Below are 200,306 nucleotides of genomic sequence, written 5' to 3'. Positions count from 1 at the left end.
GCGATGCAGGTGGCTGAAACATCCGGGCTCGAATCGCGAAAATCGCGGCCGATGAGAATGGGATCACCCATTTTTGCCTGACCCGATGTGAGAAGGTGCCTTGCAAATGCCGTGGCATAAATGGCGGAGGCTTGTCCCTTCAGATCGACGGAGAGGCCGCGAAGGCCACTTGTTCCGAATTTCAGGCTCATACCAAACTCCGTTTCCATAAATTCTTTTGAGGTGCAAATCGATAATGTGAAAATATAACGGTTGAAAGAACTGTATCGATCCATTCAAGTCAATCTGTCCTTTCAAGGCGGCCGCGAATAGGCGATGATGACGGAAATGATGCGGGTAACCTAAAATTCACCCGTCATATTTAAACTTGTCCGTCGATAGCGGCTCTGGCGACGATGGAAATCCTACGTTGCCGGCCTTTTTGTGGTTCGTTCGAGTTGGATTGGCTGATGTACAGGCTTCAAAAGGCGGGACATAAGCAGGCACGTCCGCTCGATGAAAAAACCGCGCCCGCCGTGAAAACCCATGGCTCGCTGCTGGATGATCTGGCGGATGAGGACGAGGTTTTCGAGCGTACGGTGCTGAAGGAACATCTTGAGCCGAAGCCCGCTGTGGCCGCTGCCGAGCCGGCCCCGGCCGAAAGGCCGCTGAAGGCGGTCCCGGCGGGTGGCGGTCTGGCGTCTGCGCTGCCCGGCCTTCAATATATCGACAGGATCGGTGTGGACGATGTGCTCTCCTGGCTTCGCAGGGGCATCGTCTGGATTGTGCTGGCGATCGTTCTCTGTGTCGCCGCCGCGCTTACCTATGCCTATATGACGCCGCCGCGTTACAAGGCCTATACGGATATCGTCGTTAACCCCTCCAACCTCAATGTGGTCAATGACGGGGTGTTTTCACCCAACCAGCAACGGGATACGCAAATTCTCGAGGTGGAAAGCAAGCTGCGCACCATCACCTCGCGCAACGTGCTGGCGCGGGTGGTGGACGAGCTGAAGCTCGACCAGGATCCTGAATTCATCAGCCCACCGCCGCTTGCCCGGCTGAAGGCCATGTTTTCATCAAAACCTGATGATGGCGACAACCGCGTCGGTGCGCTCCGCTCGCTTGGCGACCGGGTGGCGGCGGAACGTGATCCGCGCTCCTTCGTGGTGACGCTTTCAGTCTGGACCAATGATGCCGAAAAATCGGTGACGGTCTCCAAGGCCATCGTGAAGGCCTTCGAAAGTGAGCTGTTCCAGACAAATTCCGACAGCAGCCAGCGCGTCGTCGACGATCTCAAGAAGCGGCTCGAGGAAATGCGTGAGAATGTGACCGCCGCCGAAAAGCGTGTGGCCGATTTCCGCCGCGAGAACGGTCTGCAGGAAAATAACGGCCAGCTCGTCAGCAACCTCGCCTCCGGCGAGCTGAATGCGCAGGTGCTGGCGGCGCAGCAGCGGGTCATTCAGGAGGAATCGCGCCTGAAGCAGATGGATGCGGCGATTGCCCAGAACCGCACGCAGAGCGACGCCATCTTCGACAGCCAGACGATGAACACCATCCGCGCCCAATACAGCACCTTGCAGCAGCAGATCGGCGCGATGACACTGACTTATGGCGCGCGCCATCCGCGTCTTGCGACAGCAGGCGCGGAGCGGGCAATGCTGGAACGCGGCATGGCGGACGAGGCGCGGCGTATTCTGCAGGCGGCCAAGATCAATGTCGCGGAGGCGCGTTCGTCACTCGATGCGCTGCGGCTGAAGGCCGTGGCGGAGCGCGCCAATGTCTTTACCGACAATGAGGCGCAAGTGCGCCTGCGCGATCTGGAGCGCGACGCCCGCTCGGCGGCGGCGATCTACGAGACCTACCTGACACGCTCGCGCCAGCTTGCCGAACAGCAATCGATCGATTCCACCAATGTGCGGGTGATTTCGCAGCCGGTCGCGCCCAATTCCAGAAGCTGGCCGCCGGGCAAGCTAACCTTCCTGATCGCCGGCGGCATGGGCGGTCTGTTGCTTGGTCTCGGCATCGCCGTGGCGCTCGGTCTCTGGGGATATCTGCGCCGGGACGATCATGCGGAGGCCGCAGCGCGTTACGCCTGAGAGCGGCCGTCCGCCGAGCCTATTCTTCTGAAATCAGGCCGTCATAAACCTCGAGCAGGGCGGCGGCGATGGCGGCGCCCAGCGCATTGCCGGCATCGCGAATGCCGGCTTCGTCGCCGTCGCGAACCGAAATGGCGAGATCGGAGGCTTCGTTGGCGACGATTTCCTTTGCCCGTTCTATCGCCCAGAGGCCGAAATCGCCGCGATTGTCGATCGAGATTGTTTCCATGGCCGGGACCTTTTCCGTGATTTGCTGTCGCCGTCCCCTTAGCCCATCGGCTGGCAAACCGGAATAGGCGGCGAAGGGAATGGGGAGACGCGCAACCTTCAGGCGTGCGAATTACCTGCCTCAAGCTGCGGATTTATAAAAATATTAATAATAGTTCTTCGTAGTGTTTGAAGCCTTATACCCTAATCCTATGCGTGACCATAACAATGAAACGATGCCTATCTTGGACGCCGGACAGATCATGACAGGGAGAGAGATGCCGGATGCGGAGGGGCTGGGTCAGGCCTGGCCGATCGTTCCGCTTGCGGCTTTACCCATCGCCGACGTGACCATCGATGAGACGGCGCAGGATTTCATCCGGCGTGCGACGAAGGCGCGTGCGGCCGGTGCAAGGCCGTTTTATTCGACATCGGCGAACGGTCAGGTCATCGCGCTCTGCCATCACGACAAGGAATTCGACGCCATGCTGCGGCAGGCGGACCAGATTCACGCCGACGGCATGTCCATGGTGATTTTTTCGCGCAAATTCTGCAAGAGGGCGCTGAGGGAGCGGGTCGCGACGACCGATCTCGTTCACGCGGTGGCGAAAAGGGCCGAAGAAACGGGCAGCCGGTTTTATTTTCTCGGCGGTTCCGAAGAGGTGAATCGCGCGGCGGTCGAGGAAATGCAGAGGCTCTATCCGCGTCTCGTATTTTCGGGCCGGCATAACGGTTATTTCAGCCAGGGCCGCGGGGAGGAGATCCTTGCCGATATCGTCGCATCCAAAACGGACATTCTCTGGGTCGGCTTCGGTATTCCGCTGGAGCAGCGTTTCGTCTCGCGCAGTCTGGACGGGCTTTCCGGCATCGCGGTCATCAAGACCTGCGGCGGCCTTTTCGATTTCCTTGCCGGCAAGAACAGCCGGGCGCCGCAATGGATGCAGGATATGGGGCTGGAATGGCTCTATCGCGCGATGCTCGAGCCGAGGCGTCTTGGAAAACGCTACCTGCTGACCAATCCTATCGCCATATATTCACTGCTGAAGCACCGTTTCGGGGCTTCGGGACAGGGCCGGTAAGACCGCCGCGCGCCCCGCATGCGGCATATGTCCGCGCATCGCTGCTACTTGAGTTTCCCCTAACTTATTGAATGAATGCGCTTTGCCGCTGAAATTCGTTGCAACTGCGAACAACGGCGCTACACTGCGCAAATATTATAAATTTATTCGAATCCTATTTATTGGGGATACCAATGGTGATTACGTCCATTTCTCTTTTCATATATGGAATTGGCACCGTAACCTCTCTCGCCATGACCTATATCGAAGGTGCCCGCCGCGACAAGAATTGGGATCTTTACCGGGTGGCCGGCATTGTCCTTTGTTTCTTCTGGCCGGTACTTGTGCCGCTTCTCATTCTGGCGGCGGCTTTTTCGTCGTTCGGTTTCCAGAAACGACATATGAATACGATGTCGCTCGGCCGGGAAAAGACCCTGGGCTGAAGGGATCGGCCGGGCCGGCTTGCGTTCAGGCCTTTTTCGCCGGCGCCTTGTAGGGCGTGAGCGTGATGCCGAGGCTCGCCATCACGCGGCCGATGGACATGAGCGGCGGATGTGTGGCGGGCAGCAGCGCGCCGGTCCTGATGAAGGCGGAAACGGCGCGGACGAGCGAAAGGCCGAGGCTGACGGCGTTTTTGGCGGTGAGCAGCAGCCCGCCCTTCAGGCCGGGGCGGCGGGCGCGGTCGATGCTGTAATTGATGATGCCGGTGCGGAGCGAGCGCTCCATGATCCAGCGCGGTGCCATGCGGCTTTCCGGCACATATTCGATGATGAGGGCGCGCGCATTCCAGGCGAATTTGAAGCCGGCCTTGCGGCAGCGGGTGAAGAAATCCATGTCGCCGCCGCCGAGGAAGTTGAAGCGTACGTCGAATTCCGGTTTCGGCAGGGTTTGAAACACCCGCCGCGAGATCAGGCAATTGCCTGATCCATGGATTTGCTCGACAAGGCCGGTCGGTGCTTTGATGGAGCCGAACAGCGGATGCGACAGAACCGCCTTCGAAGCCGGTGCGTCGAATTCGCGGTTGACCGGTCCGCCGACGATATCGACGCCGAAGGATTTTGCCGCCGACACCATTTCGGCAAGCCAGACGGGGGAGGCGGCCTCGTCGTCATCGATCATCAGGAACCACTCAGCCGAAGGATAGTTCTGCCGGGCGGTGCGGAAGGCCGTATTGATGGCGTAACAATTGCCCTGCGTCGGCTCCACCAGCGCCTGACCGGCCACGCCGCTTTCGGCAAAAAATGCGCGCGCGACGGCAAGGCCCTGCTGGCCTGCGCCATCATTATCGACCACGACGACGGCGAAGGGAAAATCGACCTTCTGGGCTGCGAGCGATGCAAGCGTTTTTTGCAGGCCTTCCGGCCGGCGGAAACTTGGAATGCACACCACCGCTTCCGGCATGATCTCGGACATGGAAACTCCTAAATTCCGGCAAGCGCGGCGGCGGAAAAAACGACGGCCCTGAGGCACTGGCGCGGGCGGTTGAGGAAGGTATCGGCAAGCGCCGAAAAGGCCTCGCGGTAGCGGCGGGCGCGGAAGGCCTGCGCCACGGTATAGGCATTCATGTGGTTCTCGGACCGGCGGCGAAGCCGCCTCAGTTCCTGCGGGGAAATGGCGGCGACGATGGCGGGATCGGAAAACACGGCTTCGATGGCCGGTTCGCAATCGCGGAAGGTCAAAAGCCTGTTCATCATCACGCTCGACCTGTGCACCCGGTAATCGAGCACATGGCAGCCGGGCAGATAGGCAAAACGGCCGGCTGCGGCGAGCCGGCACCAGCCATACCAGTCTTCCGCATAACGTAACGTCTCGTCGAAACCGCCGAAATCCTGAAAGATGCGGGTTCTGACGAGCATGATGCCGCCATTGACGATGAAGTTTCCGCCGAGCAGCGGCTGGAGAATGAAACCATCCGGCTTTTCCCGGCGGCGGATGAGGTTGCGCCGGCCGATCTTGATGCCGTTTTCATCGATGCGCTCATAATCGCCATAGACGGCGACGACATCCGGGCCGGAAATGCCGGCACAAAGCGCTGCGATGGCGCCGGGTCTCAAGCGGTCGTCGGCATCGAGAAACATCGTCCACTCGCCGCGCGCCTGTGACAGGCCGAAATTGCGCACGGCGGAAACGCCCTGCCGCCCCTGCGGCCGGGCCAGCAATTTGACACGGGGGTCGGAAAAACCTTCCACCTTCTGCGCAGTGGTATCGGTGGAGCCGTCGTCGACCACCAGCACTTCGCGGATGGTCTCGCCCTGCAGCAACACGCTTTCGATCGCTTCCACGATGTAACGCTCGCCATTGCGAACGGGAATGACAATCGAAACGGAGACCAAGCTTTTCAACTCCATGAGGGGCGGGCCAAGCATTCTCACAGTGAAGTTACTACCGCATTAAGCGAGCCTCACCAATTATGACGTGGTATAGCGTCGGTTAACCTTGCAAATCTTTAATATCCTTTTGGCATGATTGGAATGTTATGTTTTGAGAATAAGAGCGCGGTGTATCCCTTCGGATGCCGATGCGCTGGGGTTGCGGAGGCGGGTTGATGCGGATCGGGCGGCGGAATTTTCTGGGTGGTGCGGCAAGCGCTGGCCTGTTGCATGCCGTGGCCGGCCCGGCCTTTGCCGCGCAGAAGAAAGCCACGATCAAAACCGCCCCATATGGCGCGGCGGTCTACCTGCCGGACCTCAACGCCGACAGCCGTATCGGCGAGGCGGTGGTGAAATATTGTTCGCGCATCACCCCGGTCACCGAGATGAAATGGGAGGTCATGCGGCCTTCGGCGGAGGTGTTCGATTTCGCCGCTGCCGATGCGCTTGCCAACTTCGCGCGCCAGCACAAGCTTTCCATGCATGGCCATCCGCTGATCTGGTACGCCTCCAACGCGCCATGGCTTGCCAGCATCAGCGGCGCGAAGGCTGAGAAGCTGATGGAAAACCACATCGTCAAGGTGATGGAGCGTTATAAGGACGTGATCCATAGTTGGGACGTGGTCAACGAACCGATCCCCGACGTGCCTGCCAATGTGCGTGCGCGGCGCGATGCCTGGTATTATGGCGCCGGGCCCGATGCCATCAAGAGGGCTTTCGACATCGCCCATGCGGTCGATCCCAAGGCGCAGCTCGTGCTCAACGAATATGATGTGGAATTTGCCGCTGAAAAATCGCCGGCCAAACGCGCGGCCTTCCGCAACCTCATCCTCGAACTGCTCGAAAAGGGCGCGCCGATCAACGCCATCGGCCTGCAGGGGCATTTGCGCGGCGGCTGGCCGATCGCCAAGGACGAGCTTGCCGCCTTCACCACGGAAATGCGCAGTTACGGTCTTGCCATTCTGGTGACGGAGCTGGATGTGATGGACCAGACGCTGCCCACACCGGAGGCCGAGCGCGACATGCTGATCACCGGCCAGGTCCGCGAGTTTCTTGAAGCGGCTTCCGCAGGTGGCCCGCTTTCCTCCATCACCACATGGGGCATTTCGGACCAATATAGCTGGATCCGCTGGGCCTATCCGCGCCGGGACGGAACGGCCAACCGGCCGCTGCCACTCGACTGGAGTTTCAACGAAAAACCCATGATGGCCGTCATCAATGAATTCCGGAACCGTGGTGCATGACTATGAATGCTGAAATGCCGCTTCCTCCCGTGCAAAAGGCGCTGCAAATCAATCTCCATCCCTTCGATGCTCCGCATGCGGCCCTGACCCTGCCGCATCAGCTCAGGGTCTGGGGCGGGCAGGTGGACCGCATTCTCCTGACGGTCGATACCGGCCAGGTCGGGGCCGGCCGTTACAAGGGCAATGGTTTCGATTCTGCCCGTCAGCGCCTCTTCGACATGCTGGACGAAATGCAGACCAACTATCCGCATCTGCATGTGGATATCGTCGATTACAGCGATGCGGCGCGGGCTGCGGTGACGCAGACCTTCTTTTCGCGCTCGCCGATCCCCTATCCCGCCAAGGCTTTCGACGGCGGGCCATTCCACGTCTATTTTTATGGGCTGAAACGCGCCAATGCCCGTTATGTGCTGCACATGGACAGCGACATGATGTTCGGCGGCGGCAGCCAGAACTGGTTCAGCGAGGCGATTGCGCTGCAGAAGGCCAATCCGGATGCGCTGTGCATCACGCCCTTTTCCGGGCCGCCGACAGTGCGCGGCGATCTCGATATTTCCCGTCATGTCGGCATGCCGGGCGTGAAGAATATCCCCGCGCCGCGCAAGCTGCCGTCGCGTATTCCCACCTGGCGTTTCGCCACCGTTTCCACCCGGCTTTTCATGATCGACATGGAACGTTTCGCCAAGCGGATCGGCTCGCTGGAACTGCTCAGGCCGGATGTCAAACGGCGCATCCGCTCCTATGCCTATAACCAGCAGCCGGTCTCCATGCCCGCCGAGGAGGTGCTGAGCACCAACATGATGCGCACCGGCGTTTACCGGCTCGATTTTCTCGGCACGGGCAAGGGCATGTATTCGCTGCACCCGCCCTATCGTTCGCCGGAATTTTATGCCGCGCTTGCCTCCATCGTCGAGCGCATCGAGAAGGGCGATATTCCCGAAGGCCAGCTCGGCGATTTCGATATCAACGGATCGATGGTGGACTGGACAAGCGCGCTGGCGGCCAAGACGCGCTCCAAACGTTACGCGAAGGCGCTGCGCCATCTGATTTCGGCCAATGTCGGGCGTTTTAATAAGGCTTGAGGGTGCTTCACCTGTCCCGATGCCGGGGGCGCCTCAATAGTCGGTGATGAGCTTGCTCCAGCTTTCCGAGCACAGCCCGCCAATATAGATATCGCCGGCCAGCGCCTTTTCCCTCAGGGCTTCATCACGGGTGGCCATGCAGAAATATCCGTCATGGCGGAAGCTCATGTGGTTCTGGCGGTATAGCGCATTTATCAGAAACGGCTGCGACATGCCGGTAATGTGGGCATAGTTCTCGTCATCGAAATGGCAGAACAGGGTGTTGAGGACATCGTTTTCGCGACCGGCATCGCAGGCGAGATTGAGCACATAGGCGGTTCGTCCCGGCTGGCCGAAAAACAGCGCAGCCCCCATGATGTGGCCTTCGGCATTCTCGATTGCGAGGCTCTTCAGTTCACCAAGGCTGTCATTGGTTCTGCTCATCTCGATCAGCCAGTGAAACTCCTCGTAAGACCATTCCGGGCGAATGGAAAAACGCTCGATCATCGTGAGCGCCTGGCGGCGGAAGGTTTCGAAATCCACCGTTCTTACCCTGGCGCCGGCGACTTCCTGCGGTCTCAGGCCCTTTTTCCACCGTCGCAGGATTCCATCTACAAATCCGAGCGCGGCGAGCGCGAGCGTGGTTTTGGCCAGTTTGGAACGGCGCGGCATGCGCAGTGCGATGGTGCAGAAGGGCTTGAGCGCCTTGTGCCATTGCAGGCTTTCGATCGGCAACATGTTGCCGCCGGTCGCCACCCAGTGATCGGCGCTGACGGGTGAAGCCGTGTCCGAGAACAACATGTCGTGTTTTGAGGCCCGCATGCCGCGGGACAGGCGCGCCGCGCCGAGCGCGCCGCGTTTGCCGTCCGATGCGAAGGCGCAGAGCAGCCTTGCGGTCAGCGTTTTTTCATTCGCGATGAAGCGCATGGGCACGGCGAGAATGACGCTGGTGACGTCGTTTTCCCCCGCATCATAGACAACGCTGCCGTTTTCCGGACTGAAGGCGGGGCTGCCGAAAAACAGTTTTTCGATATAGGAGCGGAAATCGAAGTTCCGTTCGTGCCCGGTCTTCTTGAAAGCGCTGTTGAGCACGGCTTCGACAGCCGGGACGTCGTCCCTGCGCATGGGACGGACACCGGACACACCGATTTGAACCGGGCGTTGTGTCAAGTGACCGCTGTCGCCATCGTTCATATGGGTGTGTATCGGAACGTCCACCGTCGGCCCCCACCTTTTTGCGCATTGACAAAATCAACCATAGGCAGCGTATATTTCAATGTCTTAATATAGATATAAAACCCGTAATCCGGTTGGGTATGAAATATCCGATAAAAGATAAATATGCTTTATATCAGTGTGTTAATTGAAGGTCACGGCACTATTTGAGGTTAACAAAATATATTTAAGTAAGCAACCGATGGATGAAATATGGGGCATTTTTTGTAGGCATTTTTTGGGGTTTTGAAGCTTGACCGCTAAAAGCGGCCGCGTTGTCCTTTGTCTCCGGGTTCCGATTTCCCGAGGAAAATCGCACAATCGCCGCGCTATTTCCCCGTGCATCATGGATAACCAAAAATAGGATTTGCGCGGGATATTCGCATTGTCGAATATACGAAGCACGCGTTTCAATGCGGGCGGCTTCTCTCCCTATACTCGCGCTCCTCACGTGCTGCTCTTCGGTTTTCTGGAAACGATATTCTTTCTCAGCACCGGTTTTGTCTGGTTCTTCCTTGTCGTTGCGGTGATGGGCCTGCATCTGCAGGCGAATGCCAGCCTCGTGGAAGACGAGGCGGAGCGGGATGCGGGCCGGGCCGGCGGCGATGCGGGCATGGCCGCAAAACCCGTGCGGCCGCAGGTTTCCCCGGCCGCTTGCAGTTTTTTTGCCCGGCACCATTGACCTCAACTATAGTTGAGGAATTATCAGGGAATGGAACACTGTTGAAGGACGTTCCATGAGCGATAAAACACTTTCCATCCGCATCATATTTGGCAGTGCCCGTAATCCGCGTTTCTGCGATGTCATCGGCAAATGGCTGCTTGGGCGGCTCGAGGCCCTGCCGGGGCTGGAGCTTGCGGTCATCGACCCGCGCGAACTCGATCTGCCGCAGGGCCACACGCCTGAACGCGCTTCGGTGCGCCAGCTTCGTAAAAGTCTTAATGACGCCGATGCATTCATCGTCGTCACCCCGGAATATAACCGCAGTTATCCCGGTGCGCTGAAGGTGCTGATCGATTCCGCCTATGACGAATGGGGCGCAAAACCGGTGGCTTTCGTGTCCTATGGCGGGATTTCGGGAGGCCTGCGGGCCACCGAGCAGCTTCGTCCGGTCTTTGCCGAACTGCATGCGGTGACGATCCGCGATGTCGTCAGCTTCGCCAATCCCTGGGACCGTCTCGATACAGCGGGGCAGTTCGATGCCGGAGCGGCGGCGGCGGGGGCGCTGGAAACGATGATGAACAAGCTCGGCTGGTGGGCGCATGCGCTCAAGCAGGCGCGGTCCGCAACGCCTTACAGGGAGGCGTGAGCATGACCGACAAATCCCCGGCGTTGAAAATCACGCTGCTGTTCGTTGCCACGCTCACCATCATGGCCGGCACCACGGTCGCGCCGTCGCTGCCGGCCATCGAGCAGACGTTCCTGTCCACACCGCATGTGGAGATCATGAGCCGCATGGTGCTGACGCTGCCTTCGGTTTTCGTGGCCCTGTGTGCGCCCCTTGCCGGCATGCTGGCGGATCGTTTTGGCCGCAAGCGGCTGCTGCTCGGCGCGATCCTGTTTTACAGCCTTTCCGGCATGTCCGGTCTTTTTGCCGACACTCTGGCCGGCCTGCTCGTCGGCCGTGCCTTTCTGGGGCTGGCGATCGGTGCGATCATGACGATCGGCACGGCGCTGGTGGGCGATTATTTCGAGGGGCCGGTGCGGGAGCGCTATCTCGGCCTGCAACAGGCTTTTACCCAGATCGGCGGTGTCGTTTTTGTCGTGGCGGGTGGTTTGCTGGCGGATCTGCACTGGCGCGCGCCCTTCGCGGTCTATGCCGCCGCCCTGCTTATTCTGCCGGCTGCCCTGCTGTTCTTGACGGAGCCGGCAAGGAACGACAGCCGAAGCAAAGCCGGCGGCGAACAGGCCTTTGCGGTCAACTGGCTTCTGGTGGCTGTGCTGGCGCTGGCGGTATTTCTCGTCAACGCCCTGTTTTACACCATTCCCTCGCAATTGCCGTTTTTCCTGCGCGAGCGTGGACTGTTTTCCGGCAGCATCGCCGGATATGCCATCGGCATTTTCAACCTGGCGGGGGCATTGGCGGCGCTCAACTTTGGGCGATTGCGGGCGAGGGCCGGTGTGACGGCCATCATCGCCGCCGGGCTGGTGCTCATGGCGACCGGCTTTGCGCTGCTTGCCATGGCTGGCGGGCTTTGGTCCATGCTGTCGGCACTTGCGGTGGTGGGCCTTGGTCTCGGCCTGGTGATGCCGGGTATCATGTCCACGACCATCATGCTGGCGCCGCTGCGGTTGCGCGGGCGTATCGCCGGCATCGTCACCGCTTCGATGTTTCTCGGGCATTTCATCTCGCCGCTGGCAAGCCAGCCCTGGATTGCCCGGTTTGGTTTCTCTACCGCCTATCGCGATATCGCCGTGATATTCGCCGTCATGGCGGGCGTTGCGATGATTTCCGCAGTCACGCAGCGATGGCTCGTCGTGCGAAAACGGCGGCGTTTCGCCCCGGGGGAATGACATGAACAAAACGCCATCCGCTTGCCGGCGGCCAGATGGCGAGGAAAATGCAAATGATTCTACAGTCATTTGCATTTTCAATTTTTGCGCGTGCCAGCGTGTGAGGAAATGTTAAGGTTTTTAACTATAATCATTTTATGGAACAGCAAATTGGAGCCATGAACCGGCTCAATATGCGGCCTGGCGCCTCGGCTTGCTGATGGGGTCGCCACGCCACGAAGGGAACGGCCTGTCCTTGTTTGAAGGGCAGGTGTCTTTCTTCGGCGCTTGCATGACGCAATGTGGCAGGGCCGATGAAGCGGCTGGCGAAGCCTTGATGATCGGGGTGTTCGACGTGCGATGATCAGTCTTGCCGAACACCTCCGGCACGGGGAAGGAGCGGTATTTTCATTGACCTGAGGTTTTTCCGTGTCCTTCCTTCAAAATGCCAGCATCCGCACCAAAATCCTGTCGCTTATCCTGCCGCTCTGCATCGTCGGCCTTGGCGCCACCGCTTTCATGTCCATCCATTACAAGCAGGCGGATACGGACTATTCGTTTTTTATCGCCAGCGATAATGCCGCTATCGTGGAACTGTCCCGGGCAAACCGCAACCTGCAGGCCATGGCCTACGGTGCCTATCAGGTCATGGCTTATGACACCAAGATTCCCGACTTCAAGATCGTCAAGCACGAATATGAAACAGACAAGGAAGCGCTGATATCGCGCCTGAACCAGGTCAAGATCGTTTTTCCGGAGGAAGCTGCGGCGCTGGACAACCTGTTGAGCCAGGCCAAGGGCATTATCGCTTTGACCGACAGGGCGGTGGAACTCGGTTCGAACGACCGCAATCCGGAATCCGCTGCGGAACTGCTGAAGGCCGATACGGTGATCCGTTCGACCGGGAATGAAATCGCTGCCCTGCTCGACAAGCTTGCCAAGCGTGTGATCGAGGGAAGTGACGATCTGACGGATCAGACCAATTCGACCATTCTGACCTCCCTGGTGGTCGTCGGAGGCGCTTTCGCAATCGGCATCATCCTGGCGCTTTTTGTGGCGTCCCGCGGCATCACCACGCCGATCGCCCGCCTGCGCGAACGCATGGTGTCGCTCGCCGGCGGCGAGACGGCGGCGGAAATCGACGGCACGGGGCGCCGTGACGAAGTGGGCCAGATGGCGAAAGCCGTTCAGGTCTTCCGCGAAAATGCCATCGAGCGCATTCGCCTCGAACAGGAAACCGAGGCCAATCGCAGCCTCTCGGAAAAAGACCGCATCGAGCGCGAGCAGCAGAAGACAAGGGAAGCGGCCGATGTCAAATTCGCCGTCGACAATCTCGCAGCCGGTCTCTCGAAGCTTTCGGAAGGCGACGTTTCCTATCGCATCGGCCAGCCGTTCACGGCGACGCTCGATGCCGTCCGCAACGATTTCAACATGTCCGCCGAAAAGCTGCAGGCGGCATTGACGAGGGTTGCCCAGAATGCCGGCGGCATCGGCGCGGGCGCGGATGAGATCAAGTCTGCCGCCGACGATCTGGCCAAGCGCACCGAGCAGCAGGCTGCCGCGGTGGAGGAAACCGCCGCCGCTCTGGAGGAAATCACCACGACCGTGCGCGATTCCACCAAGCGCGCGCAGGAGGCGGGCCTGATCGTCAGCCGTGCCAAGGCCGGTGCCGAGCAATCCGGCGCCGTGGTGCGCCGTGCCGTGGTCGCCATGGAGCAGATCTCCAAATCTGCCAATGAAATCAGTAACATCATCGGCGTGATCGACGAGATCGCCTTCCAGACCAATCTTCTGGCGCTGAACGCCGGTGTGGAAGCGGCGCGTGCGGGTGAGGCCGGCAAGGGTTTTGCCGTGGTGGCGCAGGAGGTGCGTGAACTGGCGCAACGCTCCGCCAATGCCGCCAAGGAGATCAAGGCACTGATCACCACCTCGAACGATCAGGTGCAGCAGGGCGTGCAGCTGGTGGGCGACACCGGCAAGGCGCTGGAGACCATCGTCTCGGAAGTGCAGGAGATCAACCGGCACGTCGTTTCGATCGTGGAGGCCGCACAGGAACAATCCTCCGGCCTGCAGCAGATCAACACGGCCGTCAACCAGATGGACCAGGACACGCAGAAAAACGCGGCCATGGTGGAAGAGACCAATGCCGCAAGCCACAGCCTTGCCAAGGAAGTGGCGTCGCTCAACCAGCTGCTCTCCCAGTTCAGGCTCGCCGATGGTGCCCAGCAGCCGAAAAGCCAGCCTGCTCCGGTCCGCAGCGCCGGCGGCAGCGACAAATATGTGGCCTCTCCCGTCCGCGCTCTCGGCCGCAAGATAGCCTCGGCCTTTTCGGGCAACGCCGCCGTCGATACATCGAAGGGCGACTGGCAGGAGTTTTAAGCGACGGGCTCGCGCTCAAACACTGCCCCTGAGGGGATGGGCACAGACGAAACCGGCGGGCATCCGCCGCCGGTTACCTGAAAAATGCCGCGCAGGGAGGTCTTGCGCGGCATGAGCGATGCCGGGGATGGCCGGACAGGCCGCGCCTGTATGATCTGGCGTTTACCGGCCCTGGATGGCGCGGATAAAAGCCGGGCTCTTATTGGCGAAATCGGCATAGGTGATTTTTTTGCTTGCGATGGCGTTGAACAGCCGCGAGCAGAAGGTCATGGCGACATTGCTGTTCGGGCTGACATTCATGGTTTTCGCCAGGACAATTCTTGCATCGGCAGGATTGTTTCTGGTTTCTTTATAGCAGCTATTGATGACATCGCGCTTTGCCGCGGGGCTGCCGCTGATGACTTCCTGTCCGCGATTGAAGTCGGCCTCCGTCATGCAGCCTGAAAGAATGAAGACGGAAACGAACATGGCCATTTGGGCTTTGAATGTCATGAAATGAATTTTCCTGTTTATGCTGCGAAGCAGTGCGGGTGAAAAGGATATCTTGAAAATTTGACTGCGGGTTCCGTTACGCCGGGATCCGGTTGTTACAACAATATCGCCGGTCGTCAATGCGATGAAGACGCCATGGCCGAACGGGCCACCGCGCGGGGTGGGCGGAAGGTTCATCGGCGCGTGCCTTGCGGAATTCACCGGTACCATCGTGGAATTCGAACCCGGATGCCGGATCCCTTCGGGATCAATCGGTTCTTGCGGACGGCGACTGGCGCACTTCGTCCGCTATCCACTTCCTGACGCACTTCACCTTAGGATCGTCATCACTTCCGATGCGGTAGGCGAGATCATAGCCCATTTCCACCTCAAGCCGATCATCCGGGAACAGCGCGACCAGCCGCCCGGCGGCAAGGTCTTCCGAAACGAGAACGCTGCGTCCCAGGGCAACCCCTTCGCCCCGGATTGCCGCCTCGATGGACATGCTCCCGTGGCTGTAGCCGGCTCCGCGCCTGGAGGGCATCGCCAGGCCCATCATCTCGAACCACCTGTGCCAGTCCGCCGTCATTCCAACCTCATGGATAAGGCGGCAGGACATCAGGTCGCCGGGCGTCGTTATGCCGCCGGCTTCGGCAAGATATCTGGGCGCGCAGACCGGCGAAACGGTCTCGTTCATGACCCGCTCTGACGCCATGCCGGAATATCGCCCGTTTCCGTATCGCAAGACGACATCGGCCTGTGATTTCGAAAGGTCGATCTCCACGTCCGTCACCTCGAGGTGGACGTCATATTCGGGATGGCGGGCCATCAGCCGATGAAGGCGCGGGGTCAGCCACTTGCTGGCGAACGAAACGCCGGAACTGATGACCAGCCGCCCTGTCTCGCTCCTGCGGCGGATGATATCGACTTCGCGCCCCAGATCCGAAAGCAGCCGGGTCACTGCCGCGAAGAAGGCCGATCCCTCCTCGGTAAATTCGAGCCTCCTGGTAAGCCGCCGGAAAAGGGGAGTGCCGAGATGGTCCTCCAGGGCGCGGATCTGCCGGCTGATCGCCCCATGGGTGACGTGAAGCTCCTCGGCCGCGCGTGTCATGCTCAGGCGCCTGCCCACGGCTTCGAAGGCCCGCAAGTTCTGTAGTGGTGGCAATCTGTCAGTCATTTGGTCGATCATGTGTGACTTTGGATCACGCATCATGTGACGATAAATGGTTTGTCCGCAAGGGCTCATCTCGCCTACATGTGAGGAAGACGATGTATATCTCACCGAGATGCCCAGATGACAGACACACCCCAGGCTCCTGCGCTTTCCGCCCGGCAACCCGTCGACACCCGGAACCTCTCTGCAATGCTGCTGCTGGCGCTGATGTGGGGGCTTTCGATCCCGGTGACCAAGCTGGGTCTGGTGCCGATGCCGCCCTTGACGCTGACTGCCTTCCGGTTTGCCGTTGCCGTTCCGATCTTGCTTGCCCTCGCGGTCGGGAAGGCCGGCCTGCCGTGGAAAGCCGTTCCGGCCGTTGCCATGCTCGGTATCATCGGCATCGGTGTAGGGCAGGTGGCGCAGACATATGGGGTAACGGGAACATCTGCTTCGGTTGGAACAATACTCTCCGCAACGATCCCTTTATTCATCGTGCTGTTTGCAGCGATACGGCTTCGTCAGAGCGTCTCCCCGCGGCAACTCGCAGGCGTGGGCGCGGCATTCGCCGGGATCATCGTCGTGGCGAATGCCGGAGGTTCTGCCGGATCGACGACCACCTTCTACGGTCCCGCTTTCATGCTGCTTTCGGCGCTGGCCGTTGCCTTCTATTATGTCTGGAGCGTGGAGTTGACGGCCAGATACGGAACCGTCGTGGTTGTCGTATGGAGTACCACTTTCGGTTTCCTGGCATTGCTGCCTTTCGCGGGCTTCGAGGCATACAACACGCCGTTCGAGATCACCGCGACGGCCCTGGGCGCCGCAATCTACCTCGGTGTCGTCGTTACGGTGGCTGGCCTCTTTCTGTGGTTGGACATATTGAAGCGTGTTCCGGCGCCCGTGGCGGCGAGCGTACAATATCTGCAGCCGGTTTTCGGCATCATCGCATCATCGCTCATCTTCGGCGACAGCATGGGCACCCTCTTTGCGGTCGGCGTCGTCCTTATCCTCGGAGGGCTGGCCCTGGCCATCCGCCAACCCCGGCCGGTTTGAAATTGCGTGGCACGGTGGGATGAACGCTTCTTTGAGACGCGGGATTTCGGGCGAAAACCGCACACATTTTTCGCCATTCCACTCTGGAAACCTCAAATCCGATCAGTCATCGCATGGAAGCCGAGAGCGTAGTCACGGCCCTTCACCTCAATGCAGCCGAGCGGAAAACGTAAAGAAGCGTCGAGGAAATAACGCAGGAGAGAACTCGAGGCTGGGCTGACGACAGAGAAGTCTTGGAAAATATGGCGCACCCGACAGGATTCGAACCTGTGACCTTTGGAATCGGAATTGGAAGAATTAGGTTATAAGTATTTGATTTTAAATATTGAGAAATGTGCATGTACTGCGGCTGCGCTACTTGAACTGCTCGATCTGCTCGTTCTGACATCGCTCGGCAGTAAGCTTGCCTTGGTTTGCCTACCGGCATCATCGGCCCGCTTTTTCGCCAGTCCTCGCCCATTCACTCTCTATCAAAGAAGTCCTCATCCATTTTCTTGATTATAAGGGTCTCCTCAATCCGGCACCCGATGTTGTATCGGCTCATTAGCCGCGTCAGATGCTCGCCGTCGATCAGCACAATCCGCTTGCTTAGGTAATCTGCCGTTTCTCGGGCGCTGGCTGTAAAGGTCGAGGTAGTGACGAACAGGCCCTTCGTGGCCTTATGCCTGTCGAGGCTGCCGAAAAAGTCGCGGATCGCACTTGGCCCCACTGTATTGCTCGCAGCATATCGCTTGGCCTGGATATACACACGATCAAGCCCAAGAGCATCTTGGTCAATCACGCCGTCTACTCCATCGTCTCCGCTGCGACCCAAGGCACGGCCTGCTTCAGCTGCTGAACCGCCATAGCCCATGGCCAAAAGTAGGTTCACGATCAGCCGCTCGAAGAAGCCTGATGGCGCGGCGCGCACCCGCTCCAGCAAATCCTGCTGAAGTGCCGCCTCGATCTGCAGATGCGCTGCTCGCATGATCTCATCGGGCGTCTGACCTGCGAGATCATCCGTGCTAAGTGACGGTCGGTCTTCCGGCGGCGGTGCTGCCCGAGCGGTGAATTGCCGGAATTCCTCAAATCGCCCCAAGAAGCGATTGTCAATCCGTTCAGGGGCAGCAGCTAGCACGTCGCTTCCGCGCGCGGTGATCCGGAAATGACCGCGCCGTGTATTTTCAACCAGTCCGGCTTTGGCAAGATAGGTCTTGGCCCAATGTACGCGATTGGCAAATAACGTCTGGCCACCAGACGGCAACAAGGTGGCGCGAGCGGCTTCGCTCAAGGCAAGATCAACCGCCAGCGTCTGCACAACAGCACCGATGCGGACCTCTCCGCTTTGAGCCGTCTTCAGAACCGGCAGCATCAGGCTTTGATAATCAGGGATGGCCGCGGCGGGATCAGTTAAGGTCACGCTGGTACCTCTGCGGAAGTCACTGCATCTTGCGGTCGAGGAATGTCGTCGTCGTTCTGCTGTAACGTTCTTTCTTGGTTTAGTTGGAACAAGCGGGCGAGAATTTCATCGTCAGTCATCTTACCAGCTCTGAAGTCACCGCCCCAGCCATAGGCGTCGGCAACAGCTTCATCGAGCTTGAGATGCGCTTGGTCGAGCCAAGCGGGGGGCTCATTATAGAGATTGGTAAGGGTGCGCTTTGCCAGTTCCTTCGCGGCGTCCTCGTCTACTGGTAGAATTCGGTCAGGATAGTTAGGCACGACCTCAGGCTCGTATCGCACAAGGCCGGGCGGATTGAGCCAGTTTTCGCGTAGTTCGTTCAACCGCGCGGAAGCGGTGGCGATGGCCATTGCGCGAGGATCGTTGGCTAGTTCAGTGGCTTCAACGTCGGGCGTCAGGCCCTCGGGGAAGGGGAAGGTGAGAAAGGTTCTCGTGGCGTTATAACGACCTTGGTTCCCAACGCCCATTTGGTTGCCGTGGGCCCTCGCCCAGACCATATGTATACGGGAGCTGAGCACTCCAAAGACAAGATCATCGTCTCGACATACGGCAAACAGGCTCCCGCTGAATACGTAGTCGCGCGGGATAAACCTAAATAGGAGGTGTTCACTCGTTTCTGGGACGGCAATAATCCGCTTGAATTTCGCGGCCGCACTTCTCAATTTGGGGCGTGGGCGCTGCATCAGCCAAAATTTTTCGAGTCGCTCTACCTCAGTCGCCTTGCCTACCTCGCGGGTTTGGCGATGCGCGGAAACCTCATTTTTCACCCACTGAAATGGCTTCTCAAACAGAATCGCGTCGTCTAGATCACTATATTTCGTGAAATCGAGAACCCAAGCATCACAATCGCGCATCGTAACGTCATCGTTTCCGGCAAACCGCCGGACTACCTCAGAATTTGACTTGCCGTTGGGGTTAGTCGGTGCCTTCAGCAGAGATCTCGCAAGTGCGCCATCAATCTCGAACGGGCCGTTCAGCTTCACGCCCTGGAAAGCCACGTTCCGATTTTCGGAGATTGGCTTAGCTTGGCTAATATCCAAGCCGCTCGTGAGATCAGGGTTGATGTGCCCAGACGGCTTACCGTCAAGTTCAAACTGGCTAGGCGAACGACTGACGCAAACAATCGCAACGCGAACATCAGCACCATCTACGACCCATGGCTCATTTCTCGATGCGCTAAAAATGCGAAAATCGGTTTGCGTAACGAGCGCCGTAAGGGGCTTGTTGCTGGTGCCTTTGCCGACTGATTTTGTTGCAATGAGTCCGACCGCAGCCAATCGCTCACCTTCGGCCAGCGAGCGCACCTTAGCGAACCAATAACTCACCAAATCAGCCGACGCAGGCACCTCGCCTTTGTAAGCGGCATAGAGTCTGTCAACGTATTCATCCCCGAGCCCTTTCAAAGCCAGCTTCTTCTTTGTGGCTGGCCGCCCTTTGCGATGAAACTTGGACCCGAGAAACGGCGGATTACCAACTACGACATCTGCTTCTGGCCACTCGGCCTGTGAGCCATCCTCTGCCAGAACTGCATCCCGGCATTCAATATTGCCAAGGCTCCGCAAAATCGGATTACGCGCGGCATTGAAACCATTGCGCCGCATCCACTGGATCTCGCCGACCCATACCGACACGCGAGCCAGTTCCGCCGCATAAGGATTGAGTTCCATCCCCAGCACGTTTTCCGGGCCGACCAACGGTGTAAAACGGCCAAGACCCAACGTTTCTGCGTCGAGATTGGCCCGATGCTCGATATCCTTCAGCGTAAGAAGTGACAGATATAGAAAGTTTCCCGAGCCACACGCGGGGTCGAGAACACGGAAATTGCGAAGCCGTTCGATGAACTTTGCATGAAGCTCCTTGGCGGCCCGGAAGGCTGCTTCTTCGGCGCGGCGAGCGGCCATATGCACTTTGCGCGCCTCGGCTTGGGTAGCCGGAACTCGGGCCTTGGCTTCGGCCAGTTTGTCCATTTGTTTCTGGATTGCCGCCTTTGCCTCTGCCCATTCGTGTTGCAATGGCGCGACAATTACCGGGCGGACGATCTGCATGATCTTGTCACGATCGGTGTAGTGCGCGCCAAGTTGGCTTCGCTTGTCTGGGTCGAGCCCGCGTTCAAACAGAGTGCCGAGAATAGAGGGGTCGACCTCGGACCAATCGAGACGGGCCGCTGCCAGCAAATTTTTGACGTCAGCTTCTTCCAGCGGCAAGGAACCGTCATCATCGAACAGACCACCGTTGAACCATTCCACGCGCTCAAAGCCGACCATGCCGCCTGACCTCATGGCAGCAAACAAGGTTTGGGCATGGCCAGAAAATTGGCTGGCATCGCTGCGGCTCGCCTCCAACATGCGCATAAACATGTTGTTCGGCAGCAGGCCAACGTCCTCAGCGAACATGCAGAAGACGAGCCGATTGATGAAATGCGCAACCTGATGGGCTTCGTTGCCCCGGTCGCGAAGCCGTTGGGCGAGGGTCGCGAACTCTCGAGCCGCTTCCTCGGTCAGTGCTTGGCGAGTCTTAGTTGGGCGCAGCTGCTCGGGGTCTTCAAAGCATGCGCGCAGAAGATCGCGCTTCGCTGCGTCGGCGAGGTCTTCCAGAGCGATTTCGTGCACCTGCTGAACCGTGTTTGTCCAGTTTGTGTGAACGCGAATGCGCTCCATGTCGGAGACGATCAGAAGGGGTGGGCTCTCCAGTGCGATAGAATAGCGCAGCAGTTGGTCGAACGCTCTGTCTAGATTTGCGGCGCGCCCTTTGTATTCCCAGGCGAAGCAGCCCTTACGCCAGACGTCGGCCCAACCTTCGCCCCCGCTTGTTTTACTCGCGCCTTTTTCGAAGGTGAACCATTCACCCTTCGGGTCGGCTGTGATCGGGTCGTCGACGCCTAACAGGCCACACAGATCGTTAAAATGACTTTGGGAGGCTGTGCGCTCCTTGAGTTCAACGCTACGCCACTTGGCGAGGAATTCCTGCGGGTTCATACGATCCTCAATAAATGCATTATTCACTACGCCCTAGCTGCCGGCGCTCGTTTCGATTATTTGCGACGTCGCACATCATCGGCATCTCCTGCGCTGTAATCAGTAGATGCGCGACTGGCTTCGAAGGCATTCAATTGCGGACTTGATGGCATCGTCTTGCGGCTGAAGCGTGCCCCATTCTGTCCAAAAGTCGCGGGTTGCGCTATCAGGCGGGATTTTCGGAGTATCCAATTTGATCCGAGTCGGTAGGAGAACCGCGTCGCCTAGGAGCAATGCCTCCCCGGTATCGAGAAGGGGTAGGGTACTCGTCAGGCCAGCAAGGGAGTCTGGCATGAGGCGCTTAATTACACCTTGATCGGTTTCATTGGTTAGTCTCAGCGCCAGGAAATTATTACATTGACTGAGAATTGTTCTGCTAACGTCGGAGGGGCGCTGGCTGACCACCAAAAGCGAGAAGCCATATTTCCGACCTTCCTTTGCGATGCGCTCGAATGCTCCTAGAGCTTGACGCTGTACAGCATCAGCGTCATCCCGAACTGGAAGATAAAGATGCGCTTCGTCACACAAGAGCGTAACTGGCGTGCGCGTCTTTGCATTCATCCAAAATTGGACATCATAAAGAAGGCGAGCCAGTGTTCCCGTAACGACCGGGAGTACGTCCGACGGCACCTCGGAAAAGTCGATGATCTTGATACCTGAGCCACTGTTTGAAGTGAGCAGCTTTAGGACCTGACCGGCCAGCCAATCGTAAGCCATTGCTTCTGGAGGCGGCGTGAACATGAAGCCATAACGACGATCATCGAGCTTTGCCTCTAGGCGAGCCAAGAAACGCGTAAGCTTGTCTTCCCAGTCCCCTTTAACCGCCGCGCCGTTCTTGCCAACCCCTTTTGTCGTATTGTCAATCTCCAGCAGTTCAACGAGCTTTCGCGCTGCATAGGGAATCGGCGAATCAACCGTAAACGTCTTCTTGACTGTTTCCCGCTTTTCAAGATCAAGGGTTTTCCCTTTAAGTGTCCGGACGTGAAGGGTGAAGCGGGATGCTTGGTTGGGCGCGTTCTGATCGCTGCGATCGAGAATCATCGAAAGCATCTCATCGCGATTCAGAAGCCAATAGGGCAGAAAAAGAACGTCGTCTGCTGGTTCTTCCAAGTCTCCGGGGCCAGCAATGCGAAACCGTTGGGCAAACCCTCCGCCCGCTTTGTCGGCGAGCGGCGCATATTCTCCATGCATATCGAAGACGATGATGTTCGGGTACTTCAGCTTTGCGGCGCGCTCCAAAATTAGTGCAACAGCCCAACTTTTCCCCGACCCCGTACTCCCAAGTACAGCCGCGTGTCGCTGAAAAAACTTATCTCCACTCGCAATTGCATCAGCCGACCGATCAGCGACGAAAGTACCGAGCTTCAAGCGTTCATCGGGCGACAAATCTGCACCAAGGAGGCCCATGAAACGCTGAAGGTTCACTCCTTCTATGACGAAGCAATCTCGATCAATCTGAGGAAAGCTGTCGGCTCCTCGCTTGAAGACATTCGATTTCGCGCCTTCTACGGTACGAAACGTTCCTATCAGCACTGCCTGAATTAAATCGGTTGGTACCGTAGCTAGAAATGCCCCTTCCTCGACGCCGTCATCGATCTCAGGAAGCTCGTCCCGTACGCTTCGAGTCACCCGTTCAGTTAGCGCTATGAGATATTCCCGTTCCGTTGCACCCCTGATGGCGATGAGTTGACCGATACCAATGCGGGTGAGGAGCACCGAATTGGTGACATCAATGGCAACTCGGCTGGTGTCAACGGAAGCGACGCGACCGATTTTATCGTCTTCGGCAAATTGGAGAGCGGCTTCGATCATGGTTCAAGCACCTCAGAAATAAAGACACCGAGATCCCAAAGGGCAAGGTTCGGTATGAAAGTTTCAGCTTTGTCGACAAAAACCGACGAACCATTCGTCCCTGAAACAGAGCCGTGTTGGATGGCAATGACATTGGTATTTTCGCGCGCCAGCTTCAGAGCATTGTCCGAGAGTGAATGTGTGAGGAGAAGAGTGGGGATGCCACCCCTAATGCGCGGCGTCAGATGTGTTTCAAGATGGTCGTCGTTGAAACCGTATCCCAACACCAGAAAACGGCTAGCTTTGTCAATTGCGCCGTTCGCCCGTTCACGATGTCGGTCGAACGGGCTCTCGTATCCATTGCGGAACTTGTTCAGGCCCGGCGTGATGATTAGCCGAGGCAACGGCAGGTCGCCAGCGTAGCTGACTGGCTTGCCATCGCGGTGATACCAGTCGAGACTTCCGTGTGGCTTGAAGACGTTGACCCTTTCCCGATAGCGATACTGGACGCTCTTTCCCTTCAGCGTCACCTCTCGGCAAAAGCCAAGGCGGCTTTCCTGCTCGTTCAAATGACCCGCAAATTGGCCGACAAATAGCGTATCCACACCTAGACCTGCCTCCTCGGAGGCAATCTCAATCAGCCGGTCATAGTTGGTCGTGATGACTGGCACGCCCGTTGAGGGCTTTAGTAGATGACGCAGCAGTCTGCTGAAGCGAAGTGTGCGGGTCTTTTGGAAGACGTTGGTCACGATTTGACGTTCGTGCTGAGCGATGAGCTCGGCGGTCTTTGTAACAATCAATGCTTCAAGTGTCGCGCTTGGTGGCTTCGATAGCAGGGCAGCCTCCAGCCCACTCACTGCGATGAGCGGCGTCAGCTCCATCCACAAGGCTTTGTCCTCATCCGAAAGTCCTGCCTCGAAGGACTCCTTAAGATGCTTGGCCAATGCTCCCATACCGGGTAGTCCCTCGGCGCATGAGAGTCCTGAGCCGACAATTGTCACGAGACCATCGGTGAAATGGCGTTGAAGCAATAGCTTTAGATCATGAATTTCCAAAAACTTGGCCCGAGTCGAATCGATGTGCTCACTATGTCCGAGAGTCGTAAGCTCGGTGAAATTGGTTGACAATTCAAGGTAGAGCCAGCGTAAAAAAGCTTATTCGACAGGGTTACGCGCTAGTCAGATTTCGGCCGCTACTAGATGACTAAAAGCCGGTTGCTTGGACTATTCGAGGAGGGCACATGAGGAAAGTAATGGAAATCGACGGATTGGGAGTGATCCCAGCTTGCGTGGTCGAGTTTTTCGGTACGTTTTCCCGTTTTGAATTCGCGCTGTTGGCTGCTGGTTACATCGGTGGCGAAATCGGCGAGAATGCTTGGGCAAACTGGAACGGATTTGCTGCCGACCTTCATAAGTCGTTTTTCCCCCGAGTGGCGGGAGACGTTGCGACCGGCTTGCTGTTTCAGGAGCCGCCGCGCAAGCTGGTAAAGCGGACGGATGAGGATTGTGAGTTTATCGATTCCCTTGTGCCCACGGACGCGGCCACCTTGCTTCTATTGGTCAGGACAATTCGCAACAATCTGTTCCACGGTTCAAAAGTCTATTTTCGCCCGCGAGATGAGCAGTTGGTGACTGCCGGGACAAAGGTACTTAAGCACGCGCTGGACGCTGCCTCCCTGATACCACAGACAAATCGGGTATCATCCGCCTATGGGTATGCCGACTTGGGTTCGCCGTAACTTGATTCGGTTCACCGCTAGCCAGTTTCATGCTGCAAAAGACTTAGCTATCCTCGGTTTTGCTAGTGCTTTGGGGCGCTTTGCGGCGTTTGACCTCTTCTTCCATGCGCTCTTTTTGGATCGCCATGAGGCTGTAAGGCAACGGCAATGAAAGGAGCAGTCCCCAAGTTGTGAGGCCAAGCAACACGGCGTAAAACCACTTGAAGCCCTCTACTCCGCTATCCTTCATAATGATTGCGATCAAAACGCCAATGAGGATCAGCACGTAAATGGCAATCAGATTGGCATAATTTCCTATTCTTTTCTGAATATCCTTTGCGTGCTCATAGCCAATTCGCCAATGGCCCGAGAGGAGCATTGAAGGGTCACCGATGATCGACATCACGGCAACGAGAACGCCTGCCAGTATGGAGAAAACGCTGATAATCCCTTCGAGCGCGGTCATGGATGACATCAGCGCGCCCGGAAACAGTATAGCCACTGTGAAGGAGACGGCTGCGCTGGCTATGATGTACCATCCCCTTGAGCCGATCATTGATCGAAAACTCCCGCCTCCCGCCAATCTTTCATTGCCTTCCTGAGAACGATGAAGGCACTCGAAGGGTCAGAGGCGACTTCATCGCCATCGATTGTTACATCGGTTTTGATAATAAGCTTGTCATGCGTAATGACTGCGTCGTCCTTGGTTACAATTTTGAATTCAGAAGCATTCTCTTCCACGCCCTTAGCCAGCTCGCCCAGTAGTTCCGGGACGAGGTGAGTATTGCGGCGACCATCGTAGCCGAGATGGACACTAACCTCAATTTCGCTGGCGGCTTCTCTCTCCGCAGCACTTCGGTCTTGGGTCATGGCATTCTTCACAGCGTCGGCAGCAGCCACCAATGGAGCGAGCCAAATCGAATTTTTGTCCTTCTTGCCGAGCTGTTCAACAGTGGCTCCGAACGAGGTCAATCCCAAACCGATCGATTTGACGCCACGTTGAAGTAGGCGCATGAGCTGTACATGATTTGCCTTCGGCTCAAGTAAGAACTGCGTCGTACTGTCCGCGAATTTTCTCGCCTTGAAAAAGTGGTGGAACAATGCAGTTATCTGACCATCATTCGTATGACCGTCAGCGAGATAAGCAACATGATTGTTGCTTACCACTAGCATGATGCCAGTCTTCAAAAACTCCTCCCCGCGTGGCGGGTTTCGTTTCAGAACTTTTTCGCCACCATTTTCAATTGTCGCAGCTTTTCGCCCTTCGGAGAACAGGGTGAAATAAACTCCAGATCCACTGTCTGTTAGAGACCTGCTGGAAATCTGTACATCAATATCGCTGCGATATGCGAACTTGGTGCTTGCGACATCCGGGCACAATTCGAGCGCTTCCAAAACAAGCTTTTCAAGATTGTGCTTTTCCTCGCTGAGCCAGACAACGCGACGATAGTGGGCAACCTTACGCAATTACTTCCTCCATGATTTCTCGATACAATAAAATCATGATTCGCGGAAAAGGCGAGTGCTATTCCGTGCAGAGTATAGTTTTCCTTGCATCACCCGAGGCACGAATTTGCACAGGGAAGGGGCAAATTGCTAGCCCGCTATTCGTAGTTGCGGGGAACCTTGGAGGGTTCGGTACGATGGCTTGTAATGGGAATAATCACGCCGACAACTGCCAGTGCAATTTCGGAAAAGGTGGGCGCCGTACGGCCAGAAGTTTTGTCTGGAAAGAATGGAGGCCAAAATCCATGCGGGGCTATTTCACTGGCCCGAATGCGACTTGTCCAGAATGTCGCAAAGCCGTTTTCTATATTCCTTTTAAAGCTGGCGGAGGCGCATACTTCGACACGTTTGGCCCGCCGTGGCCAAAGCACCCTTGTACGAACAACCCGCCGCAATATTCGCCCTATACGATTTCGGGAAAGCCAAAATTGCGAAGTTTGCCTACGACTTTGGAGAAGGACGGCTGGTTCCCCTTCATTGCGCGAAATGTCGAGAGATTGGCCAGCGGAACTATTGTTCATGGCGTGGGGCTAGAAAATCCAACAACTTTCCATCTTGGCGCGCTGATCGATCTGATGATCGACGTGACGCGACCGATATTCGTTCGGCTACTGCCCGATAATCGAGCGCAGATGGATTTCTTTCCTATCGACCGAACCGAACCATCTAGCGTCGATGTGTTTCCTGACTGCCTGAATGATCTGGACCTCTTATTGCTTCGCACGCAAAAACAGTAGGCCGACATTATAAGCGGCACTGCTGGTTGCTCAGTTCCTCACCGCTGATGGGAGCCACAAACTGCGCAGTTTGTGGCACTTGGGCTCTTCGCTCATTTCGTAAGGTCCGCAACATCTCGTCTCGATATGCGTGCGGCTGATTACTGCACTTGAGGAACAACGTGACCGACAGATACGCCAAAGTAGACCCGTCGAAAATATCAGCAAGGGAATGGATACTCCGCGTCACTGCTCCGATTATCGGCGCTTGCGTAGTGATTGCGTGTTGGGCTCTCTACGTTGAGTTATCGGCCGTCCCTTCTTACATTTTGCCGGGGCCTGGTAGCGTCGCCACGGCGATTGCAAACGATTGGACCATATTGGGGCCGGCGCTTTGGGTGACCGCTCAAACGACTTTTGTGGCCTTGCTCCTGGCTGTGGCAGGAGGGGCGTGCGCGGCTGTGATATTGGAGCAATCTCGATGGATCGAGACGTTGTTATCACCGGTCATGGTGACATTGCAGGTGACGCCGATTGTCGCGATTGCACCGCTCATCCTTATCTACGCACCGACACCGTGGATTGCGCAGTTGATATGTGCGTTTCTTGTTACGTTCTTCCCGATAATGCTGAATACGCTGCAAGGCTTAAAGAGTGCCGACAGAAACCACGCCGACCTTATGAAAACCTATAGCGCGTCCCGTTGGCAGGCTCTCGTTTACCTGAAACTGCCGTCGGCGTTACCCAACTTCTTCGCGGGTCTCAAAATTGGAGGTGGGCTTGCGTTGGTGGCGGCGGTTGTCGGAGAGTTCGCGGCGGGGCAGGCCGGCAACAATGCCGGCTTGGCCTTTCGACTGCTGGAAGCGCAATATCGGTTGAATATGCCGCGCCTGTTTGCCTGCCTCATCCTGCTCGCCCTTCTCGGAGCGGCAATCTTTCGTCTCACCTCGATAATGTCCACGCTTGCTCTTCGTCGTTGGCATGAGAGCGAACAGAAATAGCCACTGCGAAGCCTCCAAAATCCAAACCTAATGAAACGCGCATTTTCTGACGTTTGCGCTCGGGATGGCGCTGACGCCTTGATCCTGCAGGGCAATTCCTCGCTTCAAGCTGACGCTCGCCCTTCCTGCTCATCGGCAACATAACGAACGGCACGGGAATGCTGGTTTTTGTGAGGTTCTGATGAAGCAAGCGCGCGTTTTGACAGATGCCGAATTCAAGCGGCTGCTGGCCGTGGTAGCGCAGATGAAGCATGCGGGGCGAAACAGGCTTGCGTTGATGCTGTCGCACCTCGCAGGGTTGCGCGTAGGTGAGATTGCGGCCCTGACGGTGCGCGATGTTCTCGACAGCGACGGGAAGGTTCGCGAGCAACTGCGGCTGCGGGCCGAGATCACCAAGGGCGGCCATGCCCGCGTGGTGTTTTTAAATGAGAAGCTACGCCGGGAGATCGACCGCCATCGAACGGACTGGTCCGAAAATCGGGGTGCCGATGTACCGCTACTGTTGACGCAGAAGCGCACGGCGTTTTCCGCAAACACCCTCTGCCAGTTGATGGGGCAATTATATAAGAGCGCCGGTCTCGATGGCGCGACCTCGCACAGCGGTCGCCGTTGGTTCATCACACGACTTGCGCATTCCGGCGTCAGCCCCAAAGTCATCATGACGCTGGCGGGGCACCGAAACCTGACGACCACGCAACGCTACATCGATGTCCGTGACGAAATGATGAAAGCAGCGGTCGATTTGCTTTGACCGCCGCCCGATCCGACAAGGCAAAAGTTCGCTCAACGAACTTTTCTGACCGAAGCTACAGAGGTTTAGGGATCTCGATCCGCTTTGACTTCTCGCCCCAGCATCGGGTTTCGAACCCCTTCTTATCGAGGGTATGCGAACCAGTCTTCATGCGCAAACCAAGCTCGCCGAATTTTTCGACGAGGAGCTCATGCCCCTCCCGCATCTTTTCCGTTCGGTCATCGTCACCGTTTGCGAACGTGCTTTCGCCTGACAGCTCTTCCAGAACCATGTTCCACGAGGTCATAGTCGAGTAGCCGAGTGAGATGGCTTGCAGCACAAGATAGGTGTCTTCGCCATGTGTGCGGAAGCTGGAATCGGGCAGCAAGAGCGGGCGTTCGTCCTTCGCAAAGTTTCGGACAACGATCATGCTGCCTTTAAGATCAGTGTTTTTCTTGAAGACGTGATTGGACGCATACGGATTTCCGGGGCCATTAAGCTCCTTGTTGAACGGAACCTTCCGTCCATAGATCGGAGCAAAAACATCGACGCCATCGTAGGCGGCTTTTCCCTTCGCTGCCATTTCCGCAAAGAGCCGATAACTGCTGTTATGGCTTTCCGCCTGCATCAGTACGGCATCGTCATCCATGACGATGCCCCAATCGAAATCGCTCTCATAGAGCTGCTTTAGGCATTCGATGCGGTTCTCGATAAGGATACGTGGGCCGACGCGCGTGATGCCGCCGCCATGCTCGGCAAGTAGACCAAGCTCCTTGCTGGCGGCAACTTCCCCGTCAGTCCAATTGGACGCAATGACATGAACCGGAATATCGGTCATGCGCCGCCACCATTCGAGTTGCCATTCGAAATCGAATTTCCGGTCGGCTCGGTGTCCGGGATCATCAGGCAAAAAACTCGTGATGAAGGCACCGAATGCGCGTCTGCTGGAGGACGGCGTGGCCGGGAATATGGTCTTTGCGCGTCTGTTCTTATCGATCAGCTTGTAGTTTCGGGGCCGCGGCTCGGACGACGATGACGATGCGACTGGCGTGGTTAAAACTGGTGATTTCGATGGATTTCTCCCTTTCGGACCTGATGGCGGCGTGGGAGAAACCGGCGGCGGAACCAGCGCGGCGACAAAATCCTCGCATACTTGGGTCCGGGCCATAGAAACCCCGAGGACCATCGGAGAGACATATTCCAAGTGATCGCCGCCTTCAAATGTGTGGTCGATGCAAAAAGCTGCGTCGGCAACATCGCTGTCGGCGATATAGCCGGCCAGGTCTTCGCCATAGGCGGAAGCGGTTTTCCAGAACGCAGCGATGTCGGCCAGCGAAAGCTCCATCTGCGCGTCAAGCGCAGTTGTCGGCGCGGCGAAATCCAAAAAGGGATAGGACAGTCCAGAATATCCTTGTGCACTGGTGAAGCCGACTTCCAGCGCCGCGCCGTCGGAGAGCCACTGGAGACGTTTTGGCGTCGGGTCGGCGGTAAGCTGCACACCGTTGGACCTCTTGAACAAGGCGCTAGCCATGTCGAGGTTGTTGGCCGAAGCTTTCATTCCCGTGCATGTCGCCTGAAAATGACGTGTTCTCTGTCCGAGCTTCGCACCCTGCCGCAACCTTTTGTCCGAATAATCCGCGATTGGTCGAAGCACCAATCGCGTTTGTGCCGTTGCATCATCAACGATGGAAATGCCCTGATCGTCAGCCGATATGCGCCATTGGTAATCATGCTGGAATAGCTGCCGAAAGGTTTCGGCGTCGGGAAGTTCAAGGACAAGCTGCGCTTTGCCTTCCAGTTCCGGGAGGGCGTGAGCAAGCGTAACGGTGGCATTTGTGAAACGGTTTGCATCCGACAGGAAGCGCAGTTTTGTGACGGGAGCATTATCGGTTGCTTCGTTCCAGATCGCGATCAACTGGAGTTTGCCTGTATTGGACGGCTTGCACGTGCCGACGATCAGGTCGACTGCCCGAAACAGCGGATAGAGTGGGCGACCGGCAAGCGGATGGTCGTCGGGCTTCCTGTTGCCAGCGACTTCGAGCAGATACTTGTCGATGGTCTTTTGATCGTCCTCGTCGCGGACATGCACAAGGAAGGTCTGGCCGCCTTCGGAAAACAGCAGGGAGCGATGGAAGCCGTCGGCAAGCGCCACGCCCGGCAGGGCCTTTTTGACGATACGCGACTGCTTTAATTCGCTGGTGATCATGTCGAGCCGGGAAGACCGGAGCTTTTGCGCTTTAGTGGCCGCTGGACGTGCGAAGTGATACACCGCATCTTTGTACCGCCCGGAAATGCCGCCACCGTCTGCCAGCCATTGGCTCAACGGAGTGTTGCCTTTGATTTCTGATGCAAGTCTCAGAACGTTGCTGATCTCGCTACGCCAGCTTTTGCTGCGGTCTTCCGAAAAGACAAGTTCAGTCAGGCCGTTATAAGGGTTTTCCTTGGTGACCTTGCTCAGCGTCTTGCCGCGATCATCAAGAAATTCCTCGAACGCCGACATGTCGCGGCGGATTTCTTCGCCGAACTCAAAAAGCTTCTCCAGAGCCGCGTACAGCAGCTTTTGGCCCTCGTTGTCGTGCTTTTCGAACGCGTCGGCGGCGTCGATCACGCTCCGAAATTGGTTCTTGTACTGATCGAGAACGGAAACGATTGGTTCTTTCTTAACGGCTTTGCCCATTGGATGCTCGCAATGATTTCATCAACTTTCCTGCAATCAAGCCGTGCAGGTCTTAAAAAATTGCAGCGGGTCAACCGGACAAGGATCTTAAGGTTATTCAATGCTTTCCACGAAATCTCCGCATGCCGTCTACACGCCATCGATCACCGCCGAATTCGCCAAGATCGGGCATTCACAGCACCTGAAGCAAAACTACTCATTCCATGAGCGAGACCTGAATTTTCTCGACCCGAATAGCAGCCTATTCCACTATCCCTATGCGCTCTACAGCGCAGGACAAGCCGCCAAGAACGACAGCGCAGCAAAGCACACAAGCTCGGTCAGCGCTCGTGATAAAAGCAAGACGACGATCATAGGAGACAGCGGCGGTTTTCAAATCCAGCAGGGGACCATCGAATTTACAGGCGACGAAACATGCGAACGCATGCTGCGCTGGCTTGAAGGGCACGCCGATTTTGCCATGTCGCTTGATTTCCCGACCGGGGGCATCTCGCCCGGAAATCTTGTCGCACACGTGGCTCGGCTCATCGCCGATGGACACCCTCTCCAAGCGCAGAGCGCTGCCAACGGCCTGTCAATGGATTTCAACGCATGCCTGATGCAGTCGCTGCTCAATCTCAACTACTTCTTCCAGCATCGCGCGCCGGGTGCGACGACGAATTTCCTCAACGTCCTTCAAGGGCGCACCGAGCGCGAAAGCAAGGTCTGGTACGATGCAGTGAAGGGCTACCGGCTGGAAGGGTGGGCATTTGCGGGGGCGCATCAGAGTGCATTCTCGATGACCATGGCCCGTTTGCTCGACATGTATGATGACGGCTTGTTGCAGAATGCCCGGTGGATACACTTCCTCGGCATTTCCACGCTTGAGCCGGCCTACCTGTTCACGACAATCCTTCGCTGTCTGCGTCGGTTCAACTCGGACATCGGCATCTCCTTCGACACATCGAGCCCATTTCTTTCAGCAGCCAACTTCAACATGTATGTTTCGTTCCGGTTCGACAAGTATGGCTGCGCTCTAACACCGCTGCCGTTCGCCGAACATGCGCGCACCGACGATCATAGGACAATCAATGAGATGGCGCGTGACCTAGCGAGAGAGGTCACAATAAAGCGTGCCGGTATACCCGAGTTTAGTTTCACGCCGCTCCCCGTCGCGACGGCCATCGGTTCAAAGGTGACGGTTGCCGAGATTTGCGAGATTCGGGATGGCAAGCTGCGTGTTACTACGGATGGTGTTTGGATTTTGATGAACCACAACGTCGAGGTCTTCAAGCGGGCATTCGAGGCCCTCAACCGCAGCTTTGATGAAAATCCGCTGGATGATGATATGCCGGTGCATGTGCGTGCGGCCAAGGTCGCTATCGAGAAGATTTTCGAGGAAAGGGTTTCGAAAGGTACAATTGCCGCAAGGGATTTGTTGAGGGAATGCACCACTGTGCTAGACGTGTTTGCTGAGCTAAGGAACTAACAATTGGTACAACTGGCCCGTCTTCTATGCGGTGGGCGCTGCGATAATCGTGAAAATGCTGATCCTGCAATCGTCGCGAATATCGCACGCAAAGCCTGTTTAAAACTTGAAATGTTTGCGACAGGCCGGTTTGCAAAAGAGGCTTATCCTAGGCTTCCGGCAAATCGTTCGGCTAGCCGGTCCCGTTTGAACGCATCTGCAACAAGGTCTACAAATGCCCGCGTTTTGGCCGGCAAGTGCGTACGCGAGGCATAATACAGCGAAATCGCCCCTGCATCGGAATACCAATGCGACAGAAGGCGAACGAGATTGCCGCTCTCAAGCTCCGGTAAAACGTCGGGCATTGTAAGCATTGCCACACCGAGGCCGAGCTTTGCCGCTTCGCGCATCGCGGCCGGGTCGTTGACGATGATCGTTTCGGGTAACGTCGCGATCATTTCGGCACCTGCGGCATTCCGCATTGCCCAATGTCGGATGCGGCCAGTCCGGAGCGAACGCATGACGATCCCCTCGAATTGTGAGAGCTGGGCGGGATCGGCTGGCGGTGTGCGCTTAGCCATATAGGCTGGGGACGCTACGGCAATTATGTGGGCGGGTGCCAGCGTTCGGGCAACGATGCCGGGTGCAAGATCAAAGCCCCCGCCGATTGCCACGTCATAGCCTTCTGAAACTAGATCAACCGGGCGGTTCTCAAAATGCCATTCCGGCCTAATGAGCGGGTATCGTTGCAGCAATTCCGGTAACAGCGGCAGAATATGCGTGACGCCGAAAGTAGGGCTAAGGCTAACTTTCAGCACGCCGGCCGGCTCGGACACGCCGGATGAAACATCAATGATCGCCGTTTGCAGTGCGTCGAGACTCCCTCGGATTGACTGGAAGAAACGTTCGCCGGCTTCGGTCAATACAAGTTTGCGGGTCGATCGCTGGAACAATCTTACGCCGAGGTTTCTTTCCAGCATCGCCACGTTGCGGCTAACGGCAGCCGGCGTCAACGCCATGCGCCGCGCAGCCTCCGAAAAACTAGAAGTCTCGGCGCTTTTGACGAAGCTTTCGAGATTGGCCAGTGTCTCCATATGTCCTTCAACGATTGCTTGAAACAGGAACAAGACATTACCAGCTAATCAAAACAAAATAAACCGACCATCTTTGCTCCATCGAAACCACAAACGGAGTGAAGACAGTGACCAGTATTACCCATCGCCTAACCGGCAAGACTGCCCTTGTAACCGGCGGTTCGCGCTCAATCGGCGCAGCAATCGCAAAGCGTCTTGCCGCCGATGGCGCGGCAGTCGCCATCACCTACAGCGCCTCGCCCGACAAGGCTGCCGCTGTGGTCGCCGAAATCGAAGCAGCCGGTGGCCGCGCCATCGCCATTCAGGCCGATGCCGGCGATCCGGCCGCCGTCCGCGCCGCAGTCGCAAAAACCGAAGAAACCTTCGGCTCGATTGACATCCTCGTCAACAATGCCGGCATTGCTCTTGGCGGGCCGATCGACGAGATCAAGTTCGAGGACTACGAACGGATGATCGCCGTCAACGTCACCGGCGTCTTCGTTGCCACGCAGGAAGCAGCACGTCGCATGAAGCCCGGTGGGCGCATCGTCCATATCGGCTCGTCCATGACCCGCTATGCCGCCTTCCCGACGGCCTCGCTCTATACGCTGACCAAGGGCGCTGTTGCCGGCTTCAACCGCAGCTTGGTGCGTGACCTCGGGCCGAAGGGCATCACCGTCAACACCGTCCATCCCGGCCCGACTGACACCGACATGAACCCCGATGGCGGCCCTGTCTCGAAGATCGTCGGCCCCGGCATGGCGATCGGCCGCTACGGCAAGGATTACGAGATCGCCAGTGTCGTCGCCTATCTCGCAAGCCCCGAAGCAGCGTTCGTCACTGGCGCGGATATCCTCGCTGACGGCGGCTTCACCGCCTGATCTGCCCCCGGCGCTCCAATGCCGGAGCGCCGGTTCCCCCTCACTCAAAGGAGAACCAGCATGTCTATCGGTATCATTGGAGCCGGCAATATCGGCTCGGCCTTCGCCCGTGCTCTTGCACGTAACAGCATTTCCGCAACCATCGCCAACAGCCGCGGCCCGGCCTCGCTTGCCGTACTCGAAACGGAACTGAAGCCTTTCATCAAGGCGGGCACTCTTGAAGAGGCGGCCAGCGCCGACATCGTGCTGGTCGCCGTCAACTGGTCGAAGCTCCCCAAGGCGCTGGCCGGCCTGCCGGACTTTGGTGGTCGCATCGTCATCGACGCCAACAATCCTATCGAAGCGCCGCTGTTCAAGCCGGCTGAGCTGAATGGCCGTCTTTCCACCGAGGTCTTCGCCGATCTCGTTCCCGGCGCACGTGTGGTCAAGGCATTCAACCATCTGCAACCGCACCTGCTATCCGGCGATCCCAAAGCCGAGGGCGGCTCACGCGTCCTGTTTTATTCCGGTGACGACGCACGGGCGAAGGCGGAAGTCGGTGCGCTGATCTCCAGACTCGGCTTCACCGGCATCGATCTCGGCCCGGTCTCGGTCGGCGGCAAACTGGTGCAGTTCCCCGGCGGTCCGCTACCCGCCCTCAACCTCGTCAAGTTCGGTTGAAACATCGCAGGCGAGCCGGAGAACGACCCTTCTTCTCCGGTCTGCCCTGCTTTTTACCAAGGAATCCTCCTATGGACATGCCAGTCTCCCGCAGTATTTCGGCAAGCCACGCGGACAGCAAACCGCTCGCCTCATGGGCCGCAGTCACCAGCATCGGCGTCGGCGCTTTCGCTCTTGTTACCACCGAATTCCTGCCCGTCGGGCTTCTGCCGCTGATCGCGGCTGACCTTGGCATCAGCGAGGGGACGGCCGGACTGATGGTAACCATACCCGGCTTTCTCGCGGCAATCGCAGCGCCGATGACCCTCGGATTTGCTGCGCGCTTCGATCGCAAGCGTGTGCTCATCGCGCTGCTGATGCTGCTCGTCATCTCCAACGCCATCGTGGCAACCGCTCATGGCTTTGCGGCGTTGATGTTCGGCCGGGTGCTGCTCGGAATTGCGGTCGGTGGTTTCTGGACAATCGGCGGCTCACTCGGCCCACGTCTGCGCCCCGGCGCAGAAGGACCGCGTGCAACGGCTTTGATCTTCTCCGGTGTTTCGCTTGGCACCGTCGCGGGTGTTCCCGCAGGCGCCCTGATCGGTGACCTGTTCGGCTGGCGCACCGCATTCCTGCTTGTGTCGGGTGTCGCACTGCTTGTCGTGGCGGCGCTCCAGTTTCTGCTGCCGGCCATCCGGGCGCAGAAGGGTTCGGGATTGAAACAGGTTCCAGACGTGTTGCGATTGCAACGAGTCCAGATCGGTCTGACGGCAGCCGTGCTTATCTTCGTCGGGCAGTTCGCGGCCTATACCTACATTACTCCCTTCCTCATCGGCGCAACCGGGATTGATACGGGCACACTCAGCATGGTGCTACTCGGCTATGGCGCGGCGGGGTTCGCCGGAAACCTGTTCGGGGGCTGGGCTGCTGGCCGGAACTTCGTTTTTGCCCTTGCCTGCACCGCCTTTCTGATCGCCTTGTCTGTCGCGGGACTGTTGCTGGCCGGCAGCAACACGCTTGCCGCAGTCGCTTGGGTTGTCGCCTGGGGGTTCGGTTTCGGCATGCTGCCGATCGCCATGCAAACCTTCCTGTTCACCTCCGCGCCCGACCGGCTGGAAAGCATCGCCGCGCTCTTTGTTTCGATCGCGCAGCTTGCTATCGGGCTTGGCGCACTGGTCGGCGGCCTCGCGGTCGACAACTTCGGCGTGCCGAGCGCTCTCTGGCTTGGTGCTGCAAGCGCATTGCTGACCGCAGGCCTCATCGCATCAACCACCAAAACTTATTGACACACGAGGCAGGGCGATCGGCGCTAGGCGTGCGGACTATCGCCAACGTCCGTTGCAAAACCCAGCCCTTGTGGCCGAGTTTTGCAACGAGCCTGAAGAAGGTTAAGACTTCTTCAGGCCTAAGCCGACACCCTTACAGGAAAATCGGGTATCAAATGCTTTCGTGTAATCTGTATCGGCTTTGAGAAGCTTCACCTTCACGAGTTCGTCGGAAAGCCACTTGTAACGTTCGGCGGTCATGCAGCCGATGCCCTTGTCGAGCGCATCGCCGCTATCCACGATCCCGTATTGCTTCATCTTGTCGATGGCATATTCGATCTGGCCATCTGTCATTTCGGGGTTGGTCGCTTTGATCAGCGCGTTGGCGGCTGCGTTATCCCCGTACAGGTAGTTGTACCAGCCCTCGATTGAGGCATCGACAAACCGCTGCACGAGATCGGGATTGCTGTCGATGAGGCTCTGTTGAACCGTGATCGTGGTCGCATAGGGCTTGTAGCCGCTGTCAGCGAGTAGGAAAATCTTGGGTTCTGCGCCGGTCTGCTTCTGGATCTCGTATGGTTCAGCGGTGATCAGACCCTGTTGAGCGGAGTTTCTATCGGCGAGAAACGGTGCGGGGCTGAAATTGTAGGGCCTATACTGCTCGTCGCGGAAGCCGCCGAAATTGGCTTTCATCCACTCGAAATACGCGCCGAAGCCGCCCTGCGTCATGAAGATCGTTTCGAGCTTGGCCAAGTCCTCGAACTTTTCGACGCCACTGTCGGAGTGGGCCAAAATGACCTGAGCGTTCTTTTGATAGAAGGCGGCGACATCAACCAAGGGAATGCCCTGCTCGACGCCAACAAGCTGTTCCTGCTGGGTGCCCAAGTAGAAATCGAGCTTGCCGGTTAGGAGAAGGGCGCGGTTCTGTGCGCCGGGACCGCCCTGCTGGATTTCAACGTCGAGGCCGTATTTGGCATAGGTGCCGTCGGCGACGGCCTGATAAAAGCCGCCATGATCGGCCTCGGCGAGCCAATCTGTGCCGAAGCGGACTTTATCGAGGGAATAGGCGGGCGAGGCGATGGAGACTGCGGAGATTGCCAGCGCGGCAACAATCGCTGCCTTGCCGGATGAGGTATGCGCGTTCATTGGAAATTCCTAATACGGAAAGATGCGGAAGTTAAACATGGTGATTGTATTGGTCGGCTGTTGGCCAAACGTTAAAGCAGATGTCGGCTGATTCCTCGCCTATCGAAATCACCAAAATTTCATCAAGTTGTCAGAGATCAGCGCGCGCAAGCACACGGGTTATCTTCCACCTCGTTCCGCGAAACCCGAGATAGCAGTGATATGCAGCATTAGGCACGGGGCCTCCCACATCTGCAAAAATAGGAATATCTGCGAACAGTTGACGGCCATCGGCAGTCATTTCGCACAAGGCATAGTTTTTCTCTGTACTTACTCTTCGGACGACCGCGATGTTTTCCCTCCGGTACGCAGGCGGCGCTTGACTGGGAAACAAGTTCGATGGACCAGTCCAAGCCACCATTTCCTCAAGTTCGCGGAAATTCCAGCGTGAAGGTGTACGTCCCTCTACAGCCGCAGCATCTGACAGTTTTTGTTCTAGGCTCTTATCGAATTTGCCAATGGCGAGATTAAACCGCTCTACGCTATGCGGATCGATATCTTCACTCGGAGTTGCGAGAATTCGGGTTTTTAGAGGTGCAAACAATGGCCCAGGTTGGACATCCCAGAGCATGCAAGCGAGATCAATGGCGCGACTTAGCTGCATGTTCAAAGGCGACAGCCGCCTACGCGCATCTTGCCCATCCACCCGACCTTGGCCATTCGCCCCACGTTCACTCCTTGCGTCGCCATCATTCGGTGGGAATGGGTCCGTCAACGGCAGCGAGGGGTGCCCAATCAGCGAAAGGAGAGCGGGGCCTGTGCTGTTCCCCGCATAAAAAATTTCTTGTTTACCCGATTGTCGATGCGTAGCCTGAAAGATGTAATATTCTCGCGTCAGTTCACGAGCACAGCCCTGCCGCGATTGCCCGCTCAGGAGTGTGCATCGAGATATCGGCACGATTTCGTAATCTTCGACAAGCTGTTGCTTCTCTTCGTCGCCTCGGCAGAAAATTGGCACTTGAGCGTCATCCTTCGCTGTTACGACCCAACTTCAAAGTACATGGATCAGCAGTGCTAAAGGCGGAGTAAATCTCTGATCGTGATTCCCCCGGCGACGGCAATGCACGCGAAAACAGAAGAGAGGAATTATTCCTCGCGATCTTTTGTCGAGCCTTTCTGATGTCGGCGAATATCTGTGACTGCCCTTCTGGCGATCTCGCTGGCGAGCTTCTGCTGGAAATCTAGCAGCGCCGGGTAGTTGTCCAACCGCATTCGTTTCAGCCGCCATGAGATTCCGCAAAGCGTGGCAAGCCCCGGCTCTCGGTCGACGGCGATGAGGTGCGAATAATAACGTGGGCTTCGTCCGAGCCATATTCGCGAGAACTCCATCTGCGAACTGGTCAACCCATCCGCCCGCAATGCCTCGTAGATGTCTTTGATCTTCATTATGCTATCTCCTTGAAACAAATATTTATTTCCAAGAAGGCGCGGCGCTAAAATGGTGCTGGATAAATAGCACGTTATTTCAGCAGGGGATTTTCAATGAAGACAAGGATGGAACAGCTACAGGCAGATATGATGACGAAGGGTGTCTTCACCCGTCACGAACGCCGCCAAATGAAATATCTGACAAAGGCCAACGAAGCTCAACGCCAATATGTGAAAGCGGCACTTCCGGCGAACCATCTGGCACGATGCTGGATGGAAACATGTGGCGAGGTCGATGATTACGGCAACATCGATTATTGCGGTGTCCCGCTTTGTCCGAGATGTCACATGCGGGAACGCGCAGTGCAAACGGGAAAGGCCATCAAGAAGATATTCTGCGATGCAGCGAACGAGGAGCTTGCCTTTGCAACGATCCTGCTGCCGCCGCAACTGGACTTCTCCGGCATGACCGATCTCGTGGAGAATGAAAAACGCCGTCTTCGCACTTTCATAGATCGCCAGCGCAAGAAGGATGCTCGCTGGGATGATTTTCATTTGTTAGGTTGGTGGGAAATTGACCGCATGAGCTTTGGTGATTTCGAAACCTGTGGCCGCAACACACGACTGGCTTTGGATGCGCTGGGCTTTCCGCTGATGGAAGCCCCGGACAAAACAATCTGGCGTCCGCATCTTCATGCAATTGTCCGCAAGGGCGGATTGACCACGGAAGAAATCGCCAGCGCCTTACGCAAGGAAACCCACACGGCAAAATATCAGGTGGATATCCAGCCATTTCGCGCATATCGCGATGCCGGCGACAATATCCAGAATATTGTCCGCTATTGCCTGAAATTCCGCATCGAATGCGACTACAAGCAGCCAGATGCTCAGGATTTCATTGAGGCAGAACAAGCCGATGAGGCAAAGCCAGCCGAACGCAATTGGTGGCCAGCCGAAGATATCCGCGCATATGTGGACTGGCTATGTCTGGAGCGATCCGGCTTTCGATCGCTTCGCGTTGTTATCGGGCAAGCCAAAGACAAATCAGCTAGCGGTGTTCAACGTGTCATGTCTTCGAGCATTTCAATTGGTGAAGAGATTGAAGACGGTGAGAAATCGACAAATGCGATGCCTGACCGTTCTGGTACTCGAAACCATATTGATCAGATGAAAGTAAATTCCGTTGTATCGGATATGAATGGGATTTTCGTTGTCGAAGACAATCGCGGTGTTTCAAGGAGTAGTGCGGATATCTGCGATGTGGGAAATGGCTTAACGCGTTTTGTGTATAATAATATTGTACAGGATACTAACTGGACTGATGCTAGCAAAAGCAGCCTCTTACAGCGACCGGGCGCTGGGGACATTCCTGCTGGTGTGATCGCTGTCAGCAAGACATCCAGATGCGCCGGAAACGTCGTTAGCCTTGCCGAGCGGCTGCGTACTATCGCGGATATGAGGCAAGCCAGTGGTGATCAACGCGGCGGTGCGACGTATTGACAAAAGTTCGTTCACCGAACTTTTCGCCTTCGTTCAAACAAACGAATAATCATCGTATACGGTCACTCCCCGCAGCGCCTCCAATGCCGGATTTTCCCGACAGGCCTGATCGAAGATGCTTCGAACTGCCTTCGATGACGGGGAGGTTACTAGTCGGGGCACATCGCCCTTGAGCGACAAACAGGCAAGCTCCGGCTCCTCGACAATCCGTCCGGTTATCGCGGCGGCTTCCAGATATGCGCTGGTCGGCAACGTCGGCGCAAAAGTCTGGTCGCGCACCAGATCGATGCCGAGCATCGGACGCAGCGCCATAATGTCGGAAATCCACAGCGGTTGAAACACTGGCCCTCCATCAGTGAGATTATGCAGCGCATCGACGGCATGCCCGCCGAGCCGGCTCCGTGTCAGTAGCATGACGGCTTTGCCATTGGGCTCGTACAGCTTTGCGACCGGCGTGAAATTCGCATTCGGTCGTGCATGCCATTGAAGGCGGCGCAGCAGGGTTTTCGGGAACATCTGCCGGTATCGTCCCGGCTCGTCCATTTCGTGGACGGTGGCAGTTTTGCCCTCGGTCAGCGCAAACAGCAAAATCGCCCGCCACGACAGCGCCGACAAATAGCTGCGCTGGTGCATTTCTCCGTCGATTTCATAACGCAGGTTCAGCGACGTGCCCTTGCGCTTGATCTTGTACAGGCGTTCCGATCCCACATGGAGGTCCGTCATGAATAACATGGCCAAGTCGAGTTGCGCCTGCGCGGGCGTCTGGTCGTGATTGTCGCGTGAATGGTTTTGCATCTGGTCTCCGCTCGATTTCGGCGGAAACAAAGTTCCAGATGGCGCAAAGGGCGAGTTCAAAGACACGACCGAACAAATGGCAGAGGTTGCGCATGCTTTCGGGGGGCGGGCCCGACGGGCGACGCATATCAAGCAGAAGCACAGAGGCATCAAGGAATGCGACCCAGCCCGAAAACAGTACCGCGCAGCGCCCCGCACCGAACGCGCGTCCATGGCGCTCTTTGACAGCGCTCCACTATCGCCGGAACGCACGAAGGCCATGGGATCATACTTGATCCCATGGCCTTCGGATGCTTGCCCCGTAAAACTGCGCAGTTTATGCGGACTTGCGCAGCATCTTGCCGCGTTCGACGGCGGCGGCGGTCAACTGCGCGTCGAGTTCGCCCGCGCGCACCGCCTCGATCAGCGTGTCGATGACTTTCGGCAGCGCCGAAAGCTCGCCGATCTCGACAGCGTTCTTGTCCTTCGCGAACTCGATGGTCTTGCCCGCATACCGGATCGCGAAAAACACCTTGCCGTTGCCATCGGTGAACCAACCCTGACGCACGCGCTTGAGTGCTTCGACCTCGACACGGACGCCTTCGGCGTTCTTCTTGCGCACGACATGCATCAGTGTGAACGCCTGACCGGCGACCTTCGCCTCTGCCATCTGCTTCTGCTCGGCCAGTGCGGCAATCATCTTCTCCCGTGAACGCTGCACCGGGTCGGCGGCAGCACGTACCGGGACTGCGGAGGTGAGCTTGAGAGCCTTGAGGTGAGACATGCTGTGATCCTTTCCGAAACCGTTGAACGTATTTCCCGGATACAGCCGTCCGCCAAAAGGTCGAGCGAAGAGTTGCGGCCTCGCAGTTCGCACCCTCCAAGCCTTATTTCCAGTCGTCCTGGCGGACGGTAAGCAACTGTGGATCTGGCCAAAGCGCACGCCGTTTTGGTAGCTGTATGGAGGATCCATGAAGACGCACACTGTGGTAACGGTCGGCTTCTGAGTAGCGGCCTTCCAACTCATCAGGATCAGAAAAGTTGACAACATATTCGGGTGTCACATTTATCCACCCGTTGTCGTAGAGCTTGTGGTGGGTTGAACACAGAGACAGACCATTCCGTGGGTCTATTCTGAGATGAGGCTGGGCAGAAGCCCAGCGGACGATGTGCGCGGCCTCCAATCCTTCCGGGAAAGTCAGACCACATATACAGCACTTCCAGTCGTAGGCATTTAAAACTGCCCGCCTAAACACGCGCTGCCTGTTGCCCCTCGATAAAATCTTGGTGTATTTCTCTGAGGCGACGGTCGGGTCAACTGCGAGTTCTTCCGCAATGCCTTCCAACTCCGCAATGTTTAGATCAGAAAATGGATTATCGACGGAACTCCAGTCAAAGGCAAAAACCTCATCTAAATCGGCATCATGGCCTGGCCTTCCCAGATAGCCAGCGCCCTGAAGGCCTGTACTTTTTGAAAGTACCAAGGCGGTCAGTCGTGGAAGACCTTCCTTTATGCAGTAGTCCTGAATCGGTTCGAGCACATACCGTATCGGGCGATGGTGTATGCCGATAGAGCGAGCCGCGTCACCGTAGGTGGTCGTCTTTTTGTTCTTAGCCAATACGACAAGCACCGGCCAAAGTCGGCCAGCGCGTTCTTCATGGTCAACGTTGGGATTGCTCAATTCAAACTCCTCCTGCCGGGCGACCGACGGCGCATTCGTGCAACAAGCTTAGAAGTTGCGAAGGCTATATGGCATGCGCGTAAACGCAACCTTGATAATTTTGTCATGTTGGAGAATGCCACGTTAAAGAGCACTGGATATTCGAAAGACTAACGCCACTATTGCAGGATCGCAGTTCGGCCATGCTCCTGACGTTGCGAGCGTCGAGGATTAGCGAAACAGTTGCAGGATATTCTCGGCGTTGCTGTTGGCGATCTGCAAGGACTGGACGGCAAGCTGTTCTTGCGTCTGGAGAGCTTTGAGCCGTGTGGATGCCTCGTTCATGTCGGCATCGATCAGACGGCCAATGCCCTTGTCGATGCTGTCCATGAGGGTCTGCACGAAACTCGCCTGCATGTCGATGCGGATTTTGACTGCGCCGAGGGTGCTCGCCCCGGAGATAACTTTTTGCAGCATGGCATCGACGCCGGACAGGTAATTGTCGAGGCTGTTGGCGGGAACGGTGATGTCTACGTCGAGAATGTCGAAGTCCGGCGCGGGGCCGATATTGTCCGTGACATTGCCGATGACCAGCGAGGAGCGATAGCCCATATTGGGATAGAGCGCCGGATCGACAGTGAAGACAATGGCTCCTGCGCTCTGCGAAACGATCAGCCCCATGCCGCTGACTGCCGCGTTGAGCACCGAGGCCAGATCGGAAGCCGAGTTTATCCAGCCATCCGACGTGCCGAGCGTTGCGTCCACCAGAGCGCGGTCGACTGTGACGGTCCGCTGGGTATCGCCGTCGATGCTGAAATCGAACGAGAAGGCGACGTCGCGATAGACCTGAAACGGTGAGGTGAAGGCAAATTGATCCGTTGCATAGCCGCCGAAGATGTCCGCAGCCGAGGACAGTTCAAGGCCGCCGGCGTCGTTCCCGGCCAGATCGGATTGTACGTTAGAAATGGCGATGCTCGATCCCGGATGACCGCTCGTTTCCGCCGTTATGATGAAGAAGGTGCCGCCACCACTCCCGCCGCCACCGATTTTACTTGCTATTCCGGCCTCGGCAAAGGCCTGCATCAAGACGCTATAGTAGTCGAATTCGTCATGGATCGTCCCGTCAGAACTGCTGAGCGCAGCATCGATCGTCGATTTGCCGATCGTGACGGCATGCGTATCCCCTACCGACAAAGCGCTGGCATCAATGGTGATGTCGAAGGTGATCTTGTCCGTGCCGGCCAGCGTGAGCGGCCCGGTCATCGCCCATCGCTGGTAGCCCCACGAGGCATGGGCGCTTAGATCGGGATTTCTGAACCCGCCGATATCCCCGAGCGACCGCGGGTCTTTCTGCAAGGCCCCGCCGCCGCCGACATTGAACAAGCTGATATCGGCAACGTCGATGTCCGTGGTGCCGACCCGTACCGAGCCATCAGCAGAGCGGATGAAGGATGACGTGATGCTCGTCGGCAGTGACGACAGTTCCCACAGGTTTTCCGGCGCGTCCGTGTTGAGCCAGTTGACCCCGTTGAAGCTGGCCGATGTGGCGATGGAAAGCAGTTGATCCTTGAGTTGGTCAAGCTCGGTCTGGATTTTACCCTTGTCCAAGCCGTCTTCTTTGGCAGCTACCAGCTTTGCCCGGAACTCGCTGAGAACATCAATCGTGCTTTCCATGCCTGCGTAAGCGACATCGACCTTTGCGGCACCAAGGCCCAAGGCGTCCGACACGGCGGAGAGCGCCATATTGTCCGAACGCATCGTCGTGGAGATCGACCAGTAGGCGGCATTGTCGGCTGCGGTTTGCACCCGCAATCCCGAACTCACCTGCCGTTGTGTGTTGGCCATGTTCGCGCCGATTGTTCGCAGCGTTTGCAGCGCGGCCATGGCTGCCATATTCGTCAAGATGCTGGTCATGGTAACCGTCCGAGCCCATGCGCTGGCTTGCAGTCCGCGTCAACGGTCTGCTTTGAGCCAGCAATGAAAGGACACTTCTACGGTTAACCACAAAGGGTGCCCGCTATAATGGCGGGACCGTCACCCTAAGAACGAGGCTACTCTTACCTCAGGGCTGCCCGACGGGAATCGAGCATTTTCATCAAAGTTATTGCATTAAAGAGAGTTAACAGGAAGTTAACGACGACGAAATCTACGGAGCGCTGATACTCGGGAGTTTCGGTATGACGCTCGAAACCAATTCGAACTCCGGCTCGAAGCCAGCGATAAGCTCCAAGAACCTTTTCTCGATTTCGTCTGCGTTGCGAATGTCGCCGACAGCGATGGAATTCTCCCGCAAGAACCGTGAATAGAGGCGCCCCTTGTCAGAGGCTCCGACCGGGAACTGAATTCGTTCCAAGCCTTTCGCAGATGCTGCCGCCCTGATCGCCTCGATAATCCCCTTTCGAACTTTATGGTCTGAAACAGGGCCAACTTCCGCATGCAGTTTGAGGTGCGCCGCCGTTCCGTCATTGCTGGCCCGTATCTCCACCCACGCGATTAGCGGATAGCCTGCCCACCAGTTTTCGCAGCCGGACCATGCGTCCTGGGTTTTATCCAGTTCTTCTCGCCACCGCGCAGGCAGAAAACTCACAAGGCTTTTCTCATGGCTTGAATATTTGAATTCGTGCTTGCCGATCCTGACTGTCTTCCCGCGCTCGGGCTTGTCGCCAAACAAACGAAAAACAGCGACTGCAAAACCCGAGTCGAGGCGATCTCTCTTGATGAGATCCAGCACTTTCTTTTGATCCCGAAAAAGCTGTTGGGCCAGATCGTGCGTTTCAGAGTGTCCTTTGCTCATGTCGGTAAGCGCGGCCTCCCGTCAGGCGTCTCTGCATCCGTCAGCCGAATTCGCGTCCCGTCAAGTGTTTTTGCACTCGGCAGAAAATTTACATCTTGTTAACCGAACGGGCCGCAGTAATCTCAATGTACAAAGCGGCGATTTGCGCCGTGTCTTCTCAACCTATTCCCGCAAGCCGAAGCATTACGCCGACTTAGCCGTTTACACCCCGATCGCCTCGCGCTCGAACCTCTCCGCCTCTGGTGTTAGCGGTCCGACGCAAAGGAGGCGGTCATGCAGGACGATTTTCCCGGCAATCAACATTCATCGGGTCCGGTGCGGGCCTATTCCTATGTGCGTATGAGCACTCGTAAGCAGCTTCGCGGGGATAGCTTGCGTCGGCAGCTTGAGCGCTCGAAGGCGTTTGCGGACGAACACTCTCTGCTTCTGGACGACAGCTTGCAGGACTTGGGTGTCAGCGCGTGGAGGGGCAGAAATTTCAGGACCGGCGCGCTCGGTCGGTTCCTCGCGATGGTCGAGAGCGGGCAAATCCCCAAAGGCAGCTACCTGCTGATCGAAAGCCTCGACCGGCTATCAAGAGAAGCGGTACCGGATGCGCTGACGCTGTTTATGGCGATTATCAATGCGGGTATCGTCATCGTGACACTCGGCGAGGACCGGCAGATTTACAGTCGCGACCGGCTTAATGGGGATTGGACCAAGCTGATCATCGGGCTTGCGGTGATGTCGCGCGGTCATGAGGAAAGCCAGACGAAGAGCGAGCGTATCAGCGCGGTCGCCAAGCGCAAACGGGAACAGGCCCGCGAAGGTAAGGGCCATATCACTAGCATCACACCCGCATGGATAGATGCTAAACGGATCGACGTGAACCGATACGAGTTCACGCTGAACCATCACGCGGAGACGGTGAGGGTAATCTACGAGATGGCAACGCGCGGGCTCGGCTCGACGGTGATCGCACGTAAACTCAATGCGGATGGCGTTCCGGCCTTCAAGAGCAAGGACGGCTGGTATCAGAGCATCATCAAGGCGCTGCTTTCACGGCCTGATGTTATCGGCACGTTCCAGCCGCATCGCATACAGGACAGCAAGCGAGTGCCGGATGGCGACGCAATCGAGAACTATTTCCCCGCCGCCATCGACAAGGACTTGTTCCTGCGCGTGCAGGCCATGCGCAGGAACCCCGGCAGACCGGGGCGCAAAGGCGACACGTTCGCTAATCTGCTCACTGGCCTGTGCCACTGCGCCCATTGCGGCGGACCGATGACGATGAAAATGAGCCGGATCAGAGGTAACGAAAACGGGCGCTATCTCGTATGTGCAAACTATGTGCGCGGGCATCGCTGTATCGAGGGCAATAGGCATTTCCGCTACGAGCCGTTGGAGGCAGTCATCCTCGATCATGTGAAGGAGATCAATCTGGCGGAAGTGTTGCAAGCGGCACGGTTCGCCACCGTTCTTGATGCAATCGACGAGACCATTGCCGCGCTGACACTGCAACTGGAAGGACTGCGCAAAAAAGAACAGCGGCTCGCGTTAGCCATTGAGGACGACAGTCTGCCGCCGGACGCCATTATCGATCTGCTCAAGGCGAGGCAGAGCGAACGCCTTGCCGTCGAGGCCGAGCTACGGCACCACCAGGCAGAACGTCAGCGCCAGTCAATCCGGCACGACAACCCCACCAACATGGGCGATCGCATCGCCAAGCTGCGAGTGGCGTGGGAACAAGCGGAAGGAGCCACACGCTACGAACTGCGCTCCGAAGCTCACGCCGCGATCCGGGAGCTTATCACCGAGATCAGTTTCGACAGCACCAGCCATTCGGCGGGCGTCGTCGTCGAAAACGGCGTGTCCGCCTACAGGGTCAAAGACGGACAGATCAGCGGGCTGTTCCGGGTATTTGCGGCGTGAACATCTGGAAATCGGTGGGCGTCCCCATGCGAAAAGTTCGCTCGAACGAACTTTTCCGCCTGAATATCGGGAATGCCGCAGAGAGCCCGGATTAAGCAATCCAACCAACGTCAATCGTTCTTCGCTCTTTTCGACATTGCGAGAACTGCGTTCTTCGTCTTCTCGTCGTCAAAGAGGCAAGTCTCCAGTCCTTTTGCTCCCGCGAAATCGCAATTCAGGACGTTGATCGCGTCTCGGAAATCCGCGTTCTTAAACGTCGCATCGACAAATGACGTTCCTTCCAGATCTGCTTGGAAGAAGGGCGGATAATATGTCTGCTGAAAGGCTGGTGGCTCTTGGTCATCGTGCCAGACCCCCAATTCGTCGGGGTGCTCAGTTGTCCATTCCAAATGGGCGCCTTTGAAAACTGCCCCCGACAAATCGGCGTAGTCGAAGTTGCAGTCCTTCAGCTCCGCAAACACAAAGTTCGTGCCGAATCCAGCGAAGGGGTTGAACTTGGAAAAGATGACTTCGCGACAATCGACGGAAGCAAGATCGACCCTCAACAGCTTCATCCTGCCGCGGCTACCCGAACCCCAATCCCCATCATAAAACGTGGCACCCCTGATGCTCTTGATGTCGTGGCGCGGAAAAGAGAAGTCCGATATTTCCATACCGGAAAAGTCAATGCTCGTTATGCCAAGTCGATTTATTCTGCGGACAGCTCCCCCAATGCGGAGCTTTCCTTCCTCGGTGTCCCATTTCTTGTAGTCGTCGATAATCTCCTGCTGCCGTTGGCGTTCCTGTCTACGCTCCAGTCTGCGCACAAAGGACGCAACAAAGATGCCGAATACAAAGACATCAAACAGCATCCCATTGAACTCAACGAAAACGCCTGGGAGAAAGTCATCACGCCAACTCGGCTTCACAGCGTACAGCACGGCGACGACAGTAATTCCGACCGCCAAGATTCCCCAGGAGAGGAGGATTATGGGGTCTTCAAGCTCACGCTTCCACCAAAGCCGAATTCGAGATGCCACGCTTTTCATCCGGCGAGTGATTGATCGCATCCGCTTCATAGGCAGTTCCTCCAGACTTCGCAGCGGCCCTCGGGCCGCGCCGCAGAAGCCATCAGCCGCAAGGCTCAGCCTATCCGGCTCGTTTCGTTGTATACTGCTTTACGATTTGTTGCTCCGTGGACCCGTCCTTGCTGCCCCGCTTGAGTTCCTCGATGCGCTTTTCGAGAAGCTTGATTTCAGCGTAGGCATCGTCATCCAATAGGACAGGCTCATTGGCATAGTCCTCTTGTCCGGGCCGGAGGAAGTCCTTGATCTGCTCGGTATTAACCTGCGCATAGTGCTTGTCGATCATCGCAAGCGATGTACGGGTATTGCGGGCAACGTGGTGGACAGAGACGTTGTTGGCGAGCATCTGCGAGATGTAGAAGTGCCGGAACGAGTAAGAGGTGCGACGAACGCCGCGATTGTCCTTTTCCAAGCCAGCCGCGATCAGAAGCGCATTCAGGCTCCTCTTGAATGATAGGATGCGATTGCCTCTCTCGTCCGCGAAGACTGGATCGCCATCTTGAGGTTCGCGTCCCATATCGTTGACGAACAGGTCCCAAAGCATGCCGAGAGCCGACAGCGCACCGTAAAGCGGTACGGCGTTGCCGTGCTTGCTCTTGCCGTGAACCGCCAAGCGAGCATCTTGTTGGTAAAGTGGTAGGTGCCGTGTTTCCCGGAAAAGCGAGATGTCCCCCCAGGTCAGATTTTTTGCCTCTGTTGGTCGGAGGCCGGAATTAGCCATGAGTTCGATATAAGCGTGCAGCCGAACACGATCCGCGCGAATGCCTTCTGTGACAGCTTTTTGTGTCCAGACACGGCCATCCTTCGCCTTGATGACCTTGAGTTTCGCATGATGCTCGTTAATCCGCTCGATGCTTTTGGCGATCAGCTTCTCGTATTCCTCCGGTTTGAATCCGGGACGGCGATTGTCGGGCCTTTTCTTCGCTTCGACAGTTGGCAACTCCAAAGGCTTACAATAGCCCCATCGTGATGCCTGACGGAAAAGCTCGCGGATGATGACCATTTCGCCTTTCATGGTTGCCAAAGCAGCGACTTTGCGCGGGGCAGCGCGGGAGAAGACGCGACCGTCTTCCCGCTCGCATCGGATTTTCTCGATCTTTGATCCCGGCCCCGTTGTCCAATAGGTCTTTCGCCATTCCAGATAACGTTCGACATCCGCAGTCGTGATGAGGTCGATTGCCTTATCCCCGAAATAGGCGACAGGAAAACGCCGGATGATCGGAGGCCAAAAGGTCGGGTGATATTGGCTGCGTTCGTCACGCTCCGCTTCCGCACAGACCTTTTCGATAAACTCCTCGGCGACCTCATTGAAAGCATGCTGGACCAGCGATAGGCCCTGCTTGTGCCGATACTTCTGCTCGTGATAAATCTCGTTCGCCCGCTGTAGCGCGGCATCGTAGTCGGCAATGCCGAGCGATTTCTTGATCTGCCTGCCGCCTAGCGAATAGCGCATGGACCAGTTTCGGGTGCCTTCACGCTGGAAAAGTGTGAAGGGGGCGTTTGTCGGTTCGGCGGTGCGCTGCAACATAACCTGGGCTCCAATGGAGTTACTTCGGTCGGAGCACTGCGCTGGAACTGCGCTAGCTCCGAGACCGAGCCCGGAAACGCTACATTGAAATCATTGAGAAATTCCGAAGGATATGCGCTACTGAGCTAGGACTGAGCTAGCTTATTTCCAGCGCGTGCGAGGACAAGCAAAAACTGATAAATCAACAAAATCAAGTAGTTCAGTGGCGCACCCGGCAGGATTCGAACCTGCGACCTTTGGAATCGGAATCCAACACTCTATCCAGCTGAGCTACGGGTGCAGCGGTCACGCTTGAATCGCGTGCAGCGGTTGGTTCATACCCCAGCTTTCTTTCCGCATCAATGTCTAAAAATCAAAGATTTGCGAAACCTTGCCTGTTTTCGGGCGGGTAAGGGTTGTGGCCTGTTGCAGGCGGTGGCCGCGGGCTTTTTATCGTGTCGGGGGCGATACGGTGTTTGACGTATTGCTTTTTGCCGAAATAGGCTTTCCCTTATAAGTAGTATGTTATTGCCGGTTCCGGCCGCTGTTTCGCTCCCTTTGCAAAGAGGCGGCCGCATTGTCGCAAAACCCTTTGCAGCAAGGTGCAGGAAGCGGCCCTATCGCGTTAAAATTGGCGGGTAAATAGTCATACTTTTTTCGTTGATCAGGCACTGATCTGAACAGTGTGTTTGGTCTTCCGGCGATTAACTGTCAAATTATTATACAATATTAGTATCATCTACATTTATTTGGGATACAGTTTCGTGACGTTGTCGGTTATGATTTCGGCAAGGTAAGGAACGAATCAGGCGGGGGATCGGATGGCTTTGCGACTGGCACATAGCAACGGGCCGCGAACGGAAAAGGCCGAAAACGGCGGCGCCGAAGCGGCGCCTGTTGTGGCGATCGACTATGGGTTGCTGACGACGGCGATCAGCTATCACCTGCGGCACTCGCAACTTGCCGTGGCAAACGGTTTTGCCGATGTGCTGGCGGAGCGGGGATTGCGGCCGGCGGATTTTTCCGTTCTCGTCATTGTCGGCGGCAATTCAGGCCTTAAACAGAGCGATGTGGCCGAAGCGCTCGGCATACAGCGCGCCAATTTTGTCGCGATTGTCGACAGCATGGAAGAGAAGGGGCTGCTTGTCCGCCGCAGATCGGAAGAGGACCGGCGTGTCCATTTCCTCGACATGACGGACGAGGGCAGCCGGCTTCTCGAGCGTCTTTCCGATGCATGGCGCGACCGCGAGGAAAAGCTGATCGACAGGATCGGCGGCAAAAAAGCCCGCGACCAGTTGCTGGCGCTGCTTGGACGTCTGCGCGACTGATATCCCGATATCCCGCTGCGGATGCGTGACCCGCGGCCGGGCTCTCCTGAAACTCGCAGGGTGTGGCGAGGCGGCCTGGCCTTCGGCCGCAGCGGCGTTCAGTGTCTTCCCGGGGGAGGACCTCCATGACAGCATGATGCCTTGCGGGCCGATTTGCGTTGCAATTTGCCTGCGAAACCGTCAAGACGCATAGTCTGTTCGCAGCTTGCGGCCTATGCGCCGCACCAATGTGACGGACCGGAAAGGCCAAAGTCGGGAACGCCATGCTGAATATCGATACGAGTCATCCGCTTTATCGCCCCCTGTGGGTCCGGTTGCTCATTGTCGGCCTTTGCACCGCATGGGCCGTCATCGAATTCGTCAATCGTGAGTTTTTCTGGGGCACCCTCGTCGGCGGCATCGCCGCCTATGCGGCCTATGAATTGCTGCTGAAGTTCAAGCCGGCCAGCAATGACGCCGCAGGCAACGATGGCGGAGATGAACCTGCCGCCGAAAACCCGCCCGCTGATAAAAACGATGCGGGCTGAAGCGCGCCCTTATCTTTTGTTTTATGTTCGTCCCGGCCCAGGCTGATTGCGCATATTCAGCGGAAGTGCTCCCGGGTCCGAAGCATGCGGAGCGCCTGGTCGATCAGGAGATTGGCCGCCGTCATGCGCAGCGTCGCATTGTGCCGGAATGGCGGCTGCACCCGGTCGGGATGATTGCGGCGGGCGAAGGCGCGGCGCTTTTCCGCAAGCGTTGCGGCGGTATCGTTTTCCTGGATCGCAAGCTCGGCTGAAACATCGGCAAGCGAGGTTTTTTCGAGATGGGCCGGCATCGGCTCCGGCTCGGGCTCCGCTTGAGGTTCTGGCAGTGGGGCGGGATCGGGTAAAAAGGCGAGATAGGCATCGAGATTGCCGTTCGCCGGGGGCGGGGTCTCGATATGCGTATCGAGGACGAAACCCGAGCTGAAACCGGCAATGCGGTGACCGGCGGGCGGCGGCGGTTCCGCGCCTTCCTCTTCTTTTTCCTGTTTCAGTCTTTCGACGACCGACTGGAAGACGGATTGTCCGAAGAGCATGCGGCTGTTCCCTGCGCCGGCCTCAATGATCCGGCTTTTATAGAGGCTGAAGTTGGTGTCGGGCTTGCCGACGTTACGTGTTGGTCAACTTGCGGCTTTCATCCAGCACCAGATCGTAAAGCAGGCGGGCGCTGGGCGGCAGAACCCGGCCCTTGGTGGTGATGATGCTGTAAGGCTTGACCACGAGTTCGAAATCCGTCGGCAAAATGCGGGTTCGGCCGATATCCGCCTGCTGGCCGGCGACGAATTCGGCCATATCCTGCGCAATTGGCGCAATCGCATTCGTGTTGCAGACGAGGGCAAGGGTCAGCACCACGGATGGCGTGTTGATGACGTTGCGCGGCATGGCGACGCCATGGGTAAGGAACACATCCTCCATGGTTCTGCGCAAAAGCGCGCCGGGCGGCTGGAAAACCCAGTCGTAACCGGATAGATCCTGCAATGTCACGGGCTCGCCGCGCAGCAGCGGGTGGCCTTCACGCACCACCAGACAGGCGCGCTCTATGCCGATTTCGTGGATGGAGAAGAGGCCGGGATCGAAATCATCGGGAATGCGGCCGATGATGAAATCGTGCCGCGCCGCCAGCAGTTCGCGCGCCAGCACGTTGCTGCTTTCCACCTGCACGTTGATTTCGATGCCGGGATAGGTGTCCATGGCGCGCCTGATGGCGGGAACGACGAGGCTGATCGCAGGCGCGGTGACGGCGCCGATATAGACCGAGCCGCCGCTGCCGGATTTCATCTGGTTCAGTTCGCGGCTCGCCTCGCGCAGTTCCAGCAATATGGTGCGGGCCCGACGCGCCAGCGCCTCGCCGAATTTCGTCAGCACCACGCCGCGCGAAGCCCTTTGACAGAGCGGGCTTTTGACAATTGCTTCCATTTCCGCGAGCATTCGCGAGGCCGCCGGCTGCGTCATGTTCATTGCGGCCGCTGCCGCGCTGACCTGTCCGTGCTCCTCGATCATGACCAGCATGCGCAGGTGGCTCATCTTCAATCCGGCCCGCAGCAAAGGGTTGTCCTCAAAGACGAAAAGAGCCTCTGTTGTTTGCGCCTGCTCATACACTTTTTGGTTGTTCATGCGTTGTCTCATACCCCTCATCGGTTATTGTATCGATTTAATATATCATAATTGATATATGGAAACCGATATATTCTATTTGACAGTTATATGGATTCAGAACAATTTGCGGAATGCCGGGGAGGAGCGGCAGCTGTTCCATTTCGCAATTGCGAAATCGGAGTAAGCGCAATGCGGCTTCTTCCTCTGACGGCATGAATTTCATGGTGCACCGCAGCATGCGGGCTCCAGAGAAGGACTCAAGGGAGAGAGTTAATGAAGTCCATTATTTCGCTGATGGCAGCTTGTGCCATCGGTGCTGCTTCTTTCGCAGTGCCGGCTTTCGCACAGGACAAGGGTTCCGTCGGTATCGCGATGCCGACCAAGTCGTCCGCACGCTGGATCGACGACGGCAACAACATCGTGAAGCAGCTGCAGGAAGCCGGTTACAAGACCGACCTGCAATATGCTGACGACGATATTCCGAACCAGCTTTCCCAGATCGAAAACATGGTCACCAAGGGCGTCAAGGTCCTCGTGATCGCGTCGATCGACGGCACCACGCTGTCTGACGTTCTGAAGCAGGCCGGCGAGCAGGGCATCAAGGTCATCGCTTATGACCGCCTGATCCGCAACAGCGGCGACGTCAGCTACTACGCGACCTTCGACAACTTCCAGGTTGGCGTTCTGCAGGCAACTTCGATCGTCGACAAGCTTGGCCTGAAGGACGGCAAGGGTCCGTTCAACATCGAGCTGTTCGGCGGTTCTCCGGACGACAACAACGCCTTCTTCTTCTATGACGGCGCAATGTCTGTCCTGAAGCCTTACATCGACAGCGGCAAGCTGGTCGTGAAGTCCGGCCAGATGGGCATGGACAAGGTCGGTACGCTGCGTTGGGATCCGGCAACGGCCCAGGCCCGCATGGACAACCTTCTGTCCGCTTACTACACCGACGCCAAGGTTGACGCGGTTCTGTCGCCTTACGACGGTCTTTCCATCGGCATCATCTCCTCGCTGAAGGGCGTTGGTTATGGCACGAAGGACCAGCCGCTGCCGGTCGTTTCCGGTCAGGACGCTGAAGTTCCTTCCGTCAAGTCGATCATTGCTGGCGAGCAGTACTCCACCATCTTCAAGGACACCCGCGAACTCGCCAAGGTGACCGTGAACATGGTCAACGCTGTCATGGAAGGCAAGGAGCCGGAAGTGAACGACACCAAGACCTATGAAAATGGCGTCAAGGTTGTTCCGTCCTACCTGCTGAAGCCGGTTGCCGTCACCAAGGAGAACTACAAGCAGGTTCTCGTCGACGGTGGTTACTACAAGGAAGACCAGCTGAAATAAGCTGCAAGACACATGCGGGGATGGCTTGGCGTCATCCCCGTTTTTCCATAAAAATAAAAACGCCGGAATTAATCGGGCGCTGGATTACGATATGGCCAATACCATTCTCGAAATGCGGAACATCACCAAGACGTTTCCGGGCGTGAAAGCGCTTGAGAACGTCAACCTCAAAGTGAAGGAAGGTGAGATCCACGCACTCGTCGGTGAGAACGGCGCGGGAAAGTCGACCTTGATGAAGGTCCTTTCCGGTGTTTACCCCGCCGGCACCTATGAGGGCGAAATCCACTATGAAGGCGCAGTGCGGAATTTTCGCGCCATCAACGACAGTGAAGATATTGGTATCATTATCATTCACCAGGAGCTGGCGCTGGTGCCGCTTCTGTCGATTGCGGAAAACATCTTCCTTGGTAACGAGGTTGCTTCGAACGGCGTCATCAGCTGGCAGCAGACCTTCAACCGTACCCGCGAACTTCTAAAGAAGGTGGGTCTGAAGGAATCGCCCGAGACGCTGATCACCGATATCGGCGTGGGCAAGCAGCAGCTGGTCGAAATCGCCAAGGCGCTGTCGAAGAGCGTGAAGCTGCTCATCCTCGATGAGCCGACGGCTTCGCTCAACGAAAGCGATTCCGAGGCGCTGCTCAACCTGTTGATGGAATTCCGCAATCAGGGTATGACGTCGATCATCATCACCCACAAGCTGAACGAAGTGCGCAAGGTGGCCGACCAGATCACCGTGCTGCGCGACGGCATGACGGTGAAGACGCTCGACTGTCACCAGGAAGAAATCAGCGAGGATGTCATCATCCGCAACATGGTGGGACGCGATCTCGAAGATCGTTATCCGCCGCGCGATGTGCCGATCGGCGAGACCATTCTCGAAGTCAAGAACTGGAACGCCTATCACCAGCAGCATCGCGACCGCCAGGTCCTGCACGATATCAACGTCACCGTGCGCAAGGGCGAAGTCGTCGGCATTGCCGGTCTGATGGGGGCAGGGCGCACCGAATTCGCCATGAGCGTGTTCGGCAAGTCCTACGGCCACAGGATCAGCGGCGAAGTGCTGATCGACGGCAAGCCCGTTGACGTCAGCACCGTGCGCAAGGCGATCGATGCCGGGCTTGCCTATGTCACGGAAGATCGCAAGCATCTCGGTCTCGTGCTCAACGACAACATCCTGCACAATACCACGCTCGCCAATCTGGCCGGCGTATCGAATGCCAGCATCATCGACGACATCAAGGAAATGAAGGTGGCGAGCGATTTCCGCACGCGTCTTCGCATCCGGTCGTCGGGCATCTTCCAGGAAACGGTCAATCTTTCGGGCGGCAACCAGCAGAAGGTTGTGCTCTCCAAATGGCTGTTCTCCAATCCCGACGTGCTGATCCTCGACGAACCGACCCGCGGTATCGATGTCGGCGCGAAATATGAAATCTACACCATCATCAACCAGCTCGCTGCCGATGGTAAAGGCGTTCTGATGATCTCATCGGAAATGCCCGAACTGCTCGGCAATTGCGACCGCATCTACGTCATGAACGAAGGCCGCATCGTCGCTGAATTGCCGAAGGGAGAGGCGAGCCAGGAAAGCATCATGCGCGCTATCATGCGCTCAGGGGAGAAGAACTCATGAGTTCGGCAAACACAACAAACGAAGAAAGTAACGTCGTCTCGATCTCGTCCTATATTCGCGCCAATATCCGCGAATACGGCATGCTGATCGCGCTCGTCGCCATCATGGTTTTCTTCCAGTTCTACACCGGCGGCATCCTGTTCCGCCCTGTGAACCTGACCAACCTCATCCTGCAGAACTCGTTCATCGTCATCATGGCGCTGGGTATGCTGCTCGTCATCGTCGCCGGGCATATCGACCTTTCGGTCGGCTCCATCGTCGCCTTCGTCGGCGCGATCGCGGCGATATTGACCGTGCAATGGGGCATGAACCCGTTCCTGGCGGCGCTGATTTGTCTCGTCATCGGCGGCATCATCGGTGCGGCCCAGGGTTACTGGATCGCCTATCACCGCATTCCGTCCTTCATCGTGACGCTGGCGGGCATGCTGGTGTTCCGCGGCCTGACGCTTTTCGTGCTCGGCGGCAAGAACATCGGTCCTTTCCCGACCGATTTCCAGATCATCAGCACTGGCTTCCTGCCTGATATCGGCGGCATTGAAGGCCTGAACACGACGTCGATGATCCTGACGTTGCTGATTACGGTTGTGCTGTTCTATCTCGCATGGCGCCGTCGCGTCGTGAACGTGAAGCACGGCATCGACGTGGAGCCGTTCGGTTTCTTCATTGTGCAGAATCTGCTGATCTCCGGCGCTATCCTGTTCCTCGGTTACCAGCTGTCCACCTATCGCGGCCTGCCGAACGTGCTGATCGTGATGCTGGTGCTGATCGCGCTTTACAGCTTCGTGACGCGCCGCACGACCATCGGTCGCCGTGTCTACGCCATGGGCGGCAATGAGAAGGCGACCAAGCTTTCGGGTATCAACACCGAACGCCTGAGCTTCCTCACCTTCGTCAACATGGGCGTGCTGGCCGGTCTTGCCGGCATGATCATCGCGACCCGCCTGAACTCGGCGACGCCGAAGGCCGGCGTGGGCTTCGAACTCGACGTTATCGCGGCCTGCTTCATCGGCGGTGCTTCGGCATCCGGCGGCGTTGGCAAGATCACCGGTGCGGTCATCGGCGCCTTCATCATGGGTGTCATGAACAACGGCATGTCGATCGTCGGCCTCGGCATCGATTTCCAGCAGATGGTCAAGGGCCTCGTGCTGCTCGCCGCCGTGTTCTTCGACGTTTACAACAAGAACAAGGGCTGATCGGCCCATCCCTATCGCAGTCAAAAAAGTGGCCGGTTTCCGGCCACTTTCATAAGATGCAGGCGTTATGCGCCGAAGAGAAGAGACAAGGCGCGTTGCGCCGGAGGAAGGAAATCCCGTGCTCATTTCACAGATCAAAGATGCCAGTGGCAACATCACCGTAGCGGTTCGCGAAGAAGGCGGGCAGGCGCGCGCCGTCAAGGGTGCGGCCTCGGTTTATGCACTCGCCATGGAAGCCGCCAATGGCGGTAAGAGCCTTGCCGATGTCATTTCCGCCCATGGTCTGGGCGATGCCGTCGATCTCGAAAAGGCCTATGCCGAAGGCCGCTTCCTGCCGCCGATCACCCATCCCGATCCGGCGCATCTGCATCTGACCGGCACGGGCCTCACCCATCTCGGTTCGGCCGCGACGCGTGACAGCATGCACAAGAAGACCACGGAAGCGGCAGAAGAAAGCCTGACGGATTCCATGAAGATGTTCCGCATGGGTCTCGAAAACGGCAAGCCGAAGGCTGGCGAAAAGGGCGTGCAGCCCGAGTGGTTCTACAAGGGCAACGGCCATGTGGCGGCAGCGCCGGGTGCGGCACTCACCTCGCCCTCCTTCGCGCTTGATGGCGGCGAAGAACCGGAAATGGCCGGTATCTACGTGATCTCCGACAAGGGTGAAGCGGTTCGCATCGGCTTTGCCGTCTCGAACGAGTTTTCCGATCACGTCACCGAGCGGATCAACTATCTCTATCTCGCCCATTCCAAGCTCCGTCCGGCAAGCTTCGGCCCGGAAATCCGCGTCGGCGCCCCGCCGTCGGATATTCGCGGCACATCGCGCATTCGCCGCGGCGACAAGGTCATCTTCGAAAAGCCGTTCGTTTCGGGTGAGGACAACATGTCCCACACCTTCGCGAACCTCGAATATCACCACTTCAAATATGGCCTGTTCCGCGCGCCGGGCGACGTGCATGTGCACATGTTCGGCACGGCGACGCTCTCCTTCGCGGAAGGCATCAAGCCGGAAGCGGGCGACGTGTTCGAGATCGAGGCCGCCGGTTTCGGCCTGCCGCTGAAGAACCCGCTTGCCGTGGATGCGGAAGAAGAGATCACCGTTCGCCAGATCTGATCTGCGGACTGCGCGTGAAAAATGGTCGGGGGAGGGGCCCTCCCTCGACGTCATCCTCGGGTTTGTCCCGAGGATTTGCAGTCGATTGATTTTACGCTACGTAGTTGGATCCCCGGGACAAGCCCGAGGATGACGCGAGATGATAGCTCTTTCATCCCATTATCCCTTTGTGCGTCGAGCAACTTTCAACCACATGCCTTACTTAGACCCCGCAGCTTGTCTTCAGGTGGGAAACACCCGCCAAAGCGATAACGGAGCGACTTTGCCAGTAATCATCCTGTCTTAGGTGGGTAATGCTTCCGGACCCTGCCGGAAAGCTGACATAGCCGGCGGTTTCTATTGGCATCTTGATCCATGCTGCGATGACGAAAGTAAGAGCGAAGCCGTGGGTAACGACGACCTGCGTGGGGCATGGCCGCGAAATAATGGTGTTTACAGAGCGATACACTCTTTCCGCCACCTCACGTCTCGTTTCGCCATCGGCGATTCCGCCGCGGTGATCCATCCTGTTATGATCAGGAGCGGGGATTTGACGGGCGTCGAGCCATTCCTGTGGCATACCGCCAGCCGAGCCGTAGCTGATTTCCCGCAGGTCACTTGTAGTTTCAAATGGGCGCTTGAGATGTTCAGCAAGGATTGCCGCAGTCTGGGAGGCCCGGAGAAGATCGGAACTGAAGATTTCGACTGATGCGCTGCCGATCAAGCTCATAAGCTTGGCAGCTGTCGCTTCCGCATCGACCCTGCCTTTGGGTGTCAGCTCGGTGTCATACCAGCCCCCGACCTTGTTCTCGACATGGTGGATGGACTGAGTGTGCGTGACGACAAAAATGTTCTTCATAGCGCTTCTTCCGCGTGTTGGACTTACTCCAACCCCCACAGCTTGCCTTCCCCGACCTCCACCGAATTACCCGCGGGATCGCGGATATAGACGGAATAGCTGTCATTCGGCCAGCGGTGATAATGTTCGACGGGAATTCCGAGTTCTTCGAAACGGGCCTTCCAGCCGTCCACCTCTGACCTGTCTTTTGCATAAAAGCAGAAATGACCTTGTCCGACCGCGCCGTGGCGGGGGATCGGATTGACGGGGTCGGCCCTGCGGGATTGCTGCGGATCGAAGATCAGCAGCATCTGCTGCCCGCATCTGAGGAAGATGAATTGCCCCGGCAGCCTGCGCACCACGTCCAGCCCGAAGACATCCCGGTAAAAGGCTTCGGCGGCATCAAGATCATCCACGTAGATTGCGGTTTCCATTATGGCGGCTGGCGGTCGCATGGTTCCTCCCGGCGGTTCAGGAATTTCCGGCGGCGGAACGCCTCGGAAACCTATGTCTTTGTTGTGTAGGTCAGCACCGTCAGATCATGTTTGCCGACGCCGCGCTCGAGAATGGTCCAGCCGCAGTTGGTATAACACGTTTCCAGATCGCGCTGGCAGCAGAGATAGCTGGTCTCATGTCCAAGCTCGGCGGCCCTTTGTGTCGCAGCCTGCATCAGGGCGCGCGCAACGCCCGCGCGCCGGCGGTCTTCCTCCACCCACAATGCCGCGACCCAGGGCAGATATTGCGGGCGTTCTTCGAGATCGCAATGGATGAGGAAGGCGGAGCCGACATAAGCGTCGCCATCATGGGCAACAAAACCCGTGGGCAGCTTGTGGGGATTGGTCATGTCCTTCAGGTGTTCGGCGACATCACCGACCTGAAGGCCGCTATCCTGCCACCATGCCGTCCAGACACGCTCCGCGATGAGAGGACCATGGGTCTGGCAGTCGCGATAGTCGGAAATGCTGTACAAAACCCTCTCCCGACCGGCCTGCCAAGAGAGGATCGAGGCCGGAGCATGCATTCAAATCGATGCCGCGATTTAAACGGTCGAGGCGTGCTTTCGCAACCGCTAACTTATCGCACCGGTTCAGGGTTTCGTGGCCGTCACATGCAGCCAGTCGGTGGGAAGATTGTCGTAACCGCTGCCATGCCGGGCCTCGATCTCCACGCCGGACCAGTCGAATTGCCCGTAGGCATGTTCAAGCCAGGCTCTGGAAGGATAATTGTAATAACGGCCGAACATGTCGCGCCCTTCCGCTTCTCCGGCCTTGAAGCTCGCATAAAAAACGCCACCCGGTTTCAGCGCGGCATGGATGCGGCCGATGATGCCCGAGAGAGCAGGGCGTGGCACATGCAGCAGGCAGGCATTGGCCCAGACGCCGTCATAAAGCGCGGTCTCTTCGATATCCTCGAACAGCAATGTGCGGACGTGAATGCCAAGCCGTGCTTCAGCCGCCTTTGCGATCTCCGGTGTTCCATCGGTGGGATGAACATCGAAACCGGCGGCCAGCATATATTCGCTGTCCTGCCCGCCGCCGCATCCCAGTTCGAGAATGCTCGCGCCTTCTTGCAGCCGCGTCAGGAATGTTTCCAGATGCGGGCGGTCGGGATCCTGCCCCCGTGACGTATAGGCCATGGCATTGCCGGTATAAAAGCCGATCGTCTCGTTGTCCTTACCGGTCATGGCTCAACTCTGCGACTGGCTCTGGCTTTGTGATTGCTGCACGGTGACCGAGACATTCAGCGTCTCGCCGGCCGGGCCGATGCGCATGCCGGAGATCGGCGCGCAGTCGCGGTAGCAGAGGCCGGATGCGATGCGGACATAACGGTCGTCGGGACAGATATTGTTGGCGGCGTCGAAGCCCACCCAGCCCAGCCCCTGAAGATGCACCTCGGCCCAGGCATGGGTGGCCGCCTGTTCCTCCACCTCTTCCATCATCAGGTAACCGGAGACATAACGCGCCGGCAGGCCCATCAGCCGGGCGGCGGAAATCAGGATATGGGCATGGTCCTGGCAGACGCCCTTGCCGGCTTCCAGCGCCGTTTCCGCCGTGGTCTCGATGTCTGTCGCGCCGGGCACATACTCCACCTTGCGGTGAATATTTTCCATGAGGTCGTGCAGGCGGGCCAGCTCGCTGTCGCCGGCGCTCACCTTCACCAGTTCGCGCACAAGCTTTCCCGGTTTGGTGCGCGGCGTCTCGCGCAGGAAAAGCCAGAGCGGCGCATTGCCGATATGGTGGCCGAACACGCCGGCCTTGTCCTCGGTGCTGACGAAGCCGCTCGCCACCACCTTCACCCGCTGCTGCGGGCCTTCGGTTTCCACCAGTGCGACGCGGTTGCCGAAATGGTCGTCATAGGTCACTTCCACGGTGGCGCCGTCCACCGAGACATCCCAGTTCTCCACCGTCTGGCACGGGCCGGTCTGCGGCGTCAGGCGCAGCCGCTGCAACGCATAGGGCATCGGCTCGTCATAGACATATTCCGTCGTATGGGTGATTTTCAGACGCATAAGCTGTCCCCGTCCACGCGCTTATTGATAGAAGCGGTAGCCTTCCGTGATTTCCTGCCCCAATTGAGCATTGCGGTTGACGAACCTCTCCAGAAATTCGTGCAGGCCCTCGTCCATCACCCGGCCGATGGTGGTCGCGCGCAGGCTGTCGCGAATGCTTTCCGCCGTATCATGCGCCTTGTGCCTTTCACCGTAATCCTCGGCAATGTAATTGAGGTTGCCGGCGATCTTTTCGTAGCAATAGGCGAGCGAACGCGGCATGCGGCCGTTGAGAATGAGGAAGTCGGCAATATTCGACGGCTTGTATTCCGCATCATAGACCCAGCCATAGGAACGATGCGCCGAAACCGAGCGCAGGATGGATTCCCACTGCGCATTGTCGAGCGACGACCCCACATGCGCCACCGCCGGCAGCAGCACGTAATATTTGACATCGAGAATGCGCGCCGTGTTGTCGGCGCGTTCGATGAAGGTGCCGATACGGGAGAAATTGTAGAGATCGTTGCGCAGCATCGAGCCGTGGAAGGCGCCGCGCACCAGACCGGCGCGATGTTTGATGACATCGATGGTCTGCGGCAGCTCGGCGTGGCTGAGCTTGCGGCCGAGGATGTTCTTCAGCTCGATCCAGAATTCGTTGGTGGCTTCCCATGTTTCCCGCGTCAGCGCCGTGCGCACCATGCGGGCATTGTTGCGGCCCGCCTCGATGCAGGACATGACGCTGGATGGGTTTGCCTTGTCCCTTAGGAGATAATCGATCGCATTTGCCGCCGTCACCTTCTCGCGTGTTTCGAGAAAGGCCTCATGCACGCCTGCACTCTGCAACACGCCGTCCCAGTCCTCGTCGCCGCTGCCGCTGCGCGTCAGTGAAACGCGCAGGCCCGCATCGATGAGCCGGGCGATGTTTTCAGCGCGCTCGATATACCGGAACATCCAGTAGAGCCCGTTTGCCGTTCTGCCCAGCATGGCTTAGTCCTCCAGTACCCAGGTATCCTTGGTGCCGCCGCCCTGGCTGGAATTGACCACCAGTGAACCCTGTTTGAGGGCAACGCGGGTCAGTCCGCCGGGAATGATCTGCACCTTGTCCGAGACCAGGACATAGGGGCGCAGATCGACATGGCGCGGCGCGATGCCGTTCTTGACCATGATCGGCACGGTGGAGAGAGATAGCGTCGGCTGCGCAATGTAGTTGGAGGGGCGTGCTTTCAGCTTTTCGGCAAAAAGCGCCCGTTCCTTCTTCGTTGCGGTGGGGCCGACCAGCATGCCGTAACCGCCCGAACCGTGGACTTCCTTGACGACGAGGTCGGCGAGATTGTCGAGCACGTATTTCAGGCTGCCCGGCTCGGAACAGCGCCAGGTCGGCACGTTTTCCAGCAGCGGCTTGCGGCCGGTGTAGAATTCCACGATCTCGGGCATGTAGGAATAGATTGCCTTGTCGTCGGAAATGCCGGTGCCGGGCGCATTGGCGATGGTGATGTTGCCGGCGCGGTAGACATCCATGATGCCGGGAACGCCGAGCGCCGAATCCGGCCGGAAGGTCAGCGGATCGAGGAAATCATCATCGACGCGGCGGTAAAGCACGTCAATCGCCTCATAACCGCGCGTGGTACGCATCTTGACCTTGCCGTCCATGACGCGCAGGTCGGAACCTTCAACCAGTTCCACGCCCATCATGTCGGCAAGGAACGAATGCTCGTAATAGGCGGAATTATAGATGCCAGGGGTCAAAACCGCGACGCGTGGTTTGCCGGAACAACCGGGCGGGGCGAGCGAGGCGAGCGACTGGCGCAGCAGATAAGGATAATCCTCCACCCGCCGCACGCGGTTTTCGTGGAAGAGTTCCGGGAACATCTGCATCATCGTCTCGCGGTTTTCCAGCATGTAGCTGACACCGGAGGGCGTGCGGGCATTGTCTTCCAGAACATAGAACTGGTCTTCGCCGGTGCGGACGATATCCGTGCCGACGATGTGGGTATAAACGCCGCCGGGTGGGGTAAAGCCGATCATTTCCGGCAGGAAGGCTTCGTTCCTCTCGATGATCTCGCGGGGGATGCGCCCGGCGCGGATGATTTCCTGCTTGTGGTAGATATCGTCGAGGAAGGCATTGAGGGCGAGGACGCGCTGTTCGATGCCCTGGGCCAGTTTGCGCCACTCACGGCCGGAGATGATGCGCGGGATAATATCGAAAGGGATCAGTTTTTCTGAACTGTCGGCGTGACCATAGACTGCGAAAGTAATACCGGTTTTTCGAAAGATGTTTTCCGCGTCTTTTGATTTCTGGATCAGGTGCGCCCTGTCCTGTCGGCTGTACCACTCGTTATAGTTTTCATATGGGCTTCGCGGCGTGTTGTCCGCATTTATCATTTCGTCAAATGCCAACTTCGATGTCCCCTTTTTTGCCATTTGAATACAACGCCAAATGCAATGCAAGAACTATGCGGAGCTGCTCATGAAGATTTTTCAGGGGTCTATAGTTTTAAAAAACAAGCGTTTTTCTAGTTTCAGCCTATAAATGCGGCATTGGCGAATGGGTTGCGCGCCATCGCGGGGTGGAAGAGTGCGGCAGACCTGTGTGTAGTGTGGGCGAATGCACAAATTTTATTCGTTCGCTTTCGGCTGATGAATTATGGGGGTCGCATCAGAAAATCTGAAAGATGCGATCACGAAAACGCCTTTGACCTTTGGCGGCGATGGCGATACCGGCTTGCTGACCGGTTCCGGTCATTCGCCGGTTCGTGCCCGGCAGCCAATATCAATTCGCCGCATGCCCATGTCCCGGCCACTTCCGGCGACACCGTCATGCGGCACAGGGGATGTTCCCATGTCGCTCGACCGTCTGGCTCCGGCCATCTTCGTCTTTCTCTGGTCGACCGGCTGGGTCACCGCCAAATATGCCGTCTATTATACCGGGCCGCTGACCTTCCTCTGCCTGCGGTATCTGCTGGCTGGCCTGCTGTTGTGGGCGATCTGCCGGTTTTCCGGCATTTCGTGGCCGAAGCAGCGTGCCGATGTCCTGCGGGCGATCCTGTCCGGCGTGTTTTTGCATGGCATTTATCTCGGCATGATCTGGTGGGCGATCGGGCAGGGCGTGCCGGCCGCGATTGGCGGCATTATCGCCGGCCTGCAGCCGCTGATGACGGCAGTGGCCGCCCGTTTCATGATTGGGGAGAGAATTTCGCCGCTGCAGCGCGCAGGTCTCCTGCTCGGTTTTGCGGGCATCGCCATTGCCGTGCTGCCGAAGGTCATGGCCACAGGCGCGCTTGGCATGTCAGTGCCGCTTTATGCCGTGGCGGTGAATGTGCTGGGCATGGTTTCGGTGACCTATGGCACGCTCTACCAGAAGAAATATGTCCATGGCGGAAACATCATGGCCGTGGCGACGCTGCAATATGTAGGCGCGTTGCTGGTCACCGTTCCCTTCGCGCTTTTGCTGGAGGACGGGCATGTGGACTGGAGCCTCGGGCTTGCCGCCACACTTGGCTGGTCCGTGGGCGCGATTTCCATCGGTGCGGTGGCGCTGCTTCTTTATCTCATTCGCCGCGGGCAGGTCTCACGCGCCGCCTCGCTGATCTATCTCGTGCCGCCGCTGGCCGCCGTGGAAGCCGCGCTGCTGTTCGGCGAAACGCTGACGCCCGCCATGATTGCCGGCACGGTTCTGGCGGTGACGGGGGTTTATCTCGCCAATCGCAAACCGGCCGCTCCGGTTGTTGTGCGTTAATTACTACAACCTCATATTAGGGGTTTGTTAACCATAAAATTATACCTCTCGTTAATCCAAAGATTTGGCGGGGGTTATATGTCTATTTCACGTCGTGGTGTTCTCATCGGATTGCCGCTGCTTCTGGCCGGCTGTGCCAATACCGGTATTGGCCAGCAGAGGCTCAATTATGCGGCAAAGCCGGAGGAGAAGTTCCCGCTTCCCGCCATGCATCTCGACAAGGTCAAGCCGGAGCTGCGCCGGCAGGAAGTCACCTATGACAGCAGCCACCCCGCCGGAACGGTGGTGGTGGATACGCCGGCGCGGCGGCTCTATTACGTTATGGGCGATGGACGCGCCATGCGTTACGGCGTCGGTGTCGGACGGCAGGGTCTTGCTCTGAAGGGTGACGCCTATATCGGCCGCAAGGCGGAATGGCCGTCCTGGACGCCGACCGCAAACATGATGCGCCGCGATCCGCGCAACCTGAAATTCGCAGCCGGCATGCCGGGCGGCCCGAACAACCCGCTCGGCGCGCGTGCGCTTTATCTCTATCGCGGTGGCAATGACACCATGTTCCGCCTGCATGGCACCAACCAGCCGCAATCCATCGGCCATGCCATGTCGAGCGGCTGCATCCGCATGCTGAACCACGACATCATCGATCTTTATAGCCGCGTGCCGGTGGGTTCAAAGGTCGTCGTCTTGCAGGCGTGAGGGAGAGGCGGATTTTTCCGCCTTTGCCCGCCAAGAAAATGCCTGTATCCTTGGGTTGATTTTTTCGGCATGAGCCCAGTTTTGTGGTGGAAAATCAACCATGTGTAGAATGGCTCCCTTTATGTATTTAAGGGAGTTCTGCTATATCGGAAACGTGATTTCCGGTGTTCGAGACGTGTATCCATAAACGCATAATTGCGCTGTATCGAGCGTCGCACCACTTCAACGGGGACACATGAACATGGCAACTTTCGACTCTCTCTCCCGCTATCGCCCGCAGGCACTCGGGGCGCTGCGCATCATGACGGCGCTGCTTTTCATTTCGCATGGAACGCAGAAGCTGTTCGGTTTCCCGACATCGCAGATGGACGGCTCCCTGCCGACGATGCTCTTGGTGGCGGCGATTCTGGAACTCGTCGGCGGCATTCTCGTGCTGATCGGGCTGTTCACGCGTCCCGTCGCCTTCATCCTGTCCGGCCAGATGGCGGTCGCCTATTTCATGGCGCATGCGCCGAGCAATTTCTTCCCGGCCCTGAACGGTGGTGATGCCGCCATCTTGTTCTGCTTCATCTTCCTCTATCTGTTCGTTGCCGGTCCGGGCGCTTTCTCGGTGGATGAGCGCCGGGCCTGATCTGCCCGCTCATCGTCATCGATCTCTTTTGTCGAAGCTCCGCATGGTCATACCGTGCGGGGCTTTTTTTGAAAAAGGATTGAAACTTCGGCCGCTGCCGAAGCATAGATGCTTGTTTTCGGGTTAAGAACGGGTCATCCTCGACACAGTTGGAAAATCGATCCGTGACCCCTCAGAACACCATCGCCCGCGAATTGCTGCTTCTCGCCTTGTTGTCCACGCTGTGGGCCGCGTCTTACACCTTTATCAAGATCGGGGTGGAGACCATCCCGCCCATCACCTTCATCGCATCGAGAACTCTGATCGCCGGCCTGCTGCTCTTCGTGGTGATCCGGCTGCGCGGACTGCGCCTGCCTACGGATTTTGCGACCTGGCGGCTGTTTTTCATTCAGGCCTGCATCAACAGCGTCCTGCCCTTCACGCTGATTGCCTGGGCCGAACAGAGCATCGATGCCGGTCTCGCCGTCATTCTCAATGCCACGACGCCGATCTTCACCTTTCTTCTGACCGCACTCCTCATCCGGCATGAGCCGGTCAGCGGGCGCAAGCTGTTCGGTACCATTGCCGGCATGACGGGCGTGTGCCTCATCATCGGCATGGAAGCGCTGAGCGGTGCGGGGGAAGCGATCTGGAGCCAGCTCGCGGTGCTGACGGCGGCGTTTTCTTACGCCTGCGCGGCGATTTTCGGCAAGAACTTCAAGGGGCTGGATCCGATCATGCCGGCTGCGGGATCGCTGATCTGCGGCGCTGTGCTGCTGTTGCCCGTCAGCCTGATCGCCGACCGGCCCTGGACCTTGTCGCCTTCGGCGGCGTCATTAACGGCACTCCTGTGCCTCAGCGTCTTTTCCACCGCGCTTGCCTTCATGATCTATTTCCGGCTCATGCAGACGCTGGGCTCGGTCGGCACCACGTCGCAGGCCTATCTCAGGGTGCCGGTCGGTGTCGCCATCGGCATGGTGTTTCTGGGGGAAATGCCGACGCCCGCCATGTGGGTCGGCCTCGTCTGCGTGATTGCCGGCGTGCTGGCCATGACCTTGCCGTCGAGACGCCGGCTGGTTGCGCAGGGCGGCTGAAGAGCAAAGAAAAACCCCGCTGGCCGTATGGCTGCGGGGCTTGATTGGCGAGTGGGTGCCACTTGTTTCTTCTCCCCGGCGGGGAGAAGAAACGGGCCGCGATGCCCTCAATCCACTCAGAGCAACTTAGCGGTTACGGCCGCGATGGCCGTTGCCGGAAGCACGCTTTTCCTGGCCGTTGCCGCCAGCAGGTGCGTGGCGGTTGGCGCCGCTGCCGCCGGGCTTGCGGGCGGGGCGGCGGTGCTTGCGCGGGCCGGCCGGGCGGCCTGCTTCGCCTTCCGCCTGCTTCACGCGCTTGAAGTCGGAGGTGACTTCCAGATCGTTATCCGCTTCGCGCGGTGCATGGTGGCGGGACGGACGGGATTCGCCATTGTGACGACCGCCTTCACGCGGGCCGCGCTGCTGGCCGCCATTATTGTTGCGACCGCGATTGTTGTTGCCGCGCGAGGGGCTCGCCAGACCGGCCGGACGTTCGCCGGAGGCGACCGGGATTTCGATCTTCATCAGCTTTTCGATGTCGTGCAGCAGGCGGGTTTCATCCGGTGCGCAAAACGCGATGGCGATGCCGTCACGGCCGGCGCGGGCGGTACGGCCGATGCGGTGAACATAGGCATCCGGCACTTCCGGCAGGTCGTAGTTGAAGACGTGCGTTACGGCCGGAATGTCGATGCCGCGGGCTGCGACGTCGGTTGCGACCAGAACCTTGATCTCACCATCCTTGAAGCCCTTCAGAGCACGCTCGCGCTGGCCCTGGCTCTTGTTGCCGTGGATGGAGGCGACCTTGAAGCCGATATGTTCGAGATGCTTGTAGAGCTTCTCGGCGCCGTGCTTGGTGCGCAGGAAAACGATGGCGCGGCCATCCGGGTTCTCGTTCAGCGACTTCTTGAGGAGATCGGTCTTGTCGTTCTTGCCGGCGACGAAATGGACATATTGCTCCACCTTGTCGGCTGCCTTGCCGGGCGGGGTCACTTCCACCTTGAGAGGATCGGTCAGGTAGCTGTGGGCCAGATCGGCAATCGCCTTCGGCATGGTGGCCGAAAAGAGCAGCGTCTGGCGCTTGGCCGGCACCATCTTCGAAATCTTGCGCAGATCGTGGATGAAGCCGAGATCGAGCATCTGATCCGCTTCATCAAGCACCAGATAGGTGACCTTGGAGAGCGAGATGGCGTTGCGGGCGATGAGGTCCAGCAGGCGGCCGGGGGTGGCCACGAGGATATCCGTGCCCTTTTCCAGCTGCAGCTGCTGCTTGTTGATCGACGCGCCGCCGACAACCTGATTGATGCGCAGCGGCGTCTTCTTCACGAAGGAGCGCAGGTTTTCGCCGATCTGGTTCACCAGCTCGCGCGTGGGGGCGAGGATGAGGGTGCGGCAGGTGCGGTTTGCCGGACGGTCCGCCTGCTTCATCAGCATTTCGATGATCGGCAGGCCGAAAGCGGCGGTCTTGCCCGTGCCGGTCTGTGCGAGGCCGATCAGGTCGCGGCCTTCCAGCAGCAGCGGAATGGCCTTTGCCTGAATGGGAGTGGGGGTGGTGTAGCCAAGCTGGGTAACGCTGGCCACAATCTTTTCGGAGAGGCCGAGTTCGCTAAAACTGGTCAATATACATTGCCTTTCGGGGCGCCAAAACAAACTCACCCGGAGCAGGGCTGCTGTCCGGTGGTTTCGGCGTCAAGAACCCCGCGTGAATTGGGAACTTGTGGGTTGGAATAACTTTCTGCGCATCAGTGCGGCAAATGCCGTCTTCTGTATTCTTTGCGCTTTTCCTTCATGCGGGCCAGATTCCTTTTTTAAGGACGTTTTCCGGTCATACGCTGCAGCTCACGCGGCTGCCAAAGGTGAAAGCTTGACGGGGATGTGGGCGTTTTGTGCGTTAAAGTCAAGCGATAGTTTTGTAACGCCGCCGCCAGCCGGCGCATGGCAGCCATGCGTACCAGTGACCGGTGACTGCCGGAGCGGTGCGCGCGCAAGCGAAGAATTGTGGTTAAAAAAGGGTAACGAGACCGTTGGATACATAGCAAAAATAGATTTTCTCACATAACGTTTTTGCGACGGCGTCCGAAAATATTTGATTCGACTGAGGTGGGCTGCAGGGTGTGGAGTATCGATTGACCGAAGGCTGCGGGTTGCTGGAAAAGGCGTGCAGGGCCGTGGCCGCCCTGGACCTGCCCGCGTGCATCAAGGACAGCGAGCTGCATTATATCGTGGTCAATGCCGCTTATGGCCGGGCCATGGGGCGTGCGCCTGCCGCCTTTGAAGGCCACACCAGCCTTTCCCTTTCCGGCGATATTCGCGATGCCGAGCGTGAGGACAGGGAGCGCCGCGCGCTGGTCTTCGCCACCGATGAGATGATTGCCTGCCATGTCACGGGTTCCCAGGTGCCGCACACGCTCCGTTGCGAGCGTTTTACCGGCGATGACGGCAATCTTTTCCTGTTCGAAGTGTTTGAAGAGATGCCATCCGCCGTTCTGGAGCGGGCGCCTCCCGCCGGCGATACGGCGGACCTGCTGTTCAACAGCGGCGTGATCGATTTCATCGACGCCGGCATCGTTATTTACGACCGGGAAAACCGGCTGGTCTACTGCAATGCCCGTTTTGCGGAATTTTACAGCGCTTTCGGCGTCGAGCTGAAGCCCGGCATCCGGCTCGAGGCGCTGATGGAGGCGCTCTATTTTTCGAGCGGTTACCGTGACGCGCAAGAAGACGATCCGGCCTTCGAAGGCTGGATGCAGGAACAGTTACGGGATTTTTCCCTGCCCTATCTGGAAAGGGTGGAGCAATTCGCCGATGGCCGCTGGGTGCGAATGGTCAACAAGCGGCTGGAAAACGGCATGCTCGTGGGGCTGCGTATCGATGTGACCGAGTTCAAGGCGCATGAGACGCTTTTGAGCTCGCAGATCCGCGAAACCTGGTCGCTGCGCGCCGCACTGGAACAATTGCCGGTGGCGGTGTTCCTGCGTGATCAGGACCGGCGCCTGACCTTTGCCAATGCGGCCTACGAGAAATTTCTGGATGGCAACCTTGCCGATCTTATCGGCAAGACCGAATGCGAGATGTTTCCGGAGGAGGGGCCGCAGTTCCAGCGGGAAAACGAGCATATTCTGCAAACCGGGGAGTCTATTGAAAGGACGGCAAACGTTCAGCTTTCGGATGGCAGTACCGTTCCCATCATCACCCGGCTCGGCCGGGTCGCAACGCCCGACGATGAATATTATCTGGTGGGTTCGGTGACTGATGTCAGTCTGCTGCAGGACCGGGAAAAGGCGCTGATCGCCGCGCAGGCCGAAGCCGAGGCGTTGCACCGGCAGCTCCAGGCGGTTCTCCGCGCCTTGCCGGTGGGCGTGCTTCTGCTCAACGCCGATCTCGTCATCGAATATGTCAATCCGTTCTTCTACCAGGTCTGGGGTGAGATCGGTGGCGAGAAGTCGCTTGTCGGCAAGAGCTATCGCGAATTCATGGAGATGAATTTCGACAGCGGCCTTTACGATTATGGCGGCAGGTCCTTCGAGGAGGTCTATGACGAGCGGGTGCAGCGGCTGGCCGAAGATGCGGTCCTCGCCCCCCGCGAGGTGCGCAGCAAAAGCGGCAAGGTCACCGTCATTTCGAAAACCCGCCTCGAAGGCGGGAAGATCCTCAGCACCTATGCCGATGTGACCGACGTGCGCATGCGCGACGATGAGATCAGCAAGGCGAAGGCGGAACTGGAGCGCGTCGGCGAATATATGCAGGGCGCCACGCGCGCCATGGCGCAGGGGCTGGTGCTGGTCGAAGAGGGCACGATCATCATGTCCAACGAGGCGATGGCACGGATGTTCGAGGTGCCGCCGCATCTGCTGGAACAGGGCCGCAACTGGGCCGGCTTCTTTGCCCATTGCGCCGGGCGTGGCGATTTTGGCTCGGCCGCGGAGGCCGGTGAGACGCTGCGGGTCTGGAGAGAGAATATCGCGGCCAACAGGCCGTTTTCCTGGCTTGTCCATGCTGCCGGAAAAACCTGGCTCAACCTGGAAGCCACCAACAGTTCCGGCAATTACTGGCTCATCATCGTCACGGATGTGACCGAGATGAAGATGCGCGAGGAGGAGTTGCAGCGGCTGCTTTCCCGTGCGGAAGCGGCGGATCGGGCCAAATCGGAATTTCTGGCCAATATGAGCCATGAAATCCGCACGCCGATGAATGGCGTGCTCGGCATGGCGGAGCTTCTGGCCAAGTCCAAGCTCGACACGCGCCAGAAGACCTTTACCGACATCATCGTCAAATCCGGCAATGCGCTTTTGACGATCATCAACGACATTCTCGATTTCTCCAAGATCGAGGCCGGGCAGATGAAGCTGCGCAGCGTGCCTTTTGATCCCGCGGAAGCGGTGGAGGATGTGGTCTCGCTCCTTTCCTCGGCGGCGCTGGAAAAGGACATCGAGCTGATCGTCCGCATCGATGCCTCGGTCTCCGGCAAGGTCATCGGCGATGCCGGCCGTTTCCGCCAGGTTGTCACGAATATCGTCGGAAATGCCGTCAAGTTCACGGAAACGGGGCATGTGCTGGTCGAGCTTTCGGCGCAGTCGGCGGAAGCCTCGGAGACGCTTCTGTCGCTGCGTGTGGAAGACAGCGGCATCGGCATCCCGGTCGACAAGCTGGAAACGATTTTCGACAAGTTCAGCCAGGTCGATGGCTCGGCGACACGGCGCCATGAGGGAACGGGGCTGGGGCTGGCGATCACGGTCGGCCTCGTAGGCCTGTTCGACGGCAAGATCAATGTCGTCAGCGAAGTCGGCAAGGGCTCCGCCTTCGAGGTCAATATTCCGTTTCAGGTGACGGAACGACGGCGGGACGCGCCGCCGCTTTCCGTGCCGATCGAAGATATCCGGGTGCTCGTCATCGACGATAACGACGTCAACCGCCGTATCCTGACGGAACAGCTGCGAAGCTGGGGCATAGACGGCCATGCGGTGGAGGATGGGCGCTCCGGCATCGCCGTGCTGCAGGAAGCAGTGTCCCTCGGTTTTGCCATCGACGCCATCATCCTCGATTATCATATGCCGGTCATGAACGGGCTGGACGTGGTGGAGCGGATTCGGGCGGATGCGCGCTTTGACGATATCGCCATTGTTTTCCTGACCTCGATGGATGTCGTCGGCGACGAGACGCTGTTCACCGATCTCAACGTGCAGGCGCATCTGATGAAGCCGGCGCGGGCGCGGCTGCTGCGTTCCACGCTGTTCGACGTGGTGCGTGATGTGCGGCTGAAGCGAACGCGGCCGCATTCGTTTGCGGGGGAAGCCAACGGTCGAGGAAACCGGCCTGATAGCCGAACCGCCGAAAGGAAACAACGGGCCGAAGTTCCGGCCACGGCTCCCGACCGCAGCCGGCCGTGCCTTCTCGATGTGCTGGTGGCCGAGGATAACGACGTCAACCAGATTGTCTTCACCCAGATCCTGCAGCAGGCGGGTTTGCGCTTTTTGATCGTCGGCAATGGCAAGAAGGCCGTTCAGGCGTGGGAGGAGTATAATCCCGCCCTCATCCTGATGGATGTCTCCATGCCGGTGATGAACGGCCATCAGGCGACGCTCGCCATTCGCGCCGCCGAACAGGCCGCGGCCGATGGCCGGCATGTGCCGATCGTCGGCGTCACCGCCCATACGCAGGAGGCGGACCGCGAACTCTGCCTGCAGGCGGGCATGGATGATTATCTGTCGAAGCCCATCAGCCCCGAAATTCTCGAGGACAAGATCGCGCAATGGCTGGGGGGCGACATGCCGCGCCGGGACGCGCCGGGCGTGTGACGCTGTATGCGGGTCGCGTCGGCGGCTTGTGAAAATGCTTCAGGCGGAGGGCCTGGTGCCGCAGAGCATCTCTCTTTTTCCGGCAAACCCCTTACGTCGTTCGAGGTCAAAACCGGCGGCGATGAGGTTGCGGCGGACGAAACCGGCGGCGGCATAGGTGGCGAATGTGCCCTGCGGTGCCGTTTTCGCGAAAAGCGCCTGCATGATCTCCAGTGACCACATGTCCGGGTTACGCGCCGGTGCGAAGCCGTCGAGAAACCAGGCGTCGAAGCTTTCCCCGCTATTGGAAATACCGGTGAGCGCCTCACCGCAGACCACGGTCAGGCGCGTCGCATCATCCAGTTCGATCTCCACCCGGCCTTGCGGTTCGGCCGGCCAGCGGGCGACGAGCGCCTTGCGTTCGGCGTCCACTTCCGGCCAGCGGGAAAGTGCGCGGTCGATCTCGTCCGCCTTCATCGGGTAGAGTTCGAAGGAGATGAAATGCAGCGTGGAGCGGCCGTTGCGGACCTCTTTCCATTGCCGCCAGGTCTCGCAGAGATTGAGGCCGGTGCCGAAGCCCAGCTCGCCGATGCGGAAGACACCTTCCCGTTCCAGCCAGCGTTGCGGTAGCCCGTTTCCGGACAGGAAGACATGGCCGCATTCCAGCCTGCCATCCGTCTGGCAATAAAAATGATCGTCAAAGGCCAGTGAATAGGGCATATCCCCGTCACGCCAGTCGAGCGACGTCTGGTGTTCCCCGGTCGCTGGACCGGGCTCTGCGCCGGTCTCTCTGATAGTGTCGTTGGAATTTTTCATGGCTAAAGCCGATAATCCTGCTTTCGAACAGGGTCAATCACCAAGAACATCTTTGCCGCCTTCCGTGCCGCTCCTCATCGTCGGTGGCGGCATCATGGGCCTGTGGGCTGCGGTGAAGGCGGAACGGCTCGGCATCGATACGCTCCTGGTGGAGGCTGACCGTCTGGGTGGCGGCGCGAGCGGCGGGCTTCTGGGCGCCTTGATGCCGCATATGCCGGATCGCTGGTCGGACAAGAAGCAGTTCCAGTTCGATGCTCTCATCGCGCTTGAGGAGGAGATTGAGCGGCTGGAGGCGGAAACCGGGCTTTCCGCCGGTTATCGCCGATGCGGCCGGATCATTCCACTGCCCAGGCCACATCTGCGCACCATCGCCGAGCGGCATGAGCGGGATGCGGAGGAAAACTGGCGATCGGGCGAGCGCCGGTTCCATTGGCATGTCGGCGACAGGCCGTCGGTTGCAGGCTGGGTGGAGGATGCGGCGGGCGAGGCGGGTTTCGTTTTCGATACGCTGGCGGCGCGGGTGTCACCACGCGCCATGATCGCGCTGCTCTCGGCCTTTCTCCACAAGGCGCGGCATGTGCAGGTGGCGGAAGGTTGCCGCGTCGTTTCCCTTGATGCGGATGCCGGGCGGGCGGTGTTGTCTTCGGGAGACAAGATAAGCTTCGGCCATGTCGTGGTCGCCAACGGCCACACTTCCTTTCCCCTGATCCGTGATGCTCTCGGGCTGGAAGCGGGTGTCGTGCTCGGGCAGGCGGTGAAGGGGCAGGCGGCGCTTCTTGATGCCGCTGTTGACCCGGCCATGCCGGTCGTCTTTCTCAACGGTCTTTATATCGTGCCGCATGAGGATGGCACCGTTGCGATTGGCAGTACCAGCGAAGATTGTTTTTCCGATCCTTTCAATACCGACGAGAAACTCGAAAAACTGCTCGCCGATGCCTGTGCCATCGTGCCATCGCTTGGCAACGCGCCGGTGCTCGAACGCTGGGCCGGCCTGCGCCCGAAGGCGGTGGGCAGGGACCCGATGGTGGGGGCGATCACCGGCCATCCGAAGCTCGTTGCGCTGTCGGGCGGTTTCAAGGTTAGCTTCGGTCTTGCCCATTTTCTTGCCGATGCGGCGCTGCAGGCCGTGTGCGGGAAGGAGCCCGCGGTGCCCTCCAGCTTTCGCGTTCAAGAACACGTGAGTATTGCCGTCGCGGACTTTAGAAAGTTCTGATTAGGCCGCTTACGTCGTTAATCTGTCACGCAAATCACTTATTTGCTGGCCTGCAAAGAGGCCGGTTTGTCCGCATTTGCGGCGAGGTGACAGCGCATGCGATACGCCATTCATTTCACGCCTTCCCCCAATGACCCCCTGACGCAGGCTGCCGCCGCGTGGTTGGGGCGCGATGCCTATTCCGGTCATGCGGTGGAGCCGCCGGGCATGATCGATCTCGGCATGCAGGAGATCTCCTACCATACGGCCCTGCCGCGCCGTTACGGTTTCCATGGCACCATCAAGGCCCCCTTCCGCCTTGCCGAGGGCCACTCCGAGGCGGCGTTGCTGCGCGACCTGATGTATTTTTCAGGCAGGCAGGATCCGTTCACGCTGCCGCAACTGGTGGTGGCAAGGCATGACAATGTCTTCAGCCTCGTTCCCGAGCGTCCCTGTGAAGTACTGCATTTCTTTGCGGCCCGCGTGGTGCAGGAATTCGACCGTTACCGTGCGCCGCTCTCCGAGGCGGAAATCGAGCGTGCGGATCCGGACCGGCTTTCGGCCTCGCAGCTCACCAATCTGCATCGCTGGGGCAGCCCGCACGTGATGGATGAGTTCCGTTTCCAGATGTCGCTGACGGGCGGTGTGGAACCCTCCAGCAGCCAGCGGATCGAGCGGGCCGTGCGCAAGGTTTTCGAGCCCTTGCTCACCCGGTCGCTGCAATTTTCCAGCCTGGCGCTTTTTATCGAGGATGAGCCCGGTGCGCCTTTCCGCGTGCATTCGCTGCATCCCATGGGCCGCGTTTCCGCCCGAAAGATTGCCTGAAGAGCACACCATCGCAATCGTATACAAAAAAGCATCGGAATGTCGGCAAGATTGATCTCGACATTCCGGATGCGGATGCTACCGTTCGGATATCGCATATCTGAAGCGCGTGTCGGCCGTTCCGGGTTGTCGCGCTTCGGAGGTCTGTTTTATGCCTCCCGAAACTGGCTTCTGCCTCGGGAGAGATGGTCTGGGTGGCTGAATGATTTCCGAAAATTACTCCCGCAATCTGGTGGGCTATGGCCGCAACGTTCCCGATCCGAAATGGCCGGGCGGCGCGCGCATCGCCGTGCAATTCGTCATCAACTACGAGGAGGGCGGCGAAAGCTGCATCCTCGACAATGACAAGGCGTCGGAATCGCTGCTGTCGGAAATCGTCGGTGCCCAGCCCTGGCCCGGCCAGCGCAACCTGAACATGGAATCGATCTACGAATATGGCTCGCGCGCCGGTTTCTGGCGGCTGTGGCGCATGTTTACGGGTCTTGGAGTCACCACCACTGTTTATGGCGTGACCGCCGCCATGGCCCGTAACCCCGAGGCTGTCGCCGCCATGAAGGAAGCGGGCTGGGAAATCGCCAGCCACGGTTATCGCTGGCTGGAGTACAAGGATTTCTCCGAAGAGGAAGAGCGAAAGCACATCATCGAGGCGGTGCGCCTGCATGCCGAGCTGACGGGCGAACGTCCCTACGGCATGTATCAGGGCAAGCCATCCGACAATACGCTGCGCCTCGTCATGGAGGAGGGCGGTTTCCTTTATTCCTCGGATTCCTATGCCGACGATCTGCCCTATTGGGTGAAGGGCGTGGGTGATGAGCCGTTCTTGATCATTCCCTATACGCTTGAAACTAACGACATGCGTTTCGCCACGCCGCAGGGTTTCAATTCCGGCGATCAGTTCTTCACCTATCTGAAGGATGCATTCGACGTGCTTTACCAGGAGGGTGTCGAGGGCGCGCCGAAGATGATGAGCGTCGGCCTGCATTGCCGCCTTGTCGGCCGGCCGGGCCGGGCCGCGGCGCTGCGCCGTTTCATCGAATATGTGCTTGGTCACGAGAAGGTGTGGATCCCGCAGCGTATCGAAATCGCCCGCCATTGGCATGAACATCACAAGCCGGAGACGCTTTGATGGTGACGCGCGAGGAATTTGTTACCCGTTTCGGTGGTGTGTTTGAACATTCGCCTTTCATTGCCGAACGAGCTTACGATGCTGGCGGAGCAGGCCTGGAACTGACGGCGAAGGCGGTTCACGCGGCTCTTTGCGCGCAGTTCCGTGCGGCTTCCGAGGCGGAAAGGCTTGGCGTCCTGCGGGCGCATCCTGATCTCGCCGGCAAGCTGGCGATTGCGGGCGAACTGACCGCCGACAGCCGCAACGAACAGGCCGGCGCCGGGCTCGATCGGCTTTCGCCTGAGGAACATGCACGGTTCACCCAGCTGAACAGCGCCTATACCGAGAAATTCGGTTTTCCCTTCATCATCGCGGTCAAGGGCCTGAACAGGCACGATATTCTCTCCGCTTTCGAGACCCGCATCGGCAATGACGCGGCAGAAGAATTCGCAACCGCAACGGCGCAGGTGGAAAAGATCGCCTGGCTGCGCCTTTCCTCGATGCTGCCGGAAGGCTGAATTGGCGTGTAGGGGCCGTTCTGCTAGAATCGCGCCGTCTGGAGACAAAGATCATGCGACCGTCCGAGGTGCTGGAAAAGAACAGGGAAGCGATCCGCGAAGCGACGAAGCGCTTCAACGTGGCAAACCCGCGCGTGTTCGGCTCCGTGGCGCGCGGCGAGGACCGGCCGGACAGCGATCTTGATATTCTGGTGGATGCGCTGCCGGGCACGACATTGTTCGACCTTGGCGGTTTGGTGGAGGAACTTAAGGGGTTGCTCGGGATCGAGGTCGATATCGTTACCGCAGGCGGTTTGCATTCGGATATCCGCGCCCGTGTTTTAAAGGAAGCGAAGGCAGTATGAGTGTGGAACGGCTCCTGCTCTACCTGAAGGAAATGGATGTTGCCGCCACGCGAATCGCTGATTTCATTCGCGGTATGGATGAAGCAACTTTCGCCACCGATATACGTACCCAGATGGCGGTGATGATGGGCCTCGCCCTGATTGGCGAAGCGGTTGCCAAACTCGACAAACATGACCCAGCTTTCTCGCAGCAGCATCCGGAAATCCCGTGGCTGAAAATGAAGGGTATGCGTAATCTGATCGTGCACGACTATTTTCGTGCGGAACTCTCGGTCGTGTGGAAAACCATCACAGAGAGCATTCCCGATTTGCAGATGCGTCTTGCCCTTCTTCGAAACCGGCATGCCCAAGGTGAATGACATTTGACTGATTTTCTCGAGATACGGCCTCTCACCAAAGAGGCATTCGCATCCTTCGGTGATGTGATTGAAACAACCCCCTCTTCCATGCGGCATATCAACGGCGGCCAGACCGAGCGGCATCATGCGCTTGCCACGCCGGAGGCGGCGGGCGAGGGCGCGCGCATCATTCTCAACATCTTTCGGGGGCAGCCACGCGTCTTCCCGCACAAGATCGACATGATGGAGCGGCATCCGCTCGGCAGCCAGAGTTTTTCGCCGCTCTCCGGCCGGCCTTTTCTCGTCGTCGTCGCGGAAGATGAGGGCGGCAGGCCCGCCCGGCCGCAGGTGTTTCTGGCGCGGGGTGATCAGGGCGTGAATTACCGCCGCAATGTCTGGCATTATCCGCTGATGCCGTTGCAGGCGGTTTCGGATTTTCTGGTTGCCGACCGCGATGGGCCGGGTAACAATCTCGAAGAGTATTTTTTCAATGAGTCCTTCATGATCGCGGAGCCCAGCCTATGACCGGTTTGACAACCCATGTCCTCGACACCGCCCATGGCACGCCCGCCGAGGGACTGACGATCGAGCTTTACCGGCTCTCCGGCGATCGGCGCGAGAAGCTGAAAACGGTGAAGACCAATAGCGATGGCCGGGTCGATGGCGGGCCGCTGCTTGTCGGAGACAGTTTCAAGGCCGGAGACTATGAGCTGGTTTTCCATGCCGGCGATTATCTGCGCGGCAGGGGCGTTCAATTGGCGGAACCGGCCTTTCTTGACATCATCCCCATCCGCTTCGGCATTGCCGATGAAGGCGGTCACTATCATGTGCCGCTCCTGCTTTCGCCTTATAGCTATTCCACCTATCGAGGAAGCTGACCGTTATGATCTTTGCCGCCATCGCCGATATTCACGGAAACTGCGCAGCACTGGAAGCCGTGCTGGAGGATATTGCGAAGCAAGGCATCACGGACATCGTCAATCTCGGTGATTGTTTCAGCGGTCCGCTGGAGGCGGGTTTTACCGGCGACGTGCTGGTCGGCAACTGGATACCGAGCATTCGCGGTAATCATGACCGGGAACTGATCGAGCGCGCGCCGGAGGATATGGGCAGCTGGGAACGGCCGGCGCATGCGCAGCTCACCGCCGCGCATCTGGACTGGCTGCAGACGCTGCCCTTCAGCATGGTGTTCAAGGATGTCGCCTATTGCTGCCATGGTTCGCCGCGCGGCGATCTTGACTACTGGCTGGAAACGCTATCGCCGGAAGGCGTGCTGAAACTGCGGCCTCTCGCCGAAATCGAGGAGAGGGCGGAAGGTATCACCCAGCCGCTGATGCTGTGTGGCCATACCCATATTCCCCGCGCGGTGCAGCTTTCCGATGGCCGGCTGATCGTCAATCCCGGCAGTGTCGGTTGCCCCGGCTGGAAGGATGACACGCCTTTCGACCATCATGTCGAGGCCGGGCATCCGCTCGCCACCTATGCTGTGCTGGAGGAGACCGGGCGTGGCTGGCAGGTCTATTTCCGGAATATCCGCTACGACAATCTGGCCATGTCGGAAATGGCGCGGGTCAACGGCATTCCCTATCTCGCCGATGCGCTGACGAACGGGTGGCTCAAGCGCTGAATCACCCCTCGCTGGTCATCACCACGCAGGCATAGGATTGCGCCTTCAGCTCCTTGCAGGCCGAAACCGCCGAAGACTGGTCTTCGAAGCCGGTGAAACGGGCGCGGTAAAGCGTTGCCGATCCGCTTTGCACGGCCTCGGTATAGGGGGCGATCCCGGCATAGTTTCCGATGTTGGAGCGGGCGTTGGCAAGCAGCGAGCGGGCGGCGGCTTCGCTGTCGGTCGCGGCAATCTGCACTTCCCAACGGCTTCTCTGGCCGGTCGCAGCAGCGGCGGGAGCAGGTTTCGGAATGGCGGAGACCTGCATCATGTCGGCCATCTGGTTGTTGGCGGAGGCAATCTGCATGGCAACCGGGTCGGCGCGGCGTTCGGCGAACATCGGCAATGGTACGGACGTAGTAGGGGGCACGGACGTAGGGGGCGCGGATGTGGGGCGCGCGGAAGCGGGCGGCACGGCGGCGGCCACATCGAAGGTGCGGCTGACATTGGCGCTGGCGACGAGCTGTTCGGTATTGCGGCTCCTCGATGCCTGCGGCACGGCCTTGTCGAGCAGGGCCGCCATCTGGGCATCGCGGCTGCGGGCGGTCTTGCCACCCAGCACGACGCCGACGACGCGGCGGCCATTATGGTTGATAGCGCTGACGACGTTGAAGCCGGAGGCATTGGTGTAGCCGGTCTTGATGCCGTCCATGCCCTGATAACGATACATCAGATTGTTATGGCCGCGGATGCGTTTTCCCCGGAAACTGAAGGATTTCATGGCGAAGAGGCCGTATTCCTTGGGAAAGTCCCGCTGCAGCGCCAGGCCGAGCTTGGCCATGTCGCGCGCCGTTGTCACCTGCGATTTGCTGGGCAGGCCGGAAGCGTTGCGGAACACCGTCTTCGACATGCCGAGCTGGCGGGCCTTCCGCGTCATCATTTCGGCAAAGCGCGCCTCGGAGCCGCCGAGATGATCGCCCATGCCTTCGGCCATGTCATTGGCGGATTTGACGATCATGCCATAGACGGCCTCGCGCACGGTGAAGGTCTGGCCCTGCCGTACGTAAAGCTTCGAGGGAATGGTGGAGGCGCCATTCTTCGACATCTTTATCTTCTGGTCCCAGCGAAGCCGGCCGGCATGCAGCGCCTCGAAGGTCATGTAAAGCGTCATCATCTTGGTGAGTGATGCGGGGTGGTTCAGTACGTCGGCATTACGGGCGGCCAGAACCTTGCCCGTATTGGCATCCATGATGAAATGGGCGTAACCGGCCTGCGCTGGCGACGCATGCAGCGAAAGGATCGCGCAAAGGAAGGCGAGTGCGAAGACCCATGCGCCCGCCATTCCCCGTTTGAGCGTTCCCGCCATTGTCCACCCCTTTTCGTTCGATTGCCGCAACGGGACAATTGTTACTGACACTTTCCGGCAACAAAACCGCTAAAACTTTAGAGATCGTTTTCATGCTTAATTAAGTATGAATTTCAACCCGCCGGTCGCCTCCACAATTTCCTTGAAAAGAAACCATCCGTCCGGTATGTTTGTAACCATGACAAATGCACATGAACGCAAGAAGCAGCCCGAGATCGTGCGCCGCAATCTTCTCGATTGCGCGGCGAAACTTGCTGCCGATCAGGGAGTTGCCGCACTTTCGGTGCAGGCGGTGGCGGATGCGGCAGGGGTGACCAAGGGCGGCCTGTTCCATCATTTCGCGTCCAAGCAGGTGCTGCTGGAAGCGGTGATGACGGACCTTCTTTCGGCGCTGGATGCGGAAATCGACGCGTTTGTCTCACAGGATTGTGAAGCTTACGGGAGCTTCACGCGGGCCTATGTGAACGCGGTCTTTGCCGATCGTGACCGGGAATCGGGCCGGCAATGGGCTGCGCTATCCGTGTCGATGGTCGGCGAGCCATCACTTCGGCGCATGTGGACCGGCTGGTTCGAGGCGCGCCTTGCCCGTCATAAAGAAACGGATGACGGGGTGATACTGGAATTGGTGCGGCTTGCGGCGGACGGCATATGGTTTGCCGATCTTCTGGCCGAAGACGGCAGGGCAGGTGGCGACAGGGCGGCTCTCAAGGCCCGGATGATCGCCCAGACGAAAAGGGAAACGGAACGATGAACGCGGCATTTTTTACCTATGGGGCGCTTGTCGCGGCCATCATCTGCGAGGTCATCGCGACCTCCTTCCTGCAGCAGTCGCAGCAATTCACCCGGCTCTTGCCGACGGTGCTGATGGCGTTGTTTTACGGCGCGGCCTTTTATCTGCTGTCATTCACGCTGCGCGCCATTCCCGTCGGTGTCGCCTATGCGATCTGGAGCGGGCTCGGCATCGTGCTGATTTCCGGGATTGGCTATTTCGTGTTCCGCCAGACGCTGGACCTCGCTGCCGTTGTCGGTCTCGGGTTCATTGTGACGGGGGTGGTGATCGTGAACGTGTTTTCGAAGACGGTGGGGCATTGATAAGGCGGGGTGTATGCGGGATCAGCATCCGCACGCCGTCACCCCGGACCTGATCCGGGGTCCAGTGCGATCAAGTCTTTGATCGCGAAAGACTCTTCCTCACGGCGCAGACACGCCGTGGCTGGATACCGGATCTAGTCCGGCATGACGGTAGAGATGTTTGCAGTCTATGGCGCCTATATCTGAGATTCCGTCTTTCTGACATCACGCCAGAATGCTGCGATCCACATCCTTAATCAGCCGCTTGCCGCAAAGCGCCATGCTGATATCCATCTCCTTGCGGATGATCTCCAGCGCCGTCGTCACGCCCTGTTTGCCATCCGCACCGAGGCCATAAAGGAAGGGGCGGCCGATATAGGTGCCCTTGGCGCCCAGTGCGACCGCTTTCAGCACATCCTGACCGGAGCGGATGCCGCCATCCAGGTGGACTTCAACCCTGTCGCCCACGGCGTCGACGATTTTCGGCAGCATGGCGATGGAGGAATGGGCGCCATCGAGCTGCCGGCCGCCATGGTTGGAGACGATGATCGCATCGGCGCCGGTATCGAGCGAGGCGCGTGCATCTTCCTCGTCAAGGATGCCCTTGAGGATCAGCTTGCCGCCCCAGCGCTGCTTGATCCATTCGACATCCTTCCACGACAGGCGCGGATCGAACTGCTCCGCCGTCCAGGAAGAGAGAGATGAGAGGTCGGAGACATTCTTGGCGTGGCCAACGATGTTGCCGAAGCTGCGGCGCTTGGTGCGCGCCATGTCGAGGCACCATTTGGGCCGCGTCGCCATCTGCCAGATATGTTTCGGGGTGAATTTCGGCGGCGCGGACAGGCCGTTGCGCAGATCCTTGTGGCGCTGGCCGAGGACTTGCAGGTCGAGCGTCAGCACCAGTGCCGAGCATCCGGCGGCCTTGGCGCGGTCGATCAGATTGTTGACGAAATCCCGGTCCTTCATCACGTAAAGCTGGAACCAGAAGGGTCTGGAGGTGACGGAGGCGACATCCTCTATGGAGCAGATGCTCATGGTGGAAAGCGTGAAGGGCACGCCGAATTCCTCAGCCGCTTGTGCCGCCAGCATCTCGCCATCGGCGTGCTGCATGCCGGTCAGCCCGGTGGGGGAGAGCGCCACCGGCATCGAGACTTTCGCGCCGACCATTTCGGTGGCAAGCGACCGGTCGGTCATGTCGACCAGCACGCGCTGACGCAGCTTTATGTTGGAAAAATCCTCCTCATTGGCGCGGTAAGTGCCTTCCGTCCATGCGCCACTGTCGGCGTAGTCGAAAAACATTTTTGGCACACGGCGCTGGGCCTGATTTTTCAGGTCCGCTATGGTCAGGATTTTGCCCATGGATAAAGCCTTCACATTTGAATGATGGCTTCACATAACATGGATGTGGCAATTGCGACACCAAAATCGACGCGACTTCAGCTCCAGAAAGCCCGCAGGAACAGCTCTGTCCCCAGCAGAAGCAGGCAGATGAGGAACCAGCGTCGGAATGTCGCCGGGCTGACGATATGGCGTATCTGCTGCCCGAACCACATGCCGAGAAGTGCCGGCAGGATGGCGAGCCCGGAAAGCGACAGATGCTCGATGTGAAAAGCATTCTGCGAGGCAAGGCCGGCGGCGAGCGCGATGGTCGAAACGGTGAAGGAAAGGCCGAGCGCCTGCACCAGATCATCACGGCTGAAACCGAGCGACTGGATATAGGGAACGGCGGGCACGACGAAAATTCCGGTGCCGCCGGTCAGAAGGCCGGTCGCCAGCCCTATGGCCGGGGAGAGTTTCGGCTCCAGCTTTGTCGGAACCGAGATCGGTCTCGCAAAAAGGCTGTAGGCCGCGTAGGCCGCAAGGCACAGGCCGAGCGCCGAGGTGGTCCAGACGCCGCTGCCTGATGTCATCAGCCGGATGCCGATGAGGGTGCCGGCGGCAATGGCGATCATCATCGGCCACAGCCGCGAGACGATGGCCCTGAAATCCGGCCCGGCCAGCAATTGCCAGATATTGGTGATGAAGGAGGGCAGGATAAGCAGCCCTGCGGCGGCGACTGGCGGCATGAAAAGGCCGAGCACGCCCATGGCGACCGTGGGCAGCCCCATGCCGGTCACGCCCTTGACGATGCCCGCGACGGTGAAGGTGGCAAAAACCATGAGTATGGTGGTTATGTCCAAATCCGGCACGGGGTACTCCAGAGGTCATTGGCATTTCGGCCGGGACGGCGTCGGGCATTCATTGAGAATCGAGCGAGTGCAGCTTGTTTCTTCTCCCCACCGGGGAGAAGGTCGCGGCAGCGGAATGAGGGGGCGAGGGTAGAGATATTCGGCAACATTGCCCCCTCATCCGACCCTTCGGGCCACCTTCTCCCCGGTGGGGAGAAGAAGAAGGCGGCATCCGCTCGATCCAATATGTGACGGATGTAAACGAGTTGGCAGCTTTATGTTTCGGCCCCAGCCGAACTATGCCAGCACGCTCTTCATCGCCCGCCCGGCCACATAGGTCTCCACCACGGTACGATCGTCGCCCATGGTCAGCATCAGGAACAGCTCTTCCGTCAGGCTTTTCACCACTTCCATCTTCAGCGCCATGGCGGGCGTGGAGGAGGCGTTCAGCACGGTGATGTCGGCATCCGTGCCGGCATCGAGCGTGCCGATGCGGTCGACCATCGAAAGCGCTTCGGCGTTGCCGCGCGTCATCAGATACCAGCTTTCCAAGGGGTTGAGGCGTTCGCCCTGCAATTGCTGGATCTTGTAGGCCTCATCCATGGTGCGCAGCATGGAATAGCTCGATCCGCCGCCGATATCGGTCGCAACCGCGATACGAACAGGTTTTTCACGCCGCTGCAGCTTTTTCATCGGGAACAGGCCGGAGCCGATGAAGAGGTTCGAAGTGGGGCAATGCACCGCCACAGCGCCGGTTTCCGACAGCACGTCCGCCTCGCGCTCGGAGAGGTGGATGGCGTGGCCGAGCAGGGTCTTGTTGCCCATCAGGTCGTAGCGCACATAGATATCGGTATAGTCGGTCGCCTCGGGGTAAAGCTCGCAGGTATATTTGATCTCGTCCAGATTTTCGGACAGATGCGTCTGGATGAAGAGATCGGGAAATTCCTGCGCCAGCGCCTGTGCGGCTTCCATCTGCTTCGGGGTGGAGGTGATGGCGAAACGGGGGGTGATGGCGACGTGGTTGCGGCCCTTGCCGTGCCAGTCGGCGATGACCTGGCGCGTCTCGTCATAGGAGGTTTCCGGCGTGTCCAGGAGGCCCTGCGGGGCGTTGCGGTCCATCATCACCTTGCCGCCCACCATCAGCATGTTGCGCTTCATGGCCTCAGTAAAAAAGGCGTCGGCGGATGTCTTGTGCACGGAGCAATAGGCGGCGGCCGTGGTGGTGCCGTGGCGCAGCAGCTCGTCGTAAAAATGCGTGGCGATGCGCTGAGCATGGGCGGTTTCGACGAAACGGCATTCTTCCGGGAAGGTATAAGTGTTCAGCCATTCCAGCAGGTTGGCGGCATAGGAGCCGATGACCTGCATCTGCGGGAAATGCAGGTGCATGTCGATCAGACCCGGCACGATGAGGTGCGGCCGGTGGTCCTTTTCCTCAATGTCTTCGGGGGCTTGCTTGCGAATATCGGCGTATTCGCCGATGGCGGCAATCCTGCCGTTTTCGAGAAGCAGGCCGCCATCCTCGATATAGAGATAGCTTTGTGTATCGTCGATCGAGAGCGGCGCGCGGCGGAAGCTCAGCAGGCGGCCACGCAGCAGAACCATGCTCATTCAGTCTTTCCTTCGGCTTTTCCTGCCCCGGAAACCGCGCTTTCATACCAGGCGGTCAGTACCTTGCGCTCATCCGGGGTGATGGCTGTGATGTTGCCGGGAGGCATGGCATGGCTGCGGCCGGCTTGCAAATAGATTTCGCGGGCGTGGGCGGCGATCTGTTCGTCGGTTTCGAGCTTCACCGATTTGGGCGTGAAGGGCACGCCCTCCCACACCGGCTCGGCCGCATGGCACATGGAACAGCGGCCCTGAACCACATCGCGCGCCTTGGTAAAATGGGCGTCGCTGACGAATTGCTGCTGCATTGGCGAAAGCGTCGCCGCTTTCTGCTCCTCCTCGCCGGTCAGCACCTTCGGCACGGTGGAAAGCCACATGATGACGATGAAGATCAGCGCGGTGAGAAGCCAGGTCCATGTCGGCTTGCCCTTGCGGGCATGGGTGGTGTTGAACCAGTGACGGATGGTGACGCCCATCAGGAAGACGAGTGCCGCGATGATCCAGTTGAACTGCGTGGCGAAAGCCAGCGGATAATGGTTCGACAGCATGAAGAAGATGACGGGCAGCGTCAGGTAGTTGTTATGCAGCGAACGCTGCTTGGCGATGCGGCCATATTTCGGGTCCGGCGTGCGCCCGGCAATCAGGTCTGCGACAACAATCTTCTGGTTCGGGATGATGATGAAGAACACGTTGGCCGACATGATGGTGGCGGTAAACGCACCGAGATGCAGGAAGGCGGCACGGCCGGTGAAGACCTGCGTATAACCCCACGCCATCGCCACCAGCGTGACATAGAGCACGATCATCAGGCCCCATGTATTGTTGCCGAGCGGCGATTTGCAGAGAAAATCATAAAACAGCCAGCCGATGGCGAGCGATGCCAGCGACAGACAGATGGCCTGGAACTGGGTGAGCGCCAGCACCGAATGGTCGATGAGGAAGAGATCCGCGCCGCCATAATAAACGATGCAGAGCATGGCGAAGCCGGACAGCCAGGTGACGTAGCTTTCCCATTTGAACCATGTCAGGTGCTCGGGCATCTGGGCAGGTGCCACCAGATATTTCTGGATGTGGTAAAAGCCTCCACCATGCACCTGCCATTCCTCGCCATAGGCCCCCGGTGGCATATCCGGGCGTTTGACCAGCCCGAGATCGAGCGCGATGAAATAAAAGGATGAGCCGATCCAGGCAATGGCGGTGATGACGTGGAGCCAGCGGACGGCAAAGGCCATCCATTCCCACGCAATGGCGTATTCGTACATGCGGTTCCCCTGATCCTTGTGCAGCGCACCTTGCGAGAAATTTGACTGATAGGAAAGGGAAAAGCAGAGGGGAGGGGATGATTGTTCACAATCTGCTGCGTTTGTGTCCGCAATCTCGTTTCGAGTGGAGGATATGCGGGTGTTGGCGCGGTAAAGTTGCAGTGAACGTTTCCTGTCGCATAGTTTGTGCTTAGCTGGGTAAGGCGACTCAGCTATTATCCTTTGTGCAGCCTGCCGATGTGCTAAAATATAAGGCTGTGGAGCCTTGGAGCGCTCCTCCCATCCGAAAGGATGGCAAAGGACGCTCCAGCCTTTAACGGGCGCATCATTCCTGTTGAAAATCGCTTCTGATTTTCGGGCCGGTGCGCAGGGCTTCCATGACATGTTTCGCTGGCGGTTATTCCGAAAGCGGGCGCTGCGAACCCTGGGGCGGGGGCAGATCAGGGGGCAGGTGTCGCAGTTACCGGTGCCGTTGTGTCCGGGTGCGTGTTGATGTGTGAAGTTTGAACAAAGGGACGCAATGATCTTCCGGCAGCCGCCGTTGTTTTCAACGGAGACCATGCCGATGCGCCTTGTTCTGACGGTCCTCTTCCTGCTCCTGGCGGTCACCGCCACAGCACTTGCCCATGAATCCCACAAGGGGTTCAAATATGAAAGCTATTGCTGCAATGGCGATGCCGAAACCGGTGATTGCCAGATGATCCCCACACGCAGCGTTCGTGTCACGCCCGACGGTTACGAGGTCTCCCTTGCACCCGGCGATCACCGCATGGTCACGCGGCGTCACGTTTTCAGCTGGTCGCAGAGCGAGGCAAGACGGTCCGAGGACGGCGAATATCATCTCTGTCTGTTTCCGGATGAGGATACGCCACGCTGTTTTTATGCGCCGGACATGGGGTTTTGAGGCGGTTGCTGCGGATGGCTTTCTTCGATCCGCTTCAATATCCAGTCGCGAAACAGCTTTATCTTGCGGATGTTCCTGCGATTTTCGGGATAGACCAGCCAGTAGTTCTTGCCTTCGCTGCTGAGGTGTTCGAAGGGTTGGTAAAGGCGGCCAAGCGCGATCTCGTCGGCATAAAGTTCCGGGGTGAGCATGGCCACCCCCTGATTGGCGATTGCCGCGGCGGCTTCGAAGGCCTGCACATTGAGGCGGCTGCGCGGATACCGGTCAAGCCCCGGATTTTCGACGCCCACCTCACGAAACCACTGGCTCCACCAGACATCGCCGGGATCGATGATGCGCAGGCGCAGCAGATCTTCCGGCTTGTGTAATCCGCCGATGGTCTCGGCGAGGCTTGGATGCAGCATCGGCGTATAAACGCCGCGCAGCAATTGATGATAGGCCAGCCCCTTGCCATCGTCACGGCTCCATCGAATGGCGACATCGCAGTCGGACTGCGAAAAATCGATCAATGTGCTCGATGTGTCGAGCCGCACCGCGATCGAGGGATGCTCGAGCTGGAAGGCGCCCAGATGCCGCGACAGCCAGCGCGAGGCGAAAGTGGCGGTGGAATGGATGGTCAGTGTGGTATCTGACGTATCGCGAATAGTATCGACGGCCTCCCGCAGGCTGTTGAAGGCTTCCGCCACTCTCGGCGCCAGTTTGTGTCCGGCCTCGGTCAGTAAGACCTGCCGCGCTTTGCGGATGAAGAGCGGCTCACCGATATTTTCCTCCAGCAGCTTCACCTGATAGCTGACAGCCGTCTGCGTCATGCCCAGCTCTTCACCGGCCTTGGTGAAACTCAGATGCCGGGCTGCGGCATCGAACACACGCAGCGCATTCAGCGGGAACTGGCGAGACATCTTCATGGATAAGTTCTCTTTATGCTAACCACCAAAGGTTTCATTGGTTTTTATCCAAAAATCAAGTCATTTTCAGTTTCATAGATCAACTGAGCTTCTGAAAATTCTGAATGGAGACGAACATGCGCACAGCATTATTGCGCGCGTGGTCCCGCCTGCGCGCGGGTCTGCGGACAGCGGAGCAATTTGCCTTTGAAAGCTTTCGGCCGGACAATCTGGCCGATGAAAGCCTGCCTGACACGTTGAAGCGTGATCTCGGCCTCAAGGATGGGCGGGCTGGTGCTTGCGGGGATTCCCAGTTTCGGTGGCAGAAAATGCTTGAAGCAACTCGGCTGCCACAAGGGCCGCTATGACAGCGGGGCGCTTGTCCCTGACGCCGGTGCCGCCGATGGGCAAGATGAGCTTCGCAAGGCGGGAAGGAGGCTCTGCCTGATCCGCCAGCCAATGGGCGAAGGTGGCGCGTTTGGTCTTCGAGCCGATCATGCCGACATAGGCGAGATCGTTGCGGGCAAGCGCCTCCTTTGCAATCAGGAAATCGAGCGCGTGATCATGGGTGACGATGATGGCCGCACCATTGGCCGGGATTTTCGCGACGAGCGCCTCCGGCATGGGGGTGAGCACGGATGCGATGCCCGCGGTAAGATCGCGCAGCTCGCTTTCACGCGTTTCCACCACCGTCAGCGTCAGGGGCAGCAGCGACAGGCTCTGGGCCAGCGCCTTGCCGACATGGCCCGCCCCGAAAATGAAGACGGCGGGTTGCTGTTCGGCTTCGCCCTTCAGCCTTGCTTCGAGAGTGGCCGCGATCTCCACCGTTATCAGCCGGAAGCGGATGAGGGTGCGCCCGCCGCAGCACTGGCCGATTTCAGGCCCAAGCGGAATATCCATGCGGTCTTCGGCAGCACCTGCCCGCAGCATGGCGCGGGCGTGGTCTATCGCCATATATTCGAACTGGCCGCCGCCGATGGTTTCCCACAAGTCATCCTGTGAGACCAGCATGAAGGTGCCCGCCTCGCGTGGTGAGGAGCCTTTGACGGCTTCGATTTCCACGAGGATCGCGGGGGTGGAGCGGGCGAGGAAAGTGGAGAGAGAGGTATCAGGCATTGGCGCTGGCCCCCTCACACCTTCTTCAGTCGTTCCACTGCCATCAGCACCCGCTCCGGCGTTGCCGGTGCATCGAGCCGCGGGCAGACCTTGTAATCGGCGACGGAGGCGACGGCCATGGAAAGCGCTTCGAGAACCGAGATCGCCAGCATGAAGGGCGGTTCGCCCACGGCCTTGGAGCGGCCGATGGTGGGTTCGGCATTTTCCGCCCATTCCGCCAGCCTGACGTTGAAGCTCTTCGGCCGGTCGGAGGCGAGCGGGATCTTGTAGGTGGAAGGCGCGTGGGTGCGCAGCCGCCCCTTGCCGTCCCACCACAATTCCTCCGTGGTCAGCCAGCCCATGCCCTGTACGAAGGCGCCTTCGATCTGGCCGATATCGATGGCCGGGTTCAGCGACTTGCCGACATCGTGGAGGATATCGGTGCGCTCCATCAGGTATTCGCCGGTCAGCGTATCGATCGACACTTCCGAGCAGGCTGCGCCATAAGCGAAATAATAAAACGGCGTGCCACGGCCGGCGGCGCGGTCCCAGTGGATTTTCGGCGTCTTGTAGAAGCCGGCGGCGGAGAGCTGCACGCGGGCGAAATAGGCCTTCTTGATGAAATCGTTGAAGGCGATTTCCTCAAGCCCGATGCGCACCCGGTTCGGCAGGAAAACGACCTCTTCTTCCGGCACGTTCCAGTTCTCGGCGGCGAATTTGACCAGCCTTTCCCGGATTTGACGGGCGGCGTCATAGGCCGCCATGCCGTTGAGGTCCGAACCGGAAGAGGCGGCGGTGGCCGAGGTGTTCGGCACCTTGCCGGTCGTGGTGGCGGTTATCTTCACCCGGCCGATATCCACCTGGAAGGCATCGGCCACCACCTGCGCCACCTTGGTGTAAAGGCCCTGACCCATTTCGGTGCCGCCATGGTTCAGGTGGATGGAGCCGTCATTGTAGATATGCACCAGCGCGCCCGCCTGGTTGAAGGCGGTCATGGTGAAGGAGATGCCAAATTTGACAGGGGTGAGCGCGATGCCCTTGCGGATGATCGGGCTGGTTTTGTTGAACTCGATGATTGCATCACGTCGTGCGCGGTAGTCGCTGGAGGTTTCCAGTTCCTCGACGATGCGAGCGATGATGTTGTCTTCGACCTCCTGATGATAGGGCGTCGTGGTGCGACCGGAGCCGGTCTCGCCGTAGAAATTCAGCTTGCGGATATCGAGCGGGTCCTTGCCGACGGCATAGGCGATTTCCTCGATGAAACGTTCTGCCCCCAGCATGCCCTGCGGGCCGCCGAAACCGCGAAAGGCGGTGTTTGAGACGGTGTGGGTTTTCAGCGGCCGCGAGGTGAGATGCACATGCGGGTAGAAATAGCTGGAATCCGCATGAAACAGCGCGCGATCCGTGACCGGACCGGAGAGATCGGAGGAAAAACCGCAGCGCGCCGCATAGGTGGCGTCGACGGCGTGGATGCGGCCTTCTTCATCGAAGCCCAGTTCGTAATCGACGCGGAAATCATGGCGCTTGCCGGTGGCCGTCATGTCCTCGTCGCGGTCCGGGCGGATTTTCACGGCCCGGTTCAGCCTCTTGGCGGCGATGGCGCAAAGCGCGGCAAACTGGTTGCCCTGGGTTTCCTTGCCGCCGAAACCGCCCCCCATACGGCGCACCTGCACGGTGACGGCGTTGGACGGCACCTGCAATATGTGGCTGACGATATGCTGGATTTCGCTTGGATGCTGGGTAGAACTCCACAGCGTCACCTCGTCATCTTCACCCGGCACGGCCATGGCGATGTGGCTTTCGAGATAAAAATGCTCCTGCCCACCGATCCGCATCGTGCCGGTAAGGCGGCGCGGTGCGACATCCATTTCCAGTTTCGCATCGCCGCGTTTCAGCGTCATGGGATCGATGACGAGCGCGCCGCCATTTTCGATTGCCGTATCGATATCGGTGAAATGCGGCAGGTCCTTATAGGTGATCTTCGCCTTGCGGGCGGCCTTGCGGGCGATATCGCGGGTTTCGGCGAAGACCGCGAAGATCGGCTGGCCGTGGAACTCGACCTTTGTCTCGGCCAGCAGCGGCTCGTCGTGACGGCCGCCGGACGAGATGTCGTTTTCGCCGGGCACGTCCTTACCGGTCATGACCCACAATACGCCGGGTGTGGCTTCCACCTCCGAAAGGTCCATCGCGACGATTTCGGCATGGGCACGGTCGGCAAGGCCGAGTGCCCCGTGGACGAGGCCGGCGGGTTCGGGAATATCATCGATATATTCGGCGCTGCCGGTCACATGCTTGTGGGCGGAATCGTGCCGCAGCGAAGCGTGCATCGGGCCGTCGATTTCGGTCTTGGTCTTGTCGAAGCTTGTGGTGTCCATGGTTCAAGCCTCCTCCAGCGTGAAGCGCGCAAGTTCCTGCTTTTCGCCCGAAGTCTCGAGGAAGAACCGCGTCAGCAGGTTCTTGGCCGTCAGTTGCCGATATTCGGCAGTCGCGCGCCAGTCCGTCAGCGGTGTGAAATCCTCATCCAGCGCATCGCGCGCCGCATCGATCGTTTCCTGCGACCAGGGCTTGCCAAGAAGCGCCGCCTCCAGATGTGCGGCCCGTTTCGGTGTGCCGGCCATGCCGCCGAAGGCGATGCGGATGTCTTCGACGGCGCCATCGGCATCGAGCGTCAGGCTGAAAGCACCGCAGAGCGCAGAAATATCCTCGTCGCGCCGCTTGGAAATCTTGTAGACGGCGTAGTGGCTTTCCGGCTTCTGGAACGGAATGAACAGCTTTTCGACAAATTCGCCGCTCAGCCGGTCCTGTTTGCCATAATCGATGAAATAGCTTTCCAGCGGCAGGCTGCGATTGCCGGAGGAGGAGCGCAGGGTCAGCGTCGCTCCAAGCGCGATCAGCGCCGGCGGGGTGTCGCCGATGGGCGAACCGTTGGCGATATTGCCGCCGATGGTGCCCATGTTGCGCACCTGCTCGCCGCCCAGGCGGTCAAACAGCCGGGCAAGCGGCGGGAAATGTTCTGCGATGGTCTTGAAGGCCTGGCTGTAGGTGACGCCGGCACCGAGCGTAACGCCCTCCTCATCCACGGTGATGGTTTGCAGATCGCCGAGATTGTTGATGAAGATCACCGGGTTCAGCGCCCGCATCTGTTTCGTCACCCATAGGCCGACATCGGTGGAACCGGCGACGATGGTCGCCTTCGGTTCGGCGGCGTAAATCTCGGTCAAGTCGGAAAGCGTCGCCGGAATGATGGTGCGATCCTCACCACGGGTGACGGTGATTGTCTCGTTTTCGCGGACCGCCCAGAGCCTTGCCATGATATCGGTACGGTCCCGTTGCAGCGGGTCAAACAGTGCGCTTGGGCGGGCGGCGGCGATTTTTTCGGCGGCCTTCACGATCGGCTCATAACCCGTGCATCGACAGAGATTGCCTTGCAGCGTCTTTTCGATATCGGCGCGGCCGGGGTTTTCGCTGGTGAGCCACAGGCCATAAAGCGACATGATGAAGCCCGGCGTGCAGAAACCGCATTGCGAGCCGTGGAAATCCACCATTGCCTGCTGCACGGGGTGCAGCGTGCCGTCACGGGCGGCCAGATGCTCCACCGTGACGATATGCGTGCCGTGCAGCGAGCCCAGAAAACGGATGCAGGCATTGACGCTTTCATATCGCAGCGAGCCGTCCAGCAGCCGTCCGACCAGCACCGTGCAAGCGCCACAGTCGCCTTCAGCGCAGCCTTCCTTGGTCCCGGTTAACCGCTTGCTGATGCGGAGGTAATCGAGAAGCGTATCTGTCGGTCCGAAATCCTTTAGCGAAACGGTTTCGCTGTTGAGGATGAAGCTGATCGCGTCGTTCATGCAATGCCTTGCTGTGTTGACCGGCTATCGAGCCGGTTTCTTGTCATTGTCCCTGCACATCTATGCACGCCCGAGCCTGCATATCGATTTCCGTTTTGGCAATTCATTGTTTCCATAACGGAAAGAAAGTCCGGCAATTATTGCGCCGTCCAGCCGCCATCCACGGAAATATGGGTGCCGGTGATGTTGCTCGCCGCATCGCTTGCCAGAAACAGGGCAGCAGTGGCGACGTCATCGACGGTGACGAATTGTTTGGTCGCCTGCAACTCCAGCATCACGTCGTTTTTCACCGCCTCTTCGCTGATGCCGCGCACCTTGGCCATTTCCGGTATCTGCTTTTCGACCAGCGGGGTCAGCACGTAACCGGGACAGATGGCGTTGACGGTGACGCCGGTCTGGGCAAGCTCAAGCGCTGCCGTCTTCGTCAGGCCCATGATGCCGTGTTTGGCCGCCACATAGGCCGATTTGAACGGCGAGGCGACAAGGCCGTGGGCCGAGGAAATGTTGATGATGCGGCCTTTGCCAGCCTTTTTCATCAGCGGTATCGCGGCGCGCATGGTATGGAAGGAACTGGTCAGATTGATGGCGATGATCCAGTCCCATTTTTCCGTCGGGAACTCCTCGATGGGCGCGATGTGCTGGATACCGGCATTGTTGATGAGCACATCCACCGAGCCGAGCTTTTCGTGCGAGGATTGAATGAGATCGGCGATCTCGTCCGGTTTCGTCATATCTGCGGGGTGGTAAAGCACGCGTCCGCCGCTTTCGGCTTCAAGCAGAAGGCGCAGTTTTTCGATCTCGTCTTCGTCGCCAAAGCCGTTCAGCACGATATTGGCGCCGTCGCGCGCAAATCGCTGCGCAATGCCGAGGCCAATACCGCTTGTGGAGCCTGTCACGATAACTGTCCGATGCATGCTTTCCCCTTTTTGCATTACTTCGCACATATTTAAGCAGGTTATGCCCAAAGGGGGCGGGCTGGCAATCGCCATTTCGGGGGAGGGTGCCGGCGTGGTAAATCCGGCTGCGCCCATCCATTTTTTCGAAGCTAAGCTTCCAGATTTTGCGTTTGTCTGAAAGACCGTCCGTCCCTATCTCTCAGACAAGCAAACAGAGGTATCGTTTATGGAACTCGGTCTTTACACATTCGCGGATGTCAATCCCAATCCCGCCGATGGCCGCGGCCCGGAAGGCGCGCGCCGGCTCAAACATCTTCTTGAGGAAATCGAGCTTGCGGATCAGGTCGGGCTTGATGTGTTCGGGCTGGGTGAGCATCACCGCCCGGATTATGTCGTCTCCTCGCCTTCCACCGTGCTTGCGGCGGCGGCGGTGAAGACGAAGAACATCCGCCTGACGAGCGCCGTCTCGGTGCTCAGCTCGGATGACCCGGTGCGCGTATTCCAGCAATTCTCGACTGTCGACCTCCTGTCGAACGGCCGTGCCGAGATCATGGCCGGGCGTGGTTCCTTCATCGAATCCTACCCGCTGTTCGGTTATGATCTCGAAGATTACGACGTGCTCTTTGCCGAGAAGCTCGATCTGCTTCTGGCGCTGCGCGAACAGGAAATCGTCACCTGGTCCGGCACCAAACATCCGGCCATCAACGGGCGCGGGGTTTATCCGCGTCCGCTTCAGGAACGTCTGCCGGTGTGGATCGCCGTCGGCGGCACACCGCAATCGGTGGCGCGGGCCGGTGCCATGGGCCTGCCGGTAGCGCTTGCCATCATCGGTGGCGAATATCGACGTTTTGCGCCGCTGTTCGATCTCTATCATGAGGCGGCCCGCCGGGCGGGTCAGGAAAAGACGAAGCTGCGCACCAGCATCAACGTCCATGGTTTTATTGCCGATACGACCGACAAGGCCGCCGACCAGTTTTACGGCCCGCAGGCGGAGGTGATGAACCGCATCGGCCGCGAGCGCGGCTGGGGACCGACGAACCGTGCCCATTTCGATGCCGCGCGTGGACCGGAAGGCAATCTCTTTCTTGGCGAGCCGGAACTGGTGGCGGAAAAGATCATCAAGGCACATGGCGTCTTCAAGAATGACCGCTTCCTGCTGCAGATGGCCATCGGCCTGATGCCGCATGATCAGATCATGCGCGGCATCGAGCTTTATGGTACGAAAGTCGCCCCTATCGTCAGAAAAGAATTGACGGGGAGCGCCGATCCGGTGAAAGCCACGGCCTGATGATTACCAAGGCGGGCGTTTTCAGACCCGCCGGTTAGAACGACGGACAGAGACATGGTCATTTCCACCGAAGAAGAACTGGTTCTGCTGAAGGATATCGGCCGCCTGTGTGCGGTCGCCATGCAGACCATGGCGGACGCGCTGGAACCCGGCATCACCACGGCCGAGCTGGATGCGATCGGCCGCAAGGTGCTGGAAGATAACGATGCGCAATCGGCGCCGGAATTCTGCTACAAATTTCCCGGCGCGACCTGCATCAGCGTTAACGAGGAAGTGGCCCACGGCATTCCGGGGCCACGCATCATCAAGGCGGGCGATCTCGTCAATATCGATGTCTCGGCGGTGAAGAACGGCTTTTTCGGTGATACGGGTTCGTCCTTCGCCGTGCCGCCGGTGAAAAAGGAAATCGAGCGACTGTGCCGCGATGGCAAGCGCGCCATGTGGACCGGTCTGCAACAGGTGAAAACCGGACGGCCCTTCGCCGATATCGGCAACGCCATCGGCGCTTTTGCCAAAAAGAACCGCTATACGCTGATCACCAATCTGGCGAGCCACGGCATTGGCCGGTCGCTGCATGAGGAGCCAAAGGAACTGGCGACCTGGCCGGACAAGGACGAGCGGCGCATCATGCAGGAAGGCATGGTCTTCACCGTCGAGCCGTTTCTTTCGACGGGCGCCTATTGGGCCGAGGATGGCGACGACGATCCGTGGACGCTCTATAGCGATCCGAGCGCGCCGACGGTGCAATATGAGCATACCGTGGTGGCGACGAAGAACGGGCCGCTGGTGCTGACGCTTGCTGAGTGACAGCTAAACCTCTTCTCCGTCACCCTTGCTCCTAACGTAGGAGCGAGCGGGTGCGGCATATTTCTTCTCCCCGCCTGGGAGAAGTCCGCGGCAGCGGGATGAGGGGGCGAGGGTAGAGATATTCGGCAACGTTTCCCGCTCATCCGACCCTTCGGGCCACCTTCTCCCCGGCGGGGAGAAGAAACAAGCGGCGGCGGCATTGGAAGACCTGCATTGTTGCCGATGTTCGCCGAGTGACCGATAAAAGCGGCTTATAACGCCGATCAAAATAACTCGTTTGTCCCTTATCCGCCCGGTTGCGATAAGCCACGCATGAGCATCGACAAGCCACTTTCCGCCACACATCTGACCGCGCTTGGTTTCGCAGGCGCCCTCATGATGGCCTCCGCCATGGGTTTCGGCCGTTTTTCCTTTACCCCCATCCTGCCCGGTATGATGGCCGATGTGCCGCTCTCGGCGGGGGATGCCGGAATTGTCGCGGCCGGAAATTTCGCCGGGTATCTGGCGGGTGCGGTTCTCGCCGCCTATTCATGGGGCTCTGGGCGGGAGCGGCTGGTTGCCCTTTGCGGCCTGTTTTCCACGGCTGCGCTGCTGTTGGCCATGGCTGTCGTCAATTCGGTTGCGGCCTTCGTCGTCATCCGGTTTCTGGCCGGCGTTGCCAGTGCAATGACCATGATCTTCACCTCGCAGATCGTCATCGGCCATGCCGCAAAAGCCGGCCGGGATAGTGTGCAGGCGCTGCATTATGGCGGTGTCGGTGCCGGCGTCGCGATTTCATCGCTGGTGGTCTATCTGATCGGTGTGGTTTTTGATGGCGGCGGATCCTCCTGGAGAGAGGAGTGGATCGCCGGAGCCGTCTTTTCCTTCGTCACACTTCTTCTCGTCTTCCGGGTGCTGCCCGCAGGCCCGCCGCGGCATGCTTCTTCGGCAGCGGAGCCGCCGCTTAGCTGGACGCGGCCGCTGTTCCTGACGACGCTGGCCTATGGGCTGTTTGGTTTCGGTTATGTCATTACCGCCACCTTCATCGTGGCGATCGCCCGCATGGCGGCAGCTGGCGCTTTCGTGGAGTTTCTCGCCTGGTTCATCACCGGCTGTGCCGCCGCCGTTTCGCTTTTCCTCTGGAAACCGGTCCTGAAGTCGCAGGGGTTGAAGCGGGCTTTCGTGATCGTTCTCGCCGTCGAGGCCGTGGGTGTCTTCGCCTCCGTTATGCTGCCGCCGGTGGCCGGCGTGCTGGCCGGCGGCCTGCTTCTCGGGCTGACCTTCATGGTCATCACCGCCTATGGCCTGCAGCTCGGGCGGGAATTTGCCGGTCCGAGCCCGCGTCGTGCCTTTGCTCTGATGACGGCCGCCTTCGGCACGGGCCAGATCGTCGGGCCTCTGGCCGCCGGCTGGATTGCCGAGGTAACGGGAAGTTTCACCGCCCCCAGCATTCTCGCTTCCGCCGTGCTCGTTGTCAGTATTCTCCTGATGCTGCCGGTGCTTGCCATGGAAGGGCGGCGCTAGGCCATCGGTCGTCTTTTCGGTATTTCACCGGTGTTTCATCACGGTTCGTTTCGTCAACTTCGCCTTACATCTTGTTAAGGTCAGCGCTTCTCCGTTGCTGTGCACAAATTTCTGCCCTAGGTTCGGGCCAATAAGTGCTTCGCCAATAATGGCTGATTTCAAACGCGCGTGAGTTCGAAACGTGTTTCATTCCTTCTTTCCCAAGCCGAAAGCTTTCTTTGCCTCCGCCATCGTTTGGGCCTTCTTCGCCATTCTTGCCTGGTATTTCATCGTTGAAAGGGTAGGGGCGTCCTGGGGCTACGTGATGCCCGAGCAGGAACCCTACGATCTCAGTTATTTTCTGGTTCCCGCAAATCTGTTCTTTTACGGCTATATCGCGTCGTGCCTGGCGTTATTCGGCGTCGTCTGGACTGTCATCGCCAGAGATCACCCCTGGAAGCTCTGGTCTATCTGGGGATCGCTGCTGATTATTGCGGTGACCTATTTTGGCGTTCAGATTTCTGTCGTCATCAATAATTTCCGGCGGCCTTTCGGTGACCTTCTGCAAAATGCCCTTTCCAAACAGCCGGGTATTGAAGTTTGGGATTTCTACAGCCTTCAGATCGTCTTCGCCAAGATCGCTTTTCTCAGCATGGCGGTTTCGATCCTGACGGATTTCTTCACCAGCCACTATATCTTCCGCTGGCGAACCGCGATGAACGACTTCTACATGTCCAAGTGGGAAAAGCTGCGCCACATCGAAGGTGCTTCCCAGCGCGTTCAAGAAGATACGATGCGATTCTCCTCCACGCTGGAGGCATTGGGCATCACCCTGATCAATTCGGTAATGACACTCGTCGTTTTCCTGCCGATCCTGTTTGCGCTGTCTTCCTATGTCTCCGAATTGCCGATTATCGGCGAAGTGCCGCATGCGCTGTTTTGGCTGGCGATCGTCTGGTCCATATTCGGTACGGTGCTTTTGGCAACGGTGGGCATCAAACTGCCCGGTTTGAACTTCCGCAATCAGCGTGTGGAAGCCGCCTATCGTAAAGAACTTGTCTATGGCGAGGATCACGCCGACCGCGCCCAGCCGCCAACAGTCAAGGAGCTCTATTCCAATGTGCGGAAGAACTATTTCCGCATGTACTGGCACTATCTCTATTTCAACGTGGCGCGGTATTTCTACATTCAGGCCGATGCGGTGTTCCTGCTCCTGATGCTTGTTCCCACCATCGTCGCCGGCAAGATCACCTATGGTATCTACCAGCAGATCGCCACGGCCTTCGGCCAGGTCAGTAATTCGTTCCAGTATCTGGTCAACTCCTGGACGACGATCATTGAACTGCTTTCCATTCACAAGCGTCTTGTCGCCTTCGAAGCGGCGATCGACGACAAGCCCCTGCCTGATATCGACGTGCGTTATCTGCAGCGGGAAGCAGAAGCCGGTGAACTGGCGGCCAACAAGCCCTAACGAAAACAAAAAAGGCGGCCGGATGGCCGCCTTTTTTGTTGGGTTCCAAGAGGTTTCAGCCCTCGGTCTTCTGCTTCTTGCGCGCCTCGATCATCGGCATCGCCTCGGCATAACTCACACAGGCCACATCCTGCTTCTGGCAGACTTCGCGCAGCAGCCGCTCATAGGCGTTCCAATAGGCGCCGCCATTCATCTTCACGAAGTGAAAGCCCATCTGCAGCGGAATGCGCTCGCCATTATATTGCCTGTCGAATGCATTGCGGAAGGCCGTATAGGCGCGTTCCTCGAATTCCCCGGCACGATCCGGCGTTTCGACGCCGATGGAGTGGCGGATGAAGAGATTGTAGTCCATGGCGATGATCGGCCGGTTGCCCGGACCTTCGGGAATGAGCGGCAGGCCGAAATGCTGGATGCCTTCGCGCTCCACCGGCCATTCCGGCCCCTTGGTGATGCTGGTGGCGTCGTAAACGAAATGGTGCTTTTTCTGCGCGGTGGTCAGCGCCGATCCCTGCGAGAGATAGGGCGCGCGGAAGCCGTTGATGTTCTTCACCATCTCGCGCCAGCCTTCGGGCTCTTCACCCTTCTTGCCGATCATCTGCCAGGCGTTTTCCAGCGTGCTGGTGAAGGTGGTGAATTCGCCGTCCCATTGTTCGGCAGACCACCCCCCGCCATCGAAATGGCCGCAGGTGTGGTTGCCAATCTCGTGACCTTCTCGATAGGCCGCCCAGATGTTTCTAAGCCTCGTCTCCACCTCTTCCGGCGACTGGCCGAAACCGACATTGGAGCGGCCGGCCTTCTGGCCGGGGCCCTGATAGGTCTTGGCGCTGGTCTTCCTGTCCATCACCAGCGTACAGGCGAGAAAATAGGTGAAATGCCCGCCGACCTGCTTTGCCGTCGCCCGGCTTCTTTCCCACAGCGTATTGTCGCCCGCACCGTCGAAGGACACGATGACGAGCTGCTTCGGCTTCTGCGCCTCTTCGGCAAAAACGGGAAGGGCGGCGAGAAGCGACAGGGAAAAAGCGGCAAAGGGGCGAAACATCAGTTATCCGTCATATGAAACACCGTGGCCTTTTGCGGGTGGAATAAGGCGAAGCTTTGAATAGTCTGGCGTTTTCATGACTTTCAGCCTAATTCCTGTTCTTAGCTGCGGTGATAGGACCGCATTCGTTCCATCGGGGGACCGTGTTCCATGATTTTTCTCGCACTCTGTCTTGCCTTGTTCCTGCTGACCCATCTTTTGAAGGTGGTCGCACCGCAATTTCGCACCCGCATGATCGCAACGATGGGGGAGGGGCCTTTCAAGGGCGTTTATTCCCTCGTCAGCCTCATCACGCTCGGCCTCGTCATCTATGCCTTCGGCGAAGCGCGGCAGGAGACGGGCATGCTCTGGTATCCGCCGGTCTGGATGAGCCACATCGCCGTGACCCTGATGCTGCTGGCGATGATCTGTCTGGTCGCCAGCCTCATCCCGGCTGGCCATATCGCAACCAAGACCAAACATCCGATGGTTCTTTCGGTCAAGATCTGGGCGCTCGCGCATCTTCTGGCCAATGGCGAGACGTCCTCGATCCTGCTCTTCGCATCGTTCCTCGCCTGGGGTGTGGTGATGCGGATTTCGCTGAAGCGGCGGGAAAGGGCAGGCGAAAAGGTGGTCCGCGACTTCGTTTCAGGCCGCTATGATCTTATCGCCATTGTCGGCGGCATCGTTCTCTGGGGTGCTTTCATCCTGAAACTGCACGAATGGTTGATCGGCGTTCAGCCCATCGCGATGTAGGAAATCAACGTTTCCCCCTTACATATCAGGCAAAATAGGCTAGAAGGCCGACCAAGACCCGGTCGGCCGCTTTTTGCTGATCCGGGTAAGCGGCTTGGTATGTCCGCGAACGGATGGATCGGAAACGATCTCCGCGCGGGTAACGGAGAATTTGATGGCAAACGAAAATGATACCTTTATCCGCGAAGTGAACGAGCAGATCCGCTCCGAGCAGCTGTCGCGCTTCTGGGGCCGGTACGGTATCGTGGTCGTGGGTGCGGCCATTCTCGTGGTTGTTGGTGCCGCCGGCGCCGGTATCTACGAATATTGGAACACCAGCCGCGCGTCCAACTCCGGCGACCAGTTCCTGGCGGCGCTGAAGCTTGCTTCGGAAAACAAGACGGATGAGGCACTGAAGGCCTTCGCCGATCTCGAAACCTCCGGTCACGGCAATTATCCGGTTCTGGCGAAATTCCGTTCCGCCACGCTGCTTTCGCAGAAGGGCGATGCGGCTGGCGCGATTGCCGCCTTCACCGCCATCGGCAACGACACTTCCGCGCCGCAGGTCTTCCGCGATACGGCCAAGGTGCGCGCCGCCTGGCTGCTGGTTGACAACGGCACCTATGACCAGGTCGTTGCGCTGGCCGAGCCGCTCAGCGCCGAAGGCCAGACCATGCGCGCTTCCGCGCGTGAAGCTCTGGGCCTTGCCGCCTACAAGGCCGGCGATTTCGCCAAGGCCAAACAATGGTTCGAGCAGATTATCAGCGACACGCAGGCCCCGCGCAACGTGACGAACCGCGCGCAGATCATGCTCGACAATATCACCGCTTCCGGCAAGGCTGCTTAACGTCGCCTCGCCACGCGAGATCGCCCCGGCATTTCTTCGCATTGCCAAAGCGATCCAACTCTTTATTTTACGCATGTCCTTTGCCCAAAACAGATAACGTTTTGGGCAGACTTGCTTCAAGGAACCGAGATCAATGAGCTTCACCGTCGCCATAGTCGGGCGCCCCAATGTCGGCAAGTCCACGCTTTTCAACCGTCTGGTCGGAAAGAAACTGGCCTTGGTGGATGACACGCCGGGCGTGACCCGCGACCGCCGCCCCGGCGAGGCGAAGCTCGTCGACCTGCGTTTCACCATCATCGATACCGCCGGTCTGGAGCAATCCGGGCCGGAAACGCTTCAGGGCCGCATGTGGGCGCAGACCGAAGCGGCAATCGACGACGCCGATGTGACGCTGTTCGTCGTGGACGCCAAGGCGGGCCTGACGCCGGCCGACGAGACGCTGGCGGAAATGCTGCGCCGTCGCGGCAAGCCGGTGGTGCTGGTGGCCAACAAGTCCGAAGCGCGCGGTTCCGATGCCGGTTTCTACGACGCCTTCACCCTCGGTCTCGGTGATCCCTGCCCGATTTCGGCCGAACACGGTCAGGGCATGATCGACCTGCGCGACGCCATTGTCGAGGCAATCGGCGAAGACGTGGCCTTCCCGCCCGAGGTGGATGAGGCGGAGACGGATATTGTGCTTCCGCGCACTGAGCCTGGCAGCGAGGAAGAGGAAGACGAAGAGCCGGTTTATGACGAGACCAAGCCGCTGCGCGTTGCCATCATCGGCCGGCCGAATGCGGGCAAGTCGACGCTCATCAACCGCTTCCTCGGTGAAGACCGGCTTTTGACCGGCCCGGAAGCCGGCATTACCCGCGACAGTATCTCGGTCGAATGGGACTGGCGTGGCCGCACCATCAAGATGTTCGACACTGCCGGCATGCGCCGCAAGGCCAAGGTGACGGAGAAGCTGGAAAAGCTTTCGGTTGCGGATTCGCTGCGCTCCATCCGTTTTGCGGAAACTGTCGTCATCGTGTTCGACAGCACCATCCCGTTCGAAAAGCAGGATCTGCAGCTGGTCGATCTCGTCATCCGCGAAGGCCGCGCCGCCGTGCTCGCCTTCAACAAGTGGGATCTGGTCGAAGACCCGCAGGCCTATCTGGCTGACCTGCGTGAAAAGACCGAGCGTCTCTTGCCGCAGGCACGTGGCATCCGCGCCGTGCCGATCTCCGGCCAGACGGGTTATGGCCTCGACCGGCTGATGCAGAACATCATCGATACGGACAAGGTCTGGAACCGCCGCATCTCGACAGCCCGTCTCAACCGCTGGCTGGATGCGCAGACCACGCAGCATCCGCCGCCGGCCGTTTCCGGCCGCCGCCTGAAGCTGAAATATATGACGCAGGTGAAGGCCCGCCCGCCGGCCTTCATGATCTCCTGCACCCGTCCGGAGGCTATTCCGGAGAGCTATACGCGTTATCTGGTCAATGGCCTGCGCAAGGATTTCGACATGCCGGGCGTGCCGATCCGCGTGCATTATCGTGGCTCGGACAATCCGTTCGAGAGCAAGGCCAAGAAGCGGCGGTGACCGGCCTTCGGTTTTGAGGCACGGCGTTGCGGCGTATTTCTTCTCCCCGTGGGGGAGAAGGTGGCCCGAAGGGCCGGATGAGGGGGCAACCCCTCCGTATATCTCAACCGTCGCCCCCTCATCCCGCTGCCGCGGACTTCTCCCCGGCGGGGAGAAGAAACAAGCGGCGGACGCTCGCCCAACGACACGTGTTTGAAGAGTAAAAGACCATGCTGATCAAGCAGACCGACTATCACCGGATTTACCGGGTCATCAACAGCCTGCTCATCAGCCAGAATGCCGATCCCGCCTCGGCCTCCATGTATTTCAGCACCTTCGGTGCTTTCATCCTGCAGCAGCATTACAAGGTGAAGGCGGTGCCGAAGGGTGGGCTTGCCGCCTATAATCTTGGCGGAAAGGTCCTGTTGTTCGCAGATCATCGCGAAGACGGTTATGTGACGGGTGCGGGTGAGAATTTCCATTGCTGGGTCGAGGCCGACGGCTGGGCTATCGATTTCATGGCGCCCGCTTTTTCTGAGGGTGCGGATGCGCTTGCGGTGCCGGCAAAGATGTTCCAGCGGCCGCTCTCGGCCATGGCGGCCTCGATCAACGATCTCGGGCAATCGGGTGATTTCTTCTATCGCTCCGAGCCCGAAGCGACAGCCAGGCGCTTTGCCGACTGGCACAAGCACGCAATGATCGGCGATATGGCGAGCGTTGCCGCCAACTGGTTCCGCAAATCCCCCAAGCAGATGGCCGCATCGCTTTCGGTGACCGACCGGGACGGCAAGGCGCGGACCGTGCCGCTTTCCGGTGAAATGCTGACTGGAGCCTGGTGACGGCAGATTCCGCCGCAGGATGGTGATCGCGACGGTTTTGGCAGCAAAACGCCTTTTGATTAAAAGGGCCAATAGCTGTTACAAAGACCGGGCTGCAACAGGGACGGGATCGACGTGTGCTATGGCCGATGACACCATTTCAATAAGCTTCACACCAGACCCGAAACATGTTCCCGCTTATGTCTACGGCTATCAAAATCAGGCCTATGAAAATTACAGCATGATTTTCGACAGGTCCTGGGCTCGCCATTTTGCCACGGAAAGAGTCAGGCTCTCGATATTTGCGGGACTGGCTGCCGGTTTCATCTATTCCCTGAGTTTGCCGTGGTTTCCGGGCGTCTGGCCGGTGGTCGGTTATTGGGTTTTTGCGCCCGCACCGTTTGTGGCTCTCGCCGTCTGGTTCATTATCTGGCGGGGCTCGAGATGGGAGATGAAATCCTATTACGAGACCCTGGCACACTGGAATATCGCCCATGAGCTGATGTATTCACCTCAAATACAGGTCGAGATCGGGCCCCAGGGCTATAAGCAGGTCACACGACTGGACACCGTGCAGCTGAGCTGGGCACGTTATCATCTTGCCATCACGCCGCCGGACAGTCTGGTGCTGGTTTTCCACGGCACGGTGGTCGTCATACCCAGCAGTGCCTTGCCGATGGCGTCAAAGGATGTTGTCGAGAAGATCAACGAATGGTGCACGGCCCAGCAAAAAGAGCTTCTTCCTTTGTCCTGAAGCGGCATCTCTGTGGCTGGCGGTGTATCGTTGAAAAACAGGACGGCCAGCGTGTTCTCGCGGCAGCCGCCTGACGTCAATCAGCAGCCCGACCCCGTTCTAAAGATAACGGCAGTCGCGTCCTGATCGCCTTGTGACACTCCCGCACCGTTTCGTCCACCGTTCCCCGAGAAAATATCGGGGATCACCTCATGCAAGCTGCGAGCGCGACAGCAGCGGCAGGGTTTTGCCGGCGGCGTGGATGACATTGTCGAGGAATTGTTTTGAGGCCTTTTCCCAGCTGTAGCTTTTGGAAAGCGCCAGAGCCTCCTGCGGCGAGCAATGCAGCGCTGCCAGACAGGCATCGCGAAGATTGTGATCCAGCGCTCCCGCACCCGGATTGCCGCCGAGAATGTCTATCGGCCCGGTGACGGGGAAGGCGGCCACGGGCACGCCGCTTGCCAGCGCTTCGAGAATGGTGTTGCCGAATGTATCGGTCTTCGAGGGGAAAACGAAGACATCGGCCTGCGCATAGGCGTCGGCGAGGTCTTCACCCGTCTTAATGCCGGTGAACAGCACATCCGGATATTTTTCCTGCAATTCCCGACGGGCAGGGCCGTCGCCGATGACGACCTTCGAGCCCGGCAGGTCGAGTTCCAGGAATTCCGGCAGGTTCTTCTCCACCGCCACACGACCCACCGTCATGAAGATCGGCCGTGGCAGGTCGAAAGGAAGCTTCGTCTTCGGGCGTGGATGGAAAAGCTCGGCGTCAATACCGCGGCTCCAGCGCTTCAGGTTGCGCACGCCGCGGGCTTCCAGTTCGGTCTCAAGGCTCGGAGTCGCCACCATGCAGGTGTTGCCGCCATTGTGGAACCAGCGCACGAAAGCGTAAAGCCAGCTTTCCGGGACAGGGAAACGTGCCGCGACATATTCCGGGAAGCGGGTGTGATAGCTGGTGGAAAACCGCATGCGGTTCTTCACACACCAGCGCCGCGCCATGAAGCCCAGCGGCCCTTCCGTCGCGATATGCACGAAGGAGGGCTGGCTTTTTTCAATCTCCGCCGCCACGCGGCGATATCCGGCGACCGACAGGCGGATTTCCGGATAGGTGGGGCAGGGGATGCTGTAGAAACTCTGCGGCGTGACCATGCGCACATCGACACCGAGCCGCGCCAGTTCGGTATTGGTGTTTTCAATCGAGCGAACCACGCCGTTGACCTGCGGGTGCCAGGCATCTGTGACAATCGTGATTCTCGTCATGAAACACTGATCCTGCTCATCTGCGCACAGGCGAATCCCCATTGCCCGGCTTCTGCCCGTATATGCGGGGTGCGTGTTACAGGATCATGTCAGGGTGTGTGACGGTGGGGAAGTGGGGTTTTTGTACAGTCGAAAGGGTGCCAGATAACGTAATTATCGGCATCAGTGCGGCATATCTGAAACGTGCGGGTGTCCGTGATGCTCTCTTCTGCCCTCATCCCTGTGCTTGTCACAGGAATGAGGGGTAGAGGGGGCTATCCCACCAGCGGAAGCAGCTCGGGGCTGATCAGCGCGCCGTGGTGGCCGATGACGGTTGCGGCGGCCTTTGCGGCGAAGGTGGCGGCCTCTTCGGGAGAACTGCCGGTCACATAACGCGCGAGGAAGGCGCCGTTGAAGCTGTCGCCGGCGCTTGTTGTATCGACCACTTCCACGGCTTTCATCGCCGGGGCATGGCTGCGGTTGCCGCCGAAATCGAGCGTCGCGCCCTTGGCACCGTCCTTCACGACGATATTTTTGACATCGAGCGCACGGTAGCGGTCGATGGTCGCTTCCACGGAAACGTCGCCGAAATGGCTGGCCTCGTCATCGAAGCTCGGCATGACCAGCGTTGCGGCGCGGGCACCGTTGGAGATCGTCTCCAGCATCACATCCCTGTCGGCCCAGAGGCGCGGGCGGATGTTGGGATCGAAGACCACCAGCTTGCCGGCCGCCTTGGCGCGGCGCAGCTCTGCGAGGAATGTATCGACATCATGCGCGGAGGCGAGAATGGCGAGCGTGATGCCGGAGAAATAGACCACATCGGCGCTTTCCACCGTCCTGCGCAGATGATCCGCATCCGCGGCCAGCTGTCTTGCGGCGGCGGCATTGCGCCAGTAGCTGAAGGTGCGTTCGCCATCCTTCAGGTTGATGAGGTAAAGGCCGGGTGTGCCGCCCTTGATGCGGCGGATTTTTTCCGTGCCGATGCCGGCTTCCGTGATGAAGGCCAGCATGTCTTCCGACAGCGGATCGTCGCCGAGCGCGGTGAAATAATCGACTGACCAGTCTTCCGGCAGGCAGGCGCGGGCATACCAGGCGGTATTGAACGTATCCCCGGCGAAACCCTTGCGCAGCAGCCCGTTGCCGGCCTGCGACAGTTCCACCATGCATTCGCCAATCGACAGAAACCGTCCGCCCACGCCGTCATCCTCCCGTTTTTTCCAGCCATGCGGCTTACGACGAGTGCGCGCCGCTGACAAGGGCGGTTCTGGCCGTTTGTGCATGTGCGAAGTTCCGGTTTACGCGGACGCAGCGGCTTTATATTCTCCGGCGAGACACCCTCAGGAGATCGCCGATGACGCTGCCCCATGCCCCGGTCCATAAATCTCACGCACAATCGGACTGGTGGAAGGGGGCGGTGATCTATCAGGTCTATCCGCGCTCGTTTCAGGACACGACCGGCGACGGTTACGGCGATCTTGCCGGGGTGACGAAACGGCTGCCCTATATCGCCTCGCTCGGTGTGGATGGCATCTGGCTCTCGCCCTTCTTCACCTCGCCCATGGCCGATATGGGTTATGATGTTTCCGATTATTGCAATGTCGATCCGATGTTCGGCACGCTTGCCGATTTCGACGCCCTGATGGCCGAGGCGCACCGGCTGGGGCTGAAGGTCATCATCGATCAGGTCATTTCGCACACGTCAGACCAGCACCCATGGTTCGTGGACAGCCGCGCCAGCCGCACCAACAGCAAGGCCGACTGGTATGTCTGGGCCAATCCCAAACCGGATGGCACGGCGCCGACAAACTGGCTTTCCGTGTTCGGCGGCCCGGCATGGGAATGGGACGGCGTGCGCAAGCAATATTACATGCACAGCTTCCTCGCCTCGCAGCCGGACCTCAATTTCCACAATCCCGAGGTTCAGGATGCGCTGCTGGAGACCGTGCGTTTCTGGCTTGATCGCGGTGTGGATGGTTTCCGGCTCGATACCGTCAACCATTATTTCCATGACAAGCTTTTGCGCGACAACCCGCCGCTTTACGATGAGGAAAGCTTTGGTCTCGATGCATCCGACGTCAATCCCTATGGCATGCAGGACCATCTTTACGACAAGACGCGGCCGGAAAACGTGGCTTTCCTGAAGCGCTTCCGCGCGTTGCTCGATGAATATGAGGACCGGGCCACGGTGGGCGAAGTGGGCGACGGGGCGCGGTCGCTGAAGACGGTGGCGGCCTATACGTCCGGCAATGACAAGCTCAACATGTGTTATACGTTCGATCTGCTGGGGCCGGATTTCAGCGCGAAGCACCTGCGTGCATCGGTCGAGACTTTCGGCAAGATCGTCAAGGACGGCTGGGTGTGCTGGGCCTTTTCCAACCATGATGTGGTGCGCCATCTCAGCCGTTTTTCCGAAAGCGTGGAGGAGCAGACACGGGTGGCGAAACTCGCCATCTGCGTTCTTTCCAGCCTGCGCGGCTCCATATGTCTCTATCAGGGCGAGGAACTGGGGCTGACCGAGGCCGAACTTGCCTTCGAGGATCTGCGCGACCCCTATGGCATCCGCTTCTGGCCCGCCTTCAAGGGCCGCGACGGATGCCGCACGCCGATGGTGTGGGAGACCGGTAAACCCAATGCCGGATTCTCAAGCGCCGAAAAGCCGTGGCTGCCGGTGCCCTATGTGCATGCCATGCAGGCCGTGGATGCGCAGGAGCGCAAGCCGGACTCGGTTCTCAACCATTATCGCGCCGTCCTGTCGTTCCGCAAAAGCCATGGCGCGCTGCGCGACGGCGATATGCACTTCATCAAGACCAATCTCGATGTGCTGGCCTTCACGCGCCAGAAGGGCGATGAAAAACTGCTGTTCGTTTTCAACCTGACCCGCGAAGCGGTGGAATTTCCCGTGCCAAAGGCCATGCGTGTCACAGATATCCTGCCGATGCCGGGGTTTTCACCGCTCTATGATGCGGGGATCGTCAAGCTCGACGGGCTGGATGTGTTTTGCGGGATCGTTGCGTGAGCGGGCAATTTCTTGTCAGAAACGCTGCGGATTATCAGGACGACTGGTGCCTTTTGCGACACCGGCTGTGGCCGGATACCGTGCCCGCCGAACATAGGGCAGAGTTGCAGGCCGTCTCCGAAACCGGGGCTGGATTTATCGTCCATGATCCGGCTGGAGTGGCTGTTGGTTTTGCCGAAGTCAGCCTGCGGCGGGATTACGTCAATGGTTGCGATACCTCGCCCGTGGCGTTTCTCGAGGGAATCTATGTCGAGGAGGCGTTTCGCAGACAGGGCGTTGCCGCAGCGCTGGTGGAGGAGGTGACCCGCTGGGCCACCGGCCAGGGCGTCAGCGAGCTTGCGTCCGATGCCGATATTGCAAATGTCGATTCCCATCGCATGCATGCGGCGCTGGGGTTTGAGGAGACGGAGCGGGTGGTTTATTTCCGCAAGCGGCTGTCCCTGGATTGAAGGTGGAATATAACGTTTTTTGCCAAACCCTCATTCTTGTGACAAGCACAGGAATGAGGGTTTGGCGTTTCATCCCGCCGAGATATTTCCCGTCTGTCAGATCAGCGCAAACCGATCCACATCCACCATGCCCTTATCCGAAATCTTCAGGTGCGGAATGACGGGCAGTGGCAGGAAGGCCACCTGCAGGAAGGGCTCCTCCAGCGTCGTGCCGAGCGCGTAGGCGGCCTTGCGCAGGGTGTGCAGCGTATCGCGCACCGTCTCGTAAGGTTCGAGGCTCATGAGCCCGGCGACGGGCAGCGCGATTTCGCCTGTCACCTTGCCGTCCTCCACCACGACGAAACCGCCCTTGATTTCACCGAGCCGGTTGGCGGCCCGCGCCATGTCGTCTTCGTTCACGCCGACAACGCAGATATTGTGGCTGTCATGGCCGACGGTGGAGGCGATGGCGCCCTTTTTCAGGCCGAAGCCCTGCACGAAACCATTGGCGTGGTTGCCGTTCTTGCCATGCCGTTCGATGACGGCGACCTTGATGATGTCATTCTCGAGATCGACGGTCGTCTGGTTGCCGTCCGTCGGCAGCTTGTAGCGGCGGTGCTCGGTGATGATCTTGCCGGGAAGTACGCCCATGACAGGAGTTTCGCCTTCCGTGACCGGTACGCCGAAATGGGAGGCGAGCACCGGCCTTGCCTTGACGCTGTCGAGACCGACGGGCGCCACCGGCTTGCGCGTGGCAAACAGGGCGTCATCAACGATGCGGCCGCCGGAAAAGACCATGCTGGCCTTGCAGTTCTGCAGGCTGTCGACGACCACGAGATCGGCGCGCCAGCCCGGCGCGACAAGGCCGCGATCACGCAGGCCGAAGGCTTTCGCGGCGGAAATCGAGGCCGCACGATAGATGGCGAGCGGTTCCACGCCGCTGGCGATCGCAGTGCGGATCATATAGTCGAGATGGCCCTGTTCGGCTATATCGAGCGGGTTGCGATCATCCGTGCAGAGCGCCAGATAGGGTGACAGGCGCTCGGTGATGATTGGCATCAGGGCATGCAGGTCCTTCGAGACGGAGCCTTCACGCACCAGAATATGCATGCCCTTGCGGATTTTTTCGAGCGCTTCGGCAGCGCTCGTGCATTCATGTTCGGTGCGGATGCCGGCCGAGAGATAACCGTTCAGCGCCGTTCCCGAGAGAAGCGGCGCGTGCCCGTCGATATGCTGGCCCTGAAAGGCCTCGAGCTTCGCCATGCAGACCGGGTCCTTGTGGATGACGCCCGGGAAATTCATGAATTCCGCAAGTCCGATGACCTTCGGATGATTGCGGAACGGCAGCAGCTTTTCGATCGGCAGATCGGCGCCTGCGGTCTCCAGATGCGTGGCGGGCACGCAGGAGGACAGCTGCACGCGAATGTCCATGATGGTTTCGAGCGCGCTGTCGAGGAAGAACTGAAGCCCTTCCGTGCCCAGCACATTGGCAATCTCATGCGGGTCGCAGATGGCGGTGGTAACCCCGTAGGGCAGAACGCAGCGGTCGAATTCATGCGGCGTGACGAGCGAGGATTCGATATGGAGATGTGTATCGATGAAACCCGGAACGACGATTTTTCCGGAAATGTCGATTTCCCGGCGGCCTTTGTAATTCGCCGAGGTTCCGACGATGGTGTCGCCGCAAATGGCAATATCCGATGCAACGAGTTCTCCGGTGACGAGGTCGAAGAAGCGTCCGCCCTTGAGAACCATATCCGCCGGTTCGCGGCCCGTACCCTGATCGATGCGCGTTTCGAGTTTTGAGTTCATGCGGGTTTCTTCGGCTCCTGATCTACGTGGTATGCGAGAACTTTTATTATTTACATTCTCAGGTTGCTTCTTGGTCTATTCGGACTGATTCTTCGGGTTTTAAATATATCCGGAGTAAAAAATTTTCATATTTATGCTATCTAATCGTCGAAGGTCCAAGTTTAGGCGCTGCCGGGAAGGCTCAACTTCACCTTTATATTTCAGCCGGTCCAGCGCCGACGTTTTTACGAATTGCGGCTTCAGGTTATCATTCCCGGGAAGAAAAATGAAAGCGTCCGATGCTTAAACGAATTTCCACCCAGCAGCTGACGCTCGGCATGTTTATCGAAGCGGTCGAAGGGACCGTTTCGGACCAGAGATTTTCAAGGCGGCACCGCTTTCTTTTGCGGCATGAGGAATTGATGCGTCAACTGAAAACGAGCGGCGCCGAAAACATCATCATCAATACGGCCAAGGGAAATGATGCCGAAGGCAGCGCGCAATCCGCCGGGGCGGCCCTGACGCGATCCGACGATTGCCCGGAAACCATCGCCGCCATCACCCATGCCGTGCGCTCGGCAGCTGATGCGATTGCCGGAACCTTTGCCGCTGCCGAAGCCGGCGGTTCTGTTTCGCTGAAGGGCATGGCTGCGGCTGCGGGCAGGATTTCCGATGCCGTGCAGACCAACCCGGCGATTTTCATCGGCGTTACCCGCCTGAAATCGAAGGATGAAACGACCTTCGTGCATTCGGTGTCCGTCAGCGGCCTGATGATCCATTTCGGCAATTATCTCGGGCTCGACAGGGGAACGGTCGATCTGCTCGGCATCAGCGGGCTGCTGCACGATATCGGCAAGGTGGAAATTCCCTCGGCGATCCTCAACAAGGCGGAACGGCTGAGCGCCAATGAGCGGGAGATCATCAATCTTCATCCCGTATTCGGCCGGGAGATCCTGTCGCGCAATGCGAACATGCCGGAAATGGTGCTCGATATCTGTTTCAACCATCATGAGCGGATGGATGGCGGCGGTTATCCGAGCGGCCGTGCGGGTGACGAGATCAGCCTCTACACGCGGATCGCGGCGATCTGTGACGTCTATGATGCCGTCACCTCGGTCCGGCCTTACAAGACGCCATGGACGGCGAATGACGCGCTGACCTGGATGCTGCGGCGGGAAGGGCATTTCGACTTGCCGCTTCTGAAGAAATTCGCGCTGTGCATTTCCGCCTCGCTGCCGAGGGGTTAGTTGCCGAAGACGATCGCCATGTTCAGGCTATCTATGTAACGCCCATCGATCGAAACGGCATCACGGGCCCGGCCCTCATGCACGAAGCCGATCTTTTCATAAAGCGCAATTGCTCTCGCATTGTCCGCATGCACGCTCAGTTCCACACGATGCAGCCCGAATTCGCGCGCGGCATCGAGCGTCTGCCGCATCAGCCGTCCACCCAGCCCCTTGTCGCGATAGGCGGGCAGGATGCCCATGCCGAGCGTGCCGCAATGGGCGCGGGTTGCCCTGTCCTGGCGGCGAATATCGCACCAGCCGGCTACCTCGCCATCCGCAATCGCCACGAATTGCGGATGGTCGTTTTCGATCATGTCGAGAACGAAGGCGCGGACCGAATCGACCGGCGGCGCCTCCAGAAAGCTCAGATATTTCCGCTCGCGCGACACCGCATCGAGAGCACGGTGAAAACTTTCAACGTGCTCCGCCCGGATCGGCTCGATGCTGATGGTGTCGGCAGAAACCATTACGCCGCTTTCGTCTTCGCCTTGCGGGTCAGATGCACCACGACATTTTCAATCATCCGCATGCCGGCGTCCTGGCCGAGCGTCATGATCGATTCGGGGTGGAACTGAACGGCGGCCACCGGTTCCTTGGCGTGTTCGATGCCCATGATCGTGCCGTCCTCGCTTTCCGCAGTGATGATGAAATCACGCGGCAGGGTGGCTGGGTCGGCGAAGATCGAGTGATAACGGCCAACGGTCACTTCCTTGCCGAGGCCGGAGAAGACGAGGCCGGGTTCCAGCACGCGGATACGCGAGGGCTTGCCGTGCATCGGCACCGCAAGCTGGCGCAACTCGCCGCCATAGGCCTCCGCCAAAGCCTGAAGGCCGAGGCAGACGCCGAAGATCGGCAGGTCCCGGGCGCGGGCGGCCTTGATCGTCGCCTTGCAGTCGAAATCCGTCGGGCTGCCCGGTCCGGGAGACAAGACGACGAGGTCCGGCTGGAAGCGGTCGAACACATCTGCCGCCACCGGCGTTCTGACGGTGGAGACGGTTGCGCCCGTCTGGCGGAAATAATTCGCCAGCGTGTGCACGAAACTGTCTTCGTGGTCGACCAGCAGGATCTTGACGCCGGTGCCCACCTTGGCGGCATCGCGCTTGGTGGCAGCGGCGTTGGTGCCCCTTGCGTCACGAATGGCGGCGATCATGGCGGATGCCTTCAGTTCGGTTTCTGCTTCTTCTTCCTGCGGATTGGAATCGTTGAGCAGCGTCGCACCGGCGCGCACTTCGGCGATGCCGTCCTTGATGCGGATGGTGCGCAGCGTCAGGCCGGTATTCATGTCGCCATTAAAACCGACCATGCCGATCGCACCGCCATACCAGGCGCGCGGGCTCTTTTCATGACCTTCGATGAAACGCATGGCCCAGAGCTTCGGTGCACCGGTGACGGTGACGGCCCAGGCGTGGCTGAGGAAGCCGTCAAAGGCATCCATGTCGTCACGCAGGCGGCCCTCAATATGGTCCACCGTGTGGATGAGGCGCGAATACATCTCGATCTGGCGGCGGCCGATGACCTTCACCGAGCCCGGTTCGCAGACGCGGCTCTTGTCGTTGCGGTCTACGTCCGAACACATGGTCAGTTCGGACTCGTCCTTCTTCGAGTTGAGCAGCTTCAGGATCTGCTCGCTGTCGGCAATCGGATCGTCGCCGCGCTTGATGGTGCCGGAAATCGGGCAGGTCTCGATGCGGCGGCCGGAGACGCGCACGAACATTTCCGGCGAAGCGCCGACCAGATATTCCTGATGGCCGAGATTGATGAAGAAGGAATAGGGCGAGGGGTTGATCGCCTTCAGGCGGCGCGAAATCGCCGATGGATTGCTTTCGCAGCGTTCCATGAACTTCTGGCCGGGAACGACCTCGAACAGATCACCGCGGCGGAAGCTTTCCTTGGCCTTCACCACCAGCTCGGAATATTCGCCGGGGCGGTGGTCGCCCTTGGGCGGGATGGTATCGGTGGTCTTGAACGGATCGGGGGCGATGTCGGAGGACTTGCCATCCGTCGTCACGCCGCCCTTTTCGAAATCATAGCGGTCGATCCAGGCCTTGGCGGAATAGTGGTCGACGACGAGGATTTCGTCGGGCAGGAACAGCACCATGTCGCGCTGGTCTTCCGGGCGCGCAAGCGACAGCTTGATCGCGTCGAACTGGAAGGCGAGATCGTAACCGAAGGCGCCGAACAGGCCGATGGCTGAATCCGCGCTCGAATAGAAGAGATCGACGATGGCGCGCAGTGCCGTGAAGACGGTCGGGATTTTCGAGCGTTCTTCTTCGGTGAAGACGCGGTCCGGTTCGTTGACGGTGAGATCGAGGCGACGGATGGAGGAGGCGCCGAGGGTGAGATCGGGCGTCGCCTTCAGCTTTTCGGTGATGAAACCGAGCAGCACTTGGCCGCGGCCATTATAAGCCTCGATCCACATCTTGCGACCGAAACAGGAGATGCCGAGCGGCGGGTCAACGATGGCCGTATCCCAGCGGGTGTAACGGCCGGGATATTCATAGTTGGACGAGAAAACCGCGCCGCGATGGGAATCGAGCTTTTCGATGTAATTATCGATGGCGCTGGCGTAATCGGCGGGCCGGCGCTTTCGGCTGACCTTGATGCCGCCTTTCGTCTCGTAGGTTTCCGCTCCGTCATCCTGAATGATCGTTACCATTTCTTTCGCACTTCCCGTTGTTCAGGCCCGATGACAGGCGGCAAAATAACAAAAAAGCCGCCTGAAAATTCGGGCGGCTTGGACTTTGTCTGAAGACATGACTGGTCAAGGCCGCGAAAAGCTGCCCCACCACCAGTTAGCAATGTTCTTAGACACGATGTTCATGGGAAAATTGTTAGCGCGCACGGTCCGCCTTGGCAAGCGGATTTCGGTGAGGGAATGAACCTTACGGGCCGCCGCGGCGTTGCACTCCTGCCGAAACGGTCAGGAGTGCCCCGAAAAATGCTTCATCGCCTGTGTCTTCTGGTAACGAGCCTTGCATTGATTTCCGCTTCCGAACCGCCGGCGCAGGTGCCGGTGCCGCAGCCGAAACCGGGTGAGGGGCAATCCGCCACCCCTTCGGAAAAGCCATCGGATGAGAAGCCGCCAGGCCCGGCGGAAGCACCGAAACCGGCCCCGAAGCCGCAGCTTCCGGAAGGACCGCGCGCGGATGGTGAAAAGACACCCGCTGACAAAGGTTCCGGCGACGCCAAGAAGGAAGGCGAGGGTAAAGACGATGGGGAACAACACAAGCCGGATGGCGAGGCGGCCAAACCCGACGAAAAGCCGCCGGAGCCGGTGAAGCCGGAAGACCCGGCCGCACTTCAGGCCTGCCTTGGTGCATTGAAGGAGATCGGTGCGGAGTTCAAAGAGCTTGAGCCGATCCGCGACGAGGAACAGGGCTGCGGCATCGAAGCGCCCGTCGAGCTTTCCGTGGTTTTACCCGGCATCAAGCTGGAGCCTTCCGGCACCATGCGCTGTGAAACGGCGCTGGCCCTTTCCCGCTGGACGAAGGAGATGATGCTTCCGGCCGCGGCCCTTGCCATGCCAGAGAAGAAGGTGACAGCCATCGCCAATGCCTCGACCTATATCTGCCGTAACCGCAACGGAGCGGCAAACGGCAAGATTTCCGAACATGCCAGGGGCAATGCGGTCGATATTTCCACGATCTCCTTCGATAAGGGCGAGCCGCTGGTGATGAAACCGCGCGGCGAGGACGGTGCGCCGGAGGGCGCTTTCCAGCGCACCATCACCGCCGCGGCCTGCCTGTTCTTCCGCACCGTTCTCTCCCCCGGCAGTGATGCCACCCATCAGGATCACCTGCATCTCGACGTGCTGGAGCGAAAAGGCGGCTATCTCTATTGCCGCTGACAAAAAAAGGGCGACCCGAAGGCCGCCCCGACTGGAGATGATTATCCTGTCCCGGTTTAGAACTTCTGGGTCAGGGAGATTTTGAAGGTGCGTCCCGCTTCCGAATAGAAGTCGACCGGCTGGTTGACGGTGCTGACGGCATTGGGGTTGATGTCGCGGACGCCGACGGCATTCCAGTACTTTCTGTCGAACAGGTTATAGATGCCGGCCTGGATGCGCAGGCCCTTGGCCTGTTCCGGCTCCCACCAGCCGGTCAGGTTGAAGATGCCGTAACCGGGCGCATCGTAGGTGTTGGCCACTCTGTCGTCACGCATGCCGGACGAGAAGACGCCGGTCAGTTCCGTGCCCCAGACGTCCTGCTCATAGCCGATGCCGACGATCGACTTGAAGGGTGCCACCGTGCGAATGAATTCGTTGGTGTCGGTATCCTTGCCATAGGCATAGGCAAGCGAAGCATGGGCGAAGAAGCCGTTTGCGAGCTCCTTGCGGACCTTGGCCTCGACACCGGAGATTTCGACATTGTTACGGTTGCGATAGGTGAACAGGCTGCCCGGCGAACCTCTGAAGGAGAAGAGGCTGGTCGTCGTCGTATATTGCTCGATGAAGTTCTTGTACTTATTGTGGAACAGCGTCAGGCTTCCGGAAAGATCGCCGGAGGCGTAATTCGCGCCGATCTCGAAGCCATTGCTCGTTTCCGGGTTCAGTTCGGAATTGCCGATGACCGCATATCCGCCCGAGCTGATATTCGAGAAGTTCAGATAAAGCTCGTTGATGGTGGGTGCGCGGTACGCCATGGACCATTGCGCGAAAAGCTGCAGTTCCGGCGTGAGGTCATAGGTCGCGAGCAGTTTCGGCGAGAAGCGGGAACCGCTGTTGCCGCTCGGCAGGCCGAAGGTTCTGTAGCCGCTGTTGCTGGATACCGAGCCATCCGGATCGTAATCGTAGGAGTCAAAGCGCAGGCCGGGGGTCAGGCGGAAACCGTTACCAAAGGCGATTTCATCATCGAGATAGAGCCCGAGGCTCTTGCCGCTTACATCCGGCATGTCCGACTGCGATGAAGACGTCACACCGGCCGTGTTTGCATAAAGCGCCTGGCTGAAATCGGTTGTCATGGCATTGCCGCCGAAGCGGACCGTGTGCTGCACGCCGCCGAGTTCGAAACCGGATTCAAGGCCGCCGACGATGCCGAACGCGCTGTTGCGCATGCTGTCTTCACGAATATAGATCGAATTGTTGGTCAGGCGGTCGCCCGCACCGGACTCCTTGGAAAGACGTGTCCAGTAGAGCGAGAGATCAGCGGCGTCGATCAGGCCGTCGGTCGAAGGCGCTTCGTATTCGTAATCGAGCGAGACGCGATCGCGCTCCGTATTCTCGTGGCCCCGATAGTCGCCGATCCGGTAGGTCGATCCCGTGCCGGTTACGCTGACGCTCTGCAGGGTCTTCATGTCGCTGCGATTTCTCAGCGAATAGCGCTCGGCCGTCAGGCCGATGCGGTGGCCGCCTTCCAGATCCTGGCGGATCTTGAACAGCAGGTTGCTTTCGTAGGTGTCGGCGGGATTGGGCTTGGTACGGCGCATTCCGTAGACATCGTCCGTGCCCTTGTTATCCGTCTCGTTGCCGCGCTTGTACGAACCCTGGAACAGGACCGAGGTGTTCTCGATCTTCTTGGCGACGGCGAGCGACCCGCCAACGCTTCTGTCTTCGCTGTCATAGGTGGTCTTGGCGACGCCACCCCAATCCTTGCCTTCGCCGATCAGGTCTTCCGGCTCAAGCGTGCGCAGCACCAGCGCGCCGCCGAGAGCGCCGGAGCCGATGCGGCTGGAATCAGCGCCGCGTACCACGTCGACAGTTGAAAGCGAGGAAAAATCAAAGCTTGAATTCGTATTGCTCAGAGTGGTGGTGGCCTGACCCTGGCGGGCGAAGTTTTCGAAGAAGGGAACGGGGATATTGTCGATCAGGGTCACGACACGGGCGCCGCCGAGGCCGCGAATGAACAATCCACCCGGCTTGCCGGGTTTGGCATCCACATAATCCACGCCCGGCTCAGTGGTGTTTCCGAGGTCCTTGATGCTGCCGATGTCTTTCTTGCGGATGTCTTCCGCGCTCGTCTGGCTTGCGAGCGGCGTTTCGGCGGCGGCATTGGCGCTTTTGACGCGCTTGCCCTTGACCACGATCTTTTCGAGCGTGGTGGCGCCGTTTTCCTGCGAAGCGGCATCCTGCGCCCGTGCTTGGCCGGCAAGGGAAAGAAGAGACATGGCAGTGCACAGAAGCAGCGCGGATTGCGTGCGTGAAATGGACATTAAATACCCCCGGATATGCGCGCAGATAAGCCACGGCGCGCAAAAACGCGCCGCGCTCAGCGCGGCTGGACATGTTCTGATTTGTTACGGGCGAGCCGATACGCGACGACTAAAAAACATGAGGCTAACTGTCAACATATTATATATGACTCTTTGCATCATGTTTTAAAGCAAAAGGATATGTTGCAAAAATATTACGTTTGCCGGGTCCCGGCCAAAATGATCGGCCGAGGTGAAAACACCGTGATGTTGCCAAAGTCCCGACATTGCCGCTTGCTAGGATATTCGCAGCCAGTTTACATGGCGAAAGAAAAACATGCCCCATACAATAAACAGATTATTAATCGGATACGGAAATGAAGTCTCTTGAACTGCTCGTCGAGCGGATCATTCTCTCCAGCCGCTGGCTGCTCGTCGTCTTTTATCTAGGGCTCGTCGCCGCACTCGGTGTTTATGCCTTTTCTTTCGCGCTTAAATTTCTGAAAGTTGCGAAGAATGTTTTCACCTACGATGAAGCGGACATGATCCTCGCCATGCTCGGTCTCATCGACGCGGCGCTGGTCGCCAGCCTGATCGTCATGGTGATGATCTCCGGCTACGAGAACTTCGTCAGCCGCTTCGATGATGCGGATGCCGAGGTTTCATTTCTGGGCAAGCTGGATTCCGGCAGCCTGAAGATCAAGGTCGCGTCGTCGATCGTGGCGATCTCGTCGATCCACCTGCTGCAGATCTTCCTCAACGCCAATCAATATTCGGACAGCAAGCTGATGTGGTTCACCATCATTCACCTTGCTTTCGTCGTCTCGGCGGTCATGCTCGGTTTTCTCGAAAAACTGATGGCCAAGCCGAAGGACAAATCCGAAAAACTGGTGCTTTGATCAGGATGGCCCGCCCGATATGAAGGTCGCAACCCCGTTTAGCCATGCCGCATGTTTCTCGTTCCGGGCATCGCGCCCGGGCGTGACGAGGGTGCGTGAATGGTGAAGACGGAGCGCCAGGCGAGACTTTGCGAGGCACTCTCGGCCGCGACCGACAAGTCCCAATGGCTGGAGGCGCTGCAGGAGGTGATGCGCGCCTTCGGTTATGCCTATGTGACCCTGCTGCGCTTGCCGGGCGGCCAGAACCCCTACGCCTTGCCGACCGTGGCTGAAAGCAGCCTGCCCATCTGGGTCGTGAATGCGATGACCAAGGATGGCGCGCTGGGGGATTGCCCGGTCATCAAGCGCGGCGCGTCATCAATGATGCCGCAATATTGGTCGCTGCAGGATCCGGACATCGCCTGCGGGCCGTTGGTGGAAGCGGCGGCTTCGCTCGGCAGCATGGGCATAACCTCCGGTCTCATGGTGCCGGTCCACGGCATGTACGGCAACCGGCACCTGCTGAATTTCGCGGGTGATCGCGATCTCCTGCCGCAGGCCTCGCTGAACGAACTCGGCATGATTGCGCTGCACGCGCTGGAGGTCTATGACCGCCTTTGTCGCAACGGCGCCAAAGGCCCTTCGCCATTGACCAAACGAGAACTGGACGTGGTGCGCTGGACGGCGCAGGGCAAGACATCGGTGGAAATCGCCGGGCTTCTGTCCATCTCGGAGCACACCGTCAATACCTATATGAACAACGCCATTCGCAAGCTCGATTGTGTCAATCGAACACAGCTCGTGGCCAAGACCATACGCCTTGGCCTGATAAACTGATCGATGCCGCCGCTCGCAAAGCGCCGCCGGCTTACCGATCGAGAACCGAGCGAAGCTCAACGAGGTTCGAGCGAACCCGCAGAACGTAAAATCCCATGGTGGCAAGGTGCGAAGGCATGATCCAGCCGCTTTCCTCGCCGTTGGAAATGATTGCCGGCTGGATGCGCAGCGCAGCGCGCGTCTGCATCAGCGTGTCGTTCCAGAGGTTGGTCAGGTTGCGCTCGCGAATGACCTGCGCGAAGTCCGATCCGGCGGCGGAAAGCACGCCGTAATAGCCATAAAGCTGGCCATAGGCGAACCAGAAACGGTCGTCGGCGCGGGTGTCGAACCAGCCGCCATTATAGTTTTCCGAACGCTCGCGCAGGATCGCCGATGTCGAGCCGATATCGCCGGCGATACGGTCGATGAACTGGATCAGGTTGTCGGCGCGGGTATCGAACACGGCCTTGCAGGCGGTCAGTTCGCCGTTGAAGGCCTGGAAGCTGCGGATGGCGGCGCGGTAATAGGCCGGGGTCGGCGTCTTGGGGCCAAAGGGATCGAGACCGAAATACCAGGAATATTCGCTGAACTGCATGTTTCCGCGGGCTTCCTGGAGATTGTTGTTGATGCCGGAGGTTCCGCGCACGCGGCCGAGCGTATCCACCAGTTCCACCGAGGTGCGGCGCACCGCCTGGTTCACGCCACGCTGGAACGAGGCCTTGTTATCGAGAAACGGCGTGCTGTCCCAGTCCATGCCGAAGAGGCCGAGGCGGTAAAGCAGCATGGAGGAAATCCATGCGTTCTGGTTGACGTTGAAATCGGTGAGATCGGCGGCCGCATCGACGATGGCCGAGCGCTGGCAGACGGGCGCGGAGGTATTGGCCGCTGCGCCGGTTGCACCGCCCGTCGGGGCGGCGGCGGGCAATTCCTGTCCGGCGGGCACGGTGCGTTCTTCGAGCTTGTAGCGCGCTACGTAATCCGGGTCGAAATTCGTCCAGACCTGCGTTTGCCAGACGAAATATCCGTAAAAACCCGCAAGAAGAATGACGATGACGGCAATCGGACCCTTGATGAGCCAGTTGCGGCCGCTGTACCAGCCATGGGCGGCCATGAAAGGCCACAGGAGCCATGCGACGAGAAGACCGGCGGCCCTGCCGATGGCGCTGAAGGCTGCCTGAATCAAAGCGGTGATCCGGTCTATCATGTCGTCATAGTCTCCTCTGCCCGTGGGGCTGGACGCCGGAAGAAAAATCCGCGGTCCGGCCGGGCGCCCTTCGGCGCTTCGTCAAACCGCGGTCATTTACTGTCTTCCAGATATGTCCCGGTCAACCGGGATACAACATGATTGCGAAACTTTTCTCAACCTGCGGTCCGCGCCGGCGGTGACGGCATTCTTACAATGCCGAGGGAATGTGGGCCGTCGCGGAACCGGAGGGATATGCGCTTAGAGGCCGAGTTTGGCGATTTCGGCGTTCAGCCGGTCGCGTGCCTTTTTCGGTAATTTGCTGTTCTTGACGACGTCCAGATTGGCGGGTGCGGCATCGCCGACGACGACGAGCGCGACCATGCCCATGCCGAGATGCGGCGTGCATTTGATGACATAGGCGCCTTCCTTCTCCACCGTCACCTTCACGGCTTCGTTCATCTTGCCCTTGAAATCGGCGGCACCCTCGGGGATCATTTCCTTGACGGCTGCCGCATCATGGCCCTTGTCGACGGGAACGAAGGTGATGACATCGCCGACGGCTGCCTTGACGGTTGCGGGTTCGAAGACCATCGCCTGACCGTCGCTGCCCTTGTTGAGCATCTTCACTTCGATTTCAGCCGACAGGGCGGGGAAGGCAAAGAGGCCCGCGGCGATGGCGAGGCTGGCGAATTTGGCAGTTTTGTTCTGCATAATTTTGCTCCTGAGAGAAAGCACATCCACGCGAATGTGTCGCTGTCGTCTTAGCGCAGGAGCCGGGGAGCCATCTTTGCGAAAAATCAAATGCGGCAACCGGACGCAGAAGGTCAGCCGCCGTTAAATGTTTCCACCCAGTGGCGGCGGCAGTAGGAAACGTATTTTTCGTTGCCGCCGACATCGATCTGCGCACCTTCCGTCACGACCTTTCCGTCACTGCCGAAGCGCGCCACCATCGTCGCCTTGCGGCCGCAATGGCAGATGGTGCGGATTTCGCGAAGCTCGTCGGCAATGGCGAGCAGTTCTTTCGAGGCCGGGAAAAGCTTGCCCTGGAAATCCGTGCGCAGGCCGTAGGTCATGACCGGAATGTTCAGCTTGTCGGCAATATTGGCAAGCTGCCAGACATGGTGCTCGGAGAGGAAATTGGCCTCGTCGATGAAGACGCATGCGACGGGTGCTTCGGCATGGAGCGTCGATACCTCGGCGAACAGGTCGGTCTTTTCATCGAAGGTCCGGGCTTCGGAGGACAGGCCGATGCGCGAGGCGACGCGGCCGACGCCAGCCCGGTTGTCGAAGGCGGCCGTGAAGATCAGCGTGCGCATGCCGCGCTCCTGATAATTATAGGACGCCTGCAGCAGCATGGTCGATTTGCCGGCATTCATCGTCGAATAATTGAAATAGAGTTTTGCCATTATCCACTCCCGGAGCGACTTCAATCGGCACACCGCGCCTCACGGAACCGATTCCGTTTTCCGCGCCGGTGCTGCAATCAGCGCCTTTTGGCCGCGAATATGCGGCTTGAAAAGTGCCGGAGCGGGAAAAACACAGATTTTCCGCATGTGGACAGGGCACGCATGCGGCCGCGGAACGGCGTAATTTTTCATTGTTTTGTCGCAAACGGTGCGCGGAAGCACGCAAATGCGCGCGAGTTGATTGTGTTCGGCAGATATTGATAATGGCAAGGGAACAAAAAAGGGAGCAAGCGATGTTTGCAAATAGAAGTCGCTGTCTGGCCTTGGCCACAGCAATCTCCGCTATGACGTTCAGCGCGGCCGGCGCCGCAGAACCTGCCAGTTGCGGCACGGTGCGGTTTTCCGATGTGGGCTGGACCGACATTACCGCGACGACGGCGACGGCCACGGTGCTCCTGAAAAGCATGGGTTATGAAACCGACGTGAAGCTTCTTTCCGTGCCGGTCACCTATACATCGCTGAAAAACAAGGACATCGACGTCTTCCTCGGCAACTGGATGCCGACCATGGAAGGCGATATTGCGCCTTACCGCGCGGACAAGTCGGTCGAGACGCTGCGCGAAAATCTGGCGGGCGCCAAATACACGCTGGCGACCAACGCCAAGGGTGCAGAACTCGGCATCAAGGATTTCAAGGATATTGCCGCCCATAGCGCTGATCTCGGCGGCAAGATCTACGGCATCGAACCGGGCAATGACGGCAACCGTCTGATTCTCGACATGGTGGCCAAGGATACGTTCGGGCTGAAGGCTTTCGAGGTGGTCGAATCCTCCGAGCAGGGCATGCTCTCCCAGGTGGCCCGCGCCGAAAAATCCGGCGAGCCGATCGTCTTCCTCGGCTGGGAACCGCATCCCATGAATGCGAATTTCAAGCTGACCTACCTGACCGGTGGCGACGAGGTCTTCGGCCCCAATCTCGGCGGCGCGACGATCTACACCAATGTCCGCAAGGGCTATGTCGAGGAATGCCCGAATGTCGGCGTCCTTCTCAAGAACCTGCAATTTTCCCTGCCCATGGAAAACGAGATCATGGGCAAGATCCTGAATGACGGCCTTGAAGGCGAAGCGGCCGCAACGGCCTGGCTGAAGGCCAATCCGGCGGCGATCGAGCCCTGGCTCGCCAACGTCAAGACCAAGGATGGCAGCGCCGACGCCCTGCCGACCGTAAAGAAGGCACTGGGCCTTTAAGCCGCAAGACTATGCATGACTGCATCCGGCCTGCGCGGCAGGTCGGACGCAGCGGGAAATAACGATGCCCATGCATGGCCTTGCCCGCGAATTTTCTCGCATCGAAGGCCATGCACCTGCACCGCGTTCGGCAGTTTCGCTGCCGGCCGTCGTTTCTGCATTGGCGCATTTCCGGTCAAACGGCGGCGGCGCCAATGCTCTATTTCTCTGTTGTCTGCGCAATTCCGGACGCAAACCGCTCTGCATTTTTGCTGGAATTGCTCTCGTTCACGAAAGGTCTCTTCTTACCGTGGAATGGCTCAGCGCTCCTGAAAACCGCCTGCCCGTCGGCCGATATGCCAAGGAGGCCATCGATTGGCTGACCGGCAATCTCGCTTTTTTCTTCGATTGGCTTTCCTTCATTTTCCAAAGCGTCATTAACGCCCTGCTTTACGTGCTGCAGGCGCCGCATCCGCTGATCATCGTTGCGATCGTGACGGCGCTTTCGGCCTGGACGCGCCGCTCGGTCGGCATGCCGGTCTTCACCGCGCTCGGGCTGCTGCTCATCATCAATCTGGGTTACTGGAAAGCGACGACGGAAACGCTGGCGCTGGTCATGGCCGCCAGCGCCGTATGCATGCTCATCGGTATACCGCTCGGCATATTGGCGGCGCGGCGCAAATGGATCTATGCCGGCATGCGCCCGGTGCTCGATCTGATGCAGACCATCCCCACTTTCGTCTATCTCATTCCGGCACTGGTGCTGTTCGGCCTCGGCATGGTTCCGGGGCTGATCGCCACCGTCATCTTCGCCATTCCGGCGCCGGTGCGGCTCACCCGCCTCGGCATCGTCTCGACGCCGCCGGCGCTGGTGGAGGCGGCCATCGCCTTTGGCGCGACACCGTCGCAGGTGCTGCGCAAGGTGGAGCTTCCCTTCGCCGCGCCGCAGATCATGGCGGGTCTCACCCAGACGATCATGCTGTCGCTGTCGATGGTGGTCATTTCCGCCCTGGTGGGCGCTAATGGTCTCGGCGTGCCGGTGGTACGCGCGTTGAACACCGTCAACATCGCCATGGGCTTCGAGGCGGGTCTGTGCATCGTCATCCTGGCGATTGTTCTCGACCGGCTTTTCCGCCTTCCCGGTACGGAGGATGACCTATGAGTGACGCCATCATTTTCGGAAATGTCGATATCGTCTTCGGTGACCGGCCGGATGCAGCGCTGCCCATGATTGACAAGGGCAGCACGCGTGACGAGATCAATGTCGAGACCGGGCTGGTGCTCGGCGTCGCCAATGCCTCGCTCTCGGTCAGTGAAGGCGAGATCCTCGTGCTGATGGGGCTTTCCGGTTCCGGAAAATCGACCCTGCTCAGGGCCGTCAACGGGCTTGCGCCCGTGGTGCGCGGCAATGTGGGCGTGAAGACCAAGTCCGGTTATGTCGATCCCTATCGCTGCCCGGCGAAAGCGCTGCGTGACCTGCGCACGCATACGGTTTCGATGGTGTTTCAGCAATTCGGCCTGCTGCCCTGGCGCAACGTTGCCGACAATGTCGGTTTCGGGCTTGAGCTCTCCGGCGTGCCGGAAGCCGAGCGCAGGCGCATGGTGGCCGAGCAGCTTGAGCTGGTGAATCTTTCCGCCTGGGCCGACCGCAAGGTGGGAGAGCTTTCCGGCGGCATGCAGCAGCGTGTGGGGCTGGCCCGTGCCTTCGCCACCGGAGCGCCTATCCTCCTGATGGACGAGCCGTTCTCGGCTCTCGACCCCCTCATCCGAAGCCGCCTTCAGGACGAGCTTCTGGAATTCCAGAGCCGGCTCAAGAAAACGATTCTTTTCGTCAGCCACGATCTCGACGAGGCCTTCCGCATCGGCAACCGTATCGCCATGATGGAAGGCGGGCGCATCATCCAGTGCGGCACGCCGCAGCAGATCGTCAAGGAGCCAGCCACGCAATATGTCGCGGATTTCGTGCAGAACATGAACCCGATCTCCATGCTGACCGCCGCTGACGTGATGAAGCGGGGCGTGGATGAACGTAATGGCCGGCTGGCCGTTGCCGCTACCGCCCGTCCGTCATCGCCGCTGATCGATATTCTCGATGCGCTGGCGAAACATTCCGGTGCGATCGGTGTCGTCGACAATGGCGCGATTATAGGCACGATTTCGGCGGACGAGGTTGTGGCGGGACTGACCCGTCACCGCAAAAAATAATAATTTGCCTGGGCGGGACAAGGGAAAGGCCTTCCGTTACGGAAGGCCTTTTCTCTTTGCAGCAAGGTCTTTGCACTGCAAGTTATACCTTCCCACGGTAGCAAAGAATATTTTTGATATCACAAGTTATGCATGAAAATAATTGCTAATAAAAATCATATTGCAAACTTAGAGAAAATTGCGCAAAGTTAAACTAGATTCTGTAGCCCGCTGCAAAATTTAAGGTGGTAATAGATTGTCGCCAAAAATTCCGGCACTGGGCATCAAGGTTTCGTCGCTTAACTTTTAATCGCTTATTGCTTATAAATACTGCTGCTAATACATGAGTTTAACGTTGAATTAATAAAAAATAGGCAAAAAGCCGATAATTTTGTCACAATGTCTTAAGTAAATAACCGATGAAGAATAGTCTTTGAAAGGGACACGATATAAGCAAGATTTAGGTATATACAACGTATCAACCGAATTATAAAAACGCCTTTTGGAACACCTAATAATAGCCACCATGACCGTCTTTCCGACTGTCATCAGGAGACTTGAGCGTATGGATAACCAATCTCTGTCGGAACATAGCATCGCCGCTGCAGACTTGCTCTCAGCGATGGCGAATCCCAAGCGCCTGATGATCTTGTGCACGCTGGTGGATACGGAAGTGCCGGTCGGTGTTCTCGCCTCTCAGGTTGGTCTCAGCCAATCCGCTCTCTCGCAGCATCTTTCGAAATTGCGTGCCCAGCGGCTGGTGAAGACACGACGGGATGCGCAGACCATCTATTATTCCAGCAACTCCGAATCCGTGAAGAAAATTCTCGCCTCCCTCGAGGAAATATATTGCCAGGCGCAGAAGAGCAGCAAGACTGCAGCCTGATCCCACGGCCCAGTTAAGGCCCGGCAGCACTACTTGATTGAAACCGGCGTACGACGCCGGTTTTTCTTTTTTTCCCGTTTTTCTTCTTCAACTGTCGTCCCGGCCTCGATGCCGGCCGGAGCCTTTCCGTGGAAATTGAGCCGGGGTTTTCAGTGCGGGGCAGCAGCCTGCATCTGCGCTTTGAGCCGGCTCGCCGCAGCCGCATATCCGCCGTCCGCGCCATCCACGAAATGCATGTGGTCCCGCGAAAGCGGGGAGGGCACGATGCAGGTCATCAATGCGGCATCCTGCTCGTGCAGGCCGTAATAACAGCTTCCCGAGAGGCGGCCGGCTTCCAGCCGGGCGCGGATTTTTTCGAGCCGTGCGACGTCGATGTCCACCGTCATTTTCAGGCCATCGTCGAATTTCCTGAAATCGGTGTTGCTGGCGACTGAACGCCGGTAGCGCACGGCGTTGAAACGTCCAAGCGACAGCCCGGTGACGCCGAGAACAGTGATGAGCAGGCTTTCGCCGAGAATGCGCAGCGAGCGGCGCGCCTTGCCCCAGACATCGTGATAGGCGGCGCCGGCCCGGGCTTCGAAACCGAGACCCTCACCCACGAAACCGAGTTTCGGCCCGTCTGCCGGCACGGGGTGGCCGTGTCTTTCGTCCTGCTCGGCCAGATCGACAAGGTCGATGACGAGCTGGCGGAATGCCGGCATGTCCCGCGAGGGCCCCGGCACGGCGATGATCGACACCACCTTGCCGTGGGTTGCGGGAATGGGGTTCCAGCGGCATGAAAGGCCGGTGAGGTCCGGGCGCTCGCCGGCTTCGGCCGCGGGCAGGGCATAATGCCCCTCCTTCATCCGCGCTTCCGCCCAGCTATTGCCGCCGCCCGAAAACATGGCATAGGAGACATCCTCGCTCGCCTGAAAGCGCGCGACACGAATATCGAAACCATTCTCGCGAATATCCTCGACGGGAACCAGCGCCACGCGCATGGCAAGATCGAGATCGTCCTTCACCCAGCGCTGCACGTTCGAAAGTGCGGTGCGTGCAACAGGCAACCCGTGGGGCGGCACGGCGACGGCGGCGCCATCGCCCCCGAAGACGAAGGGCAGGTCGTGGCGCCTGAGGCTGTTCGATACGCCGGAAATAACCGCAGCGCCCGCCATATTGACGGCCTTGTATCGGCCGGAGCCGATCGCCGAGGTCGAATCAACGATATCGGCAATGGCAAGCCCCCATCCCGGTGGCAAAGCGCGATAAAGCGCCGGGTCGGCCACGTCTTCAAAATGCCGGAAGACGGGCAGGCCCGTCAGAAATTCATCATCTGCTGCAATCATGTCGGCATTATCCTCCAGCGACCGTTAAACGCCAAGCCTTTACAGCGGGGCGCAGCCGGCGCAATCATGGCGGGCATGACGATTGATTTACCGCTAATAGACCTTATCCAGCAAAGGTGACTTGCATAAATCATCAAACCTTCCGTATGAGTTGAGAGGAAGGCTCGGAATTCAAATATGGAACGAGTTTTCGCCGGGAGGCGTCCGATAGTTTCATTCGGTCGACGCCCATGGCGCTCACCGGGTCCGCGACCCCTTTTTAAGGAGACACCAGGATGAAACTGAAGACATTGACCAGCGTGACGCTCGCAGCGTCCTTCGCATTCGCACCCCTTGCTCATGCCGAAATCGTCATCGGCCTGATTGCGCCGCTCACCGGCCCCGTTGCCGCCTATGGCGACCAGGTGAAGAACGGCGCCCAGACGGCAGTCAATGAAATCAACAAAAAGGGCGGCATCCTCGGCGAACAGGTCGTGCTGAAGCTGGCCGACGATGGCGGCGAGCCCAAGCAGGGCGTTTCCGCGGCCAACCAGCTCGTTGCCGAAGGCATTCACTTCGTCGTCGGTCCGGTCACCTCGGGCGTTGCCATTCCGGCATCGGATGTTTTCGCCGAAAACGGCGTCCTGATGGTCACGCCGACGGCGACCGCGCCGGGCCTGACCAATCGCGGCCTTTCCAACGTCTTCCGCACCTGCGGTCGTGACGACCAGCAGGCCGAGGTTGCGGCGAAATATGTTCTCGCCAACCTCAAGGACAAGAAGATCGCCATCATTCACGACAAGGGCGCTTACGGTAAGGGCCTTGCGGATTCCTTCAAGGCAACGCTGAATGCCGGCGGTGTCACCGAAGTTCTCTATGATGCGCTGACCCCCGGCGAAAAGGATCTCGGCGCGCTGACAGCCCGCCTGAAGTCCGACAATGCCGACGTCGTCTATTTCGGCGGTTACCATCCGGAAGCCGGTCTTCTGGTTCGCCAGCTGAAGGATATCGGTTCCAAGGCTGCCGTTATCGGCGGTGACGGCCTGTCGAACAGCGAATTCTGGAACATCGGCGCGCAGGCCGGCGAAGGCACGATCTTCACCAACGCTTCCGACGCCCTGAAGAACGATGATTCCAAGGCCGCTGCCGAAGCGCTGAAGGCTGCCAACATTCCGGCTGAAGCCTTCACGCTCAACGCCTATGCCGCCGTCGAAGTCTTGAAGGGCGGTATCGAGAAGGCCGGAAGCGCCAAGGATCCCGAAGCGGTCGCCAAGGTTCTGAAGAGCGGCGAGGCTTTCCCGACTGCGATCGGCAAGGTGACCTATGGCGAGAGCGGCGACCTGAGCTCGCAGGCCTTCTCGCTGTTCAAGTGGCAGGACGGCAAGATCGTCGCAGCCGAATAAGCTGATCTTACCGGCCGCACCTGTTGCGGCCGGTTTCATTTTACGGCCTGAAAAAGGGTAGGGCAGCATGGGCGATGCCGCGACGCAAACCATCGGGGAGATCGGCTTCGAGCGGATATTCCCGATCGTCAGAATCTTCGACGAGGCCAAGGCACGGGAGTTTTATGTCGATTTTCTCGGTTTCGAGATCGACTGGGAACATCGTTTTGGCGAAAACTCCCCGCTTTACATGCAGGTCTCACGGGCCGGATTGGGGCTTCACCTCAGCGGTCATCACGGCGACGCGACGCCGGGTTCGAATATCTTCGTCACGATGCATGGCGTTCACGCCTACCAGAAGGAACTGGTGGGCAAAAAATATCGCTTCCTCAATCCCGGTGTTGAAGAATTGCCCTGGGGTGATGTCATGGAAGTCATCGATCCGTTCGGCAATCGCATCCGTTTCTGCGAGCAAAAAGACGAGGATTGAGGTCCGGGCCGCCACCGGGTGGCTCTTGACCTCGGCGGCGGTTTGAACGATAGAAACGCCAATAGCGAACCGCGCGCACGGAGACCCCGTGCGCGCGGTTCGTGCGTTTTGGCAATCGATCATGCAATTCGTTCGCATCCGCACGGGGGCAAAAATGAACAATGAAGGCAACGCGCTGGTCCGGAAGCTCGCATTCTGGAGCATTCCGCTTTCTTTCGGTGTGCTTGGCCTCAAGCTGGTGGCCTGGCGGGTCACGGGCTCGGTCGCACTTCTGTCCGACGGCCTGGAATCGACCGTCAACGTGGTCGCGGCCTTCATCGCCTATTTCGTCATTCGCTACGCGCAGAAGCCGGCCGATGACGACCACCAGTTCGGCCACCACAAGGCGGAGTATATTTCCGCGGTCGTGGAAGGTGTGCTGATCGTCGTCGCTGCGCTTTTGATCGTGCAGGAGGCCTGGGGTGCTCTTTTCAATCCGAGGCTGCCGGAAGCGCCTGTCCTCGGTCTGATCATCAATGCGTCGGCGGGTGCGATCAACGCCGTCTGGGCGACGATCCTGATCCGTGTTGGCAAAAAATATGCGTCACCCGCGCTCGCGGCCGATGGTCATCACATCATGTCGGATGTCGTCACCTCGGCCGGCGTTCTTGTCGGCCTCGTTCTGGCGCTGATGACGGGTTATGCCATTCTCGATCCGCTGCTTGCCATACTGGTCGCGATCAACATCCTGTTTCAGGGTTCCAAGGTCATCATGCATTCGCTTGGCGGATTGATGGACCGGGCGGTCGAGCCGGAAGAGGACGAGGCGATCAAGAAGGCGATCGCCGAAAATTCAGGCGGCGTCATCGGTGTGCATGATCTGAGGACACGCCGCGCCGGTTCGGCCGCCTTCATCGATTTCCATGTGGTCGTTCCGGCCAGAATGACGGTGCGCGAGGCGCATGATATTTGCGACCGCCTTGAAGATGCCATAAGGGACGTCATACCGGGCGCCAGCCTTGCCATTCACGTCGAGCCTGAGGGCGAAAAGGCGCATGGCGTCAAAGTCATCGTTTGAACACTCCGGGTCTCAATGATCCGGTTTTGAATAATCAGGAGTTTTCCATGTCCGTGACGGATGTTTCCGGCCTGTCGCAGCTGGGCACGAAGGTCGATACGCCAGAGAGCCCGGAAAAGGCCGTCCTTGAAAAGGTGCCGAACGGCAATGCCGGCACCGACTACGTCGTGCGCTTCACCGCGCCCGAATTCACCTCGCTTTGTCCGATGACCGGCCAGCCGGATTTCGCCCATATCGTCATCGACTATATTCCGGGCGATTTCCTGGTGGAATCGAAGTCGCTGAAGCTGTTCCTGCAATCCTTCCGCAACCACGGCGCATTCCACGAGGATTGCTCGGTCTATATCGCCAAGCGTCTGGTGGAGCTGCTTCAGCCGAAATGGCTCAGGATCGGCGCCTACTGGTATCCGCGCGGCGGTATTCCGATCGACGTCTTCTGGCAGACGGGAGCCGCGCCCGAGGGCGTATGGCTACCGGATCAGGGCGTTGCCCCTTATCGGGGTCGCGGCTGATCCGGCTTTTTACGCGCTTGAAGGTTCAGGCGAACGAACCGTCGTCGCCTGAATCGGAATCCATATCGTCGGCGCTGTCGTCGTAATCGGCCTGCTGGATATCGTCATCGTCATTGTTCTGCGGGCTGGCGCTGCCACCGTAGTAGTTGTTGATGACGGTTTCCTCGACGGGCGCATTACCCGCGGCATTGCCGCCGCCGAAGGGCGAACCCAGGCCGAGCGACGACATGTGGCTGCCGAAGATGCCGCTCAGTGAATTGGCAAGCAGCATGCCGCCGGCGACACCTGCGGCGGTGCCGAGCGCGCCCTGCAGAAAACCACCACCTGAACGCCCGATGGCGGCCGGCTGCTGGCTCCACGGCCCGCCGCCTTGCTGAGCGGCGGGCGCCCCCCAGGGCCCGGCTGTCTGGCCGGCGGTATCGTTGCGCCATGAGCCTGGCGCGGTCGCTGTGGCTGGCGCCGGTGCGGGCGGCTGCGGCTGGCCGGTGCCGAAGATGGAACTGAGGAAACCGCCCTGCGCCGCCGTCTGTGGGGCGCTGCCAGCGCTTTCCAGCGCATGGATGCGGTCTTCGAGCTGTTTGATATGGGCTGCTGCCGCTTCCAGACCCTTTTCCTGAACGATCACCGCCTGGGCGAGATAATAGGGAGCTGCGGGCTGATCGCGCACGGCGTCTGCGATCAATGTTTCCGCCTCGCGGTCACGCGGGGTGGCGGATGCGGTTTTGGTCCTGTCGAACAGCCCCTTGAGAAGCTGGCTTTCTTCCGGTGACATATGCTGCCTCCTTACCGTGAAGCGTAAATCCACGATAAGGAGGTAGGCCACAATTCTGGCTTTTCAAAGCGGTCCGAATTTTAAATTTCGGTAATGATCCTCAGCCGCCAAAGGCAAGCGAGAGGCCCGCAATCGCCGTCAGCGCACCAACGGTGCGGCTTGCGGCCGAGCCGAAACGGGCAATGCCGAGGCCGAGCGCGATGCCGGCAAGATGCAGGACCGCGGTGGCGATCATGAAACCGATGCCGAATTGCAGGGCACCGGCGCTGCCGAGCTCACCGCCATGGGCGTGGCCGTGGAAAAGAGCGAAAGCGCCAACGACGGCTGCCGCCGCTGCGGTGGGGAGCCTCGCGGCCATGGCAACCAGCAGGCCAAGGCCGATGACGGAGGCGAGAATGGCGGGTTCGACGAAGGGAAGGTCGATGCCGTAAACCGCCATCAGGAAGCCGGCAGCCATGGTGCCGACGAAGGCGGCGGGCACGATCCACAGCGCCTTGCGGTCGTTGCGGGCAAAGGCGATCTGCGAGGCCCAGATGCCGACGGCGACCATCGCCAGAATATGGTCCGCACCGAAGAAGGGGTGGGAAACGCCGGCCATGAAGGAGCCGTGTTCTTCCGGGTTCAGATGGGCGAAGGCGGGCAGGGCGGTGAGGCCGAGCGCGGTGGCGGCGAGGCTTAGTCTTTTCAGCATGGTTCCCTCTTGAAATTATGGCCGTCCGCAACGGAATCTTGGGCTTCCCGCGGCAGGCGGCGCTGCAATGAGGCGCTGACGATATCGCGAAGGCCAAGAGGCTGTCCATGCGTCATCTGCCGGGGGTGGTGTTTATTGTTGGCGGGCAAACCTTGCCTTTTTCTCTCATTGCCTTACGTAACAAGTCGCACTATGTCCGAAGGGCATGCATGAATTACGCTGGAGAGCCGTTGATGAACGAAGACGAAGACGACAAGAGCAAGGAACTGCCGATCGGCAAGGAAACGGAAGCGAATCTTTTCAAGTCGCGTTCGATCTTCATCTATGGTGGCATCACGCAGGAACTGGCGCAGAAGGTCTGCACGCAGCTCGTGGCTCTTGCCGCCGCCAGCGACGACGACATTCGCGTTTACGTCAATTCGCCGGGTGGCCATGTCGAATCGGGTGATTCCATCCATGACATGATCAAGTTCATCAAGCCGAAGGTCACGATCATCGGCACGGGCTGGGTCGCCTCCGCTGGCGCGCTGATCTACGTTTCGGTGCCGAAAGAACGCCGCCTCTGCCTGCCGAACACCCGTTTCCTGCTGCACCAACCCTCCGGCGGTACACGCGGCATGGCATCCGACATCGAAATCCAGGCTCGCGAAATCATCAAGATGAACCAGCGCCTGATCAAGATCTTCTCCAAGGCCACCGGCCAGAGTGAAGAAAAGATCGCCAAGGATATCGATCGCGATTACTGGCTCGGCGCGGATGAGGCCAAGGATTACGGCCTCGTTGGCAAGATCGTCGAAAGCCAGTCGGAACTCTGAGTTTCCACTTTTCAGTTGAAAAAGCCCGCATCGGTGAAAACCGGCGCGGGCTTTTTTCGTTCAGGCCGGCGGCAATGTTTCGCCTCCGGCCAGGTGGGCCGCCGCCGGGCCAGGCCTCATTTCATCATGTCGCAGGCCTTCATCATGTCGGCTTTTTTCATCTTGTCCATTTCCATGCCGGCCTTGTGCATGCAGTCCTTCTTGCTGGCCATGGACATGCCGTCCTTTTTCATCGTCTCCGTCTTCATGGTGTCGCTGTGCATGCTGTCTTTCTTCATGGTATCGGTCTTCATGCTGTCGGCATGGGCGATGCTGGCGAAGGAAAGGGCGGACAGCAGGGAAGCGGCGGCGATGGCGGTAAACATGCGGGTCATGAAGGTCTCCTCTGGGGGTCGTTGATGTCCGCCGGCATTGCGCCGGGGCTCACGATTGTCCATTCGGCACAGAAGCGCTGGCCGTTACATCTTCACGCGCTTGTGACGACAAGTTAGGGCGAGATTTTTTTAAAGCCACTATGTAACAATATCCTGCCGATTGCGAATAACCCGATAGTGACGATGACTGGCAGCCCTTCGGAAGAGACATTGAAAACGCTGATGCTGCGTTCCCTTGATGGGGACGAAAGCGCCTACAGGCATTTGCTCCATGCCTTGAGGCGGTTGCTGATCGCCTATTACGGCCGGCGCATGGCTGCCGCCTCCAGGGGCGATGTGGAAGATCTCGTGCAGGAAACCCTGTTGTCGCTTCACGCCAAACGGGAGACCTATGATCGTGCGCGACCGTTTACGGCGTGGTTCTTTTCGATAGCGCGCTACAAGCTCATCGATCACTATCGGGGCAGGGGCGCGCGCATGCGTTCGGAAGTCGAGCTCGATGAAACGCTGGAGGCGGAGCCGACCGTCGATGCGGTCATGGCCCGCATGGATGTGGAGCGGCTGCTCGACGATTTGCCCGAGCGGCAGCGCGATCTCATTCGTAGGGTGAAGCTCGAAGGCCAGTCGATCGCCGAAGCGGCGGAAAAATCCGGCCAGACCGAGCTTGCCGCGAGGGTTGGCATTCACAGAACGCTGAAAGTCCTGGCGGCAAAGTTGCGGGGGGACAGGTGAGAAAGACGGAAGACATCATCGAACAACTGGCGGGCGATCTCAAACCCGTACCCGTTTTTTCGCTGGAGCGCAGGCTGGCGCTCGCCGTGCTGCCCGCGCTTGCCGTTTCGCTGTTGCTGATGCTCGTTATTCTGGGGCTGCGCAGCGATATGAATGCCGCCGTGGCCGAACCGGGTTTCTGGGTCAAATCCGCCTATAATGCGCTGCTGGCCCTGGCCGCATTTCTCGCGGTCAGGCGTCTTGCGCGGCCGGAGGGAGACGGAGGCGGCCTGCTTGCATGGCTTGTGGTGATCTTTATCGCCATGGCGGCGATAGCGCTCATCCAGCTTGGATTTGCCGTGCCGGGCACCTATCGCACTCTCATTCTCGGATCATCGGCGCTGCACTGCCCGTTTCTGATCGTCGCTTTCGCGCTGCCGCTGTTCCTGGCGAATTTTGCGGTTCTCAGGCGTTCGGCGCCCGCTGATCCGACGCTTGCGGGTTTTGCTGCGGGCCTTGCGGCCGGTGCGGCAGGCGCCTGGGTCTATTCGTGGTTCTGCACCGAAAACGGCATGGCTTTCGTGTTGATCTGGTATTCGCTCGGCATTCTCCTCATCGGCGTGATCGGTGCCTTTGCCGGTTCACGTCTGCTCCGCTGGTGAATATGCGTCTCGTCTTGCCTGCCGACGCCGGCCCGGACATTGTCCAGAGCCGGCATTCTGCCCTGGCGGATGTTACTGACCCAGATTGGCGGGAATGGCGAATGCCACGAACTGGGTGAACTGCTTGCCCGGATTGAAATTATCGTCCGAGGCAATGACGAAAAGCTGCTTGCCATCCACCACCGGGCCGAAGGCCAGGCTTTCGATATTGTCGATATCGAGGCCGAAATCGCCTTCGTTGATTTCGAACCACGGCGTTTTCGATACGGCACGCACATTTGCGGCATCGATCTTGTCCTTGCCGAGGATGTTTTCCGCGCCGGAAAGGTCGACGATGAAAAAGCGGATATGATTGCCGACGCCGGATGCGAAATTGCGCTCCACGGCCACGAAGCGGCCATCCGGCATGGCGGTAAGGGCGGAGAGGCCGTTATCGTTATATTTCGGATCGGCGGCTGCCGTCGGGGTCTTGGAGATTGCCTCCGTGACGTAGACATGTTCGGCGACCGGCTTCAGCGTCGCCGTGTCGATGATGAGGATGCGGGCCGGGCTGCCGGCCTGCGGCGTGGCCTTCGGGCCATCCTGGGTCAGCGCGTTTTCGGTGGCGGCGATCAGCCGGCCGGGTGTCATCGTCAGACCTTCGAAGCCGAGATTGTTCTGCACGCCCTTGGTCTTTGCGTCATCGACGAGATAGGCGTCGGGCAGTTCCAGCCGTTTGACATTGTTGCCGTCGAGGTCGGAGACATAAAGTGCCGGCTGGTTCTTCAGGTCGCGTTCGGAAGACCAGTAAAGCTTGCCGCCCTTGCGGTCGAGCGTGATGCCTTCCGCATCGATACCCTTGGGCGCAAAGGCTGCGCCGGTCTCGTCCTTCAATTCGTGCGTGGCGGCGATGTTCAGCATCGCAACCCCTTCCGTCACGCCCAGTTCCAGCTCGTAATAACGTGCCAGGCCCTTTTCCACCCGGTCATCGGAAATGGCGAAATATCGGTTGGTTTCGCTATCAAAGGCGAGATCGGAAATGCCGCCGAAGGTGACGCCATTGATGGAGAGACCCGAAGGCACGACAATCTGGCCGAGAAAGGCCGGTGGCGGCAGGGTCTGGGCGGCGGCCGGAAGGGCCGCAAAACACAAAGTGGCGATGGTGGCGATACGAAGCATGGCGAGGATCCCTCTTGTGGCGGACGCCCTGTTGTGGTGGATGCCGGAGGATTAGCGCCCTGCCGCTAAACTTTGATGACGTTTTCCGTGTCGCCGTACCTGAAATCTGGCGGCTCATCTTGCCAAGCCGCATCTTTTTTGATCCTGACTATAGTCATGCTTCATCCAGGGCGTGTCGCCATCCTCGGATTCGCGCTTCACGCTTCGAGTTTTGTTTCTGCCTGTCGCCAATTCAGACCGTTGTGGTTCTTGCGGCAGGCAGCAGGCCGCAGAGTGCTTCATGCTGAAAGATTTTTCCGTCCAGAGCCTGTTCATGGGCTGCCTCACCGCCTTTGTCGGCTTCGCCAGCTCCTTCGCCGTTGTGCTGCAAGGGCTGAAGGCCGTCGGCGCGACGGATTTCGAGGCGGCGTCGGGGCTGATGGCGCTTTCGGTGGCGATGGGGCTTTGCGCCATCGTTCTCTCCGCCACCACCCGGCTTCCCATCAGCATCGCATGGTCGACGCCGGGCGCAGCGCTGCTTGCGACCACCGGCGTCATCGAGGGTGGCTTTCCGGCAGCTGTCGGCGGTTTCATCATCTGCGCCATCCTGATCATCATTGCGGGCCTGTTCAGGCCGCTCGGAAAGGCGGTCGCCTCCATTCCCGCGCCGCTTGCCAATGCCATGCTGTCAGGCGTCATCATCGGCCTGTGTTTTGCGCCCATCAAGGCGATCGGTTTCAATCCGGCACTCGGCCTGCCGATCATCCTTGCCTGGATCGTGGTGGGGGCCTTCAAGCGGCTGTTTGCCGTGCCGGCTGCGCTTGCGGCTTTCGTGCTGGTGATGATCTTCGGTGTGGATATTCCGGCCGGCGCGCTGGACAGCGTGGCGCAATCGCTGACGCCGCCGATGGAATGGGTGACCCCCGTTTTCAGCCTGCACGCCGTGGTTTCCATCGCGCTGCCGCTCTTCATCGTCACCATGGCATCGCAGAATATTCCCGGCATCGCGGTCCTGAAGGTCAATCATTACGATCCGCAGCCCGGGCCGCTTTTTGCCACGACCGGCTTCTTTTCGCTGTTGTCTGCGCCCTTCGGCGGCCATGCCGTCAATCTCGCCGCGATTACGGCGGCGATGTGCGCCGGCGAGGACGCCCATGCGGACCCCAAACGACGCTACTGGGCGGCGATCATCGGCGGTGTGGGTTACATCATCTTCGGCCTGCTGGCCGGCGTGGTCACGGCCTTCGTGGCGCTGGCGCCACCCATCCTCATCCAGGCGGTGGCGGGGCTTGCGCTGGTCGGGGCTTTCTCCGGCTCCGCCATGGCGGCTTTCAAGGAGCCGGACACCCGCGAGGCGGCGGCCATCACCTTCCTCATCACGGCCTCCGGCCTTTCTTTCGGTGGTGTTTCCGGCGCCTTCTGGGGGTTGATAGGCGGCGGGCTGATGATGGCGTTGCAGCGGATGGTGAAGCGTGGTTAGATAGGATGCTTATTGTTTTAAAGAAATATTATTTATGGATTTCGAATTCGATACTGCCAAAAGTGAAAGTAACAAAGACAAACATGGAATAGATTTCGTCGAGGCAAGAGCGCTTTGGCTGGACGAGAAAAGGCTTGTCGTTCCTCTCGAAACCACTTCGGAAGAGCGGTATATTATGATCGCGCAATTGCGAGGAAAATGCTGGAGTGCGGTTTACACCTACAGAAATGACCGGTTGCGAATCATTTCTGTCAGGCGTTCCAGAGACAAGGAGAAGCAGCGTTATGAAGACGATCAGCGCTGAAGATTTCGACAAGAAATTCGACGATGGCGAAGATTTGGACGATTATGTCGACTGGTCGAAGGCCGACCGTCCCGGGCTGGAAATGGTGCATGTCGATATCGATCTTCCTGAAAAGGTCTTGCGCAAAGTGGATGCGGAGGCAGCACGCCTTGGCATGACGCGTCAGTCCCTTATGGCTAAATGGATTGCCGAAAGGCTGGAGACCGGCAGGGTCGGAAAATAAGGCCGCGCCTCACAAGATCACTTGTCAGACCGCCAGCCGCTGTTTATACACGTCGCCATGAGCAACCGCATCGAAACCATTTCCGGCATGAGCGCGCAGATTTCTGCGAAGGCCTCGCCGTGCGGTGCACTCTCGCTTCTTAGCCTCGACCTTACACGCGGTTGCCGGGTCCAGTGAGGAGCGCCCGGCGGCCGAAAGCCCGCTGGCGCAAACGCTCCTCATCTCGAAATCTCATTTTATACTGGATTTAGGCCCCGAGAGGCCGCGCATTCGCCGATGGCTTGAAGAAGCCCGCGGACTGCGCAAGGAGGAAGCGAAATGGACGGCAAGATCACCAATATTTCCAAGGGTATGACCGACGCGAGCGTGAAGTATCGCCCTTACCCCACCATCAATATCCCTGACCGCACCTGGCCGGGCAAGACCATCGACAAGGCGCCGATCTGGTGTTCGGTGGACCTGCGCGACGGCAACCAGTCGCTGGTCAACCCCATGGGCCACGACCGCAAGGCCCGCATGTTCAAGCTGCTGCTGGAAATGGGTTTCAAGGAAATCGAGATCGGTTTCCCTTCCGCCTCGCAGACGGATTTCGATTTTGCCCGCTGGTGCGTGGAAGAAGGCAATGTGCCGGACGATGTGTCCCTGCAGGTGCTGGTGCAGTGCCGTCCCGAGCTGATCACCCGCACGTTTGAAGCGCTGGAAGGCGCCAACAAGCCGATCATCCACTTCTACAACTCCACCTCGGAACTGCAGCGCCGCGTGGTGTTCGGCAAGGATGTGCACGGCATCAAGCAGATCGCCGTTGATGCCGCCAAGATGATCACCGACATGGCGGCCAAGGCCGGCGGCGGTTACCGCTTCGAATATTCGCCCGAGAGCTTCACCGGTACCGAGCTGGAAGTGGCGCTGGAAATCTGCAACGCCGTGGTCGAGGTGGTGAAGCCGACGGCGGACAACAAGCTGATCCTGAACTTGCCTTCCACGGTGGAAATGGCGACGCCGAACATCTATGCCGACCAGATCGAATGGATGTGCCGCAATATCGACAATCGCGAAAACGTCATCATCTCGCTGCATCCGCATAATGACCGCGGCACGGGCATCGCGGCAACCGAACTGGGCCTGATGGCCGGTGCCGACCGCGTCGAAGGCACGCTGTTCGGCAATGGCGAGCGCACCGGCAATGTCGACGTCGTGACGCTGGCGCTGAACATGTATACGCAGGGCGTCGATCCCGAGCTGGATTGCCGCGATATCGAGCGTATCAAGGCGGTCTATGAATATTCCAACGAGATGACGATCCCCGAGCGCCATCCCTATGTCGGCGAACTGGTCTATACGGCTTTCTCCGGGTCGCATCAGGATGCGATCAACAAGGGCATGAAGGCGATCAAGGTCGCCAACCATCCCGTCTGGGAAGTGCCCTATCTGCCGATCGACCCGAAGGATGTCGGCCGCTCCTACGAGGCGATCATCCGCATCAACTCGCAGTCCGGTAAGGGTGGCATCGCCTATATTCTGCAGCAGGATTACGGCATCAACCTGCCGCGCAACCTGCAGGTGGAGTTCCGCGAGGAGATCCAGCGCATCACCGATGAAGAGGGTGTGGAACTGCCGGCCAAGCGCATTTATGAGCGCTTTATCGAGCGTTACGTGACGCAGCCGAATGCGCGTATCAAGTTCGTGGATCACCACACCTATCCGGCCGGCGATTTCAAGGGCGTGCGCATCGTTGCCGCGGAAATCACCGACAATGGCGAGGTGAAGCGCATCGAGGGCAAGGGTACAGGTCCGATCGACGGGTTCATCAATGCGCTGTCGGTCTATCTCGGGGTTGATCTGTCGGTGAATGATTATTCCGAGCATTCGCTGCAGCATGGCTCGAATGCGTCTGCCATCGCCTATGTCGAGATGGAGCATCCGGGCGGCAAGCTGTTCGGGGCGGGGATCAACACGAATATCGTGGCGGCGTCGCTGGAGGCGATCGTTTCGGCGGCCAATCGGGTGCTGGAAGAGCGGGCTAGGTAAGCTTGCTTGGAGGGTGTGGTTTACCCCCCTCTGTCCTGCCGGACATCTCCCCCACAAGGGGGGAGATCGACTCGCGGTCAGGTCTCGGCCATCTCTACATTTGAGAGTGAAGCGATGGTAGCGCTCCTTGCTGATCTCCCTCCTTGTGGGGGAGATGCCCGGCAGGGCAGAGGGGGGTGAACCACACCCACCGACATCACGGCCCGGACTCTACTTCCCCAACCGCGAAAACCCCAGCGGCCGCCCGTTTTCATAAAACACCCGCACATCCTCCAGCGCGACGCCCGTTCCTGTCTCATCAAGGCTATGGCGCTCACAGGCGACATTCCATGTGCCGGGGCCACCGGAAATATGGAAAAGATTATAGGCTGCGCGCGGTTTTTCACCGCCCGGTCCCTGACTGGCGGAGGAAATGCCAACGACCGGGATGTGATCCTCCCCATGATGCGTATTCAGCCAATAGACCGTGTTCAAATGTGTATGACCATGCAGCACAAGTTCCGCACCGCCGACGCCGAGTGCTGCGGCGAAACGGCGGATGCCGATCATGCGCTTGTGGGTGGCGGCCGCACCCCGGATCGGCGGATGATGGATCATCACCACGCGAAACAACCCCTGTTCCCCGGCTTTTTTCAGGAGTTCCGCCGTGGCGCGGGCCTGCCGGTTGCCGAAATAGCCGGTGGCTGAAAAGGGCGGTGTAGCAATCGAGGTGGAGCAGCCGATCAAAGCCACGGGGCCACGCACGCGCATATAGGGAAAAATCTTGCGGTCATCGTCCCATTCCGGCGGGTCGCCGTCACCGCGCACATAGGGGTACCAGGCCTGCATGGCCTTGTCGTGTGCGCCGGAAACATAGGCATCGTGATTGCCGGGAACCACGGAGGTTTTTTCAGGATCGCCCACTTCCTCCAGCCAGTCGGCGGCGGCGCGGATTTCGATGCCGGTCGCAAGATTGACGAGATCGCCGGTAATAGCCAGATGATCCGGCGATTTTGCTTCCAGATCGTCCAGCAGCTTTTCCAGAGTATCGGTGAAGAGGTGCTTGCGGCGGTTGCGGTGCCAGTTGACGAAACCGGTAATCCGTTTCGATGCAAGTTCCCGGAAAGTGAGTTTTGGCAGTGGCCCTAAATGGACGTCTGAAATATGGGCAAGTTTGAACATGGCGGCAGAGATAACCTATGATATGCCGCGCGTCCAATAAAAGCCGGCAGGCGGGGAGAAACCAGGGTGAATGACGAGACAACCGGGCGGCAGGCCCGTCCGTTCCATATGCGTGTCTTCATCCGCTTTCTGCATTTCGTTTTTCTGTTCACGCGGGGTGCAACGCTTGGCGTGCGTGCGGCCTGTTTCGATGAAAAGGGCAGGATTTTTCTGGTGCGGCACACCTATCTGCCCGGCTGGTATCTGCCGGGCGGCGGGGTGGAGCGCGGCGAAACCCTGCTGGCGGCGCTGCACAAGGAAATCCGTGAGGAGGGCAATCTTGAAGCAACCTCAAAGCCGGAGCTTTTCCACGTTTATCTCAATCTGGAAGGCAGCAATCGCGATCACGTCGCGCTCTACCGGCTGGCCGTCACCCAGACGCAACCGAAAAAGCCGGACCATGAAATTGCCGAGAGCGGCTTTTTCGACCTCGCCGCGCTACCGGAAGGGATGACGGCCGCCACCCGCCGCCGCCTTGCCGAACTTGCCGGCGAAGCGGCGGCTGCCGACCACTGGTAGCGGCGGGAGGTTTTTCGTCAGGCGAGCGCCTCGCGGCCATGGGCCATGGTCAGGTCCAGCTCGGGGCCGACGGGCACGACGCCGGTCGGGTTGATGGTACGGTGGCTGCGGTAATAATGTTCCTTGATGTGGCGCATATCGACCGTCTCCGGCACGCCCGGCGTCTGGTAAAGATCGCGCAGGTAACCCGTCAGGTGCGGATAGTCGTGGATGCGGCGGATGTTGCATTTGAAATGGCCGACATAAACGGGGTCGAACCGCACCAGCGTGGTGAACAGGCGCCAGTCGGCCTCTGTCTGCTCCGCGCCGAACAGGAAACGCCGGTCCTTCAGGCGGTCCTCCAGCATATCCAGCGTTTCGAACACCTTCACCGCATTCTGCTGATAGGCATCCTGCGTGGTGGCGAAACCGGCCTTGTAGACGCCGTTATTGACGGTGTCATAGATGACGTCGTTCAGCGCATCGATCTCGGCGCGCAGCGCTTCGGGGTAATAATCCGCGTCCGATCCGGTGAGGTCGTTGAAGGCCACGTTGAACATGCGGATGATTTCCGCCGATTCATTGGAGACGATGGTGCTGCGTTTTTTATCCCACAGCACCGGCACGGTGACGCGCCCGGAATAGTTGGGGTCCGCCCTGGTGTAGACCTGCCAGAGCGTGGAGGAGCCGAAAAGGGGATCTTCTGTCGCGCCCGGCGTGCGCTCACCCTCAGGCTTGAACTCCCAGCCGTTTTCCAGCATCAGCGGATCGACGACGGAGACAGAGATCAGGTCTTCCAGCTTTTTCAGCTTGCGGAAAATAAGGGTTCGGTGTGCCCACGGGCAGGCGAAGGAGACATAGAGGTGGTAACGATCCTTCTCCGCCTCGAAACCGCCTTCACCGGAAGGGCCGGGCGCGCCATCCACTGTTACCCAGTTGCGGAACTTCGAGGCGCTGCGCTTGAAATGCCCCTTGGTTTCCTTGGTGTCATACCAGACGTCTTTCCATACGCCTTCCACCAGCATGCCCATGATGATCTCCTTGATTGTTTCCTGGCCGCGATACTACCCGTTTCTCACCATGCCGCGAACCCGCAAGGCATTGAACAATGCGTTTCCGGTCGCGCAGGGGCTGAATGGTACGGCCCCGAGATTTGTTCTGGACGGGGGGTGATTTTCCTGATAATTGCGATTTTCACAAATCTGAGGAAATTGCTGACTATGATCGAACCACGGATGCTCCGACGACGCTGACGCTCCTGAACGCCTTCACCGGCGCAGCCGTCATCTATTGTCGCATCCGCATTCTGGAAGTTTCGGTCTCTTCATGTCCAAGCACGATCTTGTCTACCTAACCGAGGACGCGTCGCACGACGCCATCATCGAAGTCATCAACGAAGAAGCATTTGGCCCCGGCCGGCACACCCGTGCTGCGGCGCGCATCCGCGAGCAGGGCCCGCATGACCGGTCGCTCTCCTTCGTTTGTGCCGATGACGGCGAGACGATCGCTTCGGTGCGCATGACGCCGGTTCTGGCCGGTGGGGTGAAGGGTCATATGCTTGGCCCGCTCGCGGTGCGGCCTTCCCACAAGAATATGGGCATTGGCCGGGAACTCGTCCGGATCGCCATTGCGGCGGCAAGGCGGAAGGGCTCCGAAGCCGTGATCCTGATTGGCGATCCACCCTATTACATGCCGCTCGGTTTCGAAAAGGTCGCTTATGCGGCGCTTGATTTTCCCGGTCCGGTGGACCCCAACCGGGTGCTGGTCGTGCCGCTTGGCGATGATGTGCACCAGCGGCTGAAGGGCAAGATCGGCTGGCGCAAATGCGAGGCCATCATGTCGGCCGCCACGGCGGAAGATGAGGGCTTTGAGGAGCCTCTCAGGGTTTACGGCTGAAGGTTTTTCTTCTCAGCATGATATTGTCCCCATCCGTCATTCCGGCCTTGAGCCGGAATCCAGCCGACGCGCGTCGGCGCGACGGGGAAAATCTCCTTTCAGCCCAAAGACTTGGGCTGGCTTGACCCCGGATCTAGTCCGGGGTGACGGAAGGGATGTTGCGAGCTACGGTAACATCGGGACTGCCGTGGCCAGTCCTCGCGGGGTGAAAACCTTGAACGCCGGGGGCTGCCTCGAAACAACGCGTCGCGCTTCACAGAATTCAATTCCGTTTCCTCCCCCTATGCGATAGCTAGGGGAAGTCGATTTCTGCGAAGGGGCGGGGCATGGCGGCAATCACCATGAATGATGCATTGGAGCGCGCCGGCGCCGGCGCCTATCAGCGGCGGCTGATGGGCATTTTCGGCCTCGTCTGGGCGGCGGATGCCATGCAGGTTCTGGCCGTCGGCTTCACCGCCGCCTCGATCGCCGCAACCTTCGGCCTGACGGTGCCGCAGGCGTTGCAGACCGGCACGGCGTTCTTTTTCGGCATGCTGCTCGGCGCTGCCGGTTTCGGGCGGCTGGCGGATCGGTATGGCCGCCGCCGTGTGCTGATCGTCACCGTGGCCTGTGATGCCCTGTTCGGCGTGCTTTCGGTCTTCGCACCGGATTTCACCATTCTGCTCGTCCTGCGTTTCCTCACCGGGGCTGCGGTGGGCGGCACGCTGCCGGTGGATTATGCGATGATGGCCGAATTCCTGCCGGCGAAAAATCGCGGGCGCTGGCTGGTCTTTCTCGAGGGCTTCTGGGCTATCGGGACATTGATCGTGGCGCTGGCGGCCTGGGGTGCGAGCCTTGCGGGTGTGGCCGATGCCTGGCGTTATATTTTTGCCGTGACGGCCTTCCCGGCCGTTCTTGGCCTCGGGCTTCGTTTTCTGGTGCCGGAATCGCCGCTTTATTTGCTGCGCAGTGGGCGATCGGAAGAGGCCAAGGCCGTCGTCAACCGTATGCTGGTGACGAATGGCCGTGCGCCGCTCGATGCCGGAACCGGGCTTTTCCAGCCTGACGTGGCCAAGGGGCAGGGGATATTTTCACCCGCGCTCCGGCAGCGCAGCATCATGATCCTCGCCATCTGGTTCCTCGTTTCCGTCTCCTATTACGGCGTCTTCACCTGGATGCCGGCAAAGCTGGCGGGAGACGGTTTCGGTTTCGTGCGTGGTTATGGTTTTCTGGTGCTGGTGGCGCTGGCGCAAATCCCCGGCTATGCGCTTGCCGCCTATGGCGTCGAAAAATGGGGCCGCAAGCCGACGCTGATCGGTTTTTGCCTGCTCTCGGCGCTCGGTTGCCTGCTCTTCACGCTCGCCTCTGCTGGCGCGATGATTGCCGCCTCGCTGCTTATCATGAGCTTTGCCCTGCTTGGCACCTGGGGCGCGCTTTATGCCTATACGCCGGAGCTTTACCCGACGGAATCACGGGCGACCGGCATGGGAGCCGCAGGCGCCATGGCAAGGCTCGGCGGGCTATTGGCACCATCGCTGCTGGGTTATGCCATCGCGCAGGGCTTTGGGGTCGCAATCGGTATTTTCGCCGGGCTGCTGGTGTTGGCCGCCATGGCGGCGACCATGATCAATGCGGAAACGCGGCAGGTGGCGCTCACCTGAAATCTCTTGCGGCCAATGGCCTGACCACGCAGGATCAGGCCATCCGGTTCTTGCCTTATAGTGCCGTATAGTTGACCGGCAGCCAATCGTAGTTGGTGCTGTCGGTACGCACATGGCCGATGCCGGGGAAGGCGATGTGCGCGCCGGCCACCAGATATTTGCCTTCAACCGCCTGCCGGAATGCCAGGTCACGCGCGACGATGGCGGCCTTCTGGTCGACGTCGAATTCGATGGCGACATTCGGCTCGTCGAACTGGAGGATATCGCCATGGGTGATATCGCCCCAGAAGACGATCTTCTGGCCTTCGCTTTCCAGAACGACAGCGCTGTGGCCGGGCGTGTGACCGGCATAAAGGATGGAGCCGAGGCCGGGAACCGGCGCGGCATTGTCGCCGAAGGTCTCGAATTTGCCGGCATCGACATAGGGCTGGATGCTTTCCTTCGCTTCGGCATAACCCTTCTTCAAGGCTTCCGGCGCGGTCTTGGCTTTCGCGTCATCAAGCCAGAAGGCGGCCTCGCGCGCATTGACCCTGAGCGTCGCATTGGTGAAGACGCGCTTGCCATGCGCCGATAGCCCGCCGGAATGGTCCGTATGGATGTGGGTGAGGATGATGTCGTCTATCTCGCTGGCCTTGTAGCCGGAGGCCTCGATATTGGCGACAAGCCGGCCAAGGCTCGGACCGAGATAGGTGCCGGTGCCGGCATCGATCAGCACCAGCCTGTCTTCGGTGTTGACGAGAAAGGCATTGACCGAAGTGGGCGTCTCTTCCGGCAGGAAGGCATCCTGCAGCACCTTCGCCGCGTGGTCCGGCGTGGTGTTGGTGTAGATTTTGGCGAGCGGCAGCGCGATGACGCCGTCCGAAAGGGCGGTGACTTCCACCTTGCCGACCATCAGCCGGTAAAAGCCGGGTGCCTGTGTGGCGGCAAGGGGCGCCCTGGCGAATGCGACGCTGGGCGCAACGAACGGTGCGGCGATGATGGCGCTGGCGGCACCCTTGAGAAGTGAACGGCGTGATGGCATGGGGAGCTCCTGAGTTCGAGGAAAGTCTTGAAAGTTTCCGCACTCCAGCTAAGTGTAGGCGAGCCAGCAATCAAATCGATGTGACTTATGCAAACTATCGATCATTTCAATCTCCGCTCTTTCGACCTTAATCTTCTCATAGCCTTTGACGCGATGATGGAGGAGATGAGCGTCACGCGGGCAGCACGACGGCTGAAAATCCAGCAGCCGGCCATGAGCCACAATATCTCCACCCTGCGCACCCTGTTTCAGGATGAGCTTTTCATTCGCGTAGGGCAGGAGATGAAACCGACGGCGCGGGCGCTCAATCTCGCCGGGCCGGTAAGGCAGGCACTCAGGCAGGCGCAGGCGGCGGTGCTGACGGCGGATGTGTTCGATCCGGCGACGGAGCGCCGCACCTTCCGGCTGGGCATGTCGAGTGAGGTGGAATTGCTGCTATTGCCGGATCTGACGGCGCGGCTGCGCGAGATCGCACCCGGCATCCGTATTCTCGCCCGCAGCGGGCAGGAGCAGGAAATCACCGCGATGCTGGATACGGGCGTGATCGACATGGCTGTCGGGTGCACCTATTCGAAAGAGCAACGCCACCATTGCGAACCGCTCTACTCCTCCAGCGTGCTTTGCTGTTTCAATCCGGCCTTGCTCGATCTGCCCAATCCGGTGGGACTTGAAACCTACATGGAGGCCAAACATGCCGTCATATCGCAGACGGACAGCCTGCATGGCTGCATCAAGGATGCGCTGGAACTGAGCGGTATCGAGATCGATGTTGTCGCGGCGGCGCCGGATTTCCTCTCGGTTCTGGCAACGGCGCGATCCTCGGCGGTGCTGGCCACCGTGTCCTCCCGCATCGCGCTGCGTTATGCGCCGATGCTGGGCCTGGAAATAAGTCCCGTGCCCGTAACGCTGAAATTCCCGCCCGTCGCCATGGTCTGGTCATTGCAGACCGATGCGGATGCCGGCGCCGTGTGGCTTCGCCAGCAAATCCGCGAGGCCATGGGCCGGACGGTCGATTGCGGGGTGTCAGGTATTGCCGCCTGAGGCGCTTCCGTATTTTCGGCCGGAAAACCGGTCTCCGCCTTTGCCGGAAGTGCACCGGATGTGAATTCTAGAAGCGTTTCTCAAGCCAGGTGATCGACTGGCCGGTGGAAAGCGGCGCGAGCGAGCCGATCTTCGTGAAACCGAAGCGTTCGTAGGTTCTCAGGGCATCCGGGTTCATCGTGTCGATATAAGCACCCATGCAGCTGCGTTTTTTCGCTTCCTCCTCCGCCATGGCCAGCAGCTTTGGGCCGATGCCCTGGCCGCGCATGGTTTCCGGTATGAAAAGAAGCTGCACGTAAAGCCAGCCGCGGGCGGTATATCCCACCAGACCGCCGGTGACGGTGTTGTCGTCGTCACGGATGGTGATGTTGAGTTCGCGTTTGTCGCTTTCGCCGAAACGGGCGAGATTATAGGCCACCAGCGGATCGCGGATCGCCTTTTCAACTTCCGCATCCGCGACATCGCTCAAAACGAAATTCATGCTTTTTTCCCCGGCACGCCGAGCGGCGGCCATTTCTCGTTTTCCAATCCGAGACGTGGAAAACCCCGTGCCTTCGCCAAGGAAGGCTCCTTACCTGCCCTCACGCCACCAGAGCGCGGAGAAGGCGAGCAGCAGGGCGGCAAGCCCGGCAAAACCGGCAAAGAGCGGCAGGGTGTTGACGCCTTTCAGCACCGTCTCGTCGGTCATGCGTATCAGCATGCGATCCTCGTCGGCAACCCTGATATCGCCGCGCACCGGCAATATATCGGGCAGCGCGATCCGGCCGGAATTATCCGCAACCCGGTGCACGCTGCCCTTGGTGGTATCGGCCAGCGGTTTCAGCGTTTCGGTCGTTGAAATCATTGCCTTGAATTCCGGCGCGTCCACCGCGCCGACATGGACGAGGGTGGTGAAATCGCCATTCTTGATTTCGAACAGGCCGGTTTCATCCATGCGGCGTTCGATCCTGTAAAGACCCGGCTCCGTATTGGTGAAAGCCATGTTCTCTGTCTTGCCGGAAGGGAAACGCACGCTCGCCTGACCGGGATCGTCGCCGATGGTCTGGCGGGTGATTTGCAATGTGCGGCCGTTGGCCCGCGCCGTCAGTGCCTCTTCCTCGAGTTCGGGCTCCTTCATCAGCCAGTGGGCGATGCGGCGGTAAAGCGCCACATGCGGGCCACCGCCTTCAAAACCGCGCGCCCAGAGCCAGCCCTGATCAGACAGCAGCATGGCGACACGGCCTTCGCCCTGGCGGTTCAGCACCAGCAGAGGATCCTGCCCGTCGCCCAGCATCACGGTCTGGCCCTGCGGTGGGTCGACGCTGATGGTGCGGAACCAGCGGCCCCATTGCGGCGGCTCGTTGCCGGAGCCATCGAGGCCACGGGTGACGGGGTGTTTTTTGCCCGCTTCCGAAAGGCGCGGATAAAAGGCGGCCTGATGCACCTGGCCGGTCGGCTGCGCCGGCAGCACGGAGGCGAGCGGCGTCATGGCGATCGAATCCTGTCCAGCATGTTCCGGCCCGGCGGCGATCAGGAGCGCGCCGCCCTTTTCGACATATTGGGCGATGTAATCGTAATAAAGGATCGGCAACACGCCGCGATGCTGGTAGCGGTCGAAAATGATGAGGTCGAAATCGTTGATCTTTTCCACGAACAATTCGCGGGTGGGGAAGGCGATCAGCGAGAGTTCGTTGATCGGCGTGCCATCCTGTTTTTCCGGCGGGCGCAGAATGGTGAAATGCACCAGATCGACCGAGGCGTCGGATTTCAGGAGGTTGCGCCAGGCGCGTTCGCCGGCATGCGGCTCGCCGGAGACGAGCAGCACGCGCAGGTTCTGGCGGATGCCTTCGATCAGGTGAACAGCACGGTTGTTGGCGGCCGTCACTTCGCCCGGAAGCTCTGCGACGGAAAATTCCATGACATTGTTGCCGCCGCGCGGAACCTTGAAGTTGAACGGCGTCGGCTGGCCGGGTGTGGCCTGCAAGGTGGCGATTTCCTCGCCATTCATCTTCACCGTCACTTCCGCCGAACCACCGCCTGCGGGGCGGCCATCATCGAAGACGCGCAGCGTCAGCTGCTGTTCTTCATTGACGATGCCGAAGCGCGGGGCGCGGACGATCTCGATACGGCGGTCGAATTCATCGGCCTTGCCGGTGATCAGCCCGTGTACGGGGGCGCGGAAACCGAGCGCCTGTTCGGCATTGGGCAGGGCATTCGGGATATCGTGAATCTGGCCATCACTGAGGAAGATCGCGCCGCCGACGCGCGACGGCGAGACATCCGAAACGGCGGAGGAAAGCGCCGAGAAAAGTTGCGTCGAGGGCGAATCGCTTTCACCATTGTCGCGCACTTCGACGATGCGCGGCTCGATGCGCGGGAAGCGGGAAAGCCGATCCTTCAGGGTTTCCAGCGCCGTATCGGTCATTTGCGGCCGGTCCTGCACGTCCTGGCTCTGCGAGCGGTCGACGATGACGGGCACGATGGTGGAGAGCGGCTCGCGTTCCTCCTGCGTCAGAAGCGGATTGGCGATGGCTGCAAGCAAGGCGGCAAGCGCCAGCCCGCGCAACCATGCGCCACGCACGCCACGCCACAGGCCGATGAAGGAGAGGGCAAGCGCTGCAACGGCCAGAATGGCGATCACGATCCACGGCAGGAAGGGGGCGAAGGTCAATGTCATGTCACTGCCCCAACCGTTCGAGAAGTGCGGGAACGTGGACCTGATCGGCCTTGTAGTTGCCGGTCAGCATATACATCATGATGTTGACGCCGGAGCGGAAGGCGTGTTCGCGCTGCATCTCGTCCGGCGGCACGGTGGGCAGAACCGGCGCGCCCTGCGCGTCCACCGCCCAGGCGCCGGCAAAGTCATTGCCGGTTATCATGATCGGCGTCACGCCATCGCCGGAGGAGGAGAGGCCCGAGGTGGTCTTGGCCGCGCCCTGGCGCGATTCCACCCAGAGCGGCGAACCGTTGTAACGGCCGGGGAAATTGGTGAGCAGGTAGAAGGATCGCGTCAGAACGTGGTCCTCCGGCACGGGCTCCAAGGGTGGAATGTCGATATTGGCGAGGATCGCCTGCAGGCGTTCGCCATTGGCGCTGGTCGCGCCATTGTCGAGCGAGGAAAACTGGTCGCGCGTATCGAAGAGCACGGTGCCGCCGGCGCGCATATAGGCGTCGATACGCGAGATGGCGGCGCTCGACGGCATGGGGGCAGTCGCCGATACCGGCCAGTAGATGATCGGATAAAACGACAGCTCATCCTTGGAGATGTCGAGGCCGACCGGCTGACCGGGCTCCAGCGTCGTGCGCCAGGTGAGGAACTCGCTCAAACCCTGCAAACCCTGCTCGGAAATGCGGTCGACATCGTCTTCGCCGGTGCGCACATAAGCAAGGTGCGTCGTATCCAGCCGCTCGAAAATCTGCTCGTCGCCGGGCTTCGGATCGTCGGCGCGGGCGTCCGTCGGGGACATGGCGGCGAAAGCGCCGAGCGCCAGCAGCAGGGTGGCGGCTGTCGCGCTGCGGGCTTTCGGCAGGCGCGCGAAGGCGCCGCTCATGAAGAGCACGATCAGGCTGTCGGCGATCAGCATCAGGAAGGCGGCGATGAAGAGGGCCGGGCGCAGCGATTTCGCCGTTTCGCCGATCAGCGCTTCGCTGGTGGTGTTCACGCCTGCAAGCGAGGTATCGAGCGGGCGCAGCGTCGCGCCGGCCGGCAGAAGATTGAGAGCCACGAAACCATCCTCTGTGCCATAAAGGCCGGGGGGATTGTCGAAACCGGTGCGCGGCGGTTGGCCGGCACGCATTTCGAGCGGCCGGGCAGTGCCGACTTCAGCAGACAGCGCGCCTTCGGCTGTCAGCAGCCGGAAGGGTGGCAACGCGGCAGCGGGCGCATTGGCGGAGGCCGACGCGCCGCCGGCCTTCGACAGTTGCACGATACGGCGCAGCATATCGACGAAATGGCCGGAAATCGGCAGGTCGGACCAGCTCGCCTCGGCGCTGACATGGAAGAGCACGATGCGGCCCGCCTCGATCGTACGGGTGGTGACGAGCGGCGTGCCGTCAGCAAGGCTTGCCCAGGTGCGTTCGGCGAGATCCGGTGTCGGCTCGGCCAGAACCTGGCGTTTGACGAGAATACCATCGGCCTTCGGCATGCCGGCAAAGGCGCCGAAGCTTGGGAAATCCGCAAGTGGTTGCGGCTCGGCCCAGGAGAGCGCGCCGCCAAGCGCACGTTCGCCCTGCCTGAGCGTCACCGGCACCAGCGGATCGTCGGCAGGGGCCGCGGCAAGGCGGGGACCAGCAAAGCGGATCAGCGTGCCGCCACCGGCGAGCCAGCGTTGCAGCGGCTGATAGGTTTCTTGCGGCAGACGGCCGATATCGGCCATGACGATGACGGACGGGTTGGATTGCAGGATTTCCGGGATAGCCTGCGCCAGATCGGCCTGCCGCTGCGGGATGAGATCGGCAAAAGGCTGAAGTGCGCGGCTGATGTAATAAAGCGGCTGCAGCAGCGGCTGGAAGTCATTGCCGGTTTCGCCGGCCAGCAGGGCAACCCGGCGGCGGCGGAAACCATCATCGAGAAGGTGTACCGCACCCGCTGTCGAGACGCCTTCGAGGGAGAGGCGGGCGAAATCGTTACGCAGTTCGAAGGGCGCTTCCACGGTGGCCGTGGTTTCTGCCACGCCAGGCGCGAAGCTGGCGGTGCCATTGGCGAGGATGCGGCCCTGGCTATCCTGCGCATTGACGGTCAGCCGCTCGGCTTCCGCCGTATCGAGCCGCGACAGCGTGACGCTCATGGCATCGGCATTGTTGGTGGCGCCGGTAATGGCGGCAATCGCCTTGCCATCGCCCCTGACGATACGGAATTCGGCCGGGGACAGGCTGGCGAAGGTTCTCATCGCGCTTTCATCCTGCGCGGTCGCGATGCCATCGGCGATGTAGGCAAGCGTGCCGGGGGCCGCACCGTTCAGCGCTTCGGTGATGGCTTCCGCCGTGCGCACGCGGTCAGGAACCAGCGGTTTCGGCTTGGCGGCGGCAAGCTTGTCCAGCGCCACCGCCGTTGTTGCCGGCACGGCGTCATGTTCTGCATCGGCGGTGAAGCTGATGGAAACGGGGCGGTCGGCCCGTTCCGCATCGCCGATCAGGGCCTGCGCGGTTGCCACGCGTCTTTCCCAGTCGGGCGCGGAAGCCCAGCCATTGTCCACCACCAGCACCAGCGGGCCGCTGCCGGCAATGCTGTTGTTGCGCGGGTTCACCACCGGGTCTGCCAGCGCGAAAATCACGGCGGCGGCGAGCGCGATGCGCAGCAGGGTCAGCCACCACGGGCTTTTCGACGGCGTTTCCTCGCGCTTCAGCACCGTTGCCAATATCTTCAGCGGTGGAAAGACCTCCGCCTTGGGGCGCGGCGGTGTGAGCCGCAGCAGCCACCAGATGACGGGCAGCGCCAAAAGGCCGAAGAGGATGTAGGGGCTGGTGAAGACGAAAGGCAATGCACTCATCGACGGCCACCGCCTTGCGCGGGCGCGCCGGAAAGATACATGTGCATGGCGACGAGCGCCTCGGAAGCGAGATGATCGGTGCGGTGGAACACAAAATTCCAGCCGAGACGGCGCAGCGACGAGGACAGCGCCTCGCGCCTTGCGAGATAGGCGCGGGTATAATCCTCGCGAATGGTTTCGGCGCGGCCGGAAACGAGTTTTTCGCCGGTTTCCGGATCGGTGAATTCGGTACGGCCGGAATAGGGGAAGGTTTCTTCGGCCGGATCGGCGATTTCCACCACATGGCCGCGCAGGCCACGCCGGGCGAGCGGCGAAATCCGCTCCATCACGTTTTTCGCATCATCGAGAAAATCACCGATCAGAACGATGTCGCTCGCGCCGCGGATCATGCCCGTTTCCGGCATGCCTGTCGTCAGCGGCGCATGCATGATGGCGGCGGCCAGCCGTTCGGCGGCATTTCTGGCCGAGACCGGTTCCATGATGCCGGGGCAGCCGATGCGTTCACCCGAGCGTGCGAGGATTTCCGCCAGCGCCAGCATCAGCACCAGCGCCCGGCTTTCCTTGGAGACGGAGCCGAGGGTGGATTTGAACATCATCGACGGCGACATGTCGGCCCAGAGCCAGATGGTGTGGGCGGCTTCCCATTCCCGGTCGCGCACATAGGTATGGTCGTCGCGGGCCGAGCGCCGCCAGTCGATGCGCGACAGGCTTTCGCCTTCCGCATAGGGGCGGAACTGCCAGAAATTCTCGCCGATGCCGCGCTTGCGGCGGCCGTGCCAGCCCGCGGTGACGGTGTTGGCGATGCGCTTTGCCTCGACCATGCAGTCCGGCACCAGGGCGGCACGCTGGCGCGCGCGCGCCAGAACTTCGCTACCCGGCGTCTTGTCTACGATCTGGCCGATGGATGCCACAGGCACTCCTTTCGCGAAAGGTTAGGCTCGCGTCTTTTTAATTCTTCGCCTGCTCCACGAGGGCTGCGATGACATCGCGCACCGACATGCCTTCGGCGCGGGCCGCAAAGGTCAGCGCCATGCGGTGTTCCAGCACCGGTTCGGCCAGTGCATGGACATCGTCCAGCGACGGTGCGAGGCGGCCTTCGTAAAGCGCGCGGGCGCGGGCCGTCAGCATCAGCGACTGGCCGGCGCGCGGACCCGGGCCCCAGGCAACGTGCTTGTCGGTCAATTTGTTGCCATGGCCGGGGCGGGCGGAACGGACGAGCGACAGGATCGCATCCACCACCTTGTCGCTGACCGGCATCTGGCGGATGAGCGCCTGGATTTCCATCAGGCGCTCCGCATCGATCACGCCGCGTGCTTCGCCGGAGGCGGTGCCCGTCGTGTCGAGCAGGATCTGGCGTTCGGCGGCAAGCTCGGGATAGCCGACATCGACCTGCAGCAGGAAGCGGTCCAGCTGGGCTTCGGGCAGCGGATAGGTGCCTTCCTGTTCCAGCGGATTCTGGGTAGCGAGTACGTGGAAGGGTTTCGGCAGCTCATAGGTCTGGCCGGCCACGGTGATGTGGTATTCCTGCATGGCCTGCAACAGCGCGGACTGCGTGCGCGGGCTGGCGCGGTTGATTTCGTCGGCCATCAGCAGCTGGCCGAAAATCGGGCCCTTGATGAAACGGAAGGAACGGCGGCCGTTTTCATCCTGGTCCATGACTTCGGAACCGAGGATGTCCGAGGGCATCAGGTCCGGCGTGAACTGGATGCGGTTGGCATCAAGGCCGAGCACGGTGCCGAGCGTGGTGACGAGCTTGGTCTTGGCAAGACCGGGAACACCGACGAGCAAAGCATGGCCGCCGGAAAGGATGGCGAGAAGCGTGTTCTGCACCACTTTTTCCTGGCCGAAAATGACCTTGGAGACTTCCGTGCGGATGGCCGCAATGTCGGAAAGCGCCTTTTCGGCCGAGGCGACGATGGCCTTTTCATCGAGGGTTTCGCCGGTATTCATCACGCCCATGTCGCTCTCCTCATACCTTCGCCGCTGTCACAGTCGCATCCCGGTTTTGCTGGCAGTCGGCCGGGACGGATTTTGCGCTGCATATAGCTTATTGCTCTCTTGGCCGCTGACAAGCGCCATTCGAATGACTATGTCGTGACTTAGTATTTCCTTATCGGCAAAGCGAGACTCGAATATGGCAGCGGAGACGATAAATTCGGCGGGTGACGCGGCCGGGCTGGCGGCGATGATTTCCCGCGCCGCCGAACAGACCGGCGATGCCAAGCGCGGGCCGGCCCCGGTGGAGCGCTGGAATCCGCCCTTTTGCGGCGATCTCGACATGGAAATCCGTGCTGACGGCACCTGGTTCTACCTCGGCACGCCCATCGGCAGGGCACCTCTGGTGAGGCTGTTTTCCACCGTTCTGCGCAAGGATGAGGATGGGAAGACCTACCTCGTAACTCCTGTGGAAAAAGTCGGCATCCGCGTGGTGGATGCGCCTTTCGTGGCGGTGGAGATGAAGGCGACTGCGGGGGAGGAGGACGGCGAGCCTTTGCTCACCTTCCGCACCAATGTCGGCGATGTGGTGGAGGCGGGGCCGGAGCACCCGTTGCGCTTTGAAATTTTCGGTGAGAACCGCGAATTGAAGCCCTATATTCTGGTGCGCGGCCGGCTGGAGGCGCTCGTTTCGCGGGCGGTGATGTATGATCTTGTTGCGCTCGGCGAGGTGATCGACGTGGATGGCGTCGATATGTTCGCCCTGCGCTCGGGCGGGGTGATCTTTCCGGTCATGCCCGCCAATGAACTGGAACGGCTTTCGCAATGACGATGACGACAATGGGCCTCAAGGCTTTTACCGCTAGCGATTTCCGCCGCCGGGTGCTGCAGGAAGGCGAGGGCGTGGCCGAGCGGGAGCATGGCGACCATGTGCTCAATCCGGGCGTGGTGCTTTCCGGCAATGGCATCAAGCTCAAGGATGCCGCCGTGCTGGTGCCGGTGATCGACGATGGCGACGATGCGCGGGTGATCTTCACCCAGCGCACCTCCACCCTGCGCAAGCATTCCGGCCAGATTTCCTTTCCGGGCGGCGGCATCGATGCCGAGGACCGCACACCGGAGGAAGCGGCGCTGCGCGAGACGGAAGAGGAAATCGGGCTTTCGCGTTCTTTCGTTGAAACGGTCGGCCGCCTGCCGGATTATATTTCCGGAACGGGTTTTCGCATCAAACCGGTGCTGTCGGTCGTCCGCCCCGGCTTTGACCTGACGCTCAATCCGACGGAAGTGGATGAGGTTTTCGAAGTGCCGCTGTCCTTCCTGATGGACCCGGCCAATCACGGGCGCGGCAGCCGCATCTTTCAGGGGAAGGAGCGGTTTTTCTACGAAATGCCCTATGGCGAACGCTATATATGGGGCATTACGGCGGGCATCGTGCGGACGATTTACGAGAGGTTTTATTCATGAGCAGCCTTGCCGGGCGGGACTGGTTCGAAAAACCGGCGCTGAAGCGCATCTTCGCGCTTTTGAATGCCGATGGCGGCGAGGTGCGGATCGTTGGCGGCGCGGTGCGCAACGCACTGATGGACCTGCCGGTGGTCGATGTCGACATGGCAACGACGCTTACCCCTGATGTGGTGGTGGAGCGGGCCAAGGCGGCGGGTATCAAGGTTGTTCCGACCGGTATCGACCATGGCACCGTGACGCTGGTGATCGACGGCGAGGGTTACGAGGTGACGACGCTGCGGCGCGATGTCGAGACCAATGGCCGCCACGCACAGGTGGCCTTCGGCACCGACTGGCAGACCGATGCGGAACGGCGCGACCTCACCATCAACGCCCTTTATGCCGATGAGACGGGCGAAATCATCGATCTCATCAATGGGTTGCCCGATATTGAAACCGGAACCGTGCGCTTTATCGGTGATGCCGCGACGCGGATTTCGGAAGATTACCTGCGGATTCTCCGCTTTTTCCGCTTCTTCGCCCATTACGGTTCAGGCCGCCCGGATGCCGATGGCCTGAGGGCAAGCGCCCGCGCCAAGGACAAGCTGGCGACGCTTTCCGCCGAGCGGGTGTGGAGTGAGTTGAAGAAGCTGCTCTCCGCGCGTGATCCCTCGCGCGCTCTTCTGTGGATGCGGCAATCGGGTGTTCTTGCGGAAATTCTGCCCGAAACGGAGAAATGGGGTATCGACGCCATTCACGGGCTGGTGGCGGCTGAACAGGCGCTCGGCTGGGCGATAGACCCGATGCTGCGGCTTGCCGCCATCCTGCCGCCGGACCGGGACAGGCTCACGGCCCTTGCCGCACGGCTGAGGCTTTCGAAGGCCGAGGCGGGTTATCTGAGCCATTGGGCTTCAGCGCCCGCCGCCGATCCCGACATGAAGGAAACGGCGCTTGACCGGTTGCTTTACCGTCAGGGCGTTGAAGGTGTGAAGGCGCGGCTGAAACTCGCGCTTGCCGCCGCCCGTGCCGACCTTTCGGCTGGTGATATGGCCATGCAGAAGGTTGCGCGTTTTTCGACGCTGCTGGCGAGGGCGGAGAAATTCCAGAAGCCCGGATTCCCGCTGAACGGCGCCGATGTGATGGCCGCAGGTGTCCAGGCCGGTCCGAGAGTCGGCGAGGTGCTGAAAAGCCTCGAGGAAAAGTGGATCGACGTCAATTTCTCGCTCGACCGGGCAGCGCTGACCGCCCGGCTGAAAGATTTGCTCGAGAGTTGAGGCCGCACTGTCAGCGGCATTTCGGCCTAAGCCGCATTTGCCTCGTCGCGAATGCGGGCCTTGATGTTTTCGATCATGTTTTCGCGGATGACGGTTTCGCCATGGGCCGAGCGCATATGTTCGACGGTTCGGCGCACGACTTCCGCATCGTCGTCTGCGCGGGTGTGCCAGGCGCAGCCGGGCACGAGCGTTCCACATTCAAACAGTCTCATGGTCTTGCCTCCCTGTTCAAGCGGGGGACAGCATTGATGTGAATGCTGTCCCTCCGACAAGAAACGAAAGTTTGCCGCTTATGTTCCAGAGCGGCGTCCTTCAACCCTATTCGGGCATCGCCCAGCACTGGAAAACAGAGGATGTGCCGGCTGCCGGGATTTTTGTACGAGGCATTTCGTCATTGTCGGCGCGCTTCACCGTCTTGCCGGCCAGCGTGCGTTTTACCTGTTCGACATAAAAGGAATGCGGCAGTTCGCGATCGCCCGTAGCACGCATTTCCGTGGCCAGGCGGTCAATCAATTCCGGTGTATCGATGGATTGCTGCGCTCCCTCGGCGGAAGCAGAAATAGGCATGCTGTTCGAAGTAATCATGACGATAGCTCCTCCAGTACGTCTGCGGGAGGAGACTACCACTGCCTTGATTTTTCCATAAGTCCTAATTTGCGCTATTTGCGACAAATTGGCTGATGAGCGTCAAATTTGCGTGAGGTTTTTAAGGCCAGCGCACCACCGGCGGCAGCGACGACAGGATCGATTCGACATTGCCGCCCGTCTTCAGGCCGAAGATGGTGCCGCGATCGTATAGCAGGTTGAATTCCACATAGCGGCCGCGGCGGATAAGCTGCTCGTCGCGGTCCTCTTCCGTCCAGTTCTGATTGAAATTGGCGCGGACGATTTTCGGATAGACGAGATTGAAGGCTCGGCCGACATCCTGCACGAAGGTGAAATTGGCGTCCCAGCCGCCTTTCTCCTCGTCAGGGTGCAGCCAGTCGAAAAAGATGCCGCCGGTGCCGCGCGGCTCATCGCGGTGCTTCAGGAAAAAGTATTCGTCGCACCACGCCTTGTATCGCGGATAGTCAGCGACGGGGTGGCGGTTGCAGGTGATTTCGAAGGCGCGGTGGAACAGCTGGGTATCCGGGTCCTGCTGCGTCCGCCTGCGGCCCAGCACCGGCGTCAGATCCGCGCCGCCGCCGAACCAGTGGCTGGTGGTGACGACCATGCGGGTGTTCATATGCACGGCGGGCACATTGGGATTGACGGGATGGGCGATGAGCGAAAGGCCCGACGCCCAGAAACGTGGATCTTCTTCAGCACCCGGTATCTGCTTGCGAAATTCCGGCGAGAACTCTCCATAGACGGTGGAGGTGTGCACACCGACCTTCTCGAAGACGCGGCCTTCCATCATCGACATCTTGCCGCCGCCGCCCTCGCCATTGTCGCGCAGCCAGTCCTTCTGGGTGAAGCGGCCGGGCTCCTGATCTGACAGCGGGCCGGTGAGCTCGTTTTCGAGGGTTTCGAAAGAGGCGACGATGGTGTCGCGCAGATGCTGGAACCAGGCTTGGGCAGTGGCCTTCTTGTCTTCGATGTCCTCGGGCAAGCCCTTCGGCAAGATTGGCCGTTCCATATCTTCTCTCTCCTGCGGTGAAGTCTGTTCCCTGCCGCGTCTAGCAGGTGTTTGCGCCGCACACAAATTCGACTCGCCAAGGCGGCGCGCCGACACTATCTTTATAGGCATAGGTGCCAGAGGTGAATGTCATGACGAAATTTGCCGGACCGCCGCCGCTTGACGGGCTGAAGCGCAGGATCGCCAATCACCGCAGGGAACGCGAAAGCGCCGGCGGCGAACAAAAGCGTGACGGCATGTTCGTGCGCCAGACCTTCTGTCTCGGACGTGAAGAAGCCCGCGCCAAGGCGCGCGAATGGTTCGACAGCTTTCCCAAGGCCGCCTATTGGACGGAAGTGGAAAGCTGGCGGCAGCTCGAAGGCGACCGTATCGAATTCACCATGCGGCGGCTGCCTTCGGCCGATTGAAATAGAATCAGGCGCGCGGTTCGGCGTAACGCAGGCGGCTTTCGATCAGCACGCCGCTTTCATCCAGAATGGGATGCGCCACCGTCACGATATGGGCGTTGATGCGCTTCAGGTCGCGCAGCATGTCGAGATGCAGCGAACTGGTCTGCATGCTTTCCGCCAGCCCGTCACGCAGCCGCTCCAGATGGCGGTTGGAGGACTGTTTTTCGAGGCGGCGTATATCCACCTTACTTTCCATCAGCCGGCGGGCAAGCTCGAAATCGCCGGTCACCAGAATGCTCTGGGCGGCGCGCAGGTTCTCGATGGTCATGTCGAACAGGGTCTTCAGCTCCTCATAACCGTCATCGGAAAATTTGAAGCTGTTCAGCACCTTCTTGCGAATCTGCTCGCAGATACCCTTTTCGATGATATCGCCGATATGTTCGAGATTGATCGCATAGTCGATGATGGCGATCGAACGGCGCGCTTCTTCGTCGCTTAGCCCCTTGCGGCCGAGCTGGGAAAGATAGACCTTCACCTCCTGCTGATTGCGGTCGACCTTCTTTTCCAGCAGGGACACTTCCTGAAGCGGCGCCAGATCATTGTGTTTGAAGGCGTTTTCGGCGCGGATCAGCATCCGTTCGATGCTGTCGCCGACGCTCAGGACCTCGCGGGTCGCGTTGGCAAGCGCCACGACCGGCATGTCCAGCGCCTGCTGGTCGAGGAAATTCGGGCCGTCTTCGGCTTTGGCATCGCCCGGCACCAGCTTCGCCATCAAATCGGATATCAGGCCGGAGAAGGGCCAGGCGAGTGTCGCCAGAATAACATTGAAGATGAGATGCGCATCGACCGGCAGTTTGGCGGGCGAAAGCGGCAATTGCTGCAGATACACGGCACCATAGGAGGCGAGCGGCATGGCAATCAGGCAGCCGATGGTGCGCACGACAAGATTGCCGATGGTGATGCGCCGTGCCGAGGCGGGGCCGGAGAGCGTGGCGATGACGGGCGGAATGGCGCCGCCGAGATTGGCACCGAGAATGAGAACGATGATAAGTCCGGTGGACAAGGTGCCGGTGGCGGCGAGCGACAGGATGAGCACGACGACGGTGAGGCTGGACGATGAGACGAAAGCGAGCACGGCGGAAAAGATCAGTGCGACGGGCCATGCGCCGTCCAGCAGGCCAATGAAGACGCCCAGCGCCGGTGAGGCGCGCATCGGTTCGGTCGCGCCGCTCAAGAGATGCAGCGACAGAAGCATGAGGCCGATGCCGATCAGCGCCGTTCCGCTCCCCTGCCGGGCGTTGGAACTGCCTTTTTTAAGTATGATGCCCGCAAGGATCAGCAACGGTGACAACCATTCCACACCTGCGGCCACGATCCATGCGGTGACAGCCGTGCCGACATTGGCGCCGAGCAGCACCACCTGCGCCATGCGCGGCTTGATGAGGTCCCGTTCGGCGAAGGAGGCGACAGTAAGAGCCGTCGCCGTCGAACTTTGCAGGGCGACGGTGGCGAAGAAGCCGGAAAAGAAGGAGCGCGGTCCGTTCTGTGTGCCGGTGGCGAGCACGCTTCGGAGTTTCATGCCGAAGGCGCGGGTAACACCATCCTTCACCTGGGCAAGGCCAAAGAGCAGCAGCGCGACGGCGCCGAGAAGGTTGACGATGACAATGGTGGATTGCATGCGACGTCTCCTCACGCCCGCCGGCGCATGGTCCCGGCGAGAGCGATTTTTATTGTCCGGCTAATCAGTATAAGAGCGTGAACGCCTTCGGTACAGGCCGGGTTGCGACAGTTTCGCGGTAAAAACGGTCAATTTTCATGTTTGCCTGAAAAATTGGCTGCAAAGATGGCAGGTTAAGACCATGCCGTCTGGCGCAAGGCCTCGCCGGTGACCATCGCTGCCGACATTGCGACGTTGATCGAGCGCTGTCCGGCCACCATCGGGATGATGATTCGCTCATCCGCCTTGTCATGTACATGGTCCGGAACGCCGGCACTTTCCCTGCCAAAGAGCAGGATATCATCGGCGCGATAGGTGATGTTCGTATAGGGCAGGGCGGCCTTGGTGGAGGCGAGAACGAGGCGGCGGCCGGTGGTTGCCCGCCATTCCTCGAAACGGTCCCAGCTGACATGGCGCGTCAGCGCCGCCGCCGCGATATAATCCATGCCCGCCCGTTTGAGATTGCGGTCGGAAATATCGAAGCCGGCCGGCTCGATGATGTCGACACCAAGGCCGAGACAGGCGGCCAGCCGCAGGATGGTTCCCGTATTGCCGGGAATATCGGGCTGGTAGAGGGCGATCCGGATGTTGGACCCTGTTTCAGGCAAAATATCGGGCATGGTCTTCTCTTCGCATTCGGCAATGCCGGACCGATTATCACGGGTGAATGACCTGTGACAGATGCGGCTGGGAAAAGTCCTTTTTTAAGACAGTCCTCCGCCGGATATTCATTCGCATGACACATAGGCAGGGTACCCAATAACCAACCTATCGTCAGATAAATCCAAAGGTCTGGAAGCGCCGACGGGGCGGTTTCGGGCGGGATTTCTGTGCGGAGCAAAACAGGAAGCAAGCGATGTCCGAACGGGTGAATTTCGTCCATCTGACCGATCTGCATATCGGCAATCCGCAGGTGCAGGATGATGATCTTTATTCCGAGACCTCGGCCACGCTGTCCGAAACGCTGGCGCAGATCAAAGCGCTGGTGCCGCCGCCCGAATTCATCGTCGTCAGCGGTGATCTGACCAACCGTGGCGATGCCGGCAGCTATGAAGAACTCAAGCGGCTGATGGCCGAGGCCGAACTGGATGTGCCGGTGCTCTTCGCGCTCGGCAATCATGACCGCCGCGACGGGTTTTACCCGGTGATGCTCGGCCGCCATGAGGATCTGGACGAGCCCTATGACCATGCGGAAGTCGTTGCCGGCGTCCATGTCATCGTCATGGATACCAGCGTTCCGGGTAAGGTCGGCGGCGCTTTCGAACCCGGCCAGATCGAATGGCTCGAGGATGAACTCGAAAACCATCCTGATCTGCCGAAGCTTCTGGTGATGCACCATGCGCCGGCGCTCGATTTCGACCGTCCCGAGGCGGAGTGGGAATCCCTGTCCTTTGACGATACCGAAGCGCTGGACGAGGTGCTGTTCGAACATGATGTCATCGGCATTCTGGCGGGTCATATTCATTATGACCGCATGTCGCACTGGCAGGGCATTCCCGTGGTGGTCGGCATCGGCCAGCATTTTGCCACCGATCCGCTGTGGCTGCATGAGGGTGTGCGCATGTTGTCCGGTGCGTCTTTTGCTATCGGTACGATAAGGGATACGGGGCTAACCGTTACCTTCGCGCCGCAGCCCAGCGACCGCCGGGAATTGAAGCGCCACACGCAGGCCGGAATGGCCGAGTTGATCGCGGACTATGAAAGCGGGCAGGCGCAGGACGCAGCCGAATAAGGCTGTGCATCACGACCAGCTGCGGGCGGAAACCTTTGCGGGTAAATCCGCCCATTCTGTGCTACTCACCACAATCTTGAGTTTTCTCGCGCATCCCGTGTCTTTCCGACTGGTCAAGGTTTGATTTTTGCGCTACAAGGCCACATCTTCAACACCAGCTCAGGGAGGTTCTCATGGATAATGACATTCGCTTTCGCCTCCCGGCCCCAGTAGTGCCGCTGCTGGCCTAGGTGTTACTCCGCGGTTCGACCGCGTTTCCCATAGTTCGATTCGTCATGTGGCTGTTGCGGCCATGTTCAAAGACTTTTCCGTTCCGTCGTGAGCCATATTTGTGTCCGCTCACCATGTCACGATGGAGCGATTGATTGCCGGAGCTTGGCCTATGTTTGGCTGGTTTGAAAAACGCCTCGATCCTTTTCCCTCTTCGACGCCTTCCGTGCCACCGAAGACGCTTTTGCCGTTCCTTTGGCATTATGTGAAGCCCGCCTGGCCGTGGCTGCTGCTGCTTGGCCTGATGTCCATGGGCATCGCCATTGCGGAAGCCATGCTCTACAAATTCCTCGGCAATATCGTCGACTGGCTTTCCACGGCCAATCGCGAGACGTTTTTTGCCGATGAGGGCTGGCATCTGATCGTCATGGCGGGGCTGGTGCTGTTCCTGCTGCCGTTGATGGGTGCGATCCACACCATGACGATGCACCAGACGCTTGCCGGCAATTTCGGCATGATCGCGCGCTGGAAAATGCACCGCTTCCTGCTGCGCCATTCCATGAACTTCTTCGCCAACGAGTTTGCCGGCCGGGTTTCCACCAAGGTGATGCAGACGGCGCTGGCGATCCGCGAAGTGGCGCTGAAGGTGATCGACGTATTCGTCTATGCGATCAGCTTTGTCGTTTCGATGCTATTCATGGTCGCGGCGGCGGACTGGCGGCTGGTCATTCCGCTGCTCATCTGGCTCGGTATCTATATGGCGATCCTTGCCTATTTCGTGCCGAAACTCGGCCGGCTGGCGCAGGAGCAGGCCGATGCGCGCTCGATGATGACGGGCCGGATCGTCGACAGCTACACCAACATCTCGACGATCAAGCTGTTTTCCCATGCGGGTCGTGAGGAAAGATATGCGCGCGAGGGCATGAATGTGTTCCTCGGAACCGTTCACCGCCAGATGCGCAAGATTTCGGGCTTCAACATCTTGATAGACCTCAATAATGCCGTGGTGCTGTTTTCCACGGCGGCACTCGGTCTTTATTTCTGGATGCAGGGTTCGGTCACGGCCGGTTCGGTCGCCATCGCCATCAGCCTTGCCATGCGCGTCAACGGCATGTCGCAGTGGATCATGTGGGAAGTCACGTCGCTGTTCGAAAATATCGGCACGGTCTATGACGGTATGTCGATGATGACGAAGCCGCACGATATCGTCGACGTTCCGAAGGCGCCTGAGCTTGCAGCACCGCAGGGCGCCATCCGCTATGACAACGTCCGCTTCCACTATGGCAAGAACAAGGGCGTGATCGACGGGCTGACGCTCGACATCAAGCCGGGCGAGAAGGTCGGCCTTGTTGGCCGTTCCGGTGCGGGCAAGACGACGCTGATGAACCTGTTGCTGCGCTTCTATGATCTGGAAGGTGGCAGGATCACCATCGACGGGCAGGACATTTCCAAGGTGTCGCAGGACAGCCTGCGCGAACTGATCGGCGTCGTGACGCAGGATACCTCGCTTCTGCACCGTTCGATCCGCGACAACATCGCCTATGGCCACCCCGAGGCCACGGACGAGCAGGTGATCGCAGCGGCGAAGCGGGCAAACGCCTGGGACTTCATCGAAACGCTTGTCGACATGCATGGTCGCCAGGGTCTCGATGCCCAGGTGGGCGAACGTGGCGTGAAACTCTCCGGCGGCCAGCGCCAGCGTATTGCGATTGCCCGTGTCTTCCTCAAGAACGCGCCGATCCTGGTGCTGGACGAGGCGACCTCGGCGCTCGATAGCGAAGTCGAGGCGGCGATCCAGGAGAACCTGTTCTCGCTGATGGAAGGCAAGACGGTGATCGCCATCGCCCACCGCCTTTCGACACTAACCGAAATGGACCGGCTCATCATTCTCGACAAGGGCCGGATCGTGGAAGCGGGCAGCCACGCGGAACTGGTGGCAATGGGCGGCATTTATGCCGACCTGTGGCGGCGCCAGTCCGGTGGCTTCATCGCCGACCACGAGGCGGAAGTGGCTGCGGAATAAGGAAAGCGAGAGGGCGGGAGTGATCCCGCCCTTTTGTCAAAGGTCTCGGGCCTCTCCGCCGTGAGAAACCAGTCCTTGCGATCAAGGACTGATTGGTTGGATTTCGAAACCGGGGTGACGGAGTGCGAATGAGACAAACATCACAGCAAGGATCCATACCTCCCGATTACACGACCGAGTGGCGTGGAGCGTTCGGGAATGCCGAGGTCAACGCCCTTCATGCCGAGTGCTTCGAGCATCGAATCCTGGTTGATGACTGGTGGTCCCAGGTTAATCGCTTCAGTCTCGGCTGGGTGTGTAGTCGTCGTCTGGAGAAGCTGGTCGGGTTCGTTAACATCGCGTGGGATGGCGGTGTCCACGCATTTGTTCTGGATACGATGGTGTCGCCTGATCTCCAACGCCAGGGCATTGCAAAGGCCCTGATAGGGGAGGCGGTTAAACGGGCGAAAGACACCGGCTGCGAGTGGCTCCACGTCGATTTTGACCCGCACCTGCGGCGATTTTATTTCGAGGCTTGCGGATTCCGCCCCACCGACGCCGGGCTCATCGCTTTGACGTAGCAACATCCCGAACGTTACCGAAATATAATCTATCCCCGAAGCCGCTGCGGCTGTTCCCGAGGCGGGAATCCGCCTATATCCGGATCATGGTCATTACCCGCATCTTCGAGTATTTCGAGAACTGGATAAAGCCCTTCGCCCGCAAGGACGATTTGCGGCCGCCTGAAAGCACATTCGCTTTCATCTGGTTTTATATCTCGCAGGCCAAGGCGCCGTTTTTCGCGATGCTGGTGCTCGGCGGGCTGACGGCGGCCATCGAGGCGGCGCTGTTCTGGTTCGTCGGACGGCTGGTGGACATTCTCTCGACGGTGAAACCGGAAGAGGGCTGGGCGGGGCTGCTTGCGGCCCATGGCGGCGAACTCGTCGGCATGCTGGTGCTGATCGGCATTGTGCGTTTTATCGTCACCATGGTGACCGCGCTGGTGGATCAGCAGATCATTACGCCGGGTTTTTACAATCTGGTGCGCTGGCAATCCTATATGCATGTGGCGCGGCAATCGCTGACCTTCTTCCAGAATGATTTTTCTGGCCGCATCGTTACCAAGGTCTGGTCCGGCGGGCAGGCGGCGGGCGATCTTGTCACCTCGCTGATGGAAAGTGTCTGGTTCGTCGGTATCTACTCGGTTTCCATGCTGTTCCTGATCGGCGGGCTGGACTGGCGGCTTGCGGTTCTCGTCGTCGTCTGGGTGGCGATCTTCTCGCTGCTGGCGCGGTATTTCGTGCCGCGCATCCGTTACCATTCAAAGGAGACGGCGGAGGCCGCCTCGATGCTCTCCGGCCGCATGGTGGATGCCTATAGCAATATCCAGACGCTGCGGCTGTTTGGGCGAGACGATGCCAATGATCGTTACATGCGTCAGGGCTTCGATATTTTTCAGACCGCGACGATGACGTTTACGCGGTTCATCACCGGCGTGCGCGCCTCCATGGCGCTGCTATCCGGCGTGATGATCACTTCCATGGCGGCGCTCTGCATCGATCTGTGGCTATCAGGCAAGATCAGTTCCGGTGCGGTGGCTTTCACGCTGGCGCTGGTGCTGCGCCTCAACTTCCTGCTCGGGCGGTTGATGACGCAGTTCAACGGTATCATGCGCAATTTCGGCACGGTGCAGAATGCCGCCGAATTGATCTCGCAGCCGATCGGTCTCGTTGATACGCCCGACGCGGCGGTGCTTGAGGTCAAGAAGCCGAGCATCCGTTTTGAGAATGTCAGCTTCCATTATGGGCGGGCGAACGGCGTTATCGACAATCTCAACCTCGAAATCAGGGCGGGCGAGAAGGTCGGCATCGTCGGGCGTTCCGGCGCCGGCAAATCCACGCTCGTCAACCTGCTTTTGCGGTTTTACGATGTCGAGAAGGGCCGCATCCTGATCGATGGGCAGGATATCGCCAAAGTCACGCAGGAATCGCTGCGCGCCCATATCGGCATGGTCACGCAGGATACCTCGCTGCTGCACCGTTCCATTCGAGACAACATCATGTTCGGCCGCACGGATGCCACCGAAGCGCAATTGCAGGAGGCGACGCGCCGCGCCAAGGCGGATGATTTCATCACAAGGCTGGAGGACCAGCGCGGCCGCACGGGTTTTGACGCGCATGTGGGCGAACGCGGTGTTAAACTTTCCGGCGGCCAGCGCCAGCGCATCGCAATCGCCCGCGTGATGCTGAAGGACGCGCCGATCCTCGTGCTCGATGAGGCGACCTCGGCGCTCGATTCGGAGGTGGAGGCGGCGATCCAGAGCAATCTGGATGAACTGATGCAGGGCAAGACGGTGCTGGCCATCGCCCACCGCCTGTCGACCATCGCCGCTCTCGACCGGCTGATCGTGATGGATCAGGGCCGTATCGTCGAACAGGGCAGCCATTCCGAGCTGGTCTTGCGGGGCGGGCTTTATTCGGAGTTGTGGGCGCGGCAATCGGGCGGCTTCCTCGCCGCGGACGAGGCGGCGCAATAAGGCCTTCGATTATTTCCCGATCAAGAAATCCGCCATCAGCCCATAATGATTGGAGCCGAGGCTGTCCGGCAGGCGTGTGGTTTTCATCAGCGTCGCCGGTTCACGGGCGAAGATGTGGTCGATGGCGATGCCGAAGCGGCCGGCCTCCGTGGGCCATGTGGCGGGTTCCCAGCGTGGTTTCTTCAGGTCGTTGGCGGCGAGAAAGGCGCGCATGTCGGGGGCGATGCTGGCCGAATTGATGTCTCCGGCCAGAATGAGCGGCCCGGTGACGCGAAAGAGGATTTCGCTGACCTCATCCAGCTCGTCCCGGTGATAATCGTCGAAATAGGGCTTGGTGATATGGCCGGCGGCCAGTGTCAGCGTCGTTCCGTCGAGATCGATCTTGGCGAGAGCAAACCGGTCCCGGCGCAGATCGCTGAGGCTGTAGAACTGGCCTTCCAGCAATGGCCGTTTCGAAAGCATCAGCAGGTCACATCCCGGCGTTCCGGTAAAACAGCCGAGCCTGTAGGGATAGGTCTCCTGCAGACGCGGCAGAACCGATTGCAGCGCCGCCGCCTCGAAGAGATAGACCGCATCCGCGCCCGATTCGAGAATCTTATCGGCAATCGCATCCGCATTGGCGGCATTGTCCGTCAGCACGTTGAAGGACAATAGCCGGAAGGCTCTGGCGTCCGGCGCGGCGGTTGCGGATGTGGAAAATTCCAGAAGCATGGTGACGGCATGGATGGCGAGCGCAAGCGACCAGACCAGGAGGAGGGCCGAAACCGTATCACGTGTCAGCCAGAATATGAGGCATGACAGCAGGATGCAGACAAGGGCGATATGCAGCTGGAAGCTGGTGACGAAGGCGAGAAGCCAGAAATCGGTGACATAACGCAGGCTGGCGATGAAAAGAACGGCAGCCACCGCCGTGGAGACCATGCAAGAGAGCTTCGCCGTCATCCGAATCCCTGCTTTCCGAGCTCTCCCTTGATGTCTCCTAACATGGCGCATGAGGGCGCACAATGTTGCCCGCCTGCCAAGGGTGGCGAAAAAATGAGAAGCAAATCGGGCCCTTCCGTCAGAATTACGGCAGCTTTGTGTGCTTTGCTCTTGCCAAGTCAGTCAATATTTTGCGATCAAACAGATGACGCGGTTTCTGAAATGCCGCGAGAATGACCAAGGCGATGGGACGGAGTTTGTCTTGGATCAAATCATAGCGGGAGGACTCATGCGATTTACGGCAAAAACAGCGCAGAGGATGGTGTAGCGGTGAGCGAGCACGTAACCAATCACGACGCTTCGGGTGAACCGACCCGTCGCGATTTTCTTTATCTAGTGACGGGAATGGCGGGCGCCGTCGGTGCCGCCGCAGTTGCATGGCCTTTTATTGACCAGATGCGTCCCGATGCATCGACGCTGGCGCTCGCCTCCATCGAGGTGGATGTGGCGGCCGTCGAGCCGGGCATGTCGCTCACCGTCAAGTGGCGCGGCAAGCCGATTTTCATCCGCAACCGCACGGAAAAGGAAATCGAGGAAGCCAAGGCAGTTGCTCTCGGCGATCTGAAGGATCCCGTGGCGCGCAACGCCAACATCGCCGCCGACGCGCAGGCAACGGACATTGACCGCTCCGCCGGTCAGGGCAAGGAAAACTGGATCGTCATGGTCGGTTCCTGCACCCATCTCGGTTGCATTCCGCTCGGCCAGGCCGGCGATTTCGGCGGCTGGTTCTGTCCCTGCCATGGCTCGCACTACGATACGGCGGGCCGCATACGTAAGGGTCCGGCGCCGCAGAACCTCGCCATCCCGACATTTGCATTCACATCCGATACCGTGATCAAGATCGGATAAGGGGACAGATATTCATGAGTGGCCATTCCAGTTATCAGCCGTCCACCGGCATCGAGAGGTGGATCGATTCGCGGCTTCCCTTGCCGCGCATGATCTATGACAGCTTCGTTGCCTATCCTGTCCCGCGTAACCTGAACTACGCCTACACCTTCGGTGCGATGCTTGCCGTCATGCTGATCGTGCAAATCCTCACCGGTGTTGTGCTGGCCATGCATTATGCGGCCGAAACGACGGTGGCTTTCAATTCCGTCGAAAAGATCATGCGCGACGTCAACCACGGCTGGCTGCTGCGCTACATGCATGCCAACGGTGCGTCGTTCTTCTTCATCGCGGTTTATCTGCACATCGCCCGTGGCCTTTATTACGGCTCCTATAAGGCACCGCGAGAAATCCTCTGGATTCTCGGCTGCGTGATCTTCCTGCTGATGATGGCAACGGGCTTCATGGGTTACGTTCTGCCCTGGGGCCAGATGTCCTTCTGGGGCGCAACCGTCATCACCGGCTTCTTCACGGCGTTCCCCGCCGTTGGTGAATGGATCCAGCAGTTCCTGCTCGGCGGCTTCGCCGTGGATCAGCCGACGCTGAACCGCTTCTTTGCGCTTCACTATCTTCTGCCCTTCATGATCGCGGGTGTCGTCATCCTGCACATCTGGGCGCTGCATGTGACCGGCCAGACCAACCCGACCGGCGTTGAAGTGAAGAGCAAGACTGACACCGTGCCCTTCACGCCCTATGCGACGCTGAAGGATGCGCTTGGCGTTTCGATCTTCCTGATCGGTTATGCCTGGTTCGTCTTCTATATGCCGAACTTCCTCGGCCACCCCGACAACTACATCATGGCCGATCCGCTGAAGACCCCGGCGCATATCGTTCCGGAATGGTACTTCCTGCCGTTCTACGCCATGCTGCGTGCCATCACCTTCAACATCTGGATCATCGATTCCAAGCTCGGTGGCGTTCTCGTGATGTTCGGCGCGATCGTCGTGTTGTTCTTCCTGCCCTGGCTCGATACGTCGAAGGTTCGTTCCGCCGTCTATCGTCCCTGGTACAAGATGTTCTTCTGGCTGTTCGTGGTGAATGCCATCATGCTCGGCTGGCTGGGTTCGCGCCCGGCGGAAGGAACCGGCCTTCTCGGCCTGCTTACCGGCGATCTGAAAGGCAATTATGTCGGCTATTCTCAGCTCGGCACGCTTTATTACTTCGGTTTCTTCCTCGTCATCATGCCGATCCTCGGTCTGGTCGAAACGCCCCGGCGTATTCCGAATTCGATTACCGAGGCCGTTCTCGAAAAGAACGCCGCCAAGACGGGTGCCGCATCTGCTGCGGCCCAAGTGTAAGCGCGAAGGAAGGATGACGACAATGAAGAAGCTTGTAACGAGCATCGCGCTTTTCGCCGCCATCGGCTGTTCCTTCACCGTCGCCTCGGCGGCGGAGGAAAGCCACGATCTCTCCACCAAGACGGAACATGCGATTGCCGGCGGTCACTTCCCGGTCATCAAGCCTGAAGAGCAGAGCTGGTCTTTCGCAGGACCCTTCGGCAAATATGACAAGGGCCAGCTGCAGCGCGGCCTGAAGGTCTACAAGGAAGTCTGCTCCGCCTGCCATTCGATGAGCCTTGTCTCCTTCCGCACGCTGGAGGATCTCGGTTATTCGGAAGAGCAGGTGAAGGCTTTCGCCGCCGAATATGAAGTGCAGGACGGCCCGAATGCCGAAGGCGAAATGTACAATCGCAAGGCCGTGCCTTCCGATCATTTCCCTTCGCCGTTCCCCAACCATGAGGCGGCTGCCGCTGCCAATGGTGGCGCAGCACCGCCCGACATGTCGCTGCTCGCCAAGGCACGCGGTGTGGAGCGCGGTTTCCCGCAATTCATCGTTGACATGATCCCGATCGTTGGCGGTTACCAGGAAGGCGGCCCGGACTATATCCATGCGCTGCTGACCGGATATCAGGACGCGCCGGCTGGTGTTGAAGTGGCGGAAGGCACGCATTTCAACCCGTATTTCGTCAGCGCCGTGGCGCTGAAGATGGCGCCGCCGATCAGCTCCGACCAGGTGACCTACGACGATGGCGCGCCGCAGACCGTGGACCAATATTCCAAGGACGTGGCTGCCTTCCTGATGTGGGCTGCGGAACCGCATCTGGAACAGCGCAAGCGTACCGGCTTCATGGTCATGGTGTTCCTGTTCATCTTCACGGCTCTGATCTATCTCACCAAGAAATCGGTCTACGCCAACAAGGAACATTGATCGGCATCCTGTTGCCGGCAGTCATTGGCCCCCACGGTCTCCGTGGGGGCTTTTTCATGTATTGAGGGGCAAATTGGGCGGCAGCAGCAATCCGCGGCGTTGTCGTCCCGTGGCCGCTGCCAGCGGTTTGCCGCAGGATAGGAGAGGCACGGGCAGGGTGGCGGTCCTTTTTTGTTGGTCAGCCGCCGTCAAATTGATAGGGTGGCCCGAACCATCTCATCCATTTCCCTTGTCTTAACTGGAAATACCATGACCGTTATCGCTTCGGAGCTTTCCGCTGCCATCCGTTCCATTCCCGACTATCCGAAGCCGGGCATCATATTCCGGGACATCACGACGCTGCTCGGCAATCCACGCGCTTTCCGCCGTGCTGTTGATGAACTCGTGCAGCCCTATGCGGGAACGAAGATCGACAAGATCGCCGGCATGGAAGCGCGCGGCTTCATCCTCGGCGGCGCAGTGGCGCATCAGCTATCGGCCGGTTTCGTGCCGATCCGCAAGAAGGGCAAGCTGCCGCACACCACCGTGCGTGTGGCCTACAGCCTGGAATATGGCGTCGATGAAATGGAAATGCATGTGGATGCCGTGCAGCCGGGTGAAAAGGTCATTCTGGTCGACGACCTGATCGCCACCGGTGGCACCGCCGAAGGCGCGGTCAAGCTGTTGCGGCAGATGGGTGCGGAGATCGTTTCCGCCTGCTTCGTTATCGACCTGCCCGATCTCGGCGGTCGCAAGAAACTCGAAGACCTCGGTGTCGAGGTGCGGACGCTGGTGGAATTCTCCGGCCATTGAGGCGGTAGCCGGGGCAAATCGTGATGGTATGCCCCGGGCTCGCTTTATTCGAATTCCAGAACCCCGCTCTGGAAGGTCAGCACCGTTTCCCCTGACTGGTTGACGCCTTCGTTGAACGTGGTGTTCAGCCAGACGCCGGGTCTCGATTCCAGCGGCCGGGTATCGAGCAGGGTCACGAAATAGGTTACGTCATCCCCGGCAAAAACCGGCTTTTTCCATTTGAGCTCGCGGAAGCCCGGGGATGGGCCGAGTTTCGGCGGTTCGAGGCCCTGTAGCTTCAACCTCTTCACTTCCTTTGCCCAATGGGACAGGAAGGATTTCATCCAGCCCGCGCCCGTATGCCAGCCGGAAGCGCAAAGCGCGCCGAAAACACTGTTCTTGGCTGCCTCGGCGTCGAGATGAAAGGGTTGCGGATCGAAATCGCGGGCAAAGCGAATAATGTCCTCGGCGGAAAAATGCAGCGTATCGAGAGTGACGCGTTCGCCGATCGGGGAGAGTTCTGCCAGTCTCATGCCGCAACGCCTCCATTCGCGCGCATCAGGAACATCACGGTGTTTTCGCCGTGCGACACCAGAACGCCACGCTGGTTATAAAGCTCGTGGCGGAATTTCACGAGGCCGATTCCCGGCCGGGAACCGGATTGCCGTTGTTCCAGCACGATGGATTTTCCCGAAAGCGTATCACCCGCCAGAACCGGCTTTTTCCAGTCGACATAATCGATGCCGGGGCTGCCCTGCGAGGTGGAGTTGGCGATATAGCTGTCCGCCATCATCCGCATCAGCAGGCTGCAGGTGTGCCAGCCGGACGCTGCCAGCCCGCCGAGAATGCTCCGGCGGCCGGCCTCTTCGGAAAGATGCATGGGCTGGGGGTCGAACTCGCTGGCGAAGGCGATAATCTGTTCCGCCGAGACCGATTGTGGGCCAAGGGGAAATTCCCGCCCAACGGAAAAATCCTCATAGGTATACGTCGCGACCGGCGCCATGGTTTCCTCCCTTCGCACAGTCAGTGTCGGCGCATCTAAGAGGATTTTTCCTTTTACGTAAAGGTCAAATTGAGGGTGCGGCTATATTGCATTGGCAGGGAGTTTTGAGCGGCGGGTGCGCTTTTCGCCTTCTCCCCGAGGGGAGAAGGTCGCGACAGCGGGGCGAGGGTGGAGATGTTCGGAGAGCTTGCCCCCGATCCGACCCTTCAGGCCACCTTCTCCCCGGCGGGGAGAAGAAACAAGCGGCTATGTCTGCGCCCTCAGCGCTTCGAAAGAAACTACCCGGCTGCCCGCGGCCTTCAAACGAGATCAGGTGTTAAAGCGGAAGTGGATGACGTCGCCGTCCTGAACCACATATTCCTTGCCTTCATCACGGGCCTTGCCGGCTTCCTTGGCGCCCACTTCACCCTTGAAGGCAACGTAGTCGTTATAGGCGATGGTGTTGGCGCGGATGAAGCCGCGTTCGAAATCCGAATGGATGACGCCGGCGGCCTGCGGGGCCTTGGTGCCGCGCTCGATGGTCCAGGCGCGGCATTCCTTCGGGCCGACGGTGAAATAGGTGATGAGATCGAGCAGCTTATAGCCGGCGCGGATCAGGCGGTCGAGGCCTGCTTCTTCGAGGCCGAGGGCGGAAAGGAATTCCTTCGCCTCTTCATCGGGAAGCTGTGCCACTTCGGATTCGATCGCCGCTGAGATGACGACGGATTCTGCGCCCTGGGCCTTGGCCATTTCGGCAACCGCTTTGGTGTGCTCGTTGCCGTCGACGGCGTCGCCTTCGGCGACATTGCAGACGTAGAGAACCGGATGCGCGGTCAGGAGGTTGAGACCCTGAAGGATGCGCAGCTCCTCGGCATCGAGCGTGGAGAGCAGGGTGCGAACCGGCTTGCCTTCATTAAGAAGCTTCAGCGAGGCTTCCATCAACGGCAGCTGCGCCAGCGATTCCTTGTCCTTGCCGGTGGCGCGCTTGCGGGTCTGTTCCGTGCGGCGCTCAAGGCTTTCGAGGTCGGAGAGCATCAGCTCGGTCTCGATGGTTTCGGCGTCGGCCACCGGGTTGATGCGGCCTTCGACGTGGGTGATGTCGTCATCCTCGAAGCAGCGCAGAACGTGCACCACGGCGTCGACTTCGCGGATATTGGCGAGGAACTGGTTGCCGAGGCCTTCGCCCTTCGATGCGCCGCGCACCAGGCCGGCGATGTCGACGAAGGAGATGCGGGTGGGGATGATTTCCTTCGAGCCGGCAATGTCGGCGAGGGTTTTCATGCGTGCATCCGGAACCGCCACTTCACCGGTATTCGGCTCGATGGTGCAGAAGGGATAGTTGGCGGCCTGTGCGGCGGCCGTTTTCGTCAGCGCGTTAAAGAGGGTGGACTTGCCGACATTTGGCAATCCAACGATACCGCATTTGAAGCCCATGGCTTGAAACCTGTCCGTTTGAAAGAATTCGTTGAGGAGCCTTTTGCGGAAAGGGCAGGGCAAGGTCAAGCCCGCGAGCCGATTTGGGCAGGCAAAGCCCGGCGAAAGCTGCGGAATTTAGGGCAGGGTTGCCGATAGCGCGGTTGCGGTGCAATATATGCGGGTCAAACGAGTGATCTTTCGTCATCCAGGGGCATTTCCCCATGAACGAGCATGATGAGCGGCGATGATGAGTGACGGCCCTGTCGATCTCAAGCCGAAACCGAAAGTCAAACCGAAGCTGGAGCGTCCGAAGCTCTACAAGGTCATTCTGCTGAATGACGACTATACGCCGCGTGAATTCGTGACCGTGGTGCTGAAAGCCGTCTTCCGCATGAGCGAGGAAACCGGCCACCGGGTAATGATGACGGCGCATCGCTTCGGCAGCGCCGTGGTCGTCGTCTGCGCGCGTGATATCGCCGAGACCAAGGCCAAGGAGGCGACCGATCTCGGCAAGGAGGCGGGGTTTCCGCTGATGTTCACGACCGAGCCGGAGGAGTGAGGGCTTTTATTGGGGGGGCAAGAGTTGCCGAGCCCGATACGTTGTCCGTTCACAATACGGAGTTCGATCCTCATTGCTGTGACAAGCACGGGAATGAGGGACGCGTTACGCCCTAGTCCTGCCGGATCTGAAAGCCGGTCTTGTTCTGCACAAAGCCGCAGCTTTCGTAGAAGGCGTGGACTTCCGGGCGTTCACGGCCGGTAAGCAGCATCACCTTGTAACAGTCCGCGGCAAAGGCGGTCTTGATGGCGTGGCGCACGACCGCGCGACCATATCCTCGACCGCGACGGGCCTCCAGTGTCACCACGTTTTCAACGAGTGCATAGGGGCGGGCGGTGCGGGTCAGGTTCGGAACAATCAGAAGCGTGGCGGTTGCGACGGCTTCCCCGTTGTCCGTGGCGAGAAGCACGGTCAGGCCGGGCTGGGTGAGCATGGCGGCGAAAGCCGTGCTTGCCTCTTGCATCGTCAAATGCGGGTCCGATGGATTGAGCGCCCGGTAAAGTGCGAGCAGAGCGGGCAGGTCGCCGGGGCCGGCCTCGCGCAGGGCAATGGTATCGGAAGACATATGTGGTCTAGTCCTTCTTGCTGAACATCCGCTTCAGCATCTCGGCCATGGGCCCGGTTTCCGGCAGTTTTTTCGGCTGGGCGCTGTTGCGCGCCTGATGGATGTGAGACTGCGCTGCCGGCTTGGCGGCCTTTACCGGTTTTTCCGTCTCCGGCTTGCTGCCTGTCGCGAGCGCCAGCTTGTTCATCAGTTGCGCATCCTCGGCCTTCACCAGCATGGCGGCATTGTCGGCAATGGCATCCAGCAGCGGATCGAGCCAGACGTGGTCGGCCTTGGCGAAATCGCCGAGCACATGGCCGTGCACCCGCTCCTTGTCGCCGGGATGGCCGATGCCGAGGCGCAGGCGGCGGTATTCCTTGCCGCAATGGGCGTCCAGCGATTTCAGGCCGTTATGGCCGCCATGACCGCCGCCCGTCTTGATGCGCGCGCGGCCGGCCGGCAAATCCAGTTCATCATGAATGGCGATGATATCCGCCGGCGCAAGCTTGAAGAAGCGCATCGCCTCGCCGACGGATTCGCCGGACAGGTTCATATAGGTGAGCGGCTTCATCAGCAGAACCTTTTCACCGCCGATCTCGCCTTCGGAAATCTCCGACTTGAACTTCTTCGACCAGGGCGCAAAGGAGGGAAGGCGCTGCAGCGCATCGACAGCCATGAAGCCGATATTGTGGCGGTTTCCCGCATATTGCGCGCCGGGATTACCAAGTCCTGCGATGATCTTCATGGGGCATGTCCGCATTTTGCCGGTTGATGCTGTTGTCACCACCCCGAAAAGCGCCTGCTGTCAATCTTTTTATGGATCTGCGGGACGTGGGCAGCCTCTCAGGGGCTGACGAGATTGTAGTGGTCGAATATCTTCTGTTGCGTTCCGTCAGCGATCAGCCTGTCCAGCCGGGCCTGCAATTTCGCGATGACTTCGTCGGGAACGCTTTTGTTGCAGGCAAGGCCAAGCTGTTGCCGGGTGAGCGTTATAACCTCCCTGAAGGTATTCTCCGGCAGGCCCTTGAAGGTGCTTTCGGACATGGGCATGAGGTCTATGCGGCCAAGTTGCAGCTTGTTGAGCGTGATCTCGAAGTCGGCGCCCACATCCACCTGCGGGAAACCGAGTTTTTGGAGCAGCGTTTCGGTATAGTCGCCCCGCTGGGTTCCCACCCGGTACTTTCTGGCCTCCTCAAGGCTGGAAGCCTCGATATTCGCCTCGCGGCGTGCCACGAGAATATTGCGGTCGATGTGGATAGGTGCAACCCATTTGAAGAGCTTTTCCCGCTCGGGCGTTCTCGCCGTGGCGAAGACGCAGTGCATGGCCTGTGTCGTGGCCAATGCGATGGCCCGCGCCCAGGGCATGACGGCAACTTCATAACTGGTGCCGGTGTCCTCGAGCACGATCTTGAGCTGGTCAAAATAGACACCACGCACGCTGCCGTCGCTGGCCTGCAGATTGTAAGGCGGATAGACCTCGGTCGTCAGGAAGAGCTTGGCCGCGCCGGCCGGCGTGGCGAGGGTAAGAAAGATCAGGCAGAGGCGGATCAATCCCATGATGTCATCACCGGTTCATGCTTGTCGTGCCATGGCACGGTTCTGTTCGGGTGCGGCATCGAATGCGGCGATCAGCCTTTGGATCGGTTGCGGGCGTGCGAAGAAATAACCCTGTCCGAAATCCGCGCCTATTTCGCTCAAAAGCTCCTTCTGCTCTTCCGTCTCGACGCCTTCGGCGATGACGACGCAGTTCATCTTGTGCGAGATGGCCGCGATGCCTTCGACCAGCATGCGGTTGCGCTGCCTGATTTCCATCCTGTCGTCGCAGATCGAGCGGGTGAAGGACTGATCGATCTTGACGATATCGACCGGAAAGCGGCTGAGATAGCTGAGCGAGGAATAACCCGTGCCGAAATCATCGAGCGCGATGCGGCAACCGAGTTGGTGAATGGCGTTGAGGATCGCCCGGATTTGCGGATCGTCCTTCATGATGACGGCTTCTGTGATCTCGATGACCAGCCGTCCGGGGATAATGCCGTGGCGGTGCAGCACGCCGGCGATGCGCGTCGGCAATCCCGGTTCGAATTGCAGCGGCGAAAAATTCACCGCCACATAGGTTTGTTCCATGCCCGGCAGGCGCGACAGCTTCGCGAGATTGGCGATCGACTGATCGAGAATGAGGTTGCCGATGCGTTGAATGGTACCGTTTTCTTCGGCAAGGCTGACGATCGCGGCCGGGGAGAGCAATCCCTTGTCCGGATGGTTGAGACGCAGCAGCGCCTCGAAACCTGCCGTCTGGCCGGTTGAGAGGTCTTGAATGGGTTGGAAATAGGCTTCGAACCAGCCCTCGGAAAGCGCCTGCGCGATATCCCGCTCAAGCTCCGCATGTTCGCGTGCCCGGTCCATGATCGAGCTGTCGAAGACCTGCGAACCGTTCTTGCCCGTTCTTTTGCGGGTATACATGGCCATGTCGGCATTCTGCAAAAGCTCAGAGGCGCTGGAGGCATGCAAAGGATAGACCGCCATGCCGATGCTGGCGCTGAGACGGATGCTGTTGTTCTCGATCTCGAAAGGCGTATCCAGCATGGCGCAGATGCGCTCGCAGAATTGCAGGGCGTGCTCCTCCACCTTGTCGCCGGCCAGCAGAATGGCAAATTCGTCGCCACCGAGCCGCGACGCGCTGTCGAGCGGCGTCAGCAGAGGTTCGAGTTTCAGCGTGAATTGCTTGAGAACAGCGTCACCCGCCGCATGGCCGAGATTGTCGTTGATGGCTTTGAAACGGTCGAGGTCGATGAACAGGCAGGCCAGTTCGCTGCCATTGCGGTCCGCATCGCGGATCTGCAGGTCGAGGATCGCCTCGAAACCCTGACGGTTGAAGAGACCGGTCAGATGGTCGGAAATGGCCTGCTGGCGGTTGCGCTTTTCCGATTGGCGCAGTTCGGTCACATCCGTCATGACGCAAAGGCATGTGCTTTGCTGGGCGGCATCGCCGGAATCGAGAGGTTTTTCGAGGATGAGCGCGTCCATGACGCTGCCTTCCCTGCAATGGAAGCGTACGGTGATGCCGTTATGCGAAACCTCGGGTGAGGCAGGTGTTGCCTTGCGCTGCTGGAACAGCGGGCGGTCATCGGGATGGATGAGATCGGCGAAGTTCAGGCCAAGTATCCTGGTGCGGTCGTAGCCGGTCGCCTGTACCCAATAATCGCTGACGGCGGCGATCCGGTCGTGCCTGTCGAGCGAGAACAGCATTGCGGGCGTGCGGTTATAGATTTCCGTCTTCCGCTCGTGGGCATTCTTGATCTCCAGCTCTTCCTTTTCGAGCTGGGTCTGCATTTCGTTGAAGCTTTTCGCCAGCCGGCCGATCTCGTCCTTCGAGCGCCAGTCGACATGGTGACGGGAGCCGAGGCGGCGTGTTGCCTCTATTGCCGCTGCCAGCCGCATCAGCGGGCGGATGACCATGAAGCGATTGCCGGCAATGGCGGCAAGAACGATGGTGAGTACCGCGAGAATGAAAATGGTGATGAAGGCCAGTTCGGTGCGGCTGAGAGAGGTCAGAAGGCTGACATTGTCATAATAGACCGTCAGCTGCCCGACGGTGACGGAGCCCTTCGTGGTCTTGTAGGTCACCTCGCGCGTCGTCGAGGCTGCATCCTGGATGATGTCGCTGCCGGCGGTCTGGACGATGTCGAGCTGGCCGGAAGTATCCTTGACCTCGACCATGCGGATCACGGGGTCGGAGATGAGGGTTCCGGTAATCTGGTTGATGGTGTCGTCATCGAGATCCCACAGGGGCCGGGCAAGCGCCTGCGCATTGGTCGACAGCAGAATCTCAAGATGGTTGCGCTGGCTGCGAATGGCTTCGTGATAGGAAAGCGTCAACAATAGCGTAAAGAGCGGGGCGACCACTGTAAGAAGTGCGCCGGAAACAATCGCGATAAAGCGACTTTCGACGGAATGAGCCATTCGATTGCAGCTACCCTTTGCCCCTGAATTGCTGCGCTCCGCTTCTTCCGCCCGGAGTGGATTTGCGGAATTTTCGGCAAAAGCCATGTTCTCCCGCGCTATTTCTCAATCCGGCCGGTGTTTCCACGACAGCGCAAGGGTATCGTTTCATGGAAGTGTTAATCGAGGCTGAAACAGGTTCCGCATCGTAAGCGGCGGGTGGGCTTTCTGGTTTTAAAGTTCATAAAAACTAAAAGGCCCGTTCCGAAACCGGAACGGGCCTCATTCTTCAAAGCTTTTCAGCCTTGCGGCTGCCGATTATTCCCCGGAAGCTTCTTCAGTCGTTTCTTCTGCAACGCCGCCAGCCGGAGCAACGATCGTTGCGATCGTGAAGTCACGGTCGGCGATAACCGGCGTGATGTTCTTCGGCAGCTTCACATTCGAAATGTGCACGTTGTCGCCGATCTTCAGACCAGCGAGATCAACCGTGATGAATTCCGGAATGTCGTTGGCCGGGCAGTGGAACTCGACCGTGTGACGAACGATGTTCAGAACGCCGCCGATCTTGATGTCCGACTTTTCTTCGTTGACGAAGTGAACCGGAACTTCAACGTTGACGAGCGTGTTGCCCGAAACGCGCAGGAAGTCGACGTGCATGGTGAAGTCGCGGACCGGATCAAGCTGGTAGTCCTTCGGCAGAACCTTGATCTTCTGGCCGTCGACGTCGATGATCGCAACCGTCGTCATGAAGCCGCCGCCGTGGATACGCTTGGTGACTTCGTTGGTCGACAGGGCGATGGAAATGGGGGCCTGCTTGTCACCATAGATGACAGCGGGAATCAAACCGTTGCGGCGAAGTTCACGAGAGGACCCCTTACCAACTCGTTCGCGCGCCTCGGCCTTGAGCTCATACGATTCTTTGCTCATGGCAATTCCTTTCGAGGTTATATGGAGAGTTCATGCCCGCGGGCTCTGAACTGGGGAGGCCTTTAAGCCATCCCACCCGCGTTGCCTCCAAGGGTGTCTACACGGGTGCGGGCGCTATAATACAAACGGGACATAAAGACAAGGCCCGGATCTTTTTGCGGCATACTACGCAAAGATTTAATTAGTATTTTCTAATTCGCGCAAATGGTGAAAAATTTAATTTATGCTTATCCATGCATATAAACCGGGTGAAAACTTGGCGAATGATAGGTCTTCGCAAAATTCCAATTGCGTAGATAACAATGCTCAAAGTTCTCCAGTGCCTCACCATCGATCACGATTATCGCTACACCGCCGCAGCGGTCTTCGTCTGCATGCTGGGAAGCTTCGTTTCGATGCGGCTTTTTTCGAAAGCGCGGCTGGCGACGGGGGTGCAGAAGGTCAACTGGCTGTTTCTAGCGGGTGTCAATGGCGGCGCGGCGATATGGACCACCCATTTCGTGGCGATGCTGGGTTACAATGCCGCGGGTGACGTGGGTTACGATCCCTATCTGACCGGGTTGTCGCTTCTCATCGCCATTACCACGACGACTGCCGGTTTTGGCATTTCCGCCTATGGCGGGCGCAGCGTGCTGGTGGAAGCCGGCGGGATGATCCTCGGCCTCGGCATTGCGGCCATGCATTATACCGGCATGGCGGCCTACAATGTTCAGGGCATGATCTTCTGGGATCAGGCCTATGTCATCGCCTCGCTGGTGTTCGGGGCGGTACTGGGCGCAATCGCAGTCAATCGTATTGCCCGGCCCCTCAACCGTTTCTGCCAATATAGCGCGGTGGCGTTTCTCATCCTGGCCATTGCCTCGATGCATTACACCGGCATGTCCTCCATGTCCTTCGCCTTCGATCCGCGCATCGTCATTCCGGAAAATCTGCTGCCGCCGGCCATCATGGGTGGAGGCGCTATCGCCGTGACGCTGCTGCTTCTGGCGCTTGGGCTTTCCACCTATGTCATCGACGCCCAGTCCACCCAGCAGGCGGTTGCTCGCTATCGCCATCTTTCGTTGCACGATCCGCTGACGGGCATTCCCAACCGCGCGGCCTTCATCGAACATCTCAACCGCCGCACGCGCCATATCTCCACCGGCGCGCATACCGCGCTTCTGTCGATCGATCTCGACCGTTTCAAGGAAATCAATGACGTGCATGGTCATGCAGCCGGTGACGCCGTCCTGCGCGCCATCGCCGACCGGGCGAGTTCCGTGCTGAAGGCCGGGGAATTCCTGGCGCGCATGGGCGGCGATGAATTCGTCGCGATGACCCATTCCTATTACACCCGGGCCGACGGCGCGGAATTCGCACAGCGGCTGATCGAGCAGATCAGCAGGCCGGTCGAATGGAACGGCCAGACATTTTCGGTTGGTGCAAGCGTCGGCATATCGGTCCGCAACACCGGCTCCATCGATGCCGATACGCTGATGGCGCAGGCCGATGTTGCCATGTACCGGGCAAAAAGTGGCACTTCGGACACGATCTGCTTTTATGACAAATCCATGGACGAGGCCGCACGCGAGCGCAACGCGCTTGCCATCGCCATGCGCAGCGGCCTCGCCAATAACGAGTTCGAGCTTTATTACCAGCAGCAGAACGACACCAAGAGCGGCAGCATTGTCGGTTTCGAGGCGCTTTTGCGCTGGAAACATCCCGAACGCGGCATGGTCTCTCCCGTCGAATTCATTCCGATCGCCGAACAGACCGGCTTCATCGTCGAACTGGGCGAATGGGTTCTGAGAGATGCATGCGCGCAGGCCGCGCGGTGGAAAAAGTCACTCGCCATTGCCGTCAACGTCGCGCCGCAGCAGCTTGCGGATAATGATTTCCCCGACAAGGTCGAGAGAATTCTTGCCGAAACGGGACTTGCGCCGGAAAGGCTCGAGCTGGAAATCACCGAAGGCAGCATCATCGCCGACCATCGCCACGCGCTCGTCACCATCCGCAAACTCAAGGCGCTCGGCGTCAAGATCGCCATGGACGACTACGGCACGGGCTATTCTTCGCTCTCGACCCTGCAGAGCTTCCCTTTCGACAAGATCAAGATCGACCGTGCCTTCATCGATGGCCTGTCGACCAATGTGCAGTCGGAGGCGATCGTTCGCTCGACGCTCATTCTGGCGCACAGCCTCAATATTCCGGTGCTTGCGGAAGGTGTGGAGACGAAGGCCCATATTGAATTCCTGCGGCGTGAAGGTTGCCTGCAGGTGCAGGGCTTCTTTTTCGGCAAGCCCGGTCCGTTGACCTCCATCGCCAATCTCGTGGACGACACGTTTCTCTCGGCGGAGGATGAAACGGAAGAGAGCTCCGGCCGGCGTTATATCAAGGCGGTTCGCTAGTCCGGTGCAGTCGGCGGTTGCTCGGGGCAGGGCGGTCGCGAAATTTTTTGTTGAAACATGAACGCTTCCAGCGCACCATCGCATAAAAGCTTTGGGAGGAGCGTATGCCGACAGACATCGCCCATGCGGAACGCGTGTATGAAACAGCACGTCACCGTTCMGCGGCCGCAAGTTCCCCGATTATCGCCTCGTGGCGGCGCTGCATGGTCAAGCACCGTCTTGCGCCGGAGGAAAACCGCAAGCCGATCTTTCTCAGCGAGATTGAATTTCGCCGCGCCCGCGAAAGTGCCGCCGGTCTGATCGCTGAAAGCACGGATGAGCTGGACCGCATTTTTCACAGTGTCGGCAAATCCGGCTGCTGCCTGCTTCTGACCGACGCGCAGGGTGTTGCGCTGGAGCGGCGTGGTGCTTCCGGTGATGACCGCGACTTCCGGGCGCTTGGCCTCTGGAACGGGGCCGTCTGGAGCGAAGAGAGCGTGGGCACCAACGGTATCGGCACCGCACTGGTGGATGAGCGCTCGGTGGTGGTCTATCGCGACCAGCATTTCTTCACCTCGAACACCGAACTCTGCTGCACCACCGCCCCCATCCGCGACCATACCGGCCGGGTGACGGGCGCGCTCGATATTTCCACTTGCCGTGACGATATTAACGAGATGACCTTCTCCTTCGTCACCCAGGCGGTGAAGGATGCGGCGCAGCGTATCGAAGGCAATCTTTTCCGCCGCGCCTTTCCCGGTGCGCGCATCGTCGTTGTGCCGAGCGGTTTCGGTGCGGCGCTCTCGCTATTGGCTGTGGATCAGGACGATCTCGTGCTGGGTGCCACGCGGGCAGCGCGTCTTGCGCTGAAGCTTGATGATGCCCGGATCGCGCAGGGTCTGCCGGCCGCGGATATTCTGCAGGAACAGCGCCACGACAGCGGCTCCGACCTTGCGGAAGCGGAACGTTCCGCGCTCCGTCGCGTCCTGTCGCGCACCAACGGCAATGTCACGCAGGCCGCCTCGTTGCTCGGCATCAGCCGCGCCACGCTTCATCGCAAGATGAAGAAATTCGACGTGCATTAAGGCCCGCAGACGCGCGATCCGGCCGATCACGCCGGATCGAGGCGGCTTTGTCGCAGATGTGAGACAATGTGCGCTGCGGAACCGCGCCGCCCCTCTACCGAACCGCGCTATCTAGGCTCACCTTCCTCCCATGCGGTCCGCTCAGGATCGTTTTCATCAGGGAGGATGAAATCATGAACATTCAGGTTCAGCAGAAAGCGGGCGAAGCGCCCTTCAAGCTGAAATACGGCAATTACATTGGCGGCAAATGGGTGGAGCCGAAATCCGGCCGCTACATGGACAATCTCTCACCGGTGACCGGCCACAAGATCTGCGAAGTGCCGCGTTCGGATGCAGCCGACATCGAGCTTGCGCTGGATGCCGCCCACAAGGCCCGCGAAAAATGGGGCAAGACGAGCGTGACGGAACGCTCCAACATCCTGCTCAGGATCGCCCAGCGTATCGAAGACAATCTCGACCTCATCGCCCGGGCTGAAACCTGGGACAATGGCAAGCCACTGCGCGAAACCACCAATGCGGATATTCCGCTGACGATCGACCATTTCCGTTATTTCGCAGGCTGCATCCGCGCCCAGGAAGGCACGATCGGTGAAATCGACAACGACACGGTTGCCTATCACTTCCATGAACCGCTCGGTGTCGTCGGCCAGATCATTCCGTGGAACTTCCCGATCCTGATGGCTGCGTGGAAGCTGGCGCCTGCGCTTGCCGCCGGCAATTGTGTGGTGCTGAAGCCGGCGGAACAGACCCCGGCCTCCATTCTCATCGTAATGGAGCTGATCGAAGATCTTCTGCCGCCCGGTGTCCTCAACATCGTCAACGGCACGGGCCTTGAAGCCGGCAAGCCGCTGGCACAGAGCAACCGCATCGCCAAGATCGCCTTTACCGGTTCCACATCGGTCGGCAAGGAAATCATGCGTTATGCGGCTGACAACGTCACTAACATCACGCTGGAGCTGGGCGGCAAGTCGCCGAACATCTTCTTTGCCGACGTGATGAACGAGGACGATGCCTTCCTCGACAAGGCGCTCGAAGGTTTTGCCTTCTTTGCGCTGAACCAGGGCGAGGTCTGCACCTGCCCCTCACGTGCTCTGGTGCATGAATCGATCTATGACCGCTTCATGGAGAAAGCCATCAGGCGTGTTCAGGCGATCAGCCAGGACGATCCGCTCAATCCGTCGACCATGCTGGGCGCGCAGGCCTCACAGGAACAGTTCGACAAGATCATGAGCTATCTGGAGATCGGCAAGAAGGAAGGCGCCAGGGTTCTGACCGGCGGCGACCGCAAGACGCTGACGGGCGACCTGAAGGATGGTTATTACATCCAGCCGACCGTCTTTGAAGGCAACAACAAGATGCGGATTTTCCAGGAGGAAATCTTCGGTCCTGTCGTTTCCGTCACCACCTTCAAGACGGTGGAAGAGGCGCTCGAAATTGCCAATGACACGGTTTACGGTCTGGGTGCCGGCGTCTGGAGCCGCGACACCAATATCGCCTACCGGGCGGGCCGCGGCATCGAGGCGGGCCGCGTGTGGACGAACTGCTATCACGTCTATCCGGCGGGTGCGGCCTTTGGTGGTTACAAGCAGTCGGGCATCGGTCGCGAGACCCACAAGATGATGCTCGATCATTACCAGCAGACCAAGAACCTGCTGGTTTCCTACAGCCCGAACAAGGTCGGTTTCTTCTGAGGTCCTCCCCGGAAGCCGGCGAGGGCAACGGTGCCGGGTCGCCGGCGTGTTCCCAGGGGCTTCGGCCCCTGGGAGCCCGGATCGGAGTTTTAAGCAAAATAAAAGGCCGGAGGTTTTGCCTCCGGCCTTTTTTCCTTGCGGCTTATGCCGCGTAACACTGGTCCCCATGCCGGGTGTCACCCACTGAGAACTGCCCCACCTGTTCGGTCAGGCCATCCGCCTCGCTTGCCAGCGAGAAGGCTGCGGCCGTGGTTTCCTCCACCATCGCCGCGTTCTGCTGCGTGACATGGTCGAGTTCGTTGACCGAGGCGTTGATCTCGCTGAGGCGGCCGGACTGTTCACGCGAGGCGGTGGCGATTTCGCCGATCTGGTCGTTGACCGACTGGATGCGTTTCTGGATCTGCTCCAGGCTTTCGCCGGTCTTCAGCACCAGCGCCACGCCGCTTTCCACATCGCCCGCCGAGGTGGCGATCAGCGTCGTGATGTCACGCGCGGCGGCTGCCGATTTCTGGGCCAGTTCGCGGACTTCCTGCGCCACAACGGCAAAGCCCTTTCCGGCTTCGCCGGCGCGCGCGGCTTCCACGCCGGCATTCAGCGCCAGAAGGTTGGTCTGGAAGGCGATCTGGTCGATGACGTCGATGATCTGGCGGATCTTGGCCGAAGAGGTCTCGATACGTTCCATGGCGACGATCGCTTCTTTCACGACCGCCGTGGACTTGTGGGCGTCCTGCATCGTGCCCGCCGTCGCCTCGACGGCGACATTACAACGCGACAGTGAGAGATTGACGGCCTGCGTCATGTCTCCGAGCGCCGCCGCCGCTTCCTCAAGCGCCGCCGCCTGGCGTTCGGTGCGACGCGACAGGTCCTCCGATGCGCTCTTCAGTTCGCCGGAGCCGGAGCGGATGGCGTTGGCGCTTTCGCCGATATTGGAAATCGTCGCTTCCAGCCCGGCCATGGAATTGTTGAAGTCGATGCGCAGATGATCGAGCGACGGCACGAAGGATTTTTCGATGCGAAGATCGAGCCTGCCGGCGGCCAGATTGGCAAGACCGGTCGCAAGTGCATCGACGGCCTCTTCCAGTTCTTTCGCGCTTCTTGCCTTTTCCATTTCGCGCTGGGCGCGTTCCTCGTCCAGCTCCTCGCCCTTGCGATGGGCTTCGGTTTCCATGCGCTGCTTGTCCAGAATGCCCTGACGGAAGGATTCCAGCGCGCGCGCCATGGTGCCGATTTCATCGCCGCGGGAAACCGCCTTGATCTCGATATTGTTCTCACCGCCGTTGAGGCGCTCCATCAATCCGGCAAGGCCGGTCAATGGCTTGGTGAGGCTCGCGGACACAAAAATGCCGATCAGCGTCATGATCGCAAGCACGGCAAGTGTTGCAACGGTTGCCCAGAAGGCGAGATCGTTGGCGGCGGCCAGTACCTTGCTCTCCTGCTGGCCGATGGCAAGCAGATGCTTCTGACCAAACACGGTGACCGGGCGATAGGCATAAAAGATATTGCCGGCAGGCGTCTGCGCCATCACCGTTCCGGCGTCACTTGTGCGCGAAAGGGCCGCAAGATTTTCGGAAACGGCGGCATCCGGACCGCCCGAAAGCACGCCCGCGCGGCGTTTGCCCTCCGCGCTAAGAAGAACGGCGTCATCGATGGTCTTGCCGGTTTCTTCAGGGGTGACGACCGCGCCGATGCGATCGGCGGCGATGCGCATGATGACGGCGCCCTTACGCTGCAGCTGGCCCCAGTTGGAGACGGCGAGCGGCATGCCGACCATGGCCGAATCATCGGCGCTGCCGCTGAAGCCGGTGGTGCTGACGACGCCGTCCTTGCCGGCTTCGATGCGCTCGAACAGGTCCTTGATCGCCGCGTTCTGCGGTTCCGTCACATTGGTCAGGAAGTTCTTTCCCTTGGTCACGGAATAGATAATGAGGCCGTTCTTGTCGATGACATAGATGTCGCTGACGCGGGTATTGCGCCAGACGCTGGCGATGGCGGCATTGATGGTCGCGTGGCGGATGGCGTAGAGCAGTCGCAATCCTTCACCGTTGAAGGAGGCGCGCTCCTCCTCGGAAACGCCTTCGCGGCGGAAAGCCTGGATGATCGCATCCTTTTCCGTCGGCACGACGGTGGTCATGGTTTCCAGTGCCTGGGCGATCGCGGCGTTTTGCGACAGCTCGGAAATGCTCTGTTCGACACGCAAAGTATAGGCGTCAAGCTGCTTGGACTGGTTTCCCGCAACCGTTTCGAGCCTTATTTCGCTGGCGTCGATCAGGCCCGATTTGCCCATCTCGTAGGACAGAAGCCCCACGGACAGGCAGGAAATCAGCGTTGCGCCCGTCACGAGCGCTGCAAATTTGGCCTTGATTGACAATGATTTAGCTTTGACAGCAGTCGGATTTCCACCCGGCATCCTGTTTCCCTCCCCCCAAAAAACGTGGCCACACCGTGGCAAAAATTGTTTACGGCCGCGTTAAAGGAGTTGCGAATTGTACGATTATTTCCCGCATGCCGTGAAAAAATGAGCGGCCGCCACTGGCCCATTTTCCGTAATAAAACTGCAATGGAACGGGCGCATATCGGGTGAAGCTCAACGGTTGTTCATGTTCATGCAAGCTTTTCGCCCTTCTTCTCTCGTCAATATCACGGATACCTGCGGAGCCCCTGCGGACGGATATGACGGAGCCAGCGTGAGACCGAACCCGGATTTTGCCGTTGTCGTGCCCATGCACAATGAGGAAGCGAGCGTCGAGACGCTTGTGGCGGAGATCGTGGCTGCCTGTCAGCCTGTCGGTCGCTTCGAGATCGTGGTGGTGGACGATGCATCTTCCGACCGCACGGTCGACATGGTGCTTTCGCTCGGCGACCGTTATCCGATGCTGCGGCTCGTCCGGCATGACCGTCAGGGCGGGCAATCGGCGGCGATCCACAGCGGCGTGCAGGCGGCGCGTGCTCCGATCATCTGCATGCTGGATGGAGACGGACAGAATCCACCGGACAATCTGCCGGCTCTTCTCGCGCCCCTTCTTTCCGCCACTGCACCGAACCGGCTTGGCCTCGTGGCCGGCCAGCGCGTCGGCCGGCGCGATACGCTTGGAAAACGCCTTTCCTCGCGCTTCGCCAATGGGCTGCGGGCGCGGATATTGAAGGACGGCACGCGTGACACCGGCTGCGGCCTCAAGGCCTTCCGCCGCGACGCCTATCTCGCCTTGCCCTATTTCGACCACCACCACCGCTATTTCCCGGCGCTTTTCAATCGCGACGGCTGGCAGGTCGCCCATGTCGACGTCACGCATCGCGCGCGGCTGCACGGCAATTCCCATTACACCAATATCGGCCGCGCGCTTGTCGGCATCCACGATCTGATCGGCGTTGCCTGGCTGCTGCGCCGGCGCAAGCGGGCAAGCTGGGCCGAAACCTTCAAAACGGAGACATTGCCGTGAATGCACCGGCTTTATGGTCCATGCTGCATGTGAACAGCTGGAGAGAGTTCGCATGGGTTTGCACTGGCTTCATGGGCCAGATGTTGTTCACCATGCGTTTTCTGGTTCAATGGATTTCCTCGGAACGGGCCAACCGCTCCGTCATTCCGGTGGCCTTCTGGTATTTTTCCATTCTCGGCGGTCTGGTGCTTTTGTCCTATGCCGTCTGGCGGCGCGATCCGGTCTTCATTCTGGGGCAAGCCTCCGGCCTCTTCATCTATGCCCGAAATCTCTGGTTGATCCATGCAGAACGCCGCCAGCATGCATGACCGGGCGGTGCTCGCCCAGGGGCAGACAGGCGAACAGCGTCAATGGATGACGCTGGCGCTTGCGGCGATCGTGCTCGTGACGGCGCTGCGCGTCCTCGGACTTGCCTTCAACCGTACCGATCTTTTCGTCGATGAGGCGCAATATTGGTTATGGGGCCGGGAGATGGCTCTCGGTGCCTATTCCAAGCCGCCGCTGATCGGCTGGCTCATTCGCGCGGCCACTATTCTGGGCGGCGGCGAGGGCACTTTTCAGGTTCGGCTTGCAGCACCCGTGGTGCATGGCGTCGCGGCAGCGGGCATCCTTGTGCTCGGGCGGATGATTTATGATGCGAGGCTCGCTTCGCTGGCCGCGCTCGTCTACCTGACCCTGCCGGCCGTGACGCTCGGCAGCCTGCTGATTTCCACCGACACGCCGATGATGCTGTTCATCGTGCTGTCGATGATCTAGGTGCGCAAGCTGGCGCAGGCCCGTGGCGAGGGCAGGGCGGCGACGCTCTGGAGCCTTTTGCTCGGCCTGTGTTTCGGCCTCGGGCTGATGTCGAAATATGCGATGATCTATTTTCTGCCCTGCTTCATTGCCGCAGGCTGGCTTTGCGTGGGCTGGCGCATCCGGCTGCGCGACGCGGCGGTCGCCGCGCTGGTCTGCCTTGTCATCATCGCGCCCAATCTCTGGTGGAACGCTGCGCATGATTTCATGACCGCACGCCACACGGCCGACAATGCGAACTGGCACGGCGTCCAGCTGAAAATCGGTTCTGCGCTGGAGTTCTTCTTCTCGCAGGCGGGTGTCGTCGGACCGTTCGTTTTTGTAGGCATGATCATCGCGACCTTCCGTGCGAAGACCGCTGAAGCCCGTGCGCTGGTCGCTCTTTCGGCGCCGATCGTGCTGCTGATCACGGCGCAGGGGCTGATGTCGCGGGCGCTTGCCAACTGGGCCGTAGGGGCCTATGCGGCAGGCGTGCTTCTGGCGGTGCCGGTGCTGGCCTCCCGACGCTGGCTCACCGTTTCCACCCTCGTGCTCGGCGGTATCGTCGCGATCGCCCTGCCGCTGATGACGATTGCCGGAACGGAATTGCGTCTCCCGAGCGGCGAACTGGCGATGAAGCGATATCTCGGACGTTCCGAACTGGTGTCGACCGGCCTTTCGCGGGCGCGTGAGGCGGGAGCGGATGCCATTGTCGCTTCCGACCGCTCCATTCTGGCCGAGCTTTTTTATCAGCTGCGGGATGAGAAACAGGTGATGACGCGCGCGCTGCCGGAAACCGGTGTGCCCTCCAGCCACTATGCGCTTCTCTATCCGCTGAAAACCGGGGAGGCCAAAAATCCCCTGTTCCTGGCAAGCGCGGATGGCCTGCCGGCCTGCCTTGCCGGCGAAGCGCCGGTTGCGCATTGGACCGCCGGGCCGGGCTTTGTCGAGGGCAGGGAAATCGGGCTCTGGCGTCTGCCGCCGCAGTGCATTCCGGAGGGCACTAATGGACAATGATCTCTCCCATATGCGGATCACCATCTGGGTGACGCTCGCCGCGCTCGCGCTCGTCATCCTTTTTGCGACCTTCCCTTCCATCGATCTCAGGTTTTCCGCCCTGTTCTTTTCGCCGGTGGGGCAGCCATGGCCCGGTCGGGAGCCCTTTCCCGAATGGCTACGCGACACGCTGCGCGAAGGTACGGAACTCGCCACGCTTCTGGCTTTCCTCGTCCTCGTCGGCAATCTGCGGCTCGGTTCGCTGCAGCGAACCGGCTGGCGAGTCTGGGCGTTCCTGTGTGGCCCGGTGATCCTTTGTGCTGGGCTCCTCGTTAATGGCCTGCTGAAGGCGATGATCGGCCGCGCGCGTCCGTTCAGCGTTACCGAATTTGGCGGGCACCAGCTGTTCACGCCGTCTTTCCAGTTCAGCACGCAATGTTATTCGAACTGTTCGTTTTCCTCAGGGGAAACCGCGCTGATCGCGAGCTTCTTCCTGCCGCTCTGCGTGCTGGTCTGGCCTCGCCTGCGTCCCTATGGGCGGTGGGTGGTCGGCGCCATTGCCGCCGGGGCAGTCATTCTCATGTCCGGTCTTCGCATCGCGGCCGGCGGACATTTCCTCAGCGATGTGGTGATGTCCATCCTGTTTTCCGCCCTGACGACGTTGTTTCTGTATCGGGCACTGGCGATAAGCCGTCACCGTCACCTTTTTACCGGTGATGCCGTGGCAGTCGATACGGTAAGTCTTTGGCGCAACGGGCGCCATGCCGTCCTGACGCGGGTTCGGCGCTGGTGGCCAAAAATCAAGGCCGCCGCCTCCCGCCTGCAACGACCGCCGGATGCGGGCGCGGCGTCTTCCTGAACGGCGCAGAACGAAGATTTTTAATCTCTGCGCATGCAGGGAGCATCGGTGAGTTGAGAAGCTTTTTTCTCGTCATGCCGGACTGGATCCGGCATCCAGCCACGGCGCACCTGCGCCGTGAGAAGTCCCTTTTGCGATCAAAGACTTGATCACGCTGGACCCCGGATCAAGTCCGGGGTGACAGGGATGCAACGATCCTGTGCGAAAAATCGTGGTTCAGTCGAACAGGCCGGAAACCGACTGTTCCTGCGCGGTGCGGTTGATTGCCTCGCCGAGCAGGCCTGCGGTGCTGACCACGCGGATGTTATGCGCGGACTGGACACCGGTGGTCGGCTGGATGCTGTCGGTGATGACGAGTTCGCGCAGCTTTGACGAAGCCACGCGGGCAACTGCGCCGCCGGAAAGCACACCGTGGGTGATATAGGCGGTAACGCTGGTCGCGCCCTTTTTCAGCAACGCTTCCGCGGCGTTGCAGAGCGTGCCGCCGGAATCGACGATATCGTCGATCAGGATGCAATCCTTGCCGGAGACATCGCCGATGACGTTCATGACTTCGGATTCGCCCGGACGGTCACGGCGCTTGTCGACGATGGCCAGCAGACAGTCGAGGCGCTTGGCGAGCGCACGGGCGCGGACCACGCCGCCAACGTCGGGCGAGACGACCATGACATTGTTGGTGTCGTAATGGTCCTTCACGTCGCGGGCGAGAATGGGGGCTGCGAAGAGATTGTCGGTGGGGATATCGAAGAAACCCTGGATCTGGCCGGCGTGAAGATCGAGCGTCAGAACGCGATCAGCACCGGCTTCGGTGATCAGATTGGCGACGAGCTTGGCGGAAATCGGGGTGCGGGGGCCGGCCTTGCGGTCCTGGCGGGCGTAGCCGAAATAGGGCAGCACCGCGGTGATACGTTTTGCCGAGGAGCGGCGCATGGCATCGATCATGATGAGCAGTTCCATCAGATGATCATTTGCCGGGAAGGAGGTGGACTGGACGATAAAAACGTCCTCGCCGCGCACGTTCTCGCTGATTTCTACGAATATTTCCTGGTCAGCAAACCGCTTTACAGTGGCATTTCCGAGAGGAACGTTAAGATACTTGCAGATCGCTTCGGCGAGGTGCCGGTTCGAATTGCCTGCGAAAACCTTCATTGCGGCCGCCTGTTTCCATGCCATCGCCTTGCGCCACGGGGCTCAATCCGCCGTAACCAAGCGTCGTTCAAGGGGAGGAACATCCGGCTGAAAAGCCTTTGCCGGATACGCCTTGTTGCCATGCGCGCCTTAATAGCGCTGTTGCTTCCGATTGCAAGAGGACTCCGCGCTTTCGCAATGATTTTCGTGAAATCTCTGTGACTTCTCCCGCCGTTTCACCTCATCCGCGTTGAGTTTGCTTCCATGACGTATAGTCGTTCAGCGTTTTTGCCGCGATATCCTGCATGACCCTGTCGGTCACGGCGGCCCATGGGTCGCTGCCTCTTGCCGCCACCGTTTCCTGTCCCTGCAGGCGGTGAAGCCGCACGCCATTGGCGTCGAGAATGTCCCAGACGTAGATGACATTGACCTTGCTGCCATCGGCGAAGGCGGAGAAATAGCCTTTCAGGATGTTTTCGGCCGAATTGTCGTTTGAAGCGCGGATGGTCAGCCCCTTGGCTCGCGCTTCGGCTCCGAGCTGGCGTGACAGCGGGGTCACCGCCTGAACCGGCGCGCCGATGATCGGCAGGAAGCGGATGGAATTGCCAGCGCCTGCGGGTGCGAGTGAGGCCGTCTGCTGTGAGGGTGCGGGTTGAGCGGCAGCGGGGGGCTGGGCTGCGGTCTGGTTCTCGCGAAGCGGTTCGCCATACTGGTTACCGCTGGAAAGCGCCTGTGCCTGCGCCTGCAACGAATTCTGCGGTGCATAGGCGGGCACGGAGGTCGCGGTTGCCGGGGCGCCTGCGGGCGCGCGGTCGGCGGCGGCGGCCATCTGGTCAAGATCGCCTTGCGTCACCGGTGTCGATTGCGAGGTGTTGTGGCCGACATCCACCTGTGGTGTCAGCGCCTCCGTCGTGTTGCAGCCCGAAAGGGCCAGCACCAGCGCCGGAACAGCGATGGCTGGGAAAAGGGGTGCAAACCCCATCCGGCTCATGCGATTTTCCCTCTCATGTTCCGCTCCTTCTTGCCCAAGGTGGCGGCACTGTAAGGGCGGTTTTCCCGCTCTGTCAAACCCGGCGGCGATTTAAGCTGTGAGAAGATCGAGGCTATGGCGCGAGAGCGGTTCCGGGGCGTTGTCCGTGGTCAGATAGGTCTGGCCGAGTGTCATGGCCGTGCCGGAATCGGAATCCATTACGATCATATGCACAAAGAGCGTCATGTCGGTGGTGATTTCCTGCGGATTGCCGGCGTGGAACATCTGGTGCTCCATCCAGGAGGGAGAGAAACGCGCACCCAGCGAATAACCGCAGGAGTTTAGCCGATGGCGGGTCAATCCGCGTTCGTCCATCACGCGGGCGTGCACGTCGAAGACATCGCCAAAGGTCTTGCCCGGCCGCAGCACCTCTTCGATGGCGGTAAGGTTTTGCAGGCAGGCGCTGTAAAGCTCCTTCTGCCGGAAATCCTGTTCGCCGATCACCACCGTGCGCATCATGGCGGCATGGTAATGGGCGCTGACACCTGCCCATTCCAGCGTGAGCTGATCCCTGGTATCGAGCCGGCGGCGGCCGGCCTTGTAACGGCAGAGCAGCGCATCCGCGCCGGAACCGATGATGAATTCATTGGCGGGATAATCGCCGCCGCCCGCCAGCACCGCGCCCTGCATCGCCGCGAGAATTGCGGCTTCGTCGGCGCCGGGCTTGATGAGCGGCAATGCCGCATCCAGAGCCTCATCGGCGAGTTTGCCCGCCTTGCGGGCGTGGGCGATTTCGGCCGGGCTTTTGACGAGCCTGAGTGTACTGACGAGATAGGAGGCGTCGCTCATCTGGCAGAAGCTGGCAAGCTGGTTGTCCAGCAGGCGGGCGACACGGCCGGTCATGCCGTGGGTGTCGTATTCCACCCCGATCCTGGCGCCGAGCAGATCGAGGTCGCTCAGCAGGTTTTTGAGATCAAGTGTCGGGTCGGCATTGGGCCGGTCGACCCAGATGAGGATATTTTCGATAATGGAGGTATTGCGGGCCTGCCGCAGATCGGCCGAGCGGGTGAGAAGCGTCATGGAACCGTCGGATTTGACCACCAGCGTCTGGAAGAAGCAGTAGCCGAATGTGTCATAGCCGGTCAGCCAATACATGCTTTCCTGCGCAAAAAGCAGCAGGGCGTCCAGCTTCTCCTCGGCCATTTTCGCGAGCAGCCGCTCGCGGCGGGCATCGAATTCCGAAAGCTCGAAGTGCAGGGCCATATCAGTCCTCCAGAATTGCGATTGCGGAAATCTGCCGGCCGTAATCGGGTTCGGCGCGGTGGGTGGTGCGGCGGTAGGAATAGAAGCGCTCTTCGTCGGGATAGGTGCAGAGGCCGAGATTTTCCGCCTTCACGCCGGCCTTGGTCAGGCGGTCTATGGTGAATTGCTTGAGGTCGAACAGCGCGTGTCCCTGCTTGTCCGCTTCGGCGAAATAATTCGCATAGGCCGGATCGATATCGGTGAAGCGCGCCACATATTCCGGCCCGACCTCATAATTATCCTGGCTGATCGAAGGACCGAGCGAGGCGGCGATATGTTCACGGCTGGCGCCGAGCTTCGTCATGGCCTCAATGGTGTTTTCGAGCACACCGAACAATGCGCCCTTCCAGCCGGCATGGGCCGCACCCACGACACCCGCCTGCGCATCGGCAAACAGGATGGGCCCGCAATCGGCGCTCAGCACGCCAAGCACGAAACCCGGCGTCGCCGTCACCATGGCGTCCGCCTGCGGGCGGTTGCCGTCATAGGTCTCATCGACCACGAGGACATCCGGAGAATGGATCTGGTGCACGGTGGCGAGGCGCTCTGGGGAAAGGCCGAACCATTGCGTCACGCGCCGGCGGTTTTCCTGCACCTTTTCGGGTTCGTCGTGGGAGCCGAGGCCGACATTGAGGCCCTGATAAAGCCCTTCCGAGACGCCGCCCTGCCGGGTGAAGAAACCGTGGCGAACGCGGTTCTCACCGAAGGCGACGAGCAGGGGGGACTGGAGGGGGAGCGGCAGCGTTGCGTTCTGCATGGTGTGGGAATTCCTTGGAGAATATCGCTGTTGGCCAGTTGAGCAGGATTAAGCGAGATGTTTCCTGTTGCCGCGGCATTGCACGGCGGTGTGATGCAGTGTGCCTGCTTCGTGTGTCGTGGCGATGTTGGCCCAGAGGTGATTGCGCTGTCAATCCACCGCGCGAAACGGCAGAAGATGAAGCGCGGGACTTGAAACGGCGATGACCTTGAAAAGTTCCCCCATCCTGCCGGCGCCTTCGCCGGCGAGGCGGTTCACCGCTTCGGCAATTTCAAGCGTCTGGTCGGGTGTTGCCTTGGCGGCAAGCGCGCCCGCCCTTTCCTTGAGGCCAAGGCCGTAGAGAAAATCGCCCTGTCTCAGGGTGCCGTTGACATGCACGCCGGTCGCTTCGGCCGTTTTCACGAGGCTTTCGAAATCGACATGGCTGGTGAGGTCGGCTTCGCCGGGATGGGCGAGCGGCGGGTCGAAGGCGTGGTTGCGCATAGCCTGCAGCGTATCGCCATAACCGGCGACCAGATGGCCGTAATCGATGGCGAGCGCCGTGCCGCCATGGGCCGAGAGGCGCTGGCAGATCGCGGTCATCACGGCTTCGCGGGCAGGGGAAATCTCGAATGTGGTGCCAGGTGCTTGCCGTTCGGGCTGCGGCGGCAAGAGGGCCGGGTCTATGCTGGCAAGGCCCGTTGAAAAGACGAGTTCATCATTGGCATCGAGGCTGACGACCCGCTCGCGGAAACCCTGCGGCGTCCTGACGAATTG

183 protein-coding genes, 1 tRNA gene and 4 pseudogenes (1 of these 188 cut by a window edge) are annotated in these 200,306 nt (G+C 59.4%); 97 read left to right on the top strand and 91 right to left on the bottom strand.

Going from position 1 to position 200,306, the window contains the following annotated elements:
* A pseudogene (locus QD336_RS09405) lies at positions 1-191 on the bottom strand (phosphomannomutase); the annotation flags it as partial.
* A gap of 258 nt (positions 192-449) precedes the next feature.
* On the opposite strand from QD336_RS09405, the gene uppM reads away from it, so the two are divergent.
* Positions 450-2,078 (top strand): polysaccharide biosynthesis protein UppM, encoded by a 1,629-nt coding sequence (uppM, locus tag QD336_RS09400; RefSeq protein WP_499170363.1) that lies wholly within the window; start codon positions 450-452, stop codon positions 2,076-2,078.
* Positions 2,079-2,097: 19 nt separating this feature from the next.
* Here the strand turns inward: uppM and QD336_RS09395 are convergent, their stop codons facing one another.
* Positions 2,098-2,307 carry a hypothetical protein gene (locus tag QD336_RS09395; RefSeq protein WP_003509414.1) on the bottom strand — a complete coding sequence of 70 codons (210 nt, stop codon included), beginning with the start codon at positions 2,305-2,307 and terminating at the stop codon, positions 2,098-2,100.
* A gap of 256 nt (positions 2,308-2,563) precedes the next feature.
* On the opposite strand from QD336_RS09395, the gene uppL reads away from it, so the two are divergent.
* Positions 2,564-3,364, top strand: a complete 801-nt coding sequence (uppL, locus tag QD336_RS09390) for a polysaccharide biosynthesis UDP-hexose transferase UppL (protein ID WP_499170374.1) — start codon at positions 2,564-2,566, stop codon at positions 3,362-3,364.
* Between the two features lie 173 nt (positions 3,365-3,537).
* The gene (locus QD336_RS09385) at positions 3,538-3,786 is read left to right on the top strand and encodes a hypothetical protein (protein ID WP_499170361.1); all 249 of its coding nucleotides are present in this window, start codon (positions 3,538-3,540) and stop codon (positions 3,784-3,786) included.
* A gap of 25 nt (positions 3,787-3,811) precedes the next feature.
* Here QD336_RS09385 and uppJ read toward each other — a convergent pair whose 3' ends face one another.
* Both uppJ and uppH read right to left on the bottom strand, forming a co-directional pair.
* Positions 3,812-4,756, bottom strand: coding sequence for a polysaccharide biosynthesis UDP-hexose transferase UppJ (gene uppJ, locus QD336_RS09380; protein ID WP_499170360.1), 945 nt, complete (start codon positions 4,754-4,756; stop codon positions 3,812-3,814).
* An 8-nt stretch (positions 4,757-4,764) separates the two neighbouring features.
* Positions 4,765-5,676 (bottom strand): polysaccharide biosynthesis endo-1,4-beta-xylanase UppH, encoded by a 912-nt coding sequence (gene uppH / locus QD336_RS09375; RefSeq protein ID WP_499170359.1) that lies wholly within the window; start codon positions 5,674-5,676, stop codon positions 4,765-4,767.
* 212 nt (positions 5,677-5,888) lie between these two features.
* Here uppH and uppI point away from each other — a divergent pair, with 212 nt between their 5' ends.
* A complete protein-coding gene (gene uppI, locus QD336_RS09370) occupies positions 5,889-6,956 on the top strand; it encodes a polysaccharide biosynthesis UDP-hexose transferase UppI (protein ID WP_269340352.1) in 1,068 nt (355 codons plus the stop codon).
* Positions 6,957-6,958: 2 nt separating this feature from the next.
* Positions 6,959-8,038, top strand: coding sequence for a polysaccharide biosynthesis glycosyltransferase UppG (uppG, locus tag QD336_RS09365; RefSeq protein ID WP_499170372.1), 1,080 nt, complete (start codon positions 6,959-6,961; stop codon positions 8,036-8,038).
* A 33-nt stretch (positions 8,039-8,071) separates the two neighbouring features.
* Here the strand turns inward: uppG and QD336_RS09360 are convergent, their stop codons facing one another.
* Positions 8,072-9,142, bottom strand: a complete 1,071-nt coding sequence (locus QD336_RS09360) for a GNAT family N-acetyltransferase (protein ID WP_499170357.1) — start codon at positions 9,140-9,142, stop codon at positions 8,072-8,074.
* 538 nt (positions 9,143-9,680) lie between these two features.
* Between QD336_RS09360 and QD336_RS09355 the strand changes: the two are divergent.
* The 4 genes and pseudogenes from QD336_RS09355 to QD336_RS09340 form a co-directional block, all read left to right on the top strand.
* A pseudogene (locus QD336_RS09355) lies at positions 9,681-9,914 on the top strand (Wzy-type polysaccharide biosynthesis protein UppW); the annotation flags it as partial.
* Between the two features lie 55 nt (positions 9,915-9,969).
* Positions 9,970-10,542: an NADPH-dependent FMN reductase gene (locus QD336_RS09350; protein WP_499170356.1), complete on the top strand. Its 573-nt coding sequence runs from the start codon at positions 9,970-9,972 to the stop codon at positions 10,540-10,542.
* 2 nt (positions 10,543-10,544) lie between these two features.
* On the top strand, positions 10,545-11,747 hold the full coding sequence (locus QD336_RS09345; RefSeq protein ID WP_499170355.1) for an MFS transporter: 1,203 nt from the start codon (positions 10,545-10,547) through the stop codon (positions 11,745-11,747).
* Between the two features lie 408 nt (positions 11,748-12,155).
* Positions 12,156-14,105 (top strand): methyl-accepting chemotaxis protein, encoded by a 1,950-nt coding sequence (locus QD336_RS09340; protein WP_499170354.1) that lies wholly within the window; start codon positions 12,156-12,158, stop codon positions 14,103-14,105.
* A 162-nt stretch (positions 14,106-14,267) separates the two neighbouring features.
* Here the strand turns inward: QD336_RS09340 and QD336_RS09335 are convergent, their stop codons facing one another.
* Both QD336_RS09335 and gcvA read right to left on the bottom strand, forming a co-directional pair.
* The gene (locus QD336_RS09335; protein ID WP_499170353.1) at positions 14,268-14,717 is read right to left on the bottom strand and encodes a hypothetical protein; all 450 of its coding nucleotides are present in this window, start codon (positions 14,715-14,717) and stop codon (positions 14,268-14,270) included.
* Between the two features lie 127 nt (positions 14,718-14,844).
* A complete protein-coding gene (gene gcvA, locus QD336_RS09330) occupies positions 14,845-15,753 on the bottom strand; it encodes a transcriptional regulator GcvA (protein WP_499170351.1) in 909 nt (302 codons plus the stop codon).
* Positions 15,754-15,870: 117 nt separating this feature from the next.
* Between gcvA and QD336_RS09325 the strand changes: the two genes are divergently transcribed.
* On the top strand, positions 15,871-16,782 hold the full coding sequence (locus tag QD336_RS09325; protein WP_499170350.1) for a DMT family transporter: 912 nt from the start codon (positions 15,871-15,873) through the stop codon (positions 16,780-16,782).
* Between the two features lie 460 nt (positions 16,783-17,242).
* On the opposite strand, the gene QD336_RS09320 is transcribed toward QD336_RS09325, so the two are convergent.
* The 4 genes from QD336_RS09320 to QD336_RS09305 form a co-directional block, all read right to left on the bottom strand.
* The gene (locus QD336_RS09320; RefSeq protein ID WP_204814830.1) at positions 17,243-18,181 is read right to left on the bottom strand and encodes a restriction endonuclease; all 939 of its coding nucleotides are present in this window, start codon (positions 18,179-18,181) and stop codon (positions 17,243-17,245) included.
* On the bottom strand, positions 18,178-21,195 hold the full coding sequence (locus QD336_RS09315; protein ID WP_142911820.1) for a class I SAM-dependent DNA methyltransferase: 3,018 nt from the start codon (positions 21,193-21,195) through the stop codon (positions 18,178-18,180). Before QD336_RS09315 ends, QD336_RS09320 begins: the two co-directional genes overlap by 4 nt.
* A 99-nt stretch (positions 21,196-21,294) precedes the next feature.
* Positions 21,295-23,046, bottom strand: coding sequence for an ATP-binding protein (locus QD336_RS09310; protein WP_142911819.1), 1,752 nt, complete (start codon positions 23,044-23,046; stop codon positions 21,295-21,297).
* On the bottom strand, positions 23,043-23,978 hold the full coding sequence (locus QD336_RS09305; RefSeq protein ID WP_499170347.1) for an SIR2 family protein: 936 nt from the start codon (positions 23,976-23,978) through the stop codon (positions 23,043-23,045). The genes QD336_RS09310 and QD336_RS09305 overlap by 4 nt, the downstream gene beginning before the upstream one ends.
* A gap of 287 nt (positions 23,979-24,265) precedes the next feature.
* Here QD336_RS09305 and QD336_RS09300 point away from each other — a divergent pair, with 287 nt between their 5' ends.
* Positions 24,266-24,763, top strand: a complete 498-nt coding sequence (locus tag QD336_RS09300) for a hypothetical protein (protein WP_499170346.1) — start codon at positions 24,266-24,268, stop codon at positions 24,761-24,763.
* Between the two features lie 43 nt (positions 24,764-24,806).
* On the opposite strand, the gene QD336_RS09295 is transcribed toward QD336_RS09300, so the two are convergent.
* Together QD336_RS09295 and QD336_RS09290 are read right to left on the bottom strand one after the other, a co-directional pair.
* Entirely contained in the window at positions 24,807-25,298 is a 492-nt protein-coding gene (locus QD336_RS09295) for a hypothetical protein (RefSeq protein ID WP_499170345.1), read from the bottom strand.
* Positions 25,295-26,209, bottom strand: coding sequence for a hypothetical protein (locus QD336_RS09290; RefSeq protein ID WP_142911815.1), 915 nt, complete (start codon positions 26,207-26,209; stop codon positions 25,295-25,297). Before QD336_RS09290 ends, QD336_RS09295 begins: the two co-directional genes overlap by 4 nt.
* Before the next feature lie 284 nt (positions 26,210-26,493).
* On the opposite strand from QD336_RS09290, the gene QD336_RS09285 reads away from it, so the two are divergent.
* The 3 genes from QD336_RS09285 (at position 26,494) to QD336_RS09275 (ending at position 28,716) form a co-directional block, all read left to right on the top strand.
* The gene (locus QD336_RS09285; RefSeq protein WP_142911814.1) at positions 26,494-26,985 is read left to right on the top strand and encodes a hypothetical protein; all 492 of its coding nucleotides are present in this window, start codon (positions 26,494-26,496) and stop codon (positions 26,983-26,985) included.
* 161 nt (positions 26,986-27,146) lie between these two features.
* Entirely contained in the window at positions 27,147-27,965 is an 819-nt protein-coding gene (locus QD336_RS09280; RefSeq protein WP_373692755.1) for an ABC transporter permease, read from the top strand.
* Positions 27,966-28,146: 181 nt separating this feature from the next.
* A complete protein-coding gene (locus QD336_RS09275; RefSeq protein ID WP_142911812.1) occupies positions 28,147-28,716 on the top strand; it encodes a tyrosine-type recombinase/integrase in 570 nt (189 codons plus the stop codon).
* Positions 28,717-28,771: 55 nt separating this feature from the next.
* On the opposite strand, the gene QD336_RS09270 is transcribed toward QD336_RS09275, so the two are convergent.
* Complete coding sequence (locus QD336_RS09270; RefSeq protein WP_499170343.1) at positions 28,772-31,372, bottom strand: hypothetical protein; 2,601 nt, start codon at positions 31,370-31,372, stop codon at positions 28,772-28,774.
* A gap of 100 nt (positions 31,373-31,472) precedes the next feature.
* Here QD336_RS09270 and QD336_RS09265 point away from each other — a divergent pair, with 100 nt between their 5' ends.
* A complete protein-coding gene (locus QD336_RS09265) occupies positions 31,473-32,840 on the top strand; it encodes a hypothetical protein (protein ID WP_142911810.1) in 1,368 nt (455 codons plus the stop codon).
* 143 nt (positions 32,841-32,983) lie between these two features.
* Here QD336_RS09265 and QD336_RS09260 read toward each other — a convergent pair whose 3' ends face one another.
* Positions 32,984-33,913: a LysR family transcriptional regulator gene (locus tag QD336_RS09260; RefSeq protein ID WP_499170341.1), complete on the bottom strand. Its 930-nt coding sequence runs from the start codon at positions 33,911-33,913 to the stop codon at positions 32,984-32,986.
* Positions 33,914-34,029: 116 nt separating this feature from the next.
* Here QD336_RS09260 and QD336_RS09255 point away from each other — a divergent pair, with 116 nt between their 5' ends.
* The 3 genes from QD336_RS09255 (at position 34,030) to QD336_RS09245 (ending at position 36,698) form a co-directional block, all read left to right on the top strand.
* The gene (locus tag QD336_RS09255; protein WP_499170370.1) at positions 34,030-34,773 is read left to right on the top strand and encodes a 3-oxoacyl-ACP reductase family protein; all 744 of its coding nucleotides are present in this window, start codon (positions 34,030-34,032) and stop codon (positions 34,771-34,773) included.
* Positions 34,774-34,833: 60 nt separating this feature from the next.
* On the top strand, positions 34,834-35,433 hold the full coding sequence (locus QD336_RS09250) for an NADPH-dependent F420 reductase (RefSeq protein ID WP_499170339.1): 600 nt from the start codon (positions 34,834-34,836) through the stop codon (positions 35,431-35,433).
* A gap of 71 nt (positions 35,434-35,504) precedes the next feature.
* Positions 35,505-36,698: an MFS transporter gene (locus QD336_RS09245; protein WP_499170338.1), complete on the top strand. Its 1,194-nt coding sequence runs from the start codon at positions 35,505-35,507 to the stop codon at positions 36,696-36,698.
* Between the two features lie 102 nt (positions 36,699-36,800).
* Here QD336_RS09245 and QD336_RS09240 read toward each other — a convergent pair whose 3' ends face one another.
* From QD336_RS09240 to QD336_RS09230, 3 genes are all read right to left on the bottom strand, one after another.
* Positions 36,801-37,823 carry an ABC transporter substrate-binding protein gene (locus tag QD336_RS09240; RefSeq protein ID WP_142911805.1) on the bottom strand — a complete coding sequence of 341 codons (1,023 nt, stop codon included), beginning with the start codon at positions 37,821-37,823 and terminating at the stop codon, positions 36,801-36,803.
* Positions 37,824-37,953: 130 nt separating this feature from the next.
* Positions 37,954-38,820 carry a UCP028583 family protein gene (locus QD336_RS09235; RefSeq protein WP_499170336.1) on the bottom strand — a complete coding sequence of 289 codons (867 nt, stop codon included), beginning with the start codon at positions 38,818-38,820 and terminating at the stop codon, positions 37,954-37,956.
* Between the two features lie 128 nt (positions 38,821-38,948).
* Positions 38,949-39,248 carry a DUF6626 family protein gene (locus QD336_RS09230; RefSeq protein WP_142911803.1) on the bottom strand — a complete coding sequence of 100 codons (300 nt, stop codon included), beginning with the start codon at positions 39,246-39,248 and terminating at the stop codon, positions 38,949-38,951.
* Between the two features lie 108 nt (positions 39,249-39,356).
* On the opposite strand from QD336_RS09230, the gene QD336_RS09225 reads away from it, so the two are divergent.
* Positions 39,357-40,730: a hypothetical protein gene (locus QD336_RS09225; RefSeq protein ID WP_499170335.1), complete on the top strand. Its 1,374-nt coding sequence runs from the start codon at positions 39,357-39,359 to the stop codon at positions 40,728-40,730.
* Between the two features lie 33 nt (positions 40,731-40,763).
* Here the strand turns inward: QD336_RS09225 and QD336_RS09220 are convergent, their stop codons facing one another.
* The 6 genes and pseudogenes from QD336_RS09220 to QD336_RS09195 form a co-directional block, all read right to left on the bottom strand.
* Positions 40,764-41,525 (bottom strand): DUF2958 domain-containing protein, encoded by a 762-nt coding sequence (locus QD336_RS09220; RefSeq protein ID WP_161596346.1) that lies wholly within the window; start codon positions 41,523-41,525, stop codon positions 40,764-40,766.
* 316 nt (positions 41,526-41,841) lie between these two features.
* The gene (locus tag QD336_RS09215; protein ID WP_142911800.1) at positions 41,842-42,288 is read right to left on the bottom strand and encodes a DUF6641 family protein; all 447 of its coding nucleotides are present in this window, start codon (positions 42,286-42,288) and stop codon (positions 41,842-41,844) included.
* Positions 42,289-42,391: 103 nt separating this feature from the next.
* Complete coding sequence (locus QD336_RS09210; RefSeq protein WP_499170334.1) at positions 42,392-43,186, bottom strand: HNH endonuclease; 795 nt, start codon at positions 43,184-43,186, stop codon at positions 42,392-42,394.
* Positions 43,187-43,396: 210 nt separating this feature from the next.
* Entirely contained in the window at positions 43,397-43,777 is a 381-nt protein-coding gene (locus tag QD336_RS09205) for a flagellin (RefSeq protein WP_499170368.1), read from the bottom strand.
* A 735-nt stretch (positions 43,778-44,512) separates the two neighbouring features.
* Positions 44,513-45,079, bottom strand: a pseudogene (locus QD336_RS09200) (flagellin N-terminal helical domain-containing protein); the annotation flags it as partial.
* A 232-nt stretch (positions 45,080-45,311) separates the two neighbouring features.
* Positions 45,312-45,959, bottom strand: coding sequence for a hypothetical protein (locus QD336_RS09195; protein WP_142911797.1), 648 nt, complete (start codon positions 45,957-45,959; stop codon positions 45,312-45,314).
* Positions 45,960-46,232: 273 nt separating this feature from the next.
* Here QD336_RS09195 and QD336_RS09190 point away from each other — a divergent pair, with 273 nt between their 5' ends.
* A complete protein-coding gene (locus tag QD336_RS09190; RefSeq protein ID WP_142911796.1) occupies positions 46,233-47,870 on the top strand; it encodes a recombinase family protein in 1,638 nt (545 codons plus the stop codon).
* A 110-nt stretch (positions 47,871-47,980) separates the two neighbouring features.
* Here QD336_RS09190 and QD336_RS09185 read toward each other — a convergent pair whose 3' ends face one another.
* From QD336_RS09185 to QD336_RS09175, 3 genes are all read right to left on the bottom strand, one after another.
* Positions 47,981-48,928 (bottom strand): pentapeptide repeat-containing protein, encoded by a 948-nt coding sequence (locus tag QD336_RS09185; RefSeq protein ID WP_499170333.1) that lies wholly within the window; start codon positions 48,926-48,928, stop codon positions 47,981-47,983.
* A 70-nt stretch (positions 48,929-48,998) separates the two neighbouring features.
* A complete protein-coding gene (locus QD336_RS09180) occupies positions 48,999-50,462 on the bottom strand; it encodes a tyrosine-type recombinase/integrase (protein ID WP_142911794.1) in 1,464 nt (487 codons plus the stop codon).
* Positions 50,463-50,665: 203 nt separating this feature from the next.
* Positions 50,666-50,742: transfer RNA gene (locus QD336_RS09175), tRNA-Arg, on the bottom strand.
* Between the two features lie 520 nt (positions 50,743-51,262).
* Here QD336_RS09175 and QD336_RS09170 point away from each other — a divergent pair.
* The gene (locus QD336_RS09170) at positions 51,263-51,769 is read left to right on the top strand and encodes a MarR family winged helix-turn-helix transcriptional regulator (protein WP_269340363.1); all 507 of its coding nucleotides are present in this window, start codon (positions 51,263-51,265) and stop codon (positions 51,767-51,769) included.
* Positions 51,770-52,032: 263 nt separating this feature from the next.
* Positions 52,033-52,296 (top strand): hypothetical protein, encoded by a 264-nt coding sequence (locus tag QD336_RS09165; protein ID WP_499170332.1) that lies wholly within the window; start codon positions 52,033-52,035, stop codon positions 52,294-52,296.
* A gap of 56 nt (positions 52,297-52,352) precedes the next feature.
* On the opposite strand, the gene QD336_RS09160 is transcribed toward QD336_RS09165, so the two are convergent.
* Together QD336_RS09160 and QD336_RS09155 are read right to left on the bottom strand one after the other, a co-directional pair.
* A complete protein-coding gene (locus QD336_RS09160; RefSeq protein WP_499170331.1) occupies positions 52,353-52,829 on the bottom strand; it encodes a hypothetical protein in 477 nt (158 codons plus the stop codon).
* Positions 52,830-52,902: 73 nt separating this feature from the next.
* Entirely contained in the window at positions 52,903-53,907 is a 1,005-nt protein-coding gene (locus tag QD336_RS09155; protein ID WP_269340369.1) for a LysR family transcriptional regulator, read from the bottom strand.
* Between the two features lie 255 nt (positions 53,908-54,162).
* Here QD336_RS09155 and chvE point away from each other — a divergent pair, with 255 nt between their 5' ends.
* The 4 genes from chvE to araD1 all read left to right on the top strand — a co-directional run bounded on the left by chvE (position 54,163) and on the right by araD1 (position 59,164).
* Positions 54,163-55,227 carry a sugar ABC transporter substrate-binding protein ChvE gene (chvE, locus tag QD336_RS09150; RefSeq protein WP_269340370.1) on the top strand — a complete coding sequence of 355 codons (1,065 nt, stop codon included), beginning with the start codon at positions 54,163-54,165 and terminating at the stop codon, positions 55,225-55,227.
* A gap of 91 nt (positions 55,228-55,318) precedes the next feature.
* Positions 55,319-56,857: a sugar ABC transporter ATP-binding protein GguA gene (gene gguA, locus QD336_RS09145; protein WP_269340372.1), complete on the top strand. Its 1,539-nt coding sequence runs from the start codon at positions 55,319-55,321 to the stop codon at positions 56,855-56,857.
* Positions 56,854-58,050: a sugar ABC transporter permease GguB gene (gene gguB, locus QD336_RS09140; protein WP_400821304.1), complete on the top strand. Its 1,197-nt coding sequence runs from the start codon at positions 56,854-56,856 to the stop codon at positions 58,048-58,050. The genes gguA and gguB overlap by 4 nt, the downstream gene beginning before the upstream one ends.
* 118 nt (positions 58,051-58,168) lie before the next feature.
* Positions 58,169-59,164, top strand: a complete 996-nt coding sequence (araD1, locus tag QD336_RS09135; RefSeq protein ID WP_269340375.1) for a 2-keto-3-deoxy-L-arabinonate dehydratase AraD1 — start codon at positions 58,169-58,171, stop codon at positions 59,162-59,164.
* A gap of 202 nt (positions 59,165-59,366) precedes the next feature.
* On the opposite strand, the gene QD336_RS09130 is transcribed toward araD1, so the two are convergent.
* The 7 genes from QD336_RS09130 to QD336_RS09100 form a co-directional block, all read right to left on the bottom strand.
* Positions 59,367-60,002: a histidine phosphatase family protein gene (locus QD336_RS09130; protein WP_499170328.1), complete on the bottom strand. Its 636-nt coding sequence runs from the start codon at positions 60,000-60,002 to the stop codon at positions 59,367-59,369.
* A gap of 23 nt (positions 60,003-60,025) precedes the next feature.
* Positions 60,026-60,436: a VOC family protein gene (locus QD336_RS09125; RefSeq protein ID WP_269340378.1), complete on the bottom strand. Its 411-nt coding sequence runs from the start codon at positions 60,434-60,436 to the stop codon at positions 60,026-60,028.
* Positions 60,437-60,486: 50 nt separating this feature from the next.
* On the bottom strand, positions 60,487-60,951 hold the full coding sequence (locus QD336_RS09120; RefSeq protein ID WP_499170327.1) for a GNAT family N-acetyltransferase: 465 nt from the start codon (positions 60,949-60,951) through the stop codon (positions 60,487-60,489).
* 117 nt (positions 60,952-61,068) lie between these two features.
* The gene (locus QD336_RS09115; protein WP_499170326.1) at positions 61,069-61,665 is read right to left on the bottom strand and encodes a class I SAM-dependent methyltransferase; all 597 of its coding nucleotides are present in this window, start codon (positions 61,663-61,665) and stop codon (positions 61,069-61,071) included.
* Positions 61,666-61,668: 3 nt separating this feature from the next.
* Complete coding sequence (locus QD336_RS09110) at positions 61,669-62,490, bottom strand: transglutaminase family protein (protein ID WP_269340381.1); 822 nt, start codon at positions 62,488-62,490, stop codon at positions 61,669-61,671.
* 21 nt (positions 62,491-62,511) lie between these two features.
* Entirely contained in the window at positions 62,512-63,453 is a 942-nt protein-coding gene (locus tag QD336_RS09105; RefSeq protein ID WP_269340382.1) for an alpha-E domain-containing protein, read from the bottom strand.
* A 3-nt stretch (positions 63,454-63,456) separates the two neighbouring features.
* Complete coding sequence (locus QD336_RS09100) at positions 63,457-64,866, bottom strand: circularly permuted type 2 ATP-grasp protein (RefSeq protein WP_269340384.1); 1,410 nt, start codon at positions 64,864-64,866, stop codon at positions 63,457-63,459.
* A gap of 442 nt (positions 64,867-65,308) precedes the next feature.
* On the opposite strand from QD336_RS09100, the gene QD336_RS09095 reads away from it, so the two are divergent.
* From QD336_RS09095 to QD336_RS09080, 4 genes are all read left to right on the top strand, one after another.
* A complete protein-coding gene (locus QD336_RS09095) occupies positions 65,309-66,205 on the top strand; it encodes a DMT family transporter (protein ID WP_499170325.1) in 897 nt (298 codons plus the stop codon).
* A gap of 78 nt (positions 66,206-66,283) precedes the next feature.
* Positions 66,284-66,901, top strand: a complete 618-nt coding sequence (locus tag QD336_RS09090) for a L,D-transpeptidase (protein ID WP_269340388.1) — start codon at positions 66,284-66,286, stop codon at positions 66,899-66,901.
* A 241-nt stretch (positions 66,902-67,142) separates the two neighbouring features.
* A complete protein-coding gene (locus QD336_RS09085; RefSeq protein WP_269340389.1) occupies positions 67,143-67,532 on the top strand; it encodes a DoxX family protein in 390 nt (129 codons plus the stop codon).
* Positions 67,533-67,696: 164 nt separating this feature from the next.
* Positions 67,697-68,605, top strand: coding sequence for a DMT family transporter (locus QD336_RS09080; RefSeq protein ID WP_499170324.1), 909 nt, complete (start codon positions 67,697-67,699; stop codon positions 68,603-68,605).
* A 126-nt stretch (positions 68,606-68,731) separates the two neighbouring features.
* On the opposite strand, the gene QD336_RS09075 is transcribed toward QD336_RS09080, so the two are convergent.
* The gene (locus QD336_RS09075; protein WP_269340392.1) at positions 68,732-70,201 is read right to left on the bottom strand and encodes a DEAD/DEAH box helicase; all 1,470 of its coding nucleotides are present in this window, start codon (positions 70,199-70,201) and stop codon (positions 68,732-68,734) included.
* Between the two features lie 506 nt (positions 70,202-70,707).
* Between QD336_RS09075 and QD336_RS09070 the strand changes: the two genes are divergently transcribed.
* On the top strand, positions 70,708-74,376 hold the full coding sequence (locus QD336_RS09070; RefSeq protein WP_499170322.1) for a PAS domain-containing hybrid sensor histidine kinase/response regulator: 3,669 nt from the start codon (positions 70,708-70,710) through the stop codon (positions 74,374-74,376).
* Positions 74,377-74,415: 39 nt separating this feature from the next.
* Here the strand turns inward: QD336_RS09070 and mnmC2 are convergent, their stop codons facing one another.
* Positions 74,416-75,171, bottom strand: a complete 756-nt coding sequence (mnmC2, locus tag QD336_RS09065; RefSeq protein WP_269340394.1) for a tRNA (5-methylaminomethyl-2-thiouridine)(34)-methyltransferase MnmC2 — start codon at positions 75,169-75,171, stop codon at positions 74,416-74,418.
* Between mnmC2 and QD336_RS09060 the strand changes: the two genes are divergently transcribed.
* The 9 genes from QD336_RS09060 (at position 75,170) to QD336_RS09020 (ending at position 81,120) form a co-directional block, all read left to right on the top strand.
* A complete protein-coding gene (locus QD336_RS09060) occupies positions 75,170-76,384 on the top strand; it encodes an NAD(P)/FAD-dependent oxidoreductase (protein WP_499170321.1) in 1,215 nt (404 codons plus the stop codon). The two genes, mnmC2 and QD336_RS09060, sit on opposite strands and share 2 nt — an antisense overlap.
* 96 nt (positions 76,385-76,480) lie before the next feature.
* Positions 76,481-77,188, top strand: a complete 708-nt coding sequence (locus QD336_RS09055; protein ID WP_269340398.1) for a DUF1045 domain-containing protein — start codon at positions 76,481-76,483, stop codon at positions 77,186-77,188.
* 202 nt (positions 77,189-77,390) lie between these two features.
* On the top strand, positions 77,391-78,314 hold the full coding sequence (gene puuE, locus QD336_RS09050; protein WP_269340400.1) for an allantoinase PuuE: 924 nt from the start codon (positions 77,391-77,393) through the stop codon (positions 78,312-78,314).
* Positions 78,314-78,811, top strand: a complete 498-nt coding sequence (gene uraD / locus QD336_RS09045) for a 2-oxo-4-hydroxy-4-carboxy-5-ureidoimidazoline decarboxylase (protein WP_269340401.1) — start codon at positions 78,314-78,316, stop codon at positions 78,809-78,811. The genes puuE and uraD overlap by 1 nt, the downstream gene beginning before the upstream one ends.
* Before the next feature lie 53 nt (positions 78,812-78,864).
* Positions 78,865-79,155, top strand: a complete 291-nt coding sequence (locus QD336_RS09040; protein ID WP_269340403.1) for a nucleotidyltransferase family protein — start codon at positions 78,865-78,867, stop codon at positions 79,153-79,155.
* Positions 79,152-79,514 (top strand): HepT-like ribonuclease domain-containing protein, encoded by a 363-nt coding sequence (locus tag QD336_RS09035; RefSeq protein WP_269340404.1) that lies wholly within the window; start codon positions 79,152-79,154, stop codon positions 79,512-79,514. The genes QD336_RS09040 and QD336_RS09035 overlap by 4 nt, the downstream gene beginning before the upstream one ends.
* Positions 79,515-79,517: 3 nt before the next feature.
* On the top strand, positions 79,518-80,018 hold the full coding sequence (locus tag QD336_RS09030) for an ureidoglycolate lyase (RefSeq protein WP_499170319.1): 501 nt from the start codon (positions 79,518-79,520) through the stop codon (positions 80,016-80,018).
* Positions 80,015-80,371 carry a hydroxyisourate hydrolase gene (uraH, locus tag QD336_RS09025; protein ID WP_499170317.1) on the top strand — a complete coding sequence of 119 codons (357 nt, stop codon included), beginning with the start codon at positions 80,015-80,017 and terminating at the stop codon, positions 80,369-80,371. The genes QD336_RS09030 and uraH overlap by 4 nt, the downstream gene beginning before the upstream one ends.
* Positions 80,372-80,376: 5 nt before the next feature.
* Positions 80,377-81,120: a metallophosphoesterase family protein gene (locus QD336_RS09020; protein ID WP_499170316.1), complete on the top strand. Its 744-nt coding sequence runs from the start codon at positions 80,377-80,379 to the stop codon at positions 81,118-81,120.
* A gap of 1 nt (position 81,121) precedes the next feature.
* Here QD336_RS09020 and QD336_RS09015 read toward each other — a convergent pair whose 3' ends face one another.
* Positions 81,122-82,441, bottom strand: coding sequence for a serine hydrolase (locus QD336_RS09015; RefSeq protein ID WP_499170367.1), 1,320 nt, complete (start codon positions 82,439-82,441; stop codon positions 81,122-81,124).
* A 190-nt stretch (positions 82,442-82,631) separates the two neighbouring features.
* Between QD336_RS09015 and QD336_RS09010 the strand changes: the two genes are divergently transcribed.
* Both QD336_RS09010 and QD336_RS09005 read left to right on the top strand, forming a co-directional pair.
* A complete protein-coding gene (locus QD336_RS09010; RefSeq protein ID WP_499170314.1) occupies positions 82,632-83,216 on the top strand; it encodes a TetR/AcrR family transcriptional regulator in 585 nt (194 codons plus the stop codon).
* A complete protein-coding gene (locus tag QD336_RS09005; RefSeq protein WP_269340413.1) occupies positions 83,213-83,557 on the top strand; it encodes a DMT family transporter in 345 nt (114 codons plus the stop codon). The genes QD336_RS09010 and QD336_RS09005 overlap by 4 nt, the downstream gene beginning before the upstream one ends.
* Before the next feature lie 204 nt (positions 83,558-83,761).
* Here the strand turns inward: QD336_RS09005 and QD336_RS09000 are convergent, their stop codons facing one another.
* The 4 genes from QD336_RS09000 to puuD all read right to left on the bottom strand — a co-directional run bounded on the left by QD336_RS09000 (position 83,762) and on the right by puuD (position 88,571).
* Positions 83,762-84,895, bottom strand: a complete 1,134-nt coding sequence (locus QD336_RS09000) for an alpha-hydroxy acid oxidase (protein ID WP_499170312.1) — start codon at positions 84,893-84,895, stop codon at positions 83,762-83,764.
* 77 nt (positions 84,896-84,972) lie between these two features.
* Positions 84,973-85,695 carry a sulfite exporter TauE/SafE family protein gene (locus QD336_RS08995; protein ID WP_499170366.1) on the bottom strand — a complete coding sequence of 241 codons (723 nt, stop codon included), beginning with the start codon at positions 85,693-85,695 and terminating at the stop codon, positions 84,973-84,975.
* A gap of 306 nt (positions 85,696-86,001) precedes the next feature.
* Entirely contained in the window at positions 86,002-87,312 is a 1,311-nt protein-coding gene (gene guaD, locus QD336_RS08990) for a guanine deaminase (RefSeq protein ID WP_499170310.1), read from the bottom strand.
* Positions 87,309-88,571 carry a urate hydroxylase PuuD gene (puuD, locus tag QD336_RS08985; RefSeq protein WP_499170308.1) on the bottom strand — a complete coding sequence of 421 codons (1,263 nt, stop codon included), beginning with the start codon at positions 88,569-88,571 and terminating at the stop codon, positions 87,309-87,311. The genes guaD and puuD overlap by 4 nt, the downstream gene beginning before the upstream one ends.
* Positions 88,572-89,136: 565 nt before the next feature.
* Between puuD and QD336_RS08980 the strand changes: the two genes are divergently transcribed.
* The gene (locus QD336_RS08980; RefSeq protein ID WP_269340419.1) at positions 89,137-89,475 is read left to right on the top strand and encodes a hypothetical protein; all 339 of its coding nucleotides are present in this window, start codon (positions 89,137-89,139) and stop codon (positions 89,473-89,475) included.
* On the opposite strand, the gene QD336_RS08975 is transcribed toward QD336_RS08980, so the two are convergent.
* The 5 genes from QD336_RS08975 to QD336_RS08955 all read right to left on the bottom strand — a co-directional run bounded on the left by QD336_RS08975 (position 89,451) and on the right by QD336_RS08955 (position 96,216).
* Positions 89,451-90,380 carry a LysR substrate-binding domain-containing protein gene (locus QD336_RS08975; RefSeq protein ID WP_269340421.1) on the bottom strand — a complete coding sequence of 310 codons (930 nt, stop codon included), beginning with the start codon at positions 90,378-90,380 and terminating at the stop codon, positions 89,451-89,453. The genes QD336_RS08980 and QD336_RS08975 overlap by 25 nt on opposite strands.
* A gap of 255 nt (positions 90,381-90,635) precedes the next feature.
* Positions 90,636-91,475, bottom strand: a complete 840-nt coding sequence (gene xdhC, locus QD336_RS08970) for a xanthine dehydrogenase accessory protein XdhC (RefSeq protein ID WP_269340423.1) — start codon at positions 91,473-91,475, stop codon at positions 90,636-90,638.
* A gap of 14 nt (positions 91,476-91,489) precedes the next feature.
* A complete protein-coding gene (gene xdhB / locus QD336_RS08965) occupies positions 91,490-93,829 on the bottom strand; it encodes a xanthine dehydrogenase molybdopterin binding subunit (RefSeq protein ID WP_499170306.1) in 2,340 nt (779 codons plus the stop codon).
* 3 nt (positions 93,830-93,832) lie between these two features.
* Positions 93,833-95,302: a xanthine dehydrogenase small subunit gene (gene xdhA / locus QD336_RS08960; protein ID WP_499170304.1), complete on the bottom strand. Its 1,470-nt coding sequence runs from the start codon at positions 95,300-95,302 to the stop codon at positions 93,833-93,835.
* 137 nt (positions 95,303-95,439) lie between these two features.
* A complete protein-coding gene (locus QD336_RS08955; protein WP_499170302.1) occupies positions 95,440-96,216 on the bottom strand; it encodes a 3-hydroxybutyrate dehydrogenase in 777 nt (258 codons plus the stop codon).
* Positions 96,217-96,424: 208 nt separating this feature from the next.
* Between QD336_RS08955 and QD336_RS08950 the strand changes: the two genes are divergently transcribed.
* From QD336_RS08950 to sbmA, 4 genes are all read left to right on the top strand, one after another.
* Positions 96,425-97,486 (top strand): LLM class flavin-dependent oxidoreductase, encoded by a 1,062-nt coding sequence (locus tag QD336_RS08950; protein WP_499170300.1) that lies wholly within the window; start codon positions 96,425-96,427, stop codon positions 97,484-97,486.
* A 54-nt stretch (positions 97,487-97,540) separates the two neighbouring features.
* Complete coding sequence (gene map / locus QD336_RS08945; protein ID WP_499170299.1) at positions 97,541-98,293, top strand: type I methionyl aminopeptidase; 753 nt, start codon at positions 97,541-97,543, stop codon at positions 98,291-98,293.
* A gap of 312 nt (positions 98,294-98,605) precedes the next feature.
* The gene (locus QD336_RS08940; RefSeq protein ID WP_499170297.1) at positions 98,606-99,796 is read left to right on the top strand and encodes an MFS transporter; all 1,191 of its coding nucleotides are present in this window, start codon (positions 98,606-98,608) and stop codon (positions 99,794-99,796) included.
* 181 nt (positions 99,797-99,977) lie between these two features.
* On the top strand, positions 99,978-101,246 hold the full coding sequence (gene sbmA, locus QD336_RS08935; RefSeq protein ID WP_499170296.1) for a peptide antibiotic transporter SbmA: 1,269 nt from the start codon (positions 99,978-99,980) through the stop codon (positions 101,244-101,246).
* A 55-nt stretch (positions 101,247-101,301) separates the two neighbouring features.
* Here sbmA and QD336_RS08930 read toward each other — a convergent pair whose 3' ends face one another.
* Positions 101,302-102,285 carry a polysaccharide deacetylase family protein gene (locus tag QD336_RS08930; protein WP_499170294.1) on the bottom strand — a complete coding sequence of 328 codons (984 nt, stop codon included), beginning with the start codon at positions 102,283-102,285 and terminating at the stop codon, positions 101,302-101,304.
* A gap of 150 nt (positions 102,286-102,435) precedes the next feature.
* Between QD336_RS08930 and QD336_RS08925 the strand changes: the two genes are divergently transcribed.
* From QD336_RS08925 to QD336_RS08905, 5 genes are all read left to right on the top strand, one after another.
* Positions 102,436-103,020, top strand: coding sequence for an NnrU family protein (locus tag QD336_RS08925; RefSeq protein ID WP_269340437.1), 585 nt, complete (start codon positions 102,436-102,438; stop codon positions 103,018-103,020).
* Between the two features lie 154 nt (positions 103,021-103,174).
* Positions 103,175-103,846: a tetratricopeptide repeat protein gene (locus tag QD336_RS08920; RefSeq protein WP_269340438.1), complete on the top strand. Its 672-nt coding sequence runs from the start codon at positions 103,175-103,177 to the stop codon at positions 103,844-103,846.
* Between the two features lie 133 nt (positions 103,847-103,979).
* Positions 103,980-105,410, top strand: coding sequence for a ribosome biogenesis GTPase Der (gene der / locus QD336_RS08915; RefSeq protein WP_269340439.1), 1,431 nt, complete (start codon positions 103,980-103,982; stop codon positions 105,408-105,410).
* A 209-nt stretch (positions 105,411-105,619) separates the two neighbouring features.
* Positions 105,620-106,228, top strand: a complete 609-nt coding sequence (locus tag QD336_RS08910; protein WP_269340440.1) for a DUF2026 domain-containing protein — start codon at positions 105,620-105,622, stop codon at positions 106,226-106,228.
* A 121-nt stretch (positions 106,229-106,349) separates the two neighbouring features.
* Complete coding sequence (locus QD336_RS08905; protein WP_499170292.1) at positions 106,350-106,961, top strand: hypothetical protein; 612 nt, start codon at positions 106,350-106,352, stop codon at positions 106,959-106,961.
* 189 nt (positions 106,962-107,150) lie between these two features.
* Here the strand turns inward: QD336_RS08905 and QD336_RS08900 are convergent, their stop codons facing one another.
* A complete protein-coding gene (locus tag QD336_RS08900; protein ID WP_499170290.1) occupies positions 107,151-108,200 on the bottom strand; it encodes a bifunctional monoglucosyl/glucuronosyl diacylglycerol synthase in 1,050 nt (349 codons plus the stop codon).
* Positions 108,201-108,454: 254 nt separating this feature from the next.
* Positions 108,455-109,375, bottom strand: coding sequence for a sugar kinase (locus QD336_RS08895; RefSeq protein ID WP_499170288.1), 921 nt, complete (start codon positions 109,373-109,375; stop codon positions 108,455-108,457).
* A gap of 155 nt (positions 109,376-109,530) precedes the next feature.
* Between QD336_RS08895 and bglA the strand changes: the two genes are divergently transcribed.
* Positions 109,531-111,195, top strand: a complete 1,665-nt coding sequence (gene bglA, locus QD336_RS08890) for a beta-galactosidase BglA (RefSeq protein ID WP_499170286.1) — start codon at positions 109,531-109,533, stop codon at positions 111,193-111,195.
* Complete coding sequence (gene aac(6'), locus QD336_RS08885) at positions 111,192-111,644, top strand: aminoglycoside 6'-N-acetyltransferase (protein WP_499170284.1); 453 nt, start codon at positions 111,192-111,194, stop codon at positions 111,642-111,644. Before bglA ends, aac(6') begins: the two co-directional genes overlap by 4 nt.
* Positions 111,645-111,740: 96 nt before the next feature.
* Here the strand turns inward: aac(6') and ade are convergent, their stop codons facing one another.
* On the bottom strand, positions 111,741-113,435 hold the full coding sequence (gene ade, locus QD336_RS08880) for an adenine deaminase (protein ID WP_269340450.1): 1,695 nt from the start codon (positions 113,433-113,435) through the stop codon (positions 111,741-111,743).
* Positions 113,436-113,713: 278 nt separating this feature from the next.
* On the opposite strand from ade, the gene QD336_RS08875 reads away from it, so the two are divergent.
* The gene (locus QD336_RS08875) at positions 113,714-114,661 is read left to right on the top strand and encodes an HD-GYP domain-containing protein (protein WP_499170283.1); all 948 of its coding nucleotides are present in this window, start codon (positions 113,714-113,716) and stop codon (positions 114,659-114,661) included.
* Here the strand turns inward: QD336_RS08875 and QD336_RS08870 are convergent.
* Together QD336_RS08870 and QD336_RS08865 are read right to left on the bottom strand one after the other, a co-directional pair.
* Positions 114,658-115,167, bottom strand: a complete 510-nt coding sequence (locus tag QD336_RS08870; protein ID WP_499170281.1) for a GNAT family N-acetyltransferase — start codon at positions 115,165-115,167, stop codon at positions 114,658-114,660. The two genes, QD336_RS08875 and QD336_RS08870, sit on opposite strands and share 4 nt — an antisense overlap.
* Entirely contained in the window at positions 115,167-117,356 is a 2,190-nt protein-coding gene (locus QD336_RS08865) for an anthranilate synthase (RefSeq protein WP_499170280.1), read from the bottom strand. Before QD336_RS08865 ends, QD336_RS08870 begins: the two co-directional genes overlap by 1 nt.
* 282 nt (positions 117,357-117,638) lie before the next feature.
* Here QD336_RS08865 and QD336_RS08860 point away from each other — a divergent pair, with 282 nt between their 5' ends.
* On the top strand, positions 117,639-118,547 hold the full coding sequence (locus tag QD336_RS08860) for an extensin family protein (protein ID WP_269340454.1): 909 nt from the start codon (positions 117,639-117,641) through the stop codon (positions 118,545-118,547).
* Between the two features lie 56 nt (positions 118,548-118,603).
* Here the strand turns inward: QD336_RS08860 and QD336_RS08855 are convergent, their stop codons facing one another.
* The gene (locus QD336_RS08855) at positions 118,604-120,847 is read right to left on the bottom strand and encodes a TonB-dependent hemoglobin/transferrin/lactoferrin family receptor (protein WP_499170278.1); all 2,244 of its coding nucleotides are present in this window, start codon (positions 120,845-120,847) and stop codon (positions 118,604-118,606) included.
* 356 nt (positions 120,848-121,203) lie between these two features.
* On the opposite strand from QD336_RS08855, the gene QD336_RS08850 reads away from it, so the two are divergent.
* Entirely contained in the window at positions 121,204-121,725 is a 522-nt protein-coding gene (locus QD336_RS08850; protein ID WP_269340456.1) for a TIGR00645 family protein, read from the top strand.
* Positions 121,726-121,824: 99 nt separating this feature from the next.
* Positions 121,825-122,541 carry a helix-turn-helix transcriptional regulator gene (locus tag QD336_RS08845; RefSeq protein WP_269340458.1) on the top strand — a complete coding sequence of 239 codons (717 nt, stop codon included), beginning with the start codon at positions 121,825-121,827 and terminating at the stop codon, positions 122,539-122,541.
* 31 nt (positions 122,542-122,572) lie between these two features.
* Here QD336_RS08845 and QD336_RS08840 read toward each other — a convergent pair whose 3' ends face one another.
* The 3 genes from QD336_RS08840 to QD336_RS08830 form a co-directional block, all read right to left on the bottom strand.
* Positions 122,573-123,724 carry a DUF2333 family protein gene (locus QD336_RS08840; protein ID WP_499170277.1) on the bottom strand — a complete coding sequence of 384 codons (1,152 nt, stop codon included), beginning with the start codon at positions 123,722-123,724 and terminating at the stop codon, positions 122,573-122,575.
* Positions 123,725-123,964: 240 nt separating this feature from the next.
* Positions 123,965-124,417, bottom strand: coding sequence for a pseudoazurin (locus QD336_RS08835; RefSeq protein ID WP_499170275.1), 453 nt, complete (start codon positions 124,415-124,417; stop codon positions 123,965-123,967).
* A gap of 113 nt (positions 124,418-124,530) precedes the next feature.
* Positions 124,531-125,112, bottom strand: a complete 582-nt coding sequence (locus tag QD336_RS08830) for a thymidine kinase (protein WP_269340461.1) — start codon at positions 125,110-125,112, stop codon at positions 124,531-124,533.
* Positions 125,113-125,456: 344 nt separating this feature from the next.
* Between QD336_RS08830 and QD336_RS08825 the strand changes: the two genes are divergently transcribed.
* The 4 genes from QD336_RS08825 to QD336_RS08810 all read left to right on the top strand — a co-directional run bounded on the left by QD336_RS08825 (position 125,457) and on the right by QD336_RS08810 (position 129,408).
* A complete protein-coding gene (locus QD336_RS08825) occupies positions 125,457-126,359 on the top strand; it encodes a choline ABC transporter substrate-binding protein (RefSeq protein ID WP_499170274.1) in 903 nt (300 codons plus the stop codon).
* Between the two features lie 289 nt (positions 126,360-126,648).
* Positions 126,649-127,500, top strand: a complete 852-nt coding sequence (gene choW / locus QD336_RS08820; RefSeq protein WP_331284178.1) for a choline ABC transporter permease subunit — start codon at positions 126,649-126,651, stop codon at positions 127,498-127,500.
* Positions 127,497-128,543 carry a choline ABC transporter ATP-binding protein gene (choV, locus tag QD336_RS08815; protein WP_499170273.1) on the top strand — a complete coding sequence of 349 codons (1,047 nt, stop codon included), beginning with the start codon at positions 127,497-127,499 and terminating at the stop codon, positions 128,541-128,543. Before choW ends, choV begins: the two co-directional genes overlap by 4 nt.
* Positions 128,544-129,087: 544 nt before the next feature.
* On the top strand, positions 129,088-129,408 hold the full coding sequence (locus QD336_RS08810; protein ID WP_003524068.1) for an ArsR/SmtB family transcription factor: 321 nt from the start codon (positions 129,088-129,090) through the stop codon (positions 129,406-129,408).
* A 149-nt stretch (positions 129,409-129,557) separates the two neighbouring features.
* Here QD336_RS08810 and QD336_RS08805 read toward each other — a convergent pair whose 3' ends face one another.
* A complete protein-coding gene (locus QD336_RS08805) occupies positions 129,558-130,733 on the bottom strand; it encodes a DUF3095 domain-containing protein (RefSeq protein ID WP_499170272.1) in 1,176 nt (391 codons plus the stop codon).
* 275 nt (positions 130,734-131,008) lie between these two features.
* Between QD336_RS08805 and QD336_RS08800 the strand changes: the two genes are divergently transcribed.
* The 4 genes from QD336_RS08800 (at position 131,009) to queF (ending at position 134,153) form a co-directional block, all read left to right on the top strand.
* On the top strand, positions 131,009-132,115 hold the full coding sequence (locus QD336_RS08800; RefSeq protein ID WP_269340469.1) for a branched-chain amino acid ABC transporter substrate-binding protein: 1,107 nt from the start codon (positions 131,009-131,011) through the stop codon (positions 132,113-132,115).
* Positions 132,116-132,182: 67 nt separating this feature from the next.
* Positions 132,183-132,584, top strand: a complete 402-nt coding sequence (locus QD336_RS08795; protein ID WP_269340470.1) for a glyoxalase superfamily protein — start codon at positions 132,183-132,185, stop codon at positions 132,582-132,584.
* Between the two features lie 154 nt (positions 132,585-132,738).
* A complete protein-coding gene (locus QD336_RS08790) occupies positions 132,739-133,641 on the top strand; it encodes a cation diffusion facilitator family transporter (RefSeq protein WP_499170270.1) in 903 nt (300 codons plus the stop codon).
* A gap of 47 nt (positions 133,642-133,688) precedes the next feature.
* Positions 133,689-134,153 (top strand): preQ(1) synthase, encoded by a 465-nt coding sequence (queF, locus tag QD336_RS08785; RefSeq protein ID WP_010972191.1) that lies wholly within the window; start codon positions 133,689-133,691, stop codon positions 134,151-134,153.
* A gap of 25 nt (positions 134,154-134,178) precedes the next feature.
* On the opposite strand, the gene QD336_RS08780 is transcribed toward queF, so the two are convergent.
* Together QD336_RS08780 and QD336_RS08775 are read right to left on the bottom strand one after the other, a co-directional pair.
* Positions 134,179-134,925 (bottom strand): DUF2076 domain-containing protein, encoded by a 747-nt coding sequence (locus QD336_RS08780; protein ID WP_499170268.1) that lies wholly within the window; start codon positions 134,923-134,925, stop codon positions 134,179-134,181.
* Between the two features lie 100 nt (positions 134,926-135,025).
* Positions 135,026-135,616, bottom strand: a complete 591-nt coding sequence (locus QD336_RS08775; RefSeq protein WP_499170267.1) for a HupE/UreJ family protein — start codon at positions 135,614-135,616, stop codon at positions 135,026-135,028.
* A gap of 233 nt (positions 135,617-135,849) precedes the next feature.
* On the opposite strand from QD336_RS08775, the gene QD336_RS08770 reads away from it, so the two are divergent.
* The gene (locus QD336_RS08770) at positions 135,850-136,431 is read left to right on the top strand and encodes an ATP-dependent Clp protease proteolytic subunit (RefSeq protein WP_269340476.1); all 582 of its coding nucleotides are present in this window, start codon (positions 135,850-135,852) and stop codon (positions 136,429-136,431) included.
* A gap of 116 nt (positions 136,432-136,547) precedes the next feature.
* Here the strand turns inward: QD336_RS08770 and QD336_RS08765 are convergent, their stop codons facing one another.
* Positions 136,548-136,805: a pentapeptide MXKDX repeat protein gene (locus tag QD336_RS08765; protein WP_499170266.1), complete on the bottom strand. Its 258-nt coding sequence runs from the start codon at positions 136,803-136,805 to the stop codon at positions 136,548-136,550.
* 183 nt (positions 136,806-136,988) lie between these two features.
* Between QD336_RS08765 and QD336_RS08760 the strand changes: the two genes are divergently transcribed.
* Together QD336_RS08760 and QD336_RS08755 are read left to right on the top strand one after the other, a co-directional pair.
* Positions 136,989-137,537: a sigma-70 family RNA polymerase sigma factor gene (locus tag QD336_RS08760; protein ID WP_269340479.1), complete on the top strand. Its 549-nt coding sequence runs from the start codon at positions 136,989-136,991 to the stop codon at positions 137,535-137,537.
* Positions 137,534-138,178 carry an NrsF family protein gene (locus tag QD336_RS08755; protein ID WP_499170265.1) on the top strand — a complete coding sequence of 215 codons (645 nt, stop codon included), beginning with the start codon at positions 137,534-137,536 and terminating at the stop codon, positions 138,176-138,178. Before QD336_RS08760 ends, QD336_RS08755 begins: the two co-directional genes overlap by 4 nt.
* A 72-nt stretch (positions 138,179-138,250) precedes the next feature.
* Here QD336_RS08755 and QD336_RS08750 read toward each other — a convergent pair whose 3' ends face one another.
* Complete coding sequence (locus tag QD336_RS08750; RefSeq protein ID WP_499170264.1) at positions 138,251-139,336, bottom strand: esterase-like activity of phytase family protein; 1,086 nt, start codon at positions 139,334-139,336, stop codon at positions 138,251-138,253.
* A 280-nt stretch (positions 139,337-139,616) separates the two neighbouring features.
* Here QD336_RS08750 and QD336_RS08745 point away from each other — a divergent pair, with 280 nt between their 5' ends.
* The 4 genes from QD336_RS08745 (at position 139,617) to leuA (ending at position 143,350) form a co-directional block, all read left to right on the top strand.
* Positions 139,617-140,795 (top strand): benzoate/H(+) symporter BenE family transporter, encoded by a 1,179-nt coding sequence (locus QD336_RS08745; protein ID WP_269340482.1) that lies wholly within the window; start codon positions 139,617-139,619, stop codon positions 140,793-140,795.
* A 34-nt stretch (positions 140,796-140,829) separates the two neighbouring features.
* Complete coding sequence (locus tag QD336_RS08740) at positions 140,830-141,099, top strand: BrnT family toxin (RefSeq protein ID WP_269340483.1); 270 nt, start codon at positions 140,830-140,832, stop codon at positions 141,097-141,099.
* Complete coding sequence (brnA, locus tag QD336_RS08735; protein ID WP_499170263.1) at positions 141,080-141,322, top strand: type II toxin-antitoxin system BrnA family antitoxin; 243 nt, start codon at positions 141,080-141,082, stop codon at positions 141,320-141,322. Before QD336_RS08740 ends, brnA begins: the two co-directional genes overlap by 20 nt.
* A 318-nt stretch (positions 141,323-141,640) precedes the next feature.
* A complete protein-coding gene (leuA, locus tag QD336_RS08730; RefSeq protein ID WP_269340485.1) occupies positions 141,641-143,350 on the top strand; it encodes a 2-isopropylmalate synthase in 1,710 nt (569 codons plus the stop codon).
* A gap of 210 nt (positions 143,351-143,560) precedes the next feature.
* On the opposite strand, the gene QD336_RS08725 is transcribed toward leuA, so the two are convergent.
* A complete protein-coding gene (locus tag QD336_RS08725) occupies positions 143,561-144,511 on the bottom strand; it encodes a metallophosphoesterase family protein (RefSeq protein WP_499170261.1) in 951 nt (316 codons plus the stop codon).
* Positions 144,512-144,577: 66 nt separating this feature from the next.
* Here QD336_RS08725 and QD336_RS08720 point away from each other — a divergent pair, with 66 nt between their 5' ends.
* Positions 144,578-145,069, top strand: coding sequence for an NUDIX domain-containing protein (locus tag QD336_RS08720; RefSeq protein WP_499170260.1), 492 nt, complete (start codon positions 144,578-144,580; stop codon positions 145,067-145,069).
* Between the two features lie 17 nt (positions 145,070-145,086).
* Here the strand turns inward: QD336_RS08720 and QD336_RS08715 are convergent, their stop codons facing one another.
* Positions 145,087-146,079, bottom strand: a complete 993-nt coding sequence (locus QD336_RS08715; protein WP_499170259.1) for a glutathione S-transferase family protein — start codon at positions 146,077-146,079, stop codon at positions 145,087-145,089.
* Positions 146,080-146,374: 295 nt separating this feature from the next.
* Between QD336_RS08715 and QD336_RS08710 the strand changes: the two genes are divergently transcribed.
* Positions 146,375-146,944: a GNAT family N-acetyltransferase gene (locus QD336_RS08710; RefSeq protein WP_269340491.1), complete on the top strand. Its 570-nt coding sequence runs from the start codon at positions 146,375-146,377 to the stop codon at positions 146,942-146,944.
* Between the two features lie 326 nt (positions 146,945-147,270).
* Complete coding sequence (locus QD336_RS08705; protein WP_499170257.1) at positions 147,271-148,584, top strand: MFS transporter; 1,314 nt, start codon at positions 147,271-147,273, stop codon at positions 148,582-148,584.
* Between the two features lie 55 nt (positions 148,585-148,639).
* Here QD336_RS08705 and QD336_RS08700 read toward each other — a convergent pair whose 3' ends face one another.
* Complete coding sequence (locus QD336_RS08700) at positions 148,640-149,605, bottom strand: MBL fold metallo-hydrolase (protein WP_499170256.1); 966 nt, start codon at positions 149,603-149,605, stop codon at positions 148,640-148,642.
* A gap of 87 nt (positions 149,606-149,692) precedes the next feature.
* On the opposite strand from QD336_RS08700, the gene QD336_RS08695 reads away from it, so the two are divergent.
* On the top strand, positions 149,693-150,646 hold the full coding sequence (locus tag QD336_RS08695) for a LysR family transcriptional regulator (protein ID WP_269340496.1): 954 nt from the start codon (positions 149,693-149,695) through the stop codon (positions 150,644-150,646).
* Positions 150,647-150,713: 67 nt separating this feature from the next.
* Here the strand turns inward: QD336_RS08695 and QD336_RS08690 are convergent, their stop codons facing one another.
* The 5 genes from QD336_RS08690 to QD336_RS08670 all read right to left on the bottom strand — a co-directional run bounded on the left by QD336_RS08690 (position 150,714) and on the right by QD336_RS08670 (position 158,073).
* Positions 150,714-151,127 carry a GNAT family N-acetyltransferase gene (locus QD336_RS08690; protein ID WP_499170255.1) on the bottom strand — a complete coding sequence of 138 codons (414 nt, stop codon included), beginning with the start codon at positions 151,125-151,127 and terminating at the stop codon, positions 150,714-150,716.
* 90 nt (positions 151,128-151,217) lie between these two features.
* A complete protein-coding gene (locus QD336_RS08685; protein ID WP_499170254.1) occupies positions 151,218-153,302 on the bottom strand; it encodes a hypothetical protein in 2,085 nt (694 codons plus the stop codon).
* 1 nt (position 153,303) lies between these two features.
* A complete protein-coding gene (locus QD336_RS08680) occupies positions 153,304-156,114 on the bottom strand; it encodes a DUF4159 domain-containing protein (protein WP_499170252.1) in 2,811 nt (936 codons plus the stop codon).
* Positions 156,111-157,025 (bottom strand): DUF58 domain-containing protein, encoded by a 915-nt coding sequence (locus tag QD336_RS08675; RefSeq protein WP_269340500.1) that lies wholly within the window; start codon positions 157,023-157,025, stop codon positions 156,111-156,113. The genes QD336_RS08680 and QD336_RS08675 overlap by 4 nt, the downstream gene beginning before the upstream one ends.
* A 37-nt stretch (positions 157,026-157,062) precedes the next feature.
* A complete protein-coding gene (locus QD336_RS08670; RefSeq protein WP_269340501.1) occupies positions 157,063-158,073 on the bottom strand; it encodes an AAA family ATPase in 1,011 nt (336 codons plus the stop codon).
* A 175-nt stretch (positions 158,074-158,248) separates the two neighbouring features.
* Between QD336_RS08670 and QD336_RS08665 the strand changes: the two genes are divergently transcribed.
* Genes QD336_RS08665 through QD336_RS08655 form a run of 3 tightly spaced genes read left to right on the top strand, consistent with a single transcriptional unit; the run spans position 158,249 to position 160,766 of the window.
* Positions 158,249-158,878, top strand: a complete 630-nt coding sequence (locus tag QD336_RS08665) for a DUF1285 domain-containing protein (RefSeq protein ID WP_269340502.1) — start codon at positions 158,249-158,251, stop codon at positions 158,876-158,878.
* On the top strand, positions 158,875-159,513 hold the full coding sequence (locus QD336_RS08660; RefSeq protein ID WP_269340503.1) for an NUDIX hydrolase: 639 nt from the start codon (positions 158,875-158,877) through the stop codon (positions 159,511-159,513). The genes QD336_RS08665 and QD336_RS08660 overlap by 4 nt, the downstream gene beginning before the upstream one ends.
* Positions 159,510-160,766: a CCA tRNA nucleotidyltransferase gene (locus tag QD336_RS08655; RefSeq protein WP_499170251.1), complete on the top strand. Its 1,257-nt coding sequence runs from the start codon at positions 159,510-159,512 to the stop codon at positions 160,764-160,766. Before QD336_RS08660 ends, QD336_RS08655 begins: the two co-directional genes overlap by 4 nt.
* Before the next feature lie 26 nt (positions 160,767-160,792).
* On the opposite strand, the gene QD336_RS08650 is transcribed toward QD336_RS08655, so the two are convergent.
* From QD336_RS08650 to hemF, 3 genes are all read right to left on the bottom strand, one after another.
* Positions 160,793-160,978, bottom strand: coding sequence for a DUF1059 domain-containing protein (locus tag QD336_RS08650; protein ID WP_004442982.1), 186 nt, complete (start codon positions 160,976-160,978; stop codon positions 160,793-160,795).
* Positions 160,979-161,084: 106 nt separating this feature from the next.
* The gene (locus QD336_RS08645) at positions 161,085-161,351 is read right to left on the bottom strand and encodes a hypothetical protein (protein ID WP_269340505.1); all 267 of its coding nucleotides are present in this window, start codon (positions 161,349-161,351) and stop codon (positions 161,085-161,087) included.
* A gap of 121 nt (positions 161,352-161,472) precedes the next feature.
* Positions 161,473-162,384: an oxygen-dependent coproporphyrinogen oxidase gene (gene hemF / locus QD336_RS08640; protein ID WP_499170250.1), complete on the bottom strand. Its 912-nt coding sequence runs from the start codon at positions 162,382-162,384 to the stop codon at positions 161,473-161,475.
* 131 nt (positions 162,385-162,515) lie between these two features.
* Here hemF and QD336_RS08635 point away from each other — a divergent pair, with 131 nt between their 5' ends.
* Positions 162,516-162,791, top strand: coding sequence for a hypothetical protein (locus tag QD336_RS08635; protein WP_080790104.1), 276 nt, complete (start codon positions 162,516-162,518; stop codon positions 162,789-162,791).
* A gap of 7 nt (positions 162,792-162,798) precedes the next feature.
* On the opposite strand, the gene QD336_RS08630 is transcribed toward QD336_RS08635, so the two are convergent.
* Entirely contained in the window at positions 162,799-164,451 is a 1,653-nt protein-coding gene (locus tag QD336_RS08630; protein ID WP_499170248.1) for a Na/Pi cotransporter family protein, read from the bottom strand.
* 173 nt (positions 164,452-164,624) lie between these two features.
* On the bottom strand, positions 164,625-165,110 hold the full coding sequence (locus QD336_RS08625; RefSeq protein WP_499170247.1) for a tRNA (cytidine(34)-2'-O)-methyltransferase: 486 nt from the start codon (positions 165,108-165,110) through the stop codon (positions 164,625-164,627).
* Positions 165,111-165,346: 236 nt separating this feature from the next.
* On the opposite strand from QD336_RS08625, the gene QD336_RS08620 reads away from it, so the two are divergent.
* The 4 genes from QD336_RS08620 (at position 165,347) to QD336_RS08605 (ending at position 170,970) form a co-directional block, all read left to right on the top strand.
* Positions 165,347-166,222 (top strand): phosphodiesterase, encoded by an 876-nt coding sequence (locus tag QD336_RS08620; protein ID WP_499170245.1) that lies wholly within the window; start codon positions 165,347-165,349, stop codon positions 166,220-166,222.
* A gap of 382 nt (positions 166,223-166,604) precedes the next feature.
* Entirely contained in the window at positions 166,605-168,455 is a 1,851-nt protein-coding gene (locus QD336_RS08615) for an ABC transporter ATP-binding protein (protein WP_269340512.1), read from the top strand.
* 128 nt (positions 168,456-168,583) lie between these two features.
* Positions 168,584-169,015 (top strand): GNAT family N-acetyltransferase, encoded by a 432-nt coding sequence (locus QD336_RS08610; protein ID WP_499170243.1) that lies wholly within the window; start codon positions 168,584-168,586, stop codon positions 169,013-169,015.
* 86 nt (positions 169,016-169,101) lie between these two features.
* Complete coding sequence (locus QD336_RS08605) at positions 169,102-170,970, top strand: ABC transporter ATP-binding protein (RefSeq protein WP_499170241.1); 1,869 nt, start codon at positions 169,102-169,104, stop codon at positions 170,968-170,970.
* Between the two features lie 9 nt (positions 170,971-170,979).
* Here the strand turns inward: QD336_RS08605 and QD336_RS08600 are convergent, their stop codons facing one another.
* The gene (locus QD336_RS08600; protein ID WP_499170240.1) at positions 170,980-171,912 is read right to left on the bottom strand and encodes an endonuclease/exonuclease/phosphatase family protein; all 933 of its coding nucleotides are present in this window, start codon (positions 171,910-171,912) and stop codon (positions 170,980-170,982) included.
* Positions 171,913-172,221: 309 nt separating this feature from the next.
* Between QD336_RS08600 and petA the strand changes: the two genes are divergently transcribed.
* The 4 genes from petA (at position 172,222) to QD336_RS08580 (ending at position 175,839) form a co-directional block, all read left to right on the top strand.
* Positions 172,222-172,800 (top strand): ubiquinol-cytochrome c reductase iron-sulfur subunit, encoded by a 579-nt coding sequence (petA, locus tag QD336_RS08595; protein WP_269340517.1) that lies wholly within the window; start codon positions 172,222-172,224, stop codon positions 172,798-172,800.
* A 14-nt stretch (positions 172,801-172,814) separates the two neighbouring features.
* On the top strand, positions 172,815-174,137 hold the full coding sequence (locus tag QD336_RS08590; RefSeq protein ID WP_269340518.1) for a cytochrome b: 1,323 nt from the start codon (positions 172,815-172,817) through the stop codon (positions 174,135-174,137).
* A 22-nt stretch (positions 174,138-174,159) separates the two neighbouring features.
* Complete coding sequence (locus QD336_RS08585; RefSeq protein ID WP_499170237.1) at positions 174,160-175,047, top strand: cytochrome c1; 888 nt, start codon at positions 174,160-174,162, stop codon at positions 175,045-175,047.
* Between the two features lie 249 nt (positions 175,048-175,296).
* Positions 175,297-175,839, top strand: coding sequence for an adenine phosphoribosyltransferase (locus QD336_RS08580; protein WP_003494623.1), 543 nt, complete (start codon positions 175,297-175,299; stop codon positions 175,837-175,839).
* Between the two features lie 44 nt (positions 175,840-175,883).
* Here the strand turns inward: QD336_RS08580 and QD336_RS08575 are convergent, their stop codons facing one another.
* From QD336_RS08575 to ychF, 3 genes are all read right to left on the bottom strand, one after another.
* Complete coding sequence (locus QD336_RS08575) at positions 175,884-176,351, bottom strand: MaoC family dehydratase (protein ID WP_269340521.1); 468 nt, start codon at positions 176,349-176,351, stop codon at positions 175,884-175,886.
* Positions 176,348-176,821, bottom strand: coding sequence for a MaoC family dehydratase (locus tag QD336_RS08570; RefSeq protein WP_499170236.1), 474 nt, complete (start codon positions 176,819-176,821; stop codon positions 176,348-176,350). The genes QD336_RS08575 and QD336_RS08570 overlap by 4 nt, the downstream gene beginning before the upstream one ends.
* A gap of 309 nt (positions 176,822-177,130) precedes the next feature.
* Positions 177,131-178,234 (bottom strand): redox-regulated ATPase YchF, encoded by a 1,104-nt coding sequence (ychF, locus tag QD336_RS08565; protein ID WP_269340523.1) that lies wholly within the window; start codon positions 178,232-178,234, stop codon positions 177,131-177,133.
* Positions 178,235-178,463: 229 nt separating this feature from the next.
* Between ychF and clpS the strand changes: the two genes are divergently transcribed.
* On the top strand, positions 178,464-178,775 hold the full coding sequence (gene clpS, locus QD336_RS08560; protein ID WP_269340524.1) for an ATP-dependent Clp protease adapter ClpS: 312 nt from the start codon (positions 178,464-178,466) through the stop codon (positions 178,773-178,775).
* A gap of 112 nt (positions 178,776-178,887) precedes the next feature.
* On the opposite strand, the gene QD336_RS08555 is transcribed toward clpS, so the two are convergent.
* The 5 genes from QD336_RS08555 to QD336_RS08535 form a co-directional block, all read right to left on the bottom strand.
* Positions 178,888-179,340, bottom strand: coding sequence for a GNAT family N-acetyltransferase (locus tag QD336_RS08555; protein ID WP_499170234.1), 453 nt, complete (start codon positions 179,338-179,340; stop codon positions 178,888-178,890).
* 7 nt (positions 179,341-179,347) lie between these two features.
* The gene (gene pth / locus QD336_RS08550) at positions 179,348-180,064 is read right to left on the bottom strand and encodes an aminoacyl-tRNA hydrolase (protein ID WP_499170233.1); all 717 of its coding nucleotides are present in this window, start codon (positions 180,062-180,064) and stop codon (positions 179,348-179,350) included.
* A 98-nt stretch (positions 180,065-180,162) separates the two neighbouring features.
* Positions 180,163-180,876: a substrate-binding periplasmic protein gene (locus QD336_RS08545; protein ID WP_499170231.1), complete on the bottom strand. Its 714-nt coding sequence runs from the start codon at positions 180,874-180,876 to the stop codon at positions 180,163-180,165.
* Between the two features lie 15 nt (positions 180,877-180,891).
* Positions 180,892-183,279 (bottom strand): EAL domain-containing protein, encoded by a 2,388-nt coding sequence (locus QD336_RS08540; RefSeq protein WP_499170229.1) that lies wholly within the window; start codon positions 183,277-183,279, stop codon positions 180,892-180,894.
* Positions 183,280-183,576: 297 nt separating this feature from the next.
* A complete protein-coding gene (locus tag QD336_RS08535; RefSeq protein WP_269340529.1) occupies positions 183,577-184,185 on the bottom strand; it encodes a 50S ribosomal protein L25/general stress protein Ctc in 609 nt (202 codons plus the stop codon).
* Between the two features lie 302 nt (positions 184,186-184,487).
* On the opposite strand from QD336_RS08535, the gene QD336_RS08530 reads away from it, so the two are divergent.
* From QD336_RS08530 to adh, 3 genes are all read left to right on the top strand, one after another.
* A complete protein-coding gene (locus QD336_RS08530) occupies positions 184,488-186,572 on the top strand; it encodes a putative bifunctional diguanylate cyclase/phosphodiesterase (protein WP_269340530.1) in 2,085 nt (694 codons plus the stop codon).
* Between the two features lie 104 nt (positions 186,573-186,676).
* Positions 186,677-187,636, top strand: coding sequence for a helix-turn-helix domain-containing protein (locus QD336_RS08525; RefSeq protein ID WP_269340531.1), 960 nt, complete (start codon positions 186,677-186,679; stop codon positions 187,634-187,636).
* 173 nt (positions 187,637-187,809) lie between these two features.
* Complete coding sequence (gene adh / locus QD336_RS08520) at positions 187,810-189,327, top strand: aldehyde dehydrogenase (RefSeq protein ID WP_499170228.1); 1,518 nt, start codon at positions 187,810-187,812, stop codon at positions 189,325-189,327.
* A 142-nt stretch (positions 189,328-189,469) separates the two neighbouring features.
* On the opposite strand, the gene QD336_RS08515 is transcribed toward adh, so the two are convergent.
* Entirely contained in the window at positions 189,470-191,734 is a 2,265-nt protein-coding gene (locus QD336_RS08515) for a methyl-accepting chemotaxis protein (protein ID WP_499170226.1), read from the bottom strand.
* Between the two features lie 190 nt (positions 191,735-191,924).
* On the opposite strand from QD336_RS08515, the gene QD336_RS08510 reads away from it, so the two are divergent.
* The 4 genes and pseudogenes from QD336_RS08510 (at position 191,925) to QD336_RS08495 (ending at position 195,393) form a co-directional block, all read left to right on the top strand.
* Entirely contained in the window at positions 191,925-192,764 is an 840-nt protein-coding gene (locus QD336_RS08510; RefSeq protein ID WP_499170224.1) for a glycosyltransferase family 2 protein, read from the top strand.
* Positions 192,765-192,784: 20 nt separating this feature from the next.
* Positions 192,785-193,072: a lipid-A-disaccharide synthase N-terminal domain-containing protein gene (locus QD336_RS08505; protein WP_269341380.1), complete on the top strand. Its 288-nt coding sequence runs from the start codon at positions 192,785-192,787 to the stop codon at positions 193,070-193,072.
* Positions 193,047-194,555: pseudogene (locus tag QD336_RS08500) on the top strand (ArnT family glycosyltransferase). The gene QD336_RS08505 and the pseudogene QD336_RS08500 overlap by 26 nt, the downstream one beginning before the upstream one ends.
* Positions 194,545-195,393 (top strand): phosphatase PAP2 family protein, encoded by an 849-nt coding sequence (locus QD336_RS08495; protein ID WP_499170222.1) that lies wholly within the window; start codon positions 194,545-194,547, stop codon positions 195,391-195,393. Before QD336_RS08500 ends, QD336_RS08495 begins: the two are co-directional and overlap by 11 nt.
* Positions 195,394-195,609: 216 nt before the next feature.
* Here QD336_RS08495 and QD336_RS08490 read toward each other — a convergent pair whose 3' ends face one another.
* The 5 genes from QD336_RS08490 to QD336_RS08470 all read right to left on the bottom strand — a co-directional run.
* Entirely contained in the window at positions 195,610-196,542 is a 933-nt protein-coding gene (locus QD336_RS08490) for a ribose-phosphate pyrophosphokinase (RefSeq protein ID WP_003522877.1), read from the bottom strand.
* Positions 196,543-196,762: 220 nt separating this feature from the next.
* Positions 196,763-197,512: a hypothetical protein gene (locus QD336_RS08485; RefSeq protein WP_269340537.1), complete on the bottom strand. Its 750-nt coding sequence runs from the start codon at positions 197,510-197,512 to the stop codon at positions 196,763-196,765.
* A 90-nt stretch (positions 197,513-197,602) separates the two neighbouring features.
* On the bottom strand, positions 197,603-198,754 hold the full coding sequence (locus tag QD336_RS08480) for a M24 family metallopeptidase (protein WP_499170219.1): 1,152 nt from the start codon (positions 198,752-198,754) through the stop codon (positions 197,603-197,605).
* 1 nt (position 198,755) lies between these two features.
* Positions 198,756-199,550 (bottom strand): peptidoglycan editing factor PgeF, encoded by a 795-nt coding sequence (gene pgeF, locus QD336_RS08475; RefSeq protein ID WP_499170218.1) that lies wholly within the window; start codon positions 199,548-199,550, stop codon positions 198,756-198,758.
* Positions 199,551-199,700: 150 nt separating this feature from the next.
* Positions 199,701-200,306 carry the 3' portion of a class I SAM-dependent methyltransferase gene (locus tag QD336_RS08470; protein ID WP_269340540.1) on the bottom strand. 495 nt of this gene lie beyond the right edge of the window, so the window shows 606 of its 1,101 coding nt (coding positions 496-1,101); its start codon lies off the right edge, out of view; the stop codon is at positions 199,701-199,703.

This window comes from Rhizobium sp. BR 250 (genome assembly GCF_047445855.1).
Taxonomy (GTDB): Bacteria; Pseudomonadota; Alphaproteobacteria; order Rhizobiales; family Rhizobiaceae; genus Agrobacterium; species Agrobacterium tumefaciens_I.
Note: the sequence above shows the minus strand (reverse complement) of the source record. Positions and strands in the feature narration are given on the sequence as shown.

Excerpts from the sequence above, each read along its gene's own strand:
- QD336_RS08865 (WP_499170280.1), bottom strand. The coding sequence starts at position 117,356 with ATGGTAACGATCATTCAGGATGACGGAGCGGAAACCTACGAGACGAAA.
- QD336_RS08835 (WP_499170275.1), bottom strand. The coding sequence starts at position 124,417 with ATGCAGAACAAAACTGCCAAATTCGCCAGCCTCGCCATCGCCGCGGGC.
- QD336_RS09035 (WP_269340404.1), top strand. The coding sequence starts at position 79,152 with ATGAGTGTGGAACGGCTCCTGCTCTACCTGAAGGAAATGGATGTTGCC.
- QD336_RS09270 (WP_499170343.1), bottom strand. The coding sequence starts at position 31,372 with ATGGGCAAAGCCGTTAAGAAAGAACCAATCGTTTCCGTTCTCGATCAG.
- mnmC2 (WP_269340394.1), bottom strand. The coding sequence starts at position 75,171 with ATGAAAAATTCCAACGACACTATCAGAGAGACCGGCGCAGAGCCCGGT.
- pth (WP_499170233.1), bottom strand. The coding sequence starts at position 180,064 with ATGAAGATCATCGCAGGACTTGGTAATCCCGGCGCGCAATATGCGGGA.
- QD336_RS08870 (WP_499170281.1), bottom strand. The coding sequence starts at position 115,167 with ATGGTTTCTGCCGACACCATCAGCATCGAGCCGATCCGGGCGGAGCAC.
- QD336_RS09085 (WP_269340389.1), top strand. The coding sequence starts at position 67,143 with ATGGCAACTTTCGACTCTCTCTCCCGCTATCGCCCGCAGGCACTCGGG.
- QD336_RS08570 (WP_499170236.1), bottom strand. The coding sequence starts at position 176,821 with ATGGCGCCGGTCGCGACGTATACCTATGAGGATTTTTCCGTTGGGCGG.
- QD336_RS09225 (WP_499170335.1), top strand. The coding sequence starts at position 39,357 with ATGGAACAGCTACAGGCAGATATGATGACGAAGGGTGTCTTCACCCGT.
- QD336_RS08860 (WP_269340454.1), top strand. The coding sequence starts at position 117,639 with ATGCTTCATCGCCTGTGTCTTCTGGTAACGAGCCTTGCATTGATTTCC.
- choV (WP_499170273.1), top strand. The coding sequence starts at position 127,497 with ATGAGTGACGCCATCATTTTCGGAAATGTCGATATCGTCTTCGGTGAC.
- QD336_RS08515 (WP_499170226.1), bottom strand. The coding sequence starts at position 191,734 with ATGCCGGGTGGAAATCCGACTGCTGTCAAAGCTAAATCATTGTCAATC.
- QD336_RS09195 (WP_142911797.1), bottom strand. The coding sequence starts at position 45,959 with ATGAGCAAAGGACACTCTGAAACGCACGATCTGGCCCAACAGCTTTTT.
- QD336_RS08590 (WP_269340518.1), top strand. The coding sequence starts at position 172,815 with ATGAGTGGCCATTCCAGTTATCAGCCGTCCACCGGCATCGAGAGGTGG.
- QD336_RS08930 (WP_499170294.1), bottom strand. The coding sequence starts at position 102,285 with ATGTTTCGCCCCTTTGCCGCTTTTTCCCTGTCGCTTCTCGCCGCCCTT.
- QD336_RS09055 (WP_269340398.1), top strand. The coding sequence starts at position 76,481 with ATGCGATACGCCATTCATTTCACGCCTTCCCCCAATGACCCCCTGACG.
- QD336_RS08920 (WP_269340438.1), top strand. The coding sequence starts at position 103,175 with ATGGCAAACGAAAATGATACCTTTATCCGCGAAGTGAACGAGCAGATC.
- QD336_RS08810 (WP_003524068.1), top strand. The coding sequence starts at position 129,088 with ATGGATAACCAATCTCTGTCGGAACATAGCATCGCCGCTGCAGACTTG.
- uppJ (WP_499170360.1), bottom strand. The coding sequence starts at position 4,756 with ATGTCCGAGATCATGCCGGAAGCGGTGGTGTGCATTCCAAGTTTCCGC.
- QD336_RS08925 (WP_269340437.1), top strand. The coding sequence starts at position 102,436 with ATGATTTTTCTCGCACTCTGTCTTGCCTTGTTCCTGCTGACCCATCTT.
- QD336_RS08980 (WP_269340419.1), top strand. The coding sequence starts at position 89,137 with ATGCGCCTTGTTCTGACGGTCCTCTTCCTGCTCCTGGCGGTCACCGCC.
- QD336_RS09015 (WP_499170367.1), bottom strand. The coding sequence starts at position 82,441 with ATGGCGGGCGCATGGGTCTTCGCACTCGCCTTCCTTTGCGCGATCCTT.
- QD336_RS08795 (WP_269340470.1), top strand. The coding sequence starts at position 132,183 with ATGGGCGATGCCGCGACGCAAACCATCGGGGAGATCGGCTTCGAGCGG.
- QD336_RS09275 (WP_142911812.1), top strand. The coding sequence starts at position 28,147 with ATGAAGCAAGCGCGCGTTTTGACAGATGCCGAATTCAAGCGGCTGCTG.
- QD336_RS08905 (WP_499170292.1), top strand. The coding sequence starts at position 106,350 with ATGGCCGATGACACCATTTCAATAAGCTTCACACCAGACCCGAAACAT.
- adh (WP_499170228.1), top strand. The coding sequence starts at position 187,810 with ATGAACATTCAGGTTCAGCAGAAAGCGGGCGAAGCGCCCTTCAAGCTG.
- QD336_RS08850 (WP_269340456.1), top strand. The coding sequence starts at position 121,204 with ATGAAGTCTCTTGAACTGCTCGTCGAGCGGATCATTCTCTCCAGCCGC.
- QD336_RS08585 (WP_499170237.1), top strand. The coding sequence starts at position 174,160 with ATGAAGAAGCTTGTAACGAGCATCGCGCTTTTCGCCGCCATCGGCTGT.
- QD336_RS08775 (WP_499170267.1), bottom strand. The coding sequence starts at position 135,616 with ATGCTGAAAAGACTAAGCCTCGCCGCCACCGCGCTCGGCCTCACCGCC.
- puuE (WP_269340400.1), top strand. The coding sequence starts at position 77,391 with ATGATTTCCGAAAATTACTCCCGCAATCTGGTGGGCTATGGCCGCAAC.
- pgeF (WP_499170218.1), bottom strand. The coding sequence starts at position 199,550 with ATGCAGAACGCAACGCTGCCGCTCCCCCTCCAGTCCCCCCTGCTCGTC.
- QD336_RS08690 (WP_499170255.1), bottom strand. The coding sequence starts at position 151,127 with ATGAATTTCGTTTTGAGCGATGTCGCGGATGCGGAAGTTGAAAAGGCG.
- xdhB (WP_499170306.1), bottom strand. The coding sequence starts at position 93,829 with ATGGACACCACAAGCTTCGACAAGACCAAGACCGAAATCGACGGCCCG.
- QD336_RS08950 (WP_499170300.1), top strand. The coding sequence starts at position 96,425 with ATGGAACTCGGTCTTTACACATTCGCGGATGTCAATCCCAATCCCGCC.
- QD336_RS08830 (WP_269340461.1), bottom strand. The coding sequence starts at position 125,112 with ATGGCAAAACTCTATTTCAATTATTCGACGATGAATGCCGGCAAATCG.
- QD336_RS08745 (WP_269340482.1), top strand. The coding sequence starts at position 139,617 with ATGCTGAAAGATTTTTCCGTCCAGAGCCTGTTCATGGGCTGCCTCACC.
- QD336_RS09205 (WP_499170368.1), bottom strand. The coding sequence starts at position 43,777 with ATGGGCTATCGCTCCTCGCTGGTCATCGGCAATGTCACGGACAATATC.
- QD336_RS08700 (WP_499170256.1), bottom strand. The coding sequence starts at position 149,605 with ATGCCATCACGCCGTTCACTTCTCAAGGGTGCCGCCAGCGCCATCATC.
- QD336_RS08575 (WP_269340521.1), bottom strand. The coding sequence starts at position 176,351 with ATGAGACTGGCAGAACTCTCCCCGATCGGCGAACGCGTCACTCTCGAT.
- QD336_RS09020 (WP_499170316.1), top strand. The coding sequence starts at position 80,377 with ATGATCTTTGCCGCCATCGCCGATATTCACGGAAACTGCGCAGCACTG.
- QD336_RS09170 (WP_269340363.1), top strand. The coding sequence starts at position 51,263 with ATGGCTTTGCGACTGGCACATAGCAACGGGCCGCGAACGGAAAAGGCC.
- QD336_RS08780 (WP_499170268.1), bottom strand. The coding sequence starts at position 134,925 with ATGTCACCGGAAGAAAGCCAGCTTCTCAAGGGGCTGTTCGACAGGACC.
- QD336_RS08705 (WP_499170257.1), top strand. The coding sequence starts at position 147,271 with ATGGCGGCAATCACCATGAATGATGCATTGGAGCGCGCCGGCGCCGGC.
- puuD (WP_499170308.1), bottom strand. The coding sequence starts at position 88,571 with ATGTACGAATACGCCATTGCGTGGGAATGGATGGCCTTTGCCGTCCGC.
- QD336_RS09160 (WP_499170331.1), bottom strand. The coding sequence starts at position 52,829 with ATGCTCTTCGGACAATCCGTCTTCCAGTCGGTCGTCGAAAGACTGAAA.
- uppI (WP_269340352.1), top strand. The coding sequence starts at position 5,889 with ATGCGGATCGGGCGGCGGAATTTTCTGGGTGGTGCGGCAAGCGCTGGC.
- QD336_RS08630 (WP_499170248.1), bottom strand. The coding sequence starts at position 164,451 with ATGCAATCCACCATTGTCATCGTCAACCTTCTCGGCGCCGTCGCGCTG.
- QD336_RS08660 (WP_269340503.1), top strand. The coding sequence starts at position 158,875 with ATGACGATGACGACAATGGGCCTCAAGGCTTTTACCGCTAGCGATTTC.
- QD336_RS08685 (WP_499170254.1), bottom strand. The coding sequence starts at position 153,302 with ATGACATTGACCTTCGCCCCCTTCCTGCCGTGGATCGTGATCGCCATT.
- QD336_RS09155 (WP_269340369.1), bottom strand. The coding sequence starts at position 53,907 with ATGAACAACCAAAAAGTGTATGAGCAGGCGCAAACAACAGAGGCTCTT.
- QD336_RS09060 (WP_499170321.1), top strand. The coding sequence starts at position 75,170 with ATGGCTAAAGCCGATAATCCTGCTTTCGAACAGGGTCAATCACCAAGA.
- QD336_RS08825 (WP_499170274.1), top strand. The coding sequence starts at position 125,457 with ATGACGTTCAGCGCGGCCGGCGCCGCAGAACCTGCCAGTTGCGGCACG.
- QD336_RS08645 (WP_269340505.1), bottom strand. The coding sequence starts at position 161,351 with ATGATTACTTCGAACAGCATGCCTATTTCTGCTTCCGCCGAGGGAGCG.
- QD336_RS09315 (WP_142911820.1), bottom strand. The coding sequence starts at position 21,195 with ATGAACCCGCAGGAATTCCTCGCCAAGTGGCGTAGCGTTGAACTCAAG.
- QD336_RS08695 (WP_269340496.1), top strand. The coding sequence starts at position 149,693 with ATGCAAACTATCGATCATTTCAATCTCCGCTCTTTCGACCTTAATCTT.
- QD336_RS09190 (WP_142911796.1), top strand. The coding sequence starts at position 46,233 with ATGCAGGACGATTTTCCCGGCAATCAACATTCATCGGGTCCGGTGCGG.
- QD336_RS08725 (WP_499170261.1), bottom strand. The coding sequence starts at position 144,511 with ATGTTCAAACTTGCCCATATTTCAGACGTCCATTTAGGGCCACTGCCA.
- clpS (WP_269340524.1), top strand. The coding sequence starts at position 178,464 with ATGAGTGACGGCCCTGTCGATCTCAAGCCGAAACCGAAAGTCAAACCG.
- QD336_RS08790 (WP_499170270.1), top strand. The coding sequence starts at position 132,739 with ATGAACAATGAAGGCAACGCGCTGGTCCGGAAGCTCGCATTCTGGAGC.
- gcvA (WP_499170351.1), bottom strand. The coding sequence starts at position 15,753 with ATGACTGACAGATTGCCACCACTACAGAACTTGCGGGCCTTCGAAGCC.
- QD336_RS09130 (WP_499170328.1), bottom strand. The coding sequence starts at position 60,002 with ATGAAGAACATTTTTGTCGTCACGCACACTCAGTCCATCCACCATGTC.
- QD336_RS08715 (WP_499170259.1), bottom strand. The coding sequence starts at position 146,079 with ATGGGCATGCTGGTGGAAGGCGTATGGAAAGACGTCTGGTATGACACC.
- QD336_RS08845 (WP_269340458.1), top strand. The coding sequence starts at position 121,825 with ATGGTGAAGACGGAGCGCCAGGCGAGACTTTGCGAGGCACTCTCGGCC.
- QD336_RS08750 (WP_499170264.1), bottom strand. The coding sequence starts at position 139,336 with ATGCTTCGTATCGCCACCATCGCCACTTTGTGTTTTGCGGCCCTTCCG.
- QD336_RS08710 (WP_269340491.1), top strand. The coding sequence starts at position 146,375 with ATGTCCAAGCACGATCTTGTCTACCTAACCGAGGACGCGTCGCACGAC.
- QD336_RS09260 (WP_499170341.1), bottom strand. The coding sequence starts at position 33,913 with ATGGAGACACTGGCCAATCTCGAAAGCTTCGTCAAAAGCGCCGAGACT.
- QD336_RS09350 (WP_499170356.1), top strand. The coding sequence starts at position 9,970 with ATGAGCGATAAAACACTTTCCATCCGCATCATATTTGGCAGTGCCCGT.
- QD336_RS08540 (WP_499170229.1), bottom strand. The coding sequence starts at position 183,279 with ATGGCTCATTCCGTCGAAAGTCGCTTTATCGCGATTGTTTCCGGCGCA.
- gguB (WP_400821304.1), top strand. The coding sequence starts at position 56,854 with ATGAGTTCGGCAAACACAACAAACGAAGAAAGTAACGTCGTCTCGATC.
- uraD (WP_269340401.1), top strand. The coding sequence starts at position 78,314 with ATGGTGACGCGCGAGGAATTTGTTACCCGTTTCGGTGGTGTGTTTGAA.
- QD336_RS08495 (WP_499170222.1), top strand. The coding sequence starts at position 194,545 with ATGGACAATGATCTCTCCCATATGCGGATCACCATCTGGGTGACGCTC.
- QD336_RS08610 (WP_499170243.1), top strand. The coding sequence starts at position 168,584 with ATGAGACAAACATCACAGCAAGGATCCATACCTCCCGATTACACGACC.
- QD336_RS08955 (WP_499170302.1), bottom strand. The coding sequence starts at position 96,216 with ATGCATCGGACAGTTATCGTGACAGGCTCCACAAGCGGTATTGGCCTC.
- QD336_RS08840 (WP_499170277.1), bottom strand. The coding sequence starts at position 123,724 with ATGATAGACCGGATCACCGCTTTGATTCAGGCAGCCTTCAGCGCCATC.
- der (WP_269340439.1), top strand. The coding sequence starts at position 103,980 with ATGAGCTTCACCGTCGCCATAGTCGGGCGCCCCAATGTCGGCAAGTCC.
- uppG (WP_499170372.1), top strand. The coding sequence starts at position 6,959 with ATGAATGCTGAAATGCCGCTTCCTCCCGTGCAAAAGGCGCTGCAAATC.
- QD336_RS08620 (WP_499170245.1), top strand. The coding sequence starts at position 165,347 with ATGTCCGAACGGGTGAATTTCGTCCATCTGACCGATCTGCATATCGGC.
- QD336_RS09395 (WP_003509414.1), bottom strand. The coding sequence starts at position 2,307 with ATGGAAACAATCTCGATCGACAATCGCGGCGATTTCGGCCTCTGGGCG.
- chvE (WP_269340370.1), top strand. The coding sequence starts at position 54,163 with ATGAAGTCCATTATTTCGCTGATGGCAGCTTGTGCCATCGGTGCTGCT.
- QD336_RS09125 (WP_269340378.1), bottom strand. The coding sequence starts at position 60,436 with ATGCGACCGCCAGCCGCCATAATGGAAACCGCAATCTACGTGGATGAT.
- bglA (WP_499170286.1), top strand. The coding sequence starts at position 109,531 with ATGACGCTGCCCCATGCCCCGGTCCATAAATCTCACGCACAATCGGAC.
- QD336_RS08740 (WP_269340483.1), top strand. The coding sequence starts at position 140,830 with ATGGATTTCGAATTCGATACTGCCAAAAGTGAAAGTAACAAAGACAAA.
- QD336_RS08655 (WP_499170251.1), top strand. The coding sequence starts at position 159,510 with ATGAGCAGCCTTGCCGGGCGGGACTGGTTCGAAAAACCGGCGCTGAAG.
- map (WP_499170299.1), top strand. The coding sequence starts at position 97,541 with ATGGTCATTTCCACCGAAGAAGAACTGGTTCTGCTGAAGGATATCGGC.
- QD336_RS08665 (WP_269340502.1), top strand. The coding sequence starts at position 158,249 with ATGGCAGCGGAGACGATAAATTCGGCGGGTGACGCGGCCGGGCTGGCG.
- QD336_RS08545 (WP_499170231.1), bottom strand. The coding sequence starts at position 180,876 with ATGGGATTGATCCGCCTCTGCCTGATCTTTCTTACCCTCGCCACGCCG.
- leuA (WP_269340485.1), top strand. The coding sequence starts at position 141,641 with ATGGACGGCAAGATCACCAATATTTCCAAGGGTATGACCGACGCGAGC.
- QD336_RS09385 (WP_499170361.1), top strand. The coding sequence starts at position 3,538 with ATGGTGATTACGTCCATTTCTCTTTTCATATATGGAATTGGCACCGTA.
- QD336_RS09265 (WP_142911810.1), top strand. The coding sequence starts at position 31,473 with ATGCTTTCCACGAAATCTCCGCATGCCGTCTACACGCCATCGATCACC.
- QD336_RS09110 (WP_269340381.1), bottom strand. The coding sequence starts at position 62,490 with ATGCGTCTGAAAATCACCCATACGACGGAATATGTCTATGACGAGCCG.
- gguA (WP_269340372.1), top strand. The coding sequence starts at position 55,319 with ATGGCCAATACCATTCTCGAAATGCGGAACATCACCAAGACGTTTCCG.
- QD336_RS08670 (WP_269340501.1), bottom strand. The coding sequence starts at position 158,073 with ATGGGCGTGATGAATACCGGCGAAACCCTCGATGAAAAGGCCATCGTC.
- QD336_RS09180 (WP_142911794.1), bottom strand. The coding sequence starts at position 50,462 with ATGTTGCAGCGCACCGCCGAACCGACAAACGCCCCCTTCACACTTTTC.
- QD336_RS09360 (WP_499170357.1), bottom strand. The coding sequence starts at position 9,142 with ATGCGCAGGGACGACGTCCCGGCTGTCGAAGCCGTGCTCAACAGCGCT.
- QD336_RS08800 (WP_269340469.1), top strand. The coding sequence starts at position 131,009 with ATGAAACTGAAGACATTGACCAGCGTGACGCTCGCAGCGTCCTTCGCA.
- QD336_RS08580 (WP_003494623.1), top strand. The coding sequence starts at position 175,297 with ATGACCGTTATCGCTTCGGAGCTTTCCGCTGCCATCCGTTCCATTCCC.
- QD336_RS09095 (WP_499170325.1), top strand. The coding sequence starts at position 65,309 with ATGTCGCTCGACCGTCTGGCTCCGGCCATCTTCGTCTTTCTCTGGTCG.
- QD336_RS08975 (WP_269340421.1), bottom strand. The coding sequence starts at position 90,380 with ATGAAGATGTCTCGCCAGTTCCCGCTGAATGCGCTGCGTGTGTTCGAT.
- QD336_RS09285 (WP_142911814.1), top strand. The coding sequence starts at position 26,494 with ATGCGGGGCTATTTCACTGGCCCGAATGCGACTTGTCCAGAATGTCGC.
- ychF (WP_269340523.1), bottom strand. The coding sequence starts at position 178,234 with ATGGGCTTCAAATGCGGTATCGTTGGATTGCCAAATGTCGGCAAGTCC.
- QD336_RS08900 (WP_499170290.1), bottom strand. The coding sequence starts at position 108,200 with ATGACGAGAATCACGATTGTCACAGATGCCTGGCACCCGCAGGTCAAC.
- QD336_RS09240 (WP_142911805.1), bottom strand. The coding sequence starts at position 37,823 with ATGAACGCGCATACCTCATCCGGCAAGGCAGCGATTGTTGCCGCGCTG.
- QD336_RS08650 (WP_004442982.1), bottom strand. The coding sequence starts at position 160,978 with ATGAGACTGTTTGAATGTGGAACGCTCGTGCCCGGCTGCGCCTGGCAC.
- QD336_RS08805 (WP_499170272.1), bottom strand. The coding sequence starts at position 130,733 with ATGATTGCAGCAGATGATGAATTTCTGACGGGCCTGCCCGTCTTCCGG.
- QD336_RS09230 (WP_142911803.1), bottom strand. The coding sequence starts at position 39,248 with ATGAAGATCAAAGACATCTACGAGGCATTGCGGGCGGATGGGTTGACC.
- uppM (WP_499170363.1), top strand. The coding sequence starts at position 450 with ATGTACAGGCTTCAAAAGGCGGGACATAAGCAGGCACGTCCGCTCGAT.
- queF (WP_010972191.1), top strand. The coding sequence starts at position 133,689 with ATGTCCGTGACGGATGTTTCCGGCCTGTCGCAGCTGGGCACGAAGGTC.
- QD336_RS08760 (WP_269340479.1), top strand. The coding sequence starts at position 136,989 with ATGACTGGCAGCCCTTCGGAAGAGACATTGAAAACGCTGATGCTGCGT.
- QD336_RS09305 (WP_499170347.1), bottom strand. The coding sequence starts at position 23,978 with ATGGGAGCATTGGCCAAGCATCTTAAGGAGTCCTTCGAGGCAGGACTT.
- QD336_RS09000 (WP_499170312.1), bottom strand. The coding sequence starts at position 84,895 with ATGGGCAAAATCCTGACCATAGCGGACCTGAAAAATCAGGCCCAGCGC.
- QD336_RS09115 (WP_499170326.1), bottom strand. The coding sequence starts at position 61,665 with ATGACCGGTAAGGACAACGAGACGATCGGCTTTTATACCGGCAATGCC.
- QD336_RS08855 (WP_499170278.1), bottom strand. The coding sequence starts at position 120,847 with ATGTCCATTTCACGCACGCAATCCGCGCTGCTTCTGTGCACTGCCATG.
- uraH (WP_499170317.1), top strand. The coding sequence starts at position 80,015 with ATGACCGGTTTGACAACCCATGTCCTCGACACCGCCCATGGCACGCCC.
- QD336_RS08625 (WP_499170247.1), bottom strand. The coding sequence starts at position 165,110 with ATGCCCGATATTTTGCCTGAAACAGGGTCCAACATCCGGATCGCCCTC.
- QD336_RS09245 (WP_499170338.1), top strand. The coding sequence starts at position 35,505 with ATGGACATGCCAGTCTCCCGCAGTATTTCGGCAAGCCACGCGGACAGC.
- QD336_RS09250 (WP_499170339.1), top strand. The coding sequence starts at position 34,834 with ATGTCTATCGGTATCATTGGAGCCGGCAATATCGGCTCGGCCTTCGCC.
- QD336_RS09105 (WP_269340382.1), bottom strand. The coding sequence starts at position 63,453 with ATGCTGGGCAGAACGGCAAACGGGCTCTACTGGATGTTCCGGTATATC.
- QD336_RS08770 (WP_269340476.1), top strand. The coding sequence starts at position 135,850 with ATGAACGAAGACGAAGACGACAAGAGCAAGGAACTGCCGATCGGCAAG.
- QD336_RS08600 (WP_499170240.1), bottom strand. The coding sequence starts at position 171,912 with ATGACGGCGAAGCTCTCTTGCATGGTCTCCACGGCGGTGGCTGCCGTT.
- QD336_RS08765 (WP_499170266.1), bottom strand. The coding sequence starts at position 136,805 with ATGACCCGCATGTTTACCGCCATCGCCGCCGCTTCCCTGCTGTCCGCC.
- QD336_RS08480 (WP_499170219.1), bottom strand. The coding sequence starts at position 198,754 with ATGGCCCTGCACTTCGAGCTTTCGGAATTCGATGCCCGCCGCGAGCGG.
- QD336_RS08490 (WP_003522877.1), bottom strand. The coding sequence starts at position 196,542 with ATGAAGGTTTTCGCAGGCAATTCGAACCGGCACCTCGCCGAAGCGATC.
- uppL (WP_499170374.1), top strand. The coding sequence starts at position 2,564 with ATGCCGGATGCGGAGGGGCTGGGTCAGGCCTGGCCGATCGTTCCGCTT.
- QD336_RS08875 (WP_499170283.1), top strand. The coding sequence starts at position 113,714 with ATGCTTAAACGAATTTCCACCCAGCAGCTGACGCTCGGCATGTTTATC.
- QD336_RS08505 (WP_269341380.1), top strand. The coding sequence starts at position 192,785 with ATGCTGCATGTGAACAGCTGGAGAGAGTTCGCATGGGTTTGCACTGGC.
- xdhA (WP_499170304.1), bottom strand. The coding sequence starts at position 95,302 with ATGAACGACGCGATCAGCTTCATCCTCAACAGCGAAACCGTTTCGCTA.
- QD336_RS09325 (WP_499170350.1), top strand. The coding sequence starts at position 15,871 with ATGACAGACACACCCCAGGCTCCTGCGCTTTCCGCCCGGCAACCCGTC.
- QD336_RS09040 (WP_269340403.1), top strand. The coding sequence starts at position 78,865 with ATGCGACCGTCCGAGGTGCTGGAAAAGAACAGGGAAGCGATCCGCGAA.
- QD336_RS08995 (WP_499170366.1), bottom strand. The coding sequence starts at position 85,695 with ATGGTTTTTGCCACCTTCACCGTCGCGGGCATCGTCAAGGGCGTGACC.
- xdhC (WP_269340423.1), bottom strand. The coding sequence starts at position 91,475 with ATGCCTGATACCTCTCTCTCCACTTTCCTCGCCCGCTCCACCCCCGCG.
- QD336_RS08605 (WP_499170241.1), top strand. The coding sequence starts at position 169,102 with ATGGTCATTACCCGCATCTTCGAGTATTTCGAGAACTGGATAAAGCCC.
- QD336_RS09185 (WP_499170333.1), bottom strand. The coding sequence starts at position 48,928 with ATGAAGCGGATGCGATCAATCACTCGCCGGATGAAAAGCGTGGCATCT.
- guaD (WP_499170310.1), bottom strand. The coding sequence starts at position 87,312 with ATGAGCATGGTTCTGCTGCGTGGCCGCCTGCTGAGCTTCCGCCGCGCG.
- QD336_RS08680 (WP_499170252.1), bottom strand. The coding sequence starts at position 156,114 with ATGAGTGCATTGCCTTTCGTCTTCACCAGCCCCTACATCCTCTTCGGC.
- ade (WP_269340450.1), bottom strand. The coding sequence starts at position 113,435 with ATGAACTCAAAACTCGAAACGCGCATCGATCAGGGTACGGGCCGCGAA.
- QD336_RS09345 (WP_499170355.1), top strand. The coding sequence starts at position 10,545 with ATGACCGACAAATCCCCGGCGTTGAAAATCACGCTGCTGTTCGTTGCC.
- QD336_RS09220 (WP_161596346.1), bottom strand. The coding sequence starts at position 41,525 with ATGCAAAACCATTCACGCGACAATCACGACCAGACGCCCGCGCAGGCG.
- QD336_RS09215 (WP_142911800.1), bottom strand. The coding sequence starts at position 42,288 with ATGTCTCACCTCAAGGCTCTCAAGCTCACCTCCGCAGTCCCGGTACGT.
- QD336_RS09165 (WP_499170332.1), top strand. The coding sequence starts at position 52,033 with ATGCTGAATATCGATACGAGTCATCCGCTTTATCGCCCCCTGTGGGTC.
- QD336_RS09090 (WP_269340388.1), top strand. The coding sequence starts at position 66,284 with ATGTCTATTTCACGTCGTGGTGTTCTCATCGGATTGCCGCTGCTTCTG.
- QD336_RS08555 (WP_499170234.1), bottom strand. The coding sequence starts at position 179,340 with ATGTCTTCCGATACCATTGCCCTGCGCGAGGCCGGCCCCGGCGACCTG.
- QD336_RS09310 (WP_142911819.1), bottom strand. The coding sequence starts at position 23,046 with ATGATCGAAGCCGCTCTCCAATTTGCCGAAGACGATAAAATCGGTCGC.
- QD336_RS08530 (WP_269340530.1), top strand. The coding sequence starts at position 184,488 with ATGCTCAAAGTTCTCCAGTGCCTCACCATCGATCACGATTATCGCTAC.
- QD336_RS08940 (WP_499170297.1), top strand. The coding sequence starts at position 98,606 with ATGAGCATCGACAAGCCACTTTCCGCCACACATCTGACCGCGCTTGGT.
- brnA (WP_499170263.1), top strand. The coding sequence starts at position 141,080 with ATGAAGACGATCAGCGCTGAAGATTTCGACAAGAAATTCGACGATGGC.
- hemF (WP_499170250.1), bottom strand. The coding sequence starts at position 162,384 with ATGGAACGGCCAATCTTGCCGAAGGGCTTGCCCGAGGACATCGAAGAC.
- QD336_RS08510 (WP_499170224.1), top strand. The coding sequence starts at position 191,925 with ATGTTCATGCAAGCTTTTCGCCCTTCTTCTCTCGTCAATATCACGGAT.
- QD336_RS08615 (WP_269340512.1), top strand. The coding sequence starts at position 166,605 with ATGTTTGGCTGGTTTGAAAAACGCCTCGATCCTTTTCCCTCTTCGACG.
- QD336_RS08635 (WP_080790104.1), top strand. The coding sequence starts at position 162,516 with ATGACGAAATTTGCCGGACCGCCGCCGCTTGACGGGCTGAAGCGCAGG.
- QD336_RS09010 (WP_499170314.1), top strand. The coding sequence starts at position 82,632 with ATGTTTGTAACCATGACAAATGCACATGAACGCAAGAAGCAGCCCGAG.
- QD336_RS09295 (WP_499170345.1), bottom strand. The coding sequence starts at position 25,298 with ATGATCGGCTCAAGGGGATGGTACATCATAGCCAGCGCAGCCGTCTCC.
- QD336_RS08910 (WP_269340440.1), top strand. The coding sequence starts at position 105,620 with ATGCTGATCAAGCAGACCGACTATCACCGGATTTACCGGGTCATCAAC.
- QD336_RS09005 (WP_269340413.1), top strand. The coding sequence starts at position 83,213 with ATGAACGCGGCATTTTTTACCTATGGGGCGCTTGTCGCGGCCATCATC.
- QD336_RS09300 (WP_499170346.1), top strand. The coding sequence starts at position 24,266 with ATGAGGAAAGTAATGGAAATCGACGGATTGGGAGTGATCCCAGCTTGC.
- QD336_RS08535 (WP_269340529.1), bottom strand. The coding sequence starts at position 184,185 with ATGAGCAAAGAATCGTATGAGCTCAAGGCCGAGGCGCGCGAACGAGTT.
- QD336_RS08485 (WP_269340537.1), bottom strand. The coding sequence starts at position 197,512 with ATGAGCCGGATGGGGTTTGCACCCCTTTTCCCAGCCATCGCTGTTCCG.